The sequence below is a fragment of the Anaerobacillus sp. QJM3NY_32 genome, from assembly GCF_056173645.1.
On sequence record NZ_CM149684.1, the window covers coordinates 3,107,377 to 3,338,062 of the forward strand.

The 230,686-nt window shown below is 39.4% G+C and carries 205 protein-coding genes, 2 pseudogenes, 1 riboswitch and 2 other annotated features (2 of these 210 running past the window's edge); of the genes and pseudogenes, 66 read left to right on the forward strand and 141 right to left on the reverse strand.

The genetic code is table 11. From position 1 onward, the window contains the following. Positions 1 to 223, reverse strand: partial view of a cysteine desulfurase family protein gene (locus tag AC0VYH_RS16300; RefSeq protein WP_475372755.1) — the 5' end (the start) only. Its footprint begins 917 nt before the window's first position; the window shows 223 of its 1,140 coding nt (coding positions 1-223); its start codon is at positions 221 to 223; its stop codon lies beyond the left edge, outside the window. Between the two features lie 280 nt (positions 224 to 503). Between AC0VYH_RS16300 and brnQ the strand changes: the two genes are divergently transcribed. Next, positions 504 to 1,820, forward strand: coding sequence for a branched-chain amino acid transport system II carrier protein (brnQ, locus tag AC0VYH_RS16305; protein ID WP_475365617.1), 1,317 nt, complete (start codon positions 504 to 506; stop codon positions 1,818 to 1,820). An 86-nt stretch (positions 1,821 to 1,906) separates the two neighbouring features. Here the strand turns inward: brnQ and ezrA are convergent, their stop codons facing one another. Next, positions 1,907 to 3,604 (reverse strand): septation ring formation regulator EzrA, encoded by a 1,698-nt coding sequence (gene ezrA / locus AC0VYH_RS16310; protein WP_430241473.1) that lies wholly within the window; start codon positions 3,602 to 3,604, stop codon positions 1,907 to 1,909. Positions 3,605 to 3,827: 223 nt separating this feature from the next. On the opposite strand from ezrA, the gene hisJ reads away from it, so the two are divergent. After that, entirely contained in the window at positions 3,828 to 4,661 is an 834-nt protein-coding gene (gene hisJ / locus AC0VYH_RS16315) for a histidinol-phosphatase HisJ (protein WP_475365618.1), read from the forward strand. Here hisJ and refZ read toward each other — a convergent pair. Beyond that, the gene (refZ, locus tag AC0VYH_RS16320; protein WP_475365619.1) at positions 4,648 to 5,301 is read right to left on the reverse strand and encodes a forespore capture DNA-binding protein RefZ; all 654 of its coding nucleotides are present in this window, start codon (positions 5,299 to 5,301) and stop codon (positions 4,648 to 4,650) included. The genes hisJ and refZ overlap by 14 nt on opposite strands. Positions 5,302 to 5,451: 150 nt before the next feature. On the opposite strand from refZ, the gene AC0VYH_RS16325 reads away from it, so the two are divergent. Continuing rightward, positions 5,452 to 5,937 (forward strand): GAF domain-containing protein, encoded by a 486-nt coding sequence (locus AC0VYH_RS16325; protein WP_430241478.1) that lies wholly within the window; start codon positions 5,452 to 5,454, stop codon positions 5,935 to 5,937. A 69-nt stretch (positions 5,938 to 6,006) separates the two neighbouring features. On the opposite strand, the gene megL is transcribed toward AC0VYH_RS16325, so the two are convergent. Next, positions 6,007 to 7,185: a methionine gamma-lyase gene (gene megL, locus AC0VYH_RS16330; protein WP_475372756.1), complete on the reverse strand. Its 1,179-nt coding sequence runs from the start codon at positions 7,183 to 7,185 to the stop codon at positions 6,007 to 6,009. Between the two features lie 361 nt (positions 7,186 to 7,546). Between megL and rpsD the strand changes: the two genes are divergently transcribed. Beyond that, entirely contained in the window at positions 7,547 to 8,149 is a 603-nt protein-coding gene (rpsD, locus tag AC0VYH_RS16335) for a 30S ribosomal protein S4 (RefSeq protein WP_136948553.1), read from the forward strand. A gap of 222 nt (positions 8,150 to 8,371) precedes the next feature. Here the strand turns inward: rpsD and tyrS are convergent, their stop codons facing one another. Next, complete coding sequence (tyrS, locus tag AC0VYH_RS16340) at positions 8,372 to 9,637, reverse strand: tyrosine--tRNA ligase (RefSeq protein WP_475365621.1); 1,266 nt, start codon at positions 9,635 to 9,637, stop codon at positions 8,372 to 8,374. 88 nt (positions 9,638 to 9,725) lie between these two features. Further along, positions 9,726 to 9,948, reverse strand: a binding site (T-box leader). 140 nt (positions 9,949 to 10,088) lie between these two features. Between tyrS and AC0VYH_RS16345 the strand changes: the two genes are divergently transcribed. Further along, positions 10,089 to 13,232: a transglycosylase domain-containing protein gene (locus tag AC0VYH_RS16345; protein WP_475365622.1), complete on the forward strand. Its 3,144-nt coding sequence runs from the start codon at positions 10,089 to 10,091 to the stop codon at positions 13,230 to 13,232. A gap of 43 nt (positions 13,233 to 13,275) precedes the next feature. Here AC0VYH_RS16345 and acsA read toward each other — a convergent pair whose 3' ends face one another. Then, entirely contained in the window at positions 13,276 to 14,991 is a 1,716-nt protein-coding gene (gene acsA, locus AC0VYH_RS16350; protein ID WP_430245888.1) for an acetate--CoA ligase, read from the reverse strand. Positions 14,992 to 15,156: 165 nt separating this feature from the next. Here acsA and AC0VYH_RS16355 point away from each other — a divergent pair, with 165 nt between their 5' ends. The 3 genes from AC0VYH_RS16355 to AC0VYH_RS16365 are packed head-to-tail and all read left to right on the forward strand — an operon-like array spanning position 15,157 to position 17,604. Continuing rightward, the gene (locus AC0VYH_RS16355; protein ID WP_194219253.1) at positions 15,157 to 15,789 is read left to right on the forward strand and encodes a GNAT family N-acetyltransferase; all 633 of its coding nucleotides are present in this window, start codon (positions 15,157 to 15,159) and stop codon (positions 15,787 to 15,789) included. 22 nt (positions 15,790 to 15,811) lie between these two features. Then, positions 15,812 to 16,459, forward strand: a complete 648-nt coding sequence (locus AC0VYH_RS16360; protein ID WP_430245890.1) for an acetoin utilization AcuB family protein — start codon at positions 15,812 to 15,814, stop codon at positions 16,457 to 16,459. Next, complete coding sequence (locus AC0VYH_RS16365) at positions 16,456 to 17,604, forward strand: acetoin utilization protein AcuC (RefSeq protein ID WP_475365623.1); 1,149 nt, start codon at positions 16,456 to 16,458, stop codon at positions 17,602 to 17,604. The genes AC0VYH_RS16360 and AC0VYH_RS16365 overlap by 4 nt, the downstream gene beginning before the upstream one ends. A 27-nt stretch (positions 17,605 to 17,631) precedes the next feature. Here AC0VYH_RS16365 and ccpA read toward each other — a convergent pair whose 3' ends face one another. From ccpA to AC0VYH_RS16430, 13 genes are all read right to left on the reverse strand, one after another. Next, positions 17,632 to 18,642 carry a catabolite control protein A gene (gene ccpA, locus AC0VYH_RS16370; protein WP_226614743.1) on the reverse strand — a complete coding sequence of 337 codons (1,011 nt, stop codon included), beginning with the start codon at positions 18,640 to 18,642 and terminating at the stop codon, positions 17,632 to 17,634. A 362-nt stretch (positions 18,643 to 19,004) separates the two neighbouring features. Beyond that, on the reverse strand, positions 19,005 to 20,105 hold the full coding sequence (locus AC0VYH_RS16375) for a bifunctional 3-deoxy-7-phosphoheptulonate synthase/chorismate mutase (protein WP_283153869.1): 1,101 nt from the start codon (positions 20,103 to 20,105) through the stop codon (positions 19,005 to 19,007). A 142-nt stretch (positions 20,106 to 20,247) separates the two neighbouring features. Next, positions 20,248 to 20,583, reverse strand: coding sequence for a bacillithiol system redox-active protein YtxJ (gene ytxJ, locus AC0VYH_RS16380; protein WP_475367808.1), 336 nt, complete (start codon positions 20,581 to 20,583; stop codon positions 20,248 to 20,250). A gap of 197 nt (positions 20,584 to 20,780) precedes the next feature. Further along, entirely contained in the window at positions 20,781 to 22,133 is a 1,353-nt protein-coding gene (locus AC0VYH_RS16385; RefSeq protein WP_475372757.1) for an IS1182 family transposase, read from the reverse strand. 158 nt (positions 22,134 to 22,291) lie between these two features. Next, on the reverse strand, positions 22,292 to 22,708 hold the full coding sequence (locus tag AC0VYH_RS16390; RefSeq protein ID WP_194219247.1) for a YtxH domain-containing protein: 417 nt from the start codon (positions 22,706 to 22,708) through the stop codon (positions 22,292 to 22,294). Positions 22,709 to 22,722: 14 nt separating this feature from the next. Further along, positions 22,723 to 23,163 (reverse strand): DUF948 domain-containing protein, encoded by a 441-nt coding sequence (locus AC0VYH_RS16395; RefSeq protein WP_194219246.1) that lies wholly within the window; start codon positions 23,161 to 23,163, stop codon positions 22,723 to 22,725. Positions 23,164 to 23,388: 225 nt separating this feature from the next. Then, positions 23,389 to 24,693 (reverse strand): UDP-N-acetylmuramate--L-alanine ligase, encoded by a 1,305-nt coding sequence (murC, locus tag AC0VYH_RS16400; protein WP_194219245.1) that lies wholly within the window; start codon positions 24,691 to 24,693, stop codon positions 23,389 to 23,391. 193 nt (positions 24,694 to 24,886) lie between these two features. Further along, complete coding sequence (locus tag AC0VYH_RS16405; protein WP_430245897.1) at positions 24,887 to 25,984, reverse strand: nicotinate phosphoribosyltransferase; 1,098 nt, start codon at positions 25,982 to 25,984, stop codon at positions 24,887 to 24,889. Positions 25,985 to 26,129: 145 nt separating this feature from the next. After that, on the reverse strand, positions 26,130 to 28,964 hold the full coding sequence (locus tag AC0VYH_RS16410; protein WP_475372758.1) for a DNA translocase FtsK: 2,835 nt from the start codon (positions 28,962 to 28,964) through the stop codon (positions 26,130 to 26,132). Between the two features lie 195 nt (positions 28,965 to 29,159). Then, complete coding sequence (ytpR, locus tag AC0VYH_RS16415) at positions 29,160 to 29,768, reverse strand: YtpR family tRNA-binding protein (protein ID WP_194219243.1); 609 nt, start codon at positions 29,766 to 29,768, stop codon at positions 29,160 to 29,162. 27 nt (positions 29,769 to 29,795) lie between these two features. Further along, entirely contained in the window at positions 29,796 to 30,593 is a 798-nt protein-coding gene (locus tag AC0VYH_RS16420) for a DUF1444 domain-containing protein (RefSeq protein ID WP_430245901.1), read from the reverse strand. 94 nt (positions 30,594 to 30,687) lie between these two features. Further along, on the reverse strand, positions 30,688 to 31,002 hold the full coding sequence (locus AC0VYH_RS16425; RefSeq protein WP_194219241.1) for a thioredoxin family protein: 315 nt from the start codon (positions 31,000 to 31,002) through the stop codon (positions 30,688 to 30,690). 16 nt (positions 31,003 to 31,018) lie between these two features. Beyond that, complete coding sequence (locus AC0VYH_RS16430; RefSeq protein ID WP_430245903.1) at positions 31,019 to 32,032, reverse strand: PTS sugar transporter subunit IIC; 1,014 nt, start codon at positions 32,030 to 32,032, stop codon at positions 31,019 to 31,021. Between the two features lie 230 nt (positions 32,033 to 32,262). Between AC0VYH_RS16430 and AC0VYH_RS16435 the strand changes: the two genes are divergently transcribed. Further along, positions 32,263 to 32,709: a YtoQ family protein gene (locus AC0VYH_RS16435; protein ID WP_475372759.1), complete on the forward strand. Its 447-nt coding sequence runs from the start codon at positions 32,263 to 32,265 to the stop codon at positions 32,707 to 32,709. Here AC0VYH_RS16435 and AC0VYH_RS16440 read toward each other — a convergent pair. Together AC0VYH_RS16440 and AC0VYH_RS16445 are read right to left on the reverse strand one after the other, a co-directional pair. Beyond that, the gene (locus AC0VYH_RS16440) at positions 32,706 to 33,209 is read right to left on the reverse strand and encodes a DUF84 family protein (RefSeq protein ID WP_430245905.1); all 504 of its coding nucleotides are present in this window, start codon (positions 33,207 to 33,209) and stop codon (positions 32,706 to 32,708) included. The genes AC0VYH_RS16435 and AC0VYH_RS16440 overlap by 4 nt on opposite strands. Before the next feature lie 66 nt (positions 33,210 to 33,275). Further along, positions 33,276 to 34,343, reverse strand: coding sequence for a M42 family metallopeptidase (locus tag AC0VYH_RS16445; protein ID WP_430245907.1), 1,068 nt, complete (start codon positions 34,341 to 34,343; stop codon positions 33,276 to 33,278). Positions 34,344 to 34,510: 167 nt separating this feature from the next. Here AC0VYH_RS16445 and AC0VYH_RS16450 point away from each other — a divergent pair, with 167 nt between their 5' ends. Next, positions 34,511 to 34,825 (forward strand): hypothetical protein, encoded by a 315-nt coding sequence (locus AC0VYH_RS16450; RefSeq protein ID WP_430245910.1) that lies wholly within the window; start codon positions 34,511 to 34,513, stop codon positions 34,823 to 34,825. A gap of 101 nt (positions 34,826 to 34,926) precedes the next feature. On the opposite strand, the gene AC0VYH_RS16455 is transcribed toward AC0VYH_RS16450, so the two are convergent. The 7 genes from AC0VYH_RS16455 to trmB form a co-directional block, all read right to left on the reverse strand. Then, positions 34,927 to 35,466: a hypothetical protein gene (locus AC0VYH_RS16455; RefSeq protein WP_194219235.1), complete on the reverse strand. Its 540-nt coding sequence runs from the start codon at positions 35,464 to 35,466 to the stop codon at positions 34,927 to 34,929. 259 nt (positions 35,467 to 35,725) lie between these two features. After that, complete coding sequence (gene proC, locus AC0VYH_RS16460) at positions 35,726 to 36,568, reverse strand: pyrroline-5-carboxylate reductase (RefSeq protein WP_475372760.1); 843 nt, start codon at positions 36,566 to 36,568, stop codon at positions 35,726 to 35,728. A gap of 347 nt (positions 36,569 to 36,915) precedes the next feature. Beyond that, positions 36,916 to 38,823 carry a PTS fructose transporter subunit IIABC gene (locus tag AC0VYH_RS16465; protein WP_194219233.1) on the reverse strand — a complete coding sequence of 636 codons (1,908 nt, stop codon included), beginning with the start codon at positions 38,821 to 38,823 and terminating at the stop codon, positions 36,916 to 36,918. Then, positions 38,820 to 39,752, reverse strand: coding sequence for a 1-phosphofructokinase (pfkB, locus tag AC0VYH_RS16470; RefSeq protein WP_475372761.1), 933 nt, complete (start codon positions 39,750 to 39,752; stop codon positions 38,820 to 38,822). The genes AC0VYH_RS16465 and pfkB overlap by 4 nt, the downstream gene beginning before the upstream one ends. Further along, positions 39,749 to 40,501 (reverse strand): DeoR/GlpR family DNA-binding transcription regulator, encoded by a 753-nt coding sequence (locus tag AC0VYH_RS16475; protein WP_194219231.1) that lies wholly within the window; start codon positions 40,499 to 40,501, stop codon positions 39,749 to 39,751. Before AC0VYH_RS16475 ends, pfkB begins: the two co-directional genes overlap by 4 nt. 205 nt (positions 40,502 to 40,706) lie before the next feature. Then, positions 40,707 to 41,549 carry a YtnP family quorum-quenching lactonase gene (locus tag AC0VYH_RS16480; RefSeq protein ID WP_475372762.1) on the reverse strand — a complete coding sequence of 281 codons (843 nt, stop codon included), beginning with the start codon at positions 41,547 to 41,549 and terminating at the stop codon, positions 40,707 to 40,709. A gap of 91 nt (positions 41,550 to 41,640) precedes the next feature. After that, positions 41,641 to 42,282 carry a tRNA (guanosine(46)-N7)-methyltransferase TrmB gene (gene trmB, locus AC0VYH_RS16485; protein ID WP_475365629.1) on the reverse strand — a complete coding sequence of 214 codons (642 nt, stop codon included), beginning with the start codon at positions 42,280 to 42,282 and terminating at the stop codon, positions 41,641 to 41,643. A 175-nt stretch (positions 42,283 to 42,457) separates the two neighbouring features. Between trmB and cydS the strand changes: the two genes are divergently transcribed. After that, on the forward strand, positions 42,458 to 42,553 hold the full coding sequence (cydS, locus tag AC0VYH_RS16490; RefSeq protein ID WP_371018339.1) for a cytochrome bd oxidase small subunit CydS family protein: 96 nt from the start codon (positions 42,458 to 42,460) through the stop codon (positions 42,551 to 42,553). Between the two features lie 133 nt (positions 42,554 to 42,686). Further along, positions 42,687 to 42,965, forward strand: a complete 279-nt coding sequence (locus tag AC0VYH_RS16495; protein WP_226614789.1) for a YtzH-like family protein — start codon at positions 42,687 to 42,689, stop codon at positions 42,963 to 42,965. Here the strand turns inward: AC0VYH_RS16495 and AC0VYH_RS16500 are convergent. The 5 genes from AC0VYH_RS16500 to thpR form a co-directional block, all read right to left on the reverse strand. Then, a complete protein-coding gene (locus AC0VYH_RS16500; RefSeq protein WP_194219227.1) occupies positions 42,946 to 43,755 on the reverse strand; it encodes a phosphotransferase family protein in 810 nt (269 codons plus the stop codon). The two genes, AC0VYH_RS16495 and AC0VYH_RS16500, sit on opposite strands and share 20 nt — an antisense overlap. Positions 43,756 to 43,879: 124 nt before the next feature. After that, the gene (gene pulA / locus AC0VYH_RS16505) at positions 43,880 to 46,021 is read right to left on the reverse strand and encodes a type I pullulanase (protein WP_475372763.1); all 2,142 of its coding nucleotides are present in this window, start codon (positions 46,019 to 46,021) and stop codon (positions 43,880 to 43,882) included. Positions 46,022 to 46,115: 94 nt separating this feature from the next. Next, complete coding sequence (locus AC0VYH_RS16510; protein ID WP_475372764.1) at positions 46,116 to 46,802, reverse strand: LrgB family protein; 687 nt, start codon at positions 46,800 to 46,802, stop codon at positions 46,116 to 46,118. A 6-nt stretch (positions 46,803 to 46,808) separates the two neighbouring features. Next, entirely contained in the window at positions 46,809 to 47,180 is a 372-nt protein-coding gene (locus AC0VYH_RS16515; protein ID WP_475365632.1) for a CidA/LrgA family protein, read from the reverse strand. Further along, complete coding sequence (gene thpR, locus AC0VYH_RS16520; RefSeq protein ID WP_475365633.1) at positions 47,164 to 47,718, reverse strand: RNA 2',3'-cyclic phosphodiesterase; 555 nt, start codon at positions 47,716 to 47,718, stop codon at positions 47,164 to 47,166. The genes AC0VYH_RS16515 and thpR overlap by 17 nt, the downstream gene beginning before the upstream one ends. Before the next feature lie 218 nt (positions 47,719 to 47,936). Between thpR and cysK the strand changes: the two genes are divergently transcribed. Continuing rightward, positions 47,937 to 48,866 (forward strand): cysteine synthase A, encoded by a 930-nt coding sequence (gene cysK / locus AC0VYH_RS16525; RefSeq protein ID WP_475365634.1) that lies wholly within the window; start codon positions 47,937 to 47,939, stop codon positions 48,864 to 48,866. A 68-nt stretch (positions 48,867 to 48,934) separates the two neighbouring features. On the opposite strand, the gene pepV is transcribed toward cysK, so the two are convergent. Together pepV and AC0VYH_RS16535 are read right to left on the reverse strand one after the other, a co-directional pair. Then, positions 48,935 to 50,344, reverse strand: coding sequence for a dipeptidase PepV (pepV, locus tag AC0VYH_RS16530; protein ID WP_475372765.1), 1,410 nt, complete (start codon positions 50,342 to 50,344; stop codon positions 48,935 to 48,937). Between the two features lie 5 nt (positions 50,345 to 50,349). Beyond that, positions 50,350 to 51,360: a potassium channel family protein gene (locus AC0VYH_RS16535; protein ID WP_475365636.1), complete on the reverse strand. Its 1,011-nt coding sequence runs from the start codon at positions 51,358 to 51,360 to the stop codon at positions 50,350 to 50,352. 411 nt (positions 51,361 to 51,771) lie between these two features. On the opposite strand from AC0VYH_RS16535, the gene AC0VYH_RS16540 reads away from it, so the two are divergent. Next, on the forward strand, positions 51,772 to 52,011 hold the full coding sequence (locus AC0VYH_RS16540) for a DeoR family transcriptional regulator (RefSeq protein WP_159783850.1): 240 nt from the start codon (positions 51,772 to 51,774) through the stop codon (positions 52,009 to 52,011). A gap of 252 nt (positions 52,012 to 52,263) precedes the next feature. On the opposite strand, the gene AC0VYH_RS16545 is transcribed toward AC0VYH_RS16540, so the two are convergent. Together AC0VYH_RS16545 and AC0VYH_RS16550 are read right to left on the reverse strand one after the other, a co-directional pair. Next, a complete protein-coding gene (locus AC0VYH_RS16545; RefSeq protein ID WP_283153849.1) occupies positions 52,264 to 52,875 on the reverse strand; it encodes a PRC-barrel domain-containing protein in 612 nt (203 codons plus the stop codon). A gap of 94 nt (positions 52,876 to 52,969) precedes the next feature. Beyond that, a complete protein-coding gene (locus AC0VYH_RS16550) occupies positions 52,970 to 53,677 on the reverse strand; it encodes a pseudouridine synthase (protein WP_475365637.1) in 708 nt (235 codons plus the stop codon). 115 nt (positions 53,678 to 53,792) lie between these two features. Here AC0VYH_RS16550 and AC0VYH_RS16555 point away from each other — a divergent pair, with 115 nt between their 5' ends. Both AC0VYH_RS16555 and AC0VYH_RS16560 read left to right on the forward strand, forming a co-directional pair. Then, a complete protein-coding gene (locus AC0VYH_RS16555; protein WP_194219218.1) occupies positions 53,793 to 54,218 on the forward strand; it encodes a DUF6884 domain-containing protein in 426 nt (141 codons plus the stop codon). 74 nt (positions 54,219 to 54,292) lie between these two features. Beyond that, complete coding sequence (locus tag AC0VYH_RS16560) at positions 54,293 to 54,502, forward strand: hypothetical protein (protein WP_194219217.1); 210 nt, start codon at positions 54,293 to 54,295, stop codon at positions 54,500 to 54,502. Between the two features lie 43 nt (positions 54,503 to 54,545). On the opposite strand, the gene AC0VYH_RS16565 is transcribed toward AC0VYH_RS16560, so the two are convergent. Next, positions 54,546 to 56,183 (reverse strand): putative polysaccharide biosynthesis protein, encoded by a 1,638-nt coding sequence (locus tag AC0VYH_RS16565; RefSeq protein WP_475372766.1) that lies wholly within the window; start codon positions 56,181 to 56,183, stop codon positions 54,546 to 54,548. A gap of 193 nt (positions 56,184 to 56,376) precedes the next feature. Here AC0VYH_RS16565 and AC0VYH_RS16570 point away from each other — a divergent pair, with 193 nt between their 5' ends. After that, positions 56,377 to 57,651: a BaiN/RdsA family NAD(P)/FAD-dependent oxidoreductase gene (locus tag AC0VYH_RS16570; protein WP_475365639.1), complete on the forward strand. Its 1,275-nt coding sequence runs from the start codon at positions 56,377 to 56,379 to the stop codon at positions 57,649 to 57,651. A gap of 85 nt (positions 57,652 to 57,736) precedes the next feature. Here AC0VYH_RS16570 and AC0VYH_RS16575 read toward each other — a convergent pair whose 3' ends face one another. From AC0VYH_RS16575 to AC0VYH_RS16600, 6 genes are all read right to left on the reverse strand, one after another. Further along, positions 57,737 to 58,987: a DEAD/DEAH box helicase gene (locus AC0VYH_RS16575; RefSeq protein ID WP_475367504.1), complete on the reverse strand. Its 1,251-nt coding sequence runs from the start codon at positions 58,985 to 58,987 to the stop codon at positions 57,737 to 57,739. 158 nt (positions 58,988 to 59,145) lie between these two features. Continuing rightward, a complete protein-coding gene (locus AC0VYH_RS16580) occupies positions 59,146 to 59,769 on the reverse strand; it encodes a lytic transglycosylase domain-containing protein (protein WP_430245953.1) in 624 nt (207 codons plus the stop codon). Positions 59,770 to 60,020: 251 nt separating this feature from the next. After that, positions 60,021 to 60,359, reverse strand: a complete 339-nt coding sequence (locus AC0VYH_RS16585) for a rhodanese-like domain-containing protein (protein WP_194219213.1) — start codon at positions 60,357 to 60,359, stop codon at positions 60,021 to 60,023. 25 nt (positions 60,360 to 60,384) lie between these two features. Beyond that, the gene (locus tag AC0VYH_RS16590; RefSeq protein ID WP_430245955.1) at positions 60,385 to 60,693 is read right to left on the reverse strand and encodes a rhodanese-like domain-containing protein; all 309 of its coding nucleotides are present in this window, start codon (positions 60,691 to 60,693) and stop codon (positions 60,385 to 60,387) included. Between the two features lie 226 nt (positions 60,694 to 60,919). Beyond that, positions 60,920 to 63,334, reverse strand: coding sequence for a leucine--tRNA ligase (gene leuS / locus AC0VYH_RS16595; RefSeq protein ID WP_430245957.1), 2,415 nt, complete (start codon positions 63,332 to 63,334; stop codon positions 60,920 to 60,922). Positions 63,335 to 63,397: 63 nt separating this feature from the next. Continuing rightward, positions 63,398 to 63,628, reverse strand: a binding site (T-box leader). Positions 63,629 to 63,830: 202 nt separating this feature from the next. Continuing rightward, positions 63,831 to 64,043, reverse strand: a complete 213-nt coding sequence (locus AC0VYH_RS16600) for a hypothetical protein (RefSeq protein WP_283153844.1) — start codon at positions 64,041 to 64,043, stop codon at positions 63,831 to 63,833. 221 nt (positions 64,044 to 64,264) lie between these two features. Here AC0VYH_RS16600 and mnmM point away from each other — a divergent pair, with 221 nt between their 5' ends. Next, on the forward strand, positions 64,265 to 64,831 hold the full coding sequence (gene mnmM, locus AC0VYH_RS16605) for a tRNA 5-(aminomethyl)-2-thiouridylate-methyltransferase MnmM (RefSeq protein ID WP_475365640.1): 567 nt from the start codon (positions 64,265 to 64,267) through the stop codon (positions 64,829 to 64,831). A 30-nt stretch (positions 64,832 to 64,861) separates the two neighbouring features. Here mnmM and AC0VYH_RS16610 read toward each other — a convergent pair whose 3' ends face one another. The 3 genes from AC0VYH_RS16610 to AC0VYH_RS16620 form a co-directional block, all read right to left on the reverse strand. After that, on the reverse strand, positions 64,862 to 65,164 hold the full coding sequence (locus tag AC0VYH_RS16610; protein WP_226614834.1) for a hydrolase: 303 nt from the start codon (positions 65,162 to 65,164) through the stop codon (positions 64,862 to 64,864). Between the two features lie 65 nt (positions 65,165 to 65,229). Beyond that, entirely contained in the window at positions 65,230 to 66,300 is a 1,071-nt protein-coding gene (locus AC0VYH_RS16615) for a tetraprenyl-beta-curcumene synthase family protein (RefSeq protein WP_430245965.1), read from the reverse strand. Between the two features lie 17 nt (positions 66,301 to 66,317). Continuing rightward, on the reverse strand, positions 66,318 to 67,130 hold the full coding sequence (locus tag AC0VYH_RS16620; RefSeq protein ID WP_194219207.1) for an alpha/beta hydrolase: 813 nt from the start codon (positions 67,128 to 67,130) through the stop codon (positions 66,318 to 66,320). A gap of 90 nt (positions 67,131 to 67,220) precedes the next feature. Here AC0VYH_RS16620 and AC0VYH_RS16625 point away from each other — a divergent pair, with 90 nt between their 5' ends. The 5 genes from AC0VYH_RS16625 to AC0VYH_RS16645 all read left to right on the forward strand — a co-directional run bounded on the left by AC0VYH_RS16625 (position 67,221) and on the right by AC0VYH_RS16645 (position 70,234). Further along, positions 67,221 to 67,736, forward strand: coding sequence for a gamma carbonic anhydrase (locus tag AC0VYH_RS16625; RefSeq protein ID WP_430246000.1), 516 nt, complete (start codon positions 67,221 to 67,223; stop codon positions 67,734 to 67,736). 70 nt (positions 67,737 to 67,806) lie between these two features. Continuing rightward, positions 67,807 to 68,025: a hypothetical protein gene (locus tag AC0VYH_RS16630; RefSeq protein WP_206759433.1), complete on the forward strand. Its 219-nt coding sequence runs from the start codon at positions 67,807 to 67,809 to the stop codon at positions 68,023 to 68,025. A gap of 361 nt (positions 68,026 to 68,386) precedes the next feature. Further along, the gene (locus AC0VYH_RS16635) at positions 68,387 to 68,872 is read left to right on the forward strand and encodes a phosphatase PAP2 family protein (RefSeq protein WP_194219628.1); all 486 of its coding nucleotides are present in this window, start codon (positions 68,387 to 68,389) and stop codon (positions 68,870 to 68,872) included. Between the two features lie 17 nt (positions 68,873 to 68,889). Beyond that, positions 68,890 to 70,035 carry a glycosyltransferase family 4 protein gene (locus AC0VYH_RS16640; RefSeq protein ID WP_430245968.1) on the forward strand — a complete coding sequence of 382 codons (1,146 nt, stop codon included), beginning with the start codon at positions 68,890 to 68,892 and terminating at the stop codon, positions 70,033 to 70,035. A 13-nt stretch (positions 70,036 to 70,048) separates the two neighbouring features. Then, a complete protein-coding gene (locus tag AC0VYH_RS16645; RefSeq protein ID WP_475367820.1) occupies positions 70,049 to 70,234 on the forward strand; it encodes a hypothetical protein in 186 nt (61 codons plus the stop codon). On the opposite strand, the gene AC0VYH_RS16650 is transcribed toward AC0VYH_RS16645, so the two are convergent. After that, complete coding sequence (locus AC0VYH_RS16650; RefSeq protein ID WP_475367821.1) at positions 70,228 to 70,851, reverse strand: MSMEG_1061 family FMN-dependent PPOX-type flavoprotein; 624 nt, start codon at positions 70,849 to 70,851, stop codon at positions 70,228 to 70,230. The genes AC0VYH_RS16645 and AC0VYH_RS16650 overlap by 7 nt on opposite strands. Before the next feature lie 142 nt (positions 70,852 to 70,993). Beyond that, complete coding sequence (metK, locus tag AC0VYH_RS16655) at positions 70,994 to 72,190, reverse strand: methionine adenosyltransferase (RefSeq protein ID WP_194219203.1); 1,197 nt, start codon at positions 72,188 to 72,190, stop codon at positions 70,994 to 70,996. Positions 72,191 to 72,398: 208 nt separating this feature from the next. Further along, a riboswitch (SAM riboswitch) is annotated at positions 72,399 to 72,508 on the reverse strand. Between the two features lie 353 nt (positions 72,509 to 72,861). Between metK and pckA the strand changes: the two genes are divergently transcribed. The 5 genes from pckA (at position 72,862) to AC0VYH_RS16680 (ending at position 78,252) form a co-directional block, all read left to right on the forward strand. Further along, positions 72,862 to 74,445, forward strand: a complete 1,584-nt coding sequence (gene pckA / locus AC0VYH_RS16660; RefSeq protein WP_194219202.1) for a phosphoenolpyruvate carboxykinase (ATP) — start codon at positions 72,862 to 72,864, stop codon at positions 74,443 to 74,445. A gap of 191 nt (positions 74,446 to 74,636) precedes the next feature. Then, a complete protein-coding gene (locus AC0VYH_RS16665; RefSeq protein WP_475372767.1) occupies positions 74,637 to 75,632 on the forward strand; it encodes an ABC transporter substrate-binding protein in 996 nt (331 codons plus the stop codon). Positions 75,633 to 75,643: 11 nt separating this feature from the next. Further along, positions 75,644 to 76,420, forward strand: a complete 777-nt coding sequence (locus AC0VYH_RS16670) for an ABC transporter ATP-binding protein (protein ID WP_475365644.1) — start codon at positions 75,644 to 75,646, stop codon at positions 76,418 to 76,420. After that, complete coding sequence (locus AC0VYH_RS16675; RefSeq protein ID WP_194219199.1) at positions 76,401 to 77,201, forward strand: ABC transporter permease; 801 nt, start codon at positions 76,401 to 76,403, stop codon at positions 77,199 to 77,201. The genes AC0VYH_RS16670 and AC0VYH_RS16675 overlap by 20 nt, the downstream gene beginning before the upstream one ends. A gap of 175 nt (positions 77,202 to 77,376) precedes the next feature. After that, complete coding sequence (locus AC0VYH_RS16680; protein WP_475372768.1) at positions 77,377 to 78,252, forward strand: cation diffusion facilitator family transporter; 876 nt, start codon at positions 77,377 to 77,379, stop codon at positions 78,250 to 78,252. Between the two features lie 100 nt (positions 78,253 to 78,352). On the opposite strand, the gene ytkD is transcribed toward AC0VYH_RS16680, so the two are convergent. Together ytkD and AC0VYH_RS16690 are read right to left on the reverse strand one after the other, a co-directional pair. Continuing rightward, on the reverse strand, positions 78,353 to 78,823 hold the full coding sequence (ytkD, locus tag AC0VYH_RS16685) for an RNA deprotection pyrophosphohydrolase (RefSeq protein WP_430245984.1): 471 nt from the start codon (positions 78,821 to 78,823) through the stop codon (positions 78,353 to 78,355). Between the two features lie 113 nt (positions 78,824 to 78,936). Beyond that, the gene (locus tag AC0VYH_RS16690) at positions 78,937 to 79,464 is read right to left on the reverse strand and encodes a hypothetical protein (RefSeq protein WP_475365647.1); all 528 of its coding nucleotides are present in this window, start codon (positions 79,462 to 79,464) and stop codon (positions 78,937 to 78,939) included. Between the two features lie 211 nt (positions 79,465 to 79,675). Between AC0VYH_RS16690 and AC0VYH_RS16695 the strand changes: the two genes are divergently transcribed. Then, the gene (locus AC0VYH_RS16695; RefSeq protein WP_475372769.1) at positions 79,676 to 80,818 is read left to right on the forward strand and encodes an ABC transporter permease; all 1,143 of its coding nucleotides are present in this window, start codon (positions 79,676 to 79,678) and stop codon (positions 80,816 to 80,818) included. A gap of 114 nt (positions 80,819 to 80,932) precedes the next feature. Here the strand turns inward: AC0VYH_RS16695 and AC0VYH_RS16700 are convergent. The 3 genes and pseudogenes from AC0VYH_RS16700 to AC0VYH_RS16710 form a co-directional block, all read right to left on the reverse strand. Further along, positions 80,933 to 81,004: pseudogene (locus tag AC0VYH_RS16700) on the reverse strand (YjcZ family sporulation protein); the annotation flags it as partial. Between the two features lie 108 nt (positions 81,005 to 81,112). Further along, positions 81,113 to 81,451 carry a hypothetical protein gene (locus AC0VYH_RS16705; RefSeq protein WP_194219193.1) on the reverse strand — a complete coding sequence of 113 codons (339 nt, stop codon included), beginning with the start codon at positions 81,449 to 81,451 and terminating at the stop codon, positions 81,113 to 81,115. A gap of 22 nt (positions 81,452 to 81,473) precedes the next feature. After that, on the reverse strand, positions 81,474 to 81,698 hold the full coding sequence (locus tag AC0VYH_RS16710) for a hypothetical protein (protein ID WP_430245990.1): 225 nt from the start codon (positions 81,696 to 81,698) through the stop codon (positions 81,474 to 81,476). 142 nt (positions 81,699 to 81,840) lie between these two features. Between AC0VYH_RS16710 and AC0VYH_RS16715 the strand changes: the two genes are divergently transcribed. The 3 genes from AC0VYH_RS16715 (at position 81,841) to AC0VYH_RS16725 (ending at position 85,534) form a co-directional block, all read left to right on the forward strand. Further along, positions 81,841 to 84,018, forward strand: a complete 2,178-nt coding sequence (locus AC0VYH_RS16715; RefSeq protein ID WP_475365649.1) for a UvrD-helicase domain-containing protein — start codon at positions 81,841 to 81,843, stop codon at positions 84,016 to 84,018. 123 nt (positions 84,019 to 84,141) lie between these two features. Next, positions 84,142 to 84,330: a hypothetical protein gene (locus tag AC0VYH_RS16720; protein WP_194219190.1), complete on the forward strand. Its 189-nt coding sequence runs from the start codon at positions 84,142 to 84,144 to the stop codon at positions 84,328 to 84,330. Positions 84,331 to 85,237: 907 nt separating this feature from the next. Continuing rightward, positions 85,238 to 85,534: a DUF3817 domain-containing protein gene (locus tag AC0VYH_RS16725; RefSeq protein ID WP_430245994.1), complete on the forward strand. Its 297-nt coding sequence runs from the start codon at positions 85,238 to 85,240 to the stop codon at positions 85,532 to 85,534. 56 nt (positions 85,535 to 85,590) lie between these two features. Here AC0VYH_RS16725 and menC read toward each other — a convergent pair whose 3' ends face one another. The 6 genes from menC to AC0VYH_RS16755 all read right to left on the reverse strand — a co-directional run bounded on the left by menC (position 85,591) and on the right by AC0VYH_RS16755 (position 93,061). Then, on the reverse strand, positions 85,591 to 86,691 hold the full coding sequence (gene menC / locus AC0VYH_RS16730) for an o-succinylbenzoate synthase (RefSeq protein ID WP_475367506.1): 1,101 nt from the start codon (positions 86,689 to 86,691) through the stop codon (positions 85,591 to 85,593). Further along, the gene (locus tag AC0VYH_RS16735; protein ID WP_475372770.1) at positions 86,691 to 88,160 is read right to left on the reverse strand and encodes an o-succinylbenzoate--CoA ligase; all 1,470 of its coding nucleotides are present in this window, start codon (positions 88,158 to 88,160) and stop codon (positions 86,691 to 86,693) included. The genes menC and AC0VYH_RS16735 overlap by 1 nt, the downstream gene beginning before the upstream one ends. Before the next feature lie 85 nt (positions 88,161 to 88,245). Beyond that, positions 88,246 to 89,061 carry a 1,4-dihydroxy-2-naphthoyl-CoA synthase gene (gene menB, locus AC0VYH_RS16740; RefSeq protein WP_194219187.1) on the reverse strand — a complete coding sequence of 272 codons (816 nt, stop codon included), beginning with the start codon at positions 89,059 to 89,061 and terminating at the stop codon, positions 88,246 to 88,248. A 31-nt stretch (positions 89,062 to 89,092) separates the two neighbouring features. Beyond that, positions 89,093 to 89,917, reverse strand: a complete 825-nt coding sequence (menH, locus tag AC0VYH_RS16745) for a 2-succinyl-6-hydroxy-2,4-cyclohexadiene-1-carboxylate synthase (RefSeq protein ID WP_475372771.1) — start codon at positions 89,915 to 89,917, stop codon at positions 89,093 to 89,095. After that, entirely contained in the window at positions 89,914 to 91,665 is a 1,752-nt protein-coding gene (gene menD, locus AC0VYH_RS16750) for a 2-succinyl-5-enolpyruvyl-6-hydroxy-3-cyclohexene-1-carboxylic-acid synthase (protein ID WP_475372772.1), read from the reverse strand. The genes menH and menD overlap by 4 nt, the downstream gene beginning before the upstream one ends. Next, positions 91,658 to 93,061 carry an isochorismate synthase gene (locus AC0VYH_RS16755; RefSeq protein ID WP_475372773.1) on the reverse strand — a complete coding sequence of 468 codons (1,404 nt, stop codon included), beginning with the start codon at positions 93,059 to 93,061 and terminating at the stop codon, positions 91,658 to 91,660. The genes menD and AC0VYH_RS16755 overlap by 8 nt, the downstream gene beginning before the upstream one ends. Positions 93,062 to 93,333: 272 nt before the next feature. On the opposite strand from AC0VYH_RS16755, the gene AC0VYH_RS16760 reads away from it, so the two are divergent. The 4 genes from AC0VYH_RS16760 to AC0VYH_RS16775 all read left to right on the forward strand — a co-directional run bounded on the left by AC0VYH_RS16760 (position 93,334) and on the right by AC0VYH_RS16775 (position 96,565). After that, positions 93,334 to 93,621, forward strand: coding sequence for a hypothetical protein (locus tag AC0VYH_RS16760; protein ID WP_194219658.1), 288 nt, complete (start codon positions 93,334 to 93,336; stop codon positions 93,619 to 93,621). 260 nt (positions 93,622 to 93,881) lie between these two features. Further along, positions 93,882 to 94,814: a 1,4-dihydroxy-2-naphthoate polyprenyltransferase gene (locus tag AC0VYH_RS16765; RefSeq protein WP_430241904.1), complete on the forward strand. Its 933-nt coding sequence runs from the start codon at positions 93,882 to 93,884 to the stop codon at positions 94,812 to 94,814. A gap of 225 nt (positions 94,815 to 95,039) precedes the next feature. Next, positions 95,040 to 95,420, forward strand: coding sequence for a hotdog fold thioesterase (locus tag AC0VYH_RS16770; RefSeq protein WP_226614868.1), 381 nt, complete (start codon positions 95,040 to 95,042; stop codon positions 95,418 to 95,420). A 428-nt stretch (positions 95,421 to 95,848) separates the two neighbouring features. Then, positions 95,849 to 96,565 (forward strand): thermonuclease family protein, encoded by a 717-nt coding sequence (locus AC0VYH_RS16775; protein ID WP_430241890.1) that lies wholly within the window; start codon positions 95,849 to 95,851, stop codon positions 96,563 to 96,565. A 189-nt stretch (positions 96,566 to 96,754) separates the two neighbouring features. Here the strand turns inward: AC0VYH_RS16775 and AC0VYH_RS16780 are convergent, their stop codons facing one another. The 5 genes from AC0VYH_RS16780 to AC0VYH_RS16800 form a co-directional block, all read right to left on the reverse strand. Further along, a complete protein-coding gene (locus AC0VYH_RS16780; protein WP_475372774.1) occupies positions 96,755 to 98,779 on the reverse strand; it encodes an ABC transporter ATP-binding protein in 2,025 nt (674 codons plus the stop codon). After that, positions 98,780 to 100,531, reverse strand: a complete 1,752-nt coding sequence (locus AC0VYH_RS16785) for an ABC transporter ATP-binding protein (RefSeq protein ID WP_430241886.1) — start codon at positions 100,529 to 100,531, stop codon at positions 98,780 to 98,782. A gap of 360 nt (positions 100,532 to 100,891) precedes the next feature. Next, entirely contained in the window at positions 100,892 to 101,944 is a 1,053-nt protein-coding gene (locus tag AC0VYH_RS16790) for a M20/M25/M40 family metallo-hydrolase (protein WP_475367507.1), read from the reverse strand. Between the two features lie 117 nt (positions 101,945 to 102,061). Next, positions 102,062 to 103,018 (reverse strand): aminoimidazole riboside kinase, encoded by a 957-nt coding sequence (locus tag AC0VYH_RS16795; protein ID WP_430241883.1) that lies wholly within the window; start codon positions 103,016 to 103,018, stop codon positions 102,062 to 102,064. A 109-nt stretch (positions 103,019 to 103,127) separates the two neighbouring features. Then, complete coding sequence (locus AC0VYH_RS16800; RefSeq protein WP_430241882.1) at positions 103,128 to 104,498, reverse strand: aldehyde dehydrogenase; 1,371 nt, start codon at positions 104,496 to 104,498, stop codon at positions 103,128 to 103,130. A gap of 176 nt (positions 104,499 to 104,674) precedes the next feature. Here AC0VYH_RS16800 and speD point away from each other — a divergent pair, with 176 nt between their 5' ends. Then, positions 104,675 to 105,067, forward strand: coding sequence for an adenosylmethionine decarboxylase (gene speD, locus AC0VYH_RS16805; RefSeq protein WP_194219625.1), 393 nt, complete (start codon positions 104,675 to 104,677; stop codon positions 105,065 to 105,067). A 42-nt stretch (positions 105,068 to 105,109) separates the two neighbouring features. On the opposite strand, the gene AC0VYH_RS16810 is transcribed toward speD, so the two are convergent. Next, complete coding sequence (locus AC0VYH_RS16810) at positions 105,110 to 106,927, reverse strand: terpene cyclase/mutase family protein (RefSeq protein WP_475372775.1); 1,818 nt, start codon at positions 106,925 to 106,927, stop codon at positions 105,110 to 105,112. A 131-nt stretch (positions 106,928 to 107,058) separates the two neighbouring features. On the opposite strand from AC0VYH_RS16810, the gene AC0VYH_RS16815 reads away from it, so the two are divergent. Then, positions 107,059 to 108,561 carry a hypothetical protein gene (locus tag AC0VYH_RS16815; protein ID WP_430241880.1) on the forward strand — a complete coding sequence of 501 codons (1,503 nt, stop codon included), beginning with the start codon at positions 107,059 to 107,061 and terminating at the stop codon, positions 108,559 to 108,561. A 41-nt stretch (positions 108,562 to 108,602) separates the two neighbouring features. On the opposite strand, the gene proC (AC0VYH_RS16820) is transcribed toward AC0VYH_RS16815, so the two are convergent. The 5 genes from proC (AC0VYH_RS16820) to AC0VYH_RS16840 all read right to left on the reverse strand — a co-directional run bounded on the left by proC (AC0VYH_RS16820) (position 108,603) and on the right by AC0VYH_RS16840 (position 112,718). Beyond that, positions 108,603 to 109,397: a pyrroline-5-carboxylate reductase gene (proC, locus tag AC0VYH_RS16820; RefSeq protein WP_475372776.1), complete on the reverse strand. Its 795-nt coding sequence runs from the start codon at positions 109,395 to 109,397 to the stop codon at positions 108,603 to 108,605. 81 nt (positions 109,398 to 109,478) lie between these two features. Next, entirely contained in the window at positions 109,479 to 111,122 is a 1,644-nt protein-coding gene (locus AC0VYH_RS16825; protein WP_475372777.1) for a b(o/a)3-type cytochrome-c oxidase subunit 1, read from the reverse strand. Next, entirely contained in the window at positions 111,119 to 111,592 is a 474-nt protein-coding gene (locus AC0VYH_RS16830) for a cytochrome c oxidase subunit II (protein ID WP_430241875.1), read from the reverse strand. The genes AC0VYH_RS16825 and AC0VYH_RS16830 overlap by 4 nt, the downstream gene beginning before the upstream one ends. 15 nt (positions 111,593 to 111,607) lie before the next feature. Further along, positions 111,608 to 111,766 carry a cytochrome c oxidase subunit 2A gene (locus tag AC0VYH_RS16835; RefSeq protein ID WP_194219170.1) on the reverse strand — a complete coding sequence of 53 codons (159 nt, stop codon included), beginning with the start codon at positions 111,764 to 111,766 and terminating at the stop codon, positions 111,608 to 111,610. 226 nt (positions 111,767 to 111,992) lie between these two features. Further along, positions 111,993 to 112,718 (reverse strand): Crp/Fnr family transcriptional regulator, encoded by a 726-nt coding sequence (locus AC0VYH_RS16840; protein WP_475372778.1) that lies wholly within the window; start codon positions 112,716 to 112,718, stop codon positions 111,993 to 111,995. 176 nt (positions 112,719 to 112,894) lie between these two features. Here AC0VYH_RS16840 and AC0VYH_RS16845 point away from each other — a divergent pair, with 176 nt between their 5' ends. Both AC0VYH_RS16845 and AC0VYH_RS16850 read left to right on the forward strand, forming a co-directional pair. Then, a complete protein-coding gene (locus tag AC0VYH_RS16845; RefSeq protein ID WP_430241871.1) occupies positions 112,895 to 113,443 on the forward strand; it encodes a molybdenum cofactor guanylyltransferase in 549 nt (182 codons plus the stop codon). A gap of 126 nt (positions 113,444 to 113,569) precedes the next feature. Then, entirely contained in the window at positions 113,570 to 114,706 is a 1,137-nt protein-coding gene (locus tag AC0VYH_RS16850; protein ID WP_475372779.1) for a CapA family protein, read from the forward strand. A 35-nt stretch (positions 114,707 to 114,741) separates the two neighbouring features. Here AC0VYH_RS16850 and AC0VYH_RS16855 read toward each other — a convergent pair whose 3' ends face one another. From AC0VYH_RS16855 to AC0VYH_RS16870, 4 genes and pseudogenes are all read right to left on the reverse strand, one after another. Then, positions 114,742 to 115,089 carry an SDR family NAD(P)-dependent oxidoreductase gene (locus AC0VYH_RS16855; protein ID WP_475372780.1) on the reverse strand — a complete coding sequence of 116 codons (348 nt, stop codon included), beginning with the start codon at positions 115,087 to 115,089 and terminating at the stop codon, positions 114,742 to 114,744. After that, positions 115,071 to 115,526 (reverse strand): peptidoglycan-binding domain-containing protein, encoded by a 456-nt coding sequence (locus AC0VYH_RS16860; protein ID WP_430241901.1) that lies wholly within the window; start codon positions 115,524 to 115,526, stop codon positions 115,071 to 115,073. The genes AC0VYH_RS16855 and AC0VYH_RS16860 overlap by 19 nt, the downstream gene beginning before the upstream one ends. A gap of 21 nt (positions 115,527 to 115,547) precedes the next feature. Next, positions 115,548 to 116,084: pseudogene (locus AC0VYH_RS16865) on the reverse strand (peptidoglycan recognition protein family protein); the annotation flags it as partial. Between the two features lie 126 nt (positions 116,085 to 116,210). Further along, positions 116,211 to 116,399 (reverse strand): hypothetical protein, encoded by a 189-nt coding sequence (locus tag AC0VYH_RS16870; RefSeq protein WP_430241866.1) that lies wholly within the window; start codon positions 116,397 to 116,399, stop codon positions 116,211 to 116,213. A gap of 94 nt (positions 116,400 to 116,493) precedes the next feature. Between AC0VYH_RS16870 and AC0VYH_RS16875 the strand changes: the two genes are divergently transcribed. Beyond that, positions 116,494 to 116,949, forward strand: coding sequence for a divergent PAP2 family protein (locus AC0VYH_RS16875; RefSeq protein ID WP_430241865.1), 456 nt, complete (start codon positions 116,494 to 116,496; stop codon positions 116,947 to 116,949). Positions 116,950 to 117,326: 377 nt separating this feature from the next. Here the strand turns inward: AC0VYH_RS16875 and AC0VYH_RS16880 are convergent, their stop codons facing one another. Beyond that, entirely contained in the window at positions 117,327 to 117,575 is a 249-nt protein-coding gene (locus tag AC0VYH_RS16880) for a hypothetical protein (RefSeq protein WP_226614886.1), read from the reverse strand. A 297-nt stretch (positions 117,576 to 117,872) separates the two neighbouring features. On the opposite strand from AC0VYH_RS16880, the gene AC0VYH_RS16885 reads away from it, so the two are divergent. Further along, complete coding sequence (locus AC0VYH_RS16885; RefSeq protein ID WP_475372781.1) at positions 117,873 to 119,003, forward strand: DEAD/DEAH box helicase; 1,131 nt, start codon at positions 117,873 to 117,875, stop codon at positions 119,001 to 119,003. A 62-nt stretch (positions 119,004 to 119,065) separates the two neighbouring features. On the opposite strand, the gene AC0VYH_RS16890 is transcribed toward AC0VYH_RS16885, so the two are convergent. Continuing rightward, the gene (locus AC0VYH_RS16890) at positions 119,066 to 119,857 is read right to left on the reverse strand and encodes a TIGR00266 family protein (RefSeq protein WP_475372782.1); all 792 of its coding nucleotides are present in this window, start codon (positions 119,855 to 119,857) and stop codon (positions 119,066 to 119,068) included. A gap of 111 nt (positions 119,858 to 119,968) precedes the next feature. Further along, positions 119,969 to 120,355 carry a response regulator gene (locus AC0VYH_RS16895; RefSeq protein ID WP_430241859.1) on the reverse strand — a complete coding sequence of 129 codons (387 nt, stop codon included), beginning with the start codon at positions 120,353 to 120,355 and terminating at the stop codon, positions 119,969 to 119,971. Positions 120,356 to 120,639: 284 nt separating this feature from the next. Here AC0VYH_RS16895 and AC0VYH_RS16900 point away from each other — a divergent pair, with 284 nt between their 5' ends. Further along, positions 120,640 to 120,768 (forward strand): hypothetical protein, encoded by a 129-nt coding sequence (locus AC0VYH_RS16900; protein ID WP_430241858.1) that lies wholly within the window; start codon positions 120,640 to 120,642, stop codon positions 120,766 to 120,768. Positions 120,769 to 120,875: 107 nt separating this feature from the next. Here AC0VYH_RS16900 and AC0VYH_RS16905 read toward each other — a convergent pair whose 3' ends face one another. The 4 genes from AC0VYH_RS16905 to AC0VYH_RS16920 all read right to left on the reverse strand — a co-directional run bounded on the left by AC0VYH_RS16905 (position 120,876) and on the right by AC0VYH_RS16920 (position 123,774). Beyond that, on the reverse strand, positions 120,876 to 121,511 hold the full coding sequence (locus tag AC0VYH_RS16905) for a YtxH domain-containing protein (protein ID WP_430241857.1): 636 nt from the start codon (positions 121,509 to 121,511) through the stop codon (positions 120,876 to 120,878). Between the two features lie 2 nt (positions 121,512 to 121,513). Beyond that, positions 121,514 to 121,954, reverse strand: a complete 441-nt coding sequence (locus AC0VYH_RS16910; RefSeq protein WP_430241855.1) for a DUF948 domain-containing protein — start codon at positions 121,952 to 121,954, stop codon at positions 121,514 to 121,516. Between the two features lie 94 nt (positions 121,955 to 122,048). Beyond that, on the reverse strand, positions 122,049 to 122,597 hold the full coding sequence (locus AC0VYH_RS16915) for an HD domain-containing protein (protein ID WP_430241853.1): 549 nt from the start codon (positions 122,595 to 122,597) through the stop codon (positions 122,049 to 122,051). Then, positions 122,584 to 123,774 (reverse strand): DUF418 domain-containing protein, encoded by a 1,191-nt coding sequence (locus AC0VYH_RS16920; protein WP_430241851.1) that lies wholly within the window; start codon positions 123,772 to 123,774, stop codon positions 122,584 to 122,586. The genes AC0VYH_RS16915 and AC0VYH_RS16920 overlap by 14 nt, the downstream gene beginning before the upstream one ends. A gap of 285 nt (positions 123,775 to 124,059) precedes the next feature. Between AC0VYH_RS16920 and AC0VYH_RS16925 the strand changes: the two genes are divergently transcribed. Continuing rightward, on the forward strand, positions 124,060 to 124,590 hold the full coding sequence (locus AC0VYH_RS16925; protein WP_475365667.1) for a sigma-70 family RNA polymerase sigma factor: 531 nt from the start codon (positions 124,060 to 124,062) through the stop codon (positions 124,588 to 124,590). An 11-nt stretch (positions 124,591 to 124,601) separates the two neighbouring features. Then, a complete protein-coding gene (locus AC0VYH_RS16930; protein WP_430241846.1) occupies positions 124,602 to 125,207 on the forward strand; it encodes a hypothetical protein in 606 nt (201 codons plus the stop codon). Between the two features lie 33 nt (positions 125,208 to 125,240). Here the strand turns inward: AC0VYH_RS16930 and AC0VYH_RS16935 are convergent, their stop codons facing one another. Continuing rightward, on the reverse strand, positions 125,241 to 126,533 hold the full coding sequence (locus AC0VYH_RS16935) for a DUF2254 domain-containing protein (RefSeq protein WP_430241844.1): 1,293 nt from the start codon (positions 126,531 to 126,533) through the stop codon (positions 125,241 to 125,243). 179 nt (positions 126,534 to 126,712) lie between these two features. Continuing rightward, positions 126,713 to 127,273 carry a methyltransferase family protein gene (locus AC0VYH_RS16940; RefSeq protein WP_430241842.1) on the reverse strand — a complete coding sequence of 187 codons (561 nt, stop codon included), beginning with the start codon at positions 127,271 to 127,273 and terminating at the stop codon, positions 126,713 to 126,715. Positions 127,274 to 127,688: 415 nt separating this feature from the next. On the opposite strand from AC0VYH_RS16940, the gene proB reads away from it, so the two are divergent. The 3 genes from proB to AC0VYH_RS16955 all read left to right on the forward strand — a co-directional run bounded on the left by proB (position 127,689) and on the right by AC0VYH_RS16955 (position 131,531). Next, positions 127,689 to 128,831, forward strand: coding sequence for a glutamate 5-kinase (proB, locus tag AC0VYH_RS16945; RefSeq protein WP_194219151.1), 1,143 nt, complete (start codon positions 127,689 to 127,691; stop codon positions 128,829 to 128,831). A 171-nt stretch (positions 128,832 to 129,002) separates the two neighbouring features. Continuing rightward, positions 129,003 to 130,268: a glutamate-5-semialdehyde dehydrogenase gene (locus AC0VYH_RS16950; RefSeq protein ID WP_475372783.1), complete on the forward strand. Its 1,266-nt coding sequence runs from the start codon at positions 129,003 to 129,005 to the stop codon at positions 130,266 to 130,268. Between the two features lie 153 nt (positions 130,269 to 130,421). After that, positions 130,422 to 131,531: an oxidoreductase gene (locus tag AC0VYH_RS16955; protein WP_430241838.1), complete on the forward strand. Its 1,110-nt coding sequence runs from the start codon at positions 130,422 to 130,424 to the stop codon at positions 131,529 to 131,531. A gap of 141 nt (positions 131,532 to 131,672) precedes the next feature. Here the strand turns inward: AC0VYH_RS16955 and AC0VYH_RS16960 are convergent, their stop codons facing one another. The 7 genes from AC0VYH_RS16960 to AC0VYH_RS16990 all read right to left on the reverse strand — a co-directional run bounded on the left by AC0VYH_RS16960 (position 131,673) and on the right by AC0VYH_RS16990 (position 140,781). Next, positions 131,673 to 132,314 carry a YczE/YyaS/YitT family protein gene (locus tag AC0VYH_RS16960; RefSeq protein WP_303535377.1) on the reverse strand — a complete coding sequence of 214 codons (642 nt, stop codon included), beginning with the start codon at positions 132,312 to 132,314 and terminating at the stop codon, positions 131,673 to 131,675. Between the two features lie 183 nt (positions 132,315 to 132,497). Continuing rightward, a complete protein-coding gene (locus AC0VYH_RS16965; RefSeq protein WP_303535378.1) occupies positions 132,498 to 133,421 on the reverse strand; it encodes a peptidoglycan-binding protein in 924 nt (307 codons plus the stop codon). 313 nt (positions 133,422 to 133,734) lie between these two features. Further along, a complete protein-coding gene (gene cydC / locus AC0VYH_RS16970; protein ID WP_430241836.1) occupies positions 133,735 to 135,489 on the reverse strand; it encodes a thiol reductant ABC exporter subunit CydC in 1,755 nt (584 codons plus the stop codon). Further along, the gene (gene cydD / locus AC0VYH_RS16975) at positions 135,489 to 137,204 is read right to left on the reverse strand and encodes a thiol reductant ABC exporter subunit CydD (protein WP_475372784.1); all 1,716 of its coding nucleotides are present in this window, start codon (positions 137,202 to 137,204) and stop codon (positions 135,489 to 135,491) included. The genes cydC and cydD overlap by 1 nt, the downstream gene beginning before the upstream one ends. Beyond that, positions 137,204 to 138,217, reverse strand: a complete 1,014-nt coding sequence (cydB, locus tag AC0VYH_RS16980) for a cytochrome d ubiquinol oxidase subunit II (protein WP_475372785.1) — start codon at positions 138,215 to 138,217, stop codon at positions 137,204 to 137,206. Before cydB ends, cydD begins: the two co-directional genes overlap by 1 nt. After that, positions 138,214 to 139,608, reverse strand: a complete 1,395-nt coding sequence (locus tag AC0VYH_RS16985) for a cytochrome ubiquinol oxidase subunit I (protein WP_475372786.1) — start codon at positions 139,606 to 139,608, stop codon at positions 138,214 to 138,216. Before AC0VYH_RS16985 ends, cydB begins: the two co-directional genes overlap by 4 nt. A 468-nt stretch (positions 139,609 to 140,076) precedes the next feature. Further along, positions 140,077 to 140,781, reverse strand: coding sequence for a Crp/Fnr family transcriptional regulator (locus tag AC0VYH_RS16990; RefSeq protein WP_475372787.1), 705 nt, complete (start codon positions 140,779 to 140,781; stop codon positions 140,077 to 140,079). A 33-nt stretch (positions 140,782 to 140,814) separates the two neighbouring features. Between AC0VYH_RS16990 and AC0VYH_RS16995 the strand changes: the two genes are divergently transcribed. Further along, positions 140,815 to 141,945, forward strand: coding sequence for an aminotransferase class V-fold PLP-dependent enzyme (locus AC0VYH_RS16995; protein WP_475372788.1), 1,131 nt, complete (start codon positions 140,815 to 140,817; stop codon positions 141,943 to 141,945). 347 nt (positions 141,946 to 142,292) lie between these two features. Here AC0VYH_RS16995 and AC0VYH_RS17000 read toward each other — a convergent pair whose 3' ends face one another. The 12 genes from AC0VYH_RS17000 to AC0VYH_RS17055 form a co-directional block, all read right to left on the reverse strand. Further along, entirely contained in the window at positions 142,293 to 142,766 is a 474-nt protein-coding gene (locus AC0VYH_RS17000) for a DUF3830 family protein (RefSeq protein WP_224882634.1), read from the reverse strand. Between the two features lie 11 nt (positions 142,767 to 142,777). After that, positions 142,778 to 143,920: an NAD(P)/FAD-dependent oxidoreductase gene (locus AC0VYH_RS17005; protein WP_224882632.1), complete on the reverse strand. Its 1,143-nt coding sequence runs from the start codon at positions 143,918 to 143,920 to the stop codon at positions 142,778 to 142,780. Further along, positions 143,920 to 144,909, reverse strand: a complete 990-nt coding sequence (locus AC0VYH_RS17010; RefSeq protein WP_475372789.1) for an ABC transporter ATP-binding protein — start codon at positions 144,907 to 144,909, stop codon at positions 143,920 to 143,922. Before AC0VYH_RS17010 ends, AC0VYH_RS17005 begins: the two co-directional genes overlap by 1 nt. Further along, positions 144,875 to 145,900, reverse strand: coding sequence for an ABC transporter ATP-binding protein (locus AC0VYH_RS17015; RefSeq protein WP_224882626.1), 1,026 nt, complete (start codon positions 145,898 to 145,900; stop codon positions 144,875 to 144,877). The genes AC0VYH_RS17010 and AC0VYH_RS17015 overlap by 35 nt, the downstream gene beginning before the upstream one ends. Before the next feature lie 15 nt (positions 145,901 to 145,915). Beyond that, positions 145,916 to 146,980 carry a M24 family metallopeptidase gene (locus AC0VYH_RS17020; RefSeq protein ID WP_475372790.1) on the reverse strand — a complete coding sequence of 355 codons (1,065 nt, stop codon included), beginning with the start codon at positions 146,978 to 146,980 and terminating at the stop codon, positions 145,916 to 145,918. 67 nt (positions 146,981 to 147,047) lie between these two features. Next, positions 147,048 to 148,724: an ABC transporter substrate-binding protein gene (locus AC0VYH_RS17025; protein WP_475372791.1), complete on the reverse strand. Its 1,677-nt coding sequence runs from the start codon at positions 148,722 to 148,724 to the stop codon at positions 147,048 to 147,050. Positions 148,725 to 148,738: 14 nt separating this feature from the next. Continuing rightward, entirely contained in the window at positions 148,739 to 149,659 is a 921-nt protein-coding gene (gene opp4C, locus AC0VYH_RS17030) for an oligopeptide ABC transporter permease (protein ID WP_224882622.1), read from the reverse strand. Positions 149,660 to 149,686: 27 nt separating this feature from the next. Then, on the reverse strand, positions 149,687 to 150,694 hold the full coding sequence (locus tag AC0VYH_RS17035; RefSeq protein ID WP_425589679.1) for an ABC transporter permease: 1,008 nt from the start codon (positions 150,692 to 150,694) through the stop codon (positions 149,687 to 149,689). Beyond that, positions 150,627 to 151,841: a M24 family metallopeptidase gene (locus AC0VYH_RS17040; RefSeq protein ID WP_224882618.1), complete on the reverse strand. Its 1,215-nt coding sequence runs from the start codon at positions 151,839 to 151,841 to the stop codon at positions 150,627 to 150,629. Before AC0VYH_RS17040 ends, AC0VYH_RS17035 begins: the two co-directional genes overlap by 68 nt. Beyond that, positions 151,801 to 153,108, reverse strand: a complete 1,308-nt coding sequence (locus AC0VYH_RS17045; RefSeq protein ID WP_224882758.1) for a M20/M25/M40 family metallo-hydrolase — start codon at positions 153,106 to 153,108, stop codon at positions 151,801 to 151,803. The genes AC0VYH_RS17040 and AC0VYH_RS17045 overlap by 41 nt, the downstream gene beginning before the upstream one ends. A gap of 14 nt (positions 153,109 to 153,122) precedes the next feature. Beyond that, positions 153,123 to 154,325 carry a M24 family metallopeptidase gene (locus tag AC0VYH_RS17050; protein ID WP_475372792.1) on the reverse strand — a complete coding sequence of 401 codons (1,203 nt, stop codon included), beginning with the start codon at positions 154,323 to 154,325 and terminating at the stop codon, positions 153,123 to 153,125. Beyond that, the gene (locus tag AC0VYH_RS17055) at positions 154,306 to 155,637 is read right to left on the reverse strand and encodes a M20/M25/M40 family metallo-hydrolase (protein ID WP_475373799.1); all 1,332 of its coding nucleotides are present in this window, start codon (positions 155,635 to 155,637) and stop codon (positions 154,306 to 154,308) included. Before AC0VYH_RS17055 ends, AC0VYH_RS17050 begins: the two co-directional genes overlap by 20 nt. Positions 155,638 to 156,134: 497 nt before the next feature. On the opposite strand from AC0VYH_RS17055, the gene AC0VYH_RS17060 reads away from it, so the two are divergent. Next, positions 156,135 to 157,037: an EamA family transporter gene (locus AC0VYH_RS17060; RefSeq protein ID WP_475373800.1), complete on the forward strand. Its 903-nt coding sequence runs from the start codon at positions 156,135 to 156,137 to the stop codon at positions 157,035 to 157,037. 95 nt (positions 157,038 to 157,132) lie between these two features. On the opposite strand, the gene AC0VYH_RS17065 is transcribed toward AC0VYH_RS17060, so the two are convergent. The 3 genes from AC0VYH_RS17065 to AC0VYH_RS17075 all read right to left on the reverse strand — a co-directional run bounded on the left by AC0VYH_RS17065 (position 157,133) and on the right by AC0VYH_RS17075 (position 159,243). Next, the gene (locus AC0VYH_RS17065) at positions 157,133 to 157,291 is read right to left on the reverse strand and encodes a hypothetical protein (RefSeq protein ID WP_475372793.1); all 159 of its coding nucleotides are present in this window, start codon (positions 157,289 to 157,291) and stop codon (positions 157,133 to 157,135) included. Positions 157,292 to 157,481: 190 nt separating this feature from the next. Then, positions 157,482 to 157,712, reverse strand: coding sequence for a hypothetical protein (locus AC0VYH_RS17070; protein WP_224882615.1), 231 nt, complete (start codon positions 157,710 to 157,712; stop codon positions 157,482 to 157,484). Continuing rightward, a complete protein-coding gene (locus AC0VYH_RS17075; protein WP_475372794.1) occupies positions 157,693 to 159,243 on the reverse strand; it encodes a sodium:solute symporter family protein in 1,551 nt (516 codons plus the stop codon). Before AC0VYH_RS17075 ends, AC0VYH_RS17070 begins: the two co-directional genes overlap by 20 nt. Positions 159,244 to 159,714: 471 nt before the next feature. On the opposite strand from AC0VYH_RS17075, the gene AC0VYH_RS17080 reads away from it, so the two are divergent. From AC0VYH_RS17080 to AC0VYH_RS17120, 9 genes are all read left to right on the forward strand, one after another. After that, positions 159,715 to 160,008, forward strand: coding sequence for a WXG100 family type VII secretion target (locus AC0VYH_RS17080; protein ID WP_194219140.1), 294 nt, complete (start codon positions 159,715 to 159,717; stop codon positions 160,006 to 160,008). A gap of 56 nt (positions 160,009 to 160,064) precedes the next feature. After that, on the forward strand, positions 160,065 to 160,307 hold the full coding sequence (yukD, locus tag AC0VYH_RS17085) for an ESX secretion system protein YukD (protein ID WP_194219139.1): 243 nt from the start codon (positions 160,065 to 160,067) through the stop codon (positions 160,305 to 160,307). A 14-nt stretch (positions 160,308 to 160,321) separates the two neighbouring features. Further along, complete coding sequence (gene essB / locus AC0VYH_RS17090) at positions 160,322 to 161,563, forward strand: type VII secretion protein EssB (RefSeq protein ID WP_475365677.1); 1,242 nt, start codon at positions 160,322 to 160,324, stop codon at positions 161,561 to 161,563. A gap of 15 nt (positions 161,564 to 161,578) precedes the next feature. Beyond that, the gene (gene essC, locus AC0VYH_RS17095) at positions 161,579 to 166,033 is read left to right on the forward strand and encodes a type VII secretion protein EssC (RefSeq protein WP_475372795.1); all 4,455 of its coding nucleotides are present in this window, start codon (positions 161,579 to 161,581) and stop codon (positions 166,031 to 166,033) included. Then, a complete protein-coding gene (gene esaA / locus AC0VYH_RS17100; RefSeq protein WP_475372796.1) occupies positions 166,030 to 169,077 on the forward strand; it encodes a type VII secretion protein EsaA in 3,048 nt (1,015 codons plus the stop codon). Before essC ends, esaA begins: the two co-directional genes overlap by 4 nt. Further along, complete coding sequence (gene essA / locus AC0VYH_RS17105; protein WP_475365680.1) at positions 169,067 to 169,546, forward strand: type VII secretion protein EssA; 480 nt, start codon at positions 169,067 to 169,069, stop codon at positions 169,544 to 169,546. The genes esaA and essA overlap by 11 nt, the downstream gene beginning before the upstream one ends. Before the next feature lie 371 nt (positions 169,547 to 169,917). After that, the gene (locus AC0VYH_RS17110; protein ID WP_475372797.1) at positions 169,918 to 171,576 is read left to right on the forward strand and encodes a M4 family metallopeptidase; all 1,659 of its coding nucleotides are present in this window, start codon (positions 169,918 to 169,920) and stop codon (positions 171,574 to 171,576) included. A gap of 308 nt (positions 171,577 to 171,884) precedes the next feature. Next, positions 171,885 to 172,307, forward strand: a complete 423-nt coding sequence (locus tag AC0VYH_RS17115; protein WP_475372798.1) for a hypothetical protein — start codon at positions 171,885 to 171,887, stop codon at positions 172,305 to 172,307. A gap of 178 nt (positions 172,308 to 172,485) precedes the next feature. Further along, a complete protein-coding gene (locus tag AC0VYH_RS17120; protein ID WP_430241814.1) occupies positions 172,486 to 173,691 on the forward strand; it encodes an aminotransferase-like domain-containing protein in 1,206 nt (401 codons plus the stop codon). An 87-nt stretch (positions 173,692 to 173,778) separates the two neighbouring features. On the opposite strand, the gene rpsN is transcribed toward AC0VYH_RS17120, so the two are convergent. The 6 genes from rpsN to AC0VYH_RS17150 form a co-directional block, all read right to left on the reverse strand. Further along, positions 173,779 to 174,048, reverse strand: a complete 270-nt coding sequence (gene rpsN / locus AC0VYH_RS17125) for a 30S ribosomal protein S14 (RefSeq protein ID WP_165997464.1) — start codon at positions 174,046 to 174,048, stop codon at positions 173,779 to 173,781. Then, entirely contained in the window at positions 174,049 to 175,239 is a 1,191-nt protein-coding gene (locus tag AC0VYH_RS17130) for a GTP-binding protein (protein WP_475365682.1), read from the reverse strand. A 26-nt stretch (positions 175,240 to 175,265) separates the two neighbouring features. After that, positions 175,266 to 176,417, reverse strand: coding sequence for an FAD/NAD(P)-binding protein (locus tag AC0VYH_RS17135; protein ID WP_475365683.1), 1,152 nt, complete (start codon positions 176,415 to 176,417; stop codon positions 175,266 to 175,268). A 123-nt stretch (positions 176,418 to 176,540) separates the two neighbouring features. Next, on the reverse strand, positions 176,541 to 177,515 hold the full coding sequence (locus AC0VYH_RS17140) for a TIGR03943 family putative permease subunit (protein ID WP_475365684.1): 975 nt from the start codon (positions 177,513 to 177,515) through the stop codon (positions 176,541 to 176,543). A 16-nt stretch (positions 177,516 to 177,531) separates the two neighbouring features. Continuing rightward, positions 177,532 to 178,539 carry a permease gene (locus AC0VYH_RS17145; RefSeq protein ID WP_475367509.1) on the reverse strand — a complete coding sequence of 336 codons (1,008 nt, stop codon included), beginning with the start codon at positions 178,537 to 178,539 and terminating at the stop codon, positions 177,532 to 177,534. Between the two features lie 150 nt (positions 178,540 to 178,689). Further along, a complete protein-coding gene (locus tag AC0VYH_RS17150; protein ID WP_475365685.1) occupies positions 178,690 to 179,631 on the reverse strand; it encodes a CobW family GTP-binding protein in 942 nt (313 codons plus the stop codon). A gap of 125 nt (positions 179,632 to 179,756) precedes the next feature. On the opposite strand from AC0VYH_RS17150, the gene AC0VYH_RS17155 reads away from it, so the two are divergent. Further along, positions 179,757 to 180,740, forward strand: coding sequence for a metal ABC transporter solute-binding protein, Zn/Mn family (locus tag AC0VYH_RS17155; RefSeq protein ID WP_475372799.1), 984 nt, complete (start codon positions 179,757 to 179,759; stop codon positions 180,738 to 180,740). Between the two features lie 143 nt (positions 180,741 to 180,883). Here the strand turns inward: AC0VYH_RS17155 and AC0VYH_RS17160 are convergent, their stop codons facing one another. Continuing rightward, positions 180,884 to 181,378 (reverse strand): lactoylglutathione lyase family protein, encoded by a 495-nt coding sequence (locus AC0VYH_RS17160; protein WP_194219131.1) that lies wholly within the window; start codon positions 181,376 to 181,378, stop codon positions 180,884 to 180,886. Between the two features lie 130 nt (positions 181,379 to 181,508). Here AC0VYH_RS17160 and AC0VYH_RS17165 point away from each other — a divergent pair, with 130 nt between their 5' ends. Next, positions 181,509 to 181,838: a winged helix-turn-helix transcriptional regulator gene (locus AC0VYH_RS17165; protein ID WP_430241802.1), complete on the forward strand. Its 330-nt coding sequence runs from the start codon at positions 181,509 to 181,511 to the stop codon at positions 181,836 to 181,838. Between the two features lie 38 nt (positions 181,839 to 181,876). Here the strand turns inward: AC0VYH_RS17165 and rpiA are convergent, their stop codons facing one another. After that, positions 181,877 to 182,536 carry a ribose 5-phosphate isomerase A gene (gene rpiA, locus AC0VYH_RS17170; RefSeq protein WP_475372800.1) on the reverse strand — a complete coding sequence of 220 codons (660 nt, stop codon included), beginning with the start codon at positions 182,534 to 182,536 and terminating at the stop codon, positions 181,877 to 181,879. Positions 182,537 to 182,772: 236 nt separating this feature from the next. Here rpiA and AC0VYH_RS17175 point away from each other — a divergent pair, with 236 nt between their 5' ends. Continuing rightward, entirely contained in the window at positions 182,773 to 183,183 is a 411-nt protein-coding gene (locus tag AC0VYH_RS17175) for a cytochrome-c oxidase (RefSeq protein ID WP_475372801.1), read from the forward strand. 116 nt (positions 183,184 to 183,299) lie between these two features. Here AC0VYH_RS17175 and AC0VYH_RS17180 read toward each other — a convergent pair whose 3' ends face one another. The 11 genes from AC0VYH_RS17180 to garR all read right to left on the reverse strand — a co-directional run bounded on the left by AC0VYH_RS17180 (position 183,300) and on the right by garR (position 202,736). Beyond that, complete coding sequence (locus tag AC0VYH_RS17180) at positions 183,300 to 184,799, reverse strand: glycoside hydrolase family 32 protein (protein WP_475372802.1); 1,500 nt, start codon at positions 184,797 to 184,799, stop codon at positions 183,300 to 183,302. Between the two features lie 42 nt (positions 184,800 to 184,841). Then, the gene (locus AC0VYH_RS17185) at positions 184,842 to 185,438 is read right to left on the reverse strand and encodes a YesL family protein (protein ID WP_475372803.1); all 597 of its coding nucleotides are present in this window, start codon (positions 185,436 to 185,438) and stop codon (positions 184,842 to 184,844) included. A gap of 40 nt (positions 185,439 to 185,478) precedes the next feature. Beyond that, complete coding sequence (locus AC0VYH_RS17190; RefSeq protein WP_475372804.1) at positions 185,479 to 186,504, reverse strand: LacI family DNA-binding transcriptional regulator; 1,026 nt, start codon at positions 186,502 to 186,504, stop codon at positions 185,479 to 185,481. 213 nt (positions 186,505 to 186,717) lie between these two features. Further along, complete coding sequence (locus tag AC0VYH_RS17195; protein ID WP_475372805.1) at positions 186,718 to 192,699, reverse strand: GH32 C-terminal domain-containing protein; 5,982 nt, start codon at positions 192,697 to 192,699, stop codon at positions 186,718 to 186,720. 93 nt (positions 192,700 to 192,792) lie between these two features. Continuing rightward, a complete protein-coding gene (locus tag AC0VYH_RS17200) occupies positions 192,793 to 195,009 on the reverse strand; it encodes a LamG-like jellyroll fold domain-containing protein (RefSeq protein ID WP_475372806.1) in 2,217 nt (738 codons plus the stop codon). An 80-nt stretch (positions 195,010 to 195,089) separates the two neighbouring features. Next, positions 195,090 to 196,688, reverse strand: coding sequence for an ABC transporter substrate-binding protein (locus AC0VYH_RS17205; RefSeq protein WP_475372807.1), 1,599 nt, complete (start codon positions 196,686 to 196,688; stop codon positions 195,090 to 195,092). Positions 196,689 to 196,793: 105 nt separating this feature from the next. After that, a complete protein-coding gene (locus AC0VYH_RS17210) occupies positions 196,794 to 197,711 on the reverse strand; it encodes a carbohydrate ABC transporter permease (RefSeq protein ID WP_404681227.1) in 918 nt (305 codons plus the stop codon). A gap of 13 nt (positions 197,712 to 197,724) precedes the next feature. Continuing rightward, the gene (locus AC0VYH_RS17215; protein WP_394176328.1) at positions 197,725 to 198,681 is read right to left on the reverse strand and encodes an ABC transporter permease; all 957 of its coding nucleotides are present in this window, start codon (positions 198,679 to 198,681) and stop codon (positions 197,725 to 197,727) included. A 357-nt stretch (positions 198,682 to 199,038) separates the two neighbouring features. Beyond that, entirely contained in the window at positions 199,039 to 200,388 is a 1,350-nt protein-coding gene (locus AC0VYH_RS17220) for a GntP family permease (RefSeq protein ID WP_475372808.1), read from the reverse strand. A gap of 19 nt (positions 200,389 to 200,407) precedes the next feature. After that, complete coding sequence (locus AC0VYH_RS17225; RefSeq protein WP_475372809.1) at positions 200,408 to 201,835, reverse strand: four-carbon acid sugar kinase family protein; 1,428 nt, start codon at positions 201,833 to 201,835, stop codon at positions 200,408 to 200,410. Then, positions 201,828 to 202,736 (reverse strand): 2-hydroxy-3-oxopropionate reductase, encoded by a 909-nt coding sequence (gene garR, locus AC0VYH_RS17230; protein ID WP_475372810.1) that lies wholly within the window; start codon positions 202,734 to 202,736, stop codon positions 201,828 to 201,830. Before garR ends, AC0VYH_RS17225 begins: the two co-directional genes overlap by 8 nt. 204 nt (positions 202,737 to 202,940) lie before the next feature. Here garR and AC0VYH_RS17235 point away from each other — a divergent pair, with 204 nt between their 5' ends. Continuing rightward, positions 202,941 to 203,561: a GntR family transcriptional regulator gene (locus AC0VYH_RS17235; RefSeq protein ID WP_475372811.1), complete on the forward strand. Its 621-nt coding sequence runs from the start codon at positions 202,941 to 202,943 to the stop codon at positions 203,559 to 203,561. 65 nt (positions 203,562 to 203,626) lie between these two features. On the opposite strand, the gene AC0VYH_RS17240 is transcribed toward AC0VYH_RS17235, so the two are convergent. After that, a complete protein-coding gene (locus tag AC0VYH_RS17240; RefSeq protein WP_475372812.1) occupies positions 203,627 to 204,496 on the reverse strand; it encodes an alpha/beta fold hydrolase in 870 nt (289 codons plus the stop codon). 293 nt (positions 204,497 to 204,789) lie between these two features. On the opposite strand from AC0VYH_RS17240, the gene AC0VYH_RS17245 reads away from it, so the two are divergent. Continuing rightward, positions 204,790 to 206,151, forward strand: coding sequence for a trypsin-like peptidase domain-containing protein (locus tag AC0VYH_RS17245; protein WP_475372813.1), 1,362 nt, complete (start codon positions 204,790 to 204,792; stop codon positions 206,149 to 206,151). A gap of 137 nt (positions 206,152 to 206,288) precedes the next feature. Here AC0VYH_RS17245 and AC0VYH_RS17250 read toward each other — a convergent pair whose 3' ends face one another. The 11 genes from AC0VYH_RS17250 to AC0VYH_RS17300 form a co-directional block, all read right to left on the reverse strand. Further along, positions 206,289 to 208,451 (reverse strand): GDYXXLXY domain-containing protein, encoded by a 2,163-nt coding sequence (locus AC0VYH_RS17250; protein WP_475372814.1) that lies wholly within the window; start codon positions 208,449 to 208,451, stop codon positions 206,289 to 206,291. A gap of 510 nt (positions 208,452 to 208,961) precedes the next feature. Further along, positions 208,962 to 209,726, reverse strand: a complete 765-nt coding sequence (locus AC0VYH_RS17255; protein ID WP_430241667.1) for a DeoR/GlpR family DNA-binding transcription regulator — start codon at positions 209,724 to 209,726, stop codon at positions 208,962 to 208,964. Between the two features lie 227 nt (positions 209,727 to 209,953). Then, positions 209,954 to 211,300, reverse strand: a complete 1,347-nt coding sequence (locus AC0VYH_RS17260) for a sulfatase family protein (protein ID WP_475372815.1) — start codon at positions 211,298 to 211,300, stop codon at positions 209,954 to 209,956. 243 nt (positions 211,301 to 211,543) lie between these two features. Beyond that, complete coding sequence (locus AC0VYH_RS17265) at positions 211,544 to 212,170, reverse strand: YesL family protein (RefSeq protein WP_430241671.1); 627 nt, start codon at positions 212,168 to 212,170, stop codon at positions 211,544 to 211,546. 262 nt (positions 212,171 to 212,432) lie between these two features. After that, positions 212,433 to 215,144: a glycosyl hydrolase gene (locus AC0VYH_RS17270; protein ID WP_430241673.1), complete on the reverse strand. Its 2,712-nt coding sequence runs from the start codon at positions 215,142 to 215,144 to the stop codon at positions 212,433 to 212,435. Positions 215,145 to 215,285: 141 nt separating this feature from the next. Then, entirely contained in the window at positions 215,286 to 216,806 is a 1,521-nt protein-coding gene (locus AC0VYH_RS17275) for a sulfatase family protein (protein WP_475372816.1), read from the reverse strand. Positions 216,807 to 216,966: 160 nt separating this feature from the next. Then, entirely contained in the window at positions 216,967 to 219,624 is a 2,658-nt protein-coding gene (locus AC0VYH_RS17280) for a family 78 glycoside hydrolase catalytic domain (protein WP_475372817.1), read from the reverse strand. 51 nt (positions 219,625 to 219,675) lie between these two features. Continuing rightward, positions 219,676 to 220,503, reverse strand: coding sequence for a carbohydrate ABC transporter permease (locus AC0VYH_RS17285; protein WP_224882546.1), 828 nt, complete (start codon positions 220,501 to 220,503; stop codon positions 219,676 to 219,678). Beyond that, a complete protein-coding gene (locus AC0VYH_RS17290; protein ID WP_224882545.1) occupies positions 220,503 to 221,414 on the reverse strand; it encodes a carbohydrate ABC transporter permease in 912 nt (303 codons plus the stop codon). The genes AC0VYH_RS17285 and AC0VYH_RS17290 overlap by 1 nt, the downstream gene beginning before the upstream one ends. A gap of 80 nt (positions 221,415 to 221,494) precedes the next feature. Continuing rightward, complete coding sequence (locus tag AC0VYH_RS17295) at positions 221,495 to 222,838, reverse strand: ABC transporter substrate-binding protein (protein ID WP_430241679.1); 1,344 nt, start codon at positions 222,836 to 222,838, stop codon at positions 221,495 to 221,497. Positions 222,839 to 223,258: 420 nt separating this feature from the next. Beyond that, entirely contained in the window at positions 223,259 to 224,761 is a 1,503-nt protein-coding gene (locus AC0VYH_RS17300; RefSeq protein WP_475372818.1) for a hypothetical protein, read from the reverse strand. A gap of 140 nt (positions 224,762 to 224,901) precedes the next feature. On the opposite strand from AC0VYH_RS17300, the gene AC0VYH_RS17305 reads away from it, so the two are divergent. Further along, entirely contained in the window at positions 224,902 to 225,765 is an 864-nt protein-coding gene (locus tag AC0VYH_RS17305) for an AraC family transcriptional regulator (RefSeq protein ID WP_475372819.1), read from the forward strand. Between the two features lie 386 nt (positions 225,766 to 226,151). On the opposite strand, the gene AC0VYH_RS17310 is transcribed toward AC0VYH_RS17305, so the two are convergent. Both AC0VYH_RS17310 and AC0VYH_RS17315 read right to left on the reverse strand, forming a co-directional pair. After that, positions 226,152 to 227,033 (reverse strand): LysR family transcriptional regulator, encoded by an 882-nt coding sequence (locus AC0VYH_RS17310; RefSeq protein WP_430241685.1) that lies wholly within the window; start codon positions 227,031 to 227,033, stop codon positions 226,152 to 226,154. A 41-nt stretch (positions 227,034 to 227,074) separates the two neighbouring features. Beyond that, entirely contained in the window at positions 227,075 to 228,052 is a 978-nt protein-coding gene (locus AC0VYH_RS17315) for a formylglycine-generating enzyme family protein (protein ID WP_283153774.1), read from the reverse strand. Positions 228,053 to 228,236: 184 nt separating this feature from the next. Here AC0VYH_RS17315 and AC0VYH_RS17320 point away from each other — a divergent pair, with 184 nt between their 5' ends. Then, positions 228,237 to 229,028, forward strand: coding sequence for a sulfite exporter TauE/SafE family protein (locus AC0VYH_RS17320; protein WP_475372820.1), 792 nt, complete (start codon positions 228,237 to 228,239; stop codon positions 229,026 to 229,028). Positions 229,029 to 229,671: 643 nt separating this feature from the next. On the opposite strand, the gene AC0VYH_RS17325 is transcribed toward AC0VYH_RS17320, so the two are convergent. Together AC0VYH_RS17325 and AC0VYH_RS17330 are read right to left on the reverse strand one after the other, a co-directional pair. After that, on the reverse strand, positions 229,672 to 229,806 hold the full coding sequence (locus AC0VYH_RS17325) for a hypothetical protein (protein ID WP_475372821.1): 135 nt from the start codon (positions 229,804 to 229,806) through the stop codon (positions 229,672 to 229,674). 185 nt (positions 229,807 to 229,991) lie between these two features. Continuing rightward, positions 229,992 to 230,686: the 3' portion of a DeoR/GlpR family DNA-binding transcription regulator gene (locus AC0VYH_RS17330; protein WP_224882753.1), read on the reverse strand. The gene runs 70 nt beyond the window's last position; 695 of the gene's 765 nt are visible here — the last part of the coding sequence; its start codon lies off the right edge, out of view — the gene reads right to left on this strand; its stop codon occupies positions 229,992 to 229,994.

Here is a 230,686-nt window from a genome sequence, read left to right on the forward strand (position 1 = left end):
AATTATTACTCTCAGTTCCACCAGAAGTAAAAATAATTTCATTCATTTTAACTTGTAACAAATCTGAAATACTCATTCTCGCTTGTCGAAACAATCGCTCTGCTTCTCCACCTTTTCGATGGAGAGAAGATGGATTAGCGAAAAAATTTTCAGCTGCTTTTCGATATGCATCAAGTACTTCTTTATAGGGCTGCGTTGTAGCACTATTATCCAAATAAATCATATTATGACACCTTCAGTCATCTTATATTTCCAACTAATAATCCTACCATAGGTCAAACAAATCACCAAATCAAATATTCTAGATAATGAGATAGATTCATCATTTTGTTCGTTACGCTAAGAATGGTTATGATTACCAAGGTCGAACGAACGCTGCTAGAATGGCAGATAAATTGTTTGAATTATTAATCATTTTGGTTTTGTTATGATTTGTCGATCAATTGTGTTAATATGAAGTCCGAAAATTAGGACATGTTAAACAGTTTAATCAGGAGGCCCTTATGAAGTTGAAATTATCAAATAAAGACATTTTGACAATAGGATTAATGCTTTTTGCTCTTTTTCTTGGAGCAGGAAACATGATTTTCCCACCCGCGCTCGGTCATTCTGCCGGGAGTAATATTTGGGTAGCAACAGCTGGTTTTCTCATCACAGGGGTTGGACTTCCTCTTTTAGGCGTGACGGCGATTGGGTTAACGGGGGGAAACTTAAAAGATATTGCTTCTAAAGTTCACCCCACTTTCGGATTTGTATTCACTGCGATCCTCTATCTTGCGATTGGGCCATTCTTTGGAATCCCACGTACCGGGACGGTAGCATTTGAAATTGGTGTCGTGCCATTTTTGAATGAATCAACGAATGTTACCGGGATGCCATTATTTATCTATACCCTTATTTTCTTCGGTATTACGTTTTGGTTATCACTGAATCCTTCAAGATTAGTGGATCGAGTGGGAAAGATCTTGACACCTTTATTACTTCTAGTTCTTGGAAGTTTAATCGTAGGAGCTTTTATCCATCCACCAGGTCCACTTTCAGCCCCTTCAGCGAAGTATGAGGACGGCGTTTTCTTTAAAGGGTTCATTGAAGGTTATCTTACGATGGATGCAATTGCAGCTCTTGTATTTGGAATTGTGGTGATTCAAGCCGTCAAGGATAAAGGCATCACAGATCGAAAAACCATTTCCATCGCTGTATTGAAAGCTGGAATCCTAGCAGCAATAGGGTTAACGGGTATTTATTTATCACTTGCCTATATAGGAGCTACAAGTGTTAACCTTCTTGGTTCAGTCAATAACGGAGGAGAAATCCTCTCTAGTGTTGCGAGTTACCTGTTCGGCTCATTTGGCACATTTCTTCTTGGAGCCGCGATTACATTTGCTTGTTTAACAACATCTGTAGGACTAGTAACGGCATGTGGCGAGTATTTCTCAAAAACGTATCCAAAGCTTTCTTATAAGTTTGTTATTCTGATCATTACAATTTTCAGTGCTTTTGTGGCAAACCTTGGACTGACTCAATTGATTACATTTACATTACCTGTTTTAATTGCGATTTATCCTGTAGCAATTGTATTGATCTTCTTAACATTCATGAGCTACCTATTTTCTATCCATCACTACGTTTATAGGGGGGCTATCATTTTGACAATCCTTATAAGTGTCCCCAATGCCCTTGAGGGCGCCGGGATTATAATGCCTGGGATTACCATTCTACATAAGCTCCCACTCTATAGTGATGGCGTAGGATGGATTGTACCCGCTATCATAGGTGGAATAGTAGGATGGATAATATCTAAGAAAGATAGAAAATTATAATTTTTTCTAACGCAGACAAATTGTCTGCGTTTTTTTAAAAAGAAAAATACTGATTACAACAAAAAAACTCTCCTCAATGAGGAGAGTTATGATTTAACAGGTTCTCTTACATCATCTTTCAACGATTGAAGCACCTGTGGATCAACCTTTTCAATGGCAGCTTCAGCTGTTGATAATGCTTCATCGTACTCATATTGTCTGAAGTGATCTTCTGCTTTTTGAAGCAGTTCATCTACACTTCTGTGCTTCCCTCGATATCGATTCCCAAACTGAATCAAGCGTTCGGTCAGAATGGCGTCTTCGACAAGCTTTTTTGTTATTTCAGTACTATGTTCAACCGCACGTTCAGCATCAGAAAGCACTTCATTAATTTGATAAATATCAAGCGGTACGTCTGAAAGACGATCACTTAATTCTACAATGATATCCTCTGCCAGTTCATAACCATCTAAATATGATTCTGGAATGCCTGGTAGATTACTTAACTTCATCATTCTTCTTGATTCAATTAATCTTCTCTTCAAATCTTTAATCGTCTCAAGCGCTTTAAGCTCATCTTTTCTTAACATATGCAAATTCTCTTTTTGAATTTGCATTTCATGATCAATTGAAGCAAGATCTTCTTTTAAGGAAAGCACCGTTTCAGCAAGTGTGGTAAATGCCTGCTTATTGCCTTCAACTGCTTCAATAACAGCATTAAATCGAATATGCATATCAGAAATCTTTTTCTCAATTTCCTTAATCATTTTCAATTCCTGTTCCTCTAAACGGTAACTGAGCTGCACAACATTCGTTTCTTCTTGCAAGTCTTGAAAGTGATTATTAGTTTTAAGCAGCTCATGTTCAAGCTCCTCTACTTTCTCCGTAACAAGATGCCTTGCATCTACTTCAGATTCCAATTGATCATATAGTCCTTCAATATTTCTTCGCACTGTATCAATTTCTATCTTGATCTCTTCGACTTCCGTCTTCTCAATAGCCGAATCCCATCTGACTAAATCCGATTCGACGTGTTCAATATGATCTTGAATTTCCAAATGATCAAGTACATAGCCTTCAGACTCCATCACGGAAGTTCCATCTTCAAGTTCTTTTAGTTGAGAAGGTATCTGCGTATGCACAAGCGCTATTAATTCTGGTGTAACAGAAATTTTTTCTTGAACAGCTGTTAACCGCTCTTGGATTTCTTTCAACACACTTCTAGCTTCAAGATAGTTACCTTCTTCGGTTAGTTGTTCATAGCGCTTAAGATCTTGTTTAAGTTCTTCGAGTTCAGCTTCTAGGGTAGGATAAGCCTTACCAAGTGAACGATTTTGTGAAAGAAGTCGCTGTTTGGCTTCCCTGAACACCTCTTGAACGGAAACAATTTCTGTTCTATTCTGCTCTTCACTCGAAACGAGCTCATTAATATCTTCTAACATCAGTTCAATACGCTTTTCAATCTGTTCTAATCGTTCACGAGTTTCAACTAATGTTGCTTTCGCTTTACTAAAGCGATACCTCTCAGCAGCTTCCTCGGTATCCATAAGCTGCTCTTCCAAGTTGGGAAGCTTAACTGCTACGATCTCATCCCACTCTTCACGCCATTTTTCAAATTTTTCTTCCGTTTGACCTGACATTGTTAGACCTTTCACCTTCGAAATCTCATCTGTCACAGGTCTGTTTAATATATCAATCTTCCATTCTTCTAGACGATCGATTTCATTGTATATTTTTCTTCTAGCAAAAGTGCCGTATAAAATGACGGCAACAAGTAAAATAATCGCAATGACAATATACTCCAACGGAAGCACCCCTTCTTCCACATCATCAATTTATGTATACATGCTAAAACAGCAGTCTAAATCATCAGATATAGATCTTTTATAAACGAATATGTACGAATTTCATCAATGTTTTTATGATACCATGTAATTACCTCTTTGACTAAATAAATTCAATATTCGACAACTAAAATCCTTGATTTTATTATAAACTTTTTCATTTATTGAAAGAAGGTGCTTTTGGATGATTATTTCATATGATGGACACATACACTCTCCATTTTGTCCACATGGATCAACAGATTTATTTGAGGATTACGTAGAAGCTGCTATTCAGTTCGGTTACAAAGGCATGACATTTACTGAACACGCTCCTCTCCCACAAAATTTCCATGACCCTGTTCCAAATCAAGATAGCGGAATGAAATGGGAAGTGCTAGAAAACTACTTTGAAAATATTCAGCAGCTAAAACATAAGTTTAAGGGAAAAATTGAAATTAACTGTGGACTAGAGGTTGATTTTATTGAAGGCTATGAAGAAGAGACAAGACAGTTTCTTAATACAGTAGGACCACAATTAGATGATGCGATTCTTTCTGTTCATTTTTTGAAAGAAGGAACTAACTATACTTGCCTTGACTATAGTCCAGAAGCTTTTGAACAACTAATTGCTTCATTGGGTTCCGTTGATATGGTTCACCAAAAGTATTACGAAACACTATTGAAGTCAGTCCATGCTGATCTAGGAAAGTATAAACCTACTCGAATTGGACATATAACTTTAGCAAATAAATTCCAGAAAAAACACCCGTCTAAAAGTTCCTTTTTCTCGGAAATCTCTACATTACTTGATGCGATTAAAGAAAGCGGCTTTTCATTAGATTATAATGGAGCCGGAACAGTGAAACCTTTATGTGGAGAGCCATATCCAACTGACTGGGTTATACGTGAAGCAATAAAACGAGAAATCCCTCTCGTCTATGGCTCAGATGCTCATAGCGCAAAAGGGATTGGTCAAGGAGCAGAACGACTTCTTACACACTCTCTACAATCACCAACCTTGCTTAGCCGTTCATAACGAACGGCCTTGCTTCCCAAATTCCAGTCTTACAAATATATCGTTCTATCCATTCATTTAATTGTTTCGTATATCGTTCAATAAAGTAATGTTCATTTGGCTGAATATGATGCACTTCTAGTATATATTGAGGTTGCAAAAATGGCATAGAAAGCATGCCTCTCATTTGCATGATGATATAATCAATGGATTGTGGACGAAATTCCTCCCTTGCAAACCCCACCTCAAATATTTTGCTAAAGTAGTACTTTTCTTTTGCTAGATAAGTGGTCATGATTTCCCGAACAAGCACTGAATCAAAAGTGATCTCCCGAAGTACAAACCTGGCGAGTTGCCTATTCTGATACTGATACTCCATAATCCTTTCAATAGCTTCAGCGAGACAGCTTCTGGCAGATCGCGCGTCAAGCTGCTGATATACTTTTTCGAGTTCCTTTACATACCCTTCTAGAAATGACGTCATTAGAAACTCAGCTAACCCCTTTTTGCCGTTAAAATAATACGAAATTAAGGCAACATTCACATCCGCTTTACCCGCTATATCTCGCACTGAAGTACCGTTAAAACCCTTTGTATTGAAAAGTTGAATGGCGGCCTGTATGACACTTCGCTTCGATGCTGTATCTCGCTCCTGTTTCACTAGGAACCACCTCCAAATAATACGATCTAAATTATTGATTCGGTAATAACATAGGCAATCCTTTATTAATCGTACGACAAAATATGTGTATTAATCTGCAAGATTTGATATGATGTTCATAATTTCGATGTAAGGAAGAGGTGTTTTGACATGTTTGAAGTCGAATCCTATTCAGGCAAAAGAGAAAAAGATTATCAAATGGTAATTAAACAACTAAGAGCACTGCTAGATGGTGAAACAAATCAGCTCGCTAATCTTGCAAATGCCTCTGCTTTATTAAATCAGTTTCTAACAGATGTCAATTGGGTTGGGTTCTATTTATACGAAAAAGAGACCGATCAACTTGTGCTCGGGCCTTTCCAGGGACTTCCAGCATGCGTTCGTATTCAGAACGGTAAAGGAGTCTGTGGCACAGCATCTAAAGAAGGCAAGACGATGCGAATTGACAATGTTCATGATTTCCCCGGACATATTGCATGTGACGCTGCTTCACAATCTGAAATTGTAGTGCCAATGTACACTTCAGATAAGCTCCTCGGAGTACTTGATATCGATAGCCCTAAAGTTGGCCGTTTCGATGAATTGGATCAGGAGTATTTAGAGAAATTTACTGAAGCATTGCAAGATTTTCTTTAGAGTTAAAGTAAAGTATTTTGTACCTATACTACTTAAAAAGCCATTAGAGAATTTCTCTAATGGCTTTTTTTAGTTCTCTAACGCTTGAAGAATATCTTCCCAAATATCCTCCCATGCTTCAAGACCAACAGAAAGGCGAATAAGAGTTTCACTAATCCCCATTCTTAATCTCTCATCTTCCGGGACAACGGCATGTGTCATTGTAGCGGGATGTTGAATCAGGGTTTCAGCATCCCCGAGACTAACAGCTATTTTAATCATATTAAGTCTATTCATGAAGGCTTGGGAGTCTTTCTTTTCCCCCGCAATTTCAAAACTAATTAAACCGCCTGGGCTCTTCATTTGTTTTTGAGCAATAGCATACGATGAAGATTCTTCCATACCTGGATACATCACGTTCGTTATGGCAGGATGCTCAGCTAATTTCTGCATAATTTGTCTAGCATTTGAAGAGTGACGATCCATTCGAATAGGGAGGGTCTTTAAGCCTCTTAACAATAGCCATGCATCGAATGGTGAAAGAATTCCACCTATATCCTTTTGCGTACTTTTAGCAATTGAAGAGATGGTCTCTTGGTCACCCACAACTAAACCAGCTACCACGTCTCCATGGCCACTGATATATTTCGTTGCACTATGCAAAACAATGTCACAGCCAAATTCTAACGGGCGCTGTAAATAAGGAGTCGAAAATGTATTATCCACCACAACCTTAATTCCTTTTTCTTTTGCGACCGCAGAAACCATTTCAAGATCAATTAATTTCAATGTTGGATTAATCGGAGTTTCAATATAAATAACTGTAGTATTTGGACGAATTGCTTTTTGTAATTGCTCAACTGAGTCTAGCGGAAGCAAGTCATGTTCAATCGAAAATTTCTCTTCTAACATTTTAAGTAATCCGAAAGTACATCCGTAGACCCCTTCTGAACAAAGAATGTGGTCGCCTGTCTTCACTAGGTTCAAAAGAACAGCAGACACGGCAGCCATTCCCGAACCAAACGCTAAGCCTGCCTCAGCATTTTCAAGAGAGGCAATCCGCTTTTCCAACATTCGAACAGTAGGGTTTCCAAGTCTTGAATAAATATAGCCAGGTTCCTCACCTGCAAACCTTCGTTCACCAGCCTCAGCCGTTTCAAATGTAAAAGTTGATGTTTGATAAATAGGAGATGCCAGGCTGTTGTGATGCGATTTAGATTCATATCCATCATGAATTGTTTTTGTCTCAAAGCGATGCTTCCCTGTCAAAGTTATAACCCCCTGTTATAAAAATAGCTAGATACACTTCCATTGTAAGCGCTTTCTATTATAAGGTGAAGAGGTATTTATCTTTCTTATATCCTAAAAATGATGTCGACGTGCTATCTATCCATCTCATTTCTACTAAAGTTGACATCTAATACTGAAAGAGTTACAATAGCATTTGTGTAAAATAAGAATGGGCAGCAGCGTGACGGGCTGTGATTTCATTGTGTTCCTTTTAATAGGTACGCCGCGTAACCTCCGGCTGTCGAGGTGAAGGCGTGTGAAAACACAATGTGCACAAACCGGAATCACGACACTGTTTTTATTTTATACCAATAATAATGGTATAAAGGAGGAGCTAATTATGGCTCGTTATACAGGACCAAGTTGGAAAATTTCTCGTCGTCTTGGTATTTCTCTAAGTGGAACAGGTAAAGAATTGGAAAAGCGCCCTTACGCTCCAGGTCAACACGGACCTAACCAGCGTAGAAAGCTTTCTGAATATGGTCTTCAACTTCAAGAGAAGCAAAAGCTTCGTCACATGTACGGCATGACTGAGCGTCAATTCCGACGTCTTTTCGATGATGCTGGCAAAATGAAAGGTGTTCATGGTGAAAACTTCATGATTCTTCTTGAAGCTCGTCTTGATAACCTTGTTTATCGTCTAGGTCTAGCTCGCACTCGCCGTCAGGCTCGTCAGCTAGTTAACCACGGCCACATCACAGTTGATGGCAAACGCGTTGACATTCCTTCTTATCGTGTAGCGACTGGTCAAGTGATCAGCGTTCGTGAGAAGTCTAACAACCTTGACATCATCAAAGAAGCTATCGAAGTAAACAATTTCGTTCCAGAATACCTTACTTTCGATGCAGATAAGCTTGAAGGTACGTTCTCTCGTCTTCCTGAGCGTTCTGAACTTCCTGCTGAAATCACTGAAGCTCTTATCGTTGAGTACTACTCTCGTTAAGCTGTTTCAAAAACCCCGGAACTTATTCCGGGGTTTTTTATGTCCAAATTTACTTAGTACAAAAAATATAAAAAAAAGAGGAAGATCCTCCTCTTTTCAATGGGAGGGTCTTCCTCTTAATGATTGGCTGTTCATAACCGCTGGTGATTTTTTACTCATTTACTCTCTGTGATAACCAACCGTTATTGGGAATCACCAGTATTAGTTAAAATAGCTAAATGATTAATACGTAAGAAGGAAATATTTCTTCTTCCCTCTACGAATAATCACGTATTGATTTTCGATTTGGTCGCTTTCTGAAATAACTTTATCCATTTCCTGACACCGTTCACCGTTGATATACACCGCTCCATTTTTAACATCTTCTCTTGCCTGGCGCTTAGATGAAGAAATACCAGCTTCTACAAGAAGATCGATAAGTCCCTTTTCATTATCTTCTACATGGAAAGAAGGAACATCCTTAAATCCTAAACGGATTTCATCAGCTGTTAGCTGTTTAATGTCACCACTGAACAGCGCTTCCGAGATGTTGATTGCCTGCTGAAGCTTTTCTTCTCCGTGAACAAGCTTTGTCACTTCTTCAGCAAGAGTACGATGAGCTTCTCTCTTTTCCGGTGCTTCGATATGTTTTGATTCAATCTCTTTAATTTCTTCAATACTTAAAAATGTAAAGTAATGAAGAAATTTCACAACATCACGATCATCTGTGTTAATCCAGAACTGATAGAATTCGTAAGGAGAGGTTTTATCGGCATCAAGCCAAATCGCTCCACCTTCAGATTTACCGAACTTAGAACCATCACTCTTCGTAACAAGTGGGAATGTTGCTCCATAGGCTTTTGAAGACTCTTCGCTGCCTTCTTCTTTACGAATCAGTTCAAGACCTGCTGTAATGTTCCCCCATTGGTCACTTCCTCCAATTTGAAGACGACAGTTTTCTTTCCGGTAAAGCTGAAGAAAATCATATGATTGAAGAATCATATACGTAAATTCTGTAAAAGAAATTCCCGCTTCAAGACGTGAAGTAACAGAATCTTTCGCAAGCATATAGTTCAAACCAAAGTTCTTTCCAACATCACGCAGGAATGGAATAACATTTAGCTCCCCAATCCAGTCGTAGTTGTTTACAGCTTTTGCAGAGTTCGCATCTGTTCCAAAATCCAAAAAGCGAGCAAGCTGTCCCTGTAACTTATTCGTCCAATCTTTTACAATGTCTTCTGAATTCAACGTACGTTCATTTGAACGGCCACTAGGGTCACCAATCAGCCCAGTAGCTCCACCAACAAGCGCAATCGGCGTGTGGCCAGCTAACTGAAATCTACGTAGGGCTAGAATAGGCAAAAGATGCCCAATATGAAGGCTATCAGCTGTAGGATCAAAGCCAGAATAAAGAGCAATGCGGTTTTCTGAAAGTTCCTTTTCAAGGCCCTCTCTATCTGTAACTTGATTTAAAAGTCCTCTTGCTTCTAATTCTTCTAATATGTGCATGTAATCGACTTCCTTTCGTTAATAATATCTTTTGGCAAACCACTAAAATAATCCAAATGGGCAAAAAAACAAAAAAAACCCGCCCCAGAAAAGGGACGAGTTTCATCGCGGTACCACCCTTGTTGAAGAAAGTAACCTTTCTCCCACTCAGTCAGAATAACGGTCTGAACCGTCTAATGCTACACAGACACTGTCTTTCCCATTAGATGCTCATGGAGGTAATTCACATTTTCCTTTATGCTGATTCTCACCGCACATCAGCTCTCTGAAAAAGGGAGAAAAATGCTACTTCGTCCAATCAAGGCATGTCGTTCATTAAAAAACACTAATTAAATTAATATCACAAAGGTAAAATCATGTCAATTCTAAGCCTACAGAAATCCCTACCAGTTTATACAAATCTCGACGACATATGCTATAATAAACAGGATTAATTTGAGGGGGTATAGGAATGCGAGAGCTTTTTTCTTCTATCAGGCAGAAGTGGAACGCGTTCATTGATAGATTACAAGAATATAACATCTTAACCGGGTCCAGGATCGCCTACAAAGTGACTTGGAATTTATTTCTTATTTTTATCGTGCTAGGTCTAATGGGCACTATTTTCGCCGGTGGTGTTGGTGCAGGATATTTCGCATCACTTGTTAAAGATGAACCGATTCGCTCTTACGATGAGATGAAGAGAGACGTTTATAACTATGAAGAAACCAGTGAGGTATATTTTGCAGGTGATGTTCTTCTTGGTAACTTTCGTTCTGATATTGAGCGAAAAGAGGTTGAGTTAAAAAACGTTTCTCCTCTTCTACAAAAAGCAGTTATTTCCACAGAAGATGAATATTTCTTCGATCACGATGGTATTGTTCCAAAAGCAATTGGACGTGCCGTTCTTCAAGAAGTCACCAATTCAGATGATCGAAGCGGTGGTAGTACATTAACACAACAGTTAGTTAAGAACCAGATTCTAACAAGAGAAGTTTCTTTCGAACGAAAAGCAAAAGAAATGCTACTCGCTCTTCGACTCGAAAATTTCTTTAATAAAGAAGAAATTCTAGAAGCATACCTTAATATCGTTCCTTATGGACGAAATGCTTCCGGTAATAATATTGCGGGCGTACAAGCAGCCTCACAGGGCATATTTGGTGTAAATGCTAGTGATTTAAATTTGCCTCAAGCTGCATTCATTGCAGGTATTCCCAAAAACCCTTATACATACACCCCTTTTACAAATTCGGGTGAGGTAAAGAAGGATCTTTCAGCTGGAATCGATCGGATGGAATTTGTTCTATATCGTATGTATGAAGAAGAAACAATCACTGAAGAAGAGTATAACAAAGCGCTAGAATACGATATTGAAAAAAATCTAGCTGAGTCTTCGCCTTCGCCAGTAGAAAAATACCCTTACCTTACATTTGAGATTGAAGATCGTGCGAAGCGAGTTCTTGCCGAGCAGATCGCGAATGAAGAAGGATATGACGGGAAGGAACTTTCGAAGAGTGTAGACTATTACAATCAAATCACTTATGATGCTAACGTTACTGGTAGATCTGCAACGGAAATAGCCAAGAAAATGGATTTGAAATGGGAAGAAGTTCAAGAAAATTCAGATGTATTCCTTGAATTTATGAGTAATGCAGAGAAAGAGCTTCGCAAAAATGGATATAAAATTTATACTACAATTGACAAAGATATTTATGAATCTATGAATGCTGCAAGAGATAAAGTGCTAGAAAACGGAAGCTATTTCCAAAGTGCTAAAACCCTCTCCGTGCAAAATCCTGAAACTGGAGAGCTTGAAAATAAAGAATTTCCTATGCAAGTAGGTAGTATCCTCATCGAAAATGAATCTGGAAAAATTCTTTCATTTGTTGGTGGAAGGGATTTCGCGCAAGAAGAACTTAACCATGCTACAGACGCCTATCGATCAAACGGTTCTACAATGAAACCATTGCTTGACTATGCCCCGGCAATGGAAATGGGAAAAGTTCAGCCTGGCTATATTGTGCCAGACTTACCAATTCAAGATGGATATAATCCTGGTAACTATTCATCAAACTACCATGGTCTTGTAACTGCACGTAAAGCGTTGGAAAGGTCTTATAACGTTCCAGCTGTTCGAGTCTATAATAAAATGAACCCAGTGGACGCAACCGACTATTTGGTGAAGATGGGCTTTAGTACAATGACTCTTGATGATCGAACCAATCCTTCAATGGCAATTGGTGCGCTACAACGGGGAGTAAGTGTCGAAGAGAATACCAACGCATTTGGCACGTTTGCTAATGGAGGAAAGTTTGTTGATGCTTATTTAATTGATAAAATAGTTGACCGCGATGGAAACACCATTTTCGAACAAAAACCAGAACCAGTGGATGTTTTCAGTCCTCAAACTGCCTATCTATCAATCGATATGATGCGTGATGTAGTTAACCAGGGTACTGCCCAAGACATTCCAGGGAAATTAAAATTCGCTTCTGATTGGGCAGGAAAAACAGGAACTGGACAAAATTATTATGATTCATGGTTTGTAGCAGTCAATCCTAATGTTTCACTAGGTGTATGGACTGGATATGACAAACAAATTAGCATGGATAGTCAATATGCCAACAGAAACAAAAACTTATGGGCACTATTTGCTAATGCCGCTTATGATAAAAAACCAGAAATAATGGATCCAAAAGAATCATTCAAAATGCCAACGGGTATTGTGCGACGTTCGTTCTGTGGTATATCTGGAAAGCTCGCTTCTGATCTCTGTCAAAAAGCCGGACTTGTCAAAACTGATCTATTCAACGCAAAGTATGTACCAACTGAAGTGGATGACAGTCTCACTCAAGGACGTTATGTCATCATGAATGGTAAGACCTATCAAGCACTTAGTTCCACTCCAGAAGAGTTTGTATCCAGCGGAGTCATGATTAAAGAGGATTACTTCTCAGGAGTTGATATTTCACAGCTTCTCCCTTCTGGATTTAGTGATTTAAATATCGTTTCAGAAGGAAAAACTGCTTCAGAAAATGGGAAAAAACCAGGCGCAGTTGGTGGCGTTTCAATAAGTGGCTCTTCACTAAATTGGGGTGCTTCAGGTGAAAGTGATATTGTTGGTTATCGTATTTATCGCGCTTCGAACGGTAGTAGTTCATTTACGAAGCTTGGAAGCGTAAAAGCATCTGATGGTAGCTCATTCAACATCCCTTCTGGTGCATATGCCTATTACGTAACAGCAGTTGATGTAGCTGGGAATGAATCGGGACCATCGGCTAAAGTAACAAATGGAGATTGGTCTGATAAACCAGAGCCAAAACCTGAGAAAAAGCAAGAAGCAGAACCTTCAACAGATGAAGAAAATGATGAAGCTTCTGATAATGAAGAGAACGAAAATAATGCTCCCTCCGATAATGATAGTGATGAATCCAGCAACTCAGAAGATTCACCTTCAAATGAAGGGAATACCAACACCGGTGAAAATGCAAATGATAACAACTCCAACAACTCCGGTAATGGAAATAACAATGGAAACAGTAGTCCTACAAATGGTGCTGACAGCGGAAATAATTCAAATAGCACCGGCGGCAACACAAGCAATAACGACCAGTAAAAAAACAGCCTGCAGCATTATGCTGCAGGCTGTTTTCTATTACCTAATCTTCCATTGTAGACAAATCGCCAGTTGGTAAATCCAGCTCCCACGCCTTTAATACGCGACGCATGATCTTACCACTTCTCGTTTTCGGAAGCTTATCTCTAAATTCGATTTCTCGAGGTGCTGCATGAGCTGCAAGTCCTTTTTTAACGAAATTTCTTATCTCTTCCATCAACTCATCAGACGGTTCATGACCATCTCTAAGTGAAATAAAGGCTTTAATAATTTCACCTCGCACAGGATCCGGTTTCCCAATCACCCCAGCTTCAGCAACAGCACTATGTTCGACTAGTTTACTTTCAACTTCAAATGGACCAACTCTTTCACCCGAAGTCATAATAACATCATCGACTCGCCCCTGGAACCAGAAGTATCCGTCCTCATCTTTATAAGCTGAATCACCAGATACGTACCAGTCTCCTTTTAAGAAATAGCTTTCATATTTTTCAGGACGATTCCAAATCGCTCGCATCATTGATGGCCAGCCTTTTTTAATCGCAAGGTTCCCCATTCGATTAGCAGGAAGTTCATTTCCTTGATCATCTACGATTGCTGCGTGCACGCCTGGAATTGGTTTGCCCATTGATCCTGGCTTTATTTCCATTGATGGATAATTACTGATTAGCTGAGCTCCCGTTTCTGTCATCCACCAGTTATCATGAATTCTCCGTTCAAGAACTTTGTTACCCCATTTAATAACCTCAGGATTTAATGGCTCTCCTACGCTTAGTACATGACGTAAAGATGAAAGTTCGAATTTCTTAACGATCTCATCTCCCGCACCCATAAGCATACGAAATGCAGTAGGAGCACTATACCATACAGTTACTTCATATTTTTCGATCGTACCGTACCAATCTTCTGGACTAAAACGACCACCACGAATGACGTTCGACGTTCCAGCAAGCCATGGAGCAAATATGCCATATGACGTCCCCGTTACCCAACCTGGATCAGCTGTACACCAGTAGACATCATCTTCTTTTAAGTCAAGTACCCATTTCGCCGTTTGATAGTGTTGTATCATCGCATTATGAACATGAAGTACGCCTTTCGGCTTACCAGTTGAACCTGATGTGTAATGGAGAATCATACCATCTTCACGGTCAACCCATTCTATTTTAAGCTTCTTTTCTGCTGATTCAAAATGCTTATAAAAGTCTATATAAGGACCTTCTTCTTTAACGTTATTTCCTACTAGCACAACACTTTCGAGATTAGGAAGCTCATCAACCGGAACGCGCTCAAGTAGCTCAGGTGTTGTAACAAGTACCTTTGCTTCACTATCCTCAAGACGATCCCTTACTGCACCTTCCATAAAGGCTTCAAAAAGTGGGCCAGCAATCGCACCTAACTTAAGCGTTCCGAGTAGAATGAAGTATAGCTCAGGAGATCTTGGCATGAAAATAAAGACCCTATCTCCTTTTTCGACATTCACTTTTTTTAGAACGTTACCTGCTTTGTTACTCATTGATTTCATCTCACTGTACGTATACTTCTCATCTCGTGTTGGGTCAGAAAAATAAAGAGCTACTTTGTTTTTACGATCGGACTCAGCGTGCCTATCGATTGCTTCGTAGGCCATATTGACATTACCTGTCTCACTCCAGGTAAATGTTTTCTCCACGTCTTTCCAATCAAAATTCTCATATGTAGCTTCATAATCCTGTAAATTATGATTACCCAATGTAGCAGAAAGCGGTTTCAATTCCATAAGTAATCTCCTCCTTCTCCTTCATGTCTTTCACTGATAGTATAACATAAATTCCTAATTTTTTAACAAATGACAAAACTTCAAAAAATAACATTGAAACCCCTTACATTTATCGCGTTTCATGTATAATAAGAACTGAGACCATTATTAAAAGGTGGTGACTAGATGGAACATCGTAAAACGTATAATGCAATCGAGAAGAACACCCCGCATGGAAAACTTATTATTGAAGGACCAATTACTCCAGATCGCCTGGCATCCTATCATTTACATAAGGACCTTGTCGCATTTCGCCCACCGGAACAACAGCATAAAGCACTGGTTGAAATAGCTGGTCTGCCTGAAGGCCGTATCATTGTGGCTAGGGAAAGAGAAACCATTGTAGGCTATGTCACATTTCTATATCCAGACCCACTTGAGCGTTGGTCAGAAGGCAATATGGAAGATTTAATTGAATTAGGAGCGATTGAAGTTATTCCAAAGTACCGTAATGCTAAAGTCGGCAAAAGCCTTCTCAAAACGTCATTTATGGACGATGCAATGAATGATTACATCGTCATAACTACCGAGTATTATTGGCATTGGGACCTTAAAGGAACAGGTTTATCAGTTTGGGATTATCGTAAAGTGATGGAGAAAATGATGAATGCAGGAGGTCTTGAGTGGTATGCAACGGATGATCCTGAAATAAGCTCTCATCCTGCAAATTGCTTAATGGCTAGAATTGGGACAAGAATTAACCAGGACTCTGTTCAAGCGTTTGATCGCCTGCGATTCCATAATCGCTTCATGTATTAAGATTGCAAAGGAGTGAGCCAAGTTGGTCATTGAAGAAATTATGAATCAAAATGTATTTTCACTTGAAGAGAACCAAACCATTGCGGATGCCATTAAAATGATGAGAGAAAAAAACATTCGCCATCTCCCTATCGTAAATAGCGAAGGGGAGCTCACTGGCATTATATCAGATCGAGATATTAAAGATGCTAGTCCATCAATTCTTGACTCAAATCCAAACAAGGAAGTGTTACAGTCTCCTCTTTCCTCTATTATGAAGAAAGACGTCATTACAGCTCACCCATTGGATTTTGTAGAAGAAATTTCTACGATCTTTTATGAGCAGCGCATTAGTTCGATTCCGATTGTTGAAAACCGAAAAGTAATCGGAATGGTTACTGAAACGGATATGTTACATACGTTAATCCTTTTGACAGGGGCACACCAGCCGAGTTCACATATTGAAGTACAGGTGGAAAATGTGTCAGGACAATTGGCCGATATTACCCAAATCATTAAAAAGCGCAATGTTAACATTATTAGCGTTCTAGTCTACCCGTGTAGTCACAATGAAAAATTCAAAAATATCGTTTTTCGAATACAAACGATGAATCCCACTTCCGTTGTAAACGATATTAAAAATGAAGGTTATGAGGTTCTCTGGCCAAATATGCCGGGTGTTCAAAAATGAAGTGCGACTCCCTTTTTGTATATTCCTCAGACTATTTAAATTATAAATTCAGTGACGATCATCCTTTCAATCATATACGTGTTAAGCTCACACAGGACTTGCTTACCGAAATAAATGCTTTAAATGATCAAGAAGTGGTCCCTCCTCGGATTGCAACCGATAGTGAGATTGCTCTTATTCATGACCCAGCCTACATAGAAGCTGTAAAAAAAGCTAGTAAAGGAAACCTTGCATCCTCTGTTGCAGCTAACTACGGTCTTGGAACAGAAGATACTCCAATCTTTCCGAACATGCATGAAGCTAGTGCTCTTATTGTTGGGGGAACGCTGACTGCAGTTGATGCAGTTATGACAGGAAAGTCTGATCATGCCCTTAACATAGGCGGAGGACTCCATCACGGTTTCCGAGGTAAAGCATCAGGCTTTTGCATCTATAATGACAGTTCAATCGCCATTGAATACATGAAACAAAAATACGGTGCAAAGGTCCTTTATGTTGATACTGACGCCCATCACGGAGACGGTGTGCAGTGGGCTTTTTACGACGACCCTGATGTTTGCACACTATCTATCCATGAAACGGGACGCTATTTATTTCCTGGAACAGGAAATATTAATGAGAAAGGTCAAGGAAAAGGATATGGGTTTTCATTTAATATTCCGATTGACGCTTTTACAGAGGACGAGTCATTTCAGGAAGTGTACGAGGATTCGTTTCGAAAAGTAATCGATTTTTTCAAGCCGGATGTAATCCTAACTCAAAATGGTGCAGATGCTCATTATTATGATCCGTTAACACATCTCTCTGTTTCCATGAAAAGCTATGAGTTCATTCCAAAACTAGCACACCAATTAGCTCATGAGTATTGTGATGGAAAATGGATTGCCGTTGGCGGGGGTGGTTACGATATCTGGCGTGTTGTACCACGCGCTTGGTCAAGAATTTGGTTAGAAATGAAAGGGCTATCAGTAGACGGTGCCCTACCAAAACAATGGATTGAAAGGTGGGCCCCACTCTCACCACTTTCTCTTCCAGAGAATTGGCATGATAAAGCTGATTTGTATGAGCCCATTCCAAGGAAACAGGAAATCACAGAAAAAAACAAACTAACTTGCGAACGAGCGCTTTATCAAATAGTAAATTAATAAAAAAACGAGCCTAGGCTCGTTTTTTTAATCTTGATTATGAGTAGTTGAATTACGATGTTGCAAACGGTGTGGTAAAACAACCGTTTGTTCTTCTACTGTTTCTTTATTCATTAATTTTGTAAGAAGACGCATGGCAACAGCACCAATATCGTACATAGGTTGAACAACGGTTGAAAGCGTTGGTCGAACCATCGTTGCTAGTCTTGTGTTATCAAATCCAACGACCTCGAAATCTTCCGGAACGTTATAACCGTTGTCCTGTGCAGCGTGAATAACGCCTAGTGCCATTTCATCCGTACCTGCAAAGATAGCTGTTGGCTTCTCATCTAGTTCAAGAAACCCTTCCATTGCTTCAATACCTGAGTCATACGTATAGTCGCCAATTGCAACGCAATCTTCATCAACTTTCATACCTGCATCCTCTAAAGCTGTTCGGTAACCAAGAAACTTTTCTTCACCGTTAATTGGATCTTCTAATGGACCACTAACAAGTCCAATTTTTTTATGATCTTTTTCAATAAAGCTAGTCACAAGCTCATATGCAGCTTTTTGATAATCAATGTTAACTGACGGAATCTCCTGGCCCTTTTCTAGGGTTGCTGCTAGAACAATCGGAACAGGTGAGCGCTTAAATTCTTCAACATGTTCTTCTGTAATTTTACCGCCCATAAACACAATTCCATCTACCTGTTTTCCAAGCATCGTATTTAGAAGATGAATTTCTTTTTCTTTATTTTGATCTGAGTTACTCAAGATAATATTATATTTGTACATTGTAGCAATATCCTCAATACCGCGAGCAAGCTCAGCAAAGAAAATACTCGAAATATCAGGGATGATAACTCCGACAGTCGTCGTTTTTTTACTAGCAAGACCTCTTGCTACAGCATTGGGACGGTATCCAAGTCTTTCAATCGCCTCTAATACCTTTTTTCTTGTTGCAGGCTTAACATTAGGGTTGCCATTCACAACCCTTGATACAGTTGCCATTGATACTCCTGCTTCTTTCGCTACGTCATAAATCGTTGTATTCACGATGATCCTCCTTCATGCTCTTACGGACTTTAATTTATTTAATGATACGATACTATCCGTTTGACTGCAAACCAAAACCTATATCGACTCACACTAATAAACCACTATTAGCTGTGAAACACCTGCTATTATGATTATGTAGGTTATTTCACAATTAGATACTGTATTAAAGATAGCATATTTAGTCGCTTTTTGCTTTATATAAGCGTAAATTTTCAAAGACTAAATCATAAATCTGTCGTATTTGCTTCCATCTTTATATATGATAACACTCTTACGTTCTTTTATTCCAATAGAACCCAAGCCACTTAGGAACATCAGGTTGAGGATTCATACATCATACACAGAAAAAAACCTTCTACTTATAAAGTAGAAGGCGCAGCTTTCGCTGGATTGAATAAACCACTTGCTTTTAGATCTTTAACAAATTGTTCGTATTGTGGAATATCTAACTGCTGAGCCGCATCGGAAAGAGCTACAGCTGGGTCTGGATGAACTTCCACCATGATACCGTCTGCTCCAATAGCTAGACCTGCTTTTGCTGCAGGGAATAGAAGATCTTTGCGTCCAGTTGAATGCGTTACGTCAACTAGAACTGGCAAATGAGTTTCCTGTTTAAGAATTGGAACTGCTGTAATATCCAACGTGTTTCTCGTTGCTTTTTCGTAAGTTCTAATTCCTCGTTCACAAAGCATTACTTGTGTATTACCGTTCGATACGATGTATTCTGCCGCATTAATGAATTCTTGAATTGTCGCAGATAAACCTCTTTTTAGAAGAACCGGCTTATCAACGGATCCTGCCGCTTTAAGTAACTCAAAGTTCTGCATGTTACGTGCTCCGATTTGAATTACATCAACGTACTTAACTGCTGTTTCAATATCTGCAGGGTTTACAATTTCACTGACTACAGCTAGATCGTACTCATCAGCAACTTGTTTAAGAATCTTTAATCCTTCTTCTCCAAGACCCTGGAAGTCGTATGGCGATGTACGTGGTTTGAAAGCTCCACCACGAAGCATTTTAAATCCTTGCTTCTTAACAGCCCTCGCTACTTCAGCAACTTGCTCATAGCTTTCAACAGCACAAGGTCCTGAAATAAGAACTTGCCCGCCATCTCCAACTTTTTCGCCTTTAATATCAATAACCGTATTATCGGGTTGGCGTTTTCTTGAAACTAAAAGCGCCTTACGATGATCGTCTTCCTGTAACTCAAGGCTTGCCTTAAAAATTTCCTTGAATATATGTTGAAGAGTGGAATTATCAAAAGGCCCACCATTTTTCTCTGTAAGCAAATCAAGCATCTTACGTTCCCGAACAGGGTCAAAACGATTAATCCCCTGTGCTTTCTTTACTCTACCTATCTCTTTCGCCACTTCAGCACGCTCATTAATTAAATCAAGCAGCTGCAGGTTAATCTCGTCTAATTTCTCTCTCAACTCATCAATTTGGATATTAGCCATAATATCTCCACTCCTATCTGTTTAAGTGATTAGGGTTATTATATACGATGAAAAATAAAATGTCACTACTTTTCTTTTAATTCTTAAACGCTTTTAAGCATTAAACCATGTCAGTAAAAGAAAAACGGCTTTATAAAGCCGTTTACTTTAAATATTTTTTCGCAGCATCCGATAACGAGGTATTAGTGATTCTCCAATGTGAATCATTCCATACAACCTCATTTTCATTAAACACTAGCGCTTGTGGCGACTGATGCTTTACTCCATATGAGTCAGCAATTTCAGTTGATAAAGGACGTGATTCCTGCACGTTCAAATAATACACGTCTTCTGACACGCCCTCGGAAAACTTCTGAAATTCTTCAAAAGCTTGAGCACTTATTGGGCAAGTTGTACTATTTTTAAATAATAGAAATTGATTATTAGATTCCTTGATGCGTTTGAAATCTTCTGATGTAGTTATTTTTGTAATGGCCATAAGTTTATCCCCCTTCAAATTGCTATAAATTCATTATAAAGAAGTTTACAGGAAATGAAAAAGAAGAAGCATTATGCTTCTTCTCAGCTTGTAGAGGAACCCCCGGTTCCTCTACAAGCTTTTTCTTTTGTCTTTCTTTTTTATGGCCTGCGTTTTTTGGTTTTGGTTGTATCCAAATGAAAAAAACTCTCCTTCACCTAGCTCATCCGGTCTAGGTGAAGGGCAATCTTCTTCATGTTCTGACAGGCAGCTGTTAGTAACGCTTGTTCGCGAACTTTTTGTTTTCCTCGCAAACGACAATAACGCAGCCCATGCAGTTCTTTTGAATCTGCGAAGCTACGCTCGACTTTCTCTTTTCTCATGCGATATATCCACTTTCCCTCATTGGAAAGCCGGTTCTCCCGAACTTGTTCTTTCGCACTTTCCCAAACATGTCGGGTGATGGTTTTCTGGTGTTTATGATTTTGCGTACACTGAGCTAACAGTGGACAGGTCTTACATATAGTTGGGTCAGATTTATAGTGACGATAGCCTTCTCGATCGGTTGTCGCGTATGTTAATGATTCACCCTGCGGACAGACATACTGGTCTACGTTTTCATCGTATGTATATTTCCATTTCGGCATTATTCCTTTTCTGGATTTATAACGACGGTGGGCAATAACCCCAAACACATTTCGTTGTTCTAATCCATGACATATTGGCGTGGTCAAGTAACCGGCATCTAAGCCTACGGCTTCAACGTTAAATCCAAATTGTTTCATCTGTCGGTCTAATCGTTGTAAATAAGGCTTGGAATCATGTATATTACCTGGGGTAATATGGACGTCTGTGATGATGTTAAATTTCATATCTGTCGTGCGATGATCTAAGTAAAAGAATCCTTCAGGCTTGTGTTCTCGATACAAATAGCCACTCTCTGGATCTGTGTGACTGACTTTGATTTCTTTCGTCTTATTCACCTCCTTCTTTTCTTTTAGAGGCTTTTTTCCATGATCAGTCCGGTCCTGTTCGACGGCTTCATTCAACTCTTCAATGTAGTCTACCGTTTCAACGTTCACTTCTTTTCTGGAGAACTTCTTCTTATTGGCGTTGGCTTTCAAGTGAGTTGAATCTGTATAAAGCACACGCCCTGAAACCATACGATGGTTCATCGCCTGATGAACGATTTCATCGAAGACCTCTTGAAAGATATCCGTTTCATGGAATCTCATTCGACGATTCCAGCTGATGGTGGAGTGATGAGGCACAGTGTCTGTAAGATTTAATCCGAGAAACCAACGATAAGCGACATTGGTTTGAATTTGACGTTCCAATTCTCGTTCGGACCGAATTCCATAGATGTAACCGATAAACATCATCTTGAACAGCACTAGAGGATCTAGCGAGGGACGTCCGTTGTCTTCACAATAGTAGGGACGTACTTTCTCTGGAATAAAGGAAAAGTCTATGTAGTGATCAATTTTGCGAAGTAAGTGGTTTTCAGGGACTAATTCATCAATCGTTACCATTTCTAATTCGTTTTGTCGCGCTTTTCTAGATTGAAACAATGAAATCACCGCCTAAATAGAATCTATTTATAGGGTAACAAAACGAGAGAGCGAAATGAGGGAGAAAGAGGAAAAAACAAAAAAACAGGCTGTCGAGACTTTCTCGACAGCCTGAGAAGAAGCATTATGCTTCTTCTTTTTCATTTCTATATAACAAATTAGGACTTAGTAGGATTCTCCATTGAAGCTGGTTCTTCTTCAGAGAAATGATCGCTAAGATCCTGTTGGAAGCTCTCAACGTCAGCATCTGCCTGAGTATGCAGATCACTATTTTCTTCTGTTTCAAGATTACGATCTTTAATCTTTGAAACAATGTTATTCGATTGATCCGATACTTGCTTGTAAATTGTTGAAGATTTTTCTTTAGCACGGTTAGCAAAATCTGTGCTACGTTCTACTGCAGAATCACGGAATTGAGAAGTCTTTTCCTTCACTGCTCCAGCTTGTTGATTTAGATCACTTCTAAGTTCTTTACCTGATTTAGGTGCTGAAAGTAGTGCAGCCGCTGCTCCAACGATACCACCAATAAGTGAACCAATGATAAAATCTTTTGTGTTAATGTTGTTATCCGACATATAAATACCTCCTATTATTTTGAATCAACGTACTGATCTGTGGCTTTCTTCTTAACTTGCCATTTTTGCCATATTTGCATGGCAGCATTTCCCCACTGAACGACTTTTGTAACTTGTTCAGATTGACGCTCTGCCTCATCTGTTACTTTTCCAGAAATATTTCTTAATGAATGATTCATCTTTCCAAGTGATGTTCCAACTTCTTTTACTTGTACAAAAACAGTATCCAGAGCTTCAGATTTCCCCTGAATGTCTTCTGCAAGCAAATTAGTCTTATGTAACAGTGCAGTAGTTTCAGTTGTTAAACCATTCATTTGTTTTTCAAGGCTATCAAGTGTTTTCGCCGTATTACTCAGCGTATCCTTCAAGGATTTGAGAGTTTGGGCTACGAAATAAACAAGAACTGCAAATGCAATCGCAATAATAGCTACACTTAAATACAAAATAATCTCCATGTGCTGGCACCTCCCTTTTCTGAATCTCTTCCCTTCATTCCTCTTTCGTAAACACAAGTTTGTCATTTCACATACGAACGAAAAATGAGTCTACTTTACTACCCTACACCATAATTAATTCGTTACAAGTTTCATTATTCCTTTTTTAATTTTTTTTATAACACATTCTCATTCTTCTCTATCAGGAGAATAGTAAAAAAAAGAAGGCTCAAGGAGCCTTCTCGCTTAAATAGACGCTTTTTCGGTCTCATATGCTTCTTGATATTTCTGAATATCACCGGCTCCCATGAAAAGAAGTACTCCTTTATCATGGTCATTAAGCTGCTGAATGGAATCTTCAGAGATCATGTGAGCATTAGGGATTTTTTCAATCAGTTGATCAATCGATAACTGACCTGCATCTTCCCGTGCCGATCCAAAGATGTCGCATAAGTAAACAACATCTGCTTCTTTTAACACATCTGCAAATTCATTTAGGAACGTCTTTGTTCTTGTAAACGTGTGAGGTTGGAAAATGGCCACAACTTCACGATTTGGATACTTCTGATGTGCTGATTCTATAGTTGCTTTAATTTCAGTTGGATGATGCGCATAATCGTCAATTAGTACCTGGTTATCAACGACTTTTTCTGTAAATCTACGCTTAACTCCTTTGAAGTTTGCAAGTTGAGCAGCTACTGCATCTCCTGAAAGATTTTCATAGTGACAAAGAGCAACGACAGATAAAGCATTCAGCACATTGTGTTTCCCGTACATCGGAATCTGGAATGTACGATAGTAATCATCACGAACATGAACATCAAATGTTGTCCCATGTTCATCAATTTTAATATTGGTTGCCTGAAAATCGTTTTGATCATCAAAGCCGTAGAATACGACTGGTACTTTTGTTTGGATTTGCTGAAGGTAAGAATCATCACCATAAGCAATAATACCCTTCTTCACAAGCATTGCCATTTCCTGAAATGCCGAAAAGACATCATCAACATCTGAAAAATAATCTGGGTGATCAAAATCGATGTTTGTCATAATCGCATAATCAGGCTGGTAAGATAAAAAGTGACGACGGTATTCACATGCTTCAAACACAAAATACTGACTGTCCTTTACGCCTTTACCAGTACCATCTCCGATAAGATACGATGTCGGTTCTGCTGCCCCAACAACATGAGACAACAAACCAGTTGTTGATGTTTTACCATGAGAGCCTGTTACAGCAATACTAGTGAATTTTTGAATAAAATCTCCAAGGAATTTATGGTAGCGATAAACAGGAAGGTTCATTTCTCTTGCTCGCACTAACTCTTCATGCTGATCATCAAATGCATTGCCGGCGATAATAATCATATCTTCTTTAATATTTTCTTCTCCAAATGGAAGAATAGTAATACCTTTTTGTTCAAGAGCCTCCTGTGTAAAGAAACGTTTCTCTACGTCTGAACCCTGTACACTGTATCCTATATCGCTAAGGATTTGTGCTAGAGCGCTCATCCCGGATCCCTTAATGCCAACAAAGTGATATATAGTCATTTCAGAACCTCCACACTTTCATTTCTTCTCCGCGTAACCTTTTTTAGTATATGATGTCATTACAAGTATGCGCTGCTTTTCTTTTCAATACTACATTATAGCAGAAAAAGAGACAGGTCTCCAATATAATTCATCAAAGTAATTTGGCACTACGGGCGCAAAAAAGACAGGATTTTGTTCCTGTCTTTTTTGCTTATTCAACACGCTCTAAACGCGGGTTGTGTCGATATTTTCTGCCTGCTTTAGCTTCTGCTTTATCATCAAGAATGACATTATCTCCTGTAAATCCAATGTCTACTTTAAGCAAACTACTTCCAACACCATAAATATCAACAGGAACGTTTTGAGATTCAAACGTTCGAATTCTTTCTTCCGTAAAACCGCCGCTTACTACAATTTTCACATGCTCGAAGCCTTCTTTATCAAGGGCATCTCTAAGTGCAAAAATCAGTTCTGCATTAACCCCTCTTGGATCGAACGTCCCTAGAACATCAGGATTACGCCAAAAATACTGATCAACCATCGTACGAGAGGTATCAACTCGAACACCCTTCAACGTCTTGCCAAATTCCCTTGCTACACGTAATGAATCCGTAATAACATCATTATTGTAATCAACAAGAGAAATCAATTCATCTTCAGGGTATTTCGCATAATAAGCTTTTGATGCTTCAACAACATCACCTTTAAAAAGTTGAATTAAGGCATGAGGCATAGTTCCCATTCCTCTTTTTCCCCACCATTCATTCATCGCATGGGTTGCCTGTGCAGTAGACCCCCCAATATGAGAAGCATACCCGTCACCCGCTTGTTGAGTATAATGATCATCACGATCGCCCATGAAAATAACCGGTTTTTGGATACCTGATGATCGTGCTGCTTTCACTACATGATAAACATTCGTCGCGACGGATGTTCTTCTGCCCAGAATACCATCAATAATTCCTTCGAGAAAACCGAAGTTTTGATATGGCCCTTTAATTTTCAAAACCGTTTCAAATGGAGAGATTTTATCCCCATCCTTTAGCGACTCTATTTCAAGCGATTCAGGGTCCTTCGCAAAGGTTTTTATGAGTGCAATTGCTTCATCTGAACCACAAAGAACGGCATCATGTTTTTGAAAGAACTGCATTGTCACAATATTGTCCGGCTTGAACTCTTCCACAATTTCGCATGTCTTTAGGAAGTAAACAGCTGAAAACCAGCCTTCGCCTACACGCTCATCAAATTTAAAGGTTCGGTTCGTAAGCCTTTTTATTTTGCCTTGCATTTTAAGTTCAATTTCCTTCATAATGGGGCTCCTTCAAGTAGTTTCGTCATTCGAATGTGAGCTCTCTATGTTCAACCATTCACTTATCTGACTATAATTTAACATTAGCTTAACACTACTTATCATATAGAACCTGGCTCTATAAAACAAGTAGAAAAGATATGCACTATACGTGCATATCTTTTAGGAATGTTTCTTCAAAATCAGCTTTCGTCATTAAAATACTTCTAGGCTTGCTTCCCATAGCTTCAGATACTAATCCACGTTCTTCCATCATTTCAATTAGTCTTGCCGCTCGATTGAATCCTATTCGGAAACGACGTTGCAGTGCAGAAGAAGAAGCCTGACCTTGTTCAAGTGCCCACATGCACGCTTCCTCAAACAATTCATCTTCCTGATCATCGTACTGCTGCTTCTTCATTAAATCTTCTTTTTTGATCAAATAATTCGGCTTCCGCTGCTTACGTACGTAGGATGTCACTCGCTCAATTTCTTCGTCCGAAACAAAATTACCTTGCAATCGAACTGGTTTCGAGGATCCATTCTCCAAACAAAGCATATCGCCTTTTCCTAGAAGCTTCTCAGCGCCACTTGTATCAAGGATTGTTCTAGAATCAATTTGCGAAGATACAGAGAAAGCAATACGTGTAGGGATGTTCGCTTTAATAAGCCCTGTAATTACATCAACTGACGGTCTTTGCGTTGCCACTAGTAGATGAATCCCACAAGCTCTTGCTTTCTGTGCAATTCGACAAATCGCATCCTCAACGTCCTGTGGTGAAACCATCATTAGATCAGCGAGTTCATCAATCACAATGACAATGTATGGTAGTTTGTGCTGAGGTTCTCCGTGGTTTATCGCTCGCTCGTTATATCGCTTGATATCTCGAACACCAGCTGCCGCAAATTTCTCATAACGCTCTTCCATTTCATCCACTGCCCACTTTAAAGCAGTAGTAGCTTCTTTCACATCATTAATAACTGGTGTGACTAGATGTGGCAGGCCATTATATGGTGCAAGTTCTACCATTTTAGGATCAATTAACATCATCTTTACATCATTAGGATTTGCTTTAAGCAATAAGCTCACTAAGATCGAATTGATACATACACTCTTACCAGACCCTGTAGCACCCGCAATAAGACCATGAGGCATTTTTTGAATATCAGTTATTTTTGCTTCCCCAGCAATGTCAAAACCGAGCGCCGCATTTAATAGTGAACCTTCAGATTGGAATGCTCCACTTCGAACAATCTCCCGAATAAATACAGGCTTACTCGTAGGGTTTGGCACTTCAATTCCTATTGCATTCTTTCCAGGTATCGGTGCTTCCATTCTTATGTCTCTAGCTGCTAGACTTAATTTAATGTCATCACTTAAATTCGTAATCTTATTCACCTTAACTCCTGGACTTGGCTGCACTTCGAAACGGGTAACCGTCGGCCCCATTGTTGCCCCTACTACCTTAGCCTGTACATTAAAGTTTGAAAGGGTTAGCTCCAATAGTTCCCTTTGCTCTTCAAGCCACTGCTCGTCATTACCTTCATTGCGAGGAGGGATATCAAGAAGTGAAATAGGAGGAAGTTTATATTCTGCTCCACTGCCTGGTTTTTTTGTTAAATGACGTCGGTCATTCGCAAGCATCATTACATTGTAAGGAACCTGCGGCTTTGGTCGAGCGGAATCCCGTCCGGATTGTTCTTGAACATTTTTCTCCTTATGTTCAAGATGTTGAGACGACTCCTCAATTGATTCTTCTATTTGTTCTCGCTGAAACTGCTGTTCTACTTCGAGTTGATTAGATGGTTCTGGTTCTGGTTCTGGTTCTGGTTCTGGTTCTGGTTCTGGTTCTGGTTCTGGTTCTGGTTCTGGTTCTGGTTCTGGTTCTGGTTCTGGTTCTGGTTCTGGTTCTGGTTCTGGTGATTCTTCAATAGCTGTCTGTTCCTCATTTTGATTCTCAACAATAAAATCTTCATCTGAAATGATAAAGTCCTCTTCTATATCATCTGTCACTTCATAATCAGCAGTCCACTCTGATTTCTCTTCGTTTTCCTCTTCTAACATCTCGTTCTTTTGAAGGTCGTTTGTTTCTTCTAATGTTACATCTTCAGTGAGAGTTTCTATTTGCTCCCACTGTTTCTCAGGCTGACTGATTTCCAAATCGGCTTCACTAGATTGTTCACTCTCTTTTTCTGTCTCAAGAGGTAAGGAAGCATCGCTTTTAACTCCAAAGTTGTTCTTATCAGAAATGAAGACCTCTCTATTGTCTTCTCTTTCTTCTTCATTAACAATTGCCTTGCTTGTCGTTTCTTCTTTCACACTAACGGCTTCAGTCTCTTGCTGATCGACACCTTGAGTAACTTGATCTGAATCCGTCAGTATGCCGTTCCCTTCGCTTAGTGAATAAGGTTCAGGTTCCTGGATAAGTTTTTCAATTACGTCACTTTTATCGAGTGATGTATATCGATTGTTTGGATGCGATTTTTTTACTTCTTCTTCCATTTTTTCAGTAACAGGACGTTTGCTAAAACCATAAATAGGTGATGGGATTTGAGATGGTTTGAAATTCACACCTGAGAATTTTTTATTTGTTACTGAACCGTTGTTTTCTGAAAGCCCATCCCTCGTCGTTTTGCTGGAGGGGCCATCTTTCTTCGGAGAAGTGATGCTCTGATTACGATTCTCAGCCTTAGGTTTTTTCGTAGTAATCTGTTCACTTTGATGGCGTTGGACTTCTTTTCTCCCTTCTTTATTCTTTTGGTTATTTGAATGATCCGGAATAAGAGGGAATCGAAAGTTCCCTTCTCTTGGGTATTGGTGAACAATCCTTGCTTCATTCTTCCGATTCGCATTTTCCATCCGCCCAATGGAGTGTTTTCGATCAGGTCGGTCTTTTAACGATTTTGTTTCTTTAACATCTGTTTCCTTTCTTTGAGGTTCTTCTTCCTCATCAAGGTCAAATAATTTATTCCACGCTTTTTTTATCCAATTATTATCCAACTACTATCACCTTTTCTAATTAAGCCCTTTTAGGTCGATTTATTCTTCTATTTTATCGGAAACTCCCCTATCATTGTAAGGCTGTTTCTAAAATCTTTCGTAAAAAAAACAGGTTCTTCGTCTAAAACCGCAAAAATAGGTTCAATATTCCTTATTCCCAATTTTATAGAAAGAAAAAACCTACTAGAAAAATTTCTAGTAGGCCTTAAATTCCGTACCAATTTCATGATCCTCTGGAAGGACCAGAATCCCTTTCTCCTGAGGAGCATCTGGTAGTGCAAGTTCTTTTGCTGAGCAAATCATTCCAGTTGATTCAATTCCTCGCAAGCTCGCATCCTTTATGATCATACCAGAAGGCATGACGGCTCCAACCTTCGCAACGACCACCTTTTGCCCTTTGTCGACGTTTGGAGCACCACAAACGATTTGGAGCTTTTCTTGTCCTACGTTCACCTGACAAATATTTAATTTATCAGCATTCGGATGCTTTTCCATTTCCTCGACATAACCCACAACAAACTTAGGGGAAGCATCGTACACAAGCTCATCATCAAATCCGTTAGCTTGGATGGCCCGATTGACAGCATTAACAAGCTCTTCGCTTTCCTCAACGACACCTGAGCTTGTTAACTCCTGGATTTGTGAAAAATGAAATAGATTATAGCCAATAGTTTTATTCGTTTCTTTACTATAAATACGTGCAATATTCTCTTTGCGCTGAACTGCTTTATCTTCTCGTTCAGTACTTCCTAAAGTAACGATTAGAGTATCTCCAACGCCTTCTTTATTGTAAAACATGTTCATTGTCCATGTACTCCTTTTATCAAACAGTTATTTTTTCGGTTTGTTTTTCGCCATAATAAATACCGGCTCTAATTTTCCATCTTCATACATAAAGGGAAGTCCAGTTACTGGTACGAGTCCACTAGAAAAGAAATGCATGGTCAACTGTGCAAGTGCATCATAACCTTGCTCATTCTCAATATCAGCAAAAATCAGGACATCTTGATGAGGAACAGCTACCGCTAATTCACCCTTCGCACTCTTCGCCATGCGTTCCAATAATGAATCATTAAGAATTCTACTTGCGTCATATCCGTCGTTTGTATTCAAGAAATAAAATGTATTTCCTGCAACCGTATCTGCTTTCACTTCAGTAGATAACCCTCTTAAATTGAACAATGACACTTCATGCAAGGCTTCTTTCGTCCAATTTTCCTTCTTTAACCATTCCTCATCAATCAAGCGATAAGAATGACCAAGATCAAGTGCATAGTAGATTCTTGTCTCCGCCGTATGTTCTTCGAAAACAAATGGAACGCCAGCTTCCGTTTCTGAAGCAAACGACCCCGAGCGAATGACTGGAAAGATGCGGTTTTCTTTACCATTAAGTTCTTGCTTCTCTCTCATTACTTTTAACGTTTCTTCTACATGATGAACGACTTCATCTAGTATCTTTTCGCCTCGCTCTTCATACTTAGCAGACAATCCCTTTAATCCAAGACTAATTCCTTTACCTGTTGAACTATCCTCTACCCTAAGTTTTTCTTCCTTTTGATTGTATGTAAGCTCACGGTCTTCTTGTTGAAGACGTTTTTCGAGCAATTTCTTCAATTCTTTTGGTTCCATATTTTCACCACCTATAATTGAGATGTTCTTTTATCATACCATGAAATAAACCAATACAAAAACAAAGCTATGCCACGCATAGCTTTGTACGAAATTACTTAACTTCTGTAAGAAATTCCTCAATTTCTTCCTTGCTTTTTCTCATCTTACTTACAAATCTTCCTGTCTCTTCACCTTCATTAAAGGCTACAAAACTTGGGATGCCAAAAACATCCATTTCTTGGCAAAGTTCAATATGATCATCACGATCAACGTAATAGAAATCTAGCTCAGAGTACTTCTCTTCTAAATCTGGAAGAAACGGATCGATAACGCGACAATCAGGGCACCAATCTGCGGAAAATAACAAAACCGATTTCCCTTCTTTAATTGCTTGTAAATATTCTTCATGAGTGGCAAATTTCTTCATGATAAACCTCCTAGTACTAATCGGTATTAATTTTCATATCTCCTGGACGAATGAGTCCTTTTTTTCTCATTACCTCGGATATTAGCAGACTTATAATAGCTGGTCCAATAAAATGCAATAGAAGAATAGCTGTCCAAATATTTCCTCCGGCGCCCATAACGTTCAATGTCATGATTTGTCCAACAAAGCCGCTCGTCCCCATACCGGCACCTGATGGGTTGTTTAACATCGTCAGCCAACCGCTGCCAATCGGGGCAAGAATAGCGCCAGCTAGCGTAGGTGGAAGAAGAATCCATGGATTTCGAACAATATTCGCAACTTGTAACATAGAAGTACCAATTCCTTGAGCAATAACGCCTCCTACCCCATTCTCTCGGTAGCTACTTACAGCAAAACCAACCATTTGAGCTGCACAACCAACTGTAGCTGCTCCTGCAGCAATGCCTTCTAATCCTAGCATGATTGCAATGGCCGCACTAGAAATCGGAGCCGTAAGAGCTAGTCCCATAAGAACAGCTACTATGATTCCCATAATTATCGGGCGTTGCTCTGTCGCCCACATAATGAGTGAACCAAAATTAGTCAGTAATGTTTGAATGCCAGGTCCGATAAGAGCTGCCGTTCCATAACCTGCAAAAATAGTGATTAGTGGCGTCACGATAATATCTAACTTAGTTGACTTGGAAACAAGTTTGCCTGCTTCCGCCGCGATAATCGCTGCAGCGTAACTACCTGCTGGACCGCCAAGCTCAGCACCCGCTGCACCCGCTAGAAGCGATGCAAATAAGACAAGAGGAGGAGCTTGTAGACCATACGCTACGGCGACACCAATCGCTGGTCCCATTAAACTCATCGCAAGCTCACCAATAGGAACAAGAAATGATAACGATGAGATTTGCCCTCCAATCGTTTTCAGTATCAAGCCAATAATTAACGACGAAAATAGACCAAGAGCCATGTAGCTTAGAGCTGTAATAAAATAGACTCGTGGTGATAGAGTTACGCCTTTCCTTTGCAAAAATCCGTTCATTACTTTCTCCTTCCAGACTGATGATCCTTACTTAGTATACACAAATTTCTTATTTACCACGTTTGATTAAGGTTTCAGAACTAACAGGCATTTTCATTTTGCCTTATTCAAACAGAAATTGTAATTTAACCTTCTATTATCGAGAAAGGCTTTACTCGTTCTGTTTACTGGGAATATATGAAAAAGCCATGCTACAATAATACCGGTATCAAATTAAAGGAGGACTACAAATGGACTTAACTGTTTATCTTGCTGGACAAATTCACGATAACTGGAGAAATGAATTAAAAGAAAAAGCAATCAAACTGGAATTACCTATTCACTTCGTAGGACCCATGGAAAATCATGAGCGTTCTGACGCCGTTGGTGAAGAAATTAAAGGCAATCAGCCTAATGCTATTATGAAGGATGAAGCAGCTTCAGAGATCAATAATCTCAGAACTCAGGTTCTTCTTGAAAAATCAGATGTTGTCCTCGCATTATTTGGTGAAAGTTACAAACAATGGAACAGTGCAATGGATGCTGCTACAGCTATCACCCTTGGCAAACCACTTATTCTAGTTCGCCCTGAATCATTGCACCATCCTTTAAAGGAGCTATCGAACAAAGCTCAAGTTACAGTAGAAAATACTGATCAGGCACTAAAAGCCCTGTCCTATATTTTAGAAACAAATTAACGAATCATCAGCTGATATTGACCGACCAGTAAAGAAACTAGTTGTTCATACATGTCAGTTCTTGTAACGGCGCCATTGGTAAAAACACCAATGGCGCCTTCTTTTTTGCTAACATCGACTTGTCTCGCATAATCTGAAATGACAGGACCTAATTCCTCCCCTTGTTCTAACTTCTTCTTAATTTCTTCAGGAAGTGGAAATCTTGCACCACCGGCTACTACTTCATTCCCATTCCCATCTACAAGTGCTCCCCAATTACAAACATATAAGTGGTCCCCTACCATCTGTACTCCGCCTTCAAGACCTATACCAATTATCGCATGCCCTTTTTCCATTGAAGCTATTGCTCTTTGTTTAGCACCAAGAAGTGTTTCTTCATCACCCCAAGGCTGCTCAGCGACACCTGACTCAACGCTCACCCCCACTACTTCACCTTTAAATTGAGCTTTGACTGCATTAACTTTCACAGGATTTGTCGACCCGATTGCAACTTTATCCATACATCTTCCCTCCACCATTTTTTAAAAGATCTCATAAGAAAAGGAGCCGTTTTGGCCCCTCCTCACTTACACGTTGCTTTTAATGCTATCTACTGTAGCTTGATCTGTTGACTTCACTAATTTAATCAATAGTTCTTTTGCCGCTGCGTAATCATCTACGTGGATCATTGATGAAGACGTATGAATGTATCTTGAACAGATTCCTACTACTGCAGATGGTACTCCGTTATTAGATAAATGCACTCGTCCAGCATCAGTTCCACCTTGAGAGATGAAATACTGATAAGGAATTTCGTTGCTCTCCGCTGTATCAAGCACAAAATCCCTTAGCCCCTGATGAGTAACCATTGATCGATCATAAATACGCAGGAGAGCCCCTTTACCAAGCTGGCCAAATTCATTTTTATCTCCAGTCATATCGTTGGCTGGACTAGCATCAAGAGCATAGAAAAGATCAGGATCAATCATGTTTGCCGCTGTTTGTGCCCCACGTAAACCTACTTCCTCCTGAACTGTAGCACCAGAATAAAGCTCATTTGGATGCTCTTCATTCTGAAGCTCCTTCAACAGCTCAATGGCAAGACCTACACCATAGCGGTTATCCCACGCTTTTGCCATGATTTTCTTTTCGTTTGCCATAGGCGTAAATGGACATACCGGTACGATCTGTTGTCCAGGCATGACACCAATTTTTTCTGCGTCTTCTTTGTTATCCGCACCAATATCAATGAGCATATTTTTAATAGCCATTGGCTTGTTTCGTGTAGCATCATCAAGCAAATGTGGAGGGATCGAACCAATAACTCCAGGAATAGGACCATTTTTGGTCATAACCTGAACACGCTGAGCAAGAAGCACCTGGCTCCACCAGCCACCAAGTGTTTGAAAACGAAGCATCCCATTTTCAGTAATTGATGTAACCATAAACCCAACTTCATCCATGTGGCCAGCTACCATAATGCGTGGGCCATTGTTTCGTTTAACTCCAAAAACGCTTCCAAGATTATCTTGAATAATTTCATCCGTGTACTTGCCAATCTCACTTTTCACGAATTTTCTAACATCATGTTCAAAACCAGGAGCACCTTGTAATTCGGTTAATGTTTTAAATAACGAGAGAGTTTCTTTTTCCATATGTATCCCCTTCCATCGTTCCTCTATTCCTTTCCTATTGTATCGAATCTAGATAATTGTTGCTAGTGTCACGGATTTTCTATAGAAATATTTGGTCAGAGAGCTAACTTCAGATATACTAAAGATGGAAAATAAATCGTCCATTAAAGGAAGGGAGAATCATAGTAATGAGAACAAGAGATCTATTAATTGGAGCGCTTATTGGAGCTGGGGCAGCAGCTATTACTACTTCAACGATTGCTTCTAAAAAAACGTATATATCACCTGAAAAGGCACTAAAAGCTGTGAAGGGAGCTGTCAAACCTACTTATACTGTCAAAGGTTCATGGATTCACATGAAAACGGATTCAGTAGAAAAGTTCCACCTCCCGTTCACAGTATATGCTGGTGGACTAACCTGTGAAAAAGAAGGACAGCTCCAACAGCTTGAATTTATGGTTGATGCTGAAACAGGCACACTAGTAGAACTACAAGCTCAATAAGAGGACTAACTCTTTAGGCTTCTTGGGACTCCCCTTTGGAGTCTTGAATCATTAAAACCCCCTTGCGGAAGAATCGCAAGGGGGTTACATACATTAATTAATTAGAAAGTAGTATTCGTATCGTATACGTTATTTTGTAATTTAAAACGAAGAGTTGAATACTTATTTTTTGACCATAGATAAGCAAGAAGTGCTGGACCAACAAGCATTATCGCACTTAGAATTAGAATAACACTCATATGAAGATGCTCACCCGTTACGTCTGCATGACTGTCTTTGTATTCTTTTGCTTTTTCAATGTCTAATACTTTTGAGTCTGGAATAATAGCATTAGCTTCAGTGTCATAGAAAAGGACCTGTGTATGATCTTCAAAGAAGATATTGTCACGAACTGTCGTGAATTCTACAAGCATCATAGAAACCTTACTAAAGTCCTTATCTGCCGAGCTATCAACTTCAATGTTTTCAGCATCTACAACTTTAAGAGAACCTTTATCATAGTCATAATGCTCTTCCCCAAGGTAACCCGCAACACCCTTCTTTACATCACCACTAACATCAGCTTCAGCTTGTGCTGCAGTATTCGCGAAAGGTAATGCGATCAAAAACGCAGCAATAAGTGCAAAAATCCCTTTTTTCATCATTTTTTCCTCCTCTATCAAACAAATTATCCAATTCTTATCATATCATATTCCATCTATTATTCTACTAACATTTTATAGAAAAAAACATCCAATACGAGGAAGTAGAGGATAGATTCTGGTTCTACCTTTATAGCCCCATATCCTTTTTCACGATTTCATAACGGCTATATAAGTTTCCTTTAATCTCATATGATTTGGTATAAAAATGGGATACGAACGAGCACAGCAAAAAAAAAGAACCGGTATGCACCGATTCTTATTGAATAACAGGTTTTTTATTAAACTCGTTGCTAATTTCTTTTGAGCGTGTTGCAGCATTATCAACAGCGGCTTCAAAAGCTTCTCCTCCACCATTTTCATACAATGCCTCAAGACCCGCTTGAGTTGTTCCATTTGGTGAAGTAACTTTCTTTCTAAGATCAGCTGGAGAGTCTTCTGACTGCTCTGCCATCATTCCAGCACCAAGTACAGTTTGAACAGCCATTTTCCTTGCTGTTTCCGTTTCAATACCGCCTTCAATTGCTGCTTTTTCTAAACTTTCAATAACATAATAAATGTAAGCCGGTCCGCTTCCAGCAACACCTGTAAATACGTCCATTTGTTTTTCTTCGATCACGACTGTTTCGCCAATAGAACGAATAAGTGCGCGGGCAATTGATACCTGCTCATCATTTACATGTTTTCCTGCTGCTAGGGCAGAAATGGATTTACCAATCATACTTGAAGTGTTCGGCATAACGCGGATCACTGGTTGCTCTCCAACGAGCTGATCCTCAATATAAGATGATGGTACGCCAGCAAGAACTGATAAGAGAAGTTGATCATCTGAAATGAAATCTTCAATTCCTTCAAGTGCACGTTCAACATCTTTTGGCTTCATTGCTAGGATAACAACATTAGCCTCACGAACTGCGAATTCTATACTTTGAGTCGCCAATACGCCGTGGTTCTCCATAAGTTCCTGACGACGTTGTTCATTACTTCTGTTTGTCATAATAATACGTTCAGGTTCAATAGTACCTGACTCAATCATTCCTGCAGCCATTGCTTCTGCCATTGAACCCGCTCCGATAAACGTTACGGTTTTATTTTCTAGCATGATTGCCTCCTTTGGATTTCCGAAAAATCATCTACGGTCATTTATACTAACACTGCATCCACCACGCTTCAACCTTTATGAAGCAAGAAATAAGCATACGTGCAAGATACATAGTGAAAACGCTATCATTCGAATCTCAACGTAAACTACGTGATTGAGATCGACTTATATCGCTTCTCACGCCATCTCACAAGCTCTCATCAAGACTGTGTCATTAACATATTGTGGTAAAAAAGGTTCGCTTCAGTTTTTTTAAACGATGGATTCTATTCATTACTTATATGAATTTCGATTTGCTTATCCATAAATATAGCAAAAAAGAGGTCCCCTTTTGGGACCTCTCATTATTATGCTTGTACTTGTGGTCTAGATTTCTTCAATATTCCTACCATCAATGCCGTAATAACTGTACCAATGACAATGGCAAGGATATAGAGAAGAATATGAGTTAATGAGATGTTGTTTACAGACCAGATCACAAACGCTCCGCCATGCGGTGCTGGTAAAGCTATATTAAACAACATTGTTAATGCACCTGCAACAGATGAACCAACAATAATGGAAGGAATCACTCGGCCTGGATCTGCTGCTGCAAATGGAATTGCGCCTTCTGTGATGAATGAAGCCCCCATTACATACGCTACTTTTCCTGCTTCACGCTCAGTTTTGTTAAATCGATTTTTAAATAGTGTTGTTGCAAGAGCGAGTCCAAGTGGTGGTGTCATACCGCCTGCCATAATCGCTGCATGATACGTCAGATTACCTGCATCAATCATCGCAATACCAAACGTAAAGGCCGCTTTATTAATTGGACCACCCATATCTACCGCCATCATTCCTCCTAGAATTAAGCCAAGAAGGAGTTTATTCGTAGTGCCCATACCACTCAACCAGTTCTCAAGCCCTGTATTCAGAGCCCCAACTGGCTCGATTACAACGTACATCATAATAATCCCTGTAATAAAAATACCAAACAGTGGATAAAGCAAGACTGGCTTTAACCCTTCTAGAGACTGTGGTAGTCCAGAGAAAAGCTTTTTCAAAAGAAGAACAGCGTAACCAGCAAGGAAACCAGCAATGAGTCCACCTAGGAACCCCGCACCGTTCGTAGAAGCCATCAAGCCACCAACAAGACCAGGAGCAAGACCAGGACGATCGGCAATACTCATTGCAATAAATCCTGCAAGAACTGGAATCATAAGGGCAAAGGCATTTCCACCACCAATTGTGCTAAGTGCTGCTGCAAATGCATTGTAACTTGGGTCATCTGGATCTGCAGCATTGATACCAAAGATAAATGAAAGGGCTATCAAAATACCGCCACCAACTACGAGCGGAAGCATATTCGAAACACCGTTCATTAAGTGCTTGTAGAAAGCTGATTGCTTTCCTTTTCTTTCGTTTTTCTTCTCACTGATTTGATCTTCGTATGATCCTGAAGATTTATAGACTGGCGCATCGCCATTTGCTGCCTGCTTCAACAAGTCAGCTGGCTTCCGGATTGCTTCTGCCACTGGAACTTCAATTACTTTTTTTCCTTTGAAACGTTCCATTTCTACCTTCGTATCAGCAGCAACAATAATACCAGGTGCCTTTTCAATTTCTTCATCAGTTAGACGATTTTTCACGCCTCCAGATCCATTTGTTTCAACTTTGACACTATAACCCATTTCAGATGCTTTCGCTTTCAGCGCATCCGCAGCCATATACGTGTGAGCAATTCCTGTAGGGCATGCTGTAACAGCTAATATTTTCCCAGTAACTTCAGTTGTTTCTTCTACTTCTTCTTCATCAGCATTTTCTTCTTCTTTCTGATCAAATGCTTGCAAAACTTCTTCTTCCGTTCTTGCTTCAAGAAGCCCTTTACGGAATTCGTTATCCATTAAGAATGAAGATAGTCTTGATAGCGCTTCTAGATGCGTTTGGTTTGCACCTTCAGTCGCAGCAATCATAAAGAACAGGTGCGCCGGCTGACCGTCAAGAGACTGATAATCGATACCCGCATTAGAACGTCCAAACACAATCGCTGGTGCCTTTACTGCTGCTGTTTTGGCATGAGGAATGGCTATACCTTCTCCAATACCAGTCGTACTCTCTTTCTCACGCGCATGTATCGCTTTTTTGAACGCGTTAAGGTCCTGTAATTTGCCTGCTCTCTCTAGTTTTTCAGATAGCTCATTAATAACACGATCTTTTGAATCCGCTTCAAGATTCAGAATCATTGTCTCTTTTGTTAATAATTCTGTAATTCTCATATACCTCGACCTCCCATTTCTTCATAAGTCTGAACCTTAATTTGCTTTCGTAATTCTTGTACTTCTTCTGCTGTACAAAAGCCTGTTGAAAATGCGCTTGCACTGCCTGCTGCAATTCCAGATTGGAATGCTTCCTTCAAATTCTCAGTTTCAATATATTTACTTAGAAAACCAGCTACGACTGAATCCCCTGCTCCAACTGAATTCTGTACTTTACCGACCGGGACATTTCCGAAAAGAATCTCATTAGATGTAATCAGCACAGCCCCATCACCGGCCATTGAGACAATCACGTTCATTGCTCCCATTTGTTGCACTTTCTTCCCGTATTCAACTGCATCTTCCACTGAAGTTATTTTAACTCCAAACAAATCGCCAAGTTCATGATGATTCGGCTTCACTAGGAATGGCTTTGCTTTCACGGTTTCTTCCAATGCTTTTCCCTTGGTGTCGACAATAGCCTGCACTCCGTCTGGTAAGGACTTCAAGATATTAGAGTAGATATTTTGATCAATACTAGTCGGCACGCTACCTGCCATTACGACGATATCACCCGCGACAGTTTGTGAAAGTTGTTGAAGTAATTTCTCAACATTTCCTTCAGAAATCATTGGGGATAGTCCATTAATTTCAGTTTCCTCACCATTTTTTAACTTAATGTTAATTCGCGTATCACCTTCAACATGGATGAAATGAGGATGTAGGCTTTCATCCTTTAGTGATTGTTCAATAAATTGACCTGTAAAACCGCCTACAAATCCTAACGCTGTAGAATCGTGTCCAAGTCGTTTTAATACTTTGGTAACATTAACGCCTTTACCACCGGCAATCTTTGTTTCTTCATCTACTGTATTAACAAGCCCCGTTTTAAGGTCATCAAGTCGAACAATATAGTCAACTGAAGGATTTAATGTAATTGTATAAATCATATTTTCACCACTTCTACTGTTGTTTGTTTACTAATATTATCTAAGAGCATTTCAGAATTTTCGTTCGTAATGATGGCACATGCTTCAAGATCAGCCACCTTACTGAATGCCGCTTCTCCGAATTTCGAGTAATCTGCAATAATGTATGGTTCGCGCGATAGTTTAATCGCTGCTCTTTTGATAATGGCTTCATCAGGGTCAGCTGTTGTATATCCTAACGTTTCATGAATACCGTTTATACCTATAAAACATTTATCAAACCGATATGTTTCAATACTTTCAAGCGCCTTTACTCCTGTCATAGCTCCTGTTCTTGATTTGAACTTCCCACCAATCACATAGGTGGTTATTCTATCTCCTTGAAGACTCTCAATTACAGGATATCCGTTAGTCACAACCATCACCTGTTTGTCAGATAAAAACTCAGCAATTTTCTGAGTCGTTGTCCCTGCATCAAGAAAAATACAGTCACCATCTTTAACTAATCCAGCGGCGTAAGAAGCGATTTTTTCCTTTTCGGTCAAATTCTGTGTTGATTTCTCACCAAGGGACGGTTCTGTCCACTTCGAGTGAAAAAGAGATGCTCCGCCATGTACTCGCTTTAGCTTATTCTCTTCTTCGAGTTGGACAAGGTCACGACGAATAGTTGAAACTGAAGCTCCAGTTGCATCGCTCAAATCATGCACCGTAACCGTTTCTTTTTCTTTAAGAACTTGTAAAATGATGAAATGACGTTCAGCATTTAACAATTCATCACCTACTTTCTAATCTCATTATAATGAAAGCACTTTCAATAGTCAATCATTTTCGTTCAAATTTATTCAAAAACAATCAAAAACAATCACAAATGATCATACGAGACTTTCTATCAACCACAATTGCTTATCATTACACTTTGAACAAAGCTTTATTTGAACAAAAAAAGAAGACTGCCATTTAGCAGTCCCCTTACTATCACACATTTCGTTTTACTTCATCCGTCACGTTGTACTCCTTATCCCACTTTAAAGCACGATAAATCGCATCATGGTAAAAAATAAACCACGAATTTTGATCAACAGCATCTTTTATCCATTTCTCTTTCTCATAAATCGATGTCATCGGATAATCATCGTATGCAAGAACCCATAAAGGATTGTGATGGGCATGAGTTGGCATAAGATCTGCCATATGAATCAGGCGCTCTTCGCCCTCATTCATAATAATGATCGCATGTCCATCACTATGTCCTCCTGTATGGTACATATTCAAGCCTGGAATGACTTCATAAGATTCCTTAAATGTTTGAACTTGGTTTTGAATCGCTTCCCAGTTTTCTTTCCAATATGTATTTTTCGAACGAATATTTGGCTCCTTCATTTCGTTCCACTCTACCTCTGAAGCATAAATAACAGCATTCGGAAACGCTGGTTTATATCCATCTCCATCTGGCTCTGTTAATCCACTCGCGTGATCAAAATGAAGATGTGTCATTAAGACAATATCAATTTCCTCAGCAGATAGTCCAAGTTTTTCAAGGGATCCATGAATATCTGACTCTTCTTCAACTCCATAATTTCTTTTTTGTTTTTCACTTAATTTGTCTTTTCCAATCCCTGATTCAATTAAGATGTTCTTGCCCTGCCATTGTAAAAGGAGAGGATCTGTTCTAAGCTCAATTTGGTTTTTTTCATTTACTGGGTACCGCTTACTCCACAATGGTTTTGGTACAACTCCAAACATTGCGCCCCCATCCATATGAGTCACGCCACCTCTAAGCCATGTAATCGATAAACTCCCAACTTGTAACTGCTTCATCGAAATCCCACCTTTATAAGATTAGTTTCATTTTCTCACTAAAAGAAACCGCTTTCAATAATATTCAAAAAAAGAGCCGCATTTAAACGACTCAACTTCTAAACTGTGCTTCACATCGATAGATCCGACTACCTTTTGATGAGAACTTTTCTTCATATTCCGTCATCACGTTATCTTCCATATTACTCTGATGCAAGTTAAGGCTAACGTGATTAAGTATCATCCCATATAAGGAGAAGCTATGAAGGGAATATTCAAAAAGCCCTTGATTATCTGTCTTAAAATGAACTTCTCCATTTGGTTTCATAACATCCCGATAAAGATCAAGGAATGTCTTATTGGTAAGTCTTCTTTTCTCATGACGATTTTTTGGCCAAGGATCAGAGAAATTCAAATATACTCGACTGACTTCATTTTCTTCAAAAATGGTGCTTAAATCTTGTGCGTTCTCATTCAACAAACGAACATTTGGAACATCTTCTTCAATTAATTTCTCTAATGCTGACACCATTACGCTTGATGAAAGCTCTAAACCAACATAATTCACATCGGGATTCTGTTTGGCCATACCGATTATAAATTGACCTTTACCAGTTCCAACCTCTAAATGTATCGGATTACTATTATCGAAAACATCTTTCCAATTTCCTTTACGATCAGTAGGGTTCGTCGGAACGAATTGAGGATTCTTTGCAAACATATCTTCTGCCCATGGCTTATTGCGTTGACGCATACTTTCACTTCCTTATTATCTAATCACCGTTTTTACACAACCGACATTTTACCATGAATTCTTAAGAATAGAAAGGCGAGGGAAAGGGTATATAAAAGTAACAAGATTGTTGAAAAGCAAACCAGAATCATTTAATAATATCGGTTATGCTAGAGACTGAGAGGAGGGTGAATAAATGGAGCACTTTCTCATGATGTGGGCACCCTGGATTGTCATCGTCGTTTCCGTGGTTGCACTTTTTGGCTGGGGAGCAAAAGGGGACACTAAATAACATATCCAAAAGCAGATAAAAGAAACTTTTCATTTCAGAACACGGAGTAATCCGTGTTTTTTCATTATTCAACCGGCATAATTCCTGCACACATGTACACGCTATCTAATAGTACAAATAAGGAGGAACAATTATGCCACTATCACATCGCGACCAGCTTTTTATACTCGCTGATATTCTCAAAAATCATCAAACCGATTGCTCTGGAACAACTTCAGAGTGTGAGCAAATTCAGCGCCTTGCCAATTCCCTGCAACAAAATAATGGCATTGCACCAGAAATCAAACAAATCCTCAATCAAATTGAGCAATATAGTGTAACAGGTGCGACAGAAACAAATTTATTAAACCACATAGAAACCCACCAGCCTCATATTAGCCAGTGGGTCGATACTATTGATCGGTATCAATAAGTCGATAATGATTCAAATTTTCTAAATCCCTTTTCCAGAATTCAACTTCCCCGTCTAAGCCTTTAAGATCATACCAGTAAATGGACAGTAAGGTCTGCGCTACCACATACCAATACATGCGGTGGCGAAGGCTTTCTGTATTCTCTAGCCCATAATGACCGAGCCATTCTCCCCATTCTTCTTTTGGAACATACCAGTATAGAAGCATCCCAATATCCAAAGCTGGATCTGCCACTACCGCTCCATCCCAATCGATCAAATAGAGATTCCCTTCTTCGCTAAACATCCAGTTATTATGATTGACATCGCAATGACACACAACTTTTTCGACATGTTCAAGGTCATTCTTATTTGCAGCTAAATACGAAAGGGCTCTTATCACTTCCACGTCTCTCCGATGATGATTCTCAAACTTCTGCAATAGATCAAGATAAATCACATCAGGTGAGAGGGGCTTTTTCCCAAGCCGATTGAGCATCCTTCGAAGTTCTGAAGACCGATGTATTTTATAAAGCATTTGCGCCACTCGCGGCTGCTTCATTTCATAGGACTTCAGTTCTCTCCCCGGCAACCACTTTTGGGCTGTAATAACGTCTCCATTCTCAAGTCGCTTGGTCCAGAGAAGTTTCGGTACAATTCCTTCCGCCGACAAAACAGCCAGAAAAGGCGAGGAGTTCCGTTTTAGGAATAATTTCTCGTCTCCATATTGAGCTAAGTATGCTTCGCCTGTCGCTCCGCCAGCAGGGGTCACCTGCCAGCCTTCGCCTAAAATGTTATCCAACAAATTCACCTTCGATTTCCGTTAGTTTGTAGATTCTGGAAGTTTTGCGTTTTTAGCGAGATCTTCTCCGGACTTAGCTAAAAACCGTCTACGAATAAAAAATTATAACACACGTTGAAGAAATCTTCATGTGTTAATCACTCGTTATTAGAACAATTGTGCTAAACGGTGCAATAGATATGACTTTTTCAGATGTTTTTCTTAGCGGTTCAACACTTGCATGTTCACCTTCAACAAGGACCCATTTGTCTCCATCTCCAATATCGATCACATCAGGATGATATCCTCCGTTATGAATCACAATAATCGATTCGCTAGTATGGTGCTGGTTGATTCGATATGCGAGAATAGGCCCTGGAGAATCGATAAAGTTAATTCGATTCATGTCATGACCTTCAGTCATTTTAAATGCTTCAAAATGTTTTCTAATCGAGATTAGTCCTCTAATATACTTGACATTTTCTTGGACAGCTCTCATTCTCTGCCAATCAAATCGGTTAATTTTATCTGGAGATTTATAGCTATCTTCTACCCCATTCTTTGTTCGGAAAAATTCCTGACCTGCATGAATAAATGGAATTCCCTGACAAAGTATTGTAATGGCAGTAGCCAATCTATGCATGCCTTGTTTCACTTCTTCGCTCACACTAGGATGACTGCGATTTAAGCGGTCCCATAGCGTATGGTTATCGTGACACTCCACATAATTAATGGATTGAGATGCTGTAATAAATTTTTCTCCAACACTCCCCATTATACACTTCTTTACATCTTCTTTAACTGAAAAATTTCCATTAGCGAAGCCTGTAGAGCCTGTATCAAACAATTTCCCTTTAACTGAATCTCTAAAGTGATCATTGAAATAACCGATTCTAGGCGTTTCCCGCGCATTTGAGCTCATCGCTTTCCGATGATCCGGTAGGATGGTGTTCATATGCCACCCTTCACCAAAAATCAATATCGATGGATCAATGCAATCTAACGCATAACGTACATCATTCATCGTTTCCTTATCGTGGATACCCATCAAATCGAAGCGAAATCCATCAACACCATATTCTTTTGCCCAGTAAACGACGGAATCTACAATTAACTTTCTCATCATTCTTCTTTCTGACGCCGTATCATTCCCAACGCCAGTTCCATTTGAAGGTTTTCCACCATGATCAAACCGGAAGTAGTAACCTGGCACAATTTTTTCCAAAGGGGATGCATGAAGTTGATAGACATGATTATAAACAACGTCCATAATCACTCTCAATCCCTTCTCATGAAGCTTCCCAATCATTTCTTTTACTTCTCTAATTCGCGTATAAGGTTCATGAGAATTTAATGAATAGCTTCCTTCTGGCACAAAATAATGGATAGGGTCGTAGCCCCAATTATATCCCGGAGGAGCTTTCATTTCATCCACACTACCAAAATCCTGAATTGGAAGAAGTTCAACATGCGTAACACCGAGCCACTTTATATAATTAATCCCAGAAGGAAGACCATCTTTAGGCGGTGGCTCTTCTGTAAATGCCTTATATTTCCCTCTATTTTTAAGACCACTTTTTGCTTGTGAGCTAAAATCTCTGACGTGAAGTTCATAAATAACTGCATCAGAAGGTTTTGCAAAAGTAGGTTTTTCCATAGGATTCCAGTCATCGGGGTTCGTATTTGAAGCGTTCATTACCATCCCAAACTTGCAGTTAGACGTAGCGGCTTTCGCATAAGGATCGATTGTTTCTCGCATTTCTCCATTCACATATACTGTGTAAGTGTACAGCGTTCCTTCTCCATCTTCAGGAGCTATCCCCTCGAATACACCTTGTTCTTGTTTTAGCATCGGTAATTCTTTTACCTTTTGGAATTCCTCATTATAAATATTGACGATTACTTCTGTAGCAGTCGGTGCCCATACTCGAAATATGGTTCCATTCTCAGTTAGAATTGCCCCTAGTTCACCATCATAATAATAGCGTTCATCAAATAAATCAGTTCTGACAACTTTCCCAGTAAAAACAAGACTTGTTTCACCACTCGAATGAACTAGAAAATAATTGTTTCCTGGACTATATTCATGATCAACATGCAACGAAACTAGCCTCTTTTTTCCCATTTTAGAGGTTTCTTTTACTTCAATTGAAAGATCTATATGTCCATCAGTAAGGGTGTAGGCATCTTGAACATCTAACGAGACATCAGCCATTACCGTAATCGTCTGAAAGTCATCCCAATAGGCTGTAAAAGCCTGGCTCACTTTTTTATATGCGGAATAATCTCGTATCATATGAATCCCATCCTTTGCTGAGATGCTTACAACCGTTTGTCACTACCTATCTTATTTTGAAAATCTTTTTTTGACATTTGTTCGATTTAGATTTTCATGAAAACCAACTTAATAATATCGGCCCAAGTATAGAGACACTTAGGGCACATAAACTTAACCCAATAGAACTAATAGCTGCTTCTCTCTCTCCATATTCAAGGGCTTTTGAAGTGCCAATGGCGTGTGATGCCCCACCAAATGCCATTCCCACTCCAAGAAAATTGGATATACCAAGTAGCTGAAATAACCATGGCCCTGTGACAGCACCGCCAATCCCAGCGATCATGACGAAAATAACCGCAAAAGCTGGCTCTCCACCAGTCATACTGGCTACTTCCATTGCAACAGGGGTTGTCACGTTTTTGGAAATAATTGTGGAGACAATCATTTCATTATACCCACTTATGACCGCAAGCCAATATCCTGACAAAATGCCTACTATACTTGCTATTAGTACCGTTACAAGTATTTCTAATTTGTATTTACTTAATAATTCCCTTTGTTGATATAGCGGAAAGGCAAGTGCCACAATGGCAGGTCCTAATAAAGCATCAATCCATTTCCCCCCGCTGAAATACGTGTCATATGACACATCCAAGGACGTTAAGATGAAAACGAGAATAACAGTGCACGTTAGCACTGGTATCATAAATGGATAAGGAAATATCTGATAAAGACGCCGGAAAACAACATATAACAATAAAGTAATCATAAACCATAGAATCATTTGCATGATCATCATTTTTCTCTACTCCTTTCGATTAGCAAGAAACTGGCCAAGCAATCCTGTCGTTCCCATTACAACCCATGTGCTTATCAGAACGATTGGAACTAACCAGAGACTTTTTCCACTAAAGAAGTCGAGATGTTGCACAATACCGACAGTAACCGGTATAAAAAGCAACGGTAAATGATTTAATAATGTAGCTGCTCCTTGAGAAATCCAACTCACGGGAAGCCACTTTAAATAAAGTCCCAACAAGAGAAGGAGCATTCCAACAACGCTTCCTGGAATTGGAAGTGATAAGACCTTTTGGAGATAACCTCCTACAATGTAAAACCCGAACAGAAGGCCAATCTGCAAGGTGATCATAAGGAACTTATTAATTAGTGAATTCATAAGAGGCCACACATTTGTATCTCGGTTTATCATTAGGTTCAACTCGATATAGATGAATGCTTGAGACGTCCTGACTTTCACATGATAGTGACGGCCAATCAGGATGTATTTCTTTACTAGAGTCGCGCCATTTTTTTGCAAGCGTAACGTGAGGAGAATATTCCCCTTCACTAACAGGAAAACCTGCCAATTCACTCACCCGGAGTATTTCTTGATGAATTATATCCAATGGTTCTGTTCGATGGACGGAAGCGTAAAGTACTCTTGGGCGTCTATCATGACCGAAATGATCTAACCCTTCAAGCATAACCTCAAAGGGTTTACTATTCCTAACCACCCTCTCCAACCCTTGATGAAGTACAGATAACTGTTCTTCTTCTGCTCCACCTAAAAAAGCTAGTGTAATATGAAAATCTTCAGGATACACCACATGTTTAAACAATTCTAAAGGAGAGCTTTCTTGAATTTCTTGAAGCGTTCTTCTAAGTTGTGGTTGGATGGGGAGTGCTATAAAATAATGTGTATTCAACTTACTCACTCTTTCTATCCTAATTCTATTCTATCAAAAAAACTGAATAATCTTTTATCTTTTTGCTTTTAAGCTAGTTCTTATTACTTAAGATTTATCTTTTGCTATAATGGGGAACAGTAATAGGAATCATTATCTGTTGGGCTCCACCGATATTATTACTCTCTATACTCTTACCTATTAAATAAGGTAAATAACCTTAACTTGTCTGAAAAGGATGTGCTTATATGATCTATGAAAATATGGCTGATCTTATTGGTGATACACCATTACTTAAATTAAACCGTGTTCCAAACCCAGACGGAGCAAAAATTTACGCCAAACTAGAGTATTTCAACCCCAGTCGAAGCGTAAAAGACCGCGCAGCGTTCAATATGATTGAAAAAGCTGAGCAAGATGGGTTACTCAAAGAAGGTTCAACAATCATCGAGCCTACTTCTGGAAATACAGGTATTGGTCTTGCCATGAATGCAGCGGCTAAAGGATATCCAGCTATTATTGTTATGCCCGATAATGCTACGCAAGAGCGAATCAAGCTTCTTAAAGCTTACGGATCAAAAGTCGTATTAACTCCATCTTCTGAGAAAATGCCTGGCGCAATTAAAAAGGCCAAAGAAATTGCCGAAACAATTAAAAATAGCTTTATCCCAATGCAATTCGAAAATGCAGCTAATCCGGATGCTCATAGGACATCAACGGCTCTTGAGATTATTGAAGGAATGAAGCAGATCGGCGTTACACCGGCAGCCTTTATCTCAACAGCTGGTACCGGCGGAACTGTAACAGGAACAGGAGAAGTACTGAAAGAACACTACCCTGACTTAACCGTTCATGTTGTGGAACCTGAAGGCTCACCAGTGTTGTCTGGTGGAAAGCCCGGAAAACACAAGCTTGTTGGAACAAGCCCAGGCTTTATTCCAGATATTCTTAATACGTCTGTCTATGATGAAGTTATTAAAATTTCAGATGAACAGGCATACGAAGTAACCAGGAAACTTGCTCGAGAAGAAGGGCTTCTTGTGGGACCCTCATCAGGTGCAGCCGTATATGCTGCTATGCAAGTTGCTGAACGTTTATCACCTGACCAAGTTGTTGTCACAATGACCTGCGATTCCGGTGAACGATACCTTTCAAGTGATTTATTCAGCTCTAAATAAAAGAAGTGATCTTTGATTTATCATTAATTAGTCAGCGCCATGCCAATGTTGGCATGGCGCTCATTCTATTATTTTGCAAGTTCATAAATAGCTTCAGCATAAATGGCTGTTGCTTTTAATAAATCTTCTATATCAACATACTCATCTTTTTGATGAGCGAGTTGTGGCTTCCCTTCAAATAAAGCACCGAACGCAACCCCCGCTTTTAGTGAACGAGCATAAGTCCCTCCACCAATCGATAAAAGTCTTGCTTGCTCACCAGTCTGCTTTTCATACACCTTTTGAAGCTTTTGAATCAATTCATGATCCTCAGGTACGTGATGGGGTGTCATATGATCAACTACATTCATTTGCACTTCCAGTGGTTCAGTTACTTTATTGAACGTTCTCTTAACATCATCGAACGAGCATGTAACAGGGTAGCGCAGATTAATGCCAATTCGCCCTTCATGATTAGCTTTATATGAAAATGTACCTGCGTTCATCGTTAGAGAACCTGTTACCTTATCTTCGTAAGCTACACCAAACCGCTCCCCATTAAAATCATTCAGGAGCCACTTAGTAATAAATCCAATATAGTTGGCGCCATTTTGATCGAGAGCTTGTTCATCTAGAAATTCAGCTAATTTGAAGGCTGCATTTAATCCTTCATGGGGAGCAGATCCGTGGACAGATACACCGTGCACTTCAAGTGATAGTTCCTGATCTAGTGTTACACGACCTTCTAAACCTTTCTTTTCTAAAAATAGCTCGAATGCTTTCTTTGCGTCAAGTAACTCAGCTTCATCCCCCTCACATTTAGCACTAGCAAAATCGGGAACCATGTTCAAACGCTGACCGGAAATAAATGATTGAAGAATCATTCCTTCTTTCTGAGTGTCATTAACAGGAAAAACCCATTCGAAATCAGCAATCCCCTTCTCCGCATGTATAATAGGGAAAACTGCATCAGGTGCAAAACCCATGTCTGGCATTTCTTCATATTTAAAATATGTGTCTACACAGCGCCATGAACTTTCTTCATCTGTCCCGATAATCATTCGCACTCGCTTTGAGACTGAAGGCAAAAGCTCTTTCACTATATTCATCGCCCAATAAGCAGCAATAGTTGGTCCTTTATCATCAATAGCTCCTCTAGCAAACAACTTTCCATCGCGTAGATCAGGATCAAATGCTGGAGTCGTCCAACCATTTCCCGCTGGAACAACGTCCACATGACACAGCACACCTACAATGTCTTCTCCTTCACCAAATTCTAAATGTCCTGCCACATGTTTAACATCCTTCGTTTGATAGCCATCTCGCTCACCTAAAGCAAGCATGTAATCAAGAGCTTCTTTTACGCCGGGACCAAACGGTGCTCCTTCATTTCCTAGCTCTTCTTCTAGCACACTTTCGATTTTCAAAAGTCCTTTTAAATCAGCTAACAAATCTTCTTTTCGATTGATCACTTCTTTTTCCCAATTTATACTCTCCATATTATTTACACCTGCCTACTTATTTTTTCATATACGCTTTTATCACAAATCACAAATAATTTTGCGTCACGTGAAATTGGTTCATCAAGACGGCGATTTATATCCATGCGGTTACCATCTGCAACCAATGTGGCACCCTGCTGTAATAAGTCCTGAAAGGCTTCCCTATATGTATTCCAATCTGGATGAACAGCTATTTCATATAAATTATCACCATGTCCTCGACTTAATAGCTGAGAATAGACGCCTGATATTCCTTTCGTAAATGCTGATCTAACCGCCATGCGAGATACAGCTTCATGCGAAAGTACAAATTCATCTACCTGGACATGAGTGAAATTCTTTATGTGCTCTTCTTTCATCACTTCAACCGTTGTGTGAATATCAGTTGACATGCGTTCGATCGAACTAGCAATAATCAACGATTTCCCATCAGCAAGAAGAGAATCGTGGATAGCATCATCCGAAAACACCAGAACCGCCTTCGCTTTCATTATATCCGCTTTTTTGAGAGTGGCTTCTTCAGCCGCATCCCCCTGTATATAATGAATGTTATCTTCTGTTAGCGGGGTTTTTGGTAGTTTATCAATGATGACAATCTCACATTTATCAGAATCCCTAATCTCTGATACGGCATATGCCGCCTTTTGTGACCACCCTATTATAACAATATGATTATCTCCCTGATACGGCATTTTCCCTTCCTCCTTTCGCTTTTTAATTTCTGCAAATCCGTCCACAAACTTACCGATAACCACACCAATTAATCCAATTCCTGCGATATAGAGAAACATTGCATAGATTCTTCCTCCAACTGTGACAGGGAAGTAGTCTCCATATCCTACTGTCGTAACGGTCGTCATAACCCACCAAAATGAATCAAAGAGTGAAGGAAATGTCTCAGGTTCGAGTAAACGCATAACAAAAGCACTTATGATCACTAATGCTATAGCGACAATGATCATAAACCGGTTGTTTAATTTAATCGCATTTTTAATAAATATTCGAAATAACACCAGCACACGCCTCCTCTCAATATTAGTCCTTTAAGAATAGCAAAGGTAAGTTCGATAAGGAAGTTTGACTCAAAAGAAATGAAATTTTTTGCCGAAATAACAGAATTATTGTAAAATAAACTTTAAAGAGGGGGTGTAAGTTCGCCCAAAAGAGGGAAATGGGAGTAGGAGTGGAATTAAATAATAATACCAATCAATCGCTTATCTTATGAAAGTGGTCATACCTATTCGTCAATACACCAAGTTGGGGAACCCAACACATCCAGAAATCACTTCCAGTCATAATCGGAGCACTCAACCAAACTTTCATGAAAAAATCGAAGGAACAATTAGAAAATTAAGTATATCTTTACGTTTCCTTCATATGGTTTTAATAGTCACTATTTATGCTAAGGATAAGGCATTGATTACATGTTAGGGAGTGGTTCTTTGAGTATTACTTCAACTGATCGTATGATGACCCGTATCAAGTCTATCTATTTATTTATTAGCAAGCATGGTACTGTCAGCACTAATGAGTTAGTTGAAGAGTTTGGGATTACCCAGCGCACTGTTCAAAGAGATTTAAACGTGCTGGCCTACAATGAACTAGTCAAAAGCCCAAACCGAGGATTCTGGACAACCACAAGCAAGAGAGTAAAAGTTGGATAACAAAATAAATTCACTCGTAAAACCTGGCTTTTCGTCAATGTCATTCTGACGAAGGCCTTTATTTTTGGTCTCTTTCACTTTTAATTTTGGATATGTTAGCTTCTATTGTTGATTTTCGATTTTTGAATCATTGAAGTGAGTATTCGCTTTAAATGCCTAAATGAGCTAAAATTCAACAACGCTTATTAACACAGCCCTCTAATTAAGGAGACCACGATAAAAGCCCTGCTACTAGAGCAGGGCTTTCATCATTTATTTTTTCAATAATGAGTGATGATAATTCGCTGGAACCATGATTTTATCATGACGATAACTTACAGATTGATCCGCACTTAGAAAAGGGTGATCACTTGAAAGAAAATCAGATAAGAAACCCTCTGAAAGATAAAATCCTTCAATCTGTCCATCCTTATGAATCACGATATCTTTCACCTTCCCTAACTCTTCACCATCCTCCGTTAGAACCTGACATTTATCCAACGATTTATATGAACATTGATCAATTAAAACGGAGGATTGCACTTCTTCTTGTTGATTATGAAGAAGGTAATCATCACCTTCCCAATTGATCTGATTATATGAAATAATCATCGTTTCATCGGCTTCCTTTTCTTTTCGGTCATCGTCTGTAACAGGATAGTTATCAGGAGTAAACTGCCCCCCAGAGGCTTGAATAGAATGAAGCATTTCATCTGAATGATGATCTGGTATTGCATTCTGCTTATTCGTTGCTTCTTTTTTCTGAACCTCAACAAACGTTGCTTTAGAAAGTGATCGATCGAAATAAACCTGCTTTACAACAAATTCAGCTGTTGAATCATTCTTAAGCTTTTGATTCAGCACTTCTTTTCCAACCTTAATCATGAACATCCTCTCCTTCGCGACTGACTAGTAAGGGTATTCCCCAGCTACACGAAAAGAAAACGGTAAAGTAAACCTTCCTTCATCAGAGGAGGACTTACTTATGCAGAATGTCTACTTCTTCAGCTGTTAATTCGCGGTACTCCCCCGGTTCTAAATCGCGATCAAGGTGAATATCCCCCATTTGAATCCGCTGCAAATAAACGACTTGCTTTCCGACTGCTTCAAACATCCGCTTTACTTGATGAAACTTCCCTTCATGTATCGTTAATTCAATCTCCGAGACCTCATCCGATGATAGAATGGTCAATTCACCTGGTTTTGTTTCGTAACCATCATCAAGAGTGACACCTTTTTCAAAAGCATGAACATCTTCTTCTGTAACAACACCATTAATATTAGCGAAGTATGTTTTAGGAACATGATGTTTTGGTGACGTTAAATGATGCGCGAGCTTTCCATCATTCGTAATGATAAGCAATCCTTCTGTATCTTTATCAAGACGACCGACAGGAAATGGTTCAAAAACTTGATCATCAGGAATGAGAATGTCAATGACGGTCTCATCGTCTTCATCTTCCGTTGCTGAAATCACACCTGCTGGCTTATTCATCATCAAATAAATAAATTCACGATATTCAACTATTTCTTCATGAACCGTTACTTGGTTCTGTTCAGTGTTAACGTGTTGCTTTGGATCTTTAATAATCTCTTCATCAACACGGACAACGCCTGTCTTAAGAAGTTTTTTTACTTCCTTTCTAGTTCCATAGCCCATATTTGCCAATAGTTTATCTAAACGCATAAAATCAATCCTTTTCCATATTTTTCCCACGATTTATTTACTTTTTTAGCATACTTTCTAGTTCTGAAGGGTATGTAAACGTTAAATGCCAATATGCACGTTTGGAGTGAATCGAATGACTGTGAAAGTTGGACTTTTAGCAACGGCTCGTAAGAAAAGTAATAAATCAGCACCTGTTACAGAATTTTACCAGAGTCCTTTATTTCAAAAAACGCTTGAGTATGCATCACACCACTATGATCGCATGTATTTTTATAATGCCAAAGACGGCCTCTTATTACCAGACGATATCATGGATCCATATGATGTATCTATCAAAACATTTACACATCATCAACGTGAGGAATGGGCTCAAAAAGTAATTGAGCAATTCTCTCAGTATGAAACGTCTACAGATATTGTTGTGTGTTTGCACGGAGGATCTGTCTATCGCAAACACCTTGAACCGCAGCTAAATCATTTCAATTACAAATATGAGGTTCCTCTCAAAGGTCTTGGAATTGGAGAACAATTAAGCTGGTATCAGAAAAACTCAGTATAACACGGGACATATGCCCAGCAACACTGCCCAGCATTCACATACACTATCAGGTACCTATTTAAGGAGGGATCTTTATGTATGATCGTCAGCAAGGGCAAGGGTATCAAATGTATCCCGGATTCCCAGGATATCCTGGTCAGCCCGGTTACCCTGGCCAACCAGGATACCCAGGAAACATCGAACAGCAATTAAGAGAAATTGAGCGTCAATTAAGACGACAAGATCGTCGAATTACAAGGATTGAAAGACAAATTGGAATAAGAGATGAGGACTACGGATATTAATATCATCTCTCAAAAAAATGAAGGCCATTTTGGCCTTCATTTTTTAACGTCTTTTTAAGAATGAGAATCGCTCTCCTAAAATTAAGCCTGCAAGGTTTGATCGGTAGGCTAGCCATAGAAATACAATTCCTCCAACTGTTACTCCAATCACCAGGTTAATGATTGAATACAGCATGCTACCACCTTCACTTGTTGAACGATACAAATCAGGTATGAGAAATTCCAATGGTAGTATCGAAAGTTTAGAAGCCACGGCCATCACGACAACAAAGATACCGATAAGCAGCAATCTCCTTGAAAGAAAACCAAATTCGTATTCAGTATATTTCTTAATAATAATGATCGTAATTAACACCGATGTAAACAATCCAAGATTTGTAGCTAGGATAGAACCTTTCCCTTCAAAAATTGTGACGAATGGGTAAGTTAAGCCTGCTTTAAGGGCTAATCCTGCAAGTAAGCTATAAACCGCAAATTTTTGTTTATTTATTCCCTGTAGGATAGCAGCCGTTACAGAGAAAAGAGCAAACAATATAGCAGTTGGCGCATACCACATTAACAACGAACTTCCGAGTTCCTGATTCACTGTAGGATATAGCACTCTAAATATCGGTTCAGATAGAACCGCTAGTCCAATTGCGGCTGGAGTAGTCAAAAACAATAAAATCTGGAAGGTTTGTGTTAACTGAGTTTGCAAAGCACCTTCACGATTTGCTGTAAATGATTTCGTAATGGCCGGTATAATCGTCATTGAAAGAGCTGTTGCAAGAGAAACTGGGATCATAATCAATTTATGAGCAAGGCCTGTAATAATCGCAAAAACTTCTTCATAAGCGGGTTTATCATAACCAATACTCTTTAGCGCCGGATTAATTAATAAAGTATCAATTTGCAAATACAATGGAATTGCTAGACCAACAACGACAAACGGAAGAGCGTACGTAATAATTTCTTTATACATATCCTTTAACGACACATTATGATCAACCGTACTTTCAGCCAAATGTTGATCTAAAGCAGGTTTACGTTTTCTGTAATACCAGAAGACGACCATCAGTCCACCTACTGCACCAACGAAAGCGCCAAACGTAGCGTACGTAGCAGCAGTTGCCTCATCTCCGTCCATAAATTTCATAATAATAACACTTGATACTAGAATAAAAACAATACGAAAGATTTGTTCAACGACTTGCGAAACGGCCGTTGGCCCCATTGATTGAAGCCCCTGGAAAAACCCTCGAGTTAAACTCATAATCGGTACGATCAATAACGCCATACTCACAACACGGATAACCAATGTTACATCAGCAATCGTGTTACCTTCATTACCTTCATCAATGACGATATGAGCAATTGGTTCTGCCAATAAAAAGAGAGCTAAAAACGCAACGAATCCAGTAAGAGACATTAAAAGAAGTCCTGATTTAAACAGCCTCCGACCAGTTCGATAATCCCCGAGAGTATGATATTTAGATACAAATTTAGAAACAGCCAATGGAATCCCAACCGTAGACAGGCTAAGCATAATGGTATAAGGAGTATAAGCATACGTATAAAGCGCTACCCCCTGTGTACCAACTAGTGCTGTAAAAGGAAACATATAAATCATACCAATAATCCTAGAAAAAAGGGTGGCTGCAGATAACAGCATCGTCCCTCTAATCACATTTGAATCAGACATTTCTCCATCTCCTACTTCTAACCATTCAACTATATCTATTCGTCATCTATCAACAATTTTCAACAGTTATGAAATACACTTCTCCATTTTAAGCTATTTACCTAGTAACAACAAATATAAATTTTTGTGAAACTTTTATAATCAGTACAAATTGTGGTATGTTTGTGTGTAGCAAAATGAGAGAGGTGTAAGTATGAACTATGATGTCATTGTGATTGGCGGTGGCCCGTCCGGACTCATGGCGTCTGTATCAGCGGCTGAACATGGAGCAAAAGTACTTCTCGTTGATAAAGGTAATAAGCTTGGGCGAAAACTAGCCATTTCTGGGGGAGGACGGTGTAATGTCACTAACCGCCTTCCACTAGATGAACTAATTAAATTCATTCCAGGTAATGGGAAGTTTTTATTCAGTGCATTTAACATATTTGATAATGAGGATATCATCACATTCTTTGAAGATCTAGGCATTAAATTAAAAGAAGAAGATCACGGTAGAATGTTTCCCGTAACTGATGATGCAAAATCTGTTGTAAATGCGCTCCTAAACAAAGTACGCCAGTTGAATGTGACTATCCAAGTAAACACCCCAGTTGAGAAAGTTCTATATAGGGATGGAGAAGTAGCTGGAGTGAAGCTACAAACAAAAGAAGAGATCCACTCTTCAAATGTAGTTATTGCAGTAGGAGGAAAATCTGTTCCACATACTGGTTCAACAGGTGATGGATATGCATGGGCAAAAGAAGGTGGTCATACCATCACAGATCTTTATCCTACTGAAGTGCCTCTTACATCTAGTGAACCTATTATCAAAAATAAAGAACTGCAGGGCTTATCGTTAAGAGATGTCGCCCTATCCGTTCTCAATCCAAAAGGAAAGATAATAAAGACACATCGATGGGATATGATCTTCACTCATATCGGACTATCTGGCCCCGCTGTTCTTCGCTGCAGTCAATATGTCGTTAAAGCAATGAAAAAATTTAATGCTCAGTATATTCCCTTACAAATTGATGCCGTACCAGATCAAAACGAAGAAGAATTATTTCGCGAGCATATGAAACTCGCAAAAGAAGAGCCAAAAAAAGCGATTAAGAACATTTGGAAAAGTAAAGTTCCAGAGCGATATATGCTCTTTCTACTTAACAAAGCAGAAATTTCTCCAGATACAACTTACGCTCACTTATCGAAAGAAAAAGTGCGCGAATACGTGCGGCTATTAAAGCAGTTCCAGGTGGCCATAGACGGTACGCTTCCAATCGATAAAGCATTCGTAACAGGTGGCGGAGTATCTCTAAAAGAAATTAACCCAAAAGAAATGGCGTCAAAATTCACAACTGGTCTTTACTTTTGTGGTGAAGTACTCGATATTCATGGGTATACCGGCGGATACAATATTACATCAGCCTTCGTCACAGGCTATACAGCAGGAAAAAGCGCAGCCGAAAGGAAAGCGGAATCCGCCGTTTAGTTCAACCACTAGATATTTTTAAGGTGAATACATGCAAAGAAAGAGGGACCAGTCCATAGACAGGTCCCTCTTTCTTTCGTTTAACTTATCGTTTGTTTCGATTTCTTCCGTTATTTCGATTGTTCGATGCCCCTGGCTTCCGTGAAGATCGATGATTTCTTCCTCTTTGATCATTCTCTCTACGATCGTTACGCTCTTCATGCGAAGGTAATGCACCCTCAACGCTCTTTCTGGCAAGTTTTTTACCGATTCCCTTTTCAATCATTTGAATAAAGGCCTGATCTTTTGCAGCAATAAACGTATACGAAGCTCCATCGCCACCAGCTCGTCCCGTTCGACCAATTCGGTGGATATAGCTCTCTGTATCTTGAGGAATATCATAATTAAAGACATGGGTAACACCTTCGATATCAAGACCACGCGCTGCCACATCTGTTGCTACTAGAAGCTGGATTTTAGCATCACGGAATCGCTTGATGACACCTTCTCGTTTCGACTGTGATAAATCACCATGAAGCTCGTCAGTTAAATAGCCTCTTGCTTTTAAATCTCCATTTAGTTTACTTACTCTACGCTTTGTACGGCAGAAAATAATCCCGAGGAACGGTCTGACCTCATCGATGGTTTCGGTAAGCGATGCGAACTTCCTCCGATCGGTCGTTTCAATTACAAACTGCTCGATTTCTTCGACAGTTTTCCCTTTTTCCTTCCCTCTAATTTTCTCAGGGGAACGCATAAATCTCTTTGCAAGCTGTTTAATATCACTTGATAACGTTGCAGAAAAAAGAGCTGTAAGACGACTTTCAGGCGTTTCACTAATAATATCTTCCACTTCTCTTAGGAAACCGATATGAAGCATTTGATCAGCTTCATCTAATACAAGATAAGAAGTATGGGATAAGTCAATGGTCTCTCTCCGAACGTGATCAAGCAGACGTCCAGGCGTTGCTACAACAATGTGTACTTGTTTATTAAGGCGCTTAATCTGTCTCTCTACATCCTGACCACCATAGACAGCTAGTACATTAATGTCATCGCGATGTTCTACTAACTTCATTAGTTCCGATGAGATTTGGATGGCTAGCTCTCGTGTCGGGGTTACAATAAGAGCCTGCACTTCAGGTGCTTCTGTATCCATTTTTTCAAGTATCGGTAGTAAAAACGCAAAAGTTTTACCCGTTCCTGTCTGGGCCTGAGCAATCACGTCTTTTCCTTGTAACATAACAGGGATTGTTTCTTTTTGAATATCGGTCGGGGTACTAATCCCCTGAACTTCTAGTTGTTTAACGAGACGTTCATCAAGTCCCATTTCTTTAAATTCGTTCAAATTATTCACCTCGTGTTTAGTATAACAATTATCTTTATTATCTTTAAGGCCATAAGAAACCATGACCCATCTTGGTCAAGATTGGAACGGTTCTAAGTCCCGTTCCATATAAAAAACTGCCTCCTTTACGACTGCTGAAGAGCGGTCGACGAGACAGCCTTTACTTATTATGTCTGGTAATGACCCATTACTTTTGAAACATAATTTTGCGTTTCTTCGAATGGAGGAATCCCACCGTAACGATCAACATTCCCAGGTCCAGCGTTATAAGCTGCTAATGCAAGCTTAATATTGCCATTATATTTATCCATCATTTGCTTAATGTATTTCACGCCACCTTCAATGTTTTGTCCAGGATCAAAAGGGTCCTTCACACCAAGTGAAGTGGCAGTTGCGGGCATTAATTGCATTAATCCCATAGCTCCTGCTCCGCTAACACTATCGGATTTATAGCTAGATTCCTGTTTAATAATCGAATGAACAAGTTTTGGATCAACACTATATTTAGCCGATAATTCTTCAATATATCCATCAATTTCAAGCGATGAAGATGTGTACGAAGAATTAGTCGACGGTACTATTTGGGAATTGTATGTGCCATAGGAATTCACCGAGGTTGAGTTTACAGGGACTTCTGCTTTCATTTGCTGTCCTGTACTTTGAGTTGAGAGAGCTTGCTCAAGCATGTCTGTAAAGGAAAAAGTAGACGGCTGTTGCTTGCCTAATGCGTTAGGCTGTAGCTGTCGCAAAGCCTGTAAATCCATCATTGCACGTATAAGATCTGCTTTCATTTCAACACCTCGGTGTAGTCTTTTCCATCATTATACCAGATCATGAGCAAGAACGATTGTTTTTCTCATATTTTGATCCACTTACGAACCGAGCGATATACCTAGGAATCAACAAAATGAATAGAGAGCTTTAAGGCAATTTACTTGGACAATGGAGAAAAAAGTGCTATGATTTATTAATCTTATCAACTTACTAGGATTAAAGATTCAGTAAAACGCCTTTTAGAGACCAGCTCCAAAAGACGTCGTACTTAAGAAACTGTCATGTAATAAATAGGTTGCTTGCGTTGTTTCATCAAAATTTTAACAGCAAGACGTGCTGCTTTTCGATCTTCCGCAAGAACAATAATCTCTTTATCACACACTTCGTTTTCTTTCGTTTGTCTGCCTAGATAAGAAAGCGGGATGTTCTTTGCTTTTTCATAAGGTGTCCGGTGTGAAAGAATGTAATCTCTCACATCGATTAGACAATATTTATCATCATCAAACCGCTCCATATTAATTGGCTTCATATAAGAATAAGGATAAATGACTCTCCATAATCCTAAAGTAAATGCAACAGCTGCTAAAGCCGTTCCCCATATCGCCATTCAATCTCTCTCCTTTTTAGCAGGGCTATTTCACTTTACCCTCCCATTTCATCATACCGCCAACCATGTTCTTCACTTCATAACCAGCTTCTTGCAAGTACTCACATGCGCGCTCACTACGACGTCCTGAACGGCAAATCATAATATGTTCTTCTTCTTTATTGATCTCATCAAGTCGTTCCGGAAGTGTGCCAAGACGAATATGCTTTGCTTCAGGGATCATGCCTTCTTCTACTTCTTCATCCTCACGAACATCGATTAATGAAACATTTTTGCCCTCATTAAGTAACTCTTGAACCTCTTGAGGTGTTACCGTCTTAATTTCGTTACTCATAAAAACATACCCCTCTCGTACAGTTTTAATATGGATTTTTCAGTTATAATCACTTCAACAAATTCAATCGTACATGATTTGCACCTTCAATACAAGAAATCTATCTTCCACTCATCTTAGTAGTATTCTCAGCTTTAGGAAAAGGTTATTCGAGTTGTTTAAAAATTTCCCATCCGTAGTTTACATTCAAAAACCCTCTCCTTAGTCGTTAGGAGAGGGTTCAACCTTAATTAGCTACAATATTAACTAGCTTTCCTGGTACTGCAATCACTTTTCGAAGTGTTTTGCCATCAAGTTGACCTTTAATCTTCTCATGCTCTAAAGCAATTTCTTGCATTTCATCACGAGATGCTTCAGTCGGAATAGAAATTTTGGCACGAAGTTTTCCATTGATTTGCACTACAATTTCTACTTCATCTACAGTAAGCTTGCTTTCGTCAAACATTGGCCAGTTTGCATATGCGAGTGTATCCTCATGTCCAAGCGCACTCCACAGCTCTTCAGCAAGGTGCGGTGCGATTGGAGATAGCAACTTCACAAAGCCCTCCATTAATGTAACGGAAACTGACTCTTGCTTATATGCTTCATTCACAAATACCATCATTTGTGAAATAGCTGTATTAAAGCGTAAGCCTTCCATGTCCTCAGTTACTTTTTTAACCGTTTCGTGGTAGACGCGCTCCATGTCTTCTCCTGAATTTTCTTCAGAAATAGAAGACTTCGTTAGATCCCCTTCACCAAATAAACGCCACACACGATCAAGGAAACGGCGCGCGCCATCTAAACCATTGTTAGACCATGCAATAGAACCCTCGAACGGACCCATAAACATTTCATATAGACGAAGCGTGTCAGCACCGTGGCTTTCGACAATTTCATCAGGGTTAACAACATTTCCTTTTGATTTACTCATTTTCTCGTTGTTCTCACCAAGGATCATCCCTTGATTTCGGAGACGTTGGAATGGTTCTTTTGTTGGCACAACACCGATATCATAAAGAACTTTATGCCAGAAACGAGCATATAACAAGTGAAGAACCGCATGTTCCGCACCGCCGATATACATATCAACAGGCAACCACTCATCGAGTTTTTTCGGGTCAGCTAGCATTTCATCGTTATCCGGATCAATGTAGCGAAGGTAATACCAACAGCTTCCAGCCCATTGCGGCATTGTGTTTGTTTCACGTCGGCCCTTCATGCCCGTTTTAGGATCAACTACGTTCAGCCAATCCTCAATATTAGCTAAAGGAGATTCGCCAGTTCCTGACGGTTTAATTTCCGTTGTTTCAGGAAGAACGACAGGAAGCTCTTCTTTCGGGACAGCAGACATTGTGCCATCCTCCCAATGGATAATTGGAATTGGCTCGCCCCAATAACGCTGACGACTAAATAACCAGTCGCGAAGACGATACGTCGTTTTTTTCGTTCCCTTTCCTTTTTCCTCTAGCCATTCAATGCTTTTCGTAATTGCTTCTACTTTCTCAAGGTCGTTTAAGAAATCAGAGTTCACATGCTTTCCGTCTTCTGTATAAGCTTCCTTGGATACATCTCCTCCAGCAACGACTTCTTTAATAGGAAGATTAAATGTAGTAGCGAACTCATAATCGCGCTCATCGTGAGCTGGAACTGCCATAATAGCTCCTGTTCCATAGCTCATTAGAACGTAATCTGCTACCCAAATTGGAAGCTTCTCATTATTGATTGGATTAATGGCATACGCGCCAGTAAACTCGCCAGTCTTCTCTTTTGATAACTCTGTACGCTCAAGGTCACTCTTTGTTTGTACTTTTGATCGGTAGCTTTCAACTTTTGAGATTTGTTCACTAGTAGAAATTTTGTCAACGAAAGGATGCTCAGGTGCAAGGACCATATACGTAGCTCCAAAAAGTGTATCAGGACGCGTCGTAAACACATCGATCGATTCATCATGACCGTCAATCGTGAATGTTACTTCAGCACCCTCAGATTTCCCAATCCAGTTACGCTGCATTTCTTTAATGCTGTCAGACCAGTCAAGCTCTTCAAGGTCTTCAAGTAGACGATCGGCATACTCTGTAATTTTAAGAACCCATTGCTTCATTGGTTTACGAACTACCGGGTGGCCTCCACGTTCACTTTTACCGTCGATCACTTCTTCATTCGCAAGAACCGTTCCAAGTGCTGGACACCAGTTAACAGCCACTTCATCTACGTACGCAAGTCCTTTTTCGTAAAGCTTTGTGAAAATCCACTGTGTCCATTTATAGTATTGTGGATCTGTTGTATTAACTTCTCTATCCCAATCATAAGAAAAACCTAACTCTTTAATTTGACGACGGAATGTGTCAATGTTCTTTTGAGTAAAATCTCGTGGATTATTTCCTGTATCAAGAGCATATTGCTCTGCCGGAAGTCCAAATGCGTCCCATCCGATTGGGTGAAGAACATTATATCCCTGCATTCGCTTCATACGTGAAAGGATATCCGTAGCTGTATATCCTTCAGGGTGCCCAACATGTAGCCCAGCCCCTGAGGGGTATGGGAACATATCAAGAATATAAATTTTTTCACCATTAGCATCGTTTTCTGTCTTAAAAGTCTTGTTTGTTTCCCAGAAGTGTTGCCACTTCTTCTCAATTGTTTTGTGATCAAATGCCATTGTCACTCTCTCCTTCCAGTCCTTGCAAAAAAATAAAAAAACCTCCCGTCCCCGTTGTTCATCAACAGGGACGAGAGGTTGAGAATCTAATATTCACAATCACCCGCGGTACCACCCGGCTTAGTGCTAGAAACAGCACTCACTTAAGGCCTTTAACGCAGGCATACGGGCAACCTTACTCTATTCAGGCTTCCGATTCAAAGGTGAGTTCACAAATCTCCTATGTTAACTTCCACCAGCCGTTAACTCTCTAGTAATAGAATTTTTGTTACTATTCCTTATCATTATCTTTGGTTTCACTAGTTACGTATATAATTTGTATTGTATGAATACTTGTGAGAAATGTCAAGAACATTATCAGAATAGACGTTTTTTTCGTAATCTATACATCCGCTGTCCTTATATTCGATGAATTAGCATGTGTGCCAAAAGAACAATTCCAATTAATACAGTAAGCGGATATCTCAAAAAAAGAAACGCACCCTGATTGGGTACGTTATCCTTTACGATGCTTTTTTTGACTAGCCGAATCATCTTTGGAATGTGGCTTATCTTTTTCTTCTTTTTGTTCTTCTTTTAAATCTTCTAATGGAATCGCATCGACATTCATTTCTGAAGCATCCTCGTCGAGCTGATTTTTTTCCTTATCTGGTAATTGCTCGGGATTATTAGTTTCGCCTTGTTTATGTGATTTTTCATGCTCTGCCATATGATCACCTCATTTTTTTGTATAGTACTCTGTACCACGAGCCAGATATTCCCAAACACATAAAGATGTTAGTTGGAGTAAAAGGTCGATCATGGTAAAGTCATACTTAGTTAGAAGCAAACAAGAAGCCACTCTAAACCTCGACGTCCTAATAAATTGATAGGGTAAGTTTCAGAAGACTCATTTAAGAAAATTTTAATTGTTAGAAAGGATTACAGATCATGCAACGAATATTACCTTTTACAAGAACGCTACTGAATTCAGTATTAAAAGAAGGAGGCATTGCTATTGATGGCACTTGTGGAAACGGACATGACACTCTCTTCCTAGCTGAATCAGTTGGGAATTCAGGAAAAGTGTATGGCTTTGATATCCAACCTGAGGCGATTGAAGCTACAGAAAAAAGGCTGACAGAAGCTAAGCAATCTGCCCAGGTGGCATTATTCCACGAGAGTCACGCTTCAATCAATAGCAAAATTGAGACGAAAGATGTAGGAAACGTTTCTGCCGCAATCTTTAACCTTGGCTACCTCCCAGGTGGAGATAAAACTATTGTGACGAAACCTGAAGAAACGATCCAAGCAGTAACAGACATCCTACATTTGCTTCGTTCAGAAGGGCTCCTTATTCTAGTCGTCTACCCAGGACATCCAGAAGGTAAAATTGAAAGTGAAAAGGTGTCAGATTTCGCTTCAGATCTCGATCAGTCACAGTATCAAGTTCTAAAATACCAATTTATTAACCAAATCAATGAACCACCCTATATTCTTGCCATCAGCAAAAAATAAGAGGCTGTGCATCTGCACAGCCTCTATTCTCTATAGAATTCCCATCGTTTCGATATGTTCTCTTGTTTTCTTATTCCCTAATTTGTGTAAAAGACCATAGATCTCTTTCATATGATTATCATAATCATCATTGTTCTTATCTTCATGATAACTCATAGCTGGAACATGTGAACGATATAACGATAGGCGACTATCCTTATCTGTCAGATCAAATAGCTCACTGAGCTTGAAGATATCTTCCTCATCCGCATCGATTTCAAAATTATAGCTCGATGCCCCTTGATCTTCGAGTATCTCGCCCGAACTTACAGCCACATAGTAACGCTTTTTCATTTTAAGAGCCCCTTTCAAAATCCTATAGGCTTCTTTTCTCACGAAAGAGCGTTTTTTATACGCTTTTACTGAGACGCTTTGTGAAGTCTTCTATAAACCCAACCATTAAAGTAGAAGAAAAGGCTCGATCTTCCTCCAATTCGAATAATTTTACGAGCAAGAGAGCGCACGTCTTTCTGTTCCATTACTTTACGATCCGCAAGGTAAATACCAAGTAAACCGCGATTAATTAATCGATGGAAGGAAGAATGTGGAAGACTTTCAACACTTTTATCCGCTTCTTTAATGAAGTGAGCAACACGCTGAGCGAGCTCATCATTGTCTTTATAATAAAAACAAAAATTCAAATCGCCACCTGCTCGATCTTCTTCCTGATCTATAAAGTAATCCAGCATTATGTGAAGACCCTGAACCCAGGGGAAATAACCTTCCTTAATCATAGCTGTACCGCCCTTAGGGATCATGTCTCCTAATGAGTAAGATACAAGACAGAAAATCCCTAAGGTTGATCCAGCACACGCTGAGAATTCATTCCATGTCATTTCTGGAAGCTGTTGCTTATGCTGGTCAAACCAGCTTTTCAACCTTGGAACACGGTCTTCCTCTGTAACATGCTTATGTACCTGGAGATCACAATAGTAATGGCAGAGTTCAAGTAAGGCAGGCTGCACTTCCCTTTGATTCGGCAATTCACGAATGACTTTTTGACACGTTTGAACCAGTTCTAATAGATAGCCTCCATCATCTTTTTCTTCACGATACCGATAATAGTTATTTGAAGCTTCAACTTCAGGGGAAAGAGCCTCCGCCATTGCCTCATGTAATGCACTAAAGTCTTCTGGATCAAGCGAAGTACTTCGATCACACAAGTTATCCAGATAGTCACTTATCGTCTGGTAAGCTGCGATAAATGAAATAGAACGATCAATTTCTTTCCCGGCAAGCAATCCATAAATCCCTCCACCTTCACAGTGAAACGTTTTTGAATCAATGCTATCTAACGCCTGCTTTCTCAATTCAGGATTAGGGATTTCTTCAGCCCGCTTCCTCCAATATTCTAATTCATGATGAACCCTTGGTAAGACGCGTCTATAAATACTATACATTAGCGTCCACGGTTGACTTGGTACTTTCAAGTGATCCCACTCCTGTATTAATTATTTATCTTATTTTCCTTACGCTCTAATAATTCAAGTTTTAACTCAACAAATGATTTTGCCGTTTGAAATACATCTTCACGATCTGGTTCATTAAACACCTCATGATAAAATCCATCCCACTCTTTAAATGCTTTCTCTGTTAATGGAATGCGATTGAACCACGAAATAACAGCATGCTTATCTACAATTCGATCGTCGCCACCCTGTAATACAAGCAATGGTAAATTATGAAATGATCTCGCTCCTTCATTGGCTATTTTCATCGCTTTTAGAAGTTCACGGTACCATCTAACAGATACTTTTTGAACCATTAATGGATCTTCTTGATCTCGTTTGTGGAACTCTGGATTCCTTGTCCCAATGTTCGGTTCTAGCTTTGAATTTAACCTTAGAGAAGGGACAATTGGATTTAGTACTTTTGAGAGCAAGTCTACACCTTTGTTAGGGGGATTAACTAGTCCAATACACGGAGAAGATAAAATGACTCCAGTTAGAGAAGGACGTTTTTCCATAATCGTACGGATGGATGCAAGTCCTCCCATACTATGCCCAAGTAAGAACACAGGTAGCTTATACTCATGAGCTCTCTTGATCCACTTATCAATCGTTTCAATATATTGGTTAAATGAATCAATGTGGCCCCGTCTTCTAGTACTTTCACCTTGTCCAGGTAAATCGCCAAGCACTACATGATAGCCTGCTTCAATCCACTTAGAAACGAGCCAATCATACCTTCGATGATGTTCGTTTGCTCCATGAACTAACACAATAACCGCTTTTGGATATTCAGTTTCTTTTATACGCATGGACATTAGCCCCCTTATGTAGGTTCCTTCTTTTTGATACACTACTTTTGGAAAGGATTTCATCTATAATAAATGAAAGTTGGGATTGGAATGCTTTATGCTTATCATGACAAAAAACCAGTGATTCATGAAACGGTCTATATTGCGGATTATACTACCATTACAGGTGATGTGACAATCGGGGAACATAGCAGCGTCTGGTTTAACACGACCATACGTGGAGATGTGGCCCCAACTGAAATTGGAAATAAGGTCAATATTCAAGACAATTGTGTCCTTCATCAGAGTCCAAATAAAAAACTCATTCTGGAAGATGGTGTGACGATCGGCCACCAGGTAATCCTTCATAGTAGTATTATTCGCAAAGAGGCACTTATTGGAATGGGTTCCATTATTCTTGATGGAGCTGAGATCGGGGAAGGTTCCTTTATTGGCGCAGGAAGCCTTGTTCCACCAGGTAAGAAAATCCCCCCTCATTCCCTTGCTTTCGGGAGACCTGCAAAGGTTGTTAGAACATTAACAGAGGATGATCGAAAGGATATGAACCGCATTCGAAGAGAATATGTTGAAAAAGCTGCCTATTACAAAGAGCAAAAGCCACTCTAGAAAGCACGCATATTTATCGCTAGTTTGAGGAAGGTTACCAATACAATCCTAATGGATCGAGGTGGCCTCCGTGTACAAAATGACCATGGTCTTGATCGTGCTCGTCGTCATCACCTTGCTTATAGGGGCATATATGACGTACAGACTCGGACAAAATCAAAAAGGCGAATATGATAATCAAGGGAATGCCAGGGTGAAATCTTCTTTCTTTAGCAATCCGATTTTTCTTGTTTATATCGTCGCAACAGCACTTGCAATCGGTTATGTTATTTACTTCACATTAATTTGAAGAAAAAGATCAGGATGGTATTCCTGGTCTTTTTTCATGGTATTTTGTGTGGTTTTTGAAAACGTTTGGAGCGTTAGAGTGTGGACGATCTTATGTATTTTCTTGAAAGCCATCTATATATTCCAGATCCTGGGTCGCTTCACCTTTCAATTCAAACAAAAGGGGCTTGTTCTAGTTCAAGAGCTCCAATATCTCCGTTTCTAAACGCTCGTCTCCGCTTTTCATTATACTCTTAACAATTCTTTAAGATTTCTTTAATAGTAGCATTAAATTTCTCGTATAGGATAGAAGTAACACATAGGATGAAGGGGGATTCTTTTTGAGTAAAGTGGTTGGGTGGCTTTATGAGCGTGAGTGTACGATGTTTCGGTTTGTGAATTTAACGTGTCATTCAAGGTATCTTACTTCTATTTTTGGATTTGTTACGCATGCGGGTGGTGCTCGGGCAACGATTTTAAGTACACTTTTGTTGATGTTCCTGTTACCTGCTCCTTTAAAGATATGGGCGTTTCAAGCTGCGCTTGCCCTCGCTGTCAGTCATATACCTGTTCAATTTATTAAAAAGCATTATCCAAGACACAGGCCATATCTCGCTCTACCTGAAACAAAGATACTCGTATACCCTCTAAAAGATCATTCTTTTCCATCAGGACATACAACGGCTATTTTTTCTGTGCTTACACCGTTTATCTTTCATATTCCTTCACTAGCTATTCCCTTAATGGCTCTTGGGAGTCTAGTTGCCATATCGCGGATTTACTTAGGTCATCATTATCCTTCTGACGTTCTTGTTGGTTTTATACTTGGTGGCGGATCCGGTATTCTTTCAACTTTCATCCTAAGCTGAAAAAGGGAGGGCTATTCATGAAACTTGCACTTTTTACTGACACTTACTATCCACAGGTTAACGGAGTATCTCGCACTCTGGGTAAACTAACCAGGTATATGGACCGTCAGCAGGTTAATTATATGCTTTTTGCTCCTAACTGTCAGAAAGATGATGACCTTTTCTCAAGTAATATTCACCGCTTTACCAGTATGAAGTTTTTCCTTTATCCCGAATGTCGCATTGCCCTTCCTAACGTAAGTCTTATCCGCAACCAACTTAAAGATTTTCAACCAGACCTTCTTCATGTCGCGACACCTTTTAATATTGGCATGTGCGGACTACATTACGGAAAGAAAAATAACATACCTATGGTTGCTTCATACCACACTAATTTTGATGACTATTTAAAGCATTACCACCTTGAATGGTTCTCTCCTTTTATGTGGAAATACTTAACCTGGTTTCATCAACCATTTTCCACTACCTTTATTCCTTCCAATGAAACGCGCTATCGATTAAAAGGAAGAGGTTTTAAGAACCTCAAGCTTTGGAGAAGAGGCGTCGATTGCGAACACTATTCTCCGATTAGAAAAAATCACTCGCTACGTGAACGATATAATATTCAGGAGAAGTATATTCTTTTATTTGTTAGTCGACTCGCTCCAGAAAAAAATCTTGAAACATTACAAAAAATCATGTGGAAGTTACCAGATCAGCTGAAACAACAAACAAGGTGGCTGATTGTTGGTGATGGACCAGCCCTCCCTCATATTCAAGAAAACGTCCCTAACAACGTCACTTTCACCGGTTATAGAGAAGGGAAAGAATTAGCAGAGCTATACGCTACTTCAGATCTTTTCATCTTTCCATCAGCTACTGAAACATTTGGAAATGTCGCATTGGAGTCACTTGCCTCCGGGACCCCTGTTATCGCTGCAAATGCTGGAGGGTTATCCGACGTTGTCACTGGAGAAAGAAACGGTCTTTTCTGCTCTCCGTATAAAGAAGACGAATATATCCACGCTATCAATCGTCTCTTATCAGATGATACCGAACGGAGAATGATGGGTTATGAAGGACGTCGTTATGCACTTACTCAATCATGGGATGCGATCTTCGGACGATTAGTAGAGGATTATGAGAAAACAATTGGAATTAAAAGATTAGCTCGATATGCTTAGAAAGGAGAAAAAAATGATTCTTACTGTATTTGGGATTAACGAAATCGGCTTAACTGCACCTTCTATCTTCGCAACACATGGTCACAACTTGTACGCGCTAGATGAAATGCAAAAAATAGCAAATACGTATGATCTCATTTACTGCTCCATTGTTCAACCAAACATACACAAAGGTTTGGGCTCGATTTCTGTTCAATAAAGACGTTTAGTGTAACTTTCTTTCAACGATTCAATCACTTTTTCTTCGCCTATTTTTGCATGATCAGATAGCATTCTGGCAGCTGGGGCGAGCCCCTCAGTACTCGGCCATCGTTCAGGTTCAAAAAGATATGATCGTTTAAAGGCTTTGGCACAATGAATGTAGCATTCCTTTACTTCTACTCCAATACCTAACAAAGGCGTTTTCCCCTTATATTCACACTGCTCTAGCAGCGTTTTATCTTTTACAATCAAGGCCTTCCCATTAATACGCAACGCTTCTTCTCGGCCGGGAATCATCAGCAGCAAACCGATATTTGGGTTTTCTAATAAATTGATCAATGAGTCCATTCGTTTATTTCCCGGTCTTTCCGGTATCAATAAATGATGATCATCTAGAACCTGAATAAACCCCGGTGCATCGCCTCTTGGCGAAACATCACCACCCGTACTTGATTGGGTGGCAATCGTAATAAATGGTGTACGGCATATGAACTCTTTACAGTGTTTATCAAGAAAAGATATGACTTTGTTTGCAGCCAATTTACTCGGTATTCCTGCCATGTCTTTTAGTTCATTCACATCGGTCACGGTTTCTCCGAATATACTAGTATTCACACATTACACTCCTCCATTTTTTCTTCCATTTTATCACAACACCCATCTATTTTATGATAATTCAATACAATATAACGGATGTCAAAAAGGATGATAGAGCAAAAAAAAGAAGCCAAAATATTTTTGGCTTCTTAGAAATTAATTAAATTCCGGCACCCTGTTTAAGGGATTCTGCACGATCTGTTTGTTCCCATGGAAGGTCAATATCAGTACGTCCAAAATGTCCATACGCAGCTGTTTGCTTATAAATGGGACGTCTAAGATCAAGCATCTTTATAATGCCTGCTGGACGAAGATCGAAGTTCTCTCTTACTAGCTCTACAAGACTTTCCTCAGACACTTTTCCTGTGCCAAATGTATCAATAGCAATTGATACTGGCTGAGCAACCCCAATAGCGTAAGCAAGTTGAACTTCACAACGATCTGTTAGACCCGCTGCCACAAGGTTCTTAGCAACATAACGAGCAGCATATGCCGCAGAACGGTCTACTTTCGTAGCATCCTTACCTGAGAAAGCACCGCCACCGTGACGCGCATAACCGCCGTAAGTATCAACAATGATTTTTCTTCCTGTTAAACCTGCGTCACCCTGCGGTCCACCGATAACAAAGCGTCCTGTTGGGTTGATGAAGTATTTTGTTTCTTCATCAATTAATTCAGCAGGAACAACCGGCTTCACAACGTGTTCTTTGATGTTACGTTGAATTTGTTCAAGTGAAATTTCAGGATGATGCTGTGTAGAAACAACAATGGTATCAACGCGAACCGGCTTACCAGCTTCATCGTATTCCACTGTTACTTGTGTTTTACCATCAGGACGAAGATAAGGAAGAATTTCTTCTTTTCTTACTTCACTCAAACGACGCGCTAGTTTATGCGCAAGAGAAATCGGAAGCGGCATTAATTCCGCTGTTTCATTACAAGCGTAACCAAACATAAGCCCCTGGTCACCTGCACCAATTGCATCGATTTCATCATCTGACATCGTACCTTCACGTGCTTCAAGAGCAACGTTTACACCTGCAGCGATGTCTGCAGACTGTTCATCAATAGATGAAAGAACAGCACATGTTTCAGCATCAAATCCGTATTTCGCACGTGTATAGCCGATCGTTTGAATCGTCTCACGAACCACTTTCGGAATATCAACATAGTGTGATGTTGTAATTTCACCGGAAACTAGAACAAGACCAGTTGTTACTGTAGTTTCACAGGCAACGCGCGCATTTGGATCATGCGCAAGAATATCATCCAGAATGGCATCGGAAATCTGATCTGAAATTTTATCAGGATGCCCCTCTGTTACTGACTCAGAAGTAAACAAACGACGATTACTCACTCAAGTACCTCCTTAAGGATTGGATCCTATCTAATTATGTTGTAATGGATACGGTACTCATTTCCCTATTACCCTGTGCCGAAACGAGAGAACGAATTCAATTTCTTATCGTCTTACCTTTTTTTATAGCGTCATCAATCTCAACGACATTAAAAAAGCCCTTCCCTACAATCAGAGGGAAAAGGAGCTGATATCTCATGCCTTTCGCCTCTTATCTTCCAAGACTATCGTCTTGCAGGTTAGCACCTTAATCCTGTTGTATAGGAGTTGGTTGCTGAGCTTCATCGGGCCTGTCCCTCCGCCTGCTCGGGATAAGAGTATCCATTCTCGACATATAATAACGCACATGAAAGGATGTGTCAATGAAGAAAAGCGGAAGCGCCCGTTTAGCTTCGACAAGCGCTGGAGCCCTCCGAAAAGAACACGGGCTTTGTGTTCGAATTCAAGGGCGAAGCGACCGAACCACTACCCTAATCCTTTAGCCATAAAATAATCACTTCCTATATAATGGCGACAGGATTTCAACCTAAAGAAATAGTCATTCACCCATTTTTCACTTTTTATGCAAAAAATACATAGATTAGTATAGAATAATTGAATGAATGTGTTATACTATTTTTGAGTTAAACAAGTCAATCAACGAAATCTTTAAAAAAGGATGGGTTTAACGTATGAAAACAGCTTCCTTCTCCTCACCGTTATTGGATGCGATATTAAATAAGAATAATCCACATGTGAATTTATCAGTGTCTGAACTGGTTGAACATTCACTATTTAAAAACGAAGGGCAACTATCAGCTACAGGAGCTCTTCGCGTAGAAACCGGAAAATATACAGGACGTTCTCCTGGGGACAAGTTCATTGTAAAGGAAGATTCCGTAAAGAACAAAGTGAACTGGGAAACAAACCAACCTATTTCCGAAAAAAGTTTTGAAAACCTTTACACAAAGGTGTTGAACTATCTCGGTGAGAAAAAGGGACTTTATGTGTTTAAAGGATTTGCTGGTGCTGACCAGTCATCAAGACTACCCATTCAGGTTATTAATGAATATGCCTGGCATAACCTTTTCGCCCACCAGCTGTTCATCCGTCCGAATGAATCAGAGTTAAAAGAACATGACGCTGAATTCACTGTCATTTCTGCACCTGGTTTTCAAGCTGATCCAGAAGTGGATGGCACAAATTCAGAAACATTTATTATTATCTCCTTTGAGAAACGAACCGTCTTAATTGGTGGAACAGAATATGCTGGAGAAATTAAAAAGTCTATTTTCACCGTTATGAACTACTTATTACCAGAGCGAAATATTCTTTCAATGCACTGCTCTGCTAACGTAGGTAAAGAGGGGGATGTTGCTCTATTTTTCGGTTTATCTGGAACTGGAAAGACAACGCTCTCAGCAGATGCTCATCGATCTCTTATCGGTGATGATGAACACGGATGGTCTATGAATGGTGTCTTTAATATTGAAGGTGGATGCTACGCTAAGTGCATCAACTTATCAAAAGAAAAAGAACCTGAAATCTGGGATGCAATTCGCTTTGGAACGGTTCTTGAGAACGTTATGATGGATAACGGCTCGCGTGAACCAGACTACGATAACACTAGTCTAACTGAAAATACTCGCGCTGCCTATCCGATTGACGCCATACCTAATATTGCAATTCCTAGCGTTGCCGGACATCCCAACACGATTATTTTCTTAACGGCAGATGCATTTGGCGTCCTTCCTCCAATTAGCAAACTGACCAAGGAACAAGCCATGTTTCATTTCCTATCAGGTTACACGAGCAAGTTAGCCGGAACAGAAAGAGGCGTCACTTCACCAGAAGCCACTTTCTCTACATGCTTTGGTGCACCGTTCTTGCCATTACCTGCCCATCGCTATGCAGAAATGCTCGGCGAGAAAATTATGGAGCATGATGTTCAAGTCTTCCTCGTAAATACCGGATGGTCTGGGGGCGGTTATGGTGTCGGAGAGCGCATGAAGCTTTCATATACTAGAGCGATGATCCAGGCGGCTTTAAATGGAGAACTTGATCGTATCGAAACAGTAACAGACCCTATTTTCGGATTGCATATTCCTTCTCATTGTCCAGGTGTTCCAGCAGAAGTATTGCAGCCAAAACAAACATGGGAAGATCAAGAGAAATATGATGAGAAAGCAAAAGATCTCGCTACTAAGTTTGTGAAGAACTTCGACAAATTCTCAAATGTAGCTGACGAAATCAAACAAGCAGGCCCAAATGTTTAGTCTCATTGAAAAAAGCACCTTAACGGGTGCTTTTTTTATTTGAAGACTCATTCACCTTCACTTCGCGCATCCTCCTCTTTCTATCTACCTCCATTAATTTACCTATTCAAAACACCAATTGTTTTAAAATACATAGGCTATAGTATCTAAAACATGAGCCTACCTCATGTGACAAATGTGGAGGATAGATAATGAAAAGAAACTGGTTTATAACGTTTTGTATATACACAAGTGTATTTCTTCTTATTCTTTCGGCGTGTGGTACAAATAGTGGAAACGATCAGGTAAGAGTAGCTGAGGTTACACGCTCGATTTTCTATGCACCACAATACGTGGCACTCTCAGAGGGTATTTTTGAGAAGCATGGCATTGATGTCGAATTAACGACTACTTGGGGCGGAGATAAAACAATGACCACTCTACTATCTAACGGAGCTGATGTCGCCCTTGTAGGATCAGAGACGTCCATTTATGTCTATGCACAAGGCACTGATGACCCTGTCATAAACTTTGCTCAACTTACACAAACAGACGGTACGTTCCTTGTATCAAGAGAAAAAGTCGATCATTTTGAATGGAAAGATTTGAAGGGAAGTACATTCCTTGGCCAACGTAAAGGTGGTATGCCACAAATGGCTGGTGAATACGTGCTGAAACAGAAAGGAATTGATCCACAAAACGATTTGGACCTCATTCAAAATATTGATTTCGCAAACATTTCAAGCGCATTCGCTTCTGGAACTGGCGATTACGTTCAGTTATTCGAGCCAACAGCAAGTGTCTTTGAAGAACAAGGGGTTGGACACATTGTAGCTTCATTTGGAAAAGAATCAGGGAAAATTCCATATACAGGATTTATGGCAAAAGAAAGTTATTTGAGTAAAAATGCTGATGTAGCAGAGCGTTTTACAAAAGCACTTTATGAGGCTCAACTGTGGGTAGATACTCATTCTTCTGCAGAAATTGCAAAGTCAATTGAACCCTTCTTTCAGGATACCGATCTTGAACTCATTACAACTGTAGTAGATCGTTACAAAAGCCAGCATTCATTCGCTACAAACCCATCACTGGATCAAGAAGAATGGGATAACTTACAAAATATTATGGATGAAGCAGGAGAGCTCCCAAAACGCGTTGATCATAGCAAATTAGTAGATAATAGCTATGCCGAAAAAGCGCAAAAATAGGAGGGAAAATAATGTCTTTCCTTCAACTCAACGCTATTTCACATGTGTATTTAACGAAAAACGCTGCCAAAGAAGCGATTTCCAACCTCTCTTTCGCTATTGAAGAAGGAGAATTCGTTTCCCTCCTTGGGCCAAGTGGATGCGGGAAATCTACTCTGTTGTCGATCATTTCAGGATTAGTAAAACCTACTGAAGGGAGCGTTTCTCTACAAAATAAAATTATAAAATCTCCCGGCGAACGAATGGGCTATATGCTTCAACAGGATTACTTGTTTCCTTGGAAAACAATTGAAGAAAATTGTTTTATAGGATTAAAGCTTCTAAACAAGTTGACAGCGGATAAAAAAGAACAAACATTGGAATTATTGGATAGCATGGGGTTAAGCGATGTCCGCTCGGCCTATCCTGATCAGCTTTCAGGTGGAATGCGTCAACGCGTAGCTCTCGTTCGCACACTTGCAACAGATCCTGATCTACTGTTATTAGATGAGCCTTTCTCTGCACTTGATTATCAAACAAAATTAAAACTCGAAGACCTCGTGTTTAAAACATTAAAGAAGCATCGAAAAACCGCCTTGCTGGTGACTCATGATATTGGAGAAGCGATTGCGATGTCAGACCGCATCATCCTCTTATCGCCTCGTCCCGGGAAAATCGCGAGAACTTTTCAAGTCCCAGCTTCCCTTAAAGAATTACTTCCTTTTGAAGCTAGGAATGATTCTGCTTTCCCTGAGAATTTCCAGCTGATATGGAAGGAGCTTGATTCTCTTGAACCATCTCCAACTTAAACATAAGCATCAACATTATCTAAGAGAGTTGAAAAGGGAAAGAAATGAAATATTGGGTTTTCAGGTGTGTATTCTCTTTGCATTTCTCACTTTATGGGAATTAGCAGGACGGTTCACATGGATCGATCCGTTATTATTTAGCTACCCCTCTAAAATTGCTTCTCTCTTTATAACAAAAGTAACAGATGGTTCATTACTGTTACACACTGGTGTAACGTTACTTGAAACAATTGCTGGATTTCTTCTTGGAACAGTACTTGGAACCGTGTTCGCGGCAATTCTATGGTGGTCACGCAAAGCTTCTAGAATCTCAGATCCGTATCTTGTTGTATTGAATTCCATGCCTAAAGTAGCTCTTGGCCCGATCATCATAGTTGCGCTTGGTCCAGGTTACATCTCCATTATTACGATGGGTGCTTCTATTTCCGTTATTATTACTACTCTTGTGATCTACCACGCATTTCATACTGTTGAACCTAACTTCATCAAAGTGATTCGATCATTTGGTGGTAATAAGCGCCAGATCTTCTTTGAAGTTATTCTGCCATCTTCCTTTCCAGCGATTATCTCGACCTTGAAAGTAAATGTGGGTTTATCGTGGGTCGGCGTTATTGTTGGGGAATTTCTCGTTTCAAAACAAGGTCTTGGTTATATGATTATTTATGGCTTCCAAGTATTTAATTTCACATTGGTTTTACTGAGCTTATTTATGATTGCGATTCTCTCATCAATCATGTATTTAGGGGTCGAATGGTTAGAACGGAAATTAATTAAACACTAGCTCCTCTTAAGAGGGGCTTATTTTGTTGTGATTGGGCAAACTAGTTAGCCACCACTCACAAATATGATGGGTTCCTACACGTCTTACCACTTGCAAAATGATTGCTATAGACCCACCCAAATACCATCTGCTAGCATATAGAAGAACATATTCTTATATAAGACAGGTGAAAACAATGAGCGCACTAAGAGGTGTATGGCTTAGCATAACAGCTTACTTACTACTTTCAATGATCAAATTAGGCGCAGGGTATCTCTTTGGTTCAGAAGCCCTCTTAGCAGACGGATGGAATAACGCATCAGATATCGTGGCATCCATTGCTGTTTTAATTGGCATGAAAATCTCTCTTAAGCCACCAGACTTGAACCATCCATATGGCCATTCTCGAGCAGAAACCGTTTCTTCTCTATTCGCCTCATTTGTTATGTTTGCGATTGGAATACAAGTCCTCTTCCATACAGCTACTGTCTTACTCAGTGGTAAAGTCTCCTCTCCTCCACTTAGCTCTGCCTGGGTTGCCTTTTTTGGAATGATCGTTATGGGAGGCGTTTATCTTTTTAACTACCGCCTCGCTAAAAAAACGAATAGCCTCGGACTAATGGCTGCAGCTAAAGACAATTTATCAGATGCTCTCGTTAGTCTAGGTGCTTTTATTGGAATTATAGGTGCTCACTTTAACATGCATTGGCTAGATCCTCTTACAGGCTTTATTGTAGGTCTTATCATATGCAAAACGGCTTATGATATCTTTAAAGATTCATCACTCATGTTAACGGATGGATTTGATAAAGAGAAATTGAATGATATAGAGGCGACGATCCAAAACATTGAAGGGGTAGAAACATTAGTGGATATTAAAGCACGGATGGCCGGAAATGATATTATTGTCGATGCCGTTGTAGAGGTAGCACCTCATTTAAATATTAAAGAAGGGCATACGATTACGGACAAAATAGAAGCCCAGTTAGAGAAGGATCATGACGTTCGAAATGCCACCATTCATGTTGAACCTGGCAGGGAAATTACTGAAAGAGGCTCTGCCAATGAATAGTGCATTCTCCATCTGTTATTTGTTTGAAGAAAGTGACTTATTGGATTTTGTATAATTACGAGCAAAAAAGTCCAGTACAATGAACTGGACTTTTTTCTCATTACAAATAATTAAGATGTTTTAGACTATAAGTAAGTACTTGATCCTTCATCATAAAGCTATAACGCTCATTTAAGTGAATATCTTTCGGAAGTGTTGTTAGCTTCACCGGTCCCTTTGTTTCCATATAATCTTCTTTGTCTACGAGACGATCAATATCAGCATAATAGACATTCTTAATAATTGTCCCGCCTTTTCCTTCAACACGATACTGACCTACATATTGAAGATGCTTAACAACTCCACCTGTTTCTTCATATACCTCACGCACCGCGGCTTCTTCGGCATTCTCTCCTACTTCCACTTTCCCACCTGGAAATTCAATGCCTCTTCGAGAGTGCTCGGTTAACAGCCACTGTTTTTCGAGGCGACAAATAACCCAAACATGTTTTGGTGCGGGAGAGTAAGGATGATCCTCGAAAGAAAATGTTACCTGATTATGATAGTAATCTGTAAACATAAATTCGCTCATTTGATAACCTCGTCCTTTAGTTTCTTACTTTATTGTAAAAGAGTAGCCTGTGCTTGTCCAATCTACCTGTACAAAAAATAAAACGCACGGACCAAAAGTTCCGTGCGTTTGAATTATTTAATCTCAAAATCATTAATGATCCAATGGTTGTTTTCATAAAGAAAATGGATGTTTATTGTGTAAGAGCCATAAAGGTCAGACTCATTCGATTGTGTCAGTTCATATTCATATTCATTAAGTTTCTCCAGTTCATATGACTCATCAGTATTCACCCACGGGAATAGCTCTGTTGGTACTAAGTAAAGATCACCTTCACGCTCTGCAAAATAAACATCCGCAATTTCAGAAGCGAGTTCTTTTGAGGTTATCTTTTGTAAGTCCTGCTCAACCTCTGCTATTGTTTGAAACTGTTTAACTTTACCCTCTTCATCTGTATCCTGAATAATATGATTGATAAGTTCGTTAGATAAATTCTCAACTTCTGGTTTTTCAACTGAATCCGTCTTTGCTTCTGCTTTATTCTCAAGAGTAGAAACCACTATTTCTGAATGATCAGCAGCAACTTTTGATAATTCTCCGCCACAACCCGAAGTGAAAGTTAGTGCACCTACAAACATTAATAAACCTATGTATTTTTTCATGTCACTCATCCTTTAAGTATAGTAGAATTTCTTTATATTGATTTCATACCTCATCCTATTAGGTGTCAAACAAACTAGAGATATATTAAGTCTTTTTTACCATAGCAATGAAAGGATTTTTGCTATTTTCTTTTGGATACACTACTTATACGAAAAGACATAGCAGAATGTTTCGATTTTTCATAATTTATTTCGGGAGAGGGGTGATTTATTGGGAGAATTATGGAAGATTCGATTTAATAATTATCTGCGGCATCGACTTAAGTATTTGTCTTACATCATGCAAGGCGGATTTTTGATCGCTTTATTGCTAAGCGGAGCAATAGGAATTGTTTATTATCAACGTTTAATCGATGTTATACCTGAGCCATTTCCACTCCTATTTGCGATCGCCCTCATCATGAGCGTAGTACTAAGTATTCTTGAAGGAAAGTTCTTTCTCTTTCAAGCGGATCGCGTCTTTTTAATCGCATGTGAAGATCGTATGAGGCAATACATTAAATATACTTTCTTCTATTCTTTGATTCGTTCACTGCCGATAATTTTAATCGTTAGTTTAGTAAGTGCTCCTGCCCTCATTCATTTAGAAATTCCTTTGGAATTACTAACATGGATTTATGTCATGATACTCTTGCTCTTTATATTGTCTTTTTTTACGATCATACGATCTTACTTCACGAAGAAAAAATGGCTGCGTCTTTACCTTTTCATTAGCAATTTCACTATTCTTTCCTTCACCATGAAAGGATATGTTTTTATTGGTGCCTTATTCCTTATGTTTCCCATTACATACCTTTACTTACTATTTCGTCAAAACTCGATGCTTCAGTGGGAAAGATTGATTGAACTTGAATCATCACAAACTGCTCGGTTTGAGCAATTCGCAAACCAATTCGTCGATGTGCCTTCTTTACAGAATAAAGTGAAGGCAAGAAAGTATTTGCACTGGATTATTCAATTGATACCAGTGTCTAACGCACAGACCTTTCTATTGATTAGGATTTTCTTTCGTAAAGGAAACTACACATGGGTGTATATCAGATTAATTGGACTCGGAGCATTGATTCTCTATTATCTAAGAGGAGAGTACTCATCGTACATAATGGTCCCAATCCTTTTATGGGTCACTCAAAACCAGCTTTTAGCAATCAAAAAAGAACAAATGAGAGACTCGTTTCTTGTTATTCTCCGTAACGATTATCCACTGAGAAACATGATTTTATCGTTATTAGTTATACAATCCATTTTATTTAGTATTGTTCAGCTTCCTTCTTTACAGCATAGTTTTTGTGTTTTAATAGAAGGACTTTTGATTTCATTTTTTTTAGAACATAAAAAACAGAGAAATACATAAAGAAAAGCCGGCTAATATTAGCCGGCTTCTCTTTATGATTTAGCAACAATAAGGATTGTAGTTTGCTCCGCCTACATAACCTGGTCCAGGACCACAACCGCCGCCCATTGCGCCAGCTCCAACAATAATTAGTAAAATAAACAGAACAACAATTAACGCAAAACCTTTACCATATCCTCCGCTCATCTTTATCCCCCTCGTTAAAATTCATTCACTACACTATTACTTTATGTAGTTGATTCCATTTAGGAAGGGCATGAGCGGAGTTCATGGAGAAAAACTAGTTGTTCATCCTCAATTTCTTGTATTGTGGTTTAGAGCTGATAATACGCCCATTTGATCAATTTGTTGCTTTGTATGAGGTGTGCCTAGTCGATGGATCATCTTATATAATTCATAAATTGCTTCATCCGTCCAATCTCGATGACGGTCTACTTCACTTTCATCATAATGATTCAGTGAAAAGAAATCATTTTGTTGCACATATTTCTGAGAGCGCAACTTCTCAATTACACGTTCCATTTCCATTTTCTCTTCTTGACTTGCTCTAATTTCAAAGGCATTCATTTGAGTGCCAACATTTGTCTCATGAAGCTCACCTTTAGGTGTTACAAAATACGTCTCACGTACCATTGCTTCTCACCTCCATGAAAATTTAAACAGGACTTTCTTCTAAATGACGATACCCTTTGTATTCATGTTGAGCAGCATCAATGGTTTTCTCAACAGTATCAAGCCTAGAGCGAAATGATCCAACGTCACGTCCCTGTTTCTTTGCTTCTTCAACTCGCGCATCATAGTTGGTTGCTTCGGTCGCTTCTGACTCCACATGAAATTGTTTTTTATCATGATCCACTACAACTTGAATAAATTTTTCCATTGATTTTTCCTCCTCTTTATCCTATCCTGCTTGTCACTTTACCCTTTTCGGATAAATATTAATCTTTTCCTTAAAAACGAAAACACCTAAATTTATGTTAAAATGAAGGGATGAATCCATAAGAATAGTTCAGGTGATGATCATGAATTTTACTACAACACCGCATCAAGCAGTGACTGAATTGGACCTATCTGCTCCTTTAACACCCCACTCGTCTCTCAGACCATTGGAAGATAAAGCAGAGCAGGCTTTTTTTCATGCTTTAGAGGAAAAAGGTATACGTCTGAATGAACCTCAAACAAAAGCAGTAAAGCATACTGAAGGCCCTCTTTTGACAATTGCCGGAGCCGGAAGTGGAAAAACATCTGTTTTAACAGCACGAACAGCTTTTCTAATGACAGTAAAGGAAAAAGATCCTTCTAGTATTCTACTCATTACTTTCACTCGAAAGGCATCTGAAGAAATGCGACAGCGTATCAGTCACTTACCAGGTGTCTCTTCTCAAGACTCCGGAAGATTAACAGCAGGAACATTTCATTCTATCTTCTTGAAATTATTAAGGAGTCTCGGTTATAACCAAAAAATATTGAATAGTGATCGTCACAAACAAATTATAATGAAGAATATTCTAAAAAAAATGAAGAGTCCTGAAGCATCTTTACCAGAGATTATGCTTTCATCAATATCTGCCTGCAAAGTTAAAATGATGGAGCCTGCAGATATCCCTGACAGTAAAGAAACAGAAGAATTAAAGAAAGCCTACTCTGAATATGAAGAGTGGAAAACGGCTAATGGCTATATTGACTTTGATGACATTCTTGTCTATATGTATCGAGAATTCAATCAAAATCTCGCTCTACTTCAAAAAATGCAAAATCGATTTCAATATATTTTAGTAGATGAATTCCAGGATACGAATCCAATTCAATATGAATTAATTAAACAAATTGCAGCTCCTCAAAACAACTTATTTGTAGTGGGTGACGATGATCAAGTTATCTATTCTTTTAATGGTGCAAATAGCTCAATTATTTTAGAGTTCGATCGTGCTTATCCCGAGGCATCCGTCGTAACGCTGGATACAAACTATAGATCAGCTCCACCCATTGTTGGACTCGGAAACCATGTAATTAAGCACAATACGTATCGAAGAACGAAAACGATGAACGCTACAGACAAAGACGGAAAGCAACCATACTATCTTCGCCCTGCTACAACAGAAGACGAAGCAGGTTATGTCCTCCGTCATATTCGAGAAAAGAAGCGAGAGTGGAAAGACATTGCCATTCTTACAAGAACTTATACGAATGCTAGAGCCATTTTCGAGCAGTTGATTGAACAGGACATCCCTTTCAACGCACAGGGAATGAAACAGGTCTTTTACGAGCAATCAATTATTAAAGGAATGATGGAGCACCTTCGCCTCGCATACGAGCACCAAAATCTTGATGCGACAGCCGCCATACTCCCATCCCTTTTTATTAATCAAGAATCAGGTATGCGCCACATTGAGATGGAAAATTTTGTTGATCCAGTTGAATTTCCTTTGTTACATTTAAAATCATGGAAAACACTACGTGATTTTCAAAAAAAATCGATAGATCGACGTGTCCGCCTTGTTCAAGAAGCTAAACGTCATCGACCCCAGAAAGCCATTCAATTGTTACGAGATGACTATATGAAACATCTGGACAGCGCAAATGACGAAGCATTAACTGTGCATAAGACTACTCTTAAAGAAATGATGGACGAGCTTGAGTTCTCGAGCTCACGATTTGAAACCATCCCAGAGTTCCTTGCCTACGTCGATCGAATCATACAACGATTCAATGAGCATAAACAAAAAGCTAGCGCCTCTAACGCGCTTTCACTACTATCCATTCACCAGGCTAAAGGGCTTGAATTCCCTGTGGTTTACGTCATTGGTGCTTCAGAAACGATTCTACCGCACGTTTCTGCGCTCAATACGATGAAAGACAAAGAAGCCTCTCATAAGCAGCTCTATATGAAAAATCCGACTGCTGACCTTGAGGAAGAACGTCGCCTTTGTTACGTTGCCATTACACGTGCAAAGGAAGAGCTCTATATTTGCTCCCCTGAGAAACACCTTGGTAAACAAACACCCGTCTCTCGTTTCTTAACGGATGCCTTCAAGAAGAAAATTCAACAAGAAGGTAAAACGGTGAAAGCATGGGTTTGCAGTAGTGAATTTTGCAAAGGATGGATGAAAATAGAGGATAAGAAACAACCTGATCAAAAGCAATGCCCCTTATGTGATAAGCCAATGATCATTTCGCAAAAGCCTGTTCAAAAAGACTGAACTATGTCACTGTGTTAAGCTTTGTTGCGCTTTGATTACAAATTATTTAAGAGAAGTTTAACTTCAATAATTCGCTCTCCAAACGTGCTATAGTAGAAAAAAACGCGCAACAGGAGGGCTCCGATGAGCAGCATTCGTTACGAAACCATCTTTCAGAAGCAGCTTGGAAACGGTACGATTATCGGTATTATGGATTACCTTGAAGGCAAGCTGATCAGACTGAACTTAAATGATGAGGAGCCGGACTTACTTAACCCGGAGCTAAAAGAATTTTTCCAGCAAGAGCGGATGAAGGTACATCCTAAACAATAGTTACCCACTCAGAAACAAATGTTTAAATAAACGAAGAAGCCTCCAAATAAAGGAAGGCTTCTTTTTATTTTTCAAGCATAAAAACCCAGATAACTGGAACGCTATTCATAAATCGCTTTGTAACTTGAAGTATTTTCTTCTGAAAGTAGTCATTTATAACTATTTATTTCAAAAAAAGGTTTGATATAAAAAATGAATAGGGTATATCAATAGTAGCAAAGGACATTGCTATATTAGAGGAGGAAGTCATTATGTTAAAACAAGTTCTCGTTATTATCGGTATTGTTGTTGTAGTAGCATTTGTTGTCAGCGCATTATTCTAGAAGGCAGCAAAAATATAGTTATATATGAACTAAATTGACTTTATCAAGGAGGAATAGCAATGGTACGTACAATCCTTATGATCATTGGCGCGGTTGCTGTGATTGCAGCTATCATTTCATTTATTTAATATTGTAAAATTGAGCAATTGAAATTTATTAATTCATCATAAATAAAACAGTCGAGCCATTACGGTTCGACTGTTTTTTATCGTCTATTAATCATTCTTCTTCATGTTTTTTTTGGCTTCATCAACTTTGGACTTTGGAATGTATATAAAGATTGCCTTTTTGTTATTATTCATACAAATCTCCTTCAGAGTTGATTTATTGTTACCCTCATTCATTCTACTCGATAAAGGCACGTATAAGCAATCATCACTTACAAAACATTTGAAAACAATGCCTTAGTACTAAATTTTCTGTGAATAAAAAATTGATTAGGAGTATTTGCATTCAAACTGTCAAGAAATCGATAAAACTTCAACTTCTATTGTAGGACTAGTATTGATATACTATTTGTAAACTGCCTGTAACTGTTTATGTGAAGCAGATCACATCAGCTAATGATGAAGGAGTGAAATACATTGTTGAAACAACCATTGAAACTATTCCGAGGCGTCGGCTACGCAGAAGGAATATCATTTTTATTATTATTAGGAATCGCGATGCCCCTTAAATATATGATGGATATCCCTATGGCCGTAACGATTGTTGGAGCGTTACATGGCGGACTGTTTGTTCTCTATCTTGCCGTAATTCTATATGTCACAATCGTTAAGCGCTGGTCTTTCATTAAAGCCGCGCTCGCAGTTGTCTCCTCCGTTATCCCATTCGGACCGTTTATATTCGATGCGCGAATCGCAAAAAATTCTGAAGTATAAAAACAAGGCAGGACCTTTAGAAGGTTCTGCCTTTTGTTATCTTTTCCCTAGCTATGTTAATAAACTTCTTTAGAAACCGTCACTCTCTCAAGTTCTTTCCAGTTTATTTCGTATCCGATCCCATTCTCTTTAGAAACAGTAATCAAACCGTTCTCCACTTCCACTTCAGGTTCAATAATATCTTTTTCCCAGTACCGTGCTGATGCAGAGACATCTCCTGGTATTGTGAAATTAGCCAAACTAGAAAGCGCGATATTATGCGCCCTTCCTATTCCGGACTCTAACATGCCACCACACCAAACAGGTATCCCCCTTTCACTACATAAATCATGGATCCTCTTACTAACGGATAACCCTCCAACACGTCCGGGTTTAATATTAATAATCTTACAGCTATTTAAATCGAGCGCTCGACGGGCATCATCATAAGAATGTATACTTTCATCCAAACAGACCGGTGTTTCAATCTCTTTTTGTAAAATCGCATGATCTACGATATCGTCAGCTGCTAGAGGTTGTTCAATCATCAGCAAATGAAATGGATCAAGTGCTTTTAAACGATCGATGTCTTGCAGAGAATATGCTGAGTTCGCATCTGCCATTAACGATAAGTTTGGATAAGAATGACGTATTGCTTCTAGAATCGAAATATCCTGCGAAGGTTTGATCTTCACTTTAATTCGTTCATATCCCTCATCAACTCTTCTATGGATTTCTTCTAGCATAACTGAAGGATCCGAAGCGCCTACGGCAACTCCTGCCTTAATCTTCTGTGAAGAACCACCTAATGCTCTTGAGAGGCTAATTCCTTCTCTTTTAGCATATAAGTCCCAGATCGCACCCTCAATCGCAGATTTAGCCATTGGATTTCTTCGAATGCCCGCTAGTATTCCTTCCACATCGGACGGATGAGCAATGAGTTGGTTTTTGAGTTTAGGAATGATGAAGTCTCTTAGCATATGCCAGGAAGTTTGAAGCGTCTCTTCTGTATACCAGGGCGACGTAAAGGCAACTCCTTCTCCAAAACCTACTTCCCCTTCAGAATCTCTTACTTCGACGATAATTAAATCTCGAGCAGTGACTGTTTCCAAACTGTTACTAAAAGGGGATTTTAGGTTCATTCGAATATGACGTAGAGTAACACTCTCCAGTTGCATCATATCGTATCACTCATATCTACTAATAAATTTCGCTGTAGCTTATTTGCCCCATTCCTAGGAAGGCTATCCACATAAGTAATCGTTCTAGGTAGCTTGTAACGCGCAAGACGTTCTGAAAGATAATCGAGCAGCTGCTGTTCCGTCAAAGAGCGATTCTTACTAACAACAAATGCTGCAGGTACTTCTCCCCATTGCTCATCTTTAACCCCAGTTACTCCTGCATCCTCCACATCTACATGCTCAAGGATCGCCGCTTCAATTTCTGCGGGATACACATTTTCACCACCAGATATAATAAGGTCTTTCCTTCGATCCAATACAAAGAGAAAGCCATCTTCATCCAGATAACCAATATCGCCTGTATGAAGCCACCCGTCTTCAAATGCAGCTCTTGTTGCATCATCCCTTCGCCAATACCCCTTTGTAATCGTAGGTCCTTTCACGAGAATCTCTCCATGTTCTAAAGCAGAAAGGGATTTATGATCAAGACTAATCATAATCTCTGATGGGAAAAGCGCCTTTCCAGCTGACCCCTGTTTATCTAGCATATATTCAGGTGAAAGCGTCACAATTTGAGAGGCAGTTTCCGTCATACCAAATGTCTGGAAGACAGGAATATGCTTCTCCTCGCAAGTAGAAAGAAGCGGGTATGGAGCTGGACCACCTCCAAGAAGCATGCAGCGAAATGTTTCGGGGTAATGATCGGTTCCAAGGTCATCGAGCATTTTTTTCAGCATAGCGCTTACTACCGATACAATTGTAATCCGTTCTTTTTGAATCGATTGATTAACGACACGCGGTTCAAACCGTTGTTGAATAACCATTGTGATTCCGTAAATAACACTTCGCAATAGAATAGAAAGTCCACTCATATGGAACATTGGAACCGCACACAGCCAGCGATCATTCATATCTAAACCAAGATTAAGACTGGAACCGATCGCACTCCACCAATGGTTACCATATGAAAGCATAACACCCTTAGGTTTTCCAGTTGTGCCAGAAGTGTACATAATCGTATGAAGCTGATGTAACTCAATAGTTGTTTGTAGCTCTTCTAACTGATAAGCACCTGGGTGAAGATCTTCCCAGATGATTATATTTACCGGACTTTGTTTTGCGTCACTAGCTTTCTTCTCAAGTGAATTGTCAGTGATCACATAGGAAATCTCAGCATCGTTCATTTGGAAAGATATCTCTGGTCCTGTTAATCGATGATTCAATGGAACAATGACAGCCCCAATGTACATCAGAGTATGTAAACAAACGGCAGCGTCTAATCCATTCTCCATATAAAAACCAACATGCTTTCCTTTTTCGATCCCTTTTGCTTTTAGAGCATTTGCCATCTTAACTGCCTTTTCTTGTAACTGTTTATAAGTTAACTGTTTGCCATTATCGATAAGCGCCACTCGCTCAGGCGTCATAGAAGCACGTTTATGTAGCCAATTTGGCATCGTATCCATCTTTAACATCCTTTCTTTCATTACCATAGACTATTTGAAAAAAACAGCTTGATGGGAATCCATCAAGCTGTTTCAAGCAATCGATTTAAGGAAAACGTGGGAACTGTTTAAAGTCCGGTTTGCGTTTTTCTTTAAATGAATCGCGTCCTTCTTTTGCTTCGTCAGTTGTGTAATAAAGAAGCGTTGCGTCTCCACCCATTTGCTGGAGTCCTGCAAGACCGTCTGTATCTGCGTTAAGAGAAGCTTTAAGGAAGCGTAGGGCTGTTGGTGACTTATCAAGCATTTCCTGTGCCCACTGTACTGTTTCAGCTTCAAGCTGATCAAGTGGAACAACCGTATTAACAAGTCCCATATCAAGTGCTTCTTGTGCATTGTATTGACGACATAGGTACCAGATTTCACGAGCTTTCTTATGACCTACGATACGAGCAAGGTATCCTGCACCGTATCCAGCATCAAAGCTACCAACTTTAGGGCCAGTCTGACCAAAAATAGCATTATCTGCAGCAATTGTCAGGTCACATACCACGTGAAGGACGTGTCCTCCTCCAATCGCATAACCTGATACCATTGCAACAACCGGCTTAGGGATAACACGAATGAGGCGTTGAAGATCCAAGACATTTAGACGAGGAATCTCATCATCACCTACATAACCACCATGACCACGAACACTTTGGTCACCGCCAGAACAGAAAGCTTTGTCTCCAGCTCCTGCTAGAACAATAACACCAATATCTGAATTGTCTCTCGCAAATGAAAAAGCGGTAATTAATTCGTTAACCGTTCTTGGCGTAAATGCATTGCGCACCTCTGGACGGTTGATTGTAATCTTAGCAATACCATCATACGTTTCGTAAAGAATATCTTCAAATTCTCGTTCAGTCTTCCATTGAATCATTTAGAAATTCTCCTTCCTTATGTAACAAAATTTACAGATTAGAATCTGCATGCTTTTTTAGAAAAGCTACTACCATTTTATCAAAGATTTCAGGTTCTTCTACATGAATTGTATGCCCTGCGCCAATAATTTGCACAAAATCAGCCTGAGGAATCTTTTTTTTCATCTGTTTCCCAATTGAAATGAACTTCTGATCGTACTCCCCAACTATTAGAAGGACTGGAAAGGTTATCTTCTCTAACACACTCCAATAGGAAGCCTGTGCCCCCGTTCCCATTCCAATTAGACTATTTGTTAGTCCTATTTCATTATTGCTCAAACGCTGCTTTCTTATTTCACTTTGAATACTTGGTGAAAGTTTCTTCTGCGAAGAAAATAACGGAAGAGATTCCCAGAAGGTTACGAAATCTTCAATACCTTCCTTCTGAATTCGCCTGGCAAGTGCATGGTCTTTCTGCACTCGTTCTCTTCTTTGATCTTCCGTAGAAAGCCCAGGTGAACTGCTTTCCAGAATAAGCGTTTTAATGAGCGAAGGGTACTGGACAGCAAATGACAAAGCAAAACGTCCACCCATGGAATAGCCAAGCAAATGGAGTTGATCGATCCCAAGTGAATTTAATAGTTGTTTCAAGTAACTCCCCATAGATTCCATAGTATATTGAGAAGCATCATTCGGTTTCGCACTTTCGCCGTGACCGATAAGATCGATTGCAATCACTTTATATAGCCTGGACCATCTTTTCATAAAAGAAGACCAGTTCTCACTCGATCCTGTGAATCCATGCAATAATAGAAGAGGTTCTCCTTCTCCTGCGATTTCGACATGAAAAGGTTGTCCACCAACGGTATAAATCATGATTTAAAACTCTCCTGCAGGACTATTGCTGTTCCCTTCGAAACCTTCGCGAACATCTCTCGATGAAGCCTAAGATTGGCATCACGATCAGTTGGAACTTCAATTATGCTTAGCCCATGGTGATTCTGACTTTTCTCATACGCATAACTAAACTCTTCCCAATTCCATACGCGTTCAAAACTTGCCTCATATAATGCGGCAGCATGTTCATAATTTAGTCCATGTGGTGTGCCAAAGAGTTTCTCAAAGTGCTTCTCCTGCTTGCGCTGAGGTAGAAATGAGAAAATCCCTCCGCCATCATTGTTAACCACAATAACCGTCATATTGATCTCATATAGCTTAGCTAGAAGCAGACCATTCATATCATGGTAGAAAGAAAGGTCACCAATCACCAGCACGCTAGAAGAATAGGCTGTACTTGCTCCAAGAGCTGTTGAAATAATACCGTCAATACCATTCGCTCCTCGATTCCCCATTACAGTAGGTCGAGAATTCTCTGGCAAGAAAAAGTTCTCCATATCGCGAATAGGCATGCTATTCCCTACAAACAGGAGATCATTCGCACTCATCAGTTTCCCTAATTCTCTAAACACATGGCCCTCAAATAGCTCGTCAGTTCCTAAATCTTCATGAAGTAAGGTGAGAGTCGTTTGGTTAATGGCCTTCCATTTGTGTAACCACCGCTTCTCAGTAGAGTTGTTGCTTTGCACAGCAGGAAGAAGACTGTTTACAAACGATACAGAGGAAACTGTAAGCATGTCAGAACTATAAAGAGTAGGGTCTCTCCATCCTCTCTCATCCACAACTATATGAATAGGGCTTGCTACACTCTTCATAAAGAGCATATAAGCTTTTGAAACTGGCATCGCCCCAAATCTAATCACTACTTCAGGGTATAGCTCTGAATCCACCTCGCCCCTAAGAAAGGCGTCATACCCTTCTACAAGATTAGGAGAATCAATATGCCGACATTTTGAAAGTGGATCTGCTAAAACCGGATAACCTAATTCCTCAGCAAGAGCAAATAGCGGTTCAGCTAATTCGTCGTTATCCTGAGGTCCGACCACAATAATACCTTTCTTGCCAGCTAATTTGTTTGCATAATCTGTGACTGCATCTTCGTTTAAAACACGTATGTGATCTGCCGCATTTACCCACGGTTCATAATTCTCCCTACCATCTGAAAAAAGACCTGAATAGGATAGATCTGGTATCAAGGGATCTCTAAATGGGAAATTAAGATGCACAGGTCCAGCAGGGAGACCGGAAGAAACGGCTGTCGCTCTAGAAGCCGCAGTTCTGATATACCGATTTAAATCTGAAGAGGAAGAAGGCATCGCCATTTCCATAAACCACTTCACATAGTCCCCATATAGCTTGATTTGATCAATCGCCTGTGGAGCTCCATTATCACGAAGCTCATGCGGGCGATCGCCAGTCAAAACAATCAACGGTATATTGGATTGTGCAGCCTCAATAACAGCAGGATAGTAATTAGCGCCAGCCGTACCTGAAGAACATAGAAGTGCGACAGGTTCCTTATGCGATTTGGCCATGCCAAGCGCAAAAAAACCAGCAGATCGCTCATCGATGTGCACCCAAACGTTTAGTAACGGGTGTTCAGCCATGACCATTGCGAGCGGGGTAGAACGCGATCCTGGACTAATAACAGCATGTTTAACACCTGAACGTACAAGCTCATCAACAAATGACCCTACGTAACTTGCTAGTATTTCCTGGTCAGTCATATTTCTTACCTCCAAGAGCTGTTAGCATTGGTTTAAACTTCATTTTGGTTTCTTCATATTCACTATCAGGGTCAGAATCTCCAACTATACCGCACCCAGCGTATAGCGTTGCTTCTTCTCCTTTAAGTAAACCAGAGCGTATAGCTACAGCAAATTCTCCATTTCCCTGATAATCAACCCAACCAACAGGTCCTGCATACCAACCTCGATCAAGCTTCTCTATTCGCTTAATTTCATTTACGGCTTCCTTTTGAGGATAACCGCCAAGCGCAGGGGTAGGATGAAGCCGTTCAACCATACGAAAAAGGCTTGTCTCTCTACCAGCCCTTGCTACAACAGGAGTAAATAAATGTTGAATATGAGGCGTTTTAAGAATTTCCGGCCTTGACGGTACCTGAACAAATTCACATTCCTCTTCCATAGCTGATCGAATCATTTGAACGACAAGATCATGCTCAATTCGATTCTTTTGATCATGAAGAAGTGCTTGTCCAAGTTCATCATCCATTTCCTTCGATTCACCTCGTTGAATAGAGCCCGCAAGACAAGTCGAATACACTTGTTGTCCATCTCTTTTGACTAACCGTTCAGGTGAAGCTCCAAGAAAGCATTTGTCTCCATATTCAAACGCGAAAACATAGCTATCAATTTGTTGTTTTTTTAAATTTGTCAGTGTTTGGGTTGATGAAAAGTTTTGAGTCGACTGGAGCTTAATTTCTCTCGCTAAAACGACTTTATCAAGATGGCCATTTCTAATATTAGCAGCAGCACTTCTGACCGTTTCTTTCCATTCCTGAGGTCGTATTTCTTCTATTGAAATAGCATCGACATCTGCATAGGCATGAGACGTAAGCTTCTCAAAAAGACGATCATGCTTATCTAAAAGCGCTTCAGATATAACTTCCACATTATCTCCTGCGCTAACAATTGCGTTGAGTGTGAGCCAAGCATGGTTTCCAGCTGAAGTTAACATTAATTCTGGAAGAACCATCCCGCCTTTAGGAAAGGAATCCCATTCACCGCTATCTGGGGCAGTTGGATCGAATGAAAACCCACCTAACAGAACCGGTCCAACACCTGGCCTTGAAGGAGCCCCCTCTATGATCGCTTGTTCTAAAAAAGTTTGCCAATCACTTTCAATTGAACGAAAACGATCGATTTGAGCCTCAAATTGCTTCACACAACCCTGGCCCACTATTGTCGTGTCATTCTCAGGGTCCGACCAGAATGTTCGATCATTCTCGTTAGTAAACGAACCTGCAGCATAAAAGGAGAGGGGATCGACAGCAGCTACTGATAGCACCTGACTAACAAGCACGGACGTTCCCCGCTTTTCTGCCTTACTTACACCTTGATGAAGCAGGCTAAATAATTCTTGATGTTGTATTGTAGACACCGTCTTCTCCCCCCAACTTTCTGTCCATGCAAAAGCAGACCGAGTTAGCCTCGGCCACAGTTAATTAAAGGATACACCTGTCTGGCTAAGACTGTCAACGAAGCTGTTTAACCGTATGAATGGTTCTTATGTATAGATTCCCCATCTCATAGAAAAAAACCATTTTAATGTTCCGCAAGTGCCCTTAGCAAAAAAAATAGTGAGCATACACTGATAAAAGTAGACGCTGCTTTGCAGTCGTTTATAAACTAATGCATAAGGGAGGGTCTATATTGTCCAGACACTATTACCATGGGGTTTGTCGTCAACACATAGGACAATGTGTTGAAATCAAGTGTCATGACGGTCAATTGCATAGAGGTCACGTTGAAGAAGTTGATAATGAATTTGTTTATATCCGCCCTTTAAATCGCAATTGTGACGGACCACAACATCCCGAAGGACCAGGCATGTTTTTCTTCGGAGCACTTGCAGGAGGTTTTCTTGGCGGTCTTTTAGGAGTAGGACTAGGAAGTATTGCGTTCTTCAGACCATACCCATATCCTTACCCATATTATTAATCATTCAAAAACGATCCTTCGAACGAAGGATCGTTTTTGAATGGAAGAATAACTACTTTTACCCACCTCAAACTTAGAATAACCTTCATTTCTCTTTCGTTTGAAGGGAAATTCGCTACTTTCCTCTATTGACAGAGACTTCTTGATATTGACAAAAGGATTGACACCCCTTATCCATTTTTTTAAACTATAATGGTCACAAGGGGAATTTATAAGAAGTTTATTACTAAAGGGAGAGACACAATTATATGGAAGAGCGTATGAATAACAGCAACGATAAGCTGAACAAAGTCACGCCTTCAAAACCAACATGGCAGGTATGGTGGCGTTTACTCAGGCCGCATACATTAACTGCTTCCTTCGTCCCGGTTTTTCTGGGCACAATGCTTGCCCTTCAAAGTCATACATTACATTTTGGATTGTTTATGGCGATGATGATCGCATCTATTCTTATTCAATCTGCAACAAACATGTTTAATGAATACTATGATTTCAAAAGGGGTCTCGATCACGCTGGGAGTGTAGGAATTGGGGGCGCTATCGTACGAGATGGTGTTAGTGCAAGAACAGTATTAAACCTTGCTTTTATTTTCTTCGGCATTGCGATTCTTTTAGGTGTTTATATCTGTGTCCTTACAACATGGTGGATTGCGGTTATTGGAACAATCTGCATGGCAGCAGGGTACTTTTACACTGGCGGTCCGTATCCAATCGCCTACACACCATTTGGTGAAATTGCTGCTGGTGTATTTATGGGACTAATACTTGTATTACTTTCTTTCTTTATTCAAACAGGTGTGATTACGTTTGAAAGCATTCTCGTTTCGATTCCTATATCCATTCTAGTTGGCGGTATCCTCATGGCGAATAATATTCGTGACTTAGAAGGCGACAAAGAAAAAGGACGTAAAACACTTGCGATTCTTCTCGGACATGATAAGGCTGTAACATTTTTAGAAGGTATGTTTATCGTATCCTACCTCTGGGTGGTTGGACTTATTATTACAATTGATTCATCTTTATGGCTTTTGTTGATAATATTAAGCATCCCTAAAGCATTTAAAGCCATCCGCTTATTTGAAGGAAAAACAAAAGCAGCTCACATGATGCCTGCTATGCAAGCAACTGCTCAAATGCATACACAATTCGGACTGTTAATGGCCATTGGTTTATTATTAGCCTATTTCATTTAACACGATGAGAAAGTCAGAGATCCATTTGGTCTCTGACTTTTTTATATTTATGAACCACTCCCTCACCTTTGCATAAATTCGTGAAAATAATCCTCTATTCTCTGAATGAAAGTAAAAAGGAGTTTATTTAGAAATGCTACAGCCTATCGATCGCTAACTTTTCTCTTTTTCTCACGTTAGCCTCGTGTATACTGTAAATAAGTACATAAAAATGGGGGTAATACGATGGAATTTGCAAATACAATGTTAGAGGCACTCGGCATTAAAGCCATTACATTAACACCTGAAAAAGTTGTTCTCGAAATGCCAGTTGGACCAAGCACTCATCAACCACTTGGCTTTCTTCACGGTGGCGCATCAGTAGCCCTAGCAGAATCAGCAGCCAGCATAGGCGGCACACTTAATCTAGATTCAGAAAACGAAGCAACTTTTGGGATGGAGATCAACGCTAATCACCTCCGAAGCAAAAAAGACGGCGTCGTCCGAGCCATCGCCGAACCAATCCACATCGGCAAAAGAACAATGGTGTGGGAAATCAACATCGTAGACGAACAAGAAGAACTAATCTGCATATCCCGCTGCACCCTAGCCGTTAAAAGGTATTAAGAAAAGCGAAGCGGGCCTGCCTAAATCCGCAGGATGTTGGAGCCCATGAGATTGAGACGCTTTTTGTCTCATTCGATTGGGCGAAACAGCCGAAGGATTTGGCCCGCGCAGCTAGACATGAAAAGCGAAGACGAGCGTTTAGAAACGGAGATATTGGAACGCTTGAACTAGAACACTCAAAGAAAAGCCCGTCATTAATGACGGGCTTTCTGTTCTATTTTTCTTTCACCAATTTCTCTATAATCTTCATGATAGGTGTTTGATATTGCATAATGACATTCATCGCAAACCAATCTTCGTCGTTCCCACGGGAAGAGCAATTCTTTCTCACAGTAAATACATCCGTGATTCAATTGGATCACCCCCCTTTTAGATTATGCCTAATATGGGCGTCTAAGACCTAAGTGGAACGGAAAGGAGAGTAACAAATGATACGAATAAGACTGCCTTTTCTTTTTATCATCGTATTTTTATCTGCATGCGCTACACTCACATCTGATACAGAAATAAAAGAAAACACAATTCCGGCAACAGTGGATCGAGTTGTTGATGGCGATACATTGAAAGTAACTCTTGAAGATCGAGAAGAAACAATTAGACTCCTTCTCGTTGACACTCCGGAAACAAAGCATCCGAGTAAACCTGTACAACCCTATGGACCTGAAGCCTCCCAGTTTGCTAAGAATCAACTAGAAGGAAAAGAAATTGGTGTCGAGATAGATGTTTCAGAACGCGACAAATACGGTCGACTGCTTGCTTACGTATGGATTGGCGATCAGATGTTTAATGAGATGCTCCTTGAAGAAGGACTAGCAAGAGTTGCTTATATTTATCAGCCAAACGTAAAGTACGTTGATACATTCCAAGAAATTCAGCGTAAGGCTCAAGAAGAAGGCAAAGGCATTTGGAGTATTGAAGATTACGTTCGCGAAGAAGGATTTAACGAATCCTTTGAAGCATCTGACTCCACATCTACTGACAAGGGATCTCAACAAGGTTGTGACATTAAAGGGAACATTAATTCTAAAGGAGATAAAATTTACCACGTTCCTGAAGGATCATATTACGAGATTACGAAAGCAGAAGAAATGTTTTGTAACACAGATGAAGCCGAACAAGCTGGATTCCGCCCCTCTCAACGATAGATGCAACTACTTATTACTCTCTTCAGACTGAAAGACGAGTGAGATAAAGAGTTCACTAAAATAAGCCAAAGATCGAGAATCAACAGTATACCTAACATATCTAATAGAAAAAGAATGGGGTTTGCACCCTCCAACATCAAAGCCGTAGCTTAAGCTACGGCTTTGATTCATTTCATCTACTGATATCTACTAAACAGCCTGCTCAACCTTTTTCCCTTGTTGAAGCTGATACATTTGGAAGTACCTTCCCTTTTGCTTCATCAATTGATCATGATCGCCTCGTTCAACGATTTCACCTTGGTGAAGAACAAGGATTTGGTCAGCCTCTCGAATTGTTGAGAGTCTGTGAGCAATGATAAATGTGGTACGACCCTTTTTTAAAATATCCAGCGCATTTTGAATAATCATTTCTGTTTCGGTATCAACATTCGAAGTCGCCTCATCAAGAATTAAGACAGCAGGGTCAAACGCTAGTGCCCTTGCAAAAGAGATCAGCTGTCTTTGCCCCGAAGAAAGCGTGCTTCCTTTTTCGATCACTGCCTCATCATACCCGTTAGGAAGAGATCGAAGCAGCTGCTCTGCTCCCACATCTTTTAAAGCCTTTTCAACTTTTTCTCTTGAGATCGAGGAATCATTAAGACTTACATTCGAAGCAATCGTTCCAGTGAACAAGAATGGATCCTGGAGCACGATCGCCATATGCTGTCTTAACTGCTGCTTTGGAATATCTTGAATATTTTGACCGTCGATAGAGATCGTTCCTTTTTGGTTATCGTAAAATCGGAATAATAAATTCATAATTGAACTTTTCCCTGAACCAGTATGCCCCACTAGGGCAACCGTCTGACCTTTTTTCGCTTCAAATGATAGTTCCTTTAACACATATTCTTCTGCTTTGTATGCAAACGAAACATGATCGAAAGTGACATTCCCATCATAACGAGGAAATTCACCATCTGATACATCTTCCCCCTTTTCATCAAGAAGCTCAAAAACTCTGTCCGCCGCTACTAAAGCCTGTTCTAAATTAGCTAGCTGGTTCACCATATTTGTAACGGGTTGAAATAAGCGATTCAAATAATCCACAAAAGCATAAAGAACACCGAGACTCACAATAGACCCAGCCGTTAATGAAGCTCCCCCAAAGTACCAAATCAATACTACAAATGAAATATTCCGTAGAATGTTCACAAGGTTATGTGACATTAAGGAATTCAAATTCAATAGCTTATTTTGATAAGTAAAATGGCTGTCATTCAGCTCTTCAAATTCCGCTTCAGTCTTCTCTTGACGTTTGAAAGCTCTTATTATCGACATGCCCTGAATGGATTCATTGATCATTTCGTTAATATCACTAATCCTTGTTCGAATGACCTTATTGAATTTCGACGCATATTTACGATAAACGAAGATCCAAATCAGAAGGAGTGGCACAATCGTTAATGTAATCAACGCAAGCTTTACATCAAGCAAGAATAAGGCGATAAATATCCCTGTCATATAAAAGATGCTTGTGAAGAACGTTGCGAGCACCGTCACATAAAGCTCTCTTATTGCCTCCGTATCATTCGTAATTCTTGCCACAACTTTACCGGCTGGTAAATTATCAAAATAGTTGATATGCAAACGCTGAATCTGGGAGTAAACATCCGTTCTCATTTTTTGAATAATACGGTTAGCAGAGGTTTGCAATAGAAGTCCCTGCCCATATTCAAAAAAGGATGCGAACAATAGAAGCCCAAAGTAGAGCGCTATTAACCAGACCATCGGTTCTATTTGCGGTTGATAAAAGGCAAGCAGTTCTTCATTGCTTATTTCTTTAGCTTGATAGGATTGTTGTTCCCCATCCTTTTGAATCGTGATAAGGTTGTCGTCAACCGACCGTTCTCCATCGTATGCGATCGCTTCATCAACGAAATAGTAGTCGCGACCTACCTGAAGAATCCTTACTTCCTCTCCTTTAAATTCATCGCTCCCAAAATGATCACTTCGTTTATACCAGTCCCCATCATATTTAACAGCTTCTTCTCCCTGATCTGTTTCATACCAGGGATACTCAATCCCCATAATATGGACATCAATCATACGTTTCGCAATGAAAGGCCCAGAGAGCTCTGCTGTAACAGCTACCATTAATAAGAGTAAAGCAATAAGAATATTTTTCTTAAAACCCAGTGCATACTTAACTAATCGCTTTCCTACCTGTCGATTCATTTACAGCACCTCCTTCAATGAATCCTCAAGCTGCTGTCTGTCAAATTGGTCACGATACCATCCCTTTTTAGAAAGAAGCTCTTTATGAGTTCCTTCCTCAATCACCTTGCCCTCATCAAGAACGATAATCCAATCAGCATGCTGAACACCCGACAAACGATGCGTGGCTATAAACGTCGTTTTCCCAGAACGTTCATTGCGAATATTGGATATAATTTGTGCTTCAGTTTTTCCATCAACGGCAGACATTGCATCGTCTAAAATTAATATTTCAGGATTAATCATTAGAGCTCGCGCAATGGATACCCTTTGTTTCTGTCCACCTGATAAAGCGACGCCTTTTTCTCCAACAAGCGTCTCAAGCCCTTCAGGGAGCACATGTATATCTTTTTTAAAGTCGGATAGCCGCAGCACTCGATCAATGTCTTGATCTGTTCCATTATTTTTACCAAACAGAAGATTTTCTCTCACCGACCTTGAGAAAAGCATCTGATCCTGAGGAACATAACCAATCCAGTTTTGCAGAGTTTCGAGAGAAATTTCTTCGATCGGCACATCAGAAATTTTGATTTTCCCTTTACCGACTGGATATTCTCTTAAAAGTTGCTTCAGTAATGTCGTTTTCCCACTACCTGTTCTCCCTACAACGCCTAATGTTTGGCCTTTCTTCAGAGTAAATGAAACATTTTGTAAATTCGTAACAGATGAAGAGGGATACGTAAAAGTAACATCTTCAAAAACGATCGTACCTGGTGTATCCAGATATTGAGGAAAATGGTGTTCTTTCACATCCTCTTCATGAGACAGCGTCTCTAAGACACGGTTCAACGATGCATTTCCTCGCTGCATGACGTTGATCAACTCTCCAACCGCAATCATCGGCCATATGAGCATCCCCAGGTACACATTGAATGACACCAGTTCTCCGAGTGTTAGGACTTTATGAAAAACGAGATACGCTCCATACCCTAACCCAATTAAATAACTAATCCCGACAAGAACTTTAATAGTTGGCTCAAATAAAACATCTACTTTTGCTACTTCAATATTTTTCTTATATACATCTTCCGTTAAGTTCTGAAACTTCTGCTGATCTGCCCTTTCTTGTACATAAGCACGCGTTACTCGAACTCCTGCAATCGATTCTAGTACTTGATCATTCATATCTCCGAACGAATCTTGGGCAGCTGTAAAGCGCTTATGAATGATTTTTCCGTAACGATTCATGGCAAGAGCCATAAGGGGTAGAGGAAGAATAGCCGCAAGCGTTAATTTCCAGCTAATAAGAACGCCCATTGTAATCAAAATAAGAAACATAAAGATCGTTGAATCTACTAATGTTAAAATACCAAATCCTGCGGTAAGGGAGACAGCTTTTAGATCATTTGTGGCCCTTGCCATCAGGTCTCCAGTTCGGTTTTTCTCATAAAAGGATGGCGTCATTTTAAGGAGGTGCTTCATCAATTTAGATCGGAGCGCCCTCTCAACTAGAAAGGCACCACCAAATAATTGGTACATCCAAATATATGTGACGATATAGACGACGAGCAATAACCCTCCATAAAAAAATAAATAATTTCGTAAGCTTTCCCAGGTTAAGCTTCCTACGTTTATTTCATCAATGGCCATTCCGATTAATTTTGGTGGAATGACCTCGAGAATACCCCCAAAAATCAATAAAGCAATAGCAATGCTATACCGTTTCCAATGCTGTTTAAAAAACCAGCTCAATTTCCGTAAAATAGAGAACAACTTAATCCCTCCTAACTTTTTCCTACAGTTATGCTTTCTGATTGACTATTTCACCATCCTCCTTACATGGATCACTTCATTTCCCCACTGTCACTTTTCTCAGAAACCAAAAAAGACATAACCGCATGCGGTTATGTCTAATGACTTCTTAAGACATAGAAAAGGGCACACGTCTATGACGCGCGCCGATTCCTTTACTGTGACAAAGGGGTTACATCCCTGGCAAAGTGCGTCTATGAGTACATGAAGTTAGTTGTTGGATATCTTTCAAAATATGTCTCATCACACACACTCTCCTTTACCGTTATTTTTCACTCTGTCATCTTAGCACTATTGTCACAATTTTGTCAATATTATTATTTAAGTTAGTGGATTCACACTTTCTTCGCCTGTTAAATCCGCTATCATTTCCACGAGCAAATCAATTTCTTCCTGCATATCTTTTAAACTTACTGTTTCTACCGGTGCATGCATATAGCGAAGCGGAAGGGACACAAGTGATACAGGAACACCGTATCCTGTTAAACGAAGCTTATCTGCATCCGTCCCTGTCATTCTTGGTGTTAACTCATACTGAAGTTTCAAATCAAGCTTTTTAGCAGCCTTTTCAAGGAGCTGATTGATTTTTATATTGATTGGAGCGCCTTTCGCAAGAACAGGTCCACCTCCAAGATCAACCTCTGTGTGCTTTCTTGCATCAATTCCAGGATAGTCTGAAGAAAATGTAACATCACAAGCAATGGCCATTGTTGGTTGAATTCCTGCACCAGCGAAATAAGCACCACCCATGTTTGTTTCTTCATTCACTGTACTAACAGCATAAACACCTACTTTAGGGTTACGCTTGGCTACTTCACGAAGAACTTCTGCTACGATAAATGAACCAGTCCGGTTGTCTAATCCTCTTCCACTAATTCGGTCATTTAAGAGGTGCTCAACTTCTCGTTTATAGACTGCGAGGTCCCCAATTTGGACGTACTTCTCGATTTCTTCTTTTGTAGCTGCACCACAGTCAATATAGAGGTCTTCGAAATGAAACTCTTTCGCCCCTCCGTGATGTTCTGCATTGACACCAAATACACCTGTTAACTTTCCATGTGTGCCTAGAATTGTTACTTTCATGCCAATAGCAGGCTTATGACTAATTCCACCTAATTTCTCTACGCGAATAAATCCATTTTGATCAATTTGCTTCACCATAAATCCAATTTCGTCACAGTGTCCTGCAAGAAGCACTTTAAATTCTGCTTCTGGATTAAGAATTCCGATCGCATTACCTGCGTTATCCGTTTTAATGTCATCTGCAAACTCTCTTACATAGTCCATCCATTTATGCTGGATTTCCATTTCAGCTCCTGATGGAGAAGCGGTTGATAACAATTCTAATAAAAAATCACGGTTCATACGATGCACCTCCGAATAGTTTATAAGTTCCTTTTTCATTGTATCTTACAGCAAGACTTCATTCTAGTTTTGTGCAATGGCGATCTTGTACACAAAAACACCCCGCACATTAGCGGGGGTGCTTCATTATTTCGACTCTTTTAATAATATTTCTTCCACTTCTGTTTTCGTTGGAAGAGCGGTCATTGCACCCTTCGTTGCAGCTGCTAAAGCACCAGACACGCTAGCAAATTGCGTCATACGTTCAAGCTCTTCACGCGATAGATCACTAAGAGAGCCTTCATATTCATTGAAGCCGTGTAAAATGCCAGAAACAAATGCATCTCCTGCGCCTGTTGTATCAACGGCTTTAACTTTCATAGCAGGTACTCTAAGTGAGTAGTCTGGTGTGAAAACGAGACTACCTTCACCACCCATAGTAATAAAGATCACTGGAATACGATAATGAGCGAGCTTCTTAATTCCATCTTCGATCGCTTCTTCACCTGTAATGAATGTGAGCTCTTCTTCAGAAAGTTTTAGTATATCTGCCTCTGATAACATTGAAACGATCGTTTCTTTAGCTCTTTCTTCACTTTCCCATAGGCCTAGTCGTAAGTTCGGATCATAAGAAATGATTAATCCATTTTCTTTTGCTTTTTCAACCGCTACCTTAGTTGCACTTCTAGAAGGTTCACTAATCATTGAAATTGATCCAAAATGAAGGATACGGTGACGCTCGAATAAATCGTCACTTATTTCTTCTGCATGCAAAAAGCGATCGGCACTTGGGTTTATGTAAAAGTCAAAACTACGCTCTCCGTTTTCTGCATTTGTAACAAAGACAACTCCGGTTCGGGCTGACTCAGTTAGGATCATCGTTGATACATCAACACCATAATTTTTTAGCGTTTCTTGGAGAAATCGTCCGAGGACATCATCCCCAACTTTCCCTAGAAACGTGGAGTTAACACCGAGACGTGCAAGTCCAACGGATACGTTTGCAGGAGCACCACCAGGACTTTTTTGATACGTGAGATTGTCCTTGTCCAGAGGAATAAAGTCAATTAATGCTTCACCAAGACTAATAACACCTTTACTCATATCTACTTCCCCCTAAGTTAATCGAGAATAGAGCAGTGCTCAGAATCATTCGAGTACTGCTTTTCGTAATCATATCACGACACGGTAGATCACTAAAGAAAAAACCTTGTTATCCCATGATCCTTTTTATCATTTTTAGCCCGTTTTTAGCAGAGGGATAACGAAATGCAAAATCGAATTTCGTTGTTTGTTTCACAATGCTTTTCTGATGAGAAAATGCTTCAAAGCTCGCTTGACCATGATAGCTTCCAGTACCGCTTGAACCAACACCACCAAATGGTAGATAAGGTGAGACGATATGCATTAACGTGTCGTTCATACATCCGCCTCCAAAAGAAATAGAAGAAGTGATCAAATCTTGCATTTTTTCAGATTCTGAGAAAAAATAAAGAGCAAGTGGCTTTGGGCGTCTGCGTACATCATCAATCACAGTATGAATATCTGTGAATTCAAGAACAGGAAGGATCGGACCAAAGATTTCTTCTTGCATGACAGGATCTTCCCAAGACACATTATCCATAATTGTTGGGGCAATGACACGTTCCTTTTCTTTATGTTGCCCACCTATTAATACGTCACCATCATTTAGGAATTCTTTTAATCTTTGGAAATGACGATCACTTACGATGTGACCGTATTTCTGATCAGACAATGGATCTTCTCCGTAGAATTCAACCAGGACTTGAGCCATTTGTTCTAACAATGCTTTCTTTACATCACGATGAACGTATAAATAGTCTGGAGCGATACACGTTTGTCCAGCATTTGTGAATTTACCCCACATGATTCGTTTAGCAGCTAAGTTTAAATTAGCATCTTTATTTACTATGGCCGGACTCTTTCCGCCAAGTTCAAGCGTTACCGGTATAAGTTGTTTAGCCGCAGCTTCCATCACAATTTTTCCGACAGGAACACTTCCTGTGAAGAAAATATGATCAAACGATTGCTTTAATAACTCCGTACTCGTATCTACGCCACCTTCAACGACAGCAATATACTTTCGCGGAAAGACTTCTCGAATCATTTTGGCAATCACAGCAGACACTGCGGGTGTTAGTTCCGATGGCTTTAAAACGGCACAGTTCCCCGCTGCAATGGCACCAACAAGAGGGGCAATCTGCAGCTGGAATGGATAATTCCAAGGAGCAATAATTAATGTAACGCCATATGGCTCTCGATGAACATAACTTTTAGAACCAAGATGAGTGACAGGCGACTTCGCTCTCTCAGGGCTCATCCACTCCTTTAAATGCTTTAGCGTAAACTTTATTTCTTCAAGCAGAAAACCAATTTCAGTTGTATAAGCTTCCCACTCTGATTTATGAAGATCTTCCTTAAGTGCTTTTAATACTTCAGGTTCATATTCTTTAATGACTTTTCTTAATGTCTCTAGCTTTTGTTTTCTGAAAGCATACGATTTCGTTTCTCCATTATAATAATACTCTCTTTGTGTTCTTACTATTTCTTCTATCACTTCCATCGTATCATCTCCTCAGGCAAGTCTCTTTATTGTTCTTAAGTTTAAACTTTTGAACATAAGGTGTCAAATCAAGACACTCCTAATGTTTAAATATCTCATTCATAGGGGAGAAAACTGTATAAAACGATTTACTAAAATCAAAACTATAGGATGCAACCAATAAGGAGGCTATTACCATCGAAACATTAGGTCACCATATTATCGCTGAAATGTGGAACTGTAACAAAGAGAAATTAAACGATTTAGTCTATATAGAAGAAACCTTTGCTAGTGCAGCACTTGAAGCTGGAGCCGAAATTAGAGACGTAGTCTTCCACCCGTTCGAGCCCCAGGGAATTAGTGGCGCCGTTATTATTGCTGAATCCCACCTTACCATTCATAGTTTTCCTGAACACGGATATGCTTCAGTAGATGTCTATACTTGCGGGGACAAAATTGACCCTTCAGACGCAACCAATGCTATTGCAAGAGCACTTGAAGCGAAGAAGATACACACAGTAAAAATTCCTCGTGGAACTGGAGAAATCACTGTGAATGAAGTTGAAAAAAGCGGCGTCGAAGCAAAGTAGAACGATCAAGAGCGGATGCATATCGTGCATCCGCTCTTTCTTTCACTCCTGATTCAACAATTGTCTGTAATGGGCAAGGGCAAGGAGCGGCCAGATCATTTTATAACTGTGATAGTGAACGTAAAAGCCACCTGGTAATCCTGCTCCTGTTGGATAAGTGAGTTCTTTATTTTCAAAAGCGCCTTTCGTAAGATACTCTACTCCTTTATGAAGTGCATCACATTTATCTCCACAAATTGTTAAAGCATCAACTGCCCAAGCGGTTTGGGAAGGTGTACTATAGCTAAGAGAAATATACTTTTTTTGTTCATCACTTTTACATGATTCTCCCCATCCACCATCTTCCTGCTGAATCTTTTTAAGAAATTCTAAACCCTTACTGATTGCAGGAAAAGACGCACTATACCCCGCTGCCTTCAGTCCAGTTACAGCTGCCCATGTACCGTAAACATAGCAAATCCCCCACCTTCCGCACCATGAACCATCACTCTCCTGGTTGCTAACAAGCCACTTTACTCCTCTTACTACTGATGGATGATTATGTTGTAACCCAGCGAAGTTACATAGAAATTCGACAGTTCTTCCGGTAAGATCGGCTGACGAATCATCAGGAAAAGAAGATTGCGCTCCATCGATCAGTAGATCTTTCAATAGAAGAGCTTTACGGTCTGTTTCAAATGCGGGCCATCCCCCATCCTTATTTTGCATCGCAAGTATCCAGTTCACTCCTCGCTGCCAGCTGTTTGAGGAAGAAGCATGTTTCATTGCTCTTAGGGCAGCTGTCGTATCATCTACATCTGGATGAATACTGTTTCCTTCACTAAATCCCCATCCCCCAGGTATAATATTCTGTTTTGCCATCGCCCAGTCTCCAAACTTTGTTTGTTGATTTCTTCCTAAATATTTACTTGCCTTCATAATGATAGGATCAACACTTGAAAGTCCTGCTTCTTGGAGCGTATGCGTTATTAGAGCAGTATCCCAAATCGTAGAGGGAGAGTTTTGAATATGATTCTCTGACAAACACAACATCCCCTTCAAACCATCTATAGCACGTAGAATAACCGGAGACTGTTTTTCATAACCAAGGGCGAGCATGGCATAAATCATGAAAAATGTGGCAGTAGCATAATTTAATAACGTTCCATCACTTTCAATTCGCTGTAACATATATTGTTCAGCTCTCTTTCTTGCTTTGAACAACTGATTATCTGGAAATTGAACTATGGAATCCCATAATGATTTGATAGCGTCTGAAAAAACGCGTTCTTCATTTAATAAATGAGCGAGATCAGGTGTCCAGCTCGTCTTAATCGAATAGCGTAGATCCTGACATAAGATGATTGGCGCAAAATGGAGGCGGGCATATGAGCTTAAATCAAAGAAAGAAACCGGGAAGGAACCAGGAATAAGCATAAATAACATCGGAAAATGGAAAAGCTGTGGCCATTCCAGATGACCATTTAATGCTAGAAAAACTTTAGTCATTGAATCCGTTCTCTCTATCCCTCCCCACTTTCGGATATACAACTCAGCTTTCTTCATCTGAGGATGCTCCCGCTTTATTTTCCCCGAATAAAGGAGGCTATGATACGCCTGAATTGTAGCCGAAAGATTCCCTTCATCATCTTCAAATAGCTTCCAATACCCGCCCCTTGACTGATTCATCAGCAAACGATGGACAAGCTGATCCACTAATGTTTCTTCTTTCAACCCAAGTGTTCTTATGAGCACAATCATAACTGCATCAGTTAGAAGACTATTCTCAAAACAGTAATGAAATGAGCCATTCTTCTCCTGGTGACTTACTGCTTCTTTTACTAACTCATCTATTCTCTCATTCACCCTCTTCATATCCATAACGGTACCCCCTGAATTTAGCTACCGTATTGTATTCACGAAATCTTTTGGCGATTCAAACTAAAACCTATTGTAAATTTTTTGAAACTTGTGTAAAATTCAAACGTATGTAAGGAATAAGGAGTGATTGAATGAAAAAATTTGGGCTTCCCATACTAACTGGCCTCGTTATTTTGTTATTAATTTTTCTCCATCAGCTGTCAATTCTTCAAGAAAAACCCGACGAAGAATGGAGTAGAACAATTGCTTTAGACGTAGCAGCTGAGGATAGTGAAATGTTTGTGGAACATGAAGAAGAAGTAAGTACGCTATATTTCAGCGGCGATCCTGTGCGAAAAGTCGTCGTAAACGAACAGCTTGAAACATCCTCAGAAAATCTCGAGTATGCTATTCCTGAAGGGTACTCTTTCTATGTTGATGATAAACAAGCCATTTACAAAAAAAAGGATGAAATTATCTATGCTCGAAATGGAGAAGAGCAATCCATCCTGAATAAGATTGAAGGTATAAATGCATCAAATGATGGGGTTATAGCCTGGTCACGCCACACGGTTTACGCCATTTCTCCAGAAGGAACAATTGATTCAGAAACGAAGTTACCTCAATACATAAAAGGTGGAACCTTTGCAGAAAATGGACAGTTATTTCTTTATGTTCAATCAGAAGATACAAATCAATTTCTAACATTTGACCCGGGCAAAGAACCAGTTATTATTCACGAAACCCCTCTCTCGTCAGGAGAATTATACAGCAATCTCCAGATGATCCAGGTAGATGAAACCTTGACGTTTACATATACAGTTAGTGCAACAAGACAGGGAACAAGAGTGATTAACACTTACTTCGGCGAAAGTATTAGTGGAGAAGAGGCTAAAGTTAACCTCTTGAAAATCACTAATGTTGAAACAGGAGATAGCTTCCCAAGGCCTAACTATTTCTCTTTAACTAAAGTAGATGGAAAACCTCATCTGTTGTTTAGTGCAGACGGCGAAATATCTCCGAAACGTTCTGTTATAAGTATTTATGAAGCATCTCGCCAGGATGGAGAATGGGTGGCTTCTAGAAGAAGTACAAGTGAGGAACTTTCGATACGACCTGTTTCGATTACAGATCAATCGCTAGTTTGGATGGACCAAGAAGACAATGGCCTGGTTTTACATGGGGCATCTACTGATTCAACCGTAATTGAGAGCAGTAATGAAACGTCAAAAGATGATCTGAAATTCGCTCTTTATTATACATTCACAGCAATTGTAGGTATGTTCGCAATGCTAGCTTTTTCCTTTGGTTTTCTGATTCTACCGGCAGTTGCTTTAATGTACTTATATTTTGCAAATACAACTGCAGTTGAGCAGGATAAGAGCTGGGTAGAATGGACAATTGTCCTCCTTTGCGTTGGGTCCCAGATGATTTTCTTACCTTCGATTCTTGACGGCCCCTTTCAAAACCTTGCCCCTACCTATCTTACGTTTGAAGGAGCTCCATACGTCTGGCCAGTGATTATCTTCCTTGTCTCTTTCATCATCAGTCGAATAGGACAGGACCAAGAATGGACCATTCTTCAGCGTACTTCTTATCAGCTAGGATTAAATCTTGGAATACTCATTTTCTTGTTAGGACCTTATATTTTATAATAATCAAAAAGAGGATGCCCGCTTTAATGGGCATCCTCTTTTTATTTCGCCTGTTCAGCCGCTTTGTCGTTTACAGCGAGAATCGCCTCATGCAGAAGCTGACTGAAATCTCCCTTCCTCAGAACATCTAGTCCTGCAGCAGTAGCCCCACCTGGTGTTGTCACTTGATCACGCAATTCTCCTGCGTCTCGCCCATCTTTAAGCATTGAAGCAGATCCATAGATCATATGCACAACAAGCTTCCTCGCTACATCAGCAGTTAATCCATAAGACGCAGCCGTTTTTTCAAGTGACTCTGCTAAGTGATAAACAAATGCTGGAGCACTTCCCGTAATTGCAGTAAGATCATGAATTTGCTTCTCAGACAACTCTTCAGACTCTCCGATAGCATCCAGAATGACCTGAAGTGCTTCACGATGATCCTCTGTAACGTGATTTCCACACGTGAATAATGAAATTGACTCACCGATATCAGCCGCTGTATTCGGCATGATCCAGGCTGTTGGACGTCCTGGAAGTGATGCTTCTAAAATAGAAGGACCTATGCCTGCAGCAACTGTAATGATAAATTGATTTGTTACTCGATCAGCTAGCTCTTTAAGAACAGCTGGATGTGCTGCTGGGGGCATTGCTAGTATGACAATATCATGTTCGGAAATGACATCCTGCCATACTCCTGTTTCAACATCATACGTTTTTCTCAAATCATCCAATTTCTTCTGATCAGATTGATTCGTTACCGTAATTGTCCCCATATTTCCAGACTGTTTAAGTCCTGAGAAAATAGCCTCAGCCATGCGCCCAGCACCAATAAACAAGATATTAGACTTTTTCAATTATACCCCTCCTCTTTTCCAACTTAACTATACCAAACTGATGTACAATAGAAAAACGCCGGATTATAACCGGCGCTTTGATTACCAAAATTTAAACCCAGGAGACCCGGGTGGTGCATGTTCAATCATATGAACGACTGGTACTGTATAAGCCACAAGTATGAGTATTGTCGCAATGCTAAGCCATAGTCGCCAGTTTTCCAAAATAGCAGGCGTTTTCTCTGCATCTTCTGCCACTTCTCCAATCGGAAAATCTTCTTTTCCTTTTGGTGCAAAAAACGTGAGGTTCACAATAATGTAAACTAACAGCAAAATGGCAAGAAACAGGATTGATCCACCAACGGCCATCGTCACTTCATATGGAATCCACCCTAATGCATCAGGGTTATCCCGATAAGTCGTATAAGCTGTTCTCCTCGGTGCACCAAGTAAACCCACTGTATGCATGGCTCCTGACATAAAAAACATGCCAATCGCCCACAAAATTGTTTGCAAATTCGCAATGCTGTGCATTTTCCCCGTCAATACTCTTCCAGTAAGATGAGGAATTAGCCAGTAAGCAATGCCAAAGAAAGTAAGAGCCACACTTGAGGCAACGGTAAGGTGGAAATGCCCAGTTACCCAAAGCGTGTTATGCACAATCTGGTTCATTTGGTTACTTGCATTAATGATCCCACCAGCACCAGCTGGAATGAAAATCAACATTCCGACCATGGGCGCAAAGAACCGCGCATCTCTCCATGGTAATACTCTGAACCATCCAAAGAGGCCCTTTGCCCCTTTGCGACGACCAGAGATTTCAAAAGAAGCGAATAGTGAGAAGGCCGTCATGAGTGAAGGAACAATAACCATAAACGTTAACACAACCTGTAGAAATTTCCAAAAAGGAGAAATGCCAGATTCGAGTAACTGATGATGAAATCCTACCGGTATCGAAAATAGCAAGAAAAGGACGAAAGACAAACGTGCTAAAGAATCACTGAAAATTTTACCACCTATAATTTCGGGTATAATAACGTACCAACAGACGTAGGCAGGTAATAACCAAAAATAAACGAGTGGATGACCAAAATACCAGAAAAGCGTACGACTTAGAAGAATATTAATTTCATCCACCCAACCGAATGACCAGGGAATAAACTGAAAGATAACTGAAACAGCAACACCAATCGTAGCGACAAACCACAGCACCATCGTCATCACAGCCATAAAGCTAAATAATGGAGATAGCTTCTCATGAGAAACTTTTTTCCAAATGTAGTACTGATGACACATCGCACCGCCCGCTAACCATGTTCCGATAATAAACAACGTTAATCCAATATAAAACCATGGAGACGCTTTTAACGGGGCATAGAAAGTATACAGAACCGTTCCCTCATTTAATAAAACCATAACAGTTGTAAGAACCGTTCCAATCGTCATTATGATATATCCCAGCCACGCCATACGGTATGGTTGGTCATAGAACTTCCCCATTGTTCTGCTCATGCCGGCATAAAAGAACCCAATAATAAAATAAGTTGTAAAAATAAGTGCGAGTAAGATCCCGTGTGCAGTTAAAAGCTGATAATATCCTATTCCTGCTGGTAACTGAATTGTTCCACTTCTTACTAACGTTTGTAGTAATCCTGCAATACCACCTAATAGAACAGCTACAAAGGCAATTAACAAATGAGCCATACTGAGCTTTGCATCATTTCGATCTACTATAGAATGACTCATTTTGTCACCTCCAGAGGTACACCCATTGCCTGATGTCCTACCCCGCAATATTCATTACATAAAATCAGGAATTGTCCTGCCTCATCAAACGTATGTGTAATGGTATTCACGTGCCCAGGAGTAATCATCATATTGACATTCGTCTTTGGGATTTGAAATCCATGAACAACGTCTTTACTAGTAACTTTAAAATGAACGGTAGCCCCTTCAGGTATTTTCAGCTCATCATTTGATTGGAAGGTGAAGGCTTGAGCAACTAAAACCGCTTCATATTCATTCTCACCTATTTTCTTTAAACCAGGTTGATCAAAGGGCGCAGTTACATCTACTTTTGTTGGATCAAGAATTTCGTTATCACTCGGTGGCGTATGCCCCATTGCGAAAGCGTTCACACCAATGACTAAAAGAAAAAGAATAAGTGTCCCGCTTCCAATCATAAGCCAAAGTCTTTCTAATTTGTGCATGTGCATCTCTTTTCCCCCTTTCTAAAGACGAACCATATATAGCCAGTAAACCCCAAACCAGGATAATAGAATAAAGCCACCAAGTAACATTACTGCGACCATCGTCCCTTTCAGGTTTGGTCCTCCCTTATTTATTACAACTTTTCTGGCTGTTTCTTTCTTCTCCTCAAGAGCCCCCATCACTCATCCTCCTTTATACTTCACTATAGATTTATTGTATGAGAATACACATTCCTAATCTGTGACTAAACTCACTAAACAAGAGAACATTCACGAGTTAGCTAATATATCTGAATTTAGCCAATATTTATCGATTTTGGCGAGTATCCTCTTCCACAACCTCCGCACGCCATCACGATCAAGACAAAAAAAGAGTTCAGGATTAAAACTCCTGAACTCTCACGCCTTATAACCTGCATATGTTTTTTGGACAGCCTTCGCAATGACATATGGCTTTCAATTTATCGAGATCTTCAATCAGGATTTCTCCCCCATCATAGGCTATAATCTCATCTTTCTTAAGCTGGTTGAGCATTCGATTAACCGTTTCTCGAGTTGCTCCAATCAAGTCTGCAAGCTCCGCATTTGTAAACTTCGTAGTCATACGAATACTTGATCCTTCTTCAAACCCATAAGTATTGGCGATTCTAATCAAAGTTGAAGCGAGTGCTCCATGCTTTCCGAAGAACATCAAATCGCGTAATTTTGTTTGGGTAAAACGCTGCATATAGCCCATCCATTTCATAAACTCAATGGCAAGATCCCCATTTTGCCATAAAATTGTTTCAAGATCTTTCTGCTGGATGATACCTAGACTACAATCCGTCATGGCTTCTGCACTAAAGCTATTCTGCACATGACTATCATCATGGAATTCTCCGAACAGATCTCCTGCTTGAAAATGATAGAGTACAAGATCTTTACCCTCATCAGAACTCTTCGTAAGTTTTACTGCTCCGCTTTTCAAATAATATATATGATTCGATTCATTGCCTTCCCAATAAATCGTTTCTCCACGCTTAACCTGTTGTTCATACATTAATTCTGCTAATTTAATAAAATTACCCTTTGAAAATGACTGTGTATTGTATCCGCCTTTATTCATAGTGGAGATGGGACAAGTAACTTTCATGATTTTCGCCTCCTATAATGTTTCTCTTAGCATCATTATAAGAGTTCCACTCCATTCTAAGTGTGATATACATCACACCTCAATCATTTTTCTCTTGAAAATGTGACATTGTTTACAGCCTAGTTTTCCTCAACCATATTACATTTAAGGTAACAAAAAATTGGAAGGTGATGAGCATGCTAACAGGAATCATTTTAGCCGGAGGACGTAATGATTATGTAAACGGTCACCATAGATCCCTTCTACTACATCATAATGAGCCAATCATCTTATGTCAGATCAAAAAAATGAGTCAAATTGCAGATGAGGTCATTATCGTTACAAATACTCCTAGAGAGTTACTACCACACGTCCCAACAAATATTCGCATCATTACGGACTTTTATCCAAATAGGGGACCTATAGGAGGATTGCATGCCGGACTATCTCTCGCTAGAACAGAAATAGCATGGGTTATTGAAGTAGACACACTTTCCATTTCAACATCTATAACAAGTAAACTAATTAAAAACGTATTGCGTTATCATGCAGATGGCGCAATTCCATTGGTAGATGGGACACTTAAACCTCTACAGGGCGTCTATAGGACAAGTACAAAAGCAACCTTAACGAAGTTACTTCAACAAGAAAATACCACTCTGTCTACTTTTCTAGAAAACATTCACACCGTTTCAGTGAGCTCTAATTCAAACTATAAAATCCGACCACATCATACGCCCCAATAGACATGGTGAATTCACCATGTCTATCCTTTTGATAGGAACATGCTTTTCTCATCAAAAGGTGATAATATAACGGTGATGCAAACTAATTTCATATTAATAATATACATATGGATATGGGTGAACTTAATGAAAAAAACATCCGTTATTGTTGGAATACTTTTCTTTATTGTAGCTGGTCTCATAGTTGTGCTTTCTACACAAAATGAAACTGAACCTCAGCAGCCGTCTGAGCTGCTCACGACCTATCGGAACATCTCTCAACAAACTGAGGAGAATACAGCTATTCAGAATGCTTCCTTAACGCTTTCGGCGGTGGGAGATATACTCATTCACGACCGAGTTTATGAAAAGGCAGTAGTAGGCAATGGATTTAACTTTAATCCAATGCTTGAAGATGTTCAAAACCAATTAAAGAAAGCTGATATTACGATCGCCAATCAAGAAACCGTCATCGGCGGGACATCAATCGGCCTTTCATCTTATCCTTCTTTTAATAGTCCAACAGAAGTTGGGGACGCACTTAAAAATTCCGGAGTAGATATTGTATCGATGGCGAATAACCATACTTTAGACCGAGGAGAAAAAGCCATCCAAAATGCGATTAAACATTGGAACAAAATCGGCGTTCTTTATACAGGAAGTTATGTTTCAAAAAAAGATCGCACTATCATTAGAACGATTGAACATAATGGGATAACGCTGGCTTTTCTCTCCTATACTTACGGAACTAATGGCCTCCGCCCTCCTGGAAATAAACCTTATCTTGTGAACTACATTGATAAGCAACTCATAACTCAAGATATTCAAGAAGCCAAAAAGGTAGCGGATGGGGTAGTTGTAAGCTTACACTTTGGAAATGAATATGAACGCTATCCAAACAATAACCAGCTAGAACTCAGTTCTTATGTAGCTGAAGCGGGAGCAAACCTGATTTTAGGTCATCACCCCCACGTTCTCCAGCCGTTGGAATGGATTGAAACAAACGACAAGCGCAATGTATTGGTTGCCTATTCACTAGGTAATTTTTGGTCAGGTCAAAAAGGGGATTACAAAGATATCGGAGGCATTCTTGAGGTTGAATTCGTCAAAAAGAATTTCCGAGGAAACTCTATGCTCTCAATCACTTCCCCAGCATTTACACCGACTTATGTAGATAATGAGTATAAAGTCCACCCGCTAAGTGAAGTAAAACCTGATTTATTAAATGAAATGAATCTTCATATGAAGCAGTGGATGCCTGATTTACTGGTTCCAAAACCATAGAAAAAAGCCCGTTATCAACGATAACGGGCTTTTTTCTACGATAGGGTATACCCACCATCAACAACAAGATTATGACCATTAATATAACTTGCGTCCTCACTTGATAGAAAGTAAACCACTTTTACGATTTCAAGAGGCGTTCCAAATGACCCTCTAGGATGTTGTTTATAGGCTTTCTGAAACCCATCCTCTGTGCCATATAACTTCCAAGCAAGAGGGGTATCAATTGGTCCTGGCGAAATAACGTTCACACGTATTTTCAGCTTCGCATAACGACTTGCCAATGATTTCGATAGTGAGACGATACCTGCCTCTGTTGCATTGTAAGCTGGAAGAGCTGCGTTGGAGGTTCTCAATGCGCTACTTAAAAAAGCATATTCCATGTATCTGGACCAACAATCCCATCTACTGATAATCCCTTTCTTTTCTGATAAGCTCTTACAGCCTTTTCAGTTGCGGGTCCAAAGATACCATCGGGGTTCACATTAACCGCTCGTTGAACGGCCTCTACATCTTTGCCACGATCGCCATTCATCACATATCGACCAGGATAAGGTCTTACTGGAGCATTCATAGCGAATCCACCTTTTGGAGCTCGCTTCAAAGCAGCAAGTGTTTTGGGACCAACAATCCCATCTTCCACTAGACCTGTTAATCGCTGAAATTTCTCAACTGCTTCCTGCGTCTCTCTTCCAAAAATGCCGTCCGCCCCAAATTCACGCAGGTCCATTCCTACACGAATGAGAAGGTCTTGAATTCTCTCAACTTCTTTCCCACGATCACCTGCACTAACAATAAGTGTGCTAGTAGTAGATTTCACCTTCCCAGGGCTACTTATTTCTTTAAAGTTTTTCCAAACGCCTGTTACATCTTCAATAAAAGTCGACCATGTAATTCCATAGCGATTTAATGCATTCTCAGGATCTGTTCTACGTGTTGGATCAAGTGTTGAGTGGGCAACTATATCTGATTCAGGATCGAGTTTATATTTATCACATAAATAAGCATGGTACCAAACATAGCGGTCATAGGCCTCTATAAAGGATATACCTCCTCCCCAACAAAGTTCCACACCGATCGCTTTATCATTCGCATCTCCGTTATAAAGGAGATTGTCCTTTTCCGTTACATAACGTACATGCCATGCTTTTTCAGTTAATGGAATGATTTCAAGAATAATCGAATCATCAATAAACGTATGAGCAGACGCGGAGATAATATTTTTAGCAAAATAGGCTCGATTTACGTATGCCGTTGAACCTGGATTACCTGTATCATGAGCGACTATAAAGCTAATTCCATCATTTTTTTCTTTTGGTCTGGACTTACCTTTATCGATATAATCTCTAGTAATTGTATATTTTGAATTACTTGCCATTATTTCACTCTCCCTTTCTTTACTTCCCCCCTCCTCTCTAATATCCATCATATGTAAACAATTCTTATCTGGCTCGCTTCTTTGTGTCTTATCAAATAAAATTAGTCAGGTGCTGAGTAGCCCTGACTAATTAATTGATTCTTCGTTATCAACTAGACAATCATTCATAAACCCTTCCCAATCACTAAATTGATAAAGAGTCGGAGTGAGCACCAATTTTTCTAATATCCCTGCATATGTTTCTTTGTTGTTATCATCTATTAACGGTGATAGAGCTGTTCGAATCATTTCTGCTTCTCTACGCGTTATGTTCATATGAAGTCCTCCTTTCGCCTTTTTACATAATTTCTCCGATAGACGTCATAATCATGTGCTTTTTTTGCCAGAATAACGATGAGGTGAACACGAAATGAACCAGGGAATGAATACAGCTTTATCAGCGATCATGCTAGCACAAGGATTAAAAATAGTAACACATAAAGCGAAATCGGGAAATTGGGATTGGCGCCCTTTCTTTCAAACGGGAGGAATGCCAAGTTCTCATTCTGCAGGTGTATCTGCTTTAGCTACTTACACAGCATTAAAAACAGGAAAAAGCTCTGTCGAAACAGCACTAGCTGTCGTATTTGGAGTGATCGTCATGTATGATGCACAGGGCATTCGACGACATACGGGCGAGATCGCTCGATTGGTCAATGACCTAGATGAAGACATCGAACTATTATCGGGGCACTATCCTGATTTATTTCACGCGAGACGAGATGTTGAACTAAATGAACTTCTAGGTCATCAGCCTGCTGAAGTGGCCGGTGGTGCTTTGCTAGGGATTGCCCTTGGCTTAATAGGTTATTTCTCAAGGAAATAATTAACAAATAAAAAGTTGACAATCCTTCTCAAGCGTGTATAATGTGTAGTTGGGGTAACAAAAACCCGATATTAACAACTAGCTCCTTTAAAATAAGGAGAACTAAAATTCATAACTGGAAAGGTATGAACAGCATGATTCTAATTGGCTTGTATCAAGTTAATGGCCATACTACAATTGCTGTTGATCCTCCTCACTCACACTGGCGCGGCTTCGGAGCCGTAAGGATGGAAGAGAGGTAGGGCTTTCGTTGTTTGAGAGATCAACAGATCTCTATGGTATGTTTACCGCGGCAATGAAGGAGTTACTGTTAATAAATAACGATCGTTATATAAAACGTAGAAAGAGCGCATCTAAGCGATGCGCTCTTTATCAATTTATAGAGAGTTGCCTTCATCTTTTCTAACAATGATGTCGGCAATCACGCCTCCAGTATAGAGGATGGATGAAATAATTCCACTAACACCAAATGCACCTAATGCGATAATCCAGCGCATTGGATAAGGTTCTTCAATAGTTGAATAATTTGGTAAGTTTTCTCCAAGGGTAATACCAATGAATATAGCGGCCACAATACCTGCTAGTAATGTGTATACTGACATCTTTCTAAGTAAATATCCGTTCACGTTCATTACCTCCTTCTCTCCTAATCATTCCCTCTAAATAAGCAACAAAACATGAAAGGAACCTGATCAATAGTGAATTAGTGGACTAGTCATTATTTATTTCCTGGTGTTTATTGTGGTAAAACCAAAGAGCTAGGTAAAGAGAGAAAGTATTGAACAACGGCTACTATGTTAAAATAAGATGAAACACTACAAAAGCGCACCAATCATGAAAGTGTTAAAGACATAAAGTACTGATACGACATTTAACAGAAGCCCCCTGTGGCCAACTGTATACGAAAATAAAGGAGTAACGATATGACAATGTTTGATCAACACCCTTTTCTTTCTGAAAACTGGCAAGCTGCCGGCTTTAGTAATTTCTCAATGGTTCAAGAACAAGCCATTCCTCGGATCTTGAACGGAGAAGACTTACTAGTTGAAGCTCCAACCGGCACTGGAAAAACACTTGCTTACCTTTTACCGATTATGCAAATGCTTGATCCAAATAAAAAAAATACACAGGCCATTATTCTTGCTCCTACGCGAGAACTCGCCATGCAGGTTTTTGAAGTTTCTCAACAATTCCTAAAGGGCAGTAACATGACAGCTGCTTCAATGATTGGGGGAGCTGCTATTAAACGACAGTTAGACAAGCTTAAGAAGCACCCCCAGCTTATCGTTGGTACACCCAATAGAATTGCCGAGCTAATTGATATGAAGAAATTGAAAATGAACGAAGTAAGAACCTTTGTAGCTGATGAAGCCGATCAAGTGTTACATCCGTCTACCTTTGAAGATGTCTCCTATATTTGTCAATCTGCGCTTAGAGATTGTCAGCTCCTTTTCTTCTCTGCCACGCTCAGTGATAAAGTGCTTTTGCAGGCAAAGAAACTATCTGATAATCCATCCGTCTTAAGCATCAAAGCTACAGCAGAAGACAAAAAAGCGATTGACCACAGTTACTATGTGACAAATCGACGAGAGAAGCCAGAATTACTGCGGAAGCTAGCTCGTAAAGACGGTGTAAAAGCGCTAGCCTTTGTTAACAACAGTAACTACCTCTCTCGATTGAAAGACATTCTTGCAACTAAGAAAATTTCATTCGATGTATTAGATAGTTCGACAAATAAAACGGAAAGAAAGAATGTATTAAATCGTTTCCGTAATGACCAAATCCAATTGCTTTTAACAACTGACCTTGCTGCAAGAGGACTAGACATCGATAATATTACTCATGTTTTCCACTATGATTTATCTGAAGATGCAAGAACATACCTGCATCGCTCAGGACGGACAGGACGCATGGGGAAAGAGGGTTCAGTTGTCACGCTATTACTCCCTGGTGAAGAAAAGTATCTTGAGAAAATCACCCAAAAGCTAGATCTTGAACTCACTAGAAAGAACGTGCCAAGACCATCTACTACTAAATCTCGTAAGCGTCATTAAGTAAAATACAAAAAGCTGCCTTTCATCGATAATTATTGATGAAAGGCAGCTTTTTGGTTCTATTAATCCCCATTAAACATATCGAAAAGACCTCTTGCCATACTTCCCTCGCCCTTACTTCCACCTGGCGTTTGAGGCATAGCTGCAAATACTCTGCTTGCAAGACGACTAAACGGAAGTGACTGCACCCATACAGTTCCAGGCCCTTTAAGCGTTACAAAAAACAGCCCTTCTCCACCAAATAAAGCTGTCTTTACTCCTTTAACAAACTCGATATTGTAATCCACCTCTCCAGTCATCGCCACTAAACAACCCGTATCTAGACGAAGCGTTTCCCCAATTTGAAGCTCCTTTTTGTGGATCGTTCCTCCAGCATGGACAAAAACCATACCATCTCCCTCTAGCTTCTGCATGATGAACCCTTCTCCTCCAAAGAAACCAGTGCCTAATTTCTTCTGAAGCTCGATACCTACTGATACGCCTTTTGCTGCAGCTAGAAAAGCATCCTTTTGACAAATAATCTTCTTATCCCATTCACTTAAATCCATGGGGATAATTTTCCCAGGATAAGGTGAAGCAAAAGATACATGCTTTTTCTCTTTTCCTTCATTTGTAAAAGCCGTCATAAACAAACTCTCGCCAGTTAAAACACGCTTACCTGCACTAAATAATTTCCCCATTATCCCGCTTTGTTGACCACTTCCATCGCCAAAAATAGTCTCCATTTCAATATGATCTTCCATCATCATAAGGCTCCCTGCTTCAGCAATAACAGTTTCCCCTGGATCTAGTTCAACTTCTACAAACTGCATATCATCCCCATATAGTTTAAAATCTATTTCGTGGTTGTTCATTCACAGCTCTCCCTTTTATCATTGTGATAGCTATACGTTCTAACATAATGAAAGGTTTCGACTTCCTTACAGTAAAAAACCTGCTCCATAGGGAGACAGGCTTTTCACTCTTTACTTCGTACGGGCCATTTCTTTTTCATCCAGCGGGGATACGCGTTTTACTGTTCGGCAAACTTCTTCTATATCAAATGGTTTAGCAAAATGAGTGATTGCTCCTAGTTTCATAAATTCTTGCACGAGCTGTAATTCACCGTATGCAGTCATAAAAATAACCTGAACTTTTTCATCAAACTTCTTTAACGATTTAAATACTTCTAATCCATCCATACCGGGCATTTTCAAATCGAGGATTACGAGATCAGGACATTCCTGCTTAAAAAGCTCAATTGCCGTCAAACCGTTCGCAGCTTGAAGTGTTTGATACCCTTCTTTCTTAAATAGCTCACCTAATAACACTCGAATGCCATACTGGTCGTCCACAATTAATATCTTCTTCATCGTATGCCCACCTTTTTTGCGATATAGTCTCAGATCATGTGACTTCCTATCATTATTGTGCACCATCTAAAACCGATTGAAAATAACTTCGTCGAAACTAGTCACGAGATTACAAATCTCGCACATTTTCGCCCTATTGAACGTTCATTATTAAGAAATGTAAGCGCATTATAGAAGACGCACGTTCTTTTTTACCATTTTACAACTTTTTACTGAATTTTCGTTTTATTTTATGAGACAGGGGAAGAGTTTACTAGAACAAATTTAGGAGGGTATATTAAACCATGACTGGTCCTACAATCCAGACGATTAAAGAAATTGAGAACAAAGCTATGAAAGATCAGCGAGAGGCTTCAGAAGCAAGAAATGTGGTAAGAGAAGCAACGAAAGTGAATTCAATCCATCCCTCATAGACCATAAGTTAACTATAAAGCAAGAAAAGCAGATAGGCGCATAGGCGCCTATCTGCTTTTCTACATCAATGAAACAACCGCCGTTTGGCGGTTATTCATTATTTATTTTATTTACGCTTGCGATAAGTTCTCTTCAGTTCCATTTCGGCTGCTTCGTCTAACGTTTCAGGGTTGTCTGGATCTCTTTCAAGAGTTCTTTCTACATCACGTTCAATCACATCATCAAACGTTTCAGCACCTTCTGTTTCGACGATTATCTTTTCGACATCGCGATTAACAACTGTAGACATTGGAACTTCCGACTCGTCTAACTCTGCTGCTCGCTTGATTGAATAACCGCTTACTAATGCTTCTTCCTCTGCAGCAGGTGTTTCTTTCTCACCTTTGCGATTCTTCACTTTGTCCACAATGTCATTTGATTTAGTTTTGACGGATTGAGCAAAAGCGCTCGATTTATTTTTCATGTTACCTGATACTTCTACACTTTTATCTTTTGCCTTTGTCACACTATCACTAATATCATTTCTAAGCTCTTTTCCAGCCTTTGGTGCAAGCAGAACACCAGCTGCTGCTCCTACCATACTACCTGCTATGGCCGCTATTGCCGGACCTTTAAACTGACTTTCTGACTTCACTGGATCTGTTCGATCAATACGAATCACTTCTCTAGTTGAGGATGAATATCCTTCTGGTGCTGGCTCACGTTCAACCTTCACCTCATGGTTTGGTTTTGAATCTTTCATCGTTATCCTTCCTCCTTAACAGATTGAATGTTTGATTTCTTAAATCGATACTTTTCCCACATTGTCAGAGCAGTACTTCCCCAATTCGCCGCCTCCGCAGCTTTTCCCTGCTTCGACTCAACACCTTTTTCAACAGAGTGGCTTAGCTTAGAAAAAGAACGTGATAAATTTTGAAGAGAAGCTCCTGTTTCTTTAACTGACTCAAACACTGGTGAGAATTGACCAACCTTTGATTGAACCTCATCAGCAAGTTCATTTGTTTTATGCAACATCATTGTGGTTTCTTTCGACAATCCATTGATCTGCCCTTGTAAAGAATCGATCATTTCTGCTGTGTTAGAAAGAGTTTTTTCAGTAGATTTTAACACTTTAATTAAAAATACACTTAATACTGCGAACACGATTGCGATAATAGCTACTGCTACATAAAGTATAATTTCCATTACGATGCCTCCTACTTCTATTTGAATATAATTACCAATACCCTAGAGTAGGAAATATAATCATAAAATTAACGAGCCATAAAATAGCTCAATACTAAAACACTTCTTCAATCGTTATTTTTAGCCTACTAAACAAAGGAAAGTGAGCCTCTTGAGGTGAGAGGCCTTCTAGTAAACTATTGTAAATCGACTCATAATACCACTTTTGCTTTTCTCGACCACGGTTAAACCTCTGCCAAATTTGTTCTCCTACTTGATCATAATCTTGTTTGATTGTCGTTAAGTTGTGAAGTTTATCAGCACAAGTAATTTGTTTTACTGAAAATGGCGCCTGCTTCATCTTTTCAATCGTATGTTCTTTTCTTTTTTCCCATTCTAAATGCTTATCAGGTTCAGAACACGCTGCTACTAAATTCGCCACAACTTGACCAAACTCTTCGTTCAACATCTCATACGTCATTGATGTATCCTCTATCACATCGTGAAGAATTCCTGCTGCAATCGTTTCTTCAGAAGCTCCTGATTCCATTAAATAGAATCCAACTGTTATTGGGTGAGAAAGGTAAGGGAGCGTTGATTCTTTCCTATATTGGCCATCATGAGCCAACGCTGCTATTTCGACTGCTTTCTCAATGATTTTCATATACAATTCCTTCTTTCTGATCACGTTTTAACGGGAATCGCCTTTGATAAGTCACCATTCTCCAAATCCATTCGATTGGTCCATACTTAAATTTAGATAGCCAGACTCTACTGAATCCGATTTGTATAAGGAAAATACAAATTAATAAAAGAACCCCGGTGCTTACTTCTGTTTCTCCATAAAAACCCAATCCATAATTGTAGTAAATAAGCGTACTAACAATAGATTGCATTAAATAATTCGTAAGAGCCATTTTCCCTACCCATTCAAGCGCTTTAAGACTTCTTCCTGAATAATAAATTAACGAGATAGCCGCCATATAAAAGAGTGAAACAAGTGGTCCACCGAGACTATCCTGAAGATGGGAAAAGGCGTAAGATTCAAAAACAAAAGGCGTTAACTTCACCAAGAATCCTAGTGAGCCGATAACTAGTAACTTTTTCACTAATGATAGCTGATTGCGATGCCCATTGAGCCATCCTTCTTTCGCAAAAGCTGCCCCTATTAGAAAATAAGGAAAAATAGAAAATAAAAGAAAAACGCCACTTACTCCTCCATTTACATAATACCAATCGCTTACTCGTTCATTTAAAATCTCAATATAGCTTCCCGAACCATACACCAGAATCGAATTTCTTATCGCTTCTGGGTCATGCGATGTTAAGTCAGCCGTACTAAACGGTAGCAACAAGAGAAAGAATATGACGGCATAAAACAACCATAATCCCAGACCTATTTGCAATAGTCGTTTCCCTTCCATTCGGATAAAGAAAAGTAGCAATAATCCACATAGACTATACGTAAATAGAATATCTCCATGCCAAATGGCAACAAAATGAAAGATTCCAATGATAAATAGGAATAGCAAGCGTCTTAGCATTATAGGAAGAAATCTAGAGCCACGTGATGTTACTCGGTTTTGTAGAATAATAAAACCATACCCAAACAAGAAAGAAAACAACGGGTAGAAACTGGCTTGTGCAAAAAAATCAATGAGGTTCATGAAAAGCTGATTCCATTGATCACCCCAGTAGTTTATTTTATCAACGTACATCCATGGAGAATGAAAATCGACCATGTTAACAAAAAAAATACCAAGCAAAGCAAAACCACGCATGGCATCAATTGATTGAATTCGATCACTTGCACTTGTAGGAATTAGGGCTGCATTCTTCATTTCATTCATCCTTTACTTGAGTCTTTTTCCTCTCAGAAATCGTTCCACATCATCACAGCGTTCTCCTTCTTTTGACTCATCTTATCAGATATTAGAAGGATGACCAGCATGAATTCCTATTCTCAAATAAGACATTTTGAATATAATTCAAGGAAAATCTACCCAGTTTACATCAAACTATTCTATAATAAACACACACACAAATTATGGAAAACTTACTATATGAAACCCTTCGCGCATGCAGATCGTCTTTTGTTTGAAGGGCCGAAGGAGGAAGGCGCAACCTTGGGGAACAAAGAATCAACAGAATATCTTGACCTTACCAATAAGGAAGCGGTCCTTGAAATGATAATGGATGAATACGGTGAAAGTGTTGTTTGGCTTGCTTTCAGTTATTTAAAAGACAAAGAAAAAGCGGAAGATGTTGCACAAGAAGTCTTTATTGCCTGCTATACAAAATTAGATACCTTTAATATGGAAGCCTCACTCAAATCCTGGGTATTAACTATAACTGCGAATAAATGTAAAGACGTACTCAAAAGCTGGTCTTATCGAAATATTGTGTTTGCCCAATCCTTATTAAATACATTTAAACATAGCAACTCTGAACCTGACATGGCCTTAATTGGGTCAGAAGAAAATAAAGAACTTACTACAAATGTCCTTAAACTTCCAGCCAAATATCGAGAAGTCATTTTTCTTCATTACTTTGAGGATTTAAAGGTTCAAGAAATCAGTGATTTGTTATCAATTAAAGAAAATTCGGTTAAAACAAGATTACGTCGTGCCAGGATGCTACTTAAAGAAATGTACTAAGGAGGGTGACAATGGACAAACGATTGAAAGACCTTCGTTCGCGAATGATCGATACAAAAGCTGTCACCTTCGATCATACTCATAAAGATCATATTCGAAGAAGAATTAAGGAAACATCCATTTCTAGATTCAATCTGATAAAATCTCTACAAAACCTTTTTCCTATTGCGCTAACCTACCTTACTCTTCTTTTCCTAGTAGTTAGTACTGGACTATTTGCAGCATCTGAAGTTGGTCTTTTACCTAAGAATAGTTCTGTTAGTGTTAGTGAACATTCTCTTACAAAAGAAATGTTATATGAAAATGTCCTAGCCTCTACAGAAATGATTGATATACAGAAGGATCAGGAAAAAGTTCGCTCTATTGCCCATTCGTACTTAGAAAATCAGCGTAACTGGAAAATCACCAATCATAGCGCTACCTATGGAACTCATTCCACTGTTCTTGTTCAAGGTAAAATCACAGAAGGACATTTTGACAAGATGACTTTTAGTATCTGGATTGAACCAGAAACCGGTCTTCCATTAAACTTTGTGATTCGCAATCAAGAAAGTAGTGTTCTTGAACAATTTAAACTACTTGACGAAACACTCGCCCATGCTGAGCGGCAAAATTAAAGGCTCCCGTTTTAGAACGGGAGCCTTTATTAACTATTTGCATGTGTCATCTAATACTCGGGAAGTATTTAATAGAAATTCCCGATCAAGATCAGGAAGTTCATCGAGATCAATACTTGTTAGTAAGTAGTGATGGAATCGCTGAACATCTGCTTTAATTTCTTTCTGTTGACCATCCGCGGTTAAAATTAGTGCATCAAGTATACCATTTAACATGGATACATCGTCTTTACCGTAGTGTCTAATCTGATAAAAGGCCTTATAAAGATATTGAAAGAAAGGCTTAGGCGTAGTTAATACACGTAAATTTCTCTTATCATCAAAAAACGCTTCCTTAGGTTCATACGTATTGCCAATTTTGGCGAGAATGGTACCAATTCGATTCGTGCAGTTCACAGCCGTGTGAGGATCATTAACAGAGGGAGAAATAGCCCTAAGAGCAATATCAACTAGTTTTTGAATTGAAAATTCTAAGTCTTGGTCATTTATTCTCTCTGTTCCAATTGCAATGATATTTAATATATCACTGGATGAAACCGAAGAAGCATCTTTGGCCCAAATCGTGGCAATCCTAGATCCGTTTTGTACATAGTTTCCTACATCTGCATCTAGTCTTAGTACACTTTCATATTTAGTAGCCAAGTTAACTAGTTTAGCGTAAGGTATTCGCTGAATGTAGCCCATTTTCTCACTGTATATCGGTATTCCAGCCTCTTCTTTTAGCTCTTCTTCTTCCCATCTATCCCACTTTTCAAAAGTTTCACCTTCATGTAATTCACTTTTACTTTCTACAAGGTATAACGATCTGCGGGTGATTTTTTCAATCAGATTGTTGACCTGAACAAAAGTAGCCGAATGATGAATAAACAATACAAAGAACAATAAACACGCAATCGCAAGGATCACTGTTAAGAGAGGCGATAAGATAATCCGACCATCCTTACCAGTTAATAGAAGCATGTTCACAAGGGCAAAGATAAATCCTGCCACAAAAACACCTAGCACGTGCTGTGTAAAGCGGTCAGAAATAAAATCTTGTAACACCCTCGGTGAGAACTGTGAAGAATAAGTTGTCAGCACAACCATAATAGACGAGAATGAAATGGTTGTCATGGTTAATATAGCCGTAATTAACGGAGCATATAGTGCCTGAGCGATTTTCTCCGTAGCTAGAAATAGCTTTGGAATTGTTCCATCCAATTGCGCAATGTACATAATGTCAATCCAAGTACTTAGAGCGACAACTACGATAGATATGGTGCCATATACGACTGGAAGAAACCAGAAGCTGTTGCGTAAATTAATCGATGTCTTAGAATAATTCATGTGTTAAATCCTCTTTCACTATTGTGTCATCTCTTTCTTGTTCCCTCATTCACTTGAGCTAATCCCAATATTTGATGATGGATTAATATCCCAAGCGATAGCCGTGCTTTGTAATATGCCTCAAGCTCTTCTGATGACCCGAATGGTCGCAAAATGAACGCAAACCATGAAGATAACTTTTAATAAATGAACGGTAGAATCCTATATCTATCTTTTCCCCATTCGTGATAAGTTTCTCCAACTGACATATAGAGCATTCTTTCCTCAATCCGGATACGGTATAAGAGAGCCGGGACAATGAGTAGAATGGATAGTAAAATGCCGCCCCACGTGCCTATGTATAATGGAAATCCTATCATGATTAGTAGTAGTCCAGTATATAGAGGATGGCGTAATAAACGATAGGGACCAGAACTAACAAGATCTACTTTGCTTTCTACTACTACATTTCTAGAAAAAAAGCGTCCTAGTTCTTGAATACCCCAATATCTCAATACAATCCCACTTCCATAAAGAAAGAGCCCTAAAACTTGATTAAATATGTTGTTTTGAAATGTGAAAAGATCAATCCCACTAAAATAGAGCGTTCCTATAATCACACCAGAGATCGCTAACAAAATAAAAACAAAGGACCGCTTTTCAGAAGAAGAGGTTTCTGTGTTTTTCTTTCCTCGTTTCATGATAAATTCACTTACCCATAAAACCGAAAGCAGAATGAATAATACATCAATTACACTCATGGCGCTCCCCCTTTATTATACCTTAATCAGCAGTATACCAGACTTCAATCCTTATTGTCTGACATCGATAGTGGCTTTGTATAAAACAGTCACTTTATACAATTCCACAAATGAAAACCCTTACATTAAGCAAAAGTTCTTCACTAGACTTATACAGCTTCGCGAATAAAATGGATATTATTGTAAATAATTCATGTTTTTCACTTCTTATATGGAGTGGTGAGCAAGCCTCTCATCTTCTAAGCGTATGTTAAACGAGTTTAGAGCAAACATCGTCCATATTCTTAGTTATTCTCCACTTATTCGGACTATTTGGGCAAGTCTTGTTGTCAGCACATAAGCGTTTGTTATACTCATAGAGTCAATTGATTAAAGCAATCACACATTTAACGGCAAGTTATATAGGAGTGAAATAATGAATCTAAACGACGAAAAGAAACGAATCGTAATTAAAATCGGAAGCAGCTCTTTAACGAGCAGACTCGGAGACATTAGCCGAAGAAAACTTGAACGACTAGTAGATGACATTGTAATGCTTAAAGATGAAGGACATGAAGTACTTCTAGTATCTTCTGGCGCAGTAGCTGCTGGATATCGCAGACTAGGATGCTTAGAACGTCCAACATCACTTTCAGAAAAACAGGCCGCTGCATCAATCGGTCAGGGACTGTTAATGGAAGCTTACTCAGAACGTTTCATATCTCACGGCTACACTGCTTCACAAATTCTGATTACGCGCAGTGACTTTTCTGATCGCAAAAGATACAACAACGCAAGAAACACTATTAATGTACTTTTAGAACGAGGAATCGTTCCAATTGTTAATGAAAATGATACTGTAACAGTTGAACGTCTAAAATTCGGAGATAATGATACCCTTTCAGCGAAAGTCGCTGCACTTGTGAGTGCCGATCAGCTTATTATTCTTTCTGATATAGATGGACTATATAGTGAAGATCCGAGAAAGAACCCGGATGCTAAACTGTTAGAGCACGTAACTGAAATTACTCCAGAAATCGAAGAATCTGCCGGAGAACCTGGTAGTTCTGTCGGCACTGGTGGCATGAGATCGAAAATTGATGCAGTCAAGATTGCTATGGCATCAGGTACACCTTCTTTCCTTGGAAACGCAACAACTAAAGGAATTATTTATAATGCTGTTCATCAAACAGCAACTGGAACTTACTTTACCCCAGAAGGTCAAACCGAGCTTGATAACAAGAAACAATGGATAGCCTTCAATTCAGGTCCTGAAGGTGAAGTCATCGTGACTGATAAAGCAAGCTCTGAGATTTCTGAACATGAACGGAGTCTTCAACCTGTAGGCGTTCATTATGTACACGGGCACTTTAAGCCAGGGGCAGTTGTGAAACTGACAGACATGGATGGTGAAGAAATAGGTCTGGGTGTTACAAACTATTCTTCCAAGCATTTGAAAATGATTAAAGGACTTCCAACTGAAGAAATTTCTGAGCTTATTGATATTTCAGTGAAAGAAGCCGTTCATATCAATGATTTTGTTTATCACGATCAGCTAGCTATTCCACTCGGTTCATAATAAAAAGAACGATGATTGTGAGGGGTTTTCCCCTTCATCAATCGTTCATTACAGCATTAGGGACAGTTAATTCTAATCTTTTCATTTAGATGAACCTATATTTTAAGATTAGCCTTTTACTGCCCTATACGTCTGAGATAAAATAGAAGAAAAAAATATAGGAGGCGTTTGATGACTACTCTAGATCCGATTAAAGTAAATGTAAAAGAACAAGCAAAGCAAGCACAGGTGGCTTCCAAAGCCCTCTCCTTGCTTACAACTGAGGAAAAAAATCAGGCACTACTGATTATTGCCGATGAGCTCGAAAAAGAAACAGATTATATCCTAAATGAAAACAAGAAAGACCTTGAGCGCGGTAAAGAAAAAGGCTTTACAGAAGCGTTTATGGATCGTTTAAGCTTATCTAAAGAACGCGTAAAAGACTTTGCTAATGGTCTTCGCGAAGTGGCAGAGCTAGAAGATCCGGTTGGAGAAGTCATTTCTGATTGGTCACTTGATAACGGCATGCAAGTCGAACAAGTCCGCGTCCCGCTCGGCGTTATTGGTATGATTTATGAAGCACGTCCAAACGTAACCGTTGATGCGACGGGTCTTGCACTTAAATCAGGAAACGCTATCGTCCTCAAAGGTGGTTCTAACGCTCTTAATTCCAACAAAGGGATTGTTCGCGTAATTCATGAAGCACTTCCAAAAACCAAAATCCCTGTAGACGCGGTTCAACTAATCGCTACAACTGATCGCGAAGCAACGAGTCAACTCTTTACGATGAAAGAACACATTGATGTTCTAATTCCTCGTGGAGGCGGCGCTCTAATTAATACAGTCGTGAACAATGCAACTGTCCCAGTACTAGAGACAGGCGTAGGTAACTGTCATATTTATTTTGATCAGTCAGCTGAAGCTGAGAAGGCAATAAACATCTTGATTAATGCCAAAACAGATCGGCCAGCTGTATGTAATGCAGTTGAAACACTAATCGTTCACAAGAAATGGCTTGAAGAAAATCTGGACGTTTTTGAAAAATCACTAGCTGATCATAACATTAAAGTTCATGGTGATGAGCATATCGTAAACACGTTTAAAGATGCTGTACTTGCTGATGAAGATGACTGGAGTAACGAATACCTTGGTCTTGAAATTGCAATCAAAACAGTCGAAAACACTGAAGAGGCAATTGATCATATTGAAAAGTATGGCACGAAGCATTCTGAAGCGATTATTACAGAAGATGCTAAATCTGCATCCCTATTCCGCAGTCTTGTAGATGCGGCTGCAGTCTATCACAATGCATCCACTCGCTTTACAGACGGCTCTGCTCTAGGCTTTGGGGCGGAAATCGGTATTTCTACCCAAAAACTACATGCTAGAGGACCTATGGGTCTCCCTGCTTTAACAACGATTAAATATTGCATGACAGGTACTGGACAAATCAGATAAACGTACTCTAAACCACCCTTTAAAGAAAAGGGTGGTTTTTCTATTAAGTAGTAGCCATTGAGGATTCTACTATACTGAGCATAACTTTCGTGTAATCTAAGGCTCCCCCCTTATAATTACTCCATACACACGATAAAAGAGAGGATGATAATCATGACATATGAAAACTTATATACTTCAGAAGTGCTAGGAAAGATTTCATTAAAAAATCGCTTTATCGTCGCTCCAATGACTAGAATAACGGCAACAGATGACGGTAGCGCAACAACAACAATGCGCAATTATTATGAGCGTTTTGCGAAAGGAGGATTTGGTGCTATCATCACTGAAGGCATCTATACGGATGAAAGATATAGCCAGGGATATTTAAACCAGCCCGGGTTAACAAATAAAAACCACGTTGAGACGTGGAGAAATATCACGTCTTCCGTTCACGAGTTCGGAACTCCAATAATTGCCCAACTGATGCATGCAGGTGGACAAAGTCAAGGGAATGCATATTCAGATGTAACTGTAGCACCTTCTAATATTCCTCCCAAAGGAGAACAGCTTGGCTTTTATGGAGGATCAGGTCACTTTGATAAACCAACACCCCTTTCGATCGACGATATTAAGGAAGTGAGACACTCCTTTATCAGTGCTGCCCGGCATGCAAAAGAAGCTGGATTTGATGGTGTTGAAATTCATGGGGCCAACGGATATCTTCTTGACCAATTCTTAACAGACTATTTAAACCATCGAAACGATGAATATGGTGGATCACTTGAAAACAGGCTGAGACTTCTAGTTGAAGTGATTGAAGATGTTCGAAATGAAATAGGAGAGGACTTTACAGTTGGCATTCGTATATCTCAAATCAAAGTTGCTGACCCGGCTTATAAATGGCCTGAAGGCGAAAAATCTGCTAAAACCATTTTCTCCATTCTAGAAAAAGAGCTTGATTACATCCACGTCACAGATCCTGATGCAACTCAACCTGCATTTGGAGAGGGAACGAAAACGTTAGCTGCGGCAGCGAAAGCCTTCAGTTCCATTCCAGTGATCGCAAATGGACAGCTAGGTGATCCAGATAAAGCAACTAACCTTATCGGAAGCAAAGAAGGTGATTTTGTTAGCCTTGGTACTAGCGCTCTCGCAAACCCTGACTATCCAAATCGTCTTTCAACCGGAAAAGAGTTAAAACCATTCGATTTCGAAAGTTCTCTTCTTCCGCTTGCTTATATTAAAGAACATGAATTGAAAGAAGAGATCATCAGAAATTAACTCTATAGCCCTCCCTCTCCAAATTGGTGGAAAAGAATAGTATCTACGAGAAAAATGAATAGAAAAAAGCCTACCCAGAATTATTGGTAGGCTTTTTTGTTATGATTATCGTTCTTTGATCTTTTTGAATCATTGATCAGCTTAATAAGAGGATTCATTAGATGACACAGGATGTTGATAATGCAATATCGCTGTTAGTAACGCTTTACACTGAGGTAGTGCAAATTGAATGATCTTACCTAGCATAAAAGCAATGATAATACTGCCAATACCAACTGGTCCTCCCAGCATCCAACCGAGGAGTAACACAGTAATTTCGATACCATTTCTAACCCAATCAATGCGCCAACCTGTTTTTTCAACAATGAGTAACATAATACCATCGCGAGGTCCAGCACCGAGACCAGACGTTACATATAAACCAATACCGTAACCTAGCACAACAACACCGACAATGAATATGACGGCTTGTGCCAACAATGTTTCAGGATCTGGTAAAACATATAAGAAGAAATCAATAAATAATCCCAGTAGCAGCATATTTAGAAAAGCCCCCACTTTCGGAAGTGACCTTGTATAAAGTGAAGTGAAGCTTAGTATAATAAACCCAGTTAGAATAGACCAGCTTCCGATCGTTAATCCAAACTGCTTAAATAAGCCATAGTGAAAAACATCCCAGGGACCAATTCCAAATGTTTTCCCCTTAATGGTCATTGCAATCCCTAGACCAAGAACAGCGAGACCTACGAAAAAGAAACTCCACCGAATGATTTTATTTCGCATTGAAAAGCCCCTCTCAAACAATACAATTTCAAACCTTTGAAACTATATCATAAGAAAGAAAACATAAAAACCACCCGGGAAACTAGGTAATAGAGTTGGAAATCACCTTCTATATTATGTAGCTTTCATTAAGGATAAAAAAAACTGCCTGATTTCTTAATCAGGCAGTTATCTTTTATTTAATTAGTCCATTACCGTTACAGTAACTGTTTTACGACCAAAGTCTAGTGCATCTTGTTGGTCGGCCATGAATAGATCAACTCGATTACCTTGGATTGCGCCGCCAGTATCACCAGCAACGGCTTCTCCGTAACCTTCTACATATACTTTAGAACCTAGTGGGATTACATCAGGGTCAACAGCGATTACTTTTTGATTTGGATTAGCTCTCAAATCAATACCAGTTGCTGTTACACCAGAGCATCCTGTACAGAAAGCAGTGTAAGCTGTTGCTTCCATCTGAATTTCTTGTCCACTTGCCTGTGAAGACTTACTTTCAGTGTTTGATTCTTTTGCAGGCGTGGAATTAGAAGTAGTAGATGTTTGAACTGCTTCCTTATTAGCTGTTTCTTTCGGTGCTGGAGCACTACCACCGTTTAGTACAGACCACGTGTTCTTACCTGCAATACCATCTACCGATAGACCATTGTCAGCTTGGAACGCACGAACTGCTTGTTCAGTGATAGGACCATAAATTCCGTCTACTGTATAGTTATAATAACCGCCAAGCTCTTCTTGTAGTGCTTGTACTTGGTGACCGTGATCACCTTGAACGAGCGTACGCATAGCTTGTCCATTATTTACGCTTTGCATTGCTGAAAATGTATTTGGACCTGCGATACCATCAACTGAAAGACCGTGCTCTTTTTGGAATTGCTTTACAGCACCTTCAGTAATAGATCCGTAGTATCCTGTGGATTCATCATAGTTGAAATACCCCTTGGCAGACAGTACATCCTGTAACTCGACAACGTCGCCGTGTTTTTCACCATAAGAAAGTGTTTGATCTCCTAGTGCCGCCTCTGAAACTACTGGACTAGCAAACATCATTCCAGCTAGTGCTGTGGATGTAACCACGTTTCTTACAATGTTTTTACGAGCTACCATGTATACATTCCTCCTGAGAGTTTTTAATATTGGTGTTGGTTTGTTTATCTCTCAATCACCCATGTTCCACATGATAACAGGCAAATATAACACAGTGATTTTAGTCCAATAACAAGTCGGTTACATAAATATGACAGATTAATACGGTTTTTATAAACTTTGCACAATATAGTACCTAATACCTATTTACGTCATGTGTTTATTACAATTATGTCAACAAACTAGTAAAAACCCTTATTTTAGGTTCTTCAAAAAGAACAAAATTAAATGAATTCTTTTCAATCATGCTCTTGCATTCCCTTTACAAGGTCTTTTATCCTATCATTTTCATTTCATCATTAACTTTCTTTAATTGAAATGGCGTGTCTAATTCATAAAGCCTTCTGTAGCGGTCACTCGACACGAGCAGCTCATCATGCTTTCCTTCCATTACAATTTCACCTTCATCCATAAACAGAATTTGGTCCATTCTTTTCATTCCAACAAGGTGGTGTGTAACCCAAACAACGGTTTTACCATCAAGAACGTGAAAAATTGTAGAGAGTAATTCCTGTTCCGTTCGAGGATCAAGAGCAACAGTAGGTTCATCCAGAAGGACGATCGGTGCATCTTGCAACAAAATACGAGCTAGTGCAATTCGTTGACGCTCTCCTCCCGAGAATCTCATTCCCGCTTCTTCCATAGAAGTTTGATAGCCTTCAGGTAATGCAACAATAAAGTCATGAAGTTGGACGCTTTTCGCCGCTTCATATACCTCTTCATCTGTAGCAGATGGCTTCCCGAGTCGAAGGTTATTCAATACCGATGTATCAAAAAGATAAGGCTGTTGATTAAGTACACTTAACTGTTGTTTATTCCCATTAGTCAGAGCTGTCTCTAAACCGTTTATAGACACACTACCTTCAGAAGGAGAATAGATTCCTTTCATAAGATTAAGAAGACTCGTTTTACCAGAACCACTCGGACCAAGAATAGCAAGCTTTGTTCCCTGAGGTATTTCTAGATTGATATTTTTGAGTATCCATTGTCCTTTGTTCGTTTGATAACTAACCTTATCAAAGCGAAGATGACTGTTTTTCCAAACGCTTTTCTCATCATATTCTTCCTCAGAAGGTTTCTCCAATGACAATCCTTTCAATCGATTAATCGAATCTTCATATCCTGGAAGTTCACTCACAGCATCAGAGAGTGGAAGAAAGGCCTCTGTTAATGGAAAGAGAATAAGAACAAATGCGGCAATTAGCGTATGGGAAATCTGTCCATCCATACTCTGATTTCCTGTCCAAACAAGCATAGATAAAACAATGATTGCAACAACACACTGAGCAGCAAAATTTCGATAAGAAACAAAAGCAGACCGACGTCTCTCTTCCCTATAAATCTCCGCATCATCCTTTTCAACATTTTCAATAAACGTTTTCTGGTGACCGCTAAAGACCCAGTCTCCAATTCCAACCACACCATCTGTTAGCGTGCTGTATTGAGAGCTACGACGACTTTTTAGCATTGCTACATTTTTACGGGTAACTAATAAGGACACTAAAGGAAAGAGAAAGACGAGAATAAAGCCATAGGTGGCCATTAATCCCGCAAATACCCAGGAGAAAGTCCCAAGCATTCCTATCGCGACTGCATATAAAAAGAAACCGATCACAGAAGGGAAGATCGTCTTTACGTAAACATCTTGTAAATATTCAATGTCCTCGGCCATCACACCAAGGAGATCTCCTGTTTTTATACTGGCTCCTTCTTTTAAAACTCTCGGTTCAATGGTTTCATATAATCGAGAGCGCATATGTGAAAGAACCTTTAAAATAATATGGTGACCTAGCAACTTCTCACTATATCTTGAAACAGCACGTAATATGCCAAATGTCCTTACCGCAACAATTGGCACATAGATTAATAGAAGATTTTCCGGTCTAGTGGCAGCTTTAGAAATGAGAAATCCGGATGTAAACATAAGAAAGGCTGCTGAAAATGCTGTCACTAAACCAAGCAGGATGACAAGCGAGAAGAGCTTTGCATTCTCTTTTAAATAGGGAAGAATCCATCCTTTCTTCTCCATTATGAGACCCCCTCCATTTGCAAATACACCATTTGATAGTAGCTACCTCTTCTAGACATGAGATCTTCATGAGTACCAAACTCAACCACTTTACCCTTTTCAAGCATAAGAATCAGATCCATCTCTCTCATCCAATGCAGACGGTGCGTGGCCATGAAAACAAGTTTATCTTCTAATAAGGGAAGGATCTTTTTCTTTATCTCGTATTCTGTTTCAACATCAAGCTGGGCTGTTGGCTCATCTAGAAGTAGAATGGAGCGATCTTCAAGAAATGCGCGAGCTAACGCGATTCTCTGTACCTGACCACCACTTAATTCTCTTCCGCCCTCCCCGATCTTTTCGTTTAAACCATTAGGAAGATGATCAAGGACTTTCCTCAAACCAGCTGCCTCTGCTGCGCGTTCGACCGCTTCTAATGAAGCATCTTGATTATAGAAACGGATATTATTTGCTAAAGTATCATGAAAAAGATGAGGGTGCTGCGGGATATAAAATAACTGCTTCTGCCATTCCTCATGCTTTAGATGGTCCAATTCCTGACCATTTATCTCAATGGTCCCTTCACTTCCTTCAAGAAACCCTCCCAATATGTCAATCAAAGTCGATTTACCAGAACCACTTTCTCCAATGATCCCTATTTTCTGCTTTCCTTTTACTGAAAAAGAGACGTTTTGAAGAGCATTTCTTTCATTTCCATGATCTACGGAAAGATTTTGAATCGTTAAAAGGTCTTTATCAGACCAATGAGGAATCGCTCCATTTTCTTCTTTAAAATCTTGTGTTTGAATCATATCCAATAACCTTCTTCCTGCATCTTGTCCATCCAACGTTGCATGATAATCATTTCCTAGCTCACGAACTGGAAGAAAAAATTCAGGAGAAAGAATTAAAATCGTAAGAGCTGGCATTAAAGATATCTCTCCTTCTACAAGTCGCAATCCAAGAAATACAGCGACTGTAGCGATTCCTAACATTGTAAAAAAGTCGAGAGCAAATGAAGAAAGAAAAGCTACTCGAAGCGTACTCATCGTCGATTTCCGATACTTCTCACTCACTTCTTGAATGCTTCTGGCGTGTTTTCCACTTAATCCAAGATACTTCAGAGTTTCAAGTCCACGAAGGGAATCAACAAAATGATTAGATAAAATGCGATGTGTGCTCCACTGCTTATCCGCCTTCTTCTTCGCAGCTAATCCAAGTAAGATCAGAAAGCCAATCAATATTGGTAGAGTGAGACTTAAAATAATAGCTGACGTCACATCAAGAGTCCAAACATAGATAAGGACAAGCGGAGCAACAATAAGCATGGCCGTTAATTTAGGAATAAATAACTCTAAATAAAGTCGGAATTGTTTTGCCCCGTCAATTAATAACGTAACAAGATTGCCTGTTCCCCATTTCGCTGCATAGCGTGGACCTAACGCAAACAATTTTGCAATGGCATCTTTCTTTATAGAAGCAGCCGTTTGAGCAGCATAACGATCGGTTACTTTGGTCATGATCAACTTAACAAGATGCCTGATAATAAAAGCTATGAGGAAAAGCGAAACAACGAATAAAATCCGTTGCAGTGCTTCTCCATCAAAGAGTCTTGTTACTGCTTCTGCAAGCCATTTCGCCTGCAGGATAATCACGGTCCCTTGAATAACGGTTAATACCGTTAGGATAAACAGCACCTTTTTGACGTCTTTTAATTGAAATAGAATTTTACCCATTAGTAAACCATATCCTTACCATCTACACGCTTTCTGAAAACATAATAGCTCCAGATTTGATAACCAAGTACAAAAGGAAGAAGCGTGAGCGCCACGATGGTCATCACCTTTAATGAATAGTTTCCAGAAGAAGAATTATAAACGGTTAAATTATAAGCGGCATCGATTGAGCTAATCATTACGCGTGGGAATAATGCTACAAATATGGTTGAAACCGTTAATGCGATCCCTGCGCCAGTCATTCCAAATGCCCACCCATCACGATGCTTTTTCAAAAATACGATCGCCAAAAAATAACTGAGTACAATCAGAGCAATAAGCGTTACACTTATAACCCCGCGGTTGCTGAATAAATCCGTTTCAAAATATGAAAGTCCAACAAAAGCGACTAATGAAGCCAGAACACCATAAATCACTTTGCTCGCTAATTTTCTCGCACGCTTCTGAAGATCTCCAACAGTTTTCAGAGTGAGAAATACAAGTCCATGTAAGAAACAAAGCATGGCCACCGTTACCCCACCTAATACCGTGTATACATTGACATAATCACTAAAACCCGCATGGATATTCATTTGTTCATCAATTGGCATTCCTCTTAAAATACTTGTAAAAAGAACCCCAAATAGAAATGGCGGCATAATACTTCCAACGAAAACAACCCAGTCCCACGACTTGATCCACTTAGGGGTATCCACCTTTCCACGAAATTCAAAGGCAACTCCACGAGCGATAAGCGCAAGAAGGACAAACACAAACGGTATATAATAACCGCTGAACATCGTTGCATACCAGTGTGGAAACGCCGCAAATATTGCGCCTCCTCCTGTTAATAACCACACTTCATTCGCATCCCAGAATGGTCCAATCGTGTTAACCATTATTCGCCGCTCTAGCTCATTTCTTCCGAGGAAACGACTGGCCATACCCACACCGAAATCAAACCCTTCGAGAAAGAAAAACCCAACAAACAAAACAGCAACGAGTATAAACCACAGTTCATTAAGTGCGATCATAAATAGGCCCCCTGATCAAACGGATCAACTGCCACTTCTTTGTCCTCATGAGCAGTATGTTCTGATCCCTTTTTAATTTCACGAACGAATAAGTAAACGAGTAAGATAGCGAGAATCGTATAAATCGCAGTAAACGATAGGAATGAGAAAAGCAAGGACGCCTTTGATACGTTTGGAGAGACAGACGCAGAAGTTGTCATCAATCCAAATACCGTCCACGGTTGACGTCCGATTTCCGTCATAATCCATCCAGCTGAGTTCGCAATAAATGGAAACGAAATGAGCCACACCATTCCTTTTAAGTAAAATTGGCTACCCTCAAGCTTTTTGTAGAAATTTAGTAACAACCCGAGGAATGAAGTGAAAATCATTAGCATTCCAGCACCCACCATAATGCGAAAGCTCCAGAAAGTCGTTTTAACTGGAGGAATATAATTCCCCTCTCCGTATTTTTCTTCATACTCTTTTTGCAAGGTCTTCATACCCGGTACTTCACCACTAAACTCTTCATAAGCAAGGTAACTGAGTGCATAAGGTATGTTGATTTCAAATGAATTTTCTTGATTTTTGGAGTCAACCAACGCGAAAGCCGTCCAGGCTGCTGGATCTCCACTGTCTTCCCATAGCGCTTCACTAGCCGCCATCTTCATTGGCTGTGATTCCATTAAATGCTTCGCCTGTGCATGGCCACTAAACGAAACACCCATACCTGAAACAAATGCGACAATCATGGCAATGTTAAATGACTTTCTAAAAAATTCGACTTCCTGTTTACGGAGAATTTTATACGCACTCACGCCTCCAATAAAAAAAGCACCGGTTGCAAGTGCACCAAAGATTACGTGTGGAAATTCGACGAATAGCTGCGGGTTCGTAAGGAGTGCGAAGAAATCATTCATCTCTGCTCTTCCGTTTCGAATCACAAAACCTACTGGTTCCTGCATAAATGAATTCGCTGCTAAAATCCATAACGCTGACATCAACGTTCCGAGTGAGACGAGCCAAATACACATTAAATGAAGTTTCTTCGATAACCGCTCCCATCCAAAAATCCATAAACCAATAAACGTTGATTCCATAAAGAAGGCAAGCAACGCTTCAATCGCAAGCGGAGCTCCAAACACATCTCCAACAAATCGAGAATACTCAGACCAGTTCATCCCAAACTGAAATTCCTGGATAATCCCCGTCACTACCCCAACAGCAAAGTTAATGAGAAACAAGTGCCCCCAGAATTTCGCCATTCGTTTATACACTTCTTCTCCTTTCACAACATAAAGCGTCTCCATGACCGCTACTAGAAAGACAAGCCCAATCGACAATGGAACAAACAAAAAGTGAAAAATCGTTGTTGATCCGAATTGTAGTCTTGCTAGAAATAGTTCACTCATACTAAATCCCCCTCCATCATCTCTAATGACTATTCACATACGCGCAAAGTAACTAATACGTAAATAATCACCATTTAGATACATTCTCCTATGACAAAAGTCTCTTTTCGCTTCTTCCTTAGGTTACCTTAGACGCTAAAATGAGTGAGCAGATGAATTTGAACGGTTTTTGTCTGTCTTGTGTGCGAATTTCGACAGTTGAATCAGAAAGAAGAAGAAAAGTGAGGGATGTCACAGACTGAAAGGAAACGTGTGGTCGTGGTTGATTTAAAAAGCTCTCATAGATATAGACATGGCAAAAAGCGCTTCACAATAGTGAAAAGCGCTTTTATAATCTACCAGTTTGTAATCTATTTATTTTAATAAACGAGGATAACAATTATTGTTTTTTCAACATCAACATCTAATATTCTAGTCATTTTGTTAACCACTTTACATCTTTTTCTGAATCTTCTAATTATAATACAACTATAAAAGCATCATTTGTTCATTAGCAAGCTCTGCTAAATCTTCAATATTATTGATGATGTAGGATTTACCGTTTTTTACAATATAATTTTCACTTTCGAGCCATTTAATATTTTTCGCAATCGTTACTCGAGTTGTTCCTAATAAATTTGCCATTTCTTGATGCGTAAAGCTAATAGATACTTTCACTTTATTCTCTCCTACCTTTTCTCCATATTGAATTGAAAGTTGAATAAAGGCGGCGCATACTCTTGGTAGTGCTTTCATGTAACTTAGATGAAGCGTTTGAGAACAAAGTAAACGGTATTTTCTTGTAATTAAATCTAAAGTCTGGAGGATGTATTCAGGTTTTGCAGAAAGAAACTGGATAAATTGCTTTTTAGGTACTCTTCGAAGAATAACATCTGAAGCAGTGATCGCATTTGACGCATGACGTGAATCTTGATTCAAAGAGCATTCACCAATAATGCCATTCTGCCCAACGATCGAAAGCGCTTTTTCTTCTCCATTTGGAGAGATTAAGAAAAGCCGCACTCGTCCACTTTCAATCAAATAAATGTAGGAACCAACTTCATTTTGAATAAAAATAGTTTCATGCTTTCTAAATGATACCTTATCTGTATTTTCAAACAAATCTGTCCAGGTGTAAGGCAAATGATCAAACCAGGGATTAAGTAAGCTAAACTCTTGTAAGATATCATTCATGTTCTTCACCTCATATGAAAGGAATAAGTGCTAATGAAAACTCTGGTAACGACTAGAATTCGCGCAGAATTTCCAATTTTACAAAAGAAGGTCATGCTTTCAAGCTGTTCACAAAGTGCATTGTCATATGACGTGATTACAGCGATTGAGAACTACAAAGATAGTTTGATTGAAGATGGCATGTCGTGGGAGTTATGGATGGACAAAGTAAATGCAGCGAAACAAAAATTTGCTAAGCTTATCAATTGCTCTCCACATGAAGTTGCTGTCCTCTCATCCGTTTCAGATTCGATTTCAAGTGTTCTACATGCGCTGGACCTAAAGGAGAAGAATGTTTGCGTCACCGAAATGGACTTTCCTTGCATTGGTCAAGCACTCCTGGCTCAGCAGCAAGCTCAAAGCTTCCGTATAACTTATATACCTGAAGAGAACCATACAATCCCACTTGAGCATTACGAGAAATTTATCACAAAAGATACTGCTTTAACCTGTATTCCTCACGTTTCTTATTACAATGGATTTAAGCACGATGTAAAACAAATTGGTGAAATTGCCCATCGAAATGGCTCTCTTCTCATGGTAGATGCATATCAATCAGCTGGGAACGTAAAAATAGATGTTCAGGAAATGGGAATCGACATCCTTATGACCGGGATGCAAAAGTACCTACTAGGTGTACCAGGAATTTCATTTCTATACGTGAAGAAAGAAGTAGCAGAACATTTGCAACCGACAACTACAGGATGGTTTGGACAGCGAAATCCCTTTGACTTCAAATTAAAAGAGCTAGAATATGCTCCATCAGCCCAACGTTTCAATACAGGGACCCCTCCTGTTATAAACGCTTATATTGCTGAAGCAGCTCTTTCATTCATTGAGAAAATCGGAATGGAACAGATTGAACAGCACTTGCAAAAGCTATCAGCTTATACAATTGTTAAAGCAGATGAGTTAGGATTTCGTCTAGCAAGTCCTGATCGCGCCATTCAAAAAGGGTCGAATACAGCCATTTACGTGGACGCTGCTCATCAAATTGAGGAGCAAATGAAGAAAGCCAAGTTCATCGTTTCAGCAAGACAGAATGTTATACGGATCGCACCCCATATTTACAATACAACTGAGGATATTGACGCGTGTCTCACTACATTACGATCTTTAACATAATTCATAAATATGCAACCAGCTAATCTAATGGGATTGGCTGGTTTATTTGAAACTTAAAAAAACCGATAACCTAAATTCAACAAATAAGAGGTTTTATTACTATAATGATATTTTTTTACAAATTCTAACGAAAATGGAAATTAGTATTAATTGTATATTAAATCATTATTATAGTATATTAATAATACATTTGAATTAGATTGACTGTCAATAACACTTCTTGGGAAAAAGAGTGTCGTTTTAGAGAAAGTTCTATTGTGAAGACCATTTTATAATAGAAATACTCCGCGCATTTATATAGCAAATGCGCGGAGTATTAGCCCAATCACCTATTGCTTTTTAAGCAGCTACTCAAGTGATAGAATCACTTTTTGCCTCCCTTTTATGTGAATCATCCTCCCCATTTCTTCGAGCTCTTCTAAATCTTCCTTTACAACTCTAGCGAATAAATTCCCAGGCAACCAACCGGCTGGAAAGAAGGTTCTCGCTTCCTTTCCATAGAAAAGACCAAAGTCATAGATTGGCGATGGATTTCCACCCCAGGCATATGCTGGCATAAACGTAAAAAGTATATCACCAGGCGTAGGGAAGCACGTTAAATTTTCCTTCGCAGGATCATGAAGCTTGCTGTCTTGACACGTATCAACAGGTAATTGAATTGAAATTTCTCTGCCAGTATACATCGCATGTGTGCCTGCAGTTTCAATCGGCTCAGATAGTGCTTGAACAAAAGCCTCCGTTGTAGAAGGAGCTTGCTCAGAAAGCACCTCTGCTTTTAATGATACATCTGAGTCTACAAAATGAATATAAAATGTTGTCATGCATATACCTCCTATACTACGCTAGGTTCAAAGACTAGTTGATTTGTTTGGAAGCGATTAAAATGTAGACTCGATACATCCACTTGAGGAATATTTCCTGTGACCATCGCTGCAAGAGATTCACCAATAGATGGGGACATCATGAACCCGTGTCCACTCATTCCAACCGCCTGATAATACCCTAGTACTCCATCTACATCACCAAGAATTGCCTGGTGATCGGATGTGCTGTCATATCGACCATCAACATGTGTATGGAAAACTAAACTCTCTAGAGGAGGGAAAATTTCCGTTCCTACTTCCGCAGCCCTCACTTGATAATCGAAGGAGTTAAACGGTGGTTTAAGATCTTTACCTAAATAACTTAGATACAATGTACCATCCGTTAATTGTTTTGCAGCAAATCCCTTCTCAAACGAAATTAAGAGGGGCTCTAAAATTCGCTTGGGGACTCGATTCGTATATAAAATTCGCCTGATTTCAAATTCAATCGGTAGAGCAACACCAGCAGTTTCAGCCATTTTCTTAGAACCTAACCCCGCTGCATTAACAACTCGATCAGCCCCAATAAGTCCTCTTTTCTCACAATCTACCCCTTTCACGACGCCATTTTCGACAACGATACGATTCACCGTATCATTTACAAATTCAACACCCTTACGTTTTGCTGCATCCGCAAAACTTTGTGTCACATGATAGGCATCATCTACGAATCCGTCCGTTTCACAAAAAGCTGCTGTCAGAAAACTTGATTCGTTAATACCAGGAATTAATTCCTTCGCTTCCTGGGGAGATATAAACTTAGTCGGAATCCCCAAAGAGTTTTGTAACGCTACGTTTTCAGCATACTTGGCTTTCGCTTCTTCTGAATGAAACGTATTCATATAACCTACACTGCGAAATTTAATTTCATGTTCTGGTTCTAATCTGTCATTAATTTCATTAAAAAACTCGGTGGACGCTTTAGACATTAAACAATTAATTTCCGTACCCCATTGCTGACGAACTCCTCCCGGGCATAGACCCGTAACATCTGAAGCGATGCCTCCTTTATCAATGACTAGAACATTCGCAAAACCCTTCTCTGTTAAAAAATAAGCAATGGAACAACCAATAATTCCTGCACCTACAATCACTGCATCATACATTTTCATTAATTAATCTCCTCTACTGTTTGTTCAAGATGACATGCTACAAAGTGATTTTTATTTGTAACCTTCAAATCAGGGGTCTTTGTCCGACAAGTATCCATCACGTATGGGCACCTCGTATGAAATCTACATCCATCGGGTGGATCTACTGGACTAGGAATATCTCCTTTTAAAATAATTCTTTCTTTCCTTTGCTTAGGATCGGGTTCTGGAATCGCTGATAATAGAGCTTTTGAATAAGGATGTTTTGGAGAATGAAAGAATTCATCTCGGTCAGCGATTTCAACAATTTTACCTAAATACATCACAGCGATTCGATTCGATATATGCTTCACAACGCTTAAGTTATGCGTTATAAACAAATATGTTAAGTCATACTTCTCTTGTAAATCTTGAATCAAATTGAGAACCTGCGCTTGAACCGAAACATCGAGTGCGGATACAGGCTCATCCATAACGATGAGCTTCGGATTCGCTGCAAGTGCCCTCGCAATGCCGATCCGTTGCCTTTGTCCCCCAGAGAACTCGTGGGGATACCGATCAAGATAGCTCTGATTTAAGCCCACATCATTCATAATCTGCTTTACGCGCTCTTTTCTTTCCTTTTTCGAAAGACTCAAGTGAATGCTCATTGGCTCTTCAAGAATTTGTCCAACTTTTAACCTGGGATTTAATGAGGCGTATGGATCTTGAAAAACAATTTGCATGTTCTTTCTTCTCTTTTTTAATTCCCTCGAACTCAGAGCACGAATGTCTTCATTTTCAATAACTATTCTTCCTTCAGATGCCTCTAGAAGACGAAGGATTACTCTGCCTGCTGTGGATTTTCCACATCCTGATTCACCAACTAATCCTAACGTTTCACCCTTCTCAATATAAAAACTAATATCATCAACAGCTTTCACATAACTTTTTTCCTTCGAGAAGAAACCTGCGGTATCTACCGGAAACCATTTCTTAAGATTTTCTATTTCCAACAGTCTCTCGTTCATCATTAATCCCCCCTTCGCCTGTCCAGTCTTCACTATTCATCCAACATCTTGTTTTATTCCGACCTACTTCAATAAGCGGTGGTTCCTCACTTAAGCACATGGACTCAACATACTCGCATCGACTAGCAAAACGACATCCTGACTTAACGTCAGATGGATGGGGTACCTGACCTTTGATAGGGCTTAAACGAGCCACGCGATCTTTCAAGCCTGGCATGGATTGAATCAATCCGCGTGAGTATGGATGCTTAGGAGATTCAAAGAATGTCTCAACGTCTGCGTATTCGACAATTCTTCCAAGGTACATGACCGCCACTTTATCAGCAGTTTCAGCCACAACACCAAGATCGTGTGTGATAAGAAGAATGGACGTATCCAGTTTGGTTTTCAAATCATTCATCAAGTCGAGGATTTGCGCCTGAGTTGTCACATCAAGAGCAGTTGTGGGTTCATCTGCAATAAGGAGATCCGGATTGCAGGCAAGGGCCATCGCAATCATGACCCGTTGCCGCATCCCGCCTGATAATTGATGGGGGTATTGATTCACTCTTTGATCTGCCGAAGGAATTCCGACTAAAGTGAGCATATCAATCGCTTTCTTTTTAGCTTCTTTTTTTGAGAGTTTTTGATGTAAGACTAGGACTTCTACAATTTGATTTCCTACAGTATAAACAGGGTTAAGTGATGTCATTGGTTCCTGAAAAATCATTGATATATCATTGCCTCGAATTTTTCTAATCTCTCCATCACTTTTCGTGACAAGGTTTTCTCCTTTAAATAGAACTTCTCCACCGATAATCTTTCCATGAGGTTTGGGGAGCAGCTGAAGTATTGAGAGCGATGTAACGCTCTTACCACTACCTGACTCTCCAACAATACTCAAAGTTTCTCCTTTATTAATTTCAAATGAGACGCCATCAACAGCAGGGGTTTCTTTCTGGTCACTATAAAAATATGTTTTTAGATTTTGGACTTTCAATAAAGGATCCATCTCATCCCCCCTAATTTAAATATGGATATGCCGTGGAGTTTTTGTCAGTATGTCACAGCCACGGTCCGTCACATGAATGATATCTTCTACTCTTACGCCTATTTTATTCGGTACGTATAAACCTGGTTCAACCGTAAAAACCATTCCAGCTTCTACTACTTCCTCCCCATTCAGTACGATTCTTGGATGCTCATGAATAGCTAATCCAACACCATGCCCAAGTCCACGGAGACAATAGGATTCAATTCCTTCATTTTGAAAGACCCTTCTCGTGACAGCATCAATTTCATGACCTGTCCTCCCTGGCTTTATCACGGCAATCGCCTGTTCAAGGGCTTTATGAACAATTCGATCATATTGCTGTAGTTCTTGATTGGGAGAGCCAATCCAAATCGTTCTTGTCATGTCAGACATATAACCCTTGTACTTTACACCAAAATCAATCAAAAGAAAGTGATCATTTTTCACCACATTTGATGAAGGCGTAGCATGAGGTAAAGCTGCGCGAATGTCAGAAGCTACGATCGTGCCAAAAGCTGGTCCATCATGCCCATTTTTCCCGATTAAATACTCAAGCTCCACAGCCACCTCTTTTTCCGTCATTCCCGGTTGAATCCGAGGGAGAAGCTCATGAAAAGACTGATCTGCAATCTCTACAGCTTGCTTGATTAGCTTCAATTCCTTCTCATCTTTTAAACGCCTCATCGAATGGAATTCTGAAGAAAGCGGAACCCATTCCATATGAGGTAGTAAGTTTTGAAGGTTATGGAAGAACTGCACAGTTAATGAATTAGCTTCATAGCCAATCGTCTTGATTGTTTTTGTAGAGAAGATGTCCTTCATCATTTCATATGGATCAATTCCATAAATATAGATCTCAAATCCTTCTGTCTGCTCATTTGCCCGCACTGCGTATCGCTGATCAGTGATTAAACTATGGTCATTTGATGTAATGAAAACGTATCCGTTGCTCCCAGTAAAGCCGGACAAGTACCTTCGATTTTCATAGGAATTGACAAACACAGCATCAAGGTGATTTTTCTGCATTATTTTCTTCAGCTTTTCAATTCTTTCTAGCATCTCACTCTCCTGTAAGTGAGAAGATTCGGGGGACACCCGAACCCTCGTTGTGTCTTATTTGAAATCATCACTCTGATACTGACCAGCTTTCAGCACTAAATGTTACCCCACGAAAATCTGGTTCGAACCCATTAACACGATTGTTTACAACGAACGGTGATTCTTGTTCGTATAACGGAATCCAAATTTCATCTTCCGCTAACTTTTGGCTAACATCCCAAATCAACTGCTGACGCTTATCAAAATCAATTTCCGTTGTTTGAGCTTCTAAAAGCTCATCTACCTTTTGATCAGAGTACCCGACAAAGTTATAACCATTAGGAGGCATATATTCACTGCCGAAATAACTACGGTATTCATCTGGATCTACTTCAATACCAAATCCGAGAATGTATGCATCGTAGTCATCCTTCGTTACTTCACGCTGTTTTCCGTCATCAGTCTTAGGGAGAAGCTTCGTTACAAGCGTTGGAAAATCAAGCGATCTCAGTTCGACTTTCACACCAATTTTTTCCCACATTTGCTTTAATAGGACTGCGGACTTTTCTCTTTCTTTCGTTCCGGTTGGTACTTCCATCATGAAACTCAACTCATTACCATCCTTCTCATAAATCCCCTCACTATTTTTTTCATAACCTGCTTCTTCTAGCAGTTGTTCTGACTTGGCCGTATCAAAATCATAGATCGGTAGATCTGGACTATGGGACCAGTGCTTAGAAGGGAAAATATCATCCGCTATATTCCCATATTCACCAAGAATGGAAGTGACAATCGACTCCTTGTCTACAGCATGAGCCAATGCCTGTCGTACTTTAGGGTCATCGAAATGAGCACTTTTCGTGTTAAAGCCTACATAATAAACACTTAGTGAATTTTGTGTCACAAGACTCGCATAATCCAGTGATTCAACTGAAGGTGTTTCAGAAACAGGAACCGGGGAGATATCGACATCCTTACTAAGCACTGAGGCTAGCATAGTATTCGCATCGCCAAAACGAGCAATCAGTCGGTCAAGTTTAGGCGTTTCTCCAAAGTAGTCTTTGTTCGCTTCTAATTCAATGTATTGACCTGTTTCCCATTTCACGAATTTGAATGGTCCTGTACCAATTGGAGAGCGATTAGATTCATGTTTGGCCCACTCACCTGGGGAAACATCCTTTAGCACATGCTCCGGTAAGATTCCAATAAATAACCCAGATACGAAAGGTGCAAAAGGTTCTTTCGTTGTAAATTTAATTGTTGTATCATCTACTACTTCAATACCTTCAATACTTTTAGCTTTACCTTCTTTGTATTCAGCAGCTCCCACAAGTGGATCTACCCTCCAATAGGCACCAGAGTCATAGGCTCCATCTGCAAGCGAAGTGAACGTAAAGGCAACATCGTCCGCAGTAAATGCTTCACCGTCGTGCCATGTAACCCCATCTTTTAGCTTAAATGTATATATTTTACCATCTTCAGATACTTCCCAACTCTCAGCCAAACGCCCTTCCATCTTTAATTCTTGATCGGGAACAACTAGAGAATCGAATACCATGTGTGTGATGTCGGTATCAGATGTAGTTGCCCAGATCGCTGGATTCAAGTTTCCTGGCTCACTGTTAAAAGCAATCGTAACTGTTCCGCCAACAACCTCCTCTGTTTCGGCAGTAGATGCCTTTTCTGCATTATTAGTAGAAGAACAAGCTGTTAATAAAAGAGTGAATATTAAGAAAATAATCCCTACAAAACCCTTTTTCCCCATTTAGACCGCCCCTTTTAATTTTTCATTTTTGGATCTAAAGCATCTCGAAGACCGTCACCAACAAAGTTAATACATAAAATTGTAATCAATATCGCAAATCCAGCCGGCATCCATACCCACGGCTTGAATTGTAATACCATAATAGAAGTGGCTTCATTCAGCATATTACCCCAGCTTGGAACAGGTTGTTGAACACCAACGCCTAGAAAGCTTAAGGCTGATTCTGTTAAGATCGCTTCTGCAGTTTGCAACGTCCCCTGCACAACGATCGGTGCCATGATATTCGGCAATATATGCTTCATAATGATAATGAAGTCTCGCTGTCCCATTGCTCGCGTTGCTTCGATGTAGTCCATCTCTCTTAGTCTTAAAACTTCACCTCGTACTAGCCTGGTCATGGTTGTCCAGCTAACGAGGCCGATAATAAGCATGACATTAAATAGGTTAGGTTTTAAAATTGTTGCAACCGTAATAGCTAGAAACAAAACAGGGAAACAAATCACAACATCGGTAATACGCATAATAATCGTATCTATCCATCTACCGTAATAACCTGCAATGACTCCGAGAAGAACACCAGTGACAGTTGCAATCATCACGGCTACAAATGCAACGCTTAATGAGACTCTACCACCGTATATAATGCGTGAAAGCATATCTCTTCCAAGACTATCGGTTCCTAAAATATGTTCGCTTCCTGGAGGTGCAAGAACATCTAATGTACCTGCTTCACTTTTGATAGAGTCATAGGGACTATAAGGTGCAAGAACAGGTGCCATGATCGATGCCAGTAACAACACCATGAGAATAACAGCACCGATTAAGGCAAGTCGGTTCTTCTTAAATCGCTTCCAAGCTGCATTATCTCGCCAACTTTTACTTTCCTCTGTCTGAACAATGATCTTCTCTTCAGAAACTTCTAAGCTGCCATTCATCTCACTCCCCCTTTCCATTAACTACTTTCAGTATCTAATTCTCGGGTCTGCCCATGCATACATCACATCTGCTAGTAGGTTTCCTGACATAACTAGGATCGAAGTAAAGAGATTCAATGCCATAATAACTGGATATTCTCGAGCTACAATCGATTGGATACCGAGACTCCCCATCCCTGGCCAGTTAAAAATATGTTCAGTAATGTAAGCTCCTCCAAATAGAAATGGGATGGAAAGACCAAATATCGTAATGACAGGAATTAAAGCGTTTCTCAGTCCGTGTTTTAAATAAACAACCTTTTTACTTAATCCTTTCGAATCAGCTGTGCGAATGAAATCTTGATTGAGAACTTCAAGCATACTGGACCTTGTAAACCTCATCACAACCGCTATTGTTGGAAGTGCTAGAACGATGGCAGGTAGCGTAACATGCTTGAGGTAATCTACAAACAATTGAAATCCACTATAATCTGCTCCAACCGTGATCATTCCTGAAGTTGGAAGCCAACCTAACTTTAATGCAAAAATAAAGATTAATGCTAATCCAAAAAAGAAGGATGGTATGGAAATACCTACGAATGAAATAACGGTTAGCACATAATCTGGTAGCTTGTAGCGATGTGTTGCAGAATAAACGCCGAGTGGCACACCGATTGCAAATGCCATGATGAAAGCTGTTCCCGTTAATAGTAGTGTAGCTGGTAGCCTTTCAACAATAAGCCCTCCGACAGATTGACCCGTCTTCACTGTATAACCGAAGTTCCCCTGCGCAATTTCCTTTAGCCACGTGACATATTGCACAGGTAGCGAATCGTTCATACCGAGATTTTCTTGAGCGCGCTGCATTTCTTCAGCGGATATTTTAGGGTCAATCATTGTTTGCATGGGATTACCCGGGGCAAGTTGCATGATGGCGAAGGTCATAATTGTAATACCAATTAAAATTGGAATAGATTGGAGTAGCCTTTTAATCAGATACTTTTTCAACTTCCTTCTCCTCCCGTTCTTTGCTGAATGGAATGAGAATGAGTTCATTCTGCCTAGTCGTCAAGTAACGAATCCCTTCAGATGTGACAACAACATTCTCTTCAACGATAAAATGGATGCCATTATCTAAGAAAAGAGTAGGTTCTATCGTAAAAACCATTCCTTCTTTCACTTCTCCAAGTGGTGCTGCCCCATACCGTTCCCATTTCGGTCCAAGAAGTATGCCACCGTCGTGCACATCTCTTCCTATTTGATGTCCTGTAGCATGGGAGATTTCTGGAAATCCCTGCGACAAGTAAAACCTTCTCGCTGCATCATCAACTTCATAACCTTTTGCACCTGGTTTAATCGCTGCCCCAGCCATCGAAATTGCTTCATGGACAGATTGAAATGCTTGATGAATATGATCTGGTGGTTCACTTTCTCCTTCTTTCAGAAAATAAACGGTTCGGGCAATATCAGAGACGTATCCTTCCACATCCACACTAAAATCGAAAATAACAAGATCACCGCCCTTTACCACTGCCTCTCCAGGCTCTCTGTGTGCAACGTTCTCTTTTAAAACGATTGGCATAGAAAGCTTACGATCAATACCGTTTACAACATGACGCTTTTCCATTTCTTCCACAAAAAGCTTCCCAAGCGCTCTCTCTGACATTCCAATTTTCATTCTTTGGAAGACGGTACTGTAAATTTCCTCGGTTATGTTAATCGCCTGTTCAATTCTATTGATTTCGGTCTTTGTTTTAATACTTCGAATGGAGGATAAGAATGTTTCAGATGATACAATCTCTCCTTTAAAAACTTCACATAGGGTTCTAGTGAGCCAGCGGTATCTCCCAGCGGTTAACCCATCGGCAAGGTGTTCCTCAACTGAGAAATTCAAGGCAATCTTATTAGGTTTCATTTCTGATATCACACCTGTTAAAAGGCCAGCTAAATTACCATCATGCTTGTACACCTTATCGAAAAGTCTGGATTCCTCAATATCTTGAGCATCAATACTACTACATAGTGCAAATTTCTGACGATCTTTCGTAACCATAAAGACCCCTGGACCAACAGTTCCTACTCCAGTTACAAGGGGAATGCATGGATCACTGCCTTCTGATGTATAGATAAGCCATGCGTCTATATCCAATTGCTGAAGATGGTCAATCACTTGATTCATTTTCTCTTGTTGAACTTGATACAACTTCGCCCCCTCCTTTCATCATGCAGTATTCTTGAACAACATTTCTCATCATCTCTACGCCATATTGAAATGAATCGATCTCAATTCGTTCATCTACCTGATGAACCCTTTTGAGTACCTCCGTAAAAGGCGTGAGCGTTGGGGATAAGCCATAGATATTTCTAGCATTCTGACCTATAAATCGACCATCAGTTTTACCAAGCGCCGTAAATGGGACCCACTCCATACTTCGACTCTCACGAAACGAAAACTTTTTGAACAATTGAACCATTTCACTAAGCGCATCACTTTCATAACCTTGTTCAAAAGAAAGAATCTCGACTCCTACTTCCTTACGAGCAAGGAGCGGAATGATCTGCTCCACAAATTGCTTTTCAGTTTGATATGGAAGAAGTCTAAATTCAATGATAGCCTCTGCTTTATAAGGAACAACATTTAGCTGTTCCCCTATGCTAATATGTTCAACTGTATAAGTGAGTTGCGACATGTACTCACGTAATTGACGAACAAAACTAAGCTGATCATTTATAAGCTTCTGTTCTTTTATGCGTAGCTTAAAAAACTTTTCAACGTTATAGGTCGAGGAGGCAAATCCCGTTTCTTGAAGAAGACTTAACACATGTGTTAGATGATCGATCGCTTGATTTACTGGTGGACTACCCGCATGCCCACCTTCACCAGTGGCAGTTAATTTCACTCTAGCTGTACCTTTTTCACCACAGGCATACAGCATGTAGCATTGATCAACTCCTTCAACAGTAAAACCTCCGCCCTCACTTAGAACCGTTGCTCCATTAAAAATTTCCGGATGAGTTTTCGCTAAATAGGACATACCCTCCGCACTTCCATTTTCTTCATCCGCTGTCGAAACGAAATAGATATCTCGATTTAGTAGGAACCCCTTCCTTTTTAATGATATAAAGGCGATCAAATGCATAACGGTTAACTGTTTCGTATCAAGAGTCCCTCTCCCCCAAATAGCTTCACCTGCAACGGCAGCGCTAAAAGGAGGATAAGACCATTCCTGTTCATTGGCGGCTACAACGTCAAGATGAGAAAGGAGGACAAGGGGCTCTTCTTTCTTTCCACACCCATGTAACTTAGCCACAATAGAGGCGCGATTAGCTGTACTGAACAAGATAGTAGAATCAATGTTTTCTTTTGCTAATTCTTCTTTGAGATAAGTAGCCGCTAGGATTTCACTTTGCTTTTCATTTGTTGTATCGATTTTAATTAAATTTCTTAGCCACAGTTCTGCTTTTCCCATAAGATTCAAAGCGTTCACCTGCCTGACTCGATTATGACAAGTTCAGTTTGCCTTTCACTTAGAATAAGTGGCCCTTGCTCCGTTACCAGAACATTCTCTTCTACAAGGATACAAGGAAGACCGTTGTCCTGAATAACGGTTGGTTCAATAGCGTAAATTTCGCCAGCAGCAATAACTCCTTCAACCTCTGGTCTAATCGGTATACGTTTTGGCCCGAGAATCGTCCCTCCATCATGTGTTTCTCTTCCTACCTGATGACCGACCGAATGACGAATCGTTGGATATCCGGCTTCTTCTATCACTTTTCTGCCAGCTGCATCTACCTCGAATCCCGCCTTGTTAGGTAACAACGATTCGATAGAAGCATCAATAGCCGCAATAGCCGTATTGAATGCATGCTGAACTTCAACAGGCGGATACGTTTCTTGTTCCGGTAGGAAATAGCAAGTTCTCGCAATATCTGATACATAGTCATTTAATTTCAGACTAAAATCAATAATAAGTAGATCGCCAGGCTTCGTTACATGACTCGCTGGTTTGCGATGGGCTAATCCTTTTCGAACGATACAAACGAGAGGAGGATCATGCGGATGGCCGAGACCATTCGAAGCGCCCCTCCTCTTCATTTCTTGAACAAAAAGATCCCCTATTTCAATTTCCGTCATCCCGCAAACTATCTGACCAAAGACTACCTGATAGATTTCTGTCGTCATCGTAATCGCTTGTTGTATCTGCTCAATTTCAGAATGAGTTTTGATACTACGTAGCTTCTTCAAGAGCCTTTCACTGCTCGTCTCAATCTGTTGTAATCGATTCCTGCCAAGAACTTTTTCTAACCAAAGGTACATCCCTTGAGTTAATCCATCACATAAATGATCGGATTCAGATATATTTAAAGCTACTTTCTGAGGATTTAGCTGGTTAAAAATATTTAGAAACGATTCTTCCATACTAGCTTCATAAGTAAGAATTCTATGAAATAAGCCGATCGCTTCATAGCTTCCTCGATCGCTAACAGAGGTTAATGCCAAATGTTCTCCATTACTTCTTAGGAAAATAGCTGCCATATGAACAGAGCGGATGCCTACTAATAAAGGGAGAGCTGGATCTGAGCCTTCTCTCGTCAGAATGAGCCACGAATCAATTCCATTCTGCTTCATTAGTTGAACAGCCTGATCTGCTTTTTCAAATGTGATATCAGGTACCATTGCTTTCATCTTCCTCACCCCCTATTCCAACTAACAATCTGTACAAGTTCTTGATCCCCAAAATAAAAGAATTCAATGGGATCCGTTCATCCACCCCATGTACCATTTTAATTACTCGATCAAATGTCATATCAGGTAACATCGGACAGTAACCGTAAATATGAGAAGCATAGGATACAACATGCTTTGAGTCACTACCTCCTATAGATAGAAACGGTACTACTTTTGCATGAGGAACCTCTTTTTTTAATTCTTTTTCAAATAATGCAAGATGTGACTGGTTTAAGGTCGTTTCAAATCCTTCGGTATACGATTCAATGCTGCATTCAACAGGTAATCCGTCTAGAATCGTGTTGAGCCAATTCTCAAATTCACTTCTAGAGATTGAAGGAACAGGTCGACAATCTAAATGAAGTTCATACTCTCCTCGAAGGATAGGATGCTTTCTTCCCCCATTCCATTTTGTTACAGTAACAGTAGTTGAAGCCATTGCCCGAAGTAGTGATTGATATTCTGGCACCAATTCGAGAAAATCATCAAGTTGTAACTCAGAGAAAGAATGTCCATATTCTGAAGCGATTGTTTCAAACAACGTTTTTGTAGAAGAAGGAATGGTATCATTTAGTTTGATATGCTTTAATTTTTGTATCACTTGCAATATGGTTTGTAGACTTGACTGATCGGGTAAATAGGAATTGCTTGGGGTTTGACCTTTTGCGTTTATTTTAACGATGGCACGACCTTTTTGCCCTGTCTCACATAAGTAATATGCTCTGTCACCTATGAGGATTGGGAATCCTCCCCCTTCATTAAAGACTGTTGTTTGATTAAAAAAGCCTGGATTCTCTTGTATAAATGGGAGAAGACCATAACGACTTCCACTCTCCTCGTCCGAAGTAGCTACCATCACAATATCTCGCTTAAGATCAATACCATTTCGTTTTAATAGAATAAGTACCATTAAATGTGTTATCGTAAGTTGCTTCGTATCGATGGTTCCTCTTCCCCATATCTCTTCATTTACAACTTCTCCATTAAACGGAGGAACCTTCCAATCTTCTGCATTCGCTGGAACGACATCTACATGAGACAATAAAACCACAGGCGACTCATATTCTTTTTTTAGAGATATAATGATATTTCCTCTATTTGCTGCCGTCTTCTGAATTGAAGTTTGAAGACCATTTTCTTCGGCGATTTTTGCTAAATAGAGAATAGCATCCATTTCATTTTGAAGCTTCGTTGTTGTTTCGATTTGAATCAATTTACTTAAATAAAAAGTAGCTTCTTCTTTGACGACATTCCAATCCCCCAGGCTCATCCCCACCTTTTGAGTACCACTTACTTTTTATTTATTATATAATTTGATTTTTTACTTTAATGTAAAGTAGTTTACAAAATCTAAATTTTCTAACAATTAATCCCGAACGAACATATCCTTTGATTGGGAAAGTCTCTGAGATCAGTTGTGCGCTAGTTTATTAACATAGAATAGCTACATAAATAACTGCTACAAAGCAGAAAACTTCTTTAGAGGTTGGAACTCACATAGTCCAACTTTTTTCATTTATGATTTATTAAAAATCATCAAAATATTTTTCGCTTTAAACTGTTTCATTTGATAAAAGTATTAAGTTACCTCTTTCGATTAGACAAAAAAGAGCATTATTCGGGTGGTGACAGGCACTTTTCCTCAATTAACCATTGCTTTATTCATCCTATCTAAGCTATATTTGAATTTGTGTTTTTCAAATCAAAAGCGCTTTCATCGAGATACTATAAAGCTAGAGCTTAACTGGAGGCAATTGTTCAATGAAAATGTATTTATATCCGTTGCTCGTCATTATCGGGGCTAGCAGTTACGGTGTTGTTTCAACCATCATTAAATTAGCAATAGGTAGTGGCTTTACAGCATCTGAAGCTGTTACGAGTCAATTCTTTATCGGCTTTTTGATTGCCGTGCTAATCTTTCTCATCACTAATCGACAAAAGCTAAGTTTCTCTGGAATTAAAATCCTTATTTTCGCGGGGATTTTTACAGGCTTAACGAATATTCTCTATGGACAATCATTAAATTATTTACCAGCATCCCTAGCTGTCGTCTTGCTCTTTCAATTCACATGGATTGGCATGCTAATCTCAAGTATTTCAAAACGCCAGCTTCCAACACGAATGGAAATACTTTCACTTATTATCTTAATTGGCGGAACGATTCCTGCTGCAGGACTCATTGATGCTGACTTATCAAACATCCCTTTGCAAGGCTGGTTATGGGGGCTTGGAGCAGCACTTTGTTATTCACTCTTCCTCTATTTCAATGGGAAAGCAAACGCCAAAATGAATACATCAAACCGATTAGTCATCGTGTCCTTTTTTGCGTTCTTGATGTCAGCGGTTTTTCAATCTCCTGAAATTATTTGGAATGGTACATTGCTCACAGAAGGACTATGGGTCTACGGAATTGCACTTGGCTTATTTGGAATGATCATTCCTGTTTTCCTATTTTCCATCGCGATTCCAAAGGTCGGCCTTGGGAAATCCTCCATTCTTAGTGCGATTGAACTTCCGATCGCTGTCATGGTTTCCGTCATCTTATTAAGTGAAACAGTATCGGTTCTGCAAGTTGCAGGTATTGTGATTATTATCATTGGCATGACGCTGCCTACTCTTTTCAGTGAACATATAAGCATTAGTCGAAGAAAAATAGTGGAGCAACAATAATGAAAACACCTCATCCAAATTAAATTTGATGAGGTGTTTTTGCTTTACTCTTATATTTGAATTCAATCGGTCCAACATTCATATCAAACGAACCATCATGATACAAAAGTGGAGACCGCTCCGTTCCACGTTTCGAATATTTTCTCAACGTGACTAACGCTCATATCTTGTGGATCGGTAAAAACAATTTTTGCAACCGTAACCCAATAAGCAATGTGATTCTTTACAAAAAGAGGAGAAGGTTTTTCCTTCATAGACTTAAAGCTTCCAACTTCATTTGGTACTGCACGCTGAAAAAAGCACGTATCTTAATTCAGAAGGTTTATGAAAAATAACCATTTCTTTGCGCCTTGAGCAAAAAGAAAAAGCATTCACCAAGTAACACATGGGAGTACTTGTTATTAAACACGACTATTCGTTCATCTAATTTATTTATCTAAAACCTTAAGACTCTTTTCCTTCATTTATCATTTCCACAATTGGCCGAATGGCAATAAACAGTCCTGCGATAATGAGCCACCCTAGTGATACATACGTCCATCCTTTAAAGAAACTTAAACTGTATTCATAGCCAGTGATGAACATAATTCCTGGGAAGATGATGATGAAAACAGCGGTTAACCCTATGGCCCACCTTACGCAAAGTTTCGCATCTTTATCGAGCTGCTCGTTCAAGTCGAATCTCCTCCTCTTCTTCAAATTCTTCGTCATCAAAGCTTTTGAATTTATCTTTCAATGTATCAAAATCAAATTCTTGATTAGCCATTAGTCCGTGACCAACAGAAATAACACCACTTACGATAAACACGGTAATATTCCCGAAGAACATCGATTCAAGCTGTCCGAGCGAACCACCACTCACTTCTCCAAACATTACATATGCGGACGTAATCCAAGCTGTTACTCCAAGAATAAATCCAGACAATGCCCCATAAAATGTTCCTTCATTCGTCGCTTTTCTCCACAATAATCCTAACGTTACTGGAATAACGGCTCCACTTACGAAGATGCCCATTGCCATATACACAAACCCTAAACTTATCCCTACATAGAAAAGGAGAATAGACAGAAGCCCCATCATTAGTCCAAAGCTTAACGTTACTTTTCGGGATACTTTGAGTAATTTTTGGCTGCTTGCTTTTGGATTGATCGAATGACGATAAATGTCTGTTACGACAATATTCGTAATAGCTGTTAATTCTGCTGCTCCAGTCGACATTACGGCCATAAATAGCATTGCGAGAAAAAGGATTGACCCTACACTACCAAGAAGATAGGAAGCCATTTCAGGCGCAACAGAATCTGGAGTACTAATCGGCACGCCAAGACCAGCTGCACTTACACCTAGGAAAGTGGCAATCGCAAAAGGAATAGAAAACCAGGCAATTCCTCCATATATGTATGCTCGTGAAGTTGCACTATCTTTACTAGCAATTGCTCGCTGCCAGTAGGCCTGATCAACGAAAACGGCACCGAAGTTACCAATAATATTAATCATACCGAAAAAGAGTCCTGGAATAGAAGCCATCGTAAGCATTGATGTAGAAGATGGAAGATCTTGAAGTCCTTCATAGATGGGGGTTGTTCCAAATTTCATGTAGATCGCTACCGCGAAAATGGTAAGAATTAAAAAGATCATAATCGTATTGAAGTAATCAGCGACAAAGGAAGCTTTTAATCCGCCAATCATGGTGTAGATCGTGAAGGTAAGGGGGATGAGAAAGGCTGCTACAAACAAATTCATACCTGTTAGGGAATTTAGAGCAATGGCTCCGCCGAGAATAACCATTGCTGTGACTAAAATGTTGGTCATAAGAGCAAAGACCATAATCAGTCGGTGATTTTTCTTATCAAAACGCTGACCGATAAATTCAAGAAACGTATGCGCATTTGGTGCCCTACGCTTCAATTGTATGGCTACAATCGCAAACAGCAACACTTGAATACAAGCACCAGCAGCATACCAATATGGTCCGCTTATCCCGTACTGATACCCAGTCGAAGAGGACATCATTAAGGTAGCCGCCCACGTCCATGCTGCAATAATTGACGCGCTCGTTAACCCTACACCTACGCTACGACCAGCGGTACTATACTGCTCCGCCGTCATCGCCTGTTTTCGTCTTCGCTGCATGAAAAACGTAAGACCTGTAAAAAACACTCCAAAGACTAAAAGCAACAGATAACCAACACTGGATGATAACATATGATTCCTCCAAATCGTTGAATTACGCAATACGTTAAAGCATTACATTCACCGCTTCAACTGATTTGTTAAATTATGTAACAAAGTTTCATCAATCAAAATTACCTATGTCATTTTTCCTAACATCGTTAACCTGTTAGATATTCCTTCAAGATCAGTTTGACTAATCAACCAATTTTGAACAAGTGCTAGACTGATAACGGTCAAATTATACTGGAAAGCTATTTCATACTTAGGAATAACACTCAAAAATTCCATTTATTTTATTACAATTCCATATTTTTTCATTTTTTTTGTTTATTAACTGGAAATTAAGGGGTATTATGTCATAGTATATAAGTTACATTTTTTGCCGATGTGTGTATTAAACCTATCAAGTTATTACAAATTATGCTAATTATATATAAGAAAGACTGATGCAGTTCTGTAGGAATAATGCACACATTACTAATTTAAGAGGAGTGATTTTGAATGGCAGGTCAAATTCGCGTAACACCGGAAGAACTTATTACGATGTCTCAACGCTATCAAACAGAAGAAAGTAAAGTAGAGGAACAAATTGGTAATTTAGACAAAATGATTGCTGAGTTAGAAGGTATGTGGGAAGGTGCTGCAAGCCAAGCTTTTAGTGATCAATATCAGTCTCTTCGTCCATCTTTCGTAGACATGCAACGTCTCCTCGCTGATATCTCAACACAACTAGCAAGCACTGCGAAATCTCTTGAAGATGCTGACGCACAAATTGCTAATCAAATTCGCGGATAAGCGATAAAGAATTGATCGGGAGCGCTTAGGCGCTCCTTCCTTATGAGGTGAACTATATGTACATTGAAGTAACGGTCGATCTCCATCATTACAAAAAAGGTCGCTTTATTGACCTCAGACTATCAAACTATCATTCAGTCAAGAAACTCATTGAAATAGTGTGCCAAACGGAACAAATCCAAACTCCTCCAGATCAAACGGGGTGGGTTAGGCTAGTGAATAAGCATAAGGTAGTAGCCGCTAATGAGAGATTAATTGATGCTGGGATTATGACAGGAGATCGAATTGAAATACTTTGAAGGAGATCACAACCATGTCGAATCAAGTGAAACCCTATCTTGAAACACAAATAGATGCAAAAATTATTAGCGAAAAAGATGTCATTACCTTTCTGTTTCAGAAAGAGAAAATCAAATTCGATGAATTGTCAGAAGTTCATTTCCTAAGCGAGATCCATACCGGGATCCCGAAAACAATTGAAATGAATGAGGATGAGGTAAGCATCCAGCACAAACTTTCACCTTCCATTATCGCTCTTCCAGCGAAGCTTAAGGAAATGACTGAAAGCGATCGTCTCACAAGTGCCTATCAACTGGTGCAAAAAGTAAAGGACCACCGCTACAAGCGTCTTAACTTAATTATTTGTCCAGATAATCTTGTGCTGGATCAGGGATTGACGCCACATTTTTTACATTTCGGCGTAAAGGAAAGTCTTCCCCCTTATGAGGAAGATCCTGAACGTATTCTTGATGAAACACGAGCAACAGTTGCAGCTATGATGAATCCAGAGCAATCATTTGAACAATACCTACATTATTCTGACACGCTCACACTGTCATCTGAACTAAAACAAGTGCTTCAAGCCAAAACACTTCATGAGCTTCAGCCAATCATTCATTCACAAATTGAACACTTACATACGAAAGAATCTGAATTCATTAAAGTGAATAAAAAGAAGTGGAAAACAAGTCGTTATTTCCTTCTTGGCGTATCTATTTGCTTACTACCAGCTTTACTCTACTCTCTTTACTCTTTGTTTCTTCTCCAACCAAAGCAGGAGAATATCGTCCAGGCACAGGAGAACTTTTTAACGAATGAGTATAGTGAGGTTGTGAACTCGCTTCAATCTTATGACATTGACGACATTCCAAAAGTGACGCAATATCAGCTAGCCCTCTCCTATATCATCAATGAATCTCTAACAGATGAACAAAAAGAAAGTGTGCGTAATACGATCTCCCTTCAATCTGACCCAAGGTATTATAAGTATTGGATTCATATTGGACGCGGAGAAGCGGAACAAGCACTTGAAATCGCACGTTATTTAGAAGATCGCGACTTATTAATGTATGGCATTTTGAAGCGCAAGGAACAGGTTAAAGCTGATTCAGATCTGGAAAGCGAGAAAAAGCAGCAGATGATCAATGAGTTAGAGCAAGAATTTGAAGAATACGAAAGAGAAATAGAAGAGCAGCAGCAAGAAGAGGAAGAAGCCCAGCAGGAAACAACAAATGAAGAGAAGCAACAAGGTGACCAGAAAAAAGAAGAAAAATAGATCGGAGGTGAAATAATGGAGCAATTATGGGTGTTCTTTCGTGGTACGTATCAAATGATTGAACTTGATAAGCAGTCAAACCACCCTATCACAATTGGCACTAGTATCAATCACACTTTTACTATACCCTCGTCCAATTCAGACGAGCATGTCTACTCGGTACAGCTTCATAACGAGAACTTTCATTTGCAAAAAGATGATGAAGAGAGTATTCCATTGTCTCTCAATAAGCGCTCTACTTTTGAATTAGGTTCTGAAGAAGTTGCCATCATGATAACTCCTAAAGCGAAGAAGCACATTTACTACATTGATGATCAGCAGGAAGTAACCATTTCGAGGTCCTCATCAGAGATTCAAATGAGGGCTCTTCCTGAAAAAGTTAGCCTTGTTTTAACCCGTGAGAAGAAACATTGGACAATTACAGCTACTAGTCAAACAACCGTTTATCATAATGGTTCGCTCTTACATAGTAAATCACCACTTCAAATCGGTGACATGATTTTCCTGCCGATGATGACATTGACACTAATAGCTGAGGATATGCTTGAGGTAACAAGTCCAGAGACGTTTGAAACCTCTCTCCCAGAGGCCACGATTCCGTCATCTGAAATGAAGAAAAAATACCCAAACTATCGTCGTACGCCGAGGATGATGTATGAATTACCTGAGAATAAGATTGATCTATCCTTCCCTACTCAAGAATCTGATCGGAATAATCGAAGCCTTTGGATTATTATCCTTCCTCCATTAATGATGCTTATCGTTATGGGGTTAGTAGCGATTCTTATTCCAAGAGGCATTTTCATTCTTATTTCTGTTGTTATGTTTACGACAACACTCGTTACATCGACAGTGCAATATTTTAAAGATAAAAGTCATCAAAAGAAATCAAAAGCACGTAAGAAACGGATATATAAAAGATACCTTGAGGATAAGCGACACGAACTTCATGAATTGGCTCAAAAGCAGAGAAAAGTTCTTACGTTCCACTACCCTAGCTTTGAGCGAATGAAATACTTAACCGAGCAGGTTTCTGACCGTTTATGGGAACGTAGCCTAGAGAGTCCTGACTTCCTTCAATTTCGCTTAGGAACGGGAACGGTACCAGCAAGCTATAAAATATCCGTTAATTCAGCTGACATGTCGACACGAGAAATGGATGAACTATTAGAAGAATCCCAGAACCTGAAGCGAGTATACAATGAACTGCACTCCCTTCCTATTACCGCAGACTTATTCCAGGGAGCAATTGGCCTTATCGGAAAAGAAGCAGTTGTTAAAAATGAACTGCATCAAATCATTGGACAGCTGGCCTTCTTCCATAGCTATCATGACATCCGATTTGTCTTCATCTTTAATGAAGAGGAATACGCCGAATGGGAATGGATGAAATGGTTACCGCACTTGCAAATGCCGGGATCATTTGCAAAAGGGTTTATTTATAATGAGCAAACGCGAGATCAGCTCCTCTCTTCGATCTATGAAATGATTCGAGAACGGGATCTAGAAGAAGATAAAGAAAAGCTACGATTCGCACCACATTATGTGTTTATTATTTCGAATCACAACTTAATCTCGGACCATGTCATTTTGGAGTACTTAGAAAGTGAACATACACATCTTGGTCTTTCAACTATTTTCGTTGCAGAGGCTAAAGAGAGCCTATCAGACAATATCCATACGCTGATTCGCTATATTAACAAGAGCGAAGGCGATATTCTCATTCAAGAGAAAAAAGCAGCCGAAATTTCATTCGAACTTGATCAGCACAAGCAAAGTGGTAATGAACAGTTTTCCCGAATGCTCCGCACGCTGAATCACCAGCGCGGCATAACGAATTCCATTCCTGAGAAAGTATCCTTCCTGCAAATGTTGAATATGGAAGATATTGATGAATTACCGGTTTCACATAATTGGGTGACGAATCAATCATCGAAATCACTTGCAGCACCAGTGGGACTTAAAGGGCGCCAGGATGTTGTGGAATTAAATCTTCATGAGAAAGCTCATGGTCCCCACGGATTACTTGCTGGTACAACTGGATCCGGGAAGAGTGAATTTTTACAAACATATATTCTTTCGCTAGCCGTCCACTACCATCCACATGAAGTGGCATTTCTGTTAATTGACTATAAAGGTGGAGGTATGGCACAGCCATTTAAACAAATCCCTCACTTGTTAGGGACAATTACAAATATAGAAGGTAGCGAAAATTTCAGTACGCGAGCACTCGCTTCCATAAAAAGTGAGTTAAAGAAACGACAAACCATCTTTGATCAGTATGAAGTGAGTCATATTAATGACTATACGGTTCTTTATAAAAATGGCGTAGCGGCTGTACCTATGCCTCATCTCTTTTTAATTTCTGATGAATTTGCTGAGTTAAAAACAGAAGAGCCAGAATTTATTAAAGAGCTTGTCAGTGCTGCACGAATTGGTCGAAGTCTAGGTGTGCATCTCATTCTTGCCACGCAAAAACCTGGTGGCGTAATTGATAATCAGATCTGGAGTAACGCTCGTTTCCGCGTCGCTCTAAAAGTACAAAACGTAGAGGATAGTCGTGAAATTTTAAAGAACGGTGATGCTGCATCACTAACCGTGACAGGTCGGGCATACTTACAGGTTGGGAATAATGAGGTGTACGATTTATTTCAATCGGCCTATAGCCGAGCGACATATATGGAAGACACCTCCGATATGGAAGATGAGGTTGCCTTAGTTACTGATCTTGGTCTCGTTCCTCTGTCAGAGCTATCATCATCAAAAGAAAGTAAGAAAAAGAAGCAAAGTGAAATCGAAGTAATTGTAGATAAAATCGTAGATGTCCAGCAGGAACTTGGACTCAGTAGATTGCCGAGTCCATGGCTTCCACCACTCGAAAAGCGATTGTATCGTCATGATTTTGAATCAGATAAGAAGAAAATCGCCTTTGCCCTGCTGGATGAACCTGAAAAACAAGCACAATCTCCATACGATTATGAATTAATTAAGGATGGCAATGTTGGCATATTTGGCTCATCAGGTTTTGGGAAGACGCAAACCATCTTAACGTTACTTATGAGCATCGCATCAACAAACACGCCGGAAGAAGCGCAATTTTATATACTTGATTTCGGTAACGGTGGTTTATTATCCATTAAGAACTTGCCTCATACGGGAGATTATTTCTTAATAGATGAGGAACGCAAACTAAACAAATTGTTGAAGTTCATTCAGGAAGAATTTACGAAGCGTAAACGACTCTTTCAGCGTGAAGAAGTGAGCTCCATTACGATGTACAATCGTCTAAATGACAAACCTCTTCCTCTTCTCTTTATTACGATCGATAACTATGATCTCGTAAAAGAAGAACTGATGGACCTTGATCCGATCTTCACTCAGTTTGCGCGAGACGGACAGTCGCTCGGTATTTATATGATCTTGAGCGCTACGCGTTTGAACTCGGTTCGTCAGGCACTGATGAATAACCTTAAAACAAAAATTGTCCATTATTTATTAGATAACTCAGAAGCTTACACCGTTCTTGGAAGAATCCCCTTTGCTCCAGAAGCAGTACCGGGTAGAGCCATAATGAAGAAGGAGAAAACACACTTCGGTCAAATAGTGCTACCAACTAGAGGGGAAGATGACTATGAACAGCTAGCTTCATTGAAAGAAGAAGTCCAAATGCTACAAGACAAATACCGTGATGTGAGCAAGCCTGAAGCTATTCCAATGCTACCGACTGATCTTACGTTAAAGACGTTCCATACGTACATTCCAGCTTCGGAATCAAAGAAAACTTATCCGATTGGATTGCATGAAGAAACAGTTAAGCCTGTTTTCCTTTCCTTTGCGCAGACTTCCCATTGTCTTGTACTTGGACAGGCCCAGAAAGGTAAAACCAATATCATGCGTCTTCTTACGCAGCAAGCGTTACAGCAAGAAGGTGATCATATTGCTATATTTGATTCAATCGATCGCGGACTTTTTCATCTAAAAGACGAAGTAAACACGACTTATTTAGAAACAAAAGAACAAATCGAAGAATGGATTGAACAAGTGACAACTGAATTCAAGTCACGTGCAATCACCTATCATGAGAGTATGAATAATGGCCAAACACTTGCTGAATTCTCAAGAGTTTTCCTCTTTATTGATGGATATGGACGATTTTCCCAAACTCTCGGAAACCTCCTTCAGGATCGAATGACCGCATTAATGAAAAACTATAGCCACCTCGGCTTAAGTATTATCGCATCTGGCAGTAGCAATGAACTAACGAAAGGATACGATCCGCTTACGGTCGAATTAAAGCAAATTCGTCAAATTATACTATTAATGAAGAAATCCGATCAAACGCTCATTAATCTACCTTTTGACCGGAAAGAACCCGATATTAAAGCCGGATTTGCTTATTACGTTCAAAGCGAACAAGCGCAAAAAATCCAGGTTCCACTTGTCCAAATAGAAAGGAAGGTACATGCGTGAAAGAGAAGAAAAGCATCCTTAAACTCATTCTCGTAACAGCGATCATTTTAGTTCTTCCACTCATATACTTTACTTCCATTGGAGAAAATCCAATGAAGAAGAAAGAGAGCGCAACGAAAACCATCGCTGTTATTAATGAAGATACGGGAACAGAAGAAGACGAGGAAGTAGTGAAGTTCGGAAATGACGTCCCTCCCATTCTTAAATCTGAATCAAAATACAATTGGGAAGTCGTTGGACGTAGTGCCGGAGAAAATGGACTAAACAATCAAAAGTATGATGCCATAGTGTACATCCCGTCAACATTCTCTGAGAAGATTCTAACTTATGATGAAAACCAACCTGAACAAACAAAACTAGAATACACGGTTCAGAATCAACTAAATGCCATCAATAAAGAGAAAGTTTTGCTTGAACTTGAGCAAGCAACAAATCGCGTTAATACGAAGATGTCTTCTCTTTATTGGAACTATGTATCAAACGATCTCGTCAACATCCAACAAGAGTTTGATCAAATTGTAGAGAAAGAGAAAGCATTCCAGCAAACAATGCTCTCCTTCTATACACCAAGCTCCAAAGACCTTGCTGAGCAAATGGAGCAGCAAGTGTCGATGCTTGCCAATCTTCAATCAACGTCAGAAAATGCTGAGGAACGAGCAGCAGATCAAACAAATACGATGGAAGATTTTCAAGAAAATCTAGCAAACTTTGTTACTTATACGAATGACTATCGTGAGTATCAGCAGAAACAACAAGAAGTTCTTGAACAAATTCAAGCTGATTCAGTCGATTCGATTTCACAGGCAACTGAAATGCCTCAACCGATGTTTATGAACAACAAAGAATTGTTCGAAGGTAAATCTGAGAGCGTTCTTGAAAACATGTCTCAGGTAGAAAATCAGATGATGCAGCAGCAAGAAATGTTTGCTGGTTTAAAAGAACTTCGGTATGACCAGGTTGAGCGCCAGGTTAACGATTTCTATACGCTACAAGAGCGAATTCTTAATTACTATCAGCAGCTAAAAGACTCCATGGTTTTAAATGAACTAGAAGGAGAAATCGCCACGCTTAGTAATAAGCTCGGTGATGGAGATGAGATTGTCATTCCCGATGACCCTGAACTACCTGAGGTCCCTGAAGATCCAGAAGAACCCGTTGATCCGGAAGAGCCAGGTGAAGAAGAAGATCCAATGGAAGACCTTACGAAACTTCTAAAGAGCTTACAGGATGAAGAGCCTCCTGTGATCGATGAAGATGGAGAAACAAATGGTCCAACTCCAGTTGATTTAAGTGCAGAACGCAATGAGTTGTTAGCCATCGCACAGGAAATTGTGACGCTACAGGAAACGTTGATTGCGCTCGAGGAACCAAAAGTAGAAGATCTTCAAACCGCATCGACAACGTTATTAACGCTCAACGATCGGATAAAGCAAACCGAGCAGCAACTTTTAGCCAAAGAAGGCGGCGACAAACCACTTGACGGCGAATTGGAAGAGCTAAAGAAGCTTATCGATACGCTAACTGAAGAGAATAAAAGTTTACTTGTACAAATTGAAGAGTTAACAAAGGAAGTTGAAAAGCTAACAAAAGAAAACGAAACGCTCTCTTCTCAAAAAGAAACGTTAATGGAACAGGTTGATGTATTAAAAGAGTCAAATACCGAGTTAAAAGACTTGCTAGTAATGGTATCTGATAAGATTTATCGTATTTCATCCGGCATTAATGAAAAAGAAAATGCGATTCTAGCATCACCTGCTCTATCACAAGCTAGAAAAGATACGCTATCCGTCTTTTTCCAACGTCCGATCAAAGGTACGAATTTGACGGATGTTCTTCAGTACTATGCATACCTGGATCGATATGAAGCAACGCTAAATAGTATGCTTTCTAAAAACAACGTGAAAGAAACCGTTCTACAGGACAATGACCTTCGTGAAGAAGTGAATAGCATGTTAGAACTAACCAACAAAGAAGAAGGCCAATGGGACGCGGTTGGAACTCAAGTACCAAAAACGAGCGACGCCCTGACGACGTTACAAGATGATTTCACTGTCTTTTTAGCGGACTACAAAAACGTTCTCGACACACAGCAAGCGAAGTTACTCGAAAGCTTGAATGGAATTGAAGAAGAAGCAGATAACGTTCTAAACCAGATGCAACAAGCTCAGCAACAAACCCCTGATGAAACTACGCAGGGTACGCAAGTTATGAGCAATCATGATCAAGTTAAAAGTCAGATGGGTTCTTTGTATGATTGGGTGGATTCAATTGAAGATAGCCAATCCGAAATTCTTACCTACACTGATGAACTCCAGTCTCGAGTGGCTGAAGTGCAAACAGACGCTAACACACTGAATAATAAGTGGGACACGAATGTTGCTTCAACCCTTATGATTCGTGATGATGTCTTTAACGTCATGGGGAATGCGTTTGTAGATGGTCGATCAAATGATTACGTCTATGATTTCCTAGCTACTCCAATTGACGTCACCGGTAGCGTCTTTACAGATAAGAAAGATACGAATCTTCCACCTGTTGTGATTTTATTCATTATTCTCTTAAGCAGCTTATTGATTGGTTATGCAAGCTACTACTTCCAACATGGTCCGTGGTGGTTGCAAAGTATCTTATTCTTAATGCTGACAAGTATCGTTGGTCTCGTTATAAGTCTCTACAGCTTATCGATTTACCCTTTAGGAAACGATCGTTCAATGGAATGGACAATCTTTACGATCTTACTTTTATTAAGCTGTGCAGCGTTAATTCGCGTTGCCTTTATGGGACATCATTTATTAGGATGGCTAGTCACAGTTGGCCTCGTTGCCCTGTTTGTGACACCTTTACTTGCACTTTCGACACCGAACTTTAGCTTTACTGATCCAATGTCTCGCGTGTATATGTCTATACAGAACAGTACACAAACGCTCTTTACTGAAGGTGCGATGATTTTAACCGCTATTTTAATTGTCCTGATCATTATTCAATATGCTTTAAACAAACGCTCATGGACACAAACTAAAGAGGATGAGGCTCATGAAGCCTAAAATTATCTGTCTTATTACAACGATCTTTCTCTGCTGTCACCTTGTTCCAGTGGCAGTAGAAGCAAATACGGACATAAACGAGTTATTACCGAATGAATATCAAAAAAACAAGTTCAAGAAAAACACTGACTTGATCCATGATTCTTCAAACTCGAAGGAAATGGAAGAGATTTCTGAAGATCAGAAGACGATTTCATTTAACGAGAAAAAAGTTTTTAACCCTGAGAATACCCTAAGTGAATTATTTCTTTCCATGAGTAAAGAAAATAGCACAATTAAAGATAAAGCGGAGAATTTAAACCTTTTCTCTGAGACGGAGACAGCAGCTTTTAAATCGATTAACGAAGAAGATACAGAAACAACGTCATCCTCTTTTCAACTACTGATTGGTATTTTAATTGGTGTGTGCCTCATCGTTCTAATCATGGTGTTAGTGATTTATAATCGATTGTCGTCTTCGAAAAGCTAATCGCTCATCAAAAAAGCTACGGTCCATTTCCTGGACCGTAGCTTTTTAATTTCAAGTATCTAATAGATGGAATCGCCATAGAACCAGAAAAATCATTTTCACTTTTTAGTGGTAAATAACATTTTCTTGAGAAAACAACATCCACTCACATCCTTTCTACTTTTTACCTATTTTTAACCTTCTACTTAAACTTCTCCATTCCCGTTTCACTTTAAAAATTGAGATTAATGAAGTTGCTAAACGTTTATTAATAGTTCTATATAACCATTATTTCTAACTATTCTATATTTTAAGATAATTACAAGGCCTCATGAGAGAAGTTCAATTCCACCTTATAATTGTAAATAGATTACATATTAGGAGGAATTTATTTGAGAAAAAAGTTTATTGCCCCCCTTGTTATGACGACTGCCTTAATAACTGCATCGCTCCCTTATAATAATGTTCTAGCCGTCCAGCCTGATCATCAAGTGGAGAACCAGATAGTTAAGCAATGGAACGAAAAAGCGAACGTTCCGCTATTCGTGAAAGAGAAGCAAGCAGTTAAACGTTCTTCTACTTCTGCTGAAGATGCTCTAAACTACTTGCAACAAAATAAAGAAAAAGTTAATATCAAAAATCCAAAAGCAGACCTAAAAAAGAACAATTCCGCCAAGGATGAACTTGGAATGACTCACGTCAGGTTTAATCAAACAAAGAACGGCGTCCCCGTCGAAGGGGCTGAGATTATTGTTCACTACAATATGGATAATGAAATCACTGTCGTAAACGGAGCTTATAATGAAGATATCGAAGCAAGTAAGCTCGATACTAAACCTACCCTTTCTTCAGAAGAAGCATTGCAAGTCGCAAAATCTTCTACTCATGCTCCTTCTACATTAGATCAAGTTCCAACATCCGAGTTAGTTGTATATCCATTTGAAGGAAAAAATCACCTCACCTACAAAGTGAATGTGAACTTCTTAGGTGATGAGCCTGGTAACTGGTATGTTTTTGTTGATGCTACGTCTGGTAAAGTTGTGGATCAATATAACGCCATCATGGACGCAGGTCATTTTAAAACCCAAACCGGGACTGGTACCGGGGTACTCGGCGATCATCGTCTTCTCCACGTGACAAAAAGCAAAGGTGAAAAAGAAGGCACCGTTTTTCAACTAGCTGATTACAGTCACGAAGGATTAGATGGGATCATCACCTATGATTACTCAAAAAATTATCTTGAATTGTTTTCAAACAAAAGCGCGGCGTTTAAATCTGAATTTGCAGAACCTGCTGTTGATGCTCACTATAATTCGGAACAAGTGTATGACTATTACTTAAGTGAGCATGGACGGAACTCTCTCGATGATAACGGCATGCAGATCCAATCAGTCGTTCATTACGGAGATAATTACAACAATGCTTTCTGGAATGGGACTTACATGGTATATGGAGATGGCGATGGTGAATTCTTCATCCCTCTTGCTGCTAGCCTGGATGTAGCAGCACATGAAATGACTCACGGGGTCACATCTAATTCAGCTAACCTCATCTATCGTTTTCAATCCGGCGCTTTGAATGAATCCTTCTCGGATATTTTCGGCGCATTAATTGATGACTCAGACTGGGAGATCGGGGAAGACATTATGGCACCCGCTGCCGTTGCAGATGGACGCACTTCTCTTAGAAGCTTAAGTAATCCTAGTAAATACCCTGTTGGTGCTGCTTATGTTGCTTATGGAAACGGTGAAGGAATGTATCCATCCCATATGGATGAATTTTACGACCTTCCAGCTAACTTAGATAACGGCGGTGTTCACATCAACTCTTCAATTATTAATCACGCCGCTTACCTAACCGCTCAAGACATTGGCCGTGAGAAGCTTGGGCAAATCTATTATCGTGCTCTGACTCAATACCTTACAGCTAACTCTGACTTTAGTGATGCACGACAAGCTATCGTGCAATCTGCTATTGACCTTTACGGTGAAGGTAGCGCTGAAGTGGTGGCTGCTGCAGGTGGATTTGATTCGGTAGGGATTATGGAGTAAAACAGATCAATAGAAATAAGCATGAAGCGAACTGGCTTCATGCTTTTTCTATTTCTTTCATCTTGTTTAGAGACTATTAATGAATTATCCAATAAAAAATAGTTTCATAAGCTTCCTTGCTATATTTAGATTGGCTGCTTTCTTAATAATGGAGACGGAACTACACTCACCGACAGAAATTATTTCACACTTGTAAGTTAACTAGTATTTATGGAATAATTTTATAGATAAGAAAACAAAAAGGAATAATTAAACCTCGTTAGTTGCTAGCTTATGTCTTGAAAACAATCTTTGGGAGAGTTCCACTTATGACCTTTATCTTTAGGACTTTATCATCCTTTCTTTCAGCCTTTACTGTGTCACTTATCATACACACTTTAATGTATCTATTTGACAATACTATTGAGAGTGCATTCCATCTCTCAGATGCGATGCTTAATGCCTATCTAATGCTTCCATTTTTCATTTTGATTGGTGTACCGATCTCTATCTTTATTGATTGGTATTTAACTAGAAAGGAACGGAGCCTTTATCGGTATCATTTTCTCGCTTATACACTCGCAGGAATAGTACTTTCTTCTATTTTGCCTATTATTTTCGATAGTGGCAGAGTAGTTGAGTGGCTTGCTACCTTTAGTATTCTCATTGGATGTTCCCTGATTTATTTTCATTACCTGTTACTACTAAAGAAATGGCTTAAGTTCTATAAGAGTATACCGCTCAAATCCTAACTCAATTTCTGAAGTCAGAACTTGAGTTTTTTATTTTAATTTAATTTGGTATTTCAACTTTGTTTTATTGAATCTAACCATATTGCTAGCTTTAAACAAAACACACTAGCCTTTCAACGCATTAAAATGCTATAATGACAATATTTTAAATATTAAAACAAAGGAAGGCGTTTTGGTCATGAGGTACGGATTTGCTAAGAGAGTGCAGCATCTTCAATCATCTGCAGTGCGCGATATTTTAAAAATCACGAATAAAGGAGATGTCATTTCGTTTGCGGGAGGGTTACCAGACGACGAACTTTTTCCTGTAGAGGCAGTACAAGATGCATTTTCGAAAACATTTCAGTCAGGAGGAAAGGCTTTTCAATACGATGCCACAGAGGGATATGCTCCACTTCGAGAGGTACTTGTTGATCGCATGGACAAGAAAGGCATCGCTTCACGCGTGGATGATATTATGCTTACCACTGGTTCACAACAAGCAATCGACTTATTTGCGCGGGTAATGTTTAACCCCGGAGATATTGTTCTAACAGAAAACCCAACTTATCTTGCAGCAGTACAGGTTTTTCAATCGTATGAAGTGAAAATTATCCCTGTTGATTCGGATGAGCATGGAATGGTACCAGAGGATCTTGATTATAAAATGAAAAAGTATATGCCGAAGTGTGTGTACGTTGTCCCAACCTTCTCAAATCCGATGGGAAAAGTTTGGTCACTTGAACGACGACAACACCTACTTGATACAGCAATAAAAAAGAAAGTGATTATTTTTGAAGATGATCCGTACGGAGAAATCAAGTTCGATGGAACAAAAACATATACCCCTATATCTGCGTTAGACGATGGATCACACACAGTCTATACGAGTACCTTTTCTAAAACCGTTGTTCCTGCGTTACGAACAGGTTGGATCAAAGGACCTCATCAAATCATCCGCATTATGGCACAAGCAAAGCAAGCGGCTGATTTGCATTCAAACTCTCTTGCTCACCAAGCACTCTATCACCTTTGCTCCGACTTTGATTTGAACGGTCACATTCAAAACCTCAGGAGTACATATTTTGAACGAATGAAGGTCATGCAACGATTGCTTGATCAAGCTGATCTACCTGGACTTTCTTATACGGTTCCTAAAGGCGGCATGTTCTTTTGGGTAGAACTACCAGAAGGCATTGATACGACGCTTTTATTAAATACGGCTGTAAAAAAAGGTGCGGCTTATGTACCAGGAGCTCCTTTCTATGTTTCAGATCCGAAGAAAAATACAATGCGTCTCAATTTCACTCATTCCACTCAGGATAAAATAGAGAAAGGAATGGAAATTCTAGTAGACGTCTTTCAAGGGGCAGCTGAACTGGATTTAAAAAAGATCCATCAGTAGGTATTCTATCTTTTTTTAGCTTTGTTTAAACGGAAGTGACCTCCTAATCATAAGAGGTCACTTGTATTTTACACCCATTTCACCTTTTTACCAGCTAGATTTTTTCACGCCAGGAATTTGTCCTTTATGAGCATACTCACGAAAAGCAATTCGGGACATCTTGAACTTTCTTAAATATGCTCTCGGTCTCCCTGTTACTTCACAACGATTTGTAAGACGAGTTGGTGAAGAATCACGAGGCAGCTTACGCAATGCTTCATAATCTCCTTTTTCTTTTAACTCTTTTCGAATCTGAGCGTATTGCTGAACGAGCTTCTGACGTTTCTTTTCTTTAGCTACTTTAGATTTTTTAGCCATCTAACTCTTCCTCTCTTCGTGGTATTTTGGTAAATTGTCAGAGAATGTCGACCAATCTTCCTCCATCTCATGATCAGTCAATAGACAACAATCAAGCGACTGTTCGATTTGCTCCTGGTCCAAATGAAGACCAATCATCACAAGTTCCGTCATGCGATCGCCGTGAAGATCATCCCAGCGTTCTAGTAGTTCAGGAGCTTCATGAATCAACTGTTTTTGCTCTTCAATCGAATAGGTTGCAATCCAGTTTCCAGCCGCTTCAATACTAAGGGACGGACCTGCTTGAGACAATAATCCCGTTACGTTATTTCGAGAAGCAAGCCAGAAGAATCCCTTTGCACGAACAATTTCGTCTGGCCATTGTTCAAGCCAAGATAGCCACCTTCCAGGATGAAATGGGCGCTTCCTCCGATAGACAAAAGAAGATATACCGTATTCTTCCGTTTCGGGAATATGTTCATTATTAAGTTCCTTGATCCATCCAGCACTCTGACTTGCAGCTTCAAAGTTAAATAACTTTGTGTTGAGCACTTGATCAAGAGAAAGATTGGCATGAGTTGTTGGTATAATAATGGCATCAGGATTAAGTGTACTTAAGACGGATACTAATTTTCCTATCGCTGTTTTATTCATTAAATCTGTTTTATTAAGCAATAGAACATTCGCAAATTCAATTTGATCAATTAATAGACCCACCACTTCACGCTGGTCATCCTCTGACGATTCTTCCTCACGATCTATTAAGGTTTCTCCTGATTTATAGTCATGCCAGAATCGATTACCATCAACGACGGTAACCATTGTATCTAACCTGCACAAGCGACTAAGGTCAATGCCTAACGCTTCGTCCATGTATGTAAAGGTTTGAGCTACGGGAACCGGTTCCGAAATGCCTGTTGATTCAATAACCAGATAATCAATCTCTCCTCCTTCCACCAATTCTTTTACTTCAATCATCAAATCTTCCCTTAACGTACAACAGATACATCCATTATGAAGTTCCACCAACTTTTCATCAGTTCTAGCAAAACCACTTTTAATTAGTTCAGCATCAATATTAATTTCACTCATATCGTTGACGATCACAGCAATCCGGCGCTTCTCTCTATTTGCAAGAATATGATTTAACAACGTCGTTTTACCAGATCCCAAATATCCACTTAACACTGTCACTGGGACTTTATTGGTCATACTTTTCATCCTCCAAATCAAAATTATTACGATTTAAAACGTGTGCTTTTCATAATTCGTTCTGTCGCTTTCCTCGCTCCAATAATATTGCGTGAAGCTGGACCGATCTCAAGCTCCGCAAGAGGTCCCATAACAAATAGGTGTGGGCACCATTCCAGGCTTTCTTCCACAATTGGATAACCGCAATTAGCACACGTAAGGTCTTCTTTAGCGATTAATTGAAGAAGCCAACGTTGATTTGTTAACGCTCGTTCAAAGCCTGTAGCAAAGAGCACCGTTGCTGGTCGATAAACTGTTGATTCTTTTGTCATTAATTCATTGGATTCACTAGAAACAGTTTGAATTTCATTTTGAACAATCGATAACTTCCCTTGCTTTTTTAAGTGATGCAATCGACTGTAAAGTTCAGAAGGAATGGAGCCACGATGTCTTGCTTGATGAATCATCTTTCTTCTAACATCATAGTTCTTAACCTGAGAATAAGCGTCCAAATATTTGGGCCCAAGCCACCCAGGATCGCTGTCAAAGTTATGTACACGAAATGGATGACGAGACATTAATGTGACTTCCCTAGGAAACCGACGAGACAGACCAATAGCTGTATGGACTGCCGTAATTCCTCCTCCAACGATCAAAAAAGGTGGCTTTATATTATCCATGTTTAGTTCAGAATCAAATATGTGATACCCATTATTCCATTCAGTTGCCCATGTCGGATAGTGCAGTTCATTATTACCAATCGCAATAACACTATTTTTTGTATAATAAATGTGGTGATCTTCCGTTTCAATTTCCCAAAATGGTCCTTGTTTCTTCATTAGCTTCACCTTCGTTTGACACCAACTATCTTGTAAGCAAGCTTCTTCAAAAACGGAGGTTGCATGTTGATTAAAGAGACCTAATGAGGGGCGATCATAGTAACCGTAAAAAGGGTTGTCATAGTTCATCTTTTTCGCATATTTGTCTAAACTGAAAGGAGATACATCAATGTGGTGAACAGAAGGCGACCGAAGAAACGGCATCTGAATGCGCTCGGTTCTCTCCTTCCACCTTTCAAGCGGTCCGGAATGGGGATCAATAATTAAGATCTCTTCTTTTTTAACTTTTCCGCTTTTCAAAAGGGACGTTGCGATCGTACAACCGTGAATACCTCCACCTATAATAATCCATTCATACATATGACCACCCCCGCAAATCGTAACTGTTACGATTTGTATTGTATACTAGATAAATTTATAATGCAATCTCTCATTCCAAATTGATTATATATATCATAGAAAAAAAAGGGATATGCTCCCTTTCTAAAATGGATAAACATATGGATCTTTAGGGGCCTCAATTTGCTTCATTTCATCTGGTAGTAAAAGCATCATTTCTTGACCGTTATAAGATGTGTTCGAAATTGTTCCCGTTACCTCGACCCATGTATCTTCTTCAATGGAATGAACTTGATCACTTTCAATTAAAGTTCCATAGACACTTGCATCTGCCACGCAACAGTTCATACCAAATCTAGCGACAACGATTTGCTTGTCATTAAAATCGGGTTCACGGTACACAAAACCTTTGATCGTCAATTTTTTCCCAATGAATTGCTCCAAATTCAAATCGATTGTTGTAATCACATCGAGGTAATTTTTATTCGTTATTTGAATGTGGTCCATTCCAGAATATTTTTCTGCAAGCTCATCGTATTTATTATAATCAGCAGAATAGCCCGAAGAGGTGTTTGAAGCAGGAGATTTAGCTGCTTCATTCTTCACTCGCTCATCCATTTCCTCCATGTAAGCTTCTGGATCTTCCAGAAATTTATCCACGTCTTGTGTATTTGTATCTGACGGATCTTCTGACAAAGCTGCCGAGCTATCTGGTGGTTTTGTATACAACCCTCCCCCATATTGAATGCCTCTATTTGCCGCTACTGTACTATCGATTACTTTTTGAGGAAGCCCTAATCCTCCTAGAACAGGAAGGATAAATAACAGATAAATAATCGTTTTACGCACAAATGACCCTTTCATATGATGATCTGCACCACAGTTACATTCAATCTCCTCCGCCAGGTTTGAGGACATACTTTTAAAAAATTGAATAATTCCTATTAAAAAGAAGCAGCCACCTGCAAAATAAACAAACGGAAGCATTTTCGGAGCAACATAAAGAAGGATCGTTTCACTCAGAACTAGCTTGATGATTAATAAGAAAAAACCCATTAAGATAATACTTCTTAAAAACATATGAAACTGCAGTGAAGCTGTCGACTTACTCTCGTCCAAACCCATTCCTCCTCTCTTAATTTAAAAAACCGCTTACCACTAATACAGAACAAAATGTAACTACCGTTATGGTTAACATAAGAACTAAGACAAACTTTGTCTTAAAGTATGCGAAATACAACAGCATATTTTTCAAATCAAGCATCGGTCCGTAGACTAGGAAAGCAAGTAAAGACGTACTAGAAAACTGATTCGAAAAGGAAGCTGCTACAAAAGCATCTGCTTCTGAACAGAGAGATAAAATAAACGCTAGCCCCATCATAACGCCCGTTGATTCTGCTTCATTTGTAATAAATGAAGCAAGGAGGTTGCGGTCAAGAAACCCATTGACCACACTGGCTAAAAACGCACCAATGATGAGGTATTTCCCCATATCGAAGAATTCATCGCTAGCATGATAGAACGTTTGCTTCCACTTATTTCTTTTCATCGTAGTTATGGTTCTTGTCTCTCCAATAAGTTCTTCCTTTGTCCATCTTAATTGATTTGTAGTACCGAAAATCCGGAACATCACAAAACCAATAATGATGGATAAGACAAAGCCCAATCCCATTCTGAAATAAAGTACAGTAAGATCCTGTTGAAAGGCATAGTATGTAGATGCGGCTACGATTGGATTTAGAATAGGTGCAGCCATTAATAGGACAACACCGAATTGAAGCGGCATCCCTTTTTTAATTAACCTTCTTACCACTGGAATAATGGCGCATTCACAAACAGGAAAAACAGCACCAAGTAGCGCTGCAGAAATCAAGCCTAGATACGCGTGTTTCGGTAACACTTTCTGAAGAGTTTCTTCAGAAACAAACGATTGAATCAGCGCAGATACAAACACACCTATAAGAACAAACGGGATCGCTTCTAATAAAATACTAATAAAAATAGCATTTACATTTAACCATTCACTAGGGAAATCAAACTGAAAATATTGAAGAACTTGTGTATTAAATAAAAATAAGATAACAAAGATTAAAAACAATAGGATTCCTATAAAATCCTTTATACTATTGCTTACAGTATGAATCATACATCCACCTCCATACCACCTTATATTTGTCTTATAAGACTTTTCCTCTCACTTTGCAAATCATAATTGATTCGATTTAGAATCTATTAGTGCTTCTATTATTCTATGTCCATCCAGATCACTCATGACCATTTAATGAAATGGACTTCATTCAGACATGCTTGAATGAAAATTCCGGTTTAACTTTTCTTCGTTTAAAGAATCTCCTATGAGTATCATAATCGGGTTCATTTCTTCTCCAACAGTTTGTAAGAGTCTTAGCTCTCCAGAGGCAAATTGAAAATGATAGTTCATATGCTCACCTTTAAATCGAACAATACCTTTCCCTCTCAAAACTTCCATTGGTAACTCAGTAATCCATTTTTCGAAAAGTAGTCGATCTACTTCCGCAAACCCATCAATCTGAATACTTCGAAGTGAAGAGTGGTTGTGACGATGTCCAACATCTCTGTGATTCTTATTCGTTATAGGAGTACGAAGACCATATCTTTTTTTAAATAATTCGGTTTCTGTAATGTTTCCAAAAGCTGTTCTAAAAACAGGAATATCTTCTTTCAACATACCACTCACTTTCTTATATATTTTCATTATAGAAGATTCTGTTATTAAATCCTCTTTATTAAGAATCACCAAATTCGCACAGGAAATTTGTTGTTTTAATAACTTACGAATTTCTTTACTACTTGTAAAGAAGTGTTGGTGTTCAAGAAAATGACTTCCATCTACAACCGTTATCATCGAGTTCAACTCATAAATCCGGGTAAATTCTGGAGTCGTTAATGCCGCTTCTATATCGATTGGATTGGCAACCCCCGTTCCTTCTATTAACAATACATCAATATCTTCTTCGCTAAATGACCGTAGTGTTTCGTTTAAATCATCCTGAATCGAGCAACAAATGCATCCATTTAATAATGTCTTTACGTTCTGTTCCTTAAAGTACGTTTCCTCCACATTCTTTGTACCTAACTCATTAAGAATAATACCTGTTTTCATCCCTTCCTTTCTACATTTTTCTATCATACTTAGAAGTACAGTTGTCTTCCCGCTTCCAAGAAAGCCACTAATCAAATAAACTGGTACTTTCATGTTTCATTTTCCTCCCTATCCATTCGACTCTAAAATATCTTAACACAAAACGTAATGATTTTGATTTACAAATCGAAATCATTACGATAATATTAAAAATAGAATTTTACGAGGGAGGGAATATTTTGAATTTAAAATACGGGAAAATTTTATTATGTTTGATGACTGTCTTGGTCTTAGCTGCGTGTGTTGGAAAAGAAACAAGTACAACTGCTACTAATGAAAGTAGTGAAAAAACAAAACTAAGTATTTATACAACGCTATTTCCTATTGAGGATTTCACAAGGAAAATAGGTGGGGAATATGTTGAAGTTGTCTCGATTTTACCACCTGGATCTGATGCCCATACTTACGAACCAACGACACAAACGATGATTAAGATTGCTGAAGCAGATGCATTTATCTATAACGGGTTAGGAATGGAAAGCTATGCTGAAGCTATTGCTAATTCGGTAGGTGATGTAGAGATTGTTGAAGCTTCATCTGGAATTGAAACCTTAGAACATAGTGATGAACATGACGAGCATTCGGAAGAAGAACACAAAGAGCACTCTAAAGAGGAACATTCGGATGAGCATGACCATGGAGATCAAGATCCTCACGTATGGCTTGACCCTAATAAGGCGATAGGAATGGCGGAAAACATTAAAGAGACATTAATTGAACTTAAGCCAGATGCAAAAGAGGATTTCGAAGCCAACTTTCAAAAAGTTAAAAACGATTTAACTGAACTGGATAAAGAGTTTGCTCGTTTAGTAGATTCCAAAGATCATCCTGAAATGATTGTTTCTCATGCTGCTTATGGGTATTGGGAAAACCGTTATAGCATTCATCAAATTGCGATTTCCGGGCTTTCTCCGTCAAATGAGCCATCTCAAAAAGCGCTTGAAGAAATTATTCATACGGCTAAGGAGAAAAATCTGGATTATGTATTGTTCGAACAAAACGTTACCCCTAAGGTGGCACAAAGCCTCCAGTCCGAAATTGGAGCAAAAGCACTTCGTCTTCACAATTTATCTGTTCTTACTGAGGATGATATTAATAACAAAGAAGATTATTTTAGCTTAATGCGTAGAAATCTTGGAACGCTGGATCAAGCATTAAAGTAAAATCACGAAAGAAACCCTTCTCCTTAAATAAACTTATTGATTTCAATTCATTCCTCTATTTTTCTCTTCTTTTGACTACGTAGGTATTTAACATATGAAAAAAGAACCAAGAGAATAAGTCTCTTGGTTCTTCTTCATTCTAATTAATAAGCACCCTCCGAATAAGTCAGTTCATAGCTATGAGAATAGATCTCGAAAATATTGCCGAACGGATCTTCCACATACACCATTCTAAATGGCTTTTCATTTGGATAGTATTCGCGGATCGGCATACGCTGTTTCCCGCCGTGCTGCTTAATTTTCTCAACGATTCCTTCAATATCAGGGTCCTGGATACAGAAGTGGAAAATACCTGTTTTCCAGTATTCGAAGTTATTTTCTGGCGTTTCATTTTCCGGGAACTCAAACATTTCGACGCCAATTTTATCTCCGGTTGATAAGTGAGCAATTCGGAACGTATCCCAATCGTCTCCAAAGACATCACGGCACATTTGTCCAATCGGGGAATCATCATTGTGCACATCAGATGGCTCCATCAAAATATACCAGCCGAATACTTCCTTATAAAATTTAATAGCTTCTTCGAGGTTTGGAACCGATAGTCCTATATGAGAAAAACTTCTTGGATATGGTAACATAGTTTTAAACTCCTCCTTAGTGATTATGTTCTGTCAACATACGTTTATTATACTGAGAATTAAAAGATCATGTAAGAACGCACTTTTTTGTGCGATACTAACCAAAAGGTAAGAAAGGAGTCGATCCAACATGAATTCTCCAGTGGATCAAAACGGAAAACTAAAATGCTCGATTGAATATACATTAAAGAAAATCGGCGGTAAATGGAAAACGGTGATTTTGTGGCACCTCTGTGTGGATGGGAGTTTTCGCTACAATGAATTACGCCAGTTACTACCAGGCGTCACACATAAAGTGATGAGTCATCAGTTAAAAGAACTAGAAGAAGAAGGTTTCATCGATCGAAAACAACAAAATACCGTCCCACCAAAAGTGGAATATTCGATTACGGAAAAAGGCAAAACGTTGATGCCGATTTTAGAGCAGATGCACTTGTGGGGGACTGAGAATCAAAAATAATAAGTGCCTGTCATGACAGGCACCAGCAATAGATCATCTTATTTTGAAATCTCGTAAATACCTTCTCCACTTGCCACTAATGCTTTTGTAACAACACTCGCAAAAAGGGAGACGTCAATTACACCAGGTATTTCTTTCAGGCGTTTTTCAAGTTGGACACTCTCCTGCCCTTTCTCAAACCAAACATCAATTAAAAAGTTTCCATAATCGGTAACTGTATATCCATCCTTCGCAGAACTTGAACGCACTTCTGCCTTTCCTTCCATCTCGCCTACTTTCTTTAGTACAAATGCAAGTGAATCTTGCAAAATCTCCAGTACGACTGGATGCTGATAACTTAATTCCGGAACAACTTTAGAATCATCAACTAGCAAGATATAGTCCTTTGCCATTTGAGCAATGAGCTTTTCTTGCGTGTGAATACCACCGCCGCTCTTTAGTGCATGTAACTTTTCATCAACCTCATCACAACCATCAAATGCAACATCTACTTCCTCAACGGTACTTGTTGGTAGCACTTCCAACCCCTGATTTACGCATAGATGCTTTGTTTTTAGAGATGGGGTTACGACTTTTACATTTAACTTTTCTTCCTTAATAAAGTCAATTAAATATCCAATTGTACTTCCGCCCCCAAGACCTATGATGGTTTCATCTGTTATGTATTCTAGAGCTGCTTTGGCACATTTCTGTTTCATGTTCATTTTGACACCTTACCTTTTTCAGAGTTTATCTTCTTGTAAGAAAGCTAGCTTTGGTTGGTTTTATTGTAACAAAATGAGAAGTGAAAAAGTTTAGAAAGACAAGGATATTCACAAATAATTGACGGATAAGGTCTTCGCTCTTGGAACAAACAGTTATATTCGGCATAATCCTCCTTCTAGCGATATATACTTAAACGGGCTATCTAACATGTATGGGAGGGGTAATGAGAATGGGGATATGGTTTCTTAAATTGGCAGCTCTTTATTTCCTAATTGGAGTTAGTATGGGGTTAGTGATGGAGATGATGGGGGATCACAGTTTGGCAGGCGCTCATGCTCATATTAATCTATTAGGTTGGGCTTCCATGGGCTTATTCGGTTTTATCTATATTCTATTCCCCAACGCTAGTGAAACGCTCTTAGCAAAACTGCATTTCTGGCTTTATAACGTGTCATTCCCTTTATTTATGCTTGGACTATCTTTTTTCCTTGCAGGCAATACTTCCCTAACCGTTCTTCTCATGATCTTTCCTAATCTTCTTGTCTTAAGTGTCATCCTGTTCGTTATTAACATGTTTATAAATTTGAAAGCAGAAGACGTTGCTCACTTGCTTAAGAAAAGCGAAACGACGTCACTCTAATTCTATTAAGTCGTTTAATAGTAAAACATAGTTAAAAGGTCGAGTTTCCAATTGGAAACTCGACCTTTTAACTTTATCAGTAGGTACATGTCTTTCTCCTATTTCCCAAATACAAGTTATGAATTAGTCCACACTGATTTCAATCGATTTATCTCCATCGAATGAATAAAAATTTCATCGCTACTGTATAACTCCAGACCATTACTATCCTCTTTAGGAAACACCAAATTTGTAACGACCGTTTCCCCACTATTCCCAAAAATCTCAATGGAGGATCGATCAATTAATACGGTCAATTGCAAACGCTCATGAAGTGAGTCCATCTTTACTGTCTGCTTACAGGCAAAAGAGGAATGAAAAGAAGAATCTCCTGATCGAGTTCGATCAAAAGTTAGCCTATCTGTTTTTGCATTATATTCGATGACTGTCTCTTCATTATCAGACTTTAAGACCTTTAAACCTACTATTTCTGATGAACGGGGATTAAGATCAATGGTTATTTCAAGTGTGTTTTCATGAATACCGCTTAGCACATTTTCACCTGATGTTACCTTTTGTTCTTTCAACAGTACAAGAGGCTCTTTAATATTCTTAAGTTCTGTAACTGGCAGTTGGGTAAGTAGGACACCAGCTACTGTGGATTTCAAAACTAGCTCTCTAGGGATTGTCATCGCGCTTCTCCAACCTTCTGTAGGTGTTTCATTCGCGTAGCGCCAGTTACTCATCCATCCAATCAAAATCCTTCTCCCATCATGATCTGGTAAATCTGACCACGTTACGCCTGCGTAGTTATCTCTCCCGTGATCAAGCCAGCACACATGATCTGGATGATGATCGTTTCGAAACGTTTTACCATCAAATTCACCAATGAAATATTGTGTTTTTGAACCACTATCGACATCTGGATGGTCGCCAAGGCTAACGAGTAATACCCACTTTTGTTTGGATGGATCGTGGTCTACTGGTAGTTTAAATAAATCAGGGCATTCCCATACCCCCTGGTGCGATCCTTCTTTCTCTCCAAACGTGCTGGCAAACTCCCAGTCAATTAAATTTAATGACGTATAGATACTAATGGATTGCCCTGAAGCGATGACCATCACCCAACGATTCGTTTCTTTGTGCCAAAAAACTTTAGGATCTCGAAAATCTAGAATCCGAGGTTCTGATAGGACCGGATTCCCTTTATATAATGTCCAGCTCCTCCCATTATCGCTGCTGTAAGCTAGGCTCTGCCGTTGGCGTGGTCTGTCGGATCCAGGATATGTATCCGCATGAGTAAAGATTGCTACGAGACCACTTTGCCCATTAAAGAACCCAGTTGTATCATCCCAGTCGACAACTGCACTGCCCGAGAAAATAGCCCCGTTTTGATCGGGTTTTAACGCAATAGGGAGATGCTCCCAGTGAATCAAATCTTTACTCACTGCGTGTCCCCAATGCATCGGTCCCCAAACACTACTATAAGGATGATATTGATAGAATAAATGATATTCTCCGTTAAAATAAACCATCCCATTTGGGTCGTTCATCCAATTTGATTCTGGAGTGAAATGAAACTGAGGTCTATGCTTCTCTGAATAGTTGCTTCGAGGAACGACTTGTTCAACACCCAATATTCAGCACCCTTTCCTTCAACAAAGTTTTTAACTAAACCATTAATTAATTTGTAGTTTACTAATTGCTTTAAGAAACCAATAACTAATAAAGTAAGCTAACGTACTTGTGATAAAAAATAGTCCTGCTGGGTTATCTAACAAGAAATAGAATGTCCCAAGGGTAACAACCCCAATTATGATTGTTGAATATGGACTTGCTACAACAAGAAAAAACGAATTTCGCACCAGTTCGTGCCACTTTGCTTTCACGTGAACCATCATCGGAAATAAGTATATAGTCATAAGGACAAAAATGATGCTTAGAAAGACACTTACGATAAAAATCACAACTTCAAGCACTGATCCAGATAAAGATACGATTTGGAAATTTAGGTATAAAGAAAGTCCAACTAAGCTCCAAATAAGGGATAAACCAAAGCTTTGTTTGAAATTCTCCTTAAACAACTTAAAGAAAGTAATGAAAACACCTGCATCTCCTTTTTTAAGTTGCCATGTTCGTACCACACCGAACAAAGCTGCTGTTGAAGGAAAAATCGTGATAATCGGAACACACATGATCGCCCAGATGAAACTGAGAAAGAGGAAATCTACTGCTTTTTCTAAAAAAGAAAATACCCTATATTTATGATTTCCCAACTCACTCTCCTCCCGTCGTTTACATACTCACTTGCTACTTTTAACATGAATTTCGTATTTCTAGGCTTGATGGCAAGCTCACACAGGAAGATTCTTTCTGTGGATTATCTAAACGAGCGAGCAACAATTCTGCTGCCCTTTCCCCTATTTCATGAATAGGCTGTTTAATAATGGTTAACGGGGGATTCGTTGCTTCTGTCCATTCATAATTATCATAACCAATAACCGCCATCTGTTCAGGCACTTGAATCTTGCTTTTATTTAACGTAACAACGGAACCTAATGTGAGAATATTGTTCCCAATCATGACTGCCGTGCATTTGGATTGCTCCAGTAAAAACGCCATAGCATTTTTCCCAGCTTCCAATGAGGCTTCATCGATCACGATCATTGATTCGTCAACCTGGAGATTGTTTTCTCGTAAAGCATGTTTATATCCTCTAAGTCGTTCATCACTAGTCGTTAGTCCAAGTGGTCCGGATATATATCCTATTCTCTGGTGCCCCTTTAGAATTAAATGATTCATCGCCTCATACGTGCCTTTGAAGTTATCGACAAGCACACAGTCACAATCAATCCCCTCTGGCTTTCGATCAATGAATACAATGGGTAACTGATCTTCAAATTCTTTTAAATAGCTATGATCTCCGTAGGTTGGAGCCATAATTAACCCATCAATCATTTGGTTTTTGAACATATTGATTTGTTGAATCTCATTCTCGATTTCTTCGTTTGAATTACTTAAAATTAACTGATAGCCAATTTCTTTAAGCTTTTTCTCAATGCTGTGCGCAATTGACATAAAGAAAAAGCCCGAGGTATCCATTTCTTTAGCAGGAATAATCAAACCGATCGTTTTTGAACTGCTGCTTCTAAGACTTCTAGCTACGAAGTTCGGACTGTAGTTAAGATCCCGCATAGCCTGATAGACCTTTTTCTTCGTATTTTCAGAAACATACCTCGTTCCGTTAATCACGTGAGAAACGGTGGCCGTTGAGACACCTGCTTTTTGAGCGACATCTTTCATTTTTGAACGCATATTGCTTCCATCTTTAACGGTGCCCATATCCTATTCACCTACTTATCAGATTATTCGCCCTTTTAAACTGCGAATCACGTGACGCGTAATCGATTACGTTACTTTTTATAAAAGAAGCTCTTACAAAGAGCTTAAGTAAACGATTACGTATATTATAACTTTAATTATAGTTATTAAAGTAAGCGCTGTCAATTAACTTTCTACGTTAAATAAAGAGGATATATTACTTTAAGAACGAGTTTAATTCGTATTGATAATACTGGCTCCATTTAACTGATAGATAGCTAAAGAGTTTAAAGTTACTTCACCATCGATCGCATATAGTTCTACCTGATCACTCGTTAATTCAGGAAAGATTTGATTAGATAACACAACCTCACCATCATTTCCAAACACTTCGATAGAAGAACGATCAACAAATAAGTGAAGTGTAACTGACTCATTCGAAGGCAACATGACTACTTCGTGCTTAGCAGCAAAAGAACTACTAAAACTCGTATCACCAGACATAGAACGATCTAAAGATAACGTAGCATTTGCTATGTTGTAACTAACTTCTGTGAATTCGTCATGACCTACCCGAACTTTAAAACCAAATTCTTTCGCTGTTGATTGATCTGTTTGAAATTCAGCAACAATTTCTAACGTATCTCCTTTCATATCAGATAATAGATTCTCACCAGGTACCACTACTTCATTCGTCCAATAATTTTCTTCCCCTCTTAAACTCTGAAGCTCACTGACAGGAGTTTGAACGAGGCGAGCACCTAAATTCGAAATGCTTTTCAAATTTAATTCCTTTGGGATTGTCATTTTGCTTCGCCAAATAGAAGTTGGAATCGCTTGACCATACTCCCAATTGTTCATCCATCCCATCGCAACTCGACGTCCATCAGGTACATGATTAAAAGTTAGCGGCGCATAATAGTCAGCCCCATGATCGGCATATAGTACGGTACTTGCTAGATTGTCATTATGAAAGGTCGCTCCATCAAAATCACCAATAAAATATTGCACACCTGATCCACCAGCAGGAGCACCTTTACTAAGACTTACCTGCATCACCCATTTGGTGTTGTTTAGATCATCATCCACTGGCAATGGGAAAAGATCTGGCACTTCCCAAACTCCTTCATGTGATCCTTGATTTTCACCAAAGTCGCTCGCAAACGTCCAATCTTTCATGTTTTCCGAATGATAGATGCGAACAAATTGCTTTTGAAATTGATCTTCCACTGCAAGCAGCATCACCCATTGATTGGATGCTTCATGCCAGAATACTTTCGGATCTCTGAAAACGGAGAATTGGTCGAGGTTTGTGAGGACGGGATTTCCAGCATACTTCTGCCACGACCGACCGTTATCATTGCTGTAAGCGAGACTTTGACTTTGATTTCCGCCTTTTTCATGCGTAAACATGGCCACCATGGCGTCTTTCCCAAACCCGGCCGTATTGTCTTCATCTACGACAACGCTACCTGACCATATAAATCCGTTCTCATCTTCTTCTAGCGCAGTCGGCAGTCTTTCCCAATTTACTAAATCCGTACTAACCGCATGCCCCCAATTCATTGGCCCCCATGTTACGCCAGTCGGATTATACTGATAAAACACATGATATTCTCCATTATGATAAACAAGCCCATTAGGGTCATTCATCCAATTTTTTTCGGGAGTATAGTGAAACTGTGAACGGTATTTTTCATACCGCTCACTCGTTAGAATGTCTTCTTCTGAATTGAACACATGAAAATCATCAACATTGATATGACCCCATCCGCCGGTAGCATTGTCCACCACTTTGATGAATACTTCTTCCCCTATATAGGAAGAAGCGTCCCAGTAGATTCTCTTATACTTTTCACTTTCTGTACCGGTCGATTTAAAGAGCTCCTTCCCATCAGCCTCGCGTACGAGAGAAACATATAAGTGATCACTATCCTTCCCCCCACCAATCAAAAAGTCAATCCACCCACTTCCATAGAGGGTAAAGGTCCCTGATTGTATTTCACCTATGTCGGCGTCTCCGCCATCCTTGAAATTCCACAGGTGATAGGCGTCTTGATGATTGAAGCAACAGTCCCATTCCCACTCATCCTCCTGTGTTACATCCTGGTCACTAAAGGCCTCCCCGGTAACCGTCCACCCGCTCAAGTCTCCCGTTTCAAAACCGGGGTTCGTTATCGTTACATTATTCGGAGGCTCTACCGGAGCATTCACATCATCAATACTAATGTGCCCCCATGAACCTTTGGAACGATCAACAACCTTTAGATAAACATCCTCTCCAATGTAATGAGAAGCATCCCACTTAACTCGGGTATAGCCTTCCTGGTTCCCCCCACTTACTTTCATTAACTCTTTCCCATTTGAACTTCTTACTAGTGCAACGTAAAGGTTATAAATATCGTTCCCACCTGATACGAGGAAATCAATTTGTCCATTTCCTCCAAGCGTGAATTTCTGTGAACGTATCGTTCCAATTTCGGCATCATCACCGTTATAAACACTGTATAGATGAAAAGCTCCGTTTTGATTAAATGGACCTCCCCACCCCCAAACATCAGCAGACGTGACATCAAGATCGCTAAAGGCATCGCCTTCCATGACAGTCCACCCCGTTAAGTTACCAGCTTCAAAATCATGATTCACTAACTCATCATGAGGGGGTTCTTCAACGACGGCAATCGCACTCGTTGCCGTATGACCTCCATCCCTTGTTTCCGCTTTAATCGTAGCAGTACCTTCTGAATGAGCCGTAACTTTTCCATTCACCACAGTCGCAACGCTCGGATTGGTTGAAGTCCAGATCACCTCTTTATTGGTTGCTTGAGCTGGCTTCACTTCAGGAGTTAGCCGTTCTGTATCTCCAGCAATTAACTCTAGCGACTCTGGATGGAGTGATACCCCAGTAGCATTCACCTTTTCGTACGCAGAGTTCATCTCCCAAACCTGTAATGATTTTACGGTGACGGATTCACTTTGCTCATTTGCCCAGAGCTGAACACCTTTCGCATCGTCTCTTGTCGGATAGGCTCTTGTGGTTAACCCTTTTTGTTCATTTAAATAGGCATTGATTTCAGAACGATCCACATATACATGGAGATTGATCGTCTCTGAATCAGTATCTACCTCTCCACCTTGGTACCATTTTTCCACATCTGGATCGAGACTTGATTTCGTTCGGTTCACCCAAAACTCCTTACTACTTTCTTTGTAATACACAATTGTTTCCTCTTCGCCATTCGGTGAACGTCTTAAGCTAATTCCCGCTTCATTAGCAGATCCATTGTCTAGTTCTAACTGGATCTCAAGCATATCTCCTTCTATGTCGGAAAGAAGTTGATTTGCTTCTTCCATAGAGGTGTCAGAAGTAAGATTAATAAGCTGCTCGCCACGTAATTCGTTCAACTCTTGGATCGGCTTCATCCCTAACTTACCATCATCTCGATAAAAAACCTCTGTTGGCAAACCATAATTGTGGGCATAGCCAGCATCATAATCGTCGTTTGCTGGACGCCTTCCCTGCGTAATACTATGAATAACGGTTCTTCCATCAGGCGTTACCATTCCAGCTGGTCCAGTAAAATGGTCTCCAACATCGAGTAATTGCGGGGTTTCATTATCTGGGGTGAACTTAGCGGAACCCGGATTCCACGTTCCAATCCAATAGTACGTATACCTCGACTGATACTCTTCCCTTTCCATTTTGGCAGGGTTGATCAAGAAGATATGTTTTCCGCTATCGCCTAATGGCAGCAAAATCGGCAGCTCCCAAACCCGTCCAGTTTCTGGATAGGTTCCATAATCTCCAACGAATAAGTCTCCTTCGAAGGTCCAATCTTCAAAACTGGCATCCTTTGTAGAATACACAAGTGCGGTACCTCCAACGGCTTTATCATCAGTTCCTTCTTTACCAGAAGTCACTAACATGTACCAGGTATCACCATCTTTAAAAACGTAAGGATCTCGAAATTCACCCATGATCCCCTGTCCTTCTTCTTGATCTAGAATCACTTCTGAATTCTTTTCCCAACGGTTAAGATCGTTATCCCCATCCTGCAAATACGTGCTTCTTGCTAAATTAATGCGCTGATTAGGCTGATCACGATCATCACCCGCTGTGTAAAAGATGACAGGCACACCATTATCATCGACAACAGCACCACCTGCCCATGCCCCCTCTGGATCAACATCATAGCGCCCAGGTATAACGGCATCGTCAACATCTCTCCAATGAACCATATCATCACTTACAAGATGCCCCCAGCGAATATGATTCCAGTATGGACCTCTAGGATTACTCTGATAGAACACATGATATTGACCATTAAAGTAAATAGGACCACCTGGTTCATTTCCCCAATGGTTCGGAGGAGACATATGAAACTGTGGCCGATGTTGGTCGTCCGCTAAAAGACTGCGATCGGTTTTTACATCAGCGGTTGGTAGATTACCATTTAAAGCGCTTACATAAGATTCGTAGGAATCTTTCACATTCCCAGAACTCAAGGCTTGATTGTAGATTTTCACTTCATCCATAAGGCCACTAAACATATTTAAATCAAAGCCATACAACCACATACCATCATTGTTTTTTCCGATCAATAAATCTCTTACACTCGGTTCAATCGCAGATCCTGCATCAAATTTTCGTGATGATACCTTTTCACCATTCTGGTATAAAACAGCTTCTCCAGTGGTGCTATCGTACGTTGCGACAATGTAAGACCACTCATTTAAAGGGAGTAGTGTATCTGACATCACTTCATGCCAATCCTCACCAGTACCAAACTGTAACCCCCACGTGCCATGTCGGAAATTCCCTAGTATGAATCCTTCTTTCTTTTCCCGGTTATGCTGATTCACGATTGCAGATAACCGACCTTCGTCTCCATGTTCAAAATTTCTTGGAGCTACCCAGGCTTCAACCGTTAGCGCTTCTTTAGGCACTGGTAGTTTCGTAGGGCTATGCGTAATCCAGGTAGAGTACCCATCAAATAATAAAGAACCGTTTGAAATGCCGTCTTTCCACAGCGGATCCTTGGCTTCCTGAAAGACTCCCTTACTGAGATGGTAATCAATTAAGTTGGTTTCTCCTGTGACTTGCTCTACAGTATCCTGACCAGTACCTTCATCTAAACTCCAGTGAGCCATTAACCCATCAGTGAAAGGAGAATTGGTTGTTCGAAAGTCATCAACATTGATATGTCCAAACGCCCCTTTAGCATTATCGACGATTTTGATAACCACTTCTTCACCAATGTATTCTGAAACATCCCAATAAACGCGCTGGTACTTTTCCGTATCTCGTCCGGTTTCTTTTCGCAACTCTTTTCCATCAGAAGTTCTTACGAGAGCAACATATAGATTCTCATCGTCATTCCCTCCTCCAATAAGAAAATCGATTCCGCCATTTTGATCGATCGTAAATGGCTCTGAGTGCAGCTCACCTACTTGATCGTCTCCACCATCGTTAAAATTCCATAAATGGTAGCGCCCCTCATGCAAAAATTCATCGCCTTCACTCCATTCATCTTCATGAACAAGGCTTTCTGGGCCAAATGCATCTCCGCTTACAATTTCCCATCCCCTTATTTCGTACGGAGTTAGTGCCGTATATTCGAAATCATGATTATAAATAGAAGGCTCCACATGGTCATGTAAAGAAGGGGTCGCAGGAACATTCACATCATCAAGATTGATATGCCCCGTTGTCGTTGAATCAACAACTTTAATCCTAACAACTGTGCCTATATGAGCGGAGGCATCCCAACTCTTCTTGGAATATGTATCTGTCCCAGTCCCTGTTTCCTTCATTAATTCTTCTCCGTCTGATTCTCTAACGAGAGAGATCGATAAGTGATCCGCGTCCGAATCTCCCCCTGTAAGAAAATCAATCTGACCATCTCCACCAAGAGTAAAGGTTTCAGACTGCATGATCCCAACTTTAGTGTCGTCTCCCCGCCCTCCCCATATATGCCAGAAGTTCTTTTGATCAAACGTTTGCTTATCCCAATACTGCGATTCATCTGTCACATCTTTCTCATTGAATGCATTACCGCTTATAATTGTCCACCCGGTTAAATCTCCAGTTTCAAAACTTGGATTTGTAATGGTCGTTTGAGCTTGAACAGGGTTCGAAATACTGATTGGCATAAGGCTACTGATTACTAATAAGACAGTCAGAGAAACCACTTTCAACCTACAGCGATTGAACATGAGTTTGTAAAGCTCCCTTCAAAATAAGTGACTTATCCATTCGGGCAACTAAGGTGACTAGCTTTCATCAATATGACTCAAGGACAAAAAGTCTTAAAATCCAGGCCCCATCTCCCAAACTTCCATCGACTTCACTTTTATGTGATCATTCGCCCACACCGCTATACCTAGTGCTTCAATCTCAGGGTATGCTCTCGTCGTTATACTTTTTAATTCATTGGCATAGCACTCTATGATGGAACAATCGACGTAAATATGAAGCTTTAACTGTTCTCCATTTAGTAGAAGTTCCCCACCTTGAGATTGGACCAGGTTTGAATCATTTGTTTTCTTTTTAACATTCAACGTCTCTTCTTGACGGTTATAGTATAGGAGCGTTTCGACATTCCCACGATCAGACTTTAAAACCTTTACACCATATTCACTCGCAACCGCATCTTGAAATTCAACACAGATTTCAAGCATATTTCCTTTCACATTAGCTAAGATATCATTGCTCTCTTCAACAGATTGATTCTCTAATGAAACAAGTTTTTTCTTGCGAAGCTTTATTAATTCTTCGATCGGTTTAACGCCTAATCTTCCATCGTCTCGTAACCATAGTTGCAGAGGAAGACCTCCATTATGTGCCCATCCTGCTTCATATTCAGCTTTAAGCGAACGCCTTCCCTGGGCGATTGTAAACAAAAGCAAACGACCGGTTTTTGGATCAATCATGGCACTTGGTCCTGTGAAATGAAAATCGCCTACATCAATGAGCTGCGGTTCTTTCTGATCTGGTATAAAGCGATAACCCTGTTTATCCCATGTCCCAATCCAATAAAACACTTCTACATCAGCATTTCTTCCAACAGGACTAATAATAAATAGATGCTTTCCCTCGCCAAGCGGAAGTAAAATCGGCAGTTCCCACACTTCACCTAGGAAAGGAAACTCTTGATCCTTATCATCATATAGAAGGCCTTTACATTCCCAATCTACTAAGTTATCAGAAGTAAATATAATGGCTGCTCCACACACCCCCTCTATACCAGTCCCAACAATTTGGTACCAGAGGTCTTCTTCTTTCCATACAAAAGGATCTCGAAACCCATCATGATGCAAGCCCAATCCTTTAGGCTGAACCGTTACGGGAACGGGATGCTTTCTCCATTTCTTTAAATCGATATCTTGATCTTCCCTAAACGTACTTCTTGCAAGACCTGTCATCTGATTTGGCTTCTTTGATGAATGACCTGCTGTAAAGTACAAAACGGGTAATCCATCTTCATCATAAGCGGCGTTTCCTGACCAAATCCCGTCCGGAGCTAAATCATCCGCTTCCGTTTCAATGGCAATAGGTAAATCGCGCCAATACACGAGATCATCACTCACCCAATGTCCCCACTGGATGTTACCCCAATAAGGGCCCTGTGGATTATGCTGATAAAACAGATGGTATTTCCCTTTGAAATAAAGTGGCGCATGTGGTTCATTCATCCAGTGACCCGGTGGGGTTAAATGAAACTTAGGTCGGAATGGGTCATGATCATAAATGTTTCGATCGATCGCAATTTCTTCATAAGGTAGGTGTGGAATCTCTCCTTTATAAGGTAATAGATAGTTAGTGAAGCTCGTTTTTATTTCCGAGTCATTTAATGCTCGATTATAAATCTTAATATCATCGATTAAACCACTGAACATATTCAATGAAAACACGCTTTCAATCGTAAGCGCATCATTGCTTTTACCTATCAAGAGCGCATCATGACTCACCGTCATAGAAACGTTTTGAGCGATTGTTTTCTCAGCGACTTTTTCACCATTAAGATACAATTGAATACGCCCTTCTTTACCGTTAAAGCTTGCTGCAAGATGAGACCACTTCAACTTTGGTAATGGACAATTATCTGCCCAAACTTCGATCCACTCATCTTCTACACCAAGTTGTAATGACCATTTCCCATGGCGATGAACACCAAGGATAAACCCTCGATTCATCTTTCTGTTATGTTGATTAACAATACCTGTTAACCGTTCATCCTCAATCCCGCCGAATGAACGTGGGGCTAGCCATGCCTCAATGGTAAACGCTTGTTCAATTGTAGGGACCCCTTCTTTACTTTCAACCCATGTTGAATAGCCATCAAATAAAAGTGCGTGGTTGTTGATTCCTTTTCGCCACTGAGTTTCATGAACAGGTGAATCGGAACGATCATTAAACACATAGTGAATAGGATTTGTACGAGAGCCGTCATGGACGTGCTTCCCTTCTCCTTCAGAGAATCCCCAATAAGCTATCAGTGATTTTTCCAACTCAACATTCAACATATTTAACACTCCCAGTTTGTAAAGAAAGTTAGAACATCTCAATCATGTTCTAACTTTCTTCATCATGCCTATTCTATTTTCTACTGATTCTTTTTAAAGCGATCCAATCCATCTTGGTATATTTCCATTAAGCGACTTAGACCCATGTCTTCAAGCTGCTTATTGTAGCTATCCCACTCCTCGTTTACGCCGCCTTCCATTAGCCACTGAGCTTTCTTCTGATTCGTAAATTCTTTAATATCTACTTCTAGACGATTAATTTCATCTAGTTCATCAGGACTAAAGAAGATTTGCGGGTAATTCTCTTCTTCAAGATAAGGCGCATAGATCGAATTCAAATCTTCCAAACGCTGTTTTGCACGCGGTTCCATTTCAACAGATTCCTCAAAGTCTTCTTTCAAAATGGCTACTGGTCCATTTGGTGCTACCTTTTGTCTTAATTCACCCATCACCACATCATCGGGTTGTTCTTTCAATACGAGTTTTCCATCCTTTTCTTCAAAAATGGTACCAATTGGCCCCCAGTTAATTTGAGCTGACATTTGTGTTTCATATAACTGATCTACCCAACGCATCGTAATTTCTGGATTTGCATTTGCAGAAGTGATCGCAAACTCACCACGAGAGTAGTCTGAGTAGTTGGAACGCCCAACAACTTGATCTCCATTCGGACCTTCAAGCGGTGGTAAGAGGACATAATCATCTTTCAATTCTGGACCGACTACTTCTTCCGATTCCCACCAAATATAAGAACCATATTTTTCGTTTTTCCCTTTAGCAAAGTACTGAGAGACATCTTGAGTAAATGATTCTTTATCAATCAAGCCTTCTTCCATCCACTGATGATAATAGTCTATGGCTTCTTTATATTCCGGTTGAACAGCTGTATAGATCACTTCTCCATCTCTTACAATGCGATGATCAACGTTATCTGGCATATTAAATGCTGCAAACATATCGCCGAAGTTTCCAGTCCAGAAGTTGAACATAAAACTTAAAGGAACTTCATCCTGCTTACCATTTCCATTTGGATCTTTCTCTTTGAAAGCAACTAGAACATCGTGATACTCGTCAAGAGTCGTTGGCATTTCCAATCCTAACTCGTCTAACCAGGATTTATTAATCGTCATAAAGTTTGGTACAGCTCCAAGTCCAGCTTCCTCAGCACGAGGCAGCGTATAAATATGTCCATCAGGAGCAGTTACCATGCTCTTAAGTTCAGGCCTCTTCTCAAACAACTTTTGAATATTAGGCGCATGCTCTTCAATTAAATCCTCTAGTTGAATGAGCGTGCCATTCTGTCCATACTTCACAATGTCCAAATCCGTAAATTTCGCTGAATAAAAAGCGTCAGGCAAGTCACCACTTGCGAGCATCAAGTTTTTCTTTTCTTCATAACCATCATCCGGAATATTACTCCATTCAATTTTCACATTCGTCATATCTTCTAACGTATTGAAAATTTCCATCTTGTCGTATTTCGGTGCGAGCGGTGCTTTTGGTGATACAAATTCCAGGGTTACTTGATCATCTACAATCGGAAGCCCTTCTTCATTGAAATCAGCCGATTCGGCCTTACCATCAGAACTACTATCTTTAGAAGAGCAAGCACTTAATACAAGAATGAAACAGAGTAATAAACATATGAACGGAAAAGACCAACTTTTTCGTTTACCCATCACTAAATTCCCCCCGAATGGTTTTAATTTACGGCAATCACAAGCAATTTCAGTAAAGCCATTTGACCGGCGATCCACCTCCTAATAATGAAGTAAAGCAAATGGTTAACCTTTAATACTTCCAATTAAAGCTCCCTTTACGAAATACTTCTGTATGAAAGGATATAGAATTAACAGCGGTATAGCAGCAACAATAATGACACCATATTTGATTAAATCAGCAATTCTTTGCTGAGCAGCAAACGATTCAACATCGCCAACCATACTGGCAGAAGCTTCATTTTGAATAAGGATTGATCTTAAGATTAGCTGTAACGGATATTTGTCTTCATTATTTAAATAAATTAAAGCATCAAAGAACGAGTTCCAATGTGTAACGGCATAAAACAATACCATTACAGCGATAATCGGTTTCGACAGTGGTAACACGATCTTTAAGAAGAATTTCGTATTTGAGCACCCATCCATTTTGGCTGATTCTAACAATTCGTCTGGAATCGTCGACTGAAAGAACGTTCTTGCCACAATCAGGTTCCAAACCGCAACCGCCTTTGGAATAATGAGGGCCCACATCGTATCTACCATACCAAGGTTTTTAACGACTAAATAAGTAGGAATTAATCCCCCTGAGAAAAACATGGTAAAGACAAAGAGGATCATGAAGAAATTTCTACCCACTAAATCTTTTCTTGAGAGCGCATAAGCTGCCATAAGGGTTAACGTAACATTCACTAATGTTCCAACGACGGTGTACAACACCGTATTTTTATAACCTGTCCAAATCCGGTTATCTTGAAAGATTCGTTCATATCCTTCAAAGGTGATTCCCTGAGGCCAAAACCATACATCGCCATTGTAGACGCTATCAGGGTTACTAATCGAAGCGATGATAATAAAATACAGCGGGTACAAAACGACGAGTGAGAGTGTCGTAAGAAAGAGGAAGTTGATGAGATCAAATATCTTATCCTCTTTCGATTTTCTTGACCATAATTTCGAACGATTCATCACAAATTGAGTCATAACATACTCCCCCTTACCATAGCCCTGAACCGGATAATTTCTTGGCAGCCCTATTAACTGCCCACAATAAGATAAAGTTAATCACTGCGTTAAACAATCCAACCGCTGCCGCAAAACTGTACTGAGCACTCTGTAAACCTACTTTATACACATAAGTTGGGATAATCTCTCCTGCTGAGACATTCAACGGAGTTTGCATTAAATACGCTTTCTCAAATCCGATGTTCATTAGATTTCCTACCGATAGAACTAATAAAATCATCGCGGTAGGCAAAATCGCTGGAATATCGACATGAAGGATCCTCTGCCATTTATTTGCTCCATCCATAATCGCTGCTTCATGAACTTCTGGACTAACACCAGCTAACGCTGCAAGATAAATGATCGCTGCCCACCCTGTCTCCTGCCACAAGCCTGAAGAAATGTAGAGTGGTTTAAACCAACCTGCCTGTGACATAAAATGAACAGGTTCGGCACCAAAAATCATGAGGAAATTGTTTATTAAACCGTTCGGTGAGAAGAAAACATACACCATACCTACAAGAACAACGACCGAAATAAAGTGAGGAGCATAGATAACAGTTTGAACGAATTTTTTGTAACGCTGATTTCTTAACTGATTTAAAAGAAGAGCAACCATGATCGGTAACGGAAAGCCAAATAATAATTGCAGCACACTGAGCTCGAGGGTGTTCTCTAACAGAGTCCAGAACTGAAAGGAATTGAAGAAACGTTCAAAGTGCTCAAAACCAACCCAGGGACTTCCTGAAACCCCCAATGTGGGCATATAATCTTGAAACGCAATGAGGACACCGTACATAGGGACATAGTGGAAGACAATGAAGTAAATTAACGTAGGAAGTAGAAATAAGTACAATTCATAGTTATGTAAAACCTTTTTCCAGGAGCTGTTGACCTTTGGGACACTACGGACATTTCTTCTAGGTAACGCTCTAAGTTTCGTCTCCATAATCTCTCCTCACCTATAATTAATCGTTTACGTAATCGATTACTTTTTCTAGTAAAAAAAATGAATGTTCCTTGATTATTCACTTAATTGGTTCATTATCGAAGAAGAACGACTCATTTAATCGTTTACGTAGAAGCTTTGATTGACTTTATTGTAAGCGGTTTCTTATTGAGTGTCAACTGGTTTTTAGAAAATTGAAATAATCGCAGTTCAACATTTCACTATGAAATGAGTAAATTCTATCAACTGTTTTTCACTCACATTAATGAATAAAGTTGCTATTAGTGAAGCAATCACTACTTTACGATAAAGTCAAAGCAATTGATATCAGTTCAAAAAGCAGGGCAAGTGCCCTGCTTAAATACCCGGTAAAATGCCGGAGAATAAACTAAGAAGATATACCATTCCAAATGCGCTTAATCCTGCTATAAAACCTCCAATTGTCCACGCTTTAATTGTCTCAGATACGGTCAATTTACCGAATCGACTAACGACCCAGAATCCAGAATCGTTAGGAAGCGAAAGTCCAACCCCTCCGGCACAAATCGCAAGACCTAATAATACAGGTGAAACGCCAAGGTCAAGAGCCAGCGGTCCTAGAATACTTGAAGTGGTGACAAGCGCCACGGTTGTTGAACCTAATGAAGCTCGTAGGATTTGAGAGAAAATAAAGGCTAGCAATAGAGCAGGAATACTCCAGTTCTGCATCGTTTGAATTAAATGGTCTCCTATACCACTTTGATTGATGACAGCTCCAAAAGCACCACCGGCACCAGTAATAAGGAGAATGACACCTGCCGAATTAATGGCTTCCGTGTACAGAGATTGTTTTGGTGCATTTATATAAGGCGTTAATACTAAAATGGCAACGATTACACTTATGAACAGCGCCATGTTTTTATCTCCAACAAAAGCAAGTGCTGAAGCAAAAGTTGTCCCTGGAAGCAGTAGCTGTGAAACAGTATTCGCTAAAATGAGAGCGATTGGTAGGACTAGCATCGCGTAAGCTAATCCTGTACTAATTTCCTTTGACGGTTCTTCTCTCGCTACCGCGACTTCTTGTTCAGCATCATCATCAGGTTTTGACTGAACACGCTTTCCAATAAACATCCCGTAGAAATAGCCGCCTACTAATGTTGCAGGGATCGCGCAAACTAATCCATATATGATAAATAGCCCTAAATCTGAACCAGTATTTTCAGCAACTACTAGTGGCCCGGGCGTAGGAGCAATCATGCTGTGCGACACAATTAGCCCCACACCAAGCGCCGTTACGAATGTCACAATTGAAATACCGGTTTTTCTTGATAAACTTTTGATTAATCCCGTTAATATGACAAATGCGGCGTCAAAATAAACTGGAATTGATACAGCTGTTCCGGTAAGAGCCAGACCAGCTGCTGATTTTTTTGCTCCAAAAACTTTAAGTACAGATTGGGCAATTTTCTCTACGGCCCCTGAAGAAGCTAGAAACTGTCCAAAAATTACACCAAGTCCAATTAGAATTCCAACGCCAGCAAGAGTATTACCAAAACCGCTCGTGATAATGCCGGGAATCTCAATAATAGGGATTCCAATGATTAGCGCTGTTCCGAATGCTACACCAATCAGTGCTAGAAAAGGCTCAAGCTTAAATTTTAAAATAAGAACAAACAAAGCAACGAGAGAAAGTAGAAAGATTAAAATAAGCATGTTGCCAGTTACCATCATGTCAACTCCTTAAAGGTTATACAGTCTCTATATTCTGAACAATGTCTCTCAGCGTTGTAACCGCCCCAACATTTCCAGGGAAAATAATGTAAGGAAGGTGAGGAAATTTGCTCTCTTCATCTGTTTCCCAAACAGGAATACCGGGCGCCGCTTGTCCTAGAACTGTGGCTCTCTTCACTTGGAGACCATTTGTTCCAACATCACTAGACGTAATGCCGCCCTTCGCAATAACATATTTAGGTGCAATGGAGAAATCTCTTACAATACTCGTTACAGCATTTGATATCTCAACTGAAAGTTTAAGCTCCTCTTCCTTCATTCCATCACCAAGGTCTAACCGTTCTCGTCTCGTATAGATCACAACCGTTGTTCCTTCTGCAATCTTTGCTTCAGCTTCTTTCCTAACACGCTTTACTTCGGATTTAAACGCTTCAGCTTCCAAAACAAGGTGGCAGTCAAATTCAATGGCGTGAACTTGAGAGAGTTCTTTTAAAGCATTAAGTTGATCAGTAGATTTCTGTACGTGAGAACCCACAACAATAAGTCCTCCAGTCGTAGCGTTTTCCGCAATTAATTGTTCCTTTGTAAGAAGTGGCTTTGTTGGAATATCACCAATTATTTTTGTGAATGTGGCTGCCGTTCTGAAGATAAAGCGTTTTCCATTTTTCATAGCCTTCATTAGGGCAATCGTGAATACCTTAATATCTTCTTCTTCCACAGCATTAACGACCACTTTCCCAAAATCAGTCACGGCTGATAATTGCTCTACCATTCTATCTATTCGTAGTTCACGAATATCTTCTAGAGAGATCGTCTGAACGTCCTCTTTCTTAAACCTTCCAGATGTTTTTTCTTCAACCCACTCTGTTAAGTTGCTTGATTTAAAACCAAATGTGCGATCTTTCGCAAATTCCGTTTCACCTGCTGGAATGAGGACGCTCTCATTTTGAACATAGTGAACATTATGGATTGTCAAGCGCCCGCCTTCTTTAAAAAACGGGATAATCACTTCACCGTCTATCGGTTTATCGCTCTCCTCAATACGGTCTTTCATCACTTCTGTCTCAAGTGGATAGTGCCCTCGTAAAGTCGAATCCCCTCTACTAATAATGAGATAAGATTTATTTAGATTACTCGCAACGTGGCTAACACGTTCTGCAATCGTTCGATGAAGAATTTCTGTGTCATTTTCTGACAATGCCCGGGAGTTCGTTAGAATGAAAAATATACTAGTATCTTCTTCAAATCCTTGTTTGATTGTCTGTTCTGTCCAATCTGTATAGACGGACACCCCATGAACAGTCTGTACTCCAGTAGGATCATCATCTAGTACAACAATCTGATGGTTAAAATCAGATCTCTCTTTCTTCCAAAGATCAGAAATGGACTCGTAATCAATTGATTTTAATTTCGGAAGCTCTTCTATTACTAGCTGGTTAGACATGCTCCTTCACATCCTTTATTACAACTGTATTTGCCAAACGCTCATAATACTGCACTAGTCCACCGTGATCATCACCAGCTTTTCCATCTCCTTTAAGAGCACTAAACATTTCAAGAACTTGACTTGAAAGTGGGAGTGGAACGCCTATTTCATGTGCTGTTTCCATCACGTTTGTTAAATCCTTCATATTAATGTCAATGCGACCACCCGCTACGAAGTTTCTTTCTAAAATGAGAGGGACTTTCGCATCTAGTACCGCACTACCAGCAAGTCCACCACGAATCGCATGATACATTTTTTCTATATCGATTCCTGCTTTGGAAGCTAGTACAAGTGCTTCAGACATAGCCGCTATATTTACGTTAACGATAATCTGATTTGCTAATTTAGCTGTAGCACCGCAACCATTCCCACCAACTAACGTAATATCTTTACCAAGAACTTGTAGGACAGGCAGTACTCTCTCAAATACTTTCTCTTCCCCACCAACCATAATGGCCAATGTACCATCAATCGCTTTTGGCTCCCCTCCGCTTACAGGTGCATCGAGCATATGAACACCATAGTTATTCAATTCATTAGCCAACTCTTCAGACACAACAGGAGAAATGGAACTCATATCTACGACGACAGTTCCTTCTTTTGCTCCCTGAATGATTCCGCTTTCATTTGTAATAACGGATTTTACGTGGTTGGAATTAGGAAGCATCGTGAAGATGATTGAGCTCTCTTTAGCAACTTCTTTTGGTGATAGAGCACCATTTGCACCAAATACAACACATTCTTGTACAGCTGTTTCATTAATATCAAAGACAGTTACTTTTGCACCTGACTTCACTAAATTTTTCACCATCGGTTTACCCATAATTCCTAATCCAATAAATCCTATATTTTCATTCATCTTAATCTCTCCTTTTTTACAGCGCTTTCATTTCTTGTTTTGAGTGTACACGTTTTTTTATATTTTGTATACATTTTATATAAAATTGTATACAAAAATATTGATCACTTTTCATTTGGAGAGTTTCACTCTATAATTCAAGGTAGAGAATTGGTAAATAAATAGTTCATTAAGAAACTAAATTGTTATTAGCAGGAGTTTATTATGAAAAAAAATGCTTCACAATCGGCTTATCAGCATGCCTATGAGAGTATTCGAGATAAAGTGTTAAACGGAGAGATTGCAGGCGGCACAAAGTTGACAGAAGAAAAGCTGGCTAAAGAACTTGGTGTGAGTCGTACTCCAATTAGAGAGGCAATTCGTAAGCTTGAGCAAGAAGATTTGATTCAGGATAAACGAGTCGTTCTCCCAACTGAAAAAGATATGAGAGAAATCTTTCAAGTCCGTATTCTTTTAGAAGGGTTTGCTGCGCGCGCTTCGGCTACATATATGAGTGAAGAAGCGATTGAAGAGCTACAAAAATGTGTAGACATCGGACGAAATGGTACAACCGAAGAAATTATGAAAGCTAACAAAGCATTTCACGAAATTATTTTAGACACGAACAACAACAAAGTAATGATTAAAATAATGGATCGAATGCAATCGATCATATACCTCTTTCGTAAAACTGTTGTCTACCATAAGCGGCCACATTTGATTGATGAACATGATCAGATTTGCCAGGCAATCAGAAACCGGAATCCAGAAGAAGCAGAAGAACTAATGAAGAAACACCTTGAAGCGGATCTTGCTTTTTTCTTGCATTTTATGGGGCAGGATTAGGCTAATACTTCAATGACTATTAGAGTAGCAAAAAGGCTGCCCCCTAACAGGGACAGCCCTCCTCATCATCTCTTACTTTTTAAAAAGTCGCGCATATAGTGGTTAACCACTTCCGGTTTTTCGTGATGCGGGGCATGGCTTACGCCTTCCATTCGGTGAATTGTAAGATCACTAACATACTCTTCTAACCCGTCCAGATTGCTGTTTTCAAAAGCGGGATCTGCATCGCCCCAAATGATTAACGTTGGCGAATCAAACATTTGATACGGAAGTTCCAATGGCTTTTGTACGTGCTCTTCGAACGGATAGAAAGAAATAGCCCGGTAATAGTTAAGCATTGACTTCATCGCATCCGGCTGTGTCCAAGCCTCTATGTATTTCTCCTCATCCTCTTCGGTTAAATAACCTTTTTTCTTTCCAGGAATCGTCATCATCTTTCTTAATCGCTCTGCATTATTTTCAACCAGCGCTTCATGAGAATCAGGTCGCTGGAAAAATGCCATATAACTACTATCTTCTCTCTGCCCTGGGTTCTCTGCTAGCTCTCGTCTAAATGTATACGGGTGAGGCGCATCGAACATGATTAGTTTGTTCACATATTCAGGTGAGGTGTAAGCTAACGTCCAAGCTACCGCTCCGCCCCAGTCATGGGCGACTAAAACGCAGTCCTTCTCCCCAAACACTTCAATCAACTGTTTTACATCCTCGACTAGAATGGACATATCATATGAAGAAACCCCTTCAGGTTTGTCAGATACGTTGTACCCTCTCATATCAACAGCAACGACACGGTAATCTTTCGAAAACTCTTCCATTTGATGATGCCAATTGTACCAGAAATAAGGGAAACCATGGAGAAACAGCATCAGTTCGCCTTCTCCTTCTGTTACGTAATGAAGGTTGACATCATTCACTTTCACAAAGCCATCTTTCATCATTTCATCCACCCTTTCTTATAAAGACTTCTAACATCGAGACACTTTACTCCTCTTCTATTTGATGCGCAATTAGGAGGTCTCGTTTTCTGGATAAATAGGAAATATAACCTAATAAGAGCGGGGTAAAAGTGTGATGAAATTCCTACTAAACTGAGTGAGTACAAATTCAAATGACCGTCTGTTCTCTTTCACTGTTTCTACATTACTTCCTATATATTCTATTTTTGACCCCTCTCATACTTTTAATTAAGGTATAATAATCAACAAAGAATATGAAGGAGGAGATGATTATGTTTTGTCCAAAGTGCGGGACGAAAAACATAGAAAATGCTCGGTTTTGCAGCCAGTGTGGCCACTCTTATACGAGATATCAGCAGAGAAACCGATGGTGGTTGACCGGTATCATCCTTACCTTTTTATTAATGAGCGGTGTCTTTATTTACGCTTTCGTTCTTGATAAAGAACGAACGAAAGAAACGATTCAAACCCCAGTCGAAAAAATCGCTGAGTCTACGAAACTAGTAGAAGATGAAAAAGAAGCAAGTGCAACCACATCACCAAACGTTACTCAGAAAAAAAGCACGACAGAACAGAAAGTTCCTTCCCCTCAAACATCCACAGAAAAAGATAAGAAAGAAATCATACGTGAAGCACAAACAAGAGTGTATACCATTTTAACGGAGGATAGTCTCGGGTCTGGCTTCTTGTTTCAGGATAATGGAACAGTTGTAACCAATGCTCATGTGGTGGCTGGCTATATTGATGTCATCTTGCGCGATCAAAATGGCCAAGAAATGAGTGGCAAGGTGATTGGCATCTCTAATCAGTATGATGTCGCTTTAATTGAAGTACAGAATTTAAAAGGTACTTCTCCTTTGGAGATGGAAATGAAAGAATCAGAAGTTGGAACAGAAGTAATCGCACTTGGAAGCCCCCAAGGGTTAGAAAACACAGCATCAATCGGATATCTCACCGGGCTTGACCGTTCATTTGAATCCGAATTTCAATACGAAAACGTCTACCAAATCGATGCCCAAGTTTCACCCGGGAGCAGCGGAGGTCCATTGTTAGATGGAAAGACAGGAAAAGTGATTGGCATCAACTCCGCCCTTTTAACGAGCGATGAGTCGATTGCCTTCTCAATCCCAATATACACAATGACGGATCTCTTAACGAACTGGTCGCAATCGCCAATGGATGAAAATGAAGTCGCCAGCACCTTTAACTTCTACAATGAGGTTTCAGCGTATGATGAATATGCAGAAGAGGAAGAAGACACGTACGATGTTCCATATGATGAAGCAAGGCTCGCTAACTTTATCATCAATTTTAGAGGGGACTATGAAACGGCATTGCGAGACGAAAACTTTGGTTATATTGAAGACCAGCTTTTGTATGATAGTCAGGCCTATCATGAAATGGCTAACTATCTAGACGAGATAAGCGGTCAGGGAATGATCTTTAAATTCACGTTAAATGATGTAACCCATATTGACATGCAGACTGATCAAGCGATCGTGAGCACCTATGAAGTTTTTGATTTTATGAATGCAGCTGGGGAATGGAGCATATATGAGCGGATCAAAGACTATTATGTCGTAACAGATGAATATGGGGATTATAAGATTAAGCATATTGAGATATATCAATGAAAAAGAACTCACCAAATTCCCACTTCTTTAGATAATTATGTAGATTTAACATACCAGGTAGAAGAAGCAGGCTTAAAATATTTCACGTAAATATCCAATGAGAAAAGCCACCTTAAAACAAAGTGGCTTTTCTCATTTTAGTCTAAATCTATGAGTATTGCATTTCCAGATTCGCTTACTTTAATACTGGCTGTCGTTTTACCTTCGAATGTACTCCCCGCTCCTTCCGGAATAAAGAAACTCTCTATACCATATTGGACATCATGATCAGAATAGGTGGTGCCATTCACGATAATATCGTCATCAGAAGGTTCATATGGTTTATTCCAATCACCTTCGATTTTGTAATACCCTCCATACTCATAACTTCCATCCGAAGTAGAAGCGAGAACAACTTTTATTTTCTTGTTAGCTGGAAGAACGGCACCTGGCAACGTTGAAATATCGTAGCGAAGCGTCACATAATCCCCTTGTAACATCGAGCGGGGATCAACAGGTGCAAGAGCAAGACGAATCTCTTTCCCAGATTGAAGCGCTACCTCATTTTTGACGCCATTATAGGTGACGAACGAAATCATCAGAATGACAACCAACCAGATTAATTTCCATCTACTTGCGACGAAAGTGGGTTCTTCATCAGTCGTTTGTGTGTACTTTCGTGATACCGTTCGCGTAATGACTAATACAAGAAGACCAGCTACCAATAGCGTGATCGATTTATGAACGAGCGACCATGCGATGTCATAGTACTTGTAGAACAGAAACGCATACCATAACACGAGCCCTATCCAATAGCGAAATGGGTTCGACTGCCAAGGTTTGTAAAAGACAAGTAGCGTGGATAGAAGAAGAAACACACTATTTAAAAGCCAATATAACCACTGTCCTTCAAAGAAGAACGTTAAGATAAACAGTGGCACGATACTATAAACGAGCGCGTTGCGATTGAACCATCCATCACGTCCGAGAATATGAATCAATCCGTTACCAACGATAAGAACGAGCAACAGTAGCGGTTCGTAGGAATCCAACGAAATAAGTGATTCTTCCAATTTAAAGAGAAATAAAAGAAGTACTCCGTTTGCGAGCAGATAGGCATACGAACCAATCCAGGGGTTCGCAATGAGTTTAAGTACGACTCCAATCATACCGAAAGAGATGAACATAACAATGATCGTTTCAGGTTGAAAACGATTGGAAAAGGCATCTATTAAGTTAGCTAATGCTAAGATTGATAACCCAGACAGCAGGAGGATATTTGATAAAAACGGGATTTTCTCTTTTAATGCGAGACCTGGTACTAACAATAAAAAAAGAGATGAAAACATAAGTGCAAGTGCGTTGTCCCAGCTGAAGATTAGATATATGATACCTGAAAAGGCGGAGATTAACATCACTGTACTGACTACAGTCACAACAAAGAGTAAGGATGATTTAAACACGCGCTTCCGAGTTTCGGAACCCTGTTCACTTAGTTCTAATCTAGGAAGATACTTAACAGTCAGAAAAACAATTAACCCAACAACAATTAGTAAGAAAAACGGCAGAAGATCCCCCAACGTATCGCCTAACCCTTCTAACATTTTCCCGAATAAAAATAATCCTAGTGCAATCCCCGATAAGATAAACAGTTCCTTTTCTTCACGATGTTTCCAAAGAAATACGCTGATTAATCCGTAGCCGACATAAAGCCATGCCATAATCGTGCTGTATTCCCAGTAGCCAAAACTAGAAGCGATAAAGACATATTGAATGAAACAAAAGCTACCGAACATGATCCAATTAGAACGGAGCCATGAGGAACGCGACAGAAAAAACCAAGCCTGAGTGAATAGTAAATAGATGAATACTAGAATCAGGGCTGTCTCTGGCTCCCAATCTGGAAAATAGGATGATGGAAACACATAGAAATAAAAAGCGAGCTGACTTAATAAAAAACCTAAGACATAAAACGCTTTATATCCCGTAAGTGCACCAAATACGAGCGCTGGAACCAGCGAGATCAGATACAGGAGATACGAATCGGCATGTGAATTATACGTTTGACCAATAAGCGCCACGCTAACTCCAAACGCAATCGTTCCAGTCAGCCAGAGCCATCTTTCTAGAAATCGGTGTGAATGCTGAAAACGACTAAGGATTGTCGCTACAATAAAGAACAACAACATCAGTCCAATCGCAAGCCCGATCTTTTCCACCCGCTCGATTCCTTGCCAATTCGATGCGAAGAAATAGATGATGCTACTGATAAGCAGCGATAAGCCTAGTAAATAGCCTGTATGAATCCGCTTTATATTCATGAGCTCTTCCCCCTTTAACTTACGTTGTGTCAGTAAGACCATATTATATGAAGTATATGTTATCTAATTTGTTACTAACTCAAGTATACTAAAAATCTCACAGTCTTTATCCTTATATTACGAAAGTGGCAAAATGGATCATCTGGCTTTCTCTATTAGTAGTGGAATCTCTTCCATTATCTGTATGAAAAACCCTCTTGCTGGAGCAAGAGGGTTTTTCATAAATATCATTTAATTAAATGTACATTGATATAAAAACAATAGATTCATCTTCACAATTTTCTTCAACAAGGAGCTAACTCGTTTTTTATTCATAATCCGTATACCCATTTATTTGAGGATAATATTCTTCAGAAAAATTGCACCCCTTTGTTGCCACAAAAGACAAAGGAGTTGTGATAACACAATATATATAATCGAAATCAAATATCCTGAATACGTTTAGCTTTCCAATTTAATCTCACATATATAGATTGATAAATTCACTTTGACTCTAAGTCTTTCTTATAATTATGTCCCGACACGAATCACATTCATAGAACGTTCCGATAATTTCTGAAAGATTTCGTTATCTATTTTTTGATCAGACAGAATATGATCAACTATATCCAATTCCGCAAATCGAGAGAATGCCTGAATCCCAAATTTGCTATGATCCACCATTACAAAATTGATCTCCGCACTTTCTAGCATTTTTCGCTTGATACGTGCTTGTTGTTCATTGGATTCACTGATACCTCTTACTAAGTGAATACCTTTACAAGATATAAATGCTTTATTGACATGGTAATCATCTAAAGATGATTCTGCTAGAGGCCCTAAATAGGCCATTGACCTTGTATTTAGTATTCCACCGGTTGATATGATTGTAATTTCTTTCTTCTCACTTAATTCAATTGCAACTTTAACTGAATTCGTAACCACAGTTAAAGGAACATTCGGTAAGGCTTTAGCCATGTAATATGCTGTAGTACTCGCATCTAAGATAAGGCTATCCCCTTCAACTACATGTTTTACCGCTTCAATACCAATATCTTTTTTCTCTTGGACATTGATAACCTTTCTTTCTGAGTAAGGAATCTCATGAGAGCTTTGGTTTATTTTAACGGCTCCTCCATGACTTCTTCTTAATTTTTTATCCTTTTCAAGCTTCTCTAAATCCCGCCTTATCGTTTCTTCCGTTACAGAAAACATTTGACTTAATTCACTTACACGAAGGCTATTTTTTTCATTGACGGCATCTACAATTTTTTGCTGCCTTTCTGCCACAAGCATAGGAAATCGACCTCTCTATTTTCGCCATCTTTCTTGTAAAGTAGTGTTAATGTCTTATTATTTCATCTGGCTTCTTTCACTTTAAGAGAGACATATTGTCTTCCCATAGTTAGATGGCAAAGTTTTTGATCACAATGAAACCTAGTATAATTACAATCTAGAAAAACGTATGCCTTGTAACATATAAGACACTTAACTATCATTGAAGATATACACACGCGTCAACATCACAACTTGAATGGGATCGTTCCTTCTTGGTCAACTTCATATCCCCACTTGTTAATATAGGCTTCTCCAGGTAAAAAATCATCATTTCTCTGTTTTAATAACCGCATTAATCTTTGATCCAAATCTTTTTGAAGCTGTTCATATTCATGTAGATCAACTAAATTTTCTGTTTGCAATGGGTCCTCTTTATTGTCATACAAGAGCCATGGCCCGTTCAAATCCTTTACATAAGTATAACGTTCTGTCCGAATTCCTCGATACTCTCTCCCATTATTGGCTCGAACAAATTCCCCAAAAGGGTGTGGACACATAATCAATGCTTCATCAATTTGAAGTGTCATTTCTCCACGGAGATGTGGGGCATAATTGGTCCCTTCCACCGTCTCAGGAATAGGCAGATCGCATAATCCAAGCAAGGTAGGCATAATATCTGGTGTGTTAAATGGAATGCTAACTTTTCTTGCATTATCATCGAATTCACGCGAGTATTGAAGTAAAAACGGCACACGTATCGATTCATCCCAAGGTCTTTGCTTTCGTGTTTCTCCATGAGAGTGGAGCATGTCCCCATGATCGGACGTGTATATAAATATTGTATCCTCTAATATCCCTTTGTCTTTCACTGTTTGCATTAAGTCACCAATACAATCATCTAAGGCAGAAATGTGGGCATAATAACCTGCTAACTCCTCCCTGGCCTTTTCTTTATATGCTTCTGGGATATTTTCCTTTAAAGTTATTTGTTGTGGATCATAAATATCCTGATAATTTTTCGGAGCGGTTTTATAAGGATCATGCGGCGGTCCCCACGACAGTACAAGTATAAATGGCTTATCATCATTATATTCAGAGATATAACGTTGCGCTTCTTTGGTCTGAGCGAATGCATCGTAACCTTCCCATTGCTTTAACACACTTTCATTGTCGTAATATTTTGATTCATTGTAATCGTGAGTACAATTCAACACACACCAATGATCAAAACCCTGTCTCCTTTCTCGGGGAATAAACTCACTTCTATTTGGGCCATCTAAATGCCATTTTCCAATGTAAGCTGTACTATAACCTCCATCTTTAAAAGCTTTGCCTAGAGACACGGCTTGATTGCTTAATTGAGCATCATTTAAAAATACCCCGTGAGTTAATGGGTATTGTCCGGTCATTAAACTTGCACGATACGGCGCGCATACTGGCATGCAAGATACAGCTGTGGAAAATTGTAGTGACGTATCTGCTAATTTATCCATATTTGGTGTCTTAACATTGGGATCATTCTCATATCCTACAGCATCAGCTCGATGTTGATCACTGAAGATATATACAACATTAGGTTTTTTTGCGTTCATACCAGGTCCTCCTCGCATATTATACGCTAGCTCTTTATTTAACTATGATTTCCCAAGCGATTAATCTCAAAAAATTATGTCATTTACTGACAGAAAGTGATTTCTGGATAGTAGTTTTAAGGTTTAACCATCATTTAAATTATCAAATAGAAAAAGAAGCGGTTTGTCTGCTAACTTTTCCTATGGACAGGACAAGCAATCCGGGAGATAAAAAAGAGAACTATTCATCCTCAGCTATTATTTTTAATAATTATTTTCTTTCTCTTCTAGTCTTCGAAATGCATCATAACCAATAAACATTATTGAAACTATTAAAATACTGACAGAAAAATATGGAAGCAAAATCGGAAACTTAACATTCATAACTATAAGAAGAAAAGACGTTATAAGCATGAGCACAGTATGAATAGGATAAGCAATACTTACAAAAATGGCATTCTTTAAATATTGAAAAGTTTTTGAGTTAAAATGTACTAAAACCGGAAATAGGAATATCACAATAAAAAAATAAATAAAAATCAACGAGAACAGTAGAATGAACAACAACGTTGATAACCAGCCATCAATATTTTGAACAATTCTTAAATCGAGATACAAGATCAAACCTATAATAACAACTAAATATCCTAATACATTTGATCTTATAAATTCACTTCGATATGATTTCCAGAAAGTTTTAAAAATAGGTATATGTGTATCACCTAATCGCCATTTTCTAGCCACTGCAAAAATACCTGTGGTTGCTGGAAAAATACCAAGAAACACTAGTCCTGCAATAGTAAACGCTAGCCATAGAATATTGATATATGCTATTCTCATAATCCATTCAGAAATTCGGTATAAGACTCCCATTAAGCCGTTCATTTCCATAAGGTTATCTCTCCTTAAATACGTTAGTTATCTCATTTTACCTATATATCAAAGAGTATCTAATATTTTGGGATTATTATTTATATAGACCAGTGAGCTCCCTCCCATGGTTTTGTTAACTTTTAATTTAGGGGAAACTCACTTCTATTCTATTAATATACCAAAATTATCCAAATGTTTTACTAACCAATGCTGTTTGTCGTACAACCTCATTTAAAAGAACTGTGTTAAAAGGCATGGGGGTCTTCAGCCATTATTGTGTCTAGTAAATCACCAACTTAGCAGGACCCATCAAACCAGCAGGAGCTGGATGGATTCGATTAAAATCACTATTAACTGCAGCTCCAAGCGTATTCGTTACCTCGACTATTAGTATGTTTTTCCCTTCCTGCAATACATTTTTTGGCACCTTCCAAACATACGGAGGGCATATCTTTATAGACAACTTATGGTCGTTGATTCTCATTTTAGCCGTTTCATGAACTTCACCAAGATCTATGCTTGCATGACCATTATAAATCCTTTCCACCAATACGCTATTCATCATAAATTCACATTCATAAGATATCGTACCACAAAAAGATTCGAATCCTTCTTGCGTAATCCAGTTTCCAGGATGCGGAAGGGCGTTACCATCGTCTAAGGATGAGATAGGGCTGGTGATATGAGTGCTTTTCCAGTCAGTTAGGGGAAGAGCGTACTCTTCAGATGCATGTACTAGGTTATCTCGATCATCTGTAGTTATAAAATCATCATATTTAATATTACCTATCGGCACGTCGCGATCGTCAAGACCATTCGGACGGAATACAATAAATACTCCCTCATAAGGAGCTAATCTCATCGAAATAAACGTTTTCTCACCGACATGATGGTAAACAGGCAATTTAATGACTGTACCGCTCATCGCATCCCATATTTCTGGCGTTCCGGAAGCGCTAAAAATAACCGTATCCTCAAATACTGATTGTAAGCTCTCATTATTGACAAAGAAGATATCAAGTTCCCTCCCTTGATAGTGGCAAAAACGAAGTTCAGGGAATTCATTCTTCAATTGCAAGCTTCTCAAGTATGGATAGTGATCAAGAATATCAGTCAAATTGCATAAACTAACAGGTACTTCCTTCTCGGTTAAAGATAAAATTAATGAATTTATCAGAGGATGATTTCCCCTACAGTCTTTCTTTACTCCGCACTCTACCTGAAGGAGAAGTCCCCCAGAATCGCGAAATTGCAGAAGTCTTTCGAGGACCTCTACTGGCAGAGTTTCTATTCCAGGCAAAATAACACATGAAAACTGATGCTGAGCAATACATAACTTACCTTCTACAAGACGACACCGATCATGATTCATTAATAAATCCATTGAAAGGATGTCAAAATCATATTGATCTTTCATTAGTTCCTTAGTAACCTTATCAAGCAAAGTTTCATCACCAGCCCAATGAGACTCAGCCGGATACAATACAGCGATCTTTGATACGTGCTCTGAACGCTTTAGCATAAGGCAAGATCTGTTAGCATAGTCGGCCCATTTTCTAAAAAATTTCCACTGCGGGTTATTACCGCCTGCATAAAAATGTGGTGGACAATCTACATCCGGAAAGATAGGAGAAAATGCATGCGGAACATACCAATTTGTACCGCGTACGGTCATCCAATCTGTCAACCATTTCATCTCCCGAAGACCAAGGTCCCAACCATAAGCTCCAAAATTCTCACACATAACCAAATCGGTTCCTATTTCAAGATGGGCCTGAGATTGTGCCAGCTTACCCAGTGTGTAATGAAAAAAATCAGGATTTGAGGCTTCTCGATAGTGAGAAAATTGAGGGTAATTTTCTTCGTAAGGCTCCAACTTTTGCTCTGAATCAACTTGACGCAGTACGAAATCATAGCCACCCATATCAAAGTGGCGAGTTGCACGAAAGTAATGCCCAACTCCATACCCATGGTGCATGTGAGCTTGGTTATCTTCAACTACATGCCCAATAAAACTTACTCCTTCTGTATGGCACCAAGATTGGATTCTTGCAAAAAAATTCTGAGAGAATAGTTGGGTAATCGTATCCATAAAGTCGAAACGCACCCTAGCAGCACGACCGTCAGTATGCTCGTACCACAGCCACTCAATTTCATCGAATAAGTCATATCCTTTATTTTTGTAAAACGCCTCACGCATAGATCGTGTCCAAGGCATACAAGGGGTATCTTCACCAAATAAAACATCATAGGAAGCAAAATTTTCAAAGCTTGTCTCATCGCCAAAGAATCCTTGGATAATATCACCAAAAATATGACCGTAACGTTCCTTTGTTTTCTCATATGTTAAATTAATAAAACAATCGGTAACATTTGGATCAAGGTAATCGACCATTTTATCATACATTCGACCGCTCCACGATGGTTTTATACCTATTACATGGATCATCCAAGATGACGGTTCATTTACCTCCGAGGACTGCCATGACAATAAATCCTCTATTTCATTAAAACGTATACCCAAACTCCATTGGAGAACACCTTTTGTATCGTAAGGTACACACATATATTTAAATATCATTTCCCAATCATTAAAGTTATTTTTGTCAAATTCGTCTTCCAAAGCACTCCAATATATAGACTCTTTAACGAGCACTTTCATTCGAGCCTCAGGCATACTCTGGAGCACTTTACCACCTGCAATACCTGATGGATAATATTCTTCATCAAATATCCAGACCTTCATACCTCTTTTCTTCGCTTCATCTATGCAAATGTCAAGATCTCTCCACCAACCATCTCCCAAATAATCACGATGCGGACGTGATTCAATAATAAATCCTCCACACCCACCTTCATCCATGGCAGCAATTTCTTGACGAATTGAAGATGCATCCTCTCGTGGGTCGCCATGCAACCATAGCAATGGAAAAAGACTACTCGGCGGAGAAGTTGAGGTGAACTGCTCTTTCAATTCTATATAATCTTCCATATACCTACTCCCTCCTACGTTGTAAAACCCCAAAGTTATAACTTGCTAAAAAATTCGTTAATATAAAGATCAGTTTAAATCTATTAGCACATAATATATTTTCTTTATCTGAATATTCAGACATTAGATCCAGTAATTGATTTAACTTTGCAACGGTTCTAACCCCACTTTTCCTCTCAGACTGTTAAAAGCTGGAGATTTTGCCCAAACAACTGCCAAGTGCATTAACAGTTCTGTCTTCAATTGTTCTCGGATTCTGGCAAATTCATCATTTGAATATAAATTAACAAACTCTCTAGGATCTTTTACTATATGATAAAGTTCCCCTTGAATTTCATGGGAAGCCTCTCCAGCATCCCCAATTGCACCTTCTAAATAAAGAATCAGTTTCCATTCACTTGTTCTCCACATATATGCTGGAGCAGCATGAACCGGTACTCCTTTACCATGAAATTCACAAAACGAACCCTTCCGTAACTGATCATCCAGTAAGTTAAGACCAGGAAGCATCGGATTCCGTTTCAAGCCTGCAACGGTAGATAACGTAGGTACGAAATCTGTCAACTCGGCTGGCCTATCATCTGTGATTCCACGTTTGTTTTGATGAATAAAAGAACCTGATAGAATAAGCGGAACACGTACACTGCTTTCATATAAGCAATATTTCGAAAAACGGAAACGTCGTTCACCCAACATCTCCCCATGATCCGAACAGAATACGATCAAAGCATTGTCTAGCGCACCATGCTCCCGCAAACTTTCTAAAACCTGACCGAAATAATGATCCAGCCATGAACAATTTGCCCAATATCTCAACGTTGTGCGCCGGCGTTCTAGTGGGCTCATTGCCTCCCATACATCTCGCTTCTCATGATAATCCTCAAGACTTTCAGGGTTCAGAGCATCCGTTGATGAGAGATGCGTATCCGCTTCCATATCCCAGGGTGGCTGCTCTATGTCAGGGATGGATTCAAGGCTATAAAGATCCTCAAATTCTTTAGGAACATTAAAACCTGCATGTGGTTTCAAAAACGACAAATACAAAAACAATGGTCTTTCTGTATCTATCCTGTCTTCTTCAATAAATTGCAAACATTTTTCAGCTACCCACCCATCGCGATGATAGTTCATTGGAATTTCGCTGGTGCGGCCGATATACCCATTTGAATTCTCTTCTCCCGCTCCATAATCTTTGGTTTCATCCGTGTAGGCTTGCATCCGCTCCGGATGCGTTTCCCCCATCATGACAGCACCTTGTTCGTAGTGACCATTCGATCGAGTCAACCCGACTGCGCGATGCTCGAATCCCCGTGTGGATGGTTCCTCAATTTCATCTGTATTATGATTCCAATGAGTCTTACCAAATCCTGCGGTCTGGTAACCTGCTTTTCGCATGAGCTCCGGAAGAGGGTCTGCAGGTAAAGCCTTTTCATCTGTAATACCATCATAGTTAGTTCGCACGCCTAGTTGTGACGGATATAAACCATACATCATGGAATAGCGGCTTGGGACACACATTGGCGCTTGGCATGTCGCTTGGCTGTATACAATTCCATCATCAGCTAATCGATCAATATTTGGAGTATGAATATGTTTATTGTATCTTCCTATACAATCCCATCTTTGTTGGTCAGTCATTAAAAATATAATATTTGGCTTCAAGTCTATCAACCCCTTTACAATAGTAAAACGAACACTTCTAATAGATTATTTCACTTATCTTTCAGACTGTAATTGTATATTTTTTGAGATATTATAGATCTTAAAAGAGTTATGTTTGAACTAAAAAAGTTACATAGAAATATCTTATTGAACTTTATATTTAAATAATAAAATTATATTCACCTGATCCTAATTGTAATGTGATATTTCCCTCGTCAAAATTCCAATCCAACAAACCTTCCATATCAATTATAACCGAGTCATCTCTCTCTATTATTTCTCTATTACTTATCCCCTTCAATATGACCGTTGCCTTTGTATTAGGGGGTATAGCCAAACTGATCTCCATACCCTTTGAAAGCTTTTTCCATTCCGATCGAATTGTGCCATACATACTTTCGTAGCTAGCTTTAACCCAACTTAACTCTTTTTCAAAACTAGGGCTTATATTAATATGTTTGTAGCCAGGTTGACTTATTGTTGTATCTATACCAGCAACTGAACGATATAACCAGTCTCCTACCGCTCCATAAGCATAGTGATTAAACGAATTCATATCATCACTCCAAAAAGAACCATCCTCTTTGATGCCATCCCAATGTTCCCAAATTGTCGTAGCTCCTTTATTTATTGAATAAAGCCATGAGGGATAATCTTTTTGAAACACTAATTTATAAGCTAGATCACTGTATCCAAAACGTGACAATACGTGACATATATATGGCGTTCCGACAAACCCAGTTGTTAAATGAATATTGTTTTCTATTATTAAATTAGCTAATGCGTCCGCTACTTTTGGACGATCTTCTATTTGCAGGAGGTCAAACATTAGAGCCAATACATGCGCAGTTTGAGTATTGGCTATTAAACTACCGTTTGAAGTGGTGAACTCATTGCGGAAATGGTCAAGAATATTATGATGAAGAAGTACGTACTTTTCTGCATCTCCATTGTAATTTAATAGGCGAGCTACTTCTCCAAGCAAGTGTGTTGAATAAGCGTAAAATGCTGTTGCTATCAAATCCTTAGGAGTTGCACCTTCATAACTATCCTCTTTCGCATCTAAACCAAGCCAATCACCGAAATGGAAACCAGTATTCCAAAGATACTCGTTCTCTCCTTGATTTCGTATATACTCTATCCAATCCTTCATACTTTCATATTGTTCCTCTAGTATTCGTTTATCTCCATAACAGACATAGAGTGTCCAGGGGCCTATAACTGCTGCGTCCCCCCAGGCTGATGAAGAATGGTCTTCATCACGAAGTACATGTGGTATGACATGAGGCACCCCTCCATTTGGTAATTGGTCAGCCTTTAGATCTCGCAGCCACTTCGTGAAAAATAAAGCTGTATTCATGTTGAAAGAAGCTGTTCGCATAAAAACATGAGCATCCCCAGTCCAACCTAGTCTTTCATCTCTTTGAGGACAATCGGTTGGAACATCAAGAAAATTGCCTTTCTGACTCCATACAATATTTTGTTGCAATTGATTGATCATATGATCTGAACAAACGAATGTTCCTGTAATTTGATTATCTGAATGAATCACTTTAGCAGTAAAATCATTCAGATCAAATTCTCCTGGCCATCCTTCTATTTTCACATAGCGAAAGCCATAGAAAGAAAAATAAGGCTCGTATTCCTCTTCCCCGCCACCTTTTAACACATAGTTTATAGTTTGTTTCGCCGCCCTTAAATTACCAACATAAAAATTCCCCTCTTTATCAAGTACTTCTGCATGTTGTAGTGTGATTTTTTTCCCACGTACTCCATTCACCTTAAAGTGAATCCACCCTACCATATTTTGCCCTATATCTAACACCGTTTCCCCCGAAGGTGTTCTTATAATGGAAGCTGGATTTAATTCTTCTATGACACGTGTAGGCATATTTTCTTGAGCTATCAGTACGTCCTTCGAATGGTCGATGACCTTTACTCCTGCCCAATCTGAGTCTAGATAATCTGACTGGGTCCATCCCTCCCTCTCTAACCGTGCATCATAGGTTTCCCCGTGGTAAATCTCTGACATTAATACCGGTCCAGTAGCGACTTTCCAATGCTCATCCGTTACAACTATATCTTCAGTGCCATCCTCAAAAATAATATGTAACTGGCATAATAGTGCTAATTCTTGACCATATATATTTCGCTGATCTTGAAAGGCTAGGTTACCTTTATACCATCCATTTCCAATATGGGCCCCTATAGCATTCACTTCATTATTCAATAACTCAGTAACATCATATGTTTGATATTGTAGCCTCTTATTGTAAGAAGTCCATCCAGGGGTAAAAAGCCAATCACCTACCCTCTGTCCATTAAGATGGATTTCATATAAACCTAGAGCAGATGCATACAACCTCGCTTTTCTAACCTTCTTATTAAAAGTGAATGTCTTACGAAGCATGAGACACGAATCGATATTGGTGGATTTAGGAAAGAACTCTCCTGTTATCCAACTCCCTGACCATTCACTTTTGTCCAAAAACCCCATTTCCCAAAAGTTCACATCACTCCACTCAGATACTTTCGAATCATTGCACCAAACTCTGACACGATAGTAATATCTTGTACGAGATGACAAATCAGGCCCCTTATACAAAATATGAACTGATTGATCGGATTCTACTTTTCCTGAATCCCAAAAGACTGACGAAAGATTCCGATCATTTACAGCAACTTGAATTTGGTATGCTACTTGAACAACACCTCTATAATTGGAACTTATTTTCCAACTAATCCTTGGTCGTTTCACGTCTAAGCCGATTGGATTTTTTCTGTACTCACACCTCAGACTTTCTACTTTATAATCCATCTATTCTCTCTCCAGACTCATTAAGTAAATGTTTTTTGAATTTAATAATCATTAGTTTTTCATACCAGTTGACGCTAAACTTTCAACAAAGAAGCGTTGAGCAGATAAGAAAATAATAATTACCGGTAAAGCAGCTAATAAGTTTGCAGCCATCAAAACGTTCCACGGTGCAGAAGAATATTCTGAACCCATTTCTGCTAGTTTTAATGTAAGTACCCAAAGATCTGTATCTTGTGTTAAAACTAGTGGCCATAGATACATATTCCAGGCAGTTAGAAAAGTTAGACAAGAGAAGGTAGCTACGATAGGTTTACTTAAAGGGAGAAAAATTGAAATAAAAATTCTAAACCAATTCGCACCATCCATTTTTGCTGACTCAACCATCTCATCAGGAATTTCAGCTAAAAACTGTCTAAATAAAAACGTTCCAAAACCAGTTTGCGCCATCATAGGAATAATGAGGCCTTGATAAGTATTAATCCAATCCAAATTCTTAATAATCACAAAAGTCGGAACGAGACTAACATGATTAGGTACCATCATGGAAATCAAAAGTAGAATAAAAAATACTTTTTGACCCTTTGATGGTATTTTTGCTAATGCAAAGCCGGACAATAAACACATAATGGCTTGTCCAATTAAAACCGCACTAGTAAATATAGTACTATTAATAAAAGTCTGTAGTCCTAATTCATCCCAAGCCAACAAGTAATTAACCCATTCTATAGTAGAAGGAATAAACTCTGGTGGGAAAAGATACACTTCTTCCGAAGGTTTAATCGAAGTAATGAATAACCATATAAAAGGGAAGAACATAGCAAAACCTAACAGCCATGCTAATAAAACGACGATCTTCTTTTTTATCCACTCTAAGTTCATTATCCTTCACCTCTTTTATTCAATGAAAATTGCACCCATGTTATTATGAGCGAGATGACAATTAAAACTGTACCAAGAGCAGATGCATATCCTAACTGAAGCTCAACAAATGCTTTTTCATACAAGTAATAAATAAGAATATTCGTAGAACCATATGGACCGCCCTGGGTTAATACCGAAATTGCATCAAACGATCCAAAAAACGTCCAAATCATATTTAATATAAATAAAATTAATGTCGCATTTGAAACCATTGGCCAAGTTATATAAATCATTTTCTTCCATGAACTAGCACCATCTAAAGAGGCTGCTTCGTATAAATGCTTGGGTACGCTCTGTAAAGCTGCCATATAAATGATAAGTGTAGCAGGAATATGTTTCCATATGATAACGATTGCTACAGCTATTAATGCTGTACGATCATCCCCTAACCAATCAACAGAAGGAATGCCGAACAAATTTAAGAAGTAATTTAAAATCCCAAAGTTTTTCGAATAAATCCATTTCCAAATAACCGCTGAAGAAACCAAGGATATGATAATAGGAAAAAAATACATAGTCTTTAATATATTTACTCCCACCATCTTACGATTAATCAAGACTGCCATTAAAAAACTAATAATAACGGCAGTTGGTACTGAATATAAAATGAGTAGAATGTTTAATTTCAATCCAGTAACTGCTCTCTCATCATGAAAAAATTTAATGAAATTGTCTATTCCTATAAAAGTTGGCGATTCTACTACATTCCAATTATAAAATGAAAGGACAATAGCAAATACAATTGGAATAAAAGTGAAAATTGAAAAAAGAAGCAGATTTGGAAGATGAAATAATAGTGCCCACCAATTATCTCTATTCTTAAAACCTTTTTTCATATGAGTAAAATATTTTTCAGACGTACTGCTCACTGTGATCACTCACCTCAATCAATTTTTAATATTAGGTACTGGGAGCATTCCCCAGCACCTAGTTTCATCATAAATTTCTCCTAATTATTGAGTCCCTTAGTTGCTTTATCTGCAGCACTCTTCATCACCTTTTCTAAATTTGCTTCTTCACTCAATAAATATGTTTCTAAAGCTTCATCGATTGCACTTTTAAATGTACCACCCGCTTCGACCGGTAAAGGAGGTGAAGTAACGGAATACTTTAAAGTGTCAGTAAAAACTTCATTTGAGTAAGGGGGACCTGGTAGGTCAGTCCAAAACGCGCTATCATATAGTGACTTTATCGGTGGAACTACAGAATAATTCTCTGCAAATATCTTCATGCCGCCTTCAGCATCGTAAATGAACTCCATGAATTTCCACGCTTCTTCTTTATTTTTTGTGCCAGATGATATTGAGAATCCAACAGCCCCTGCCCCGACTTTCTTTTCACCGTTGATATAAGGTAGTTCTACAACATCCCAATCGTCTTCCAAACTATTTCTTACCATTGGTACCTGGGCCCTAACTCCAGTGTGCATAGCTGCTTTGCCAGCTAAAAACGGAGCATTGTCGCTCCCCATATCGTTTTGAACCGACAAAGGGACAAATATTCCCTCCTTCGCAGGTTCTAAAAGCGCTTTCCATCCCTTTATTGCTTCAGGGCTATCAAAAACTGCCTTATCTCCTGCATCATTAACCAGGTCCCCTCCGAAGTTTTTTAATACCGGTTGATAAACAGACAGCCACTTATATCTAATATTTGCTCCATAAGTTGTTATATTACCACTCTCATCTTTTTTAGTTAGTTTTCTAGAAACATCAATAAACTCATCGTAATCCCAGTCGCTTGTTGGATAAGGTTCATTGGCTTCATCAAACAACCTTTTGTTATAAAAAATAACTACAGCATCAGCTCCTAGCGGTAGCATATGTACCTCATCTTTCGTTTTGCTACCAAAAGACTTACCCGTATTTAAAAATGCTTCTTCAAATGAATCTTTCTTTAATTCAGAATCAGACTCTAGCATTTCATCTAAGTTCAAAGTAACTCCAGCATCTGCAAAAAAGGTGACCATTCCTCCCCAACTTGCCATGATATCAGGTAGATTATCTGCTGCAAGATTAGTTGTGATCTTCTGTCTATATTGTTCTTCTTCTGTGGGCCAAGGTTCGAGCTCAACATTAATATTTGGATTCTTTTCCTCAAATGCGGCTATCACTTTCTCAGCCTCATCAGTTAAATAATCTCTTATTGCTATTCTTAACGTACCAGTTTCAGATCCTTCCACTTCTGAGTTATTAGTGTCATTTGATCCTGAACAACCACTAAATATGAGTAGCATCACTAAAATAAAACTAGTTAGTCCCAGGTTTCTAACAGATTTTCTTTTAAAACCTTTCATTCAAATCGCCCCCTTATAAATTTTTAATATTGATAACCTTTCCCTAACATATTTCACAAAAAATCAAATAGATTTAATAATTATGGAAGCGCTATCAATTTATTCAACACTTATGATCATGTTGAATACCCAGCTAGACCCACACTCTAATTAAAAGATAAAAATTCCAGTTGAACCGCATACCCCCCTTTAATATAATTAATTTTCTTAATTTTTGTAATATTCCTACATCTATTAGCTATTATATTACACTCAAAACCCAACTAAGTCAACACAAACAAAGATCATTAATTTTGTTTGCGTTTGTTTTCATGGGGTGAGCTTATCTTTCTAAATTTCTCATGTGCAACTAGTCTAGCCTATTTGATCTTATACTTCATTCTATTGAAACTATGAATTGTAATTACATCTTAGTTTAATTTAAATAACAACTGTTTTTATTTTCATTAAATCTCCTACTTTTTTAAATAAACTTGCATTCTTCCCTACTGACATTGCACAATGGTGAGTTGGAGCTTCTTCAAACCATCTTTCAAAATAAGTATCAGGATCATTATTAAATTTCACATGTGTTTGTGTGTTTCCTATTTTCATTACCTCGTCATTAGTTGCTTCTCCTTCACTGATAATCATTTTTAATTTTCCATCCCAAGTTTGTGTCAAACCAAGCGTTGTAATAGGACCAGATTTAACTTTAGCCTCTACTGAAACACCACTTCCTTGTTTACCATGGTACAACCCCATACCTCTCAGCACAGGTTTGCCATTAGATATATCCAAGTGAAATGGACCATCATGTCCCAATAAAATCGTTTCATGTACGTAGTCTGTGGTAACTACTTCACAAAAACTTCCACCTACTCCAAGAATGTCACACATTTTCATCGCAATATTTGTTTTTAGATCACCCTCGCCAGCTGCCGGAACATTTCGCGCAGTAAGAAGAGAATTACCTACAATAAATCCACTTTGCAGTTTCTCATAAGCATTGGCAGGTGCTCCGTGGTAATAATAAGTTAAACCATCTAGCTTTCTTTCATTCACTAATTTCTCTTGAGCGGCCGCTACACGATATGACCAATTCAATGCTTCCTTAGTCGGTTTCTTTGCTAGTTTTTCTGAAGGAGAGTCTTCACTTATTAGAAACATATCCTTCACTTGTTTTTCTTTCTGTCTTATCTCTGCATCTGTTACCTTCTGCATTATTTCATTAAGGTCACACATTTCCAAAACATCCACTTGAATGCCCGTTTGCGCTTGAATCATGGTAAAATCACTATATAAATCAAGCATCCCATTATAGGTATTGCCTAAAAAACCAAATTTCGCATTATTTAATACACATTTTACATATGCGGCCTGAATCCAGTCCTTAATTTCTTTCCAAGCACGAATTGCCTGTGGATGACTTTTTGTTACTTCGTTTGCAACAGAAATATCCGATGACTTGTCAAGGCCTAACAAGCCACTTACTACTTTGTATTCAATACCCGAACGGTTAAAAGCGTTTGCGAATTCTGGAACAGGGCAAGCTCCACAATTAGCTAACCATTCTTCAGTATTTGTTTCTTTGTAATTTAATTGATCAGTCGGCTGTAAACTTAGAATAATTACTTTTGCGTTCGATCGTTGGTGAATCGGCAGGATCATAGAACTCGTTGCATAGGTGGCTGCATGTACAAATATAATATCTACATTATTTGTGTTAAAATAATTTCCAGCCTCTCTTCCTTTATCTGCTGAGTCAACCAATCCGAAGTTATAAATCTCACCCCACTCGCTCATATTAGCTTCAAGAAATTTACCGTAACCCATCAACCTTTTTTTTAGACCAGGGAACTGCTCCCAATATGCATTAAGACCGGTTGAATAGAGACCGATTTTAGGTTTATCATATTTTATTAATGTATTTACTTGAGACATCTTTACCCTCCTTATTATCTGAATTATCATAATTGTACGCGTTTTCATTTGTAATAACATCGACTTATATTGTGAAAAAATAATAGTATCTTGGTGGAATTAACTTGGATATTACATAATTTAAAAAAGGGGGAATTACTTTGTCTGCTTGGTTAGAAGATGGTTCTTTTGATTGGACGGAGGATTCTTTGAGGCTCTCACTAAACCCGTCAAAACATACTGTAAATTCTTATTTATACATTCAGGAAGTTGGACACTTTAAAGCATATTCATCTTACTTTACAGAGAGACATAACCTTGAGTCCTATTTGATTATTTATACACGAAACGGTAAAGGGAGGCTGTTCTATCAAAATGAAGAATATTTATTAGAACCAAATACAATATGCTTTATAGATTGTAGAAATCATCAATATTATCAAACTAGTAAAGAACTATGGGAATTTTACTGGGTTCATATTAACGGGAGTCAAGTAGAGGATTATTATTTAGATTTTTCACAAGATCACAATGTATGTACTACGGTTAAAGATAATACAGCTCAAAATATCATTCGTACCATGATAAATTTACAAAAGCATAAGACTAGAAGTCTTGAAATCATTACGGCTAGGGAAATCGTAAATCTTCTAACGCTATTAATGATCGAAAAGACACGATCAAATTACAACGATGAAACCAAAATACCCACATACATTTTTGATATACAATCGTTTTTTGAAGAAAATTATTCAAAAAAAATAACCTTAGATGACCTTTCTAGGAGATATAAATTAAACAAATATCAAATAGCGAAAACATTTAAATCCTCCGTAGGTATTACTCCTATTGAGTATTTGATCGAAACAAGAATAAATAAATCTAAGGATTTATTAAAGTATACTGATTTACCCATTAATGAAATTACGTATCAAATTGGGATTGATAATGTTACCCATTACATTAATTTATTTAAAAAAAGAGTAGGTACAACGCCTTTGAAATTTAGGAATAGTTGGAAATAATATATCTGTTTTTTCATTTAGGCTATTCAGTTTAACCTTCCACTTTATTAATATTCAACGTTAAATATTCTTGTTTTCCTGTACAATCTTAGGGAATTAATTTGAGTAGCTTTGTTACAACTTAAGAAATATCAGTTGTATTGCCTCTATATTGAATTAATACTTATGTCCATAGAAATCATTATGAGAATTAATTAACATTGTCGAAATATAAAATTCTCTTTTTAATAAAAAAGGTTGAACCAAATTTACATGGTTCAACAAAAGTAACAAGTAGCCAGGATACGTACTTTCTCAAAGAATTTTATTCTATGTCTAATTCTGTTCCTTTCAAACAGATTATAGTTTTTTACTTATTAACTAGTATTTGTCCCCATACTAATGGATTACTTTAATATAAATTTTTCAAAATTTGACTGTGATCTTTTTTTGAAACGATGTAGCTTTTGCACAATCCACAAATCTCTCATCAAGGTGAAATCTTTTACCGGAATTTCTCTCAATGTTCCATATTTCAATTCTTTTTGAATGGTAATTCTAGGGAGAATACTAACACCTAAGTCAGCTTCTACAGCACTTTTAATGGACTGCATACTCCCTAGTTCCATCTCATCAGTGATCTTATGAAGTATTCCTCTCTTTCGGAGAGCATTTTCCACAATCAGTCTCGTCCCTGAATCTTTCTCCCTCCATATCATCTTTTCCCCTGCCAGGTCGTCAATACTGATGACATCCTTCTTGCTCCATGAATGCCTGAAGGAACTCACGAGAACCAATTCATCATCAGCAATTTTTTGGATATTATATTCTTTACTCTTCACTTCACTTTCAACCATTGCAATATCAATTTCATTGGCGTCTAACTTGGATAACATATACGGTGTATTCCCAATCAACAGGCTGAATTTTATATCTGGATAAAGTTTGCTAAATCGTCCCAATAAACCGGGCAACAAATATTCACCGATTGTTAAACTGGCCCCAACATTCAATACTGTTTCCTGATTTCCAAGGACTTCTTGCATCGCTTCATGAGAAATATGATCTAACTCAATGATTTCTCGGGCATAGGGATAAAGTACCTTTCCGGCCTTCGTTAACTTTAATTTCCCATTATTTCGGTCGAATAGCGACAAACCATATTGATTTTCCAATTGTCTGATTTGCCTGGTAACAGCAGGTTGGGATACGAACCCCAATCGCGCCGCTTTACTAATGCTTCCTTCGTCTACCACACGGCAAAACATTCGTAAGCTTTCTATATTCATAGGTTACTCACCTGCAGCTCTTATTATTGAATAAGATACCTTTAACTATTCGCATCAACTACACACCTAAATCCCATATTTCCGCTAGAGCTGTCGATCGTGTTGGAACTTCGTGCAGCTACTCTGTATCGATTACAATATGATGGATGGCATAGATACGAGCCTCCACGTATTACTTTCGCTTCACCTTTTACTGGCCCTCTCGGGTTCACTATAGAAATTAAGTCAGAGGTTTTTGCAAACCAGTCAGAGCACCACTCCCATACATTTCCTGCCGTGTTATATAGACCATACCCATTCGGTGGAAAAGACTGAGATGGAGCTGTTCCGACAAATCCGTCTTCTTCTGTGTTAACTTTTGGAAATTCTCCTTGCCAAATATTACAGTAATGCTTTCCACCAGGAGTCAATTCGTCTCCCCATGGAAATTTCTTCTGCTCTAACCCACCACGAGCTGCCATTTCCCATTCAGCTTCTGTAGGTAACCGCTTTCCTGACCAGTTACAAAATTCCATGGCATCATTCCAAGAAACGTGAATGACCGGGTGATCCATTCGCTCTTCAATAGAAGATTCCTTCCCTTCCGGCTGGAACCAATACGCGCCTTCCGCCGCATACCACCAAGGGGTTGAAGGCAACTGCTGTACTTTCATTTCAGTATCTTTAGGAAGGAATTTATAGAATACAAATGACCAACCGAATATTTCAGCTTCTGTACGGTATCCTGTTTCTTCGACAAACTGTGCAAATTCTTCGTTCGTCACTGTATGAGAATCAATATAATAAGGGGATAATTTCACAGACCGAGTAGGACCTTCCCCATCGGATATAAAGCCTTCCTCATCATTTGTCCCCATCAGAAACTCCCCGCCCGGGATATATATCAACTTATTACGGAATTTAATCCGCTCTCTTTTAGAAAATTCGCGTTTTTTTACGTTTTCTCCTTTTCCTAAGTCACTCTGTACTTCTGCTCGACTTCCAGTACAGCAGGAGTGATGAAGTTTCTTTTCATTCATAAGTTATCCCATCCCTTATCAAATAGAAGTAGTAACAGATTAGTATCGTAATTATTAAAATTGTATCACGTAACAAAAAAATGACGGCTATTCTATTTTGTTATACCATATTACATTTACTGAATTTACAGTTTGGACCCGAAGTGAGAAAATTTAATAGAAAATCAACTAAGGGGGAATTCACTTGGACATAGGTATTGGGGTGTTAATTCTTATAATCGGAATTCTGGCAGGCGGCTATGGTACAATCGTCGGCGCCGGTGGAGGATTTATTTTTGTCCCGGCTCTGTTACTAATCTTTCAAATGAATCCGGTACTTGCTTCCAGTACAGGGATGGTTATTGTACTTATAAACTCTCTTTCAGGTGTCATAGGATACGCTAGGCAAAATCTAATTGATTATAAAACTGGTCTTACTATAGGAATAAGTGCGTTACCAGGATCAATCTTGGGTGTTTGGTTTCTTCATAGGTACTCCTCCCAATATTTTTATGTCATATTTGCAACTATACTTGTTGCTCTTGGCGTCTTTTTATTCAGTAAAACTTTAAATCGCTCCCCTAAAATACCGCCTACACTATTGGAAAAAGAAGAGAGTGATGAGCCTGATGGTGTTGGTCACCCTTCATTCAATTGGTTCATTCCTCTAGGCATAACAATGGGGATCCTTTCAAGCTATCTTGGAATCGGTGGTGGATGGTTACTCGTTCCGATACTTATCTATGTTTTCAAATTATCAACTCATCACGCAACGGCGACTTCCATCTTTTCATTATGTCTCTACTCCTCCGTAGGCGTCTTATCCCAATTTTTCTATGGGAGTATTGACTGGGTATCTGTCATGTGGGGGGGGAGCGGTGTAATAATTGGCGCACAGCTAGGAGTTATTTTATCTCAACGCATCCCCGGCAAAATTATTATTCAGATGCTTTCTGTTTTATTAGTAATTATAGGAGTACGATTATTCTTCAATTAATATAGCTGGTGTTAAAAAACCAGAAGGAAAATAAGTAGCTAGCTCGTTTCTTCATTAAAGTGATCCGTAACTTTTAAAACTTTGCCTTCCTCTAATGAATGACTACCAGTCACCTTTTTTACAAACTCCTTAATCGTCTTAATGTTCACCTCAGACTCCCAATATTCGGAAATTTCGGGGGTTGCATTAACCATTACTACATCCGGATCATCAGCAGACTTATTTAGCAGCTTTTCAACAATCTAATTCATTTAATCATTCTTCTTCTCGTTGTCCTGAATTAACTCACCAGGACTGCTAATTGATACAAAAGATGACTTAGGCACCATCTCTATTATTCTCCTGGGAAGGTTTCATCCATTTTTTTTTATATTCTTTATAATCACAAACAACATTAAACCGCAGATTATTATGGCTAACAAATCCTCGAATAATTGTCTTGCTTTGTCACTCAATTCACCGCAACTATTCCCTCTCTCTCGCATTAACCTGCACTATGCCCTAACCTTACCCTTCCTAATGTTATTAGGCTTCCTTTTTTTATTATCCTACTTTCTCTAAGTAAAGAACGCTTAGGGTCTCCCACGTTGATCAATCATAACAGTGTCTAGTATGTCAGGGCACTGGCCCTGGGGAAGCTTTTTTACTCTCGCATAACGACTAAATGAGAGTTGTTTTCTACGCGGTTCCAAGTATGAACCTTCCCATTTGGAATTTCGGGACTTTGTTCCTTCAGCTTATGCTTTGAGCCAACTAGCTTGCTGTCTACGCTTAACATCACCGTTACCCGCTAATGTCCAAGACTCGATATGAGCGATTTGCTTAATCTTACTCACTGGGGATTCCCGCCCACTATATGATGCACCCTTTGCGTGGCGCTACAACCGCCCCAGTGATTCCCGGTAATTCCAAATGGAACTCCAGCCAACTGACTGGAGTTCCATTTGGACCGTATTTAAAGATCTAAGTATCTACACGGACCACATTCATTGCACGTTCGGATAATTGTTGAACATAATCATTATCCAGCTTTTGATCGGAAAGAACGTGATCGATCATATCCAACTCCGCAAAACGAGCGAATGCCTGGATACCGAACTTGCTATAATCAACCATCACAAAATTAATATCCGCAGTATCTAACATTTTCCTCTTAATGCGAGCTTGCTGTTCATTCGATTCACTAATTCCTCGGCTTAGATGGATACCCTTACAAGAAATGAAAGCTTTGTTGACATGATAATCCTCTAGCGAAGCTTCAGCGAGTGGACCAAGATAAGACATTGATTTAGAATCTAGAATTCCACCTGTTGATATCACAGTGATTTCTTTCTTTTTGCTAAGTTCCAATGCTACATTAAGAGAATTTGTCATAACAATAATAGGCACATCGGGCAGTGCTTTAGCCATATAATAAGCTGTTGTACTCGCATCCAAAATAATGGTGTCGCGTTCCACAACATGCTTTACTGCTTCAAGAGCAATTTCTCTTTTTTCTTGTACATTCGTCACTTCCCTTTCAGTATAGGGAATCTCTCTAGCACTTTGGTGAAGTTTCACTGCTCCGCCATGGCTTCGACGGAGTTTTTTCTCCTTTTCCAGTTTTTCTAAATCACGTCGAATCGTCTCTTCTGTCACAGAAAATATTTGACTTAATT

Coding starts and splice junctions, on each gene's coding strand:
- essB (WP_475365677.1), top strand. CDS start 160,322: ATGTCGAATCAAGTGAAACCCTATCTTGAAACACAAATAGATGCAAAA.
- AC0VYH_RS16855 (WP_475372780.1), bottom strand. CDS start 115,089: ATGGAATATGCTTTTTTAAGTAGCGCATTGAGAACCTCCAACGCAGCT.
- AC0VYH_RS16565 (WP_475372766.1), bottom strand. CDS start 56,183: ATGTCTGATTCAAATGTGATTAGAGGGACGATGCTGTTATCTGCAGCC.
- AC0VYH_RS16915 (WP_430241853.1), bottom strand. CDS start 122,597: ATGAAAATCATTGAGAAAGCAGTCGAAATAGCAGCGTTGGCTCATGAT.
- cydD (WP_475372784.1), bottom strand. CDS start 137,204: ATGGGTAAAATTCTATTTCAATTAAAAGACGTCAAAAAGGTGCTGTTT.
- AC0VYH_RS16450 (WP_430245910.1), top strand. CDS start 34,511: ATGAGAACAAGAGATCTATTAATTGGAGCGCTTATTGGAGCTGGGGCA.
- AC0VYH_RS16455 (WP_194219235.1), bottom strand. CDS start 35,466: ATGAAAAAAGGGATTTTTGCACTTATTGCTGCGTTTTTGATCGCATTA.
- AC0VYH_RS17220 (WP_475372808.1), bottom strand. CDS start 200,388: ATGGTAACTGGCAACATGCTTATTTTAATCTTTCTACTTTCTCTCGTT.
- AC0VYH_RS16935 (WP_430241844.1), bottom strand. CDS start 126,533: ATGAATTATTCTAAGACATCGATTAATTTACGCAACAGCTTCTGGTTT.
- AC0VYH_RS16680 (WP_475372768.1), top strand. CDS start 77,377: ATGAGCGCACTAAGAGGTGTATGGCTTAGCATAACAGCTTACTTACTA.
- AC0VYH_RS17315 (WP_283153774.1), bottom strand. CDS start 228,052: ATGAATGAAAAGAAACTTCATCACTCCTGCTGTACTGGAAGTCGAGCA.
- AC0VYH_RS16795 (WP_430241883.1), bottom strand. CDS start 103,018: ATGAGTAAAGGTGTTATTAGTCTTGGTGAAGCATTAATTGACTTTATT.
- pulA (WP_475372763.1), bottom strand. CDS start 46,021: ATGATACGAGATTATTCCGCATATAAAAAAGTGAGCCAGGCTTTTACA.
- ytxJ (WP_475367808.1), bottom strand. CDS start 20,583: ATGGCCATTACAAAAATAACTACATCAGAAGATTTCAAACGCATCAAG.
- AC0VYH_RS17015 (WP_224882626.1), bottom strand. CDS start 145,900: ATGGATCCTTTATTGAAAGTCCAAAATCTAAAAACATATTTTTATAGT.
- garR (WP_475372810.1), bottom strand. CDS start 202,736: ATGAATGAAAATATAGGATTTATTGGATTAGGAATTATGGGTAAACCG.
- AC0VYH_RS16720 (WP_194219190.1), top strand. CDS start 84,142: ATGAGCAGCATTCGTTACGAAACCATCTTTCAGAAGCAGCTTGGAAAC.
- tyrS (WP_475365621.1), bottom strand. CDS start 9,637: ATGCACATATTAGAAGAATTAGAAGCAAGAGGACTTTTAAATCAAGTT.
- AC0VYH_RS16920 (WP_430241851.1), bottom strand. CDS start 123,774: ATGAAGAATGCAGCCCTAATTCCTACAAGTGCAAGTGATCGAATTCAA.
- AC0VYH_RS16555 (WP_194219218.1), top strand. CDS start 53,793: ATGACTGTGAAAGTTGGACTTTTAGCAACGGCTCGTAAGAAAAGTAAT.
- AC0VYH_RS16325 (WP_430241478.1), top strand. CDS start 5,452: ATGTTTGAAGTCGAATCCTATTCAGGCAAAAGAGAAAAAGATTATCAA.
- cysK (WP_475365634.1), top strand. CDS start 47,937: ATGATCTATGAAAATATGGCTGATCTTATTGGTGATACACCATTACTT.
- AC0VYH_RS17300 (WP_475372818.1), bottom strand. CDS start 224,761: ATGTCTCAAGTAAATACATTAATAAAATATGATAAACCTAAAATCGGT.
- AC0VYH_RS16395 (WP_194219246.1), bottom strand. CDS start 23,163: ATGGAGATTATTTTGTATTTAAGTGTAGCTATTATTGCGATTGCATTT.
- AC0VYH_RS16580 (WP_430245953.1), bottom strand. CDS start 59,769: ATGAAAGCAGATCTTATACGTGCAATGATGGATTTACAGGCTTTGCGA.
- AC0VYH_RS16600 (WP_283153844.1), bottom strand. CDS start 64,043: ATGGCAGAGCATGAAAAATCACATAAACAAGGCGAAACTAATAATCCC.
- AC0VYH_RS16735 (WP_475372770.1), bottom strand. CDS start 88,160: ATGGATACGATGCCAAATTGGCTACATAAACGTGCTTCTATGACGCCT.
- AC0VYH_RS17250 (WP_475372814.1), bottom strand. CDS start 208,451: ATGAATATAAAGCGGATTCATACAGGCTATTTACTAGGCTTATCGCTG.
- AC0VYH_RS16830 (WP_430241875.1), bottom strand. CDS start 111,592: ATGCACATGCACAAATTAGAAAGACTTTGGCTTATGATTGGAAGCGGG.
- AC0VYH_RS16625 (WP_430246000.1), top strand. CDS start 67,221: ATGCTTTATGCTTATCATGACAAAAAACCAGTGATTCATGAAACGGTC.
- AC0VYH_RS16560 (WP_194219217.1), top strand. CDS start 54,293: ATGTATGATCGTCAGCAAGGGCAAGGGTATCAAATGTATCCCGGATTC.
- AC0VYH_RS16840 (WP_475372778.1), bottom strand. CDS start 112,718: ATGAAAGTTACTTGTCCCATCTCCACTATGAATAAAGGCGGATACAAT.
- AC0VYH_RS17245 (WP_475372813.1), top strand. CDS start 204,790: ATGTTTTGTCCAAAGTGCGGGACGAAAAACATAGAAAATGCTCGGTTT.
- AC0VYH_RS16990 (WP_475372787.1), bottom strand. CDS start 140,781: ATGAATGATATCTTACAAGAGTTTAGCTTACTTAATCCCTGGTTTGAT.
- AC0VYH_RS17200 (WP_475372806.1), bottom strand. CDS start 195,009: ATGTTGAATGTTGAGTTGGAAAAATCACTGATAGCTTATTGGGGATTC.
- AC0VYH_RS16665 (WP_475372767.1), top strand. CDS start 74,637: ATGAAAAGAAACTGGTTTATAACGTTTTGTATATACACAAGTGTATTT.
- AC0VYH_RS17060 (WP_475373800.1), top strand. CDS start 156,135: ATGTATTTATATCCGTTGCTCGTCATTATCGGGGCTAGCAGTTACGGT.
- AC0VYH_RS16710 (WP_430245990.1), bottom strand. CDS start 81,698: ATGGAAAAATTTATTCAAGTTGTAGTGGATCATGATAAAAAACAATTT.
- AC0VYH_RS16405 (WP_430245897.1), bottom strand. CDS start 25,984: ATGAAGGAAATTGAACTTAAAATGCAAGGCAAAATAAAAAGGCTTACG.
- AC0VYH_RS16645 (WP_475367820.1), top strand. CDS start 70,049: ATGATTCTTACTGTATTTGGGATTAACGAAATCGGCTTAACTGCACCT.
- AC0VYH_RS16425 (WP_194219241.1), bottom strand. CDS start 31,002: ATGAAGAAATTTGCCACTCATGAAGAATATTTACAAGCAATTAAAGAA.
- AC0VYH_RS16780 (WP_475372774.1), bottom strand. CDS start 98,779: ATGAATCGACAGGTAGGAAAGCGATTAGTTAAGTATGCACTGGGTTTT.
- pfkB (WP_475372761.1), bottom strand. CDS start 39,752: ATGATTTATACAATTACATTAAATCCTTCAGTTGACTATATTGTTCGA.
- AC0VYH_RS17175 (WP_475372801.1), top strand. CDS start 182,773: ATGGGGATATGGTTTCTTAAATTGGCAGCTCTTTATTTCCTAATTGGA.
- cydB (WP_475372785.1), bottom strand. CDS start 138,217: ATGATCGCACTTAATGAACTGTGGTTTATACTCGTTGCTGTTTTGTTT.
- AC0VYH_RS16955 (WP_430241838.1), top strand. CDS start 130,422: ATGACATATGAAAACTTATATACTTCAGAAGTGCTAGGAAAGATTTCA.
- AC0VYH_RS16815 (WP_430241880.1), top strand. CDS start 107,059: ATGAAAAAATTTGGGCTTCCCATACTAACTGGCCTCGTTATTTTGTTA.
- AC0VYH_RS17270 (WP_430241673.1), bottom strand. CDS start 215,144: ATGGAAGATTATATAGAATTGAAAGAGCAGTTCACCTCAACTTCTCCG.
- AC0VYH_RS17215 (WP_394176328.1), bottom strand. CDS start 198,681: ATGGAGACGAAACTTAGAGCGTTACCTAGAAGAAATGTCCGTAGTGTC.
- AC0VYH_RS16640 (WP_430245968.1), top strand. CDS start 68,890: ATGAAACTTGCACTTTTTACTGACACTTACTATCCACAGGTTAACGGA.
- AC0VYH_RS16985 (WP_475372786.1), bottom strand. CDS start 139,608: ATGAGTGAACTATTTCTAGCAAGACTACAATTCGGATCAACAACGATT.
- AC0VYH_RS16765 (WP_430241904.1), top strand. CDS start 93,882: ATGAATAACAGCAACGATAAGCTGAACAAAGTCACGCCTTCAAAACCA.
- rpsD (WP_136948553.1), top strand. CDS start 7,547: ATGGCTCGTTATACAGGACCAAGTTGGAAAATTTCTCGTCGTCTTGGT.
- ytkD (WP_430245984.1), bottom strand. CDS start 78,823: ATGAGCGAATTTATGTTTACAGATTACTATCATAATCAGGTAACATTT.
- AC0VYH_RS16940 (WP_430241842.1), bottom strand. CDS start 127,273: ATGAGTGTAATTGATGTATTATTCATTCTGCTTTCGGTTTTATGGGTA.
- AC0VYH_RS16515 (WP_475365632.1), bottom strand. CDS start 47,180: ATGAATTCACTAATTAATAAGTTCCTTATGATCACCTTGCAGATTGGC.
- yukD (WP_194219139.1), top strand. CDS start 160,065: ATGTACATTGAAGTAACGGTCGATCTCCATCATTACAAAAAAGGTCGC.
- AC0VYH_RS17075 (WP_475372794.1), bottom strand. CDS start 159,243: ATGTTATCATCCAGTGTTGGTTATCTGTTGCTTTTAGTCTTTGGAGTG.
- AC0VYH_RS16950 (WP_475372783.1), top strand. CDS start 129,003: ATGACTACTCTAGATCCGATTAAAGTAAATGTAAAAGAACAAGCAAAG.
- AC0VYH_RS16610 (WP_226614834.1), bottom strand. CDS start 65,164: ATGAAAAAGCGTTACTATGTGGCTGTAAGTTCGGGCGAGATACTCGAA.
- AC0VYH_RS17165 (WP_430241802.1), top strand. CDS start 181,509: ATGAATTCTCCAGTGGATCAAAACGGAAAACTAAAATGCTCGATTGAA.
- AC0VYH_RS17195 (WP_475372805.1), bottom strand. CDS start 192,699: ATGTTCAATCGCTGTAGGTTGAAAGTGGTTTCTCTGACTGTCTTATTA.
- AC0VYH_RS17210 (WP_404681227.1), bottom strand. CDS start 197,711: ATGACTCAATTTGTGATGAATCGTTCGAAATTATGGTCAAGAAAATCG.
- AC0VYH_RS17280 (WP_475372817.1), bottom strand. CDS start 219,624: ATGGATTATAAAGTAGAAAGTCTGAGGTGTGAGTACAGAAAAAATCCA.
- murC (WP_194219245.1), bottom strand. CDS start 24,693: ATGACTATATATCACTTTGTTGGCATTAAGGGATCCGGGATGAGCGCT.
- AC0VYH_RS16995 (WP_475372788.1), top strand. CDS start 140,815: ATGAAAACTCTGGTAACGACTAGAATTCGCGCAGAATTTCCAATTTTA.
- AC0VYH_RS17235 (WP_475372811.1), top strand. CDS start 202,941: ATGAAAAAAAATGCTTCACAATCGGCTTATCAGCATGCCTATGAGAGT.
- AC0VYH_RS16545 (WP_283153849.1), bottom strand. CDS start 52,875: ATGATTAAGGTTGGAAAAGAAGTGCTGAATCAAAAGCTTAAGAATGAT.
- AC0VYH_RS16570 (WP_475365639.1), top strand. CDS start 56,377: ATGAACTATGATGTCATTGTGATTGGCGGTGGCCCGTCCGGACTCATG.
- AC0VYH_RS16930 (WP_430241846.1), top strand. CDS start 124,602: ATGGACAAACGATTGAAAGACCTTCGTTCGCGAATGATCGATACAAAA.
- AC0VYH_RS17150 (WP_475365685.1), bottom strand. CDS start 179,631: ATGAAAGTACCAGTTTATTTGATTAGTGGCTTTCTTGGAAGCGGGAAG.
- ytpR (WP_194219243.1), bottom strand. CDS start 29,768: ATGAACATGTTTTACAATAAAGAAGGCGTTGGAGATACTCTAATCGTT.
- AC0VYH_RS16960 (WP_303535377.1), bottom strand. CDS start 132,314: ATGCGAAATAAAATCATTCGGTGGAGTTTCTTTTTCGTAGGTCTCGCT.
- AC0VYH_RS16420 (WP_430245901.1), bottom strand. CDS start 30,593: ATGGAACCAAAAGAATTGAAGAAATTGCTCGAAAAACGTCTTCAACAA.
- trmB (WP_475365629.1), bottom strand. CDS start 42,282: ATGCGTCAACGCAATAAGCCATGGGCAGAAGATATGTTTGCAAAGAAT.
- AC0VYH_RS16965 (WP_303535378.1), bottom strand. CDS start 133,421: ATGGTAGCTCGTAAAAACATTGTAAGAAACGTGGTTACATCCACAGCA.
- AC0VYH_RS16845 (WP_430241871.1), top strand. CDS start 112,895: ATGCTAACAGGAATCATTTTAGCCGGAGGACGTAATGATTATGTAAAC.
- proB (WP_194219151.1), top strand. CDS start 127,689: ATGAATCTAAACGACGAAAAGAAACGAATCGTAATTAAAATCGGAAGC.
- AC0VYH_RS16705 (WP_194219193.1), bottom strand. CDS start 81,451: ATGGTACGTGAGACGTATTTTGTAACACCTAAAGGTGAGCTTCATGAG.
- AC0VYH_RS16540 (WP_159783850.1), top strand. CDS start 51,772: ATGTTAGGGAGTGGTTCTTTGAGTATTACTTCAACTGATCGTATGATG.
- AC0VYH_RS16465 (WP_194219233.1), bottom strand. CDS start 38,823: ATGAGAATTACAGAATTATTAACAAAAGAGACAATGATTCTGAATCTT.
- hisJ (WP_475365618.1), top strand. CDS start 3,828: ATGATTATTTCATATGATGGACACATACACTCTCCATTTTGTCCACAT.
- AC0VYH_RS17225 (WP_475372809.1), bottom strand. CDS start 201,835: ATGTCTAACCAGCTAGTAATAGAAGAGCTTCCGAAATTAAAATCAATT.
- AC0VYH_RS16345 (WP_475365622.1), top strand. CDS start 10,089: ATGCGAGAGCTTTTTTCTTCTATCAGGCAGAAGTGGAACGCGTTCATT.
- AC0VYH_RS16900 (WP_430241858.1), top strand. CDS start 120,640: ATGACTGGTCCTACAATCCAGACGATTAAAGAAATTGAGAACAAAGCT.
- AC0VYH_RS17130 (WP_475365682.1), bottom strand. CDS start 175,239: ATGACCAATAAAGTCCCAGTGACAGTGTTAAGTGGATATTTGGGATCT.
- essC (WP_475372795.1), top strand. CDS start 161,579: ATGGAGCAATTATGGGTGTTCTTTCGTGGTACGTATCAAATGATTGAA.
- opp4C (WP_224882622.1), bottom strand. CDS start 149,659: ATGAATGGCAGCTTAGAAGTTTCTGAAGAGAAGATCATTGTTCAGACA.
- menB (WP_194219187.1), bottom strand. CDS start 89,061: ATGATTCAATGGAAGACTGAACGAGAATTTGAAGATATTCTTTACGAA.
- AC0VYH_RS17310 (WP_430241685.1), bottom strand. CDS start 227,033: ATGAATATAGAAAGCTTACGAATGTTTTGCCGTGTGGTAGACGAAGGA.
- AC0VYH_RS16670 (WP_475365644.1), top strand. CDS start 75,644: ATGTCTTTCCTTCAACTCAACGCTATTTCACATGTGTATTTAACGAAA.
- AC0VYH_RS16800 (WP_430241882.1), bottom strand. CDS start 104,498: ATGGAAGTGATAGAAGAAATAGTAAGAACACAAAGAGAGTATTATTAT.
- AC0VYH_RS16550 (WP_475365637.1), bottom strand. CDS start 53,677: ATGCGTTTAGATAAACTATTGGCAAATATGGGCTATGGAACTAGAAAG.
- AC0VYH_RS16495 (WP_226614789.1), top strand. CDS start 42,687: ATGCCACTATCACATCGCGACCAGCTTTTTATACTCGCTGATATTCTC.
- acsA (WP_430245888.1), bottom strand. CDS start 14,991: ATGGAATTGAAACCGCTTTCTGCTACATTGGGTAATCATAATTTACAG.
- AC0VYH_RS17205 (WP_475372807.1), bottom strand. CDS start 196,688: ATGGGTAAACGAAAAAGTTGGTCTTTTCCGTTCATATGTTTATTACTC.
- leuS (WP_430245957.1), bottom strand. CDS start 63,334: ATGGCATTTGATCACAAAACAATTGAGAAGAAGTGGCAACACTTCTGG.
- AC0VYH_RS16585 (WP_194219213.1), bottom strand. CDS start 60,359: ATGGCGATATGGGGAACGGCTTTAGCAGCTGTTGCATTTACTTTAGGA.
- rpsN (WP_165997464.1), bottom strand. CDS start 174,048: ATGGCTAAAAAATCTAAAGTAGCTAAAGAAAAGAAACGTCAGAAGCTC.
- AC0VYH_RS17260 (WP_475372815.1), bottom strand. CDS start 211,300: ATGAACGCAAAAAAACCTAATGTTGTATATATCTTCAGTGATCAACAT.
- AC0VYH_RS16390 (WP_194219247.1), bottom strand. CDS start 22,708: ATGTCGGATAACAACATTAACACAAAAGATTTTATCATTGGTTCACTT.
- AC0VYH_RS17265 (WP_430241671.1), bottom strand. CDS start 212,170: ATGGAAATGAACGGCTTAATGGGAGTCTTATACCGAATTTCTGAATGG.
- AC0VYH_RS16910 (WP_430241855.1), bottom strand. CDS start 121,954: ATGGAAATTATACTTTATGTAGCAGTAGCTATTATCGCAATCGTGTTC.
- AC0VYH_RS16875 (WP_430241865.1), top strand. CDS start 116,494: ATGAACCAGGGAATGAATACAGCTTTATCAGCGATCATGCTAGCACAA.
- AC0VYH_RS16445 (WP_430245907.1), bottom strand. CDS start 34,343: ATGGAAAAAGAAACTCTCTCGTTATTTAAAACATTAACCGAATTACAA.
- pckA (WP_194219202.1), top strand. CDS start 72,862: ATGAAAACAGCTTCCTTCTCCTCACCGTTATTGGATGCGATATTAAAT.
- AC0VYH_RS17120 (WP_430241814.1), top strand. CDS start 172,486: ATGAGGTACGGATTTGCTAAGAGAGTGCAGCATCTTCAATCATCTGCA.
- AC0VYH_RS17055 (WP_475373799.1), bottom strand. CDS start 155,637: ATGAGCCTGGGGGATTGGAATGTCGTCAAAGAAGAAGCTACTTTTTAT.
- AC0VYH_RS16440 (WP_430245905.1), bottom strand. CDS start 33,209: ATGGATAAAGTTGCAATCGGGTCGACAAATCCTGTGAAAGTTAATGCA.
- AC0VYH_RS17080 (WP_194219140.1), top strand. CDS start 159,715: ATGGCAGGTCAAATTCGCGTAACACCGGAAGAACTTATTACGATGTCT.
- AC0VYH_RS17240 (WP_475372812.1), bottom strand. CDS start 204,496: ATGAAAGATGGCTTTGTGAAAGTGAATGATGTCAACCTTCATTACGTA.
- AC0VYH_RS17025 (WP_475372791.1), bottom strand. CDS start 148,724: ATGGGGAAAAAGGGTTTTGTAGGGATTATTTTCTTAATATTCACTCTT.
- AC0VYH_RS16870 (WP_430241866.1), bottom strand. CDS start 116,399: ATGAACATAACGCGTAGAGAAGCAGAAATGATTCGAACAGCTCTATCA.
- AC0VYH_RS16850 (WP_475372779.1), top strand. CDS start 113,570: ATGAAAAAAACATCCGTTATTGTTGGAATACTTTTCTTTATTGTAGCT.
- AC0VYH_RS16825 (WP_475372777.1), bottom strand. CDS start 111,122: ATGAGTCATTCTATAGTAGATCGAAATGATGCAAAGCTCAGTATGGCT.
- AC0VYH_RS17190 (WP_475372804.1), bottom strand. CDS start 186,504: ATGGGCACCGTTAAAGATGGAAGCAATATGCGTTCAAAAATGAAAGAT.
- AC0VYH_RS17005 (WP_224882632.1), bottom strand. CDS start 143,920: ATGAAAATGTATGATGCAGTGATTGTAGGTGCAGGAATTATTGGTTGT.
- AC0VYH_RS17255 (WP_430241667.1), bottom strand. CDS start 209,726: ATGCTTGTGGCAGAAAGGCAGCAAAAAATTGTAGATGCCGTCAATGAA.
- AC0VYH_RS16355 (WP_194219253.1), top strand. CDS start 15,157: ATGGAACATCGTAAAACGTATAATGCAATCGAGAAGAACACCCCGCAT.
- AC0VYH_RS17065 (WP_475372793.1), bottom strand. CDS start 157,291: ATGAAGGAAAAACCTTCTCCTCTTTTTGTAAAGAATCACATTGCTTAT.
- AC0VYH_RS17000 (WP_224882634.1), bottom strand. CDS start 142,766: ATGACAACATTTTATATTCATTTTGTAGACTCAGATGTATCATTAAAA.
- AC0VYH_RS17295 (WP_430241679.1), bottom strand. CDS start 222,838: ATGAAAGGTTTTAAAAGAAAATCTGTTAGAAACCTGGGACTAACTAGT.
- menH (WP_475372771.1), bottom strand. CDS start 89,917: ATGATTTATACCGTTGGTGGACAACCTTTTCATGTCGAAATCGCAGGA.
- AC0VYH_RS17115 (WP_475372798.1), top strand. CDS start 171,885: ATGACCTTTATCTTTAGGACTTTATCATCCTTTCTTTCAGCCTTTACT.
- AC0VYH_RS16635 (WP_194219628.1), top strand. CDS start 68,387: ATGTTTCGGTTTGTGAATTTAACGTGTCATTCAAGGTATCTTACTTCT.
- AC0VYH_RS17325 (WP_475372821.1), bottom strand. CDS start 229,806: ATGTTAAGCGTAGACAGCAAGCTAGTTGGCTCAAAGCATAAGCTGAAG.
- AC0VYH_RS16835 (WP_194219170.1), bottom strand. CDS start 111,766: ATGGGGGCTCTTGAGGAGAAGAAAGAAACAGCCAGAAAAGTTGTAATA.
- AC0VYH_RS17135 (WP_475365683.1), bottom strand. CDS start 176,417: ATGTATGAATGGATTATTATAGGTGGAGGTATTCACGGTTGTACGATC.
- AC0VYH_RS16890 (WP_475372782.1), bottom strand. CDS start 119,857: ATGAACAACCACGAAATAGATTTTAAACTATATGGGGATGATATGCAG.
- brnQ (WP_475365617.1), top strand. CDS start 504: ATGAAGTTGAAATTATCAAATAAAGACATTTTGACAATAGGATTAATG.
- AC0VYH_RS16715 (WP_475365649.1), top strand. CDS start 81,841: ATGAATTTTACTACAACACCGCATCAAGCAGTGACTGAATTGGACCTA.
- AC0VYH_RS16770 (WP_226614868.1), top strand. CDS start 95,040: ATGGAATTTGCAAATACAATGTTAGAGGCACTCGGCATTAAAGCCATT.
- AC0VYH_RS17285 (WP_224882546.1), bottom strand. CDS start 220,503: ATGAACTTAGAGTGGATAAAAAAGAAGATCGTCGTTTTATTAGCATGG.
- AC0VYH_RS17020 (WP_475372790.1), bottom strand. CDS start 146,980: ATGCTAGAAAGAATTGAAAAGCTGAAGAAAATAATGCAGAAAAATCAC.
- AC0VYH_RS16375 (WP_283153869.1), bottom strand. CDS start 20,105: ATGGCTAATATCCAAATTGATGAGTTGAGAGAGAAATTAGACGAGATT.
- rpiA (WP_475372800.1), bottom strand. CDS start 182,536: ATGAAACAGAAATGTGCCAAAGCAGCTCTAGAATACATAACAGATGAA.
- menC (WP_475367506.1), bottom strand. CDS start 86,691: ATGCAACTGGAGAGTGTTACTCTACGTCATATTCGAATGAACCTAAAA.
- AC0VYH_RS16510 (WP_475372764.1), bottom strand. CDS start 46,802: ATGATGATCATGCAAATGATTCTATGGTTTATGATTACTTTATTGTTA.
- menD (WP_475372772.1), bottom strand. CDS start 91,665: ATGACTGACCAGGAAATACTAGCAAGTTACGTAGGGTCATTTGTTGAT.
- AC0VYH_RS16810 (WP_475372775.1), bottom strand. CDS start 106,927: ATGGATATGAAGAGGGTGAATGAGAGAATAGATGAGTTAGTAAAAGAA.
- AC0VYH_RS16895 (WP_430241859.1), bottom strand. CDS start 120,355: ATGAAGAAGATATTAATTGTGGACGACCAGTATGGCATTCGAGTGTTA.
- AC0VYH_RS17160 (WP_194219131.1), bottom strand. CDS start 181,378: ATGTTACCATATCCAAGAAGTTTTTCTCATATAGGACTATCGGTTCCA.
- AC0VYH_RS17010 (WP_475372789.1), bottom strand. CDS start 144,909: ATGAACGAGAGACTGTTGGAAATAGAAAATCTTAAGAAATGGTTTCCG.
- cydC (WP_430241836.1), bottom strand. CDS start 135,489: ATGGAGAAGAAAGGATGGATTCTTCCCTATTTAAAAGAGAATGCAAAG.
- proC (WP_475372760.1), bottom strand. CDS start 36,568: ATGCTAGAAAATAAAACCGTAACGTTTATCGGAGCGGGTTCAATGGCA.
- AC0VYH_RS17050 (WP_475372792.1), bottom strand. CDS start 154,325: ATGAAAGCAATGGTACCTGATATCACATTTGAAAAAGCAGATCAGGCT.
- AC0VYH_RS16430 (WP_430245903.1), bottom strand. CDS start 32,032: ATGAACGGATTTTTGCAAAGGAAAGGCGTAACTCTATCACCACGAGTC.
- AC0VYH_RS16690 (WP_475365647.1), bottom strand. CDS start 79,464: ATGAAAAAATACATAGGTTTATTAATGTTTGTAGGTGCACTAACTTTC.
- AC0VYH_RS16590 (WP_430245955.1), bottom strand. CDS start 60,693: ATGAGTAACGAAATTAAGACGGTAACACCTCAAGAGGTTCAAGAGTTA.
- AC0VYH_RS16620 (WP_194219207.1), bottom strand. CDS start 67,130: ATGCGTATAAAAGAAACTGAATATCCAAAAGCGGTTATTGTGTTAGTT.
- cydS (WP_371018339.1), top strand. CDS start 42,458: ATGGAGCACTTTCTCATGATGTGGGCACCCTGGATTGTCATCGTCGTT.
- AC0VYH_RS17035 (WP_425589679.1), bottom strand. CDS start 150,694: ATGAACTCATTCTCATTCCATTCAGCAAAGAACGGGAGGAGAAGGAAG.
- pepV (WP_475372765.1), bottom strand. CDS start 50,344: ATGGAGAGTATAAATTGGGAAAAAGAAGTGATCAATCGAAAAGAAGAT.
- essA (WP_475365680.1), top strand. CDS start 169,067: ATGAAGCCTAAAATTATCTGTCTTATTACAACGATCTTTCTCTGCTGT.
- mnmM (WP_475365640.1), top strand. CDS start 64,265: ATGCAACGAATATTACCTTTTACAAGAACGCTACTGAATTCAGTATTA.
- AC0VYH_RS16435 (WP_475372759.1), top strand. CDS start 32,263: ATGGACTTAACTGTTTATCTTGCTGGACAAATTCACGATAACTGGAGA.
- AC0VYH_RS16885 (WP_475372781.1), top strand. CDS start 117,873: ATGACAATGTTTGATCAACACCCTTTTCTTTCTGAAAACTGGCAAGCT.
- AC0VYH_RS16775 (WP_430241890.1), top strand. CDS start 95,849: ATGATACGAATAAGACTGCCTTTTCTTTTTATCATCGTATTTTTATCT.
- AC0VYH_RS16905 (WP_430241857.1), bottom strand. CDS start 121,511: ATGAAAGATTCAAAACCAAACCATGAGGTGAAGGTTGAACGTGAGCCA.
- AC0VYH_RS17045 (WP_224882758.1), bottom strand. CDS start 153,108: ATGGGAAAAGCAGAACTGTGGCTAAGAAATTTAATTAAAATCGATACA.
- AC0VYH_RS16480 (WP_475372762.1), bottom strand. CDS start 41,549: ATGAAGCAGTTACAAGTTGGGAGTTTATCGATTACATGGCTTAGAGGT.
- AC0VYH_RS16365 (WP_475365623.1), top strand. CDS start 16,456: ATGAAGTGCGACTCCCTTTTTGTATATTCCTCAGACTATTTAAATTAT.